Origin of the sequence: Pseudomonas sp. MCal1 (assembly GCF_026341415.1) — a bacterium.
GTDB lineage: Bacteria > Pseudomonadota > Gammaproteobacteria > Pseudomonadales > Pseudomonadaceae > Aquipseudomonas.
The window spans coordinates 394808-622513 of record NZ_JAKUMP010000001.1; the positions used below are offsets into that span (position 1 = coordinate 394808).

The following is a 227706-nucleotide window of genomic DNA, read 5'->3' on the forward strand; positions in this document are numbered from 1 at the left end:
TTCCTTTGTTGCAACTGATCGACAGGGATCATGCCCGCCGAATTCTTGCCATGGGCGCCTCGCCAGACTACGGCGTGCACTTTCGCAAACTGTCGGCGAAGGGCCGTCCGGTTTCGTATCGCTATCCGTTCAACCTGCAGACCCTGATGCACTGACGCAGATCAGACGCCCGCCAGATGCACCACCAGTTGCACGATGCCGAACAGCGTCAGGGCGAACACCGCCGTGAACGCGATGCCCAGGAAGATGAAGTGGCTGGGCTTTCCATGGGTGAAGTCCCTTGCCCGGTTCTTGCCGCTCTGCACCCCGAACGCCGCTGCCATGACGCTGTGCAGCATCTGCCAGAAGGTCGGTGGCTTGTTGTCGACTGGATCGTCCATACATCCCTCGTCTTAAAGTGTGCCTATTGAGCATAGTCAATCGGCTGGCTGCGCGAGAAACCATTGGAAACCCCTCGCTGACGCCGACATAACTATCTACCACGGCTGGCCGCCTTCGAAATGGTGTGCTGATGCTTCACTTTCACAGGAGAAGCGTTATGTCATCGATCCCGGCTACCGGAATGAAGCCAGCCGCCTCACAGAGCATCCACGGTGCCTTTCTCGAACAGGCCATTCCCGATTGGTTGACGGACGCCACCGCGCAGCGCCGCGCAGAACTCAAAAGCGCCCGTGCGACGCTGCCGCCTGGCTATCGGCAAGCCACCCGGGCGCAGCGTCGAGCCCTGAATGACGGGTTTACCGCCAGCTTTGTCGCCCAGTCCCGGCTGGACAGACAACTGTCATCCCTGCAGGACATCGACACGTTTGCCGAGCCTCTGCTGATTGAAGCGTTACGAGACGAGTTCGGCATCGAAATGGATGTCAAAACGATCTATCTGCGCCTGAACAAAGCTGTCGAGGCCGGTATTTTCTCGATTGAAGTGGGGGTTTATGAAGTCTCCACACTTTCGTTACTGCAGGCGGCCCTGCATAACTTCGAAGACTCGGAATGCGAACCGGGGGCCTTTCACCGTTCTTCCGGTTTTCTGGTCGAACGGAGGAAACCCGGAGAGTTGCTGCCCCTGACAACGCCGATGACCGTGACTCGATTCATGGCTTTATGCCGTTCGCTGGATATCGGTGCGAAGTATCAGGCCTATCTCAAGAATTTTTTTGATTCCAAAGATGCGCAGGCCGCAACGGCACTGCGTGAGACATTCATCGGCGCTGCCAAAGCCGATCTGCACGCTGCTGCGCAGTACGCGTTGTCCTGTGGGGACATCGAACCCGAGGATTACACGATGATCCTGTCGGTCATCGATGGAGACCTTCATCCGCGTCTGGGCCGCAAGAACGTCTGGTTTCACGATCTGAGCCTGATGAAGCATCGAATGACAGGCTGCGTCTGTTTTTCGATCAGTGAAGACGAGCGTTATACCGATGATCTACTGCTCTACATTCCCCATGACCCTTACCACCCGTTGAAGCGTTATACCCGCAGACAAATGGAGGCGATGTTCAAACGAAGATTCACCGAACGCGACGGCTTGTCGTCTGAGGATACGGTGCCGACGGCCTATCAGCGGTTTTTCAGTCGTTTCGTGGCGTATGCCGATCGTGGGGACTATTTCAGCCGTTTCTTGCACGACTCATCGTCCACGGCTCATTTTTCCGCTGATGCCATCGCACTCCTCAATCCTTTCGGGGGCCTCTGGCGCATTAATAACAGGCCTCCCACCGTGGAGACAAAGTCCCCCGAGGATGACCCTTTTCTGGCCCCCACCGTGATTCCACGGGAGGGCGATAATCCCACCTCTGAAAATGTCGATCTGTGGAACTATCTCTTTGAACGGCACAGTGAGCGGACCATTACCGATGCCCGCAGTCACGCTGTGCCCACGGCAGATGTCGACGAAAAGGTACGCAGCAGGAAACTCGCGACATTACTGAACATCGGCATGCTGGTGTTGACCACCGCAGCGGGTTTTGTACCGGTGCTGGGTGAGATCATGACGGCGGTGATGGTTGGCCAGTTGCTGGAGGAATCCATTGAAGGCGTCATCGAGTGGAGCGAAGGCGATCGCAGGGCCGCCAAGGCGCACCTGATCGATGTTGCGGAGAACCTGGCTCTGTTCGGTTTGCTCGCTGGCGCCGGTAAAGTCCTGTCCCGCCTCAAGCCGGCCACGGCTGCGCCGGTCATAGAAAAACTGCGGCCAGTCACATTGGCTGACGGTCAAACACGGTTGTGGAACCCGGATCTGACGGTCTATGAAAGCCCTGTTGAACAGCTTCCCCAGGGCGGGCCTAATGCTCAGGGCCAATTCATTGCACAGGAACGAGCCTGGATCCGGTTGCAGGGCCGGGTCTACGAAAAGAACTGGGACAGGGCATCCCTGCGCTGGCGTATCAGGCATCCCCGTGATCCTGATGCCTATCAGCCGATACTGAGCCACAACGGTGCCGGCGCCTGGCGATCCACGCTGGAGCGCCCGTTGTCCTGGGATCGCTTGACACTTTTGCGCCGGATCGGTCACAGCACCGAAATGCTGACCGACGAACAATTGCTGGCCATCGCCGACATAGGCGCAGTCAGTGACGACAGCTTGCGCAGAATGCACGTGGACAACCTGCCGCCACCGCCTGAACTGGCCGATGCGTTGCAACTGTTCGACGCGCAACGTCAAACCGCCACACCGGATGCACGGCTCCTCAAACTGCAACGGGTATGTCCGGGTCTCGGTGAAAACGCTGGCCGGGAAGTTCTTGCCCATGCAGATGCAGAATCACTGGCGGCTTTGCAAACGTCGACTTCAGTGCCGCGCCGCCTGCTGGAGGAGGCACGCTGGTACGCCGGACAGGGAAGGGCGGCCCGAACCTATGCCGGCCTGCATCAAGAGCATCCCTCCATCGACAGCTGCCGGCTGGCCTTGCGATTACTCGAAAAGTTGCCGGGCTGGCCGGACGATGTGCGGCTTGAACTTCGTGATTCACACATTCACGGGCCGTTGCTGGAGGCGATTGGCGGCCAGTCGGTCACGAACCGGGTGTGCGTGGTCAAGCAAGGGCCGCTGTTTCAGGCATTCAGTGACCATGGATGGACGCAGAACGGCCAGCTCGATACCTTTTTTCCCTCGCTCATGCGCGCCTTGCCACAGGAAGCCAGTCAAGCTCTGGGGCTGTCTGGAAGTGAAAGCAGCGCTCGCTTGCAGCGGGCAATCATCGACTATGCAACGGCGCATCCTGAGCAGGTTCGTACGGCCGTGGCCCTCTCAAGTCCGAGCAACCGTACGTACCAACCTCCGATACGCCTCAAGAATCGTCGATTTGGGTATCTCGCCAGTGGCGAGGGCGCGCTGGGGCGCCCGGGGATCAACACTTCACTCGCGGTGCAAGTGCTGGAACTCTATCCAAATCTGGATTTCAGACAGGCCAACGGAGTTGTGCTGCGAGCGATGCGAGAGGGGCAAAGTGATGTTCAGATCATGCAGTGGCTCAACGAGCGTGCTCAGGAATGGGAACGCCTTGAATCGACCCTCGATCACTGGGCGGCCCCCGGCCCCGGCCTTGAAGAACGTTTGAGAGCCGCGCATGACTTGAAACGCTGCTGGCGTGAAGCCCCCTTGGCTGCGAGCAATCGCGGCTACGACCAATTTGTCTGGGTCTGCGATGATCCGCTGCCGTCGCTGTCGGCGAGCTTTCCCCACGTCAAGTCCCTGCTTGTGCAATCGCGTCGGTCGGAAACAGGTCAGATCCGCAATTTCCTCCGCGCTTTTCCCGAGGTTCGATATCTCGACCTCAGTGACTGTGCGCTGACAACCAACCCGATCCCGACGGATATCCGCGCCAGACTGGTCGAACTCGACCTGTCCGGCAATCCGATTTACAGGTTGGATATGTCGAGCATGCCGAACTTGAAGGCGCTGAGCCTTGAAGGCACGCAGTTGCAGCAGTGGCCATGGGGCGCCGAGGACCTTCAGGCGTTGCGCTGGCTGGATTTGCGAAACACCCGCGTTACCTCGCTGCCTCCGCAGGCTCTGGCCCGTGATGACCTGCTGATCAACATGCTTCTGACGGGTGCTCCCCTTGGGCCAGACACACAAATTCAGCTGCAGGCGGCCCGGTCCCGGGTCGAGTCGACGCTGGGGCTGCCGGAGGGAGCGCTGGCGAGATTTGCCGCTGAACCCCTGCCCGACAGGAGCGCGCAACCCATGGAGACCGGATCCCGTGTGGCATCGCGGTTGTTGCAGTTGCCACCGGCGCCGCCTGCCGAAGAAAGTCTTTCTTCCTTCATCAGCCGCTTGCAGCGGGTGATTCCCGGTCTGTCGGAGGAGGACGCGATTGACGTGGTCGAGTACCTACGCTTCGGGGCTACCGACGCGCAAGTCAATGCTCGTATCAATGACTGGAACCAACGGTTCGAAGCGCTGACGCGCGAGCTCAATGGCTGGATCTTCGTGCGACGCAGTGTCGAGATGCGTTTCAGGCAGCCGCGGATTTCCTCGAAAGGCCGGGCGCAGGCGGCGCACAGAATCATGGAGTGCTGGCAAATGGGCCTGTTTGGCGAGGCCGGCGTAACCGACTATGTGCTGGATCTGGAGGGTATTCCCGGAGTGGGGGCGTTGCCCGACCTGCCGGAAGCCTTTCCTCATGTAAAGGGTCTGAACCTCAGGGGGCTGGAGCTGAGCGAGCAGGGGCTGCAAGGGTTTCTCACGTCATTCAATCAAGTGGAAACCCTGGATCTGGCCGCCAACGCGCTGCGAGACCTGCCGCAAGCCATTGGCGATATGGAGCGACTGGAGCAACTGGATTTGTCCGCCAATCGGTTGCATGACGCTCATGCAGCCGAGCAATTATTAGGTTCGCTGAACCATCTCAAGCGCTTGCGCCTGAACCTCAACCATTTCAGAGCCTTCAGTGCAGCGTCTCTTGAGGGGTTGGAACTGCTGGAGTTGAACCACAACCGGATCCGCTACTTCAACGAAGCGATCCCGCCCTGGCTCGAAGCGCTGCATTTGAGCGGTAACGACCTGAGGGAATGGCCGGCACAAGTTTTACAGGCCGAACACTTGCGCACACTGAGATTGTTGGGCAATTCGATCAGGGATATTCCGGAGCAGCTCTTAGACGGCAATCATGACGAGCTGCTGCTCGACACCCGTTTATCCGGAAACTATCGCTCACTGTCGACTGCCAGTCTGCAACGGATCCGTGACTATTTTGATCGTACGGGCTACCAGTCGGCACTGGGCATTACCCGGGAGACGCTTGAACAGTGGATGGCAGACACGGACTGGGAGGAACCCGGTGGTTCCTCCTCTTCCGGAGGGGCTGATCAGCACTGATTGTTCAGTTGTCGTAACCCAGGTTCGGCGCCAGCCAGCGCTCGGTCAGGCTCAGTTCCTGGCCCTTGCGCGAGGTGTAGCTCTGGACCTGATCCTTGTCGATCTTGCCCACGGCGAAGTACTGCGCCTGCGGATGGGCAAAGTACCAGCCGCTGACCGCTGCCGCCGGGAACATCGCGTAGTGCTCGGTGAGGAACACGCCGCTGCGGCCAGCGCGCATTTCCTGCGCCTCGGGGTCGAGCAGGGCGAACAGCGTGGCTTTTTCGGTGTGATCCGGGCACGCCGGGTAGCCCGGTGCAGGACGAATGCCTGAGTACTGTTCTTTGATCAGCGCCTCGTTGTCGAGGGCTTCATCCTTGGCGTAACCCCAATGCTCCTTACGCACCTGCTGGTGCAGCCATTCGGCGCAGGCCTCGGCCAGACGGTCTGCAAGTGCCTTGACCATGATCGAGTTGTAATCGTCGCCAGCGTCCTGATATGCCTTGGCCACTTCTTCGGCGCCGATCCCGGCGGTGGTGATGAAACCACCGACATAGTCGGTCACCTCGCTGTCCTTCGGCGCGACGAAGTCGGCCAGCGAGAAGTTCGGCTTGCCGTCGGTCTTGATGATCTGCTGACGCAGGTGATGCAGGCGGGCCATGGGCTTGCCGTCATCGCCGTACAGCTCGATATCGTCGTCATGCACCTGATTGGCCGGCCAGAAGCCGAATACCGCACGGGCGCTGATCAGCTTTTCGTCGATCAGCTTGGTGAGCATCTCGCGGGCGTCCTTGTACAGCGAGGTCGCCGCTTCGCCGACCACTTCGTCTTCAAGGATGCGCGGGAATTTGCCGGCCAGGTCCCACGAGATGAAGAACGGCGTCCAGTCGATGTATTCGGCCAGTACGTTGAGGTCGATGTTGTCCAGCACGCGGGTGCCGGTGAAGGTCGGTTTGACCGGAGTGTACGTGGCCCAGTCGAACTGCGGCTTCTTGGCGATCGCGGCCGCGTAGCTCAGGCGCTCGGTGCGGGCACTGCGGTTGGCGGTGCGCTCGCGGACGTCGATGTACTCTTCGCGGGTCTTCTCGACGAAACCGGCTTTCAGTTCCTTGGACAGCAACTGCGTCGCCACGCCCACGGCGCGGGAGGCGTCGGTCACGTAGACCACCGCGTCATTGCTGTACTTGGGCTCGATCTTCACCGCCGTGTGCGCCTTGGAAGTGGTCGCGCCGCCGATCATCAACGGCAGGTGGAAGTCCTGACGCTGCATCTCGCGGGCCACGTGGACCATTTCGTCCAGCGACGGGGTGATCAGGCCGGACAGGCCGATGATGTCGCATTTTTCTTCGCGGGCTACCTGCAGGATCTTCTCGGCCGGCACCATCACGCCGAGGTCGACAATGTCATAGCCGTTGCAACCCAGCACCACGCCGACGATGTTCTTGCCGATGTCGTGCACGTCGCCTTTTACCGTGGCCATCAGGATCTTGCCCTTGGCTTCCGGCTTGTCGCCTTTTTCCAGCTCGATGAACGGGATCAAGTGGGCCACGGCCTGTTTCATCACGCGGGCGGACTTCACCACCTGCGGCAGGAACATTTTGCCGGCGCCGAACAGGTCGCCGACGATGTTCATCCCCGCCATCAACGGGCCCTCGATCACTTCGATCGGGCGGGCGAAGGACTGGCGGGACTCTTCGGTGTCTTCAACGATGTGGGTGGTGATGCCTTTGACCAGCGCATGCTCCAGACGCTTGTTGACGTCCCAGCCGCGCCATTCTTCGGTTTCGGCTTCCTTGACGCTGCCGTCGCCCTTGTACTTGTCGGCGATGGCGAGGAGGGCATCGGTGCCTTCAGGCGTGCGGTTGAGGATCACGTCTTCGACGGCGTCGCGCAGTTCCTGCGGGATCTGGTCGTAGATCTCCAGCTGACCGGCGTTGACGATGCCCATGGTCAGGCCGGCGCGGATCGCGTACAGCAGGAACACCGAGTGAATCGCCTCGCGCACCGGGTTGTTGCCGCGGAACGAGAACGACACGTTGGACACGCCGCCGGAGCTCAGGGCATACGGCAGTTCGTCACGGATGTAGGCACAGGCGTTGATGAAATCCACAGCGTAGTTGTTGTGTTCTTCGATGCCGGTGGCCACGGCGAAGATGTTCGGGTCGAAGATGATGTCTTCCGGCGGGAAGCCGACTTCGTTGACCAGAATGTCGTAGGAACGTTTGCAGATTTCTTTCTTGCGCGCTTCGGTGTCGGCCTGGCCGGCTTCGTCGAACGCCATCACTACAACTGCCGCGCCGTAGCGTTTGCACAGCTTGGCGTGGTGGATGAACTGCTCGACGCCTTCTTTCATGCTGATCGAGTTGACGATGCCCTTGCCTTGAATGCATTTGAGGCCGGCTTCGATCACGTCCCATTTCGAGGAGTCGATCATGATCGGTACGCGGGAGATGTCCGGTTCGCCGGCAATCAGATTGAGGAAGGTCACCATGGCCTTCTTCGAATCGAGCATCCCTTCGTCCATGTTGATGTCGATCACCTGGGCGCCGGCCTCGACCTGCTGCAGGGCGACTTCCAGGGCTTCGGTGTAGTTGTCCTCGCGGATCAGGCGGGCGAATTTCGCGGAACCGGTGATGTTGGTCCGCTCGCCGACGTTGACGAACAGCGAGCTGCGATCGATCGTGAACGGTTCCAGACCCGACAGGCGGCAAGCCTTGGGAATGTCGGGAATCTGCCGTGGCGCGTAGCCGGCGACGGCTTTGGCGATGGCTTCGATGTGGCCCGGTGTGGTGCCGCAGCAACCGCCGACGATGTTGAGGAAACCGCTTTGGGCGAATTCTTCGATGACCTTGGCAGTGTCCGCCGGCAGCTCGTCGTACTCGCCGAATTCGTTCGGCAGGCCGGCGTTCGGGTGGGCGGATACGTGGGTGCTGGCCTTGTCCGACAGCTCTTCCAGGTACGGACGCAGCTCGCGGGCGCCGAGGGCGCAGTTCAGGCCCACCGAAATCGGTTTGGCGTGGGCCACGGAGTTCCAGAACGCTTCGGTGGTCTGGCCCGACAGGGTACGGCCGGAGGCATCGGTGATGGTACCGGAAATCATGATCGGCAACTCGAAGCCCAGTTCTTCGAACACGCCTTGCACGGCGAAGATCGCAGCCTTGGCGTTCAGGGTGTCGAAGATGGTTTCGATCAGGATCAGGTCGGCGCCGCCCTCGATCAGACCCTTGGTGGCTTCGGTGTAGTTCTCCACCAACTCATCGAAGGTGACGTTGCGATAGCCCGGGTTGTTGACGTCCGGTGACAGTGAGCAGGTGCGACTGGTAGGACCGAGCACGCCGGCGACGAAACGCGGCTTGTCTGGCGTCTCGAGGGTTTTCGCATCGGCGACCTTGCGCGCCAGCCGGGCGCCTTCTACGTTGAGTTCGTAGACCAGTTCTTCCATGCCGTAGTCGGCCATGGAAATCCGGGTGGCGTTGAAGGTGTTGGTTTCGAGGATGTCGGCGCCGGCATCCAGGTAGGCTTTTTCGATGCCACCTATCACGTCCGGGCGGGTCAGTACCAACAGGTCGTTGTTGCCCTTGACGTCGCTCGGCCAGTCGGCGAAGCGTTTGCCGCGATAATCCTGTTCTTCGAGCTTGTAACTCTGGATCATCGTGCCCATGCCGCCGTCGAGAATCAGGATGCGCTCTTTGAGAGCTTGCTTGAGAGCTTGAAGGCGAACGCTGCGATCGGACATTGGGACTACTCGGAAAAAGACCATGACGAAGGGCCGGGATCATAACAAACCTGTGCGGTTTTAGAGCATGTGGCGCTTTTGCATGAATATCGCTCATGTTGGTACGGTCGTCATAACGGTAGAATCGCGGCGTTTTTCTTCTGGATCAGGATCAGGGACATGTCGTACCGCGTCATCAGCATTGCATTGCTGTTTTTAAGCTTTGGCGCGGCGGCGCAAAATCCTGCGGTTTCTCCCGCTATTTCTTACACTCGCGATATCCAGCCGATCTTCACCGAGAAGTGCGTGGCCTGCCATGCGTGCTACGACTCCGCCTGCCAGCTCAATCTGGGCAGCGGCGAGGGCGCTGCCCGTGGTGCGAGCAAGATGCCGGTCTATGATGGCGAACGCACCCAGGCGGCACCGACCACGCGGCTGTTCTATGACGCCTTTGGCAAACGTGCCTGGCAGCAGAAAGATTTCTATTCCGTACTCGATGCTCAAGGCAGTCAGGCCGCGCTGATGGCGCGCATGCTGGAGCTGGGGCACAAAACGCCGCTGACGCCCAACGCCAAACTGCCGGAAGACATCGTGCTGGGGCTCAATCGCGAAAACCTGTGCGCGATGCCCGCCGAGTTCGACGGTTATGCCAGCGCCCATCCGAAAGAGGGCATGCCGCTGGCGGTGACCGGCCTGACCGATCAGCAATATCAAACGTTGCAACGTTGGTTGGCGTCCGGTGCGCCGATCGATGAGCAAGGCCTGGCGCCGAGCGCCAAAGAGGCGTTGCAGATCGTTCAGTGGGAAAACCTGCTTAACCAGCCCGGCGCGCGGGAAAGCCTGGTCGGGCGCTGGCTGTTCGAGCACTGGTTCCTGGCGCATATCTATTTCAAGGACGGCGAGCCGGGGCATTACTTCCAGTGGGTGCGTTCGCGCACACCGACGGGGAAGCCGATCGATCTGATCGCCACGCGTCGCCCGAACGACGATCCGGGGACCCAGGTTTACTACCGCCTGTGGCCGGTGCAGGGCGTGATCGTGCACAAGACCCACATCACTTATCCGCTGAGCGCGGCGAAGATGGCGCGGGTCAAAAGCCTGTTCTACAACGGCCACTGGCAGGTCAATGCCTTGCCGGGCTACGGACCGCAGAGCCGGGCCAACCCGTTCGCGACCTTTGAGGCGATTCCGGCGCAGGCGCGCTATCAGTTCATGCTCGATAACGCCGAATACTTCGTGCGTACATTCATTCGCGGCCCGGTATGCCGCGGGCAGATCGCAACCGACGTGATCCGCGACAACTTCTGGGCGCTGTTCCAGGCGCCGGAACACGACCTGTACATCACCGACCCGAACTATCGCGGCCAGGCCACGCCGTTGCTGGCCATGCCGGGGCAGAACGACGATGTCGGCAGCGTGCTGAGCCTGTGGCACAACTACCGCAACAAGCGAAACAAATACGAAGCCCTGCGCCGTGACAGCTACGCCGACCTGCCGGCGCCGAGCTGGTCGACCCTGTGGGCCGGCAACGACAACGCCTTGCTCAGCATCTTCCGTCACTTCGACAGCGCCTCGGTGACCAAGGGCCTGATCGGCGAAGTGCCGCAGACGATGTGGCTGTTCGACTATCCGCTGCTGGAGCGCACCTATTACCAGTTGGCGGTGAATTTCGATGTGTTCGGCAACGTCTCCCATCAGGCGCAAACCCGCTTGTATTTCGACCTGATCCGCAACGGCGCCGAGCAGAACTTCCTGCGTCTGATGCCTGCCGATTCTCGCGAGGGCTACCTCGACGATTGGTACCAGAGCAGCGGCCAGTTCAAGATGTGGCTCGATTACGAAGCCATCGATGACGACAACCCGACCGCGCTGAAGCTCGACGAGAAAGACCCGAAACACGATTTCGCCATGCAATTGCTGGCGCGCTATGGCGACCTCAACGCGCATCCGGATCCGATCAACCGCTGCGCAGACGCCTATTGCTCGCGTCCGAACATCGACCCGGCCCTGCAAAACGCCGAACAGGCGCTGAGCCGCCTGACTTCACGCCCGGCGGCTGGCTTGAAAGTGATCGATCAATTGCCGGAAGCGACCATGCTTCGGGTTGAAACCCGCAGCGGCAAACGCGAGGTCTACAGCCTGCTGCGCAATCGTGCCCACAGCAACGTGGCGTTCCTGCTCGGTGAATCGCTGCGCTATCAACCGGGGCTGGATACGCTGACGATCTATCCGGGTGTACTTAGCAGCTACCCGAACTTCATGTTCAACATCCCGGCGGATCAGGTGCCGGCGTTTGTCGATGCCATGGAAAACGCGAAGGATGCGCCGCAATTCGAGAAAATCGTCGAACGCTGGGGCATCCGCCGCAGCCATCCGCAGTTCTGGTTCTATTTCCATGATTTGAGCCAGTACATCCACGAAACCGATCCGGTGGAAGAGGGCGTGCTGGATATGAACCGGTACGAGAATCTTTGATCGTTTGAACGATGGCGGTTGTCCCAATCCTGTGATGTACGGAATCGGGAGCGCCATCGATGTTGATTTCAGTGCAGGCCCTGCGAGCGCTCGCCGCGTGGGCAGTGGTCTGCCATCACTTCATGCAGATTTTCTTCGACTTCAAGGCGCGCGGGCCGATAGGGCAGCTGTTCATCGACAAGGGCGCGGTGGGCGTCGATATCTTTTTCGTGATCAGCGGGCTGGTGATTTTCCTGTCCACCGAAGGCAAGGCGTTGCCGCCGACGCGGTTTCTGCTGTATCGACTGTTTCGGATTGTGCCGGCGTATTGGCTCTACACCGTCCTGATGGCGTTGCTGGTGGTGTTCGCCCGGCCATTGCTGCCGGATCAGACAGTGGACTGGAGCCATTTGCTGTTGTCGCTGCTGTTTATCCCGACCGAAAACCCCGGTGGCTACGGGATCTACCCGACCCTGAACGTCGGCTGGACCCTGAATTACGAAATGCTGTTCTACGTGTTGTTCGCCTGGGCGCTGTTGTTCCGGCTGCAAGTGCGCTTGCTGGTGGTCGCGGCGCTGCTGTTTGCGGTGTGCCAGGCCTGGACCGGGTTTGGCTGGGTCAGCGAGTTTTATCGCTCGGACATCGTTTATGAGTTCCTGCTGGGGATCGGCCTCGGCATGCTTTACCGCCGCGGCTGGATCGGGCCGGCGCTCTGGCTGCCGTTACTGGGGATCGGCGCGGCGTTGCTGGCGATCTATCACCTGCCACCGGAACCCCGATTGCTCAACTGGGGCGTGCCCAGTGCCGTGCTGGTCATGGCCAGCATTGCGCTGGAGCGACATGTCGAGCGCAACAGGTTGCTCAAATTGCTGGGCGACTGTTCGTACTCGGTGTACCTGATGCACGTGCTGGTGCTGTCGGCCGGCGGGTATCTGGCCCGGCGCTATGGGATCAACCCGTATTTGATGTTTGGCGCCTGCGCACTGGCCATTGCTATCGGTTCGTGGCTGAGCTACGAATGGGTGGAAAAGCGCAGTTATCAGTGGCTTAAAGCTCGGATCGACGGCGAACGTGGCGCTTAGCCGATTTGCGAACTATTCCTACGTAAATACTAGGACTTTGTGCCGCGCGCCGATTGGCGTAAACTCCGCCTCAAGCCTGCGAGGAGTCTCCATGACCGCTATTACCATTACCGACGCCGCCCATGATTACCTGGCCGATCTGCTCTCCAAGCAGAACACTCCGGGCATCGGCATCCGCGTTTTCATCACCCAGCCTGGCACCCAATACGCCGAAACGTGTATTGCCTACTGCAAGCCGGGCGAAGAAAAACCTGAAGACACGGCGCTGGGGCTGAAAAGCTTCACCGCTTACATTGACTCGTTCAGCGAAGCGTTTCTCGATGATGCCGTCGTCGACTACGCCACCGACCGCATGGGCGGCCAACTGACCATCAAGGCGCCAAACGCCAAAGTCCCGATGGTCAACGCCGACAGCCCGATCAACGAGCGCATCAACTATTACCTGCAAACCGAAATCAACCCGGGGCTGGCGAGCCACGGCGGTCAGGTCAGCCTGATCGATGTGGTTGAAGACGGCATTGCCGTATTGCAGTTCGGCGGCGGTTGCCAAGGCTGCGGCCAGGCGGACGTGACCCTGAAGGAAGGCATCGAGCGCACCTTGCTCGAGCGCATTCCGGAGCTCAAGGGCGTTCGCGACGTGACCGACCACACGCAGAAAGAAAACGCCTACTACTAAGGCGTTCGCTGCGGCATGAAAAACGGCGCCCCGTGAGCGCCGTTTTTTTTGCGTGAAATTTGATCGTTCCCACGCTCTGCGTTGGAATGCAGCCCGGGACGCTCCGCATCCCATTCATGGTCGATAAAGGTGCGCATGCCCCGCGCGATAAAGCGATGACTCACCAAAGTGATCGCTACCCAACACCCGCCCAACCAGAATCAACGCCGTACGCCGAAACCCCTTCGCCGCCACCTTCGCGGCAATGTCCTCCAGCGTCCCGACCGCCCAATCCTGATCCGGCCACGTCGCCCGGTGAATCACCGCGATCGGGCAGTCCGCGCCGTAATGCGGGAGCAACTCAGCCAGAATCTTCTCCAGATGATTGACCCCCAGATGAATCGCCATGGTCGCCCGGTGCTGCGCCAGATTGCCGAGTTCTTCACCGGCGGGCATCGCGGTCTTGTCCGCGTAACGGGTCAGAATCACGCTTTGTGAGATGTCCGGCAGGGTCAGTTCAGCGCCCAGCAGCGCGGCGCACGCAGCCGTGGCGGTCACGCCGGGAATGATCTCGAACGGAATATCCAGCTCGCGCAAATAACGGATCTGCTCGCCAATGGCGCCATACAGACTCGGATCGCCCGAATGTACCCGCGCGACGTCCTGGCCCTTGGCGTGGGCGGTCTTGATCAGGTCGATGATCTGTTCCAGGTGCAGCTCGGCGCTGTTGACCACGGTTTCAGCGCAATGCCCGTCCAGCACCGCCGTCGGCACCAGCGAACCTGCGTAGATGATCACCGGGCAACTGCGGATCAGCCGCTGGCCTTTGACGGTGATCAATTCCGGGTCGCCGGGGCCGGCGCCGATGAAGTAAACGGTCATCGCTGGATCCTGTAGAAAAGGGCAGTGCAGTGCTTCACAAGCCCTTCAGATGAAGAATGCTCATGATCGAAAGCAGGAATTATCGGGAATTTACGCAGCGCCGGCCAATGCCAGAGTTGCCTGCGCGTACTTTTGCCTGGAAATCAGCAGTTTTGCCGGGCCACTGATCAACTGTTCGGCGAGTGCCAGGGCGGCACTTTCCGCCACGCCGTAGCAACCGGTGCGTTCGAAGGCGATTTGTGAATGATGACTCAAGCGTTGCTGATAACAGGCCAGCTCTTCGCTGCTGAAATACAGCAACGGCAGCGCCAGTTGTGCGGCGAGTTCCTGCAGGCCGGGTTCATCGCGCTTGAGGTCGATGCTGGCCAGCGCCCTGACCTTCTCAAGATCAATTCGATGCGCCTGTAGCGCCTGATCAAGCAATGCGCGCAGCGTGCTGGCCGGGCAGCCGCGCTGGCAGCCCAGGCCGACCACGAAGGTCGGCGCTGCGCTGTCATCGGTCATGCGTGGTACTGGCCTTCGCTTTTGCGGCGGAACAACCAGGCGCTGATCAGGCCCAGGGCCAGCCAGAACGCGACGTTGGTCAACTGCGAAGCGATTTTGAACTGCGCTTCCAGAGCTTCCGGTGCGAGCATCGAATGCACTTGCGGTTGCGGCGCGCCGATTACATGCGGCACGGCAAGGATCGCTACGCCGAGGATCTTCATCAGCCAGTTGCGGCTGAACGCGATCAAGGCCAGACCGACAGCGGTGGAGGCGGCAGTGCCGATCCACCACATCTGACGCGAGGCCAGGTCGGCAGCGGCGGTGCCCGGCAGCTCGGGCGGCAGACCCATGGTCGGGGCGAGCACGAAGGTCGCGTAACCGGCCAGGCCCCAGAGCAAACCTTGGGAAGTTTTGGTCGGCGCCCGCAGGGTGTACAAGCCCGCCAGCATCAGGGCAAAGCCCACGGCAACCACCAGATTGCCGCCGGTTGTGGACAGCACGCGCTGCCAGCCGTCTTCCGGCTCCCAGGCTTCGGCATCGTGAGTGTGGGCGGCGGTGCCGGCGGCGTGTTCGTGAACCTCGACCACCGGTTCGGCTTTCTCGAAGGTTTCGGCCTGCAGAATCAGTGGCGAAACCCAGAAGCTTTGCAGCAACGTCAGGAGCAGGGCGGCCAGAAGGCCGGTGAAACCTGCGGTCTGCGCAATACGCTTGATCATGTCGTCAGGTCTCAGTGGCACGGGAACGCGGCGCTGTGACGGGTATCGTGGGCGGCGTTGTGTACCGCTTCGATGTGCGAGAAACCGGCGAAATACACGAGGCACGCACCCAGGATCGACGCGCAGACGGCGGCGGTCAGGCGTTGGCTCAGGGTAGTGGTGCTGGAGATCTTGTCCGAATTGCTGCCGGTGCTGCTGATGATCGACATGGCGCTTCCCTCTGGAGTGTCAGCGGGTGAACAGAGCGCATGAAAATCCCTGCGAGTCAGGCACGCAGAGGTTCGAACAGCGCCCGCCCACCGCGGGTTTGTTATGTTCAGTAACGCAGGATGCGCACTGTGTGTTGCGGGCCGGTCTCCGGGCTCACGAGGGGCTGGCGTCAGGCCGACCTGCAAGCGTCACCTTCCCATGCCATTGGCACAGTGGATCTGACGCTTCGCTCGCTTACCGTTGCGGGGGCAGCACCGGACTGACATGGCTTTAGAGTAAAGCACATGATTCACCGGTTTCCCGTTTCACCCTGTGAAGGGCACCCGTAACAAGTTGTGTAGGAGACCATGGGCGGGGGATTCGCGTCAATCGACGGCGCTAAAGCGTCGCGAGTGCCACGTACACCGCCAAGGCGATCAGAAACGCGTAATAGGACTTGATTGGCGTCAGGCTCAGCAGCCAGGCCAGCGTTACCGGCACAATCCACTGCATTGCAGCGGCGTGCTGCTTGGTCAGCGGAAGGAGTGACCCCGCCAGCAGGCTGACCAGCATCGCCACCGACGTGTACTTGCCGAGGCGACCGATGAAGCTGCGGGCACCGCCGGACAGCCGCTCGACATCGACCGCCAACGGCAGCAGCCGGCAAATCGCGGACACCAGCGCGCAGATCAGCACATACAACCAGAAAGTACTAGGTTCGGTCATAGACATAACTCGTCAGGACTGTGACTGCCAGGACCAGCAGCAGGCTCACTTCGCCCAGCCAAAGCAAGCTGGCGGCGGTGGCCAGGCCGGCGATCCATTGCGCGTGGAAGCTGTGACGCTCGCGGGCCATCTTGCCAAGCGAGGCGCTGATGAAGACGGCGATCACCACGCTGACGTGATCCATCACGGCGTTGTCGGCCAGGCTCGCAAAGCAATAGCCGGCGATGGTGCCCAGCAGGGCGGCGGCATACAGCAAAAAGCACACGGTGTTGGCGTACGCTCGACTGATCGGCTGCTGTTCCTTGCGGATCGACATAAGCGTGAATGCAGCATTGGCCATCACCGCCAGCGCCGGAACGAACGCCTTGATCGGCCCTTCAAGGCTGGATTTCAGGCTCAGCGTGAAAACCAGAAAGCGCAGGTTGATGCTCAGCGCAGAGACCAGCACACCAAAGGCGTTCAGCAGATGCGCGGGCGTTTCCAGCAGCGTCAGTTGCAATGGCGAGGCCATCACCGTGCCGCTGAACACCACCATGGCCGGCAAGTCCAGGCCATGGCGGCGCCCGAGCATGCCGATCAGGGTGAAAGTCAGCAACAGCGAGAACACGAACGGCAGCGCATCGCGAATGCCGGTCGCAATCTCGTTGTGCGACGCCGGTTTTGCCAGCGCGGAATCAACCGGCATGGGTGCTTTGCCGCGTGCCGGCGAGCAGTTCCTCGACCCCTTTCTTGTAGGCCAGGGCCTTCTCCAGGTAGTACTCGGTGGAGAAGCGCGGAATGAACTCTTCCACCACCGCGACCCCGCGATAGCCGTTGACCGCGAAACGATTGAGCACATCGCTCAGGCGCAGGTTGCCTTCGCCGATCGGCAGATGCTGGTGGTGGGTATCGTTGAGATCGGCAATGTGCAGGTGCCGAGTGATCGGCGCCAGACCGGCGATGGCTTCGAACAGGCTTTCGCCATACGGCAGCAGCGAACACAGGTGCGTCACGTCGATGGTCACGAAGCATCCGGTTTCCTGGTGGAAGCGCAGGTGTTCCTCGACCGTGAATACCGGAAACTTCGGTCGCTGTCCGCCCATGTTTTCCAGGCACAGGGCAATGCCATCGGTGTTGCAGCGTGTGCTGACCTGATTGATCGCGTCGATCAGGTTGTCCAGCAACACGCCATTTTCCAGCTGATCCTTATAGCCGGGGTGGAAGGTGACGCTGGTGGCACCCGCCTCACGGGAAAAATCCACGGCGGCGCTCAGGCAGTCGACCGCCTGGGCGCGTTCGGCCAGATCCGGGGAGCACAGGTTGTACTGGCGTCCCCACCAGCCGGCATGCACGGTCAGGGTGATGCCATTGTGCTCAGTGAAACGGCGGATCTGCCGGGCCAGATTGACACGTTCCTCGGCGCTGAGTGACCAGAAGACCTGTTCGGCGTCTTCGCCGATTTCGAACTCCACGGCCTTGAAATGTCGGGCCAGATCGGTGATTGAGCCGAAGATATCCGCCGGGTTGTCGTAGACATTGGTGGAGAAGGAGATCAGCGGAAAATCCTGGCTGATCGGGCCATCGATACGGTACAGCGTTTCATTCGTGGTCATTGCGCCTGTCCTTGGGTAGTGAACCGTGGGTGGGAAATCGCAGCGTTGAAGGCTGCCTGGTCGTCCGCGTCGCTACACCCCAGCAGCACGTAGCCGTGACGGTCTGCAGAACGGCGGATGGGCCGGCCGAACTTGTCATGGTTGAGGATCGCGCGCAGCGCAAACGGCTGTTGCAGCAGACGCCCCTGCAGCGGTTTCGGGTCGGTGGTGTGGTCCGCTTCAATGTAGCGAATCGCCATTTTCACGTAGGGTTTCTCGATTTCCGGCAGTGCAGAGCCCGTCATTGCGGCGATGGTGCTGGCTGCCAGATGCACGCCGGTGGTTTTCCAGACCATTTCCCATATCTGGTCGCCGCCGAAGCGAGTCTGGGTCTCGATGAAGTGCAGGCGTGAACCGTCGAGCTTGATCTCGGTGTGAGCCGGGCCCCAGCGGTTGCCCATGCGTTCGAGCAGCCACAGCACGGCTTCTTCGATTTGCACGCGGCTGTCATCATCGAGCCCGGCGGGAAAATCGTGGCCGGTTTCGACATACCCCGGCGCACCGCTGGTGTGTTTGCGGGTGATGCCGAGAATCTGGTGCCGGCCATCCAGGCTCAAGGATTCGACACTGTATTCCTCGCCGGTGGCGAAGGCCTCGATCAGATTGCGGCCCTCAAGCGGCAGTTGCGCGACATCCTCTGGCCGGTCGATGGCGTAGACGCCTTGGCTACCGGAGCCGTTGACGGGTTTGACAATGGCCGGGCCATGACGGAGCACGAAGGCACGAACCTCCTCGCGACTGTTGACGGCGGCGGCCGGCAATTCGTAGCGGCTGCCTTGCAACAATTGACGAAACAGCAGCTTGTCGCGGCTGACTTCGACACTGCCCAGGCTGTTGTGGGCGATGCCCAGTTGTTCGCCCAGCCGGGATGCCGGCAACAGGCCCAGTTCCGAAAATGACACCACGGCATCGAACGGGTGCTGACGGTGCAGTCGCTCGATGGTTTCGCTGTAAGTGTCCAGTTCTGCGATGTCCGGCGTCAGTACCGGTGTTGCGTGCTTGCGCTGATAGTCAGACAGGTCACCAGGCTGTTGGACGAGGGTAAAGCGAAACTGCCTTTGTGTATCCCAGTCCATTCCCGAATCGCGGCCGCCGATGAGCAGAATGTGACGGATGCTCGTCGCGACGGGGACTTCGCCGTAGACATCGATGTCGGCGACGGCCAGCAAGGATTCGCGCAGGCTGGCGGTATCGGGTTGCTTGAACTCGATGTACAGGTAGTTCTGGAAACCGTTGCTGACCGGTCCGATGGCATCGCCCGGGTTGACGTAGGCATACCGGCGCTGGAATCCCGCAAGGCGTTCGATGCGCTCGGCGTGGTGTAGTCCGTCATAGAACCGGTCGGTGCGGGCGAACGGTGTGGCAATGCCGAACGCAACGGGGGGACGGCCGCAAAGAGGCTGCATTTCAGCGGACAGTGTCCGGTGGTAGCAGACGTCCAGGTGCAAGCCCCAGGCTTGGCGAATCACGTGAATCCGGCTGCCGCCGGGGCGCGCGCCGACTTCGAGAATCTTCGGTCCGCTGGCGGTGAGAATGAACTCGACATGGGCAAACGTGCCTCTGAGTCCCAGTGCCTTGACGGCGTCATGGGCCAGTCGGTGGCAGCGTTCTTTCAGGCCGGCATCGGGTTCCAGCAGCGATGGCGTGTAGCGGGCGAAATGGTGGAAGTCACCACGCCCGATATCGACACCGGCAATCACGTCGACAATCGGAAAACTGTGGATCGAGCCATCCGCAGCAATTGCGCAGTCGATGGAGTGGTTGGAGCCCTGGAGGAACTCCTCCAACAGCAACTGCTCGGTTTCGCGGCTTTTACCGGCCACATAACGCTGCAGCGCCGGCCATTCGTGGCGAGCATAGTCGAGCAGATCGTGGTGAGTGTGGATGCAGCGAACGAACAGGCTGCTGTAGAGGTTCGCGGGTTTCAGAATAAACGGGTAGGGCAGTTCATCGGAGTGTGCCAGCAGGTCGTCGATTCGTACTTCACGGGACAACACGTGCAGGTCAGGGTTGTCCGACTGCTGGAAGTGTTGGCGCTGCAACGCCTTGTCCAGTGTGTTTTCCACGTTGCGATGCAAGTGAGCCAGTGCTGGCAGCGCCGCGCACAGGCGGGCTGTGACAGCAACATAGCCTTCGCGGAAATTCAGCACGCTGGTGAACCCGTGTTCATCGAGCAGACGTTGCGTCAACCCGATCAGATCCGCCGAAAGCCCTCTGGAAAAATCGTACTGTGCCACCGGCGAAATTCTTGTCGCGTCAGCGATCTTGCTGGTTTTACGGCTGTCGGCGATCAACAGCGGAGTAATGCCCTCGGCAATCAGGCCTTCGTACTCACCTTCGCGAATGTTGCCTATGATCAGGCAGGCGCTTGCTTTCATCGGCAAACCTCCGGGTCGAAGCTGTAATGGATTCGGTTCAGGCGCTGGCAAATGTGCGACAGACGGATCCGATCCACGCCGTTCGCACCGCCGCTCAAGACATTGCGGATTATGTGGGCCAAGGCATCCAGGTCCTCGCTGCTGATCCCCAGGCGAGTGATTTCCTGAAGGCCGAAGCGCAGGCAATCGCGTCCATGGACTTGTTTGTTGTTGACCCGGATGCCCAGTTCATTGAGTTCCTGCGCCGCTTGCCGCGCCAGGGGGCCTTCAAGCAAGAGCAAGTGCGTGTCGGTGGGGTGTAGCGTCCAGCCCGGCAAGCCTTTCAGGGCATCATGTAGTTGGCGGGTGTTGGCGCACATGCGCTGGGCATAGGCCTGTCCGTAGTGCCGGGTTTCCACCAGGGTGACGAACAATTGCAGCAGGCCGGGCAGGTTGGGCGAAGAGACCAGACCGCTGCTGAGCGTCTGTTCGATTCGCCAGGCCAGGTCGGCGCTTCGGCAGACGATCAGTGCCCGGTGCGGACCTGCCAGGGATTTGTGGGTATTGCCTTGAAGAATATCCGCGCCTTCGTCAAGCGGGTTGGGAAAGGCCTGTCCGGCGATCAGGCCCAGGGTGTGCGAGGCATCGTAAATAATCAGTGTCCGCTCCAACCCACGGCGGTTCAGCAACGTACGCAATGGCTCGATTGCGATTGTCCGAGTGGTCAGGCCGTGATCGAACAGCACGGCTGCCGGCGCTGTACCGAGTGCCTGAAGTGTCTGATCGACAGCTTCGAGATCGATCTGTCCGTCCGCCGTCAGCGTGAAAAATGCGCTGCGCCTGCCGATTTTCTGCACCAGTGGCCCGGTCGCAAAATGCCCGCCGCTTTCCGGCGCAAGCGACAGAATGGCATCGCCCGGCTCGGTCAGCGCGCTCAGCACGCTCAACGTACAGTGCACGCCGGACAGCACCCGGTACTCGACGAATGGAGCGTTGAACATTGCCTGCACAGCCTGGGTCGCCAGCGTCTTCAAGGCTTCGACTTCCGGGAAGTGCTCAACGTGCATGCCATTGAATTGGGCGGCATAGCGTTGACCGTCGATGGCTTGCGCGTTGAATAAATAACGCTCGTAAAAACGGTTCTGTCCGAGCGTGCGCGCCGTCTCGGACAATATGTTTTCGTTGGCGGTCAACGACAATGTTGAAACTCGTCGAGCACAGGCTTGTTGGAATTGCTCAATAATAAAGTCATGTGCGCCGGGTGGGCTGGCTGAAAGTGCATGCGTCAAAGAGTTCATTAGTAGTCCGCCAGGTCGAAATCGATTATCAACATGTCGCGGCTGCCGCGATTCGAATTAATGCTTGATGTTTGCAGTGGGGAAACTTCGTGCAGAAGTATTCGGTCATTCAATACGGCTGTTTCCATGTAATCCGTCAAAGTTGCTTTGAATACACAGTCGCCACTTTCATTGAATATCCGACTTTCACCGCCAATGACGCCCTGGCGTTGAATCAGATGTTGAAAGACAAAATCGTGTCCATCGCGATGGCGGCCCTCGGGTGTGGCGAGGCCGGCATTACGCCGGTCGCAGAGGATGCGGAACTGGTGACAGGTCACCAGCCAGTCGCGCGGGCCGACTGCCAGATCCATCAGCGCCAGGTCGGCAGCGAGCACGGTTTGCAGGACCGGAGACTCGATAAACGTTGACTCGCTGCGGCTGTAGGTGCGCTGGACGCCGCCCAGCAGCGGGTTGTGAGCCTGGGCTTGAAAGAAATGGCAGTCTTGCAGCGTTGTCCATTGGCGCTCACGTTGGCGATATTCGAACTTGCAGATGCGCCGTTGGCGTATGCCGTTCTCCACGCTCAGGTAGGTATCGGGGTGCAAATGCTCCCAGGTCGCGTTGAACGCCTGAGACACATCGTGCCCCAACAACCCGACCTGGACCGCCGGATATTGGTAACTGTGCGCGTAGTGGCAATTACGCAGTAGTTGGGACAGTTCCTGCAATACGGTGCCATCAGATTGCCGCAATGCATTGTCGGCGCTCATATTGCAGGCGCGTAAGCAGGATGGGCAGGAATAAAAAGCGTTGAATACTGATAGTAATCAGGCATGCAAGAATTCCTTTCTTGTAGAGTGCAGCGTCCTTTTGAATCTTCATGTTTCATATCTTGTTTTAATTTATCAATTCGGTTTTTGTAAAGATATGTAATTTGAGAGTTCGAGCGCTCTATTTCAAGGTCGAGCGTCGTGATGGGATAGTTGGTGGCTAGATGATATGTAAGAGATAACCTACAACTAATTTTTTAACTGAGAACTGTTTTCGATCAATATATTAAAGAACGATGTCCATATAACGAAATTGCCGCAGACGTTGACCCGCCTTGCGCGCATGCGTAGCCTTGCGCTTTCGAGGTTCTTCGGCCCACGCCGAAGCTAAGAAGGGAACGCGGTCCAAGCCGCGGCTGCCCCCGCAACTGTGAACGGTGCTGTTCGCTGCCACGCCACTGCCAACTCAATCCAGAGCCAGCGGGAAGGCGCAGCGAATACCGGGCCAAGGCTCGATCACCGTCAGCCAGGAGACCTGCCTCGTCACAGATTCTCACTTTCAACCGGGCGGGGTGATCCGGTGGCGAACTCTCCAGGCACGCACCCGCGCTGCCGGTCTCGTCCCGTATGCCCGCCACCTTGCCAAAGGGCATCCGATGAAAACACTGGCCAAACTCCCCGTCACCATCGTCACTGGCTTCCTCGGCTCGGGCAAAACCACCTTGCTGCGGCACATGCTCGACAACGCCCAGGGCCGCCGCATCGCGGTGATCGTCAACGAGTTTGGCGAGTTGGGCATCGACGGTGAAATCCTCAAGCAATGCACTATCGGCTGCACCGAAGAAGAAGCCACCGGCCGCGTCTACGAACTGGCCAACGGTTGCCTGTGCTGCACGGTTCAGGAAGAGTTCTTCCCGGTGATGCGTGAACTGGTGGCCCGTCGCGGCGACCTCGACCATATCCTGATCGAAACCTCGGGTCTGGCCCTGCCAAAGCCGCTGGTACAAGCCTTCCAGTGGCCGGAAATCCGCAGCGCCTGCACCGTGGACGCGGTGATCACCGTGGTCGACAGCCCGGCCGTGGCCGCCGGCACCTTCGCCGCATTTCCGGATCAGGTCGACGCCCAGCGCAAACTCGATCCGAACCTGGATCACGAATCCCCGCTGCACGAACTGTTCGCCGATCAACTGGCCAGCGCCGACCTCGTCATCCTCAACAAGGCCGACCAGACCAGCCCTGAAGATCTCGCGCGCGTACGTCTGGAAGTCGCCGAAGAACTGCCGCCGGCAGTAAAAATCATCGAAGCCAGCAACGGCCGTCTGCCGCTGGACGTGCTGATCGGCCTGGGCGCCGGTTCCGAAGAACACATCGACAGCCGCCACAGCCACCACGATCACCACCACGGTGAAGGCGATGACGATCACGATGACCACGATCACGACGCCTTCGACTCGATCTCCATCGAACTGCCGCAAGCCGACGAAAGTCTGCTGCTCGATGCGCTGACGCAACTGGTGGTCCAGCATGGCATCCTGCGGGTCAAAGGTTTCGCGGCCATCCCGAACAAGCCGATGCGCTTGCTGATCCAGGGCGTGGGCACACGTTTCGACAAGCACTTCGACCGCCAGTGGAGCGCCGATGAAGCGCGTATCACCCGTCTGGTATTGATCGGTCAGGAACTGGACGCTGCCCAGCTCGAAGCGCAACTGCGCGCCGCGCTCAGCGTTTAAGCCATGCACCTGCTCAGGACTCAGCCCGGCGGTTTCGTGTCGGATGACAACATTGCCGACCTTGGACAAACCCCCGCCGAGCTGGTGATCCTGTGCAGCGGCGATTCCAGCCTCGCGCTGCTCGCCGAAGCGGCGCAGCAACTGCCCGAGGATTACCCGAGCGTACGCCTGGCCAACCCGATGCAGGTGCAGAACCATGCGTCGGTCGACCTGTACGTCGATGAGGTGCTGCGCCACGCCAAGGTGATTCTGATCTCGCTGCACGGCGGCATCGCTTATTGGCGTTATGGCGTCGAGCGGCTGGTGGAATTGTCCGAGCGTGGCGTGCAGTTGATTCTGGTGCCGGGCGATGACCGGCCCGACCCGGAGCTCAGTGACCTGAGCACCGTCGGTGCCGAAGATCGTGACCGACTCTGGCAATTCTTGCGTCAGGGCGGCATGGGCAATGCGCTGGAGTTCTTCCGCTGTCTGGCCAACCGCTGGCTGGCGCGGGATTACGTGTGGGGCGAGCCGCAGACGCTGCCGCGCACGGCGATTTACCACCCGAACAAAAACACCGCCGCACTGAGTGACTGGCAAGCCGATTGGCGGCCCGGTCATCCGGTAGCGGCGGTGCTGTTTTATCGCTCGCATTTGCAAGCGGCGAACACGGCATTTATCGACGTTTTCTGCCAACGGCTCCAGGCGGCCGGACTCAATCCGCTGCCGATCGCCGTGGCCAGTCTGAAAGAACCCGGCTGCCTCTCGGTGGTCGAGGACTGGCTGGATGAGGTTGACGCTTCGGTGATCCTGAACACCACCGGTTTCGCTCAGTCCAGTCCCGAAGCGCCGCATCTGCGGCCATTCCGTCGAAACATTCCGGTGATCCAGGCGATCTGCGCCCAGGACAATGAACCCGGTTGGCGCGAGAGCGAGCAGGGCCTTGGACCGCGGGACCTGGCGATGCACATTGCCTTGCCGGAGCTGGACGGCCGGATCATCAGTCGGCCGATCAGCTTCAAGGACCTGGCGTGGCGCAGCGAACGCAGTCAGTCCGATGTGGTGTGTTATCGGGCACAGCCCGAGCGCATGGATTTTGTGGCCGAACTGGCGCGCCGCTGGGTTGATCTGGCGCGGGTGCCGAACGCTGAAAAACGCATCGCCCTGATCCTCGCCAACTACCCGACCCGGGACGGGCGCATCGGCAACGGCGTCGGCCTCGACACGCCGGCCGCCGCGCTGAATATCCTGCGCGCGTTGCAGGTCGAGGGTTATCCGCTGCCGGCTGAACTGCCGGAAAGCGGCACTGAACTGATCCGGCAATTGCTCGGCGGCGTCAGTAATGACCTTGACACCCTCGATCAGCGTCCATGCCAGCAAAGCCTGGCGATGAACGATTATCTGGCGATGTTCAACGCGCTGCCTGAAGCCAATCGCGCGGCGGTGCTGGAGCGTTGGGGTTCGCCGCAGAACGATCCGATGTGCCGCGACGGGCGGATGATGATCGCCGGCCTGCGGTTTGGTCTGACCTTCGTCGGCATTCAGCCGGCACGGGGTTATCAGGTCGATCCGAGCGCGGTGTATCACGACCCGGATCTGGTGCCGCCGCACGCGTACCTCGCATTCTATTTCTGGCTGCGCCAGACCTACGGCGCCCACGGCGTGATTCACGTCGGCAAGCACGGCAATCTCGAATGGCTGCCCGGCAAAGGCGTCGGCCTGTCGGAGAACTGCTGGCCGGACGCGCTGCTCGGGCCGCTGCCGAACATCTATCCGTTTATCGTCAACGATCCGGGCGAAGGCGCCCAGGCCAAACGTCGCACCCAGGCGGTGATCATCGACCATTTGATGCCGCCGCTGACCCGCGCTGAAACCTACGGTCCGTTGCGCAATCTGGAGCTGTTGGCCGACGAGTATTACGAAGCTCAACTGCTCGACCCGCGCCGCGCCCGTGAGTTGCAGCGCGACATTCTGCAACTGGTGCGCGACACGCAGATTGACCGCGAACTGCAACTCGACGAAGCCCTCGACAGCGATGCCGATGCGGCGATCTGGCTGCCGCGTCTGGATACGTATCTGTGTGACTTGAAGGAATCGCAGATCCGCGATGGGCTGCACATTTTTGGCGAGTCGCCGACCGGACGTTTGCGTATCGATACTTTGCTCGCGTTGCTGCGGATTCCGCGTGGCGATGGCAAAGGGGCGCAATCGAGTCTGTTGCGGGCATTGGCCAAGGCGTTTCAGTTGGGGCTCGATCCGCTGGATTGCGCGTTGGCCGAACCCTGGACTGGCCCGCGTCCGATGGAGCTGCAATCGCTGAGCGATGAAGTCTGGCGCACGGCGGGGGATACCCGCGAACGCCTTGAGCTGTTCGCAACGCAGTTGATCACGCACGCTGTGAGCGATTCCTGTGGGAGCGAGCTTGCTCGCGAAGGCGTCTTGTCTGCCAACACTTCTGGGACTGACACACCGCAATCGCGAGCAAGCTCGCTCCCACAGGGTCCTCACTGGTCTGAAGTCGGCGTAATCATCGACCATCTTCGTGAAGTCGTTGCCCCACGCCTCGATGCCTGCGGCCCGGCCGAAATGCATGGCTTGCTTGATGCCCTGAGCGGCCGTTTCGTCCCGGCCGGCCCGAGTGGTGCGCCGAGTCGCGGTCGTCTTGATGTGCTGCCGACCGGGCGCAATTTCTATTCGGTGGACGTGCGCAACCTGCCGACCACCACTGCGTGGCGAATCGGTTTCCAGTCGGCAACCCTGATTCTCGAACGACACCTGCAGGACCACGGCGACCACCTGCGCCAACTCGGCCTGTCGGTCTGGGGTACCGCCACCATGCGCACCGGCGGCGATGACATCGCCCAGGCCATGGCGCTGATGGGCGTGCGACCGGTTTGGGCCACGGGCAGTCAGCGGGTCGATGATTTCGAGATTCTGCCGCTGAGCCTGCTCGACCGGCCTCGGGTCGATGTCACGCTGCGGGTCTCCGGATTTTTCCGAGACGCGTTCGCCAACCTGATCCGCCTGTTCGACGCCGCCGTTCAAGCCGTGGCGGAACTGGACGAACCGGACGATCTCAACCCGTTGGCCGCCAAAGTGCGTGCCGAGCGCGAGGCGTTGCGGCAATCGGGTCTGGAAGAGGACGCTGCGCGTCGTCAGGCTGGCTGGCGGATTTTCGGTGCCAAACCCGGTGCTTATGGCGCGGGTGTGCAGGGCGCCATCGATGGTCGCCTCTGGCAAACCCGCGAGGATCTGGCCGAGGTCTACCTGAGCTGGGGCGCCTACGCTTACGGCGGTTCTGACGAAGGCACCGCCGCCCGCGAACAGTTCGTCCAGCGTCTGAGCCAGGTACAGGCCGTGCTGCAGAACCAGGACAACCGCGAGCATGACCTGCTCGATTCCAACGACTATTACCAGTTTCAGGGCGGCATGCTCGCTGCCGTGGAAAGCCTGCGCGGTGAAGCGGCGGCCAGTTATCACGGCGATCACAGTCAGCCGGATCTGCCGAAGATTCGCACCCTGAAAGAAGAGCTGAACCGGGTGATCCGTTCCCGGGCGGCGAATCCGAAATGGATCGACGGGGTCAAGCGCCACGGCTATAAAGGCGCGTTCGAACTGGCGGCGACGGTCGATAATCTTTTTGCCTTCGACGCCACCACGCAGTTGATCGATGATCACCAGTACGCCTTGCTGGCCGATGCGTATTTGCTGGACCCTGCGACCCGCGAGTTCGTGCGCGAGCATAATCCCCACGCCTTGCGCGACATGACCGAACGCATGCTCGAAGCACAACAGCGCGGGATGTGGCAGGAGCCGGGCGCCTACAAAGAGGCCCTGGAAAACCTGCTGCTGGATATAGAAGAAGAGAGCTGAGACTGAACATGACCGACACCCCGCATTTCCCGCTCTGCGCCGTGGTCGGCGCCGATGACCTGAAACTGGCGCTGTACCTGACGGCCATCGATCCAAAGATCGGCGGCGTGCTGATTGAAGGCCCGCGCGGCATGGCAAAGTCCACGCTCGCCCGGGGTCTGGCGGATCTGTTGGCCAGTGGTCAATTCGTGACCCTGCCGTTGGGGGCCACGGAAGAGCGACTGGTCGGCACGCTGGATCTGGACGCGGCATTGAGCGATGGTCGTGCGCAGTTTTCTCCCGGCGTGTTGGCCAAGGCCGATGGCGGTGTGTTGTATGTCGATGAAGTGAATCTGCTGCCGGACCATCTGGTGGATCTGCTGCTTGATGTCGCCGCCAGCGGCACCAACCTGATCGAGCGTGATGGCATTTCCCATCGGCATTCGGCGAAGTTTGTGTTGATCGGCACGATGAACCCGGAAGAGGGTGAGTTGCGTCCGCAATTGCTGGACCGCTTCGGTCTGAACGTTGCGCTGAGTGGCCACACTGCGCCGAACGAGCGGGCTCAGATCATTCGTCGTCGACTGGATTTCGATAGCGATCCGCAAGCGTTTTGTTCGCAGTGGGAGGCTGAGCAGCAGGTTCTGCGTCAGCGCTGCGAGAACGCCCGCAACGTTTTACCGGCTATTGCGCTGGATGACGCGGCGCTGGCGCAGATCACCGAGCGCTGCTTCGCCGCAGGCGTCGACGGTTTGCGCGCCGATCTGGTCTGGTTGCGTGCCGCGAGGGCGCATGCGGCGTGGCGCGGTGCGGACGCCATCGCCGAGCAGGACATTGACGCGGTGGCCGAGTTCGCCCTGCGCCATCGTCGCCGCGAACAGTCTTCGACCAGCTCGCAGCCACCGGCGCAATCGCCGTCCGGCACTAACGCCGAACCGAGCGAAGGGCAGGGCCAGTGGGGAGAAATGCCGGCGCCGGCACTGGCTACCGGCGCACGCCGCGAAGTACCTATCTGGCCAAAAAAGCGCTAGGCATTCGCCCCCGATCTGACGCGGGGGCGAATGCCAGACCCCGGGCCGGACGGCTCGATAACGGCCGACAAGGCAAGCGGCATGCGGCTCGCAGCGGCTCGGTGAACTGGCCCGGAACCTTGCTCAATGGCCTCCCGAAAGTCCGCGCGGACCTGCTGTTTCAACTGCGTACCCGCACGCCCCATGAACTGTGGCTGGTGGTCGTCGATGCCTCCGCTTCGACCCGTCGCCATCAGGCATTGAGCGATGCCAAGGGCTTGCTCGCGCAACTGTTCGACGACGCTTATCGGCAGCGCGCGCGTCTTGCGTTGCTGACCGCAAGCGGCGCGGCGCCGAAATGGCAGGTGCAAGGACTGAAGGCCTCCAGCGGGTTGCGCGCATGGCTCGATGGGTTGGGCGCGGGAGGCGGCACGCCGCTGTTGGCGGCGCTGACGGAAGCCGGGCATTGGCTTGCGGTGCGGCGCAAGCGTTTTCCCGTCGAACAACAACGGTTGCTGGTGATCACCGATGGCCGGTTGAAAGACTGTCCGCAAATGCCAGCGCTGGTGTGTCCCGGCCTGTTGATCGATATCGAGCGCGGGCCGATCCGGCTGGGCCGTGCAAGGCAATTGGCGACAGCGCTGGACGCCGATTACCGGCATATCGACGAGTTGTTGTCGGTCTGAGAGCTATGCTGCAGTGGGGCCCAATCACAAGGAGTGAATCATGCGCGTACTGGTCGCCAATCCGCAGGACGATTTTCGCGTCAAGGCCTACGCCGGAACCAATGGCGTGCTGCTCGCCATGGACCTCGCCGAATCCCGCCGCAAAGGCCTGCTGGGATTTGCCATCGAAAAGCAGCAGGGCGCCAAACCGTGGCTGTTTCTGTTCAATAGCCTGACCTTTCCCGACAAGGCCCATACCTTCCCGCAGTTTCACGCCACGCCCAGCGACAAGGCACCGCTACAGAAATTTCGCTGGGCCGATTACGCAGTCAATCCGGGCATGACGATCCACTATCGCGTACACCTGGCGTATGGCTCGCCGGATGCACCGCAACTGGGCGAAGCGCTGGAACTGACGATTCGTTCCGACGACGGTCACCCCGCGAATCAGAGCGTGATCTTCAACCGCGCCGTGGCTGCGAGCCAGGCGTTTCAGCGCAAATTCCCCGAACTCGACGCCTTGATCAGCGCCAACAAAAAACTGCCCATCGAAGCCTGGCCCGATGCGGCGCGTCAGTGGCTGGAGAACGGTCTGCTCGGACGCCTGCAAGGGTTTATCGAACGTGCAACGGACGGTCAATGGGCGCTGGATATCGCGATCTACGAGTATCAGTTGCAAGCCATCATCGACACGGTGAACGCGGCGTTCGATCGGGGTGTTCAGGTGCGGGTGCTGTATCACGCCCGGCCCGATGATGAAGACACGACGATCAACGAAGCGAGCCTTGCGAAACTGCCGGCGACCAGCAAACGCGGGCGGGTCACTCACAACATTTTCCACAACAAGTTCATCGTCCTCAGCCGCCTCGAAGGAGGCAGCGAGCGCCACCCGCAAGCGGTGCTGTGCGGCAGCACCAACTTCACCGCCAACGGCGTATACCGCCAGGCCAACGTGGTGCATGTGCTGGACGATTCGACGGTCAGCGCGAGTTACCTGAAAACCTTCGAGCAGATCTGGGCCGAGCCGGCGGACGTCGGCGTCACCCGCGACTGGATCACTCAACACAACCCGATGAATCCGGCACAGCCCTTGTTTGCCGGGTTCTCCCCGCGCACCGGCGGTGCGGATTTGCGGGAGTTCGTCGACATCATCGAGGGGGCGAAGAAAGACCTGCTGTTCGTTACCGCCTTCGCCTTGCCCGACGCGATTCTCAACGCATTGCTTGGCCACCCCCACGACGACATCCTGCGGTACGGCCTGCAAAACACGGTCAGCCGCATCACCGGGTTTCACGCCGACCGAACCGCCGAATTCGCCGCCACCGCATTGCTCAACACCGGGCTGGAAGGCTGGTTGCGGGAAAACATGAAAGGCCAGAAAGGCAACCTGCTGGTGCACACCAAAGCGGTGGTCATCGACTTCACCAGCGACAGCCCGACCATCATCAGCGGCAGCCACAATCTCAGTACCTCGGCCAGCAACGGCAATGACGAGAACTACCTGATCATTCGCGGCGACACCGATCTGGCGGATCGCTATGGCCTGGAACTGCTGCGGTTCTACGAGCATTACCGTTTTCGCTACTTCGCGAAAAAACTGGCGTTGAAACAGGTGCAGCCGTTGGCGGCGGATGACCGCTGGACCAACGACTACTACGTCGAGGATGACCTGCGTCAGTTGTCGCGCCTGCGGTTTGCCGGGCGTTAGGCGTTCATCGCCTGTCGGTACTGGCGGGTCCGGCGGCTGAGGTACAACCGGTCGCGGATCAGCGCCCAGAGTGCCGACACCTCGGGCTTGGGCTGGCGGCCACGGCTCAGACGGGACATCTGGAAGCGAACCACGGCCATGTTCGCCAGTGCGGCCAGCGGTTTGCGTTTCCAGCGGATCGGTGGCAGTTGCGGCTCGCTGTTACGGCCTTCGCGCCAGTGTTTGACCAGGTTTGGCTCGATGGCCAGCGCAGTGGCGATGCCGGCCATGTCGATGCCGCTGTCGAGCACTTGTTCGACCACGGGCAGGCGGCGGATACCGCCGGTGACCATCACCGGCATGCGCGCGACGCTGGCCAGTTCGGTGGCCATTTCCAGAAAGAATGCCTCGCGGGCGAGGGTGCGTCCGTCACGCGCTTCACCTTGCATTGCCGGGGCTTCGTAGCTGCCGCCGGACAGTTCCAGCAGGTCAATCGGCTGCTCGTTGAGCCATTCGATCACCTGACGTGCGTCGTCGGTGTCGAAGCCGCCGCGCTGGAAGTCCGCCGAATTGAGTTTCACGGCCACGCAGAATTGCGGCGAAACTGCCTGGCGGATGGCCTCGATCACCGACAGCAGCAGGCGCGCGCGGTTTTCCAGCGAACCACCCCAGCGATCGGTGCGGCGGTTGGTCAGCGGCGAGAGAAACTGACTGAGCAGATAGCCGTGCGCAGCGTGGATCTGCACCCCGGTGAAACCGGCTTTTTCGGCAAGGGCGGCACTTTTTGCGAAACGTTGAATGACTTCTTCGATATCGTCCTCGGTCATTGGCCTGGGCTCGGCGAACAGTTTCGAGAATGAGCCCATTTCCAGTGCCACCGCCGATGGCGCCAGCGCTTGCTGGCCCATATTGGCAAAGGTCTGACGACCGGGATGATTGAGTTGGACCCAGACCTGCGCGCCGCCGCTGCGGGCGATTTCGGCCCATTGGCGGAAGCGCTCCAGATGCCGCTCGTCTTCAAGCACGACGCCACCGGGCCCGGTCATGGCGCGGCGGTCGATCATCACATTGCCGGTCAACAGCAAACCGGCGCCGCCGTCGGCCCAGGCTTGATACAAACGGAACAATTCGCGGGACGGTGCCTGGTTTCGGTCCGCGAGGTTTTCTTCCATCGCGGCTTTGGCAATACGGTTGCCGACGGTCTGGCCGTTGGGCAGATTCAAAATCTGGAAGGGTGACATTGCTTGACTCCTCAACAGTGATGGAGCGAGGCTAAGATTAAAGTTAACTTTAATGTCAAGCAGGCAAATCGAGGCTGAAATGAAAATCGGTGAATTGGCGCAGCAGAGTGGCTTGAGCGCTTCAAGTATTCGTTTTTATGAGGCTCAGGGCCTGATTCCCAAAGTGGAGCGCCAGGGCAATGGTTATCGGCGCTACCCGCCACAAGTACTGCAAACCCTGAATATCATCCGCAGCGCCCAGCAGGCCGGGTTTTCCCTGGAAGAGCTCAAGCAGCTGTTGCCGGCCGCCGGTACCGGTGAGTTCAAACACGATGAGCTGGTGGCGGGTCTGACGCGCAAGGTCGAGCAGATCGAAGTCATGCAGCAGCATCTGGCTCAGAGCAAGGCGCGGCTGCTGGAGGTGATCGAGAACATTCAATCCAAGCCTGAAGGCATGAGCTGCGGTGCCAATGCGGACCGGGTGTTGTCGACGCTTTACCCGTAAAAGCCCGGAGACAGGTGCGGCGTACAGATTTTGAAATGATTTCCAGCTGTAGGAAAAGTTATCTGAGCCTGTACGCTTCAAGGCCTTTTTTCATTCAGGATTTGCATGAACACCCTCTCGGAGCCTCCCAGTTCTATTCCAGAAACCCCGTTCCCCTCGCGCTGTCGCGCGGTCTTGACGCACTCGCAACATCCGGTCTTCCGACTACCGACTATCGTTGTTGGCGCAGCCTTCGAGCTTTCGCGCCGCACTTTGCCGTGCCCGGCAGCCTGAAATCACTGAAGAGAGATAGAGACAGAATATGGAATGGTTAGCGGATCCCACGGCATGGCTGGGCTTGTTGACACTGATCGTGCTGGAACTGGTACTGGGTATCGACAACCTGGTGTTCATCGCAATCCTGGCGGACAAACTGCCGCCCCATCAGCGCGATCGTGCGCGGATCATTGGCTTGAGTCTGGCGTTGATCATGCGTCTGGGTCTGCTGGCGAGTATTTCCTGGCTGGTCACCCTCACACAGCCGTTGTTCGAGGTGTTCGACAAGAGCTTTTCCGGTCGTGACCTGATCATGCTGTTCGGTGGTGTGTTCCTGTTGTTCAAGGCAACCATGGAGTTGCACGAACGACTGGAAGGCCACGTCGGCGAGCGTTCGACTAATACCGCTTATGCGCTGTTCTGGCCGATCGTGGCGCAGATTGTCGTGCTGGACGCGGTGTTCTCTTTGGACGCGGTGATCACGGCGGTGGGCATGGTCGATGAACTGGCGGTGATGATGATCGCGGTGGTCGTGTCCATCGGTGTGATGATCGTTGCCAGCAAGCCGCTGACCCGCTTCGTCAACGCCCATCCGACGGTGATCATGCTGTGTCTGGGCTTCCTGATGATGATCGGTTTCGCGCTGACCGCCGAAGGCCTGGGCTTCCACATTCCGAAAGGTTATCTGTACGCCGCGATTGGTTTCTCGATCCTGATCGAAATCTTCAACCAGATCGCCCGCGCCCGTCGCAAGCGCTCGATGCAGGGTTTGCGCCCGATGCGTGAGCGCACGGCCCATGCGGTGATGCGTCTGTTGGGCGGTCGCAAACTGGCAGTGGAAGAGGTCGGCGAGGAAATTTCCGACTTGCTGGACAACGGTGAAGCGCCGAGCGCGGAGCTGTTCGACCGTCGCGAACGGGTGATGATCAGCGGTGTGCTGCAACTGGCTGAACGGCCGATTCGCGCTCTGATGACGGTGCGCGCCGATGTCGATCACATTGATCTGGCCGACGATGCCGAGGCTATTCGCACGCGACTGATGCATTCGTCCTACTCGCGCTTGCCGCTGATTCGTAACGGCGCGGTGGATGAGCCGCTGGGCTTCGTGCACAAGAAGGAACTGCTCAAGGAATACCTGGCCGGCAATGAGCCCAACCTTGAACACCTGGCGCGCAAGACCGTCAATCTGCTGGACAGTTATTCGATCCTCAACTCACTGGAGCAAATGCGTGCGGCCTCGACCCACATTGCCTTTGTGGTGAATGAGTTCGGTGACTTTGTGGGTGTGTTGACCATGACCGACATTCTTGAGTCGATCGCCGGCGAGCTGCCGGACGCCAGCGAAATCGCCGGCCCGGACGTGGTCGAAGAGCAGGGCGGGTTCATCGTCAATGGTGCGCTGAACCTGACCCGCATCCGTGAACACACCGGTTTTCGCGCCGAGCCGACCGAGGATTACCAGACCCTGGCCGGGCTGGTGATGAGCCTGCTGGATCGCTTGCCGATGAAGGGCGATCGACTGGAGCATGATGGCTGGGGCATGACCGTAATGGCGGTCGAAGAGCGTCGCGTGACACGGGTGTTGCTGGTGCGTGAGGCCTGACGGCCTCACTGATGAAAGGTGTAGCGGTCCTTGCCGGTATGCTTTGACTCGTACAACGCTTCGTCGGCCTTGATCAGCGCCTGGTTGAGGGTGTCCCCGTCCGCAACCCGGGCCACCCCGATGCTGATGGTCACCGGGTGCCGGGTGGTTTGCTCACGCACCACCCGGCATAACTCACCGGCCAATGCCTCGACGTCCTCGCGGCGAACGCCCGCCAGATAAATCGCAAATTCCTCGCCACCCAGTCGCGCGTACTCGAACGGTGCCATTACCGCTTTGATGTCTGCCGCGATCCGCTTGAGCACTTCATCGCCGATGTCGTGGCCGTACACATCATTCACTTTCTTGAAGTTGTCGATGTCGATCATCGCCAGGTAATGGTCATGCTCGCGCGGTACGGCTTGCAGGGTTTTTCCGACGCTGGTCATGAATGAGCGGCGGTTGGGGATTTCGGTGAGCGTGTCGTTGTAGGCCTGATCCAGCAACAGCTTGGACATGATGTAGTTGTAGAGCTTGGCCTCGCGCAGCTTCAGAAATGTATAGATCGTCAACGCACAGAGAAAAACGCTGTAGGCGATGGTCATCACACCTTTGAGCTCGAGCAGGTCGATGCCGGTGTTCATGAAAGGATTGAGCATCAGCCAGGTGACGACCTGTGCAGCGAAGAAAGACCATCGGCTGAGTGGGAGCACGGAGGCACTGTAAAGCGTGGTGGCGGCAGCGAGTACCAGCCAGATGCCGTGAAACGTCGGCGGCAAGCCGTCGATCACCATTCGGATCCCGAGCGTGATGATCACCACGAATGTCAGGTTCAGCCAGTCGAAATGTCGGGCCTTGCGGGTGAACATCAACACCACCGCAAGAATCGCAAAGGCTGCGATGAACACCATCGAACGCCAGGTGAATCCCTGATTGCCGATGAAGCTGACGATCAGGTCGAAGGCCAGCCAGATGCCAATGCTCGCCAGGTAGATCAACAGGCAGAACGAATGCAGCCGCTCGAATTCATGCTGGATGAACTCCTCCCACACTTCGGCGGGTGCGGTCTTCTTCAGGACTTCGTCTTCAATGGTTTTGTACATTGCTGCCCGGATGCTTGCGTTGGTTATCGAGGATGACCGAACCCCACGGTCGATAGCGCAGGGAAAACACCGCGTTCTGATGGCAACCGGTCGAGGTCGCATCCGGGGTGGCCGGTTCGGCACGGAAGGGCTCGCCCTCGCGGCTGACCTGCCGGAAGGCTTCGCGCACGATACCCACGGAGCAGGGCAGTGCGCTGACGTAACCTTTACGCACCAGCGGTGACAAACGGCCGGTACCCGCGCCGTCCTGCCACCAGACGTGCGCCCCGGCTGCCGTCAATTCGCCCAGCCATTGACCGTTGACCGCCGGGGCCAGCTTGCCGGCACTGAAAGCGCTGACATGCAGCGGCGCGTCCAGTTTCGCGGCGAAGTCCTTCAATTGGCGCTGAAGCGTGGCCCGCCGATCTGCCGCCAGGAAGTGCAGGTCGTCCAGCTCCAGCGGCAGATACCAGCCGCTGACCGGCAGCTTCCAATCCTGGCGCAGCTTCTGCTGCCGGGCCAGTGACTGACCCAGTTGTGCCTGCCAGTAGGCGCCGAGACCGGCGCTGTCCAGTTCATCAATGCGCGTGTAGAAGGCCGGGTCCATCGCCAGGCCGAGCACCAGTTGCAGACCTTGCCGCTGAGCGAGTTTCAGGCTGTTGGCAAGCCAGCCATTGGCGCCGCCGAAGTCCGAGTCGCCATAGGCCGTCCACTGCACGATCACGGTTCGCGTGCCTTGTTTCGCGGTGTCTTGCCAGACTTTCTGCCACTGCGCCTGCGTCAGACCGGCATCGACATTCAGCGGCTGATAGAACACTCGCTCATCGGCCGTGGCGACGGTGGCACTCATCAGCAGCCACAAACACAACATCCATCGAGCCATCAGAAATTCCACTCCACGCCCAGCAGCACACCGTTGCCACCTTCATACAGATTGCCGCCCAGCGACTGTTGATATTCGGTGCGAACCGTCAGTTTCGAACGGTAGGCGTTGTAGCGATCCTCGTCGTACCACCATTGCCAGCGCAGGCCGACACCGGTTCGCAGGTCCTGGCGCCAGTCGTTGCTCGGGTCCTGGCTGGCAAACTCGAGAAAGCCATAAGGCATGATCGTCTGGGCTCCGCTGAACGGCAGTTTCCAGGCGTGACCTTGCTGGAAGCGCGACAGCCATTGGTGATCGCCAGCCTTGGTCCACCAGGCTGCATCCAGGTAGAGAAAGCGCTCGTCCCAGTCGTTTTCGTCGACCCGCCAGTCGTTGCGGTACTTGCCCTGATCGAGGAAGGAGGCGGTGGCGCGCAGCAGGTAGTCGGTGGTGGTGTGACCGTCCTTGCGATGATCGTTGACCTGATCGAACAGTTTTTCCGGCACCAGCATCTGGCCGAGGCTCAGGTTGTGACTGTCGTCATCGTTGAACTGGCTCTGCTTGTAGATCTCGCCGTAGAAGTTGATGTTCTGTGTGCCCCACGGTTTGTAGCGCAGGCCGACACCGGCGGCGAGGGACTCGGCGTATCTGGAGCGACCTTGTCCGCCCAGCAGCACGCGACCGTACACCGACAGCGTGCTGCCGGCGCGGCTTGGTTCTTCGCCCAGGGCGTGGTCCCACATCGCCAGTTGCACATTCTGCGAATCCGAGCGACGTCGTGAGCCTTTGCTGTCGTCCGGGCGCACGAAGTCGTTGGTCGAGATTCCGGCCGGCGACCAGGTGCTGGCAATCGTACGGCTGTCACGCCGCGACAGGGTTTCATGGGCGCGGCGCTGGCGGTAACGCCGGGCCTCCATGCTGCCGTCTTCATCATCGGCCGCCACCGGGTTCTGCTCCAGATCGATCACCCGGCGCAGTTCCTCGCGCGCGGAGGCGCTGTCTTCCACTTCGTCGTAGCGCCAGGCCAGGGTTTCCCCGAGGCGGTAATCCTCGGGGAAGTCACGGGTGGCCTGTTGCAGATACGGAATCGCCGTGGCGCGTTCTTCGCGGGTTTCGGCACCGGCCAGACGCATGCCGTAGTCGGCGCGATAACGCGGGTTGTTCGGCTCGCGGCGTACCGCTTCGGCCAGCCATGCAGTGCTTTGCGGCAAGTCTCCGGCTTTTTGCGCGGTGACCGACGCGGCGTAGAAATGCCCGGCATCCGGGGACTGCTGCAGGGCCTGACGCTGACGTTGCAGTGCCTGGGCGTGATCGCCCCGCGCGTCGGCGATGGCTGCGCCGAGTGCCCATTCATTGGCGCCGCGAGTGGTGCTCTGTTGCCAGTAGGCTTCTGCGGTCTGGCTGTCGCCGACGTTCAGCGCGCTGCGACTGGCCGTCAGACGCGCGTTGTCGCTGAGTTCGACGGTCGGAAAGCTGCGCCAGATGGCCAGTGCGCCAGCAGAATCACCGGCCGCTTCCAGGGCATAGGCCAGCGGCAGGCGACTGCCGCGATCACCGAGCTTTTCAGCCTGCTGGTAATAGACGACGGCTTCACCCGGGCGATCAGGCATGGCGCAGCGACCGAGCGCGCGGTAATCGCCAGCTGCCTGTGGGTGGCTGCCGATGGCTTGCTGCACGATGTCGCATTGGCCGGTCTCCGCGAGTTGCGCGAGCATTTGGCCGCGCGTCGCGCCGTCCACTCGGTTGAGCAGGAGCGCCATACGCCGCTGTTGCTCCGCTGTCGTGGAGGGCGCTGCGGCATACAAGCCGGCCAGACGCTCCAACGCCGTTGCCGGCAGACGCCCGCCATGACGATCGAACGCGGATTCCAGCAATTGCTGGGCATGCGCGCGATCACCCGCTTTCACCGCCAGATAGGTGGCTTGATTCAGCGAGGAAAGATTGCCGGTTTGCCGGTAATGCAGTTCCCACAGAGTTTGCGCTTCGATCATTCGCCCCATGCGTTGCGTCAATTCTGCACGGCGCTTGACGATTTCGGGTGTCTGCTTCTGTCCGGCCAGCCAGGCGTTGACCTCAGTGCTGCGACCTTGCTCCTGCCAGATGTCGAGCACCTGCGTTTGCCGACGGCTGTCCCAAGGCTCCGGCAGACGGGTGCTTTGCAACAGGTCGGTGGCTTGCAGGCGCTGGGCGAGTATCAGCCAGGTCTGTGGATCGTCTGTCGGTGTACAACTGCGCAGTTGCTTGAGTGCCGCTTCCGGATCCTGACGCGACAGCCATTCGGCGGTTTCCAGGCAGGGCCGCTGCAGATCGTTGCTCAGGCGCTGCACGGTAGGCACGTCTTCGGTCTTGCGCGCCAGCTCCCACAGGCGCTGGCGCTGCGCCGGATCGGCGAGGTCGCTGGCGGGCAGGGACTGCATCCAGCGTTGGGCCTGTTGCTCGTGGCCCATGGCGATGGCGCGGTCGACCATCGCCAGTCGAACGTTACGCGCGGCCTCGGGACTCGGCGCCTGTTGCAGCAGTTGTTGCAGCGGCTTTTCATCGAGGCGTTGCACGTAAGCGTTAGCCAGCCGTTGCCAGCCTTCGCCGTCCAGTTGTTTGCGTGCGGCCAGCGGCGCCAGTTGGTCGATGGTGCCGCTCCAGTCGCGCAACTGCTCCGACCAGTTGGCGCGGGCCAGGCGCAAGATGTTGTCGTCACCCTTGGGCGCCAGTTGTGCCAGCCAGTCGTGGGCCTTGGCTGCGCCGCCGAACTTGGCCAGGCTCAGGCTGTAGGCCTGCCAGAGACGTACACGGTCATTCAGGTTGCTGGTGGCCATCCAGCTTTCTACTTGCGTGCTGGTGGGCGGATCCTGTTCGATCCAGGTCAGGCGCAGGTCGAGCAGGGCGTTGCTGTCGTCCGGCAATGCTTGCAGCGCCTCCTTGTACCGGCGTTGCCTGGCCAGGGACTCCACCAGCAGTGCCCGGGCCTCGTCGTTCTTGGGGACCTTTTCCAGCAAGTGGCGCATCAGTCGTTCGACTTCTTTCCAGTTGCCCTTTTTCGCCTCGCGATAGCTGCGGTCCATGTAGGGATAACTGCGGAACTGTTCGAAGTCGCTCAGCGGCGCTGCCTGCAGCGGACAGGCGGTGCTCAGGCCCAGCAACAGGCTGCCCATCAGCAAGGTTTGACGATGCACAGGCTTCATGCGACCTCCCGGACAATGCGGTAGGCGGCTTGCTGTTCACTGGCCTGATCGGCCAGGGCCTGTTCCAGCACTTCCTGGGTGATCATGCCCCGGGAAATCAAATGCTCGCCGAGGGACGTCTTCTCGGCGTCGAAGTCGATCAGCGCCTGATTGAACAAAGTGGGCGGCACCATGCCGCGCACCTGCAACAGATTGCCCAACAGCACCTGATGGCGGCTGACTCTTTCCAGCAGGGTTTCATCGTCCTGATGGCGCTCAAGCACTTCGAGCATATGACGCACTTCCTCATTCTGGCGGGGGCTGGCGTACCAGTAACGAATCCCCAATGTGACGCGGCCCTGAGGTGCGAGACGGCTGCGCACCGGGCGTTTCAATTGCCGGCTGATAGCGCCGAGCGAGACCTGACTGACCGGGCCTTCGGAGGCCAGAATCAGCGTGTCGCCTTCTTCTGCCACCGGCAGAACTCCGTAGTGGGAGGCGACCCGGCGCGGCACCGTATCGATCAAGCGTTTATCGAGCTTGAACGGATTGAGTGGTGCCCATTCCAGATCCAGCTGCTCGGCCAGTGTCTCGACCAGTTGAGTGCTGTCGATGTACTCACGCAGCAACAGTTCGCGGCCCAGTCGACGGCGCACGGGGCTGGTGATCGCTGCATCCAGTTGTTCCTCGGTAAGCAGGCCTTTTTCCACCAGCCGATGGCCCAGCGGAGTGCGCTGCGCCTGGGTGAGCGCCGGGAATTCGTGGGTGGTCTTGTCCCAGGCCACGCGCCGTGAATCGCCCATTTCCATGACCTGACGCAGGGCACGCAGGTTGGCGAAAAAGTTGACGAAGTTGCTCCACATCATGCGCGGCGCCGACAGCAGACCTTCAACCAGTCCGTAGTAACGAGTGACAAACCAGCCACGCTGGAACAGGCGATTGAGCAGCATCAGGCCGTTGAGCCACAGCAGCACCGAGAGCAGCGAGCTGTCGGCAAGGATCGAGGGGTAGCGCCACGAGTCCGGGGAAATGATCGTCACCGCCCACATCGCCAGCAGCACCAGGAACAGCAGGTTCACCAGAAAGCTCAGCAGGTACGCGATCAGCCCGCGACGATCGCGCCACAGAAAGTAATTGAGCAGACCCTTGCGGCTCCAGCCGAGGTTCTTGGTGCCCTGGAATACGATGCCGACAATCCACCGGGACTTCTGCCGGATTGCGTGTTGCAAGTCGCGGGGAAAGTGTTCCCGGACGCAGATCACCTGAGAGAACTCGCGGTTCATGCCGAACACCCAGGGTTGCTCCAGCGCCAGTTTCGGATCGCTGACCGAATAGCGGGCGAAGATGCATTTCATGCCTTTCTGCTTGAGGCGGAAGCCGATGTCGTAGTCCTCGGTGAGACTCTGCACATCGAAGGCAATGCCGTCGCCGTCTTCCAGCAGGGCGCTGATGGCTTTACGGCTGAAGCAGGTGCCGACACCGGCGCTGGGCACCTGACCGGTGAGGGCTTCGCGGACGATGACGTCCTTGCCGTGGTTTTCCGCGAACTCATCGACGTAATGCCCGGCGGTGAAGCCTTTCCATTCCGGCGCGTAGGGATAGACCGGAATCTGGATCAGGTCCTTGTTGGGCAACAGGTAGTTGAAGAGGCGCAATTCCATCGGCGAAATCACGTCTTCGGCGTCGTGCAGGATGAACCCGGCGAACTGGATTTTCGCCTCGCTCTCGAAACGCAGGATCGCGTCGATGATGTTGTTCAGGCAGTCGGCCTTGCTGGTCGGGCCGGGGCGGGCGCAGACCACTTTATGCACGTTGGGGTAGTGCTGGCAGACCGCATCGACGTCTGCCTGGGTTTCGGCGTCGTTGGGGTAGGTGCCGACGAAAATCTGATAATTCTCGTAGTCGATGGTCGAGGCGGCCAGACGCGCCATTTCGCCGACCACGCCGACTTCGTTCCACGCTGGCACCATGATTGCCAGCGGTTTCTCGGGAATCGAATACAGGCGTTCCTCGTCGGCGCGCTTGAATTTCTCGTAGATCCGCCAGCGCCGGATGAACTTGCGGCCCCAGTACACAAGGTCGATGAACAGGTCATCGAGGCCGAGGATGAACATCAGCAGGGCGAGGGCAATCGCCACATATTTGAGACCGAACAGCACATACGCGAAGAAATCGACCCAACCCAGACTCATACCCCGTTACCCGCCGCCGAGCGTGCGCTCAGCCAAGCGTGGAGGCGGGTGGCGATCAGTTCGCTGGCGTGACCGTCGCCATAGGGGAAGTGCACGCGGCTCATGCGCGCATAGGTGTCCGGATCGTCCAGCAATTGTCGGGCTTGCTTGACGATGCGTGCCGCGTCGGTACCCACCAGCAGCATGGTGCCGCTCTCGAGCACGGAAGGTCGTTCGGTGACGTCGCGCAGCACCAGCAGCGGTTTACCGATGGCCGGAGCTTCTTCCTGCACGCCGCCGGAGTCGGTCAGGATGAAATGTGCGCGGCCCATGAGCCAGACGAAGTTCGGATAGTCCTGCGGTGGTACCAGGTAGATGTTCGGTTTGTCGTCCAGCATGCCGTACACCACTTCCTGCACCAGCGGGTTGAGGTGTACCGGATAGACAAATTGCACGTCCGGGTATTGCTCGGCCAGCTCAGCCAACGCCTGGCAGATATTGCGGAAACCGTCGCCGAGATTTTCCCGTCGATGGCTGGTGACCAGAATCATCCGGCGCTGATCGTCCAGCGCCGCCATTGGCGAACCGGCAGGCGGATGCCAATCGATTTCCTGCTGGTGCTTGCGCATCCATAGCAAGGCATCGATCACGGTGTTGCCGGTGATTTCAATGTTGTCTTCGGGTACGCCTTCGCGCAGCAGATTGGCGGCGGACTTGGAGGTCGGCGGGAAGTGCAGGTCGGTAATCACGCCGGTCAGGCGTCGATTCGCTTCCTCGGGCCAGGGCGCGCGCAGGTTGCCGGTACGCAGGCCTGCCTCGACGTGACCGATTGGCAATTGACGATTGAAGGCGGCGAGGGCGGCGATGAAGCTGGTGGTGGTGTCGCCGTGCACCAGCACGATGTCCGGTTTGACCCGCTCGTAAGCCTGATCGAGTTGGGCGAGCAGATGTTGCGACAGACCGTTCAGGGTCTGGCCCTGGGTCATGACTTGCAGGTCTTCGTCGACCGTCAGTTCGAACGCATCCAGTACCTGAGTGAGCATCTCGCGATGCTGGCCGGTGGAGCAGATGTTGAGTGTGATGTCGGGCCACTGACGCAGAACCCGGGCCAGCGGGGCCATTTTGATGGCCTCCGGGCGAGTACCGAAAACCATCATGACTTTAAAGGACATTGACCCCTCCTTGGACGAAGCAAGGCTGCGACCAAAGGGCCAGCAGCACTCTTCACTTTCTGAGAAATAAAGAAAAGCAGCCGGATTGGAGCTTGTCCAATCCGGCCTCGGGACTCGTTGTTACAGATCAATTGGAACGAGAGTGCCATTGCCTGATGGCTTTTGGGTGGCACTTTCAGGAAAAGTTCCATCGTCTTGCGCGGGGGATGGTGCAGAGGGTGCTGAGGGTGTGGCGCAGCCACTTCAGGTCATGGGCCGGTTTGCGCGCAGTGGCGCAGGTTCTGGATTTGCCCAGGTGTTGGGTGAAGTCTTGCAGCAGGGATTCTTCCGTACCGATGCCTTTCAGTTTTTTGACCAGAACGCCTTCCTTATAGAACAACACTGTCGGGGTCCCCGTGACATCCGGATGCCGGCACGACTGTGCGGTATCGAGCATGAAGATATCCATCCACGGTCGGAAAGGTTTGGCGATCTCGAGGAACACTGGACCTGCGAAAACGCAGGCGCCGCAGTGCTCGTTGAAGAAATACAGGACGACAAGGCGCCTGGCTTTCAAAACCTTCCGGTACGTCGGCGGCAACGCTGAATATCGAGTCGGCGTCGTCATTGGAGCCTCCTTTATTCAATGTGTTGGACAGCGCGATGTTAGGGGCGCTGCGGCCGTTGCTGCAACTGTCAGAGTTGACAGGTGCAGCCCGCTCCCAATCGTGCATCGCGCACCAGGATGTGGCCCGGATACCCGCCATGTGTGACGCAAAGTAGCGAAATGTGGAGTCGCGTTTGGTTACTCCGTTTCCCGGGTAATCGCCATCTCGTTGATTCAAAACAAATTTCAATCCATTGCAGATTCCCCGCGAATCCTGTGGCACACTTTCTGCTGTCTATTCCGTAGTAACAAACCAAATTCCGGTATAGCGGAATAAACAACTTCCTGGAGTGCTTGCCATGCATCGCCGACCTTCCTTGTTCAAAGCGTGTGTTTTTGTTCTTGCGGCTTCGTCCGCTGTCATGGGTATGGCCCAGGCGGCCGACAGCAAGCTCGACAGCGTCCTGGCCCGTGGAAAACTGATTGTGGGTACCGGCAGCACCAATGCGCCGTGGCACTTCCAGGGCGCGGACGGCAAATTGCAGGGCTTTGATATCGACATCGCCCGGATGGTGGCCAAAGGTCTGTTCAATGACCCGAGCAAGGTCGAGTTCGTGGTGCAGTCGTCCGACGCGCGGATTCCCAACCTGCTGACCGACAAGGTCGACATGAGCTGCCAGTTCATCACCGTTACCGCCAGCCGTGCGCAGCAAGTGGCGTTCACCTTGCCGTACTACCGCGAAGGCGTCGGCCTGCTGCTGCCGAACAACAGCAAGTACAAGGAAATCGAAGACCTGCAGGCCGCGGGCGACAGCGTGACGGTGGCGGTGCTGCAAAACGTGTACGCCGAAGAGCTGGTGCACCAGGCACTGCCCAAGGCCAAGGTCGATCAGTACGACAGCGTTGATCTGATGTATCAGGCGGTGAATTCCGGTCGCGCCGATGCGGCGGCCACCGACCAGTCTTCGGTCAAATACCTGATGGTGCAGAACCCTGGCCGCTACCGCAGCCCGACTTACGCCTGGAGCCCGCAGACTTATGCCTGCGCCGTCAAGCGTGGCGATCAGGATTGGCTGAACTTCGTCAACACCACCCTGCATGAAGCCATGACCGGCGTTGAGTTCCCGACCTACGCCGCGTCGTTCAAGCAATGGTTCGGCGTGGATCTGCCATCGCCCGCCATCGGTTTCCCTGTCGAATTCAAATGATCCCGTGAGAGTGGGGCGCCCTGACGCGCCCCGCTCAAGGTACTGCCGACCATGAACTATCAGTTGAACTTTGCCGCCGTGTGGCGCGATTTCGACACCTTGCTGGCGGGGCTCGGTCTGGGCCTCGAACTGGCGCTGGTGTCGATCGCCATCGGCTGCGTGATCGGCCTGCTGATGGCGTTTGCCTTGCTGTCCAGGCATCGCGCCTTGCGGGTGCTCGCATCGGTGTATGTGACGGTGATCCGTAACACGCCGATTCTGGTGTTGATTCTGTTGATCTACTTTGCGTTGCCGAGTCTGGGGATCCGGCTGGACAAGATCCCTTCGTTCATCATCACCCTGTCGCTGTATGCCGGGGCGTACTTGACCGAAGTGTTCCGCGGCGGCTTGTTGAGCATTCCCAAGGGCCAGCGTGAAGCGGGGCTGGCGATTGGTCTGGGCGAGTGGCAGGTGAAGGCCTACGTCACCGTGCCGGTGATGTTGCGCAATGTGCTGCCGGCGCTGTCGAACAACTTCATTTCGCTGTTCAAGGACACCTCGCTGGCCGCCGCGATCGCGGTGCCGGAGCTGACCTATTACGCGCGCAAGATCAACGTCGAAAGCTACCGGGTGATTGAAACCTGGCTGGTGACCACGGCGTTGTATGTCGCGGCCTGTTACCTCATTGCCATGCTGCTGCGTTACCTCGAGCAGCGTCTGGCAATCCGCCGATAGGAGGCTGCGATGTACGAATCCCCCAGTTGGTTGCATGAGTTGTGGATTGCCCGCGAAGCCTTGTGGCACGGCTTTCTGACCAGCGTGCAGGTATCGGCGCTGGCGATTCTGTTCGGCACGGTCATCGGCGTGTTGGCCGGGCTGGTGCTGACTTACGGCAAGTTCTGGATGCGCGCGCCATTTCGCTTGTATGTCGACCTGATTCGCGGCACGCCGGTGTTCGTGCTGGTGCTGGCGTGCTTCTACATGGCACCGGCGCTCGGCTGGCAGATCAGCGCGTTTCAAGCCGGCGCACTCGGATTGACGCTGTTCTGCGGCTCGCACGTCGCCGAGATCGTGCGCGGTGCGTTGCAAGCGTTGCCGCGCGGGCAGATGGAAGCCGGCAAGGCCATCGGCCTGACGTTCTATCAGTCCCTCGGTTATGTGCTGTTGCCGCAGGCGCTGCGGCAGATCCTGCCGACCTGGGTCAACTCGTCCACGGAGATCGTCAAGGCCTCGACCTTGCTGTCGGTGATCGGCGTGGCCGAACTGCTGCTCAGCACCCAGCAGATCATCGCCCGGACGTTCATGACCCTGGAGTTTTACCTGTTCGCCGGTTTTCTGTTCTTCGTCATCAACTACGGCATCGAATTACTCGGCCGGCACATTGAAAAGCGGGTGGCCCTGCCATGACTCAAGCTCAAGTTTCCAACGTCCAGAACGGTCAGCCCCTGCTGGACATCCGTGGTCTGCACAAACAATACGGCGCAGTCGAAGTGCTCAAAGGTGTCGACCTGAGCATGCAGCGCGGCAACGTCGTGACCCTGATCGGCTCCAGTGGCTCGGGCAAGACCACGCTGCTGCGCTGCGTGAACATGCTCGAGGAATTCCAGGGCGGGCAGATCCTGCTCGACGGCGAATCCATCGGTTATGACGAACTCAACGGCAAACGCGTGCGTCACCCGGAAAAAGTCATCGCTCGCCATCGCGCGATGACCGGCATGGCATTCCAGCAATTCAACCTGTTCCCGCACCTCACCGCGTTGCAGAACGTCACGCTCGGCCTGCTGAAAGTCAAAAAGATGCACAAGGACGAAGCCGTGGCCCTGGCCGAAAAATGGCTGGAGCGGGTCGGCCTGCTGGAGCGGCGCAATCACTTTCCCGGCCAGTTGTCCGGCGGTCAGCAGCAGCGCGTGGCGATTGCCCGGGCGATTGCGATGAACCCGAGCCTGATGCTGTTCGACGAAGTCACCTCGGCCCTCGACCCGGAACTGGTCGGCGAAGTGCTGAACGTGATCAAGGGTCTGGCCGAGGACGGCATGACCATGTTGCTGGTGACCCACGAAATGCGTTTTGCATTCGAGGTCTCGGACAAGATCGTTTTCATGAATCAGGGGCGCATCGAAGAGCAAGGGCCTCCCAAGGAACTGTTCGAGCGCCCTCAATCGCCGCGGCTGGCGGAATTTCTCAAAAGCACGCGGTTCTGACTTTTCACGTTTTCAATCAGGAGAAACATCCATGAGCATTACTCGTTACGGCACCGGCAGCACCGCCGCTGGCGGCCAGCCTCGTCCATTCGCCCGCGCCGTTGAAGCCGATGGCTGGCTGCACGTTTCCGGGCAGGTGCCGGCGGTGGATGGCGAGATCATTGTCGGTGGCATCGTCGAGCAGACGCACCAGACCATGAAGAACCTGATCGCGATTCTCGAAGAGGCCGGTTATGGCCTGGAAGATGTGGTACGCGCCGGCGTGTGGCTGGACGATCCGCGGGATTTCACCAGTTTCAACAAGGTCTTCGGCGAGTACTTCAAGCCTGAACACGCTCCGGCCCGGGCCTGTGTGCAGGCGAGCATGATGGTCGACTGCAAGGTCGAGATCGACTGCATCGCGTACAAGAAAAAGGCCTGAGCGTCGACCGCTCCCGCGCAGAGCGTGGGAGCGGTCTTTCGCGATAAACTCCCGGCACTTTGAATGGGAACCACTGAAATGACCGAAGACACCATCAAGCGCCGGGCACGCGGTCTGGACCGGGCGTTCGATATCCTCGATTTCCTCAAGGAGATCGGCCAGCCACTGCGCCCGAACGACATCGCCAACGGCATCGGCAGCCCGAAATCCACGGTCTACGAACTGGTGGCCTCGTTGCTCGAGCGGCGGATTCTGGAGCCGGTGGGCAAGGACGGTCACGTCTATCTCGGTCGTCAGCTGTATTTCCTCGGCCAGGCGCACTTGCGGCATTTCGACCTCAGTCGCGAGGCCGATCACGCCTTGCAGGAGATCGTCAGCCAGACCCGGGAAACCGCGCAGATGTGCCTGCTCAACGGGCGCAAATACACGGTGGCGCTGATGAAGGAGGGCGAGCGGCATTTCCGCATTTCTTCCGATATCGGCGAGAACGCGCCGATCCCGTGGACCGCGTCCGGGCGTCTGCTGCTGGCGCACTTGAGCGACCAGCAGATCAGCGACCTGATCGACCCCGACGACTTCATTTTGCCCGATGGCGAACGCCTGCCGATGGAGACGTTTCTGGCGGAAATCCGTCAGGCCGGCATCGACGGTTTCTTCTCCTTCGACAGTGTCGCCGACACCTTTACCCATTGCTTCGCCGCCCCGGTCAAAGACCCTCAAGGCGTTGCCATCTGCACCCTGTGCATCGTCGCCCCGCGTGCCGATGCCAAGACCCATTACAACGACTATCGCCGGGTCTTGATCGAGAGCGCCAACAGCCTCGCCCGGCGAATCAACGAATAACCGCGCCTGCCTGCGGGCGCGACTGTGAGGAGTTCGACCATGACGACTGCCAACAACACTGCTGCCGTGGAAAAGGGCGATGCCGCCCTCGGCGCGCAACTGGTGCGTGACATCAGCTTGCCGGCGCTGGTGCTGCACCGCGAAGCGTTGGAGCACAACATCCGCTGGATGCAGAAATTCGTCAGCGACAGCGGCGCCGAACTCGCGCCCCACGGCAAGACCAGCATGACCCCGGCGCTGTTTCGTCGTCAGCTCGACGCCGGCGCCTGGGGTATCACCCTGGCCAGCGCCACCCAGACCCGCGCCGCTTACGCCCACGGCGTGCGCCGGGTGCTGATGGCCAACCAACTGGTCGGCACGCCGAACATGGCGTTGATTGCCGACCTGCTGGCGGCCGATTCGGGCTTCGATTTCTATTGCATGGTCGATCATCCGGACAACGTTGCCGATCTGGGCGCCTATTTCGCGTCACGCGGCGTACGCCTGAACGTGATGATCGAGTACGGCGTGGTCGGCGGCCGCTGCGGTTGCCGAAGCGAGCAGGAAGTCATCGAACTGGCCAAGGCCATCGGCGCGCAGCCGGCGCTGGCCCTGACCGGCATTGAAGGTTACGAGGGCGTGATCCATGGCGATCACGCTGTCAGCGGCATCCGTGAATTCGCCGCCTCGCTGGTGCGTCTGGCGGTGCAGTTGCAGGACAGCGGGGCGTTTGCCATCGCCAAGCCGATCATCACTGCATCGGGTTCGGCCTGGTACGACCTGATCGCCGAATCGTTCGAAGCGCAGAACGCTGGCGGGCGTTTCCTCAGCGTGTTGCGTCCCGGCAGTTACGTGGCTCACGACCACGGTATCTATAAGGAAGCCCAGTGCTGCGTGCTCGACCGTCGCAGCGACCTGCACGAAGGCCTGCGCCCGGCGCTGGAGGTCTGGGCCCACGTGCAGTCGCTGCCGGAGCCGGGTTTTGCGGTGATTGCTCTGGGCAAGCGTGACGTGGCATTCGACGCCGGCATGCCGGTGCCGCTGTTGCGTTACAAGGCCGGTGTGCTGCCGGCGGAGGGCGACGATGTCGGCGCCTGCAAGGTGACGGCGGTAATGGATCAGCACGCGTTCATGACCGTGGCGCCGGGCGTCGAGTTGCGCGTCGGCGACATCATTTCCTTCGGCACTTCGCACCCGTGCCTGACCTTCGACAAATGGCGCGTGGGGCTGCTGGTGGACGAGCAGCTGGCGGTGATCGAAACCATGGAAACCTGCTTCTGATGAATACGCTCAGTCCATTGGGGCCGAACACCCCGCGCATCGCCCTGATCGGCGAATGCATGATCGAACTCCAGCAACGTGCCGATGGCAGCCTGCAACAGAGCTTTGGCGGTGACACGCTGAATACCGCGGTCTATCTGTCCCGCGCCATGGGCGACAAGGCGCAGGTCGACTACGTCACGGCGCTGGGTGATGACAGCTTCAGTGACGCGATGTGCCGCAGTTGGGCCGACGAAGGCATTGGTCTGGATCTCGTCCAGCGTCTACCCGGTCGCCTGCCCGGTTTGTATTGCATCCAGACCGATGCTGCCGGGGAGCGGCGCTTTCTGTATTGGCGAAACGAGGCCGCCGTTCGCGACTGCTTTACCACGCCGGCGGCCACGCCGATTCTGGCGGCGCTGCCGGATTACGACGTGCTGTATTTCAGCGGCATCACGCTGGCGGTACTCGGTGCGCGGGGGCGGGAGAAACTGATCGAGACCTTGATCGAAGCCCGCCAGCGTGACGCGCGAATCGTCTTCGACAACAACTACCGTCCACGCCTGTGGGCCTCGGTGGAGGAGGCGCGGGCGGCCTATCGCAGCGTGTTGCCTCATGTCGATCTGGCGTTGCTGACGGTGGACGACGAGCAGGCGCTGTTCCATTTCGAAGACTGTGACGCGGTGTTTGAAGCGTACGCGCAGATCGGCACGCCGGAAGTGGTGCTCAAGCGCGGCGCCGAAGCCTGTCTGATCCGTTGTGACGGGGAAGCGTTTGAAGTCCCGGCGCAGAAGGTCGAGAAGGTGGTGGACACCACGGCGGCAGGGGATTCGTTCAGTGCGGCGTATCTGGCCAGTCGCTTGCTTGGAGGGAGCCCGACGGAAGCGGCGCAGGCCGGCCATCTGCTAGCGAGCCGGGTTATTCAAGTACCCGGAGCTCTGATTCCGAAGTAATCGGTGAATGGCCGATTGCTGCGCAATCGGATCGCGAGCAAGCTCGCTCCCACAGTGTTTGGTGTCGTTCACAGATACTTTGTGGGAGCGAGCTTGCTCCCGAAGTCAATCACTCAGTCGCGGAAAAACACCTGCACCAGGTGATACCCGAACTTGCTCTTGATCGGCCCGTGCACGGTGCGCAGCGGTTTCTTGAAGATCACCGCATCGATCGCACCGACCATCTGACCCGGCCGCACTTCACCCAGATCGCCGCCACGCTTGCCGGACGGACAGGTCGAAAATTTCTTCGCCAGCACATCGAATGCTTCACCGTTGGCGATGCGTTGTTTGAGTTTTTCAGCCTCTTCGGCGGTCTTCACCAGAATGTGGCGGGCTTGGGCTTTCATCGTGCAATACCTGTAGCGGGGTGACGGCGGGGCGCGGATTATGCCTCAAGTCACGGGGTTTGGCTGAACATCGCGCGGATCTTGCCGGCCAGCTGTTCGATGGAAAACGGCTTGGCGACCATGTCCATGCCGTCCTCGAGAAAACCCTGACGCTCGGCGGCTTTCTGCGCGTAACCGGTCATGAACAACACTTTGAGCCCCGGTCGATGCTGGCGAGCGATCTCCGCCATTTGCCGGCCGTTCATGCCCGGCAGGCCGACGTCGGTCACCAGCAGGTCCACCCGCAGGTCCGATTCGAGTAGCGGCAAGGCACCCTTGGCGTCTTCGGCTTCATGGGCGTGATAACCCAGCTCCTTGAGCAGGTCCATGACCAGCATGCGCACCGCCGGATCGTCCTCGACCACCACCACGGTTTCGCCGGTGGCGACAGTAGGGGTCTCGGTGACTGTTTCGATCTCCGGCCGCTCCGGTTCCAGTGCATGCAAACGCGGCAGGTACAGGCGCACGCAGGTGCCCTGGCCCGGCAGGCTGTCGAGGCTGACGTGCCCGCCGGATTGCTGGGCGAAGCCATAAATCATCGACAACCCGAGCCCGGTGCCCTGGCCGATCGGCTTGGTGGTGAAGAACGGATCGAAGGCTTTCGAGCGCACCGATGGCGTCATGCCGGTGCCGTTGTCGCTCACCGCGAGCATCAGGTAGTCGCCGGCCTTGACCGGTTCGAGTGTGGTGATGTCGTTGCCGTCGAGGTAAACGTTGGCCGTTTCGATCAGCAGCTCGCCGCCGTCGGGCATGGCATCACGGGCGTTGATCACCAGGTTGAGCAGGGCGTTTTCCAGTTGACTGACGTCAGTGCTGACGGACCAGACATGGTCGGCCAGGCGCAACTTGAGCTCGATCGGATCGCCCTTGGTGCGGCGGATCAGGTCTTCAAGTGAATGGACCAGCTCGTTGACGTCGATAGTCTTGCGATCCAGCGACTGACGCCGGGAGAACGCCAGCAGACGGTGGGTCAGCGCCGCCGCGCGGTTGGCCGAGGACACCGCCGCATCGGTGAAACGGCTGATTTCATCGGTGCGACCGCTGGCGATATAGCGTTGCATCAGGTCTAGGCTGCCGATGATTCCGGTCAGCATGTTGTTGAAGTCATGGGCGATGCCGCCGGTGAGCTGGCCCACCGCTTCCATTTTCTGCGCGTGGCGCAGGGCGTCTTCGGCACGCTCGCGTTCGAACATTTCATTCTGCAAACGCTGGTTGGCCTGGGCCAGTTGTTCGGTGCGCGCACTCACGCGTTCCTCAAGGGTTTCGTTGAGGTTGCGCAGGGCTTCTTCGGTTTTTTTACGTTCGGTCTCGTCGATCACGAAGATGTAGAAGCCGTTCACCGCGCCGTCCGCGCCGTGGCGTGGCAGGTAATTCATCAAGGCATGCCGCTGACTGCCGTCACGGTGTGGCGTGTACAGACTGAACGAGCAGGGTTGGCCGGCGAGCGCTTCGGCAATGTACGGCGCCCGCAGGAAATAGGCCTCTTCGCCGATCACTTCGCGGATCGTGCGGCCGTACAGCTCTTGCGGCGTGAGCCCGTACCAGTCCAGGTACGCGGCGTTATTCAGGCGAAAGCGTTGTTCGTGGTCGACGTAGCTGATCAGAATCGGCATGGCGTTAATGATCAGTTGCAGCTCGGTCTGGCTTTGACGCAGTGCCTGTTCAGTGTGTTTGCGTTCGGTCAAATCCAGCGCGGCGCCCAGAAAACGCATCGGCCGGCCATGATGATCCTTGTAGCAGCGCCCGCGGGCGAACACCCAGCGCAGCTCGCCATTGGCTTGCAGCAGTCGATACTCCTCGGCGTATTCGGTGCCGTGGGTGATGCAATGCTTGATGCTGCGGGCGATCAACGCGCGGTCTTCGGGGTGCACGCCGTGCAGGTATTCACTGATCGGCAATTGTCCGGCCAGCGCTGGGTCGACCCCGTGCAACTGGGCGAAATGCGCGTCGGCAATGAAGCGGTCTTCGCCGATATCCCAATCCCAGGTGCCGACCGCATCGGTGGCCGCCAGCGCCAGTTGCAGGCGCTCTTCGCTTTCGCGCTGGGCCTTGAGGCTGTCTTCGGAGCGCTGCTGCAGTTCCAGGGCGATGCGCCGGCGTTCGTTGGTTTCAATGGCGGTGACCAGGATCCCGGCCACTTGCGCGCTTTCGTCGCGGATCGGGCTGTAGGTCAGATCCAGCCAGAAGTCGGAATCCTTGCCGTCCCGTTGCAGGGTAAAGCGTCGTTCGCTGTAGGTTCGCACCTGGCCTTGTAGGACGGCGCTGTAAATCGGGTCGGTAAAGTCCCGAAGTTCCGGCCATATCTGGTGCGCCGGCTGTCCGAAAGCGTGCGGATGTTTGCTCCCGGCGAGCAGCGCAAAGCCGTTGTTGTAGATCTGGGTCAGTTGCGGGCCCCACAACAGCAGCATCGGCATCGGCGAGTGAATCACGATGTCCACCGCGGTGCGCAGGCTTTGTGGCCAGGTGTCGGCGCTGCCCAGCGGGCTGCGACTCCAGTCGGTGCGGGCAATCAATGCCTGGGCGTCGTTGGTGTTTGGTACAGCGTTCATCACATCAATCCTGAACATCGGTCGGTGAGGCGGCGTCTACTATCCTAGTGCGGTAGACGCTGTAAGACCCGTCGCGTCACGACGCACGGTCTTGTGTTCATTGAAAGCTTCGCAGGTGCTTTAGGCCATGGAAATCGATGCATTGCTCAAACAACTGGCGAGCCGCCACGGTTCGGATCTGTTCCTGTCCACGGGCGCACCGCCCAGTGCGCGGTTCGACGGGGTGTTGACGCCGTTGAGCGAGCAGCCCTTCAAACCCGGTGAGGTGGCCACTGTCGCCGCTTCCCTGATGGACGCTGAACAACGTCGGGAGTTCGACCGGGATCTGGAAATGAACCTGGCGATTTCCCGCACCGGCATCGGTCGCTTTCGGGTGAATATCTTCAAGCAACGCAACGACGTGTCAATCGTGATCCGTAACGTCAAACTCGATATTCCGCGATTCGAAGACTTGAAACTGCCGTCGGTATTGCTCGAATCGGTGATGCTCAAGCAAGGGCTGATCCTGTTCGTCGGCGCCACCGACTCGGGTAAATCCACGTCGCTGGCGGCGCTGATCGATCATCGCAATCGCCACAGCAGCGGTCACATCATCACCATTGAAGACCCGGTGGAATACATCCATCGCCATAAGAAGTCGATCATCAACCAGCGCGAAGTCGGAGTCGACACGCGCAGCTTTCACGCTGCGCTGAAAAACACCCTGCGCCAGGCCCCCGACGTGGTGCTGATCGGCGAAATCCGTGACCGCGAGACCATGGAGCATGCGCTGGCTTTCGCCGAAACCGGGCACCTTGTGTTGTCGACATTGCATGCCAACAACGCCAATCAGGCGCTGGACCGGATCATCAATTTCTTCCCCGAAGAACGCCGGCCACAATTGCTGCATGCCTTGGGCAATCACCTCAAGGCGTTCGTCTCCCAGCGTCTGGTCCGAACCCGGGACGGTCAGCGCCGGGCCGCTGCCGAGGTGATGCTCGGCACGCCGACGATTGCTGACCTGATCCGGCGCAATGACTTTGGCGAGCTGAAAACCATCATGGAGAAATCGGCCGAACTGGGCATGCAGACCTTTGACGGTGCACTGTTTGCGCTGGTGGCAGAAGGGGTGATCGATGAAGACGAGGCCCTGAAAAACGCAGATTCGGTCAACAACCTGCGCCTGCGTCTGAAGCTCCACGCCGACACCATGTCGTCCCCACCGCCATCGACTGGCGAGTGGGGGCTGATGGACTGACAGGCGTCAGTCGCGAAGTTCGACCCGATTGCGAAACTGCTCAAGTGCTTGCGGGTTGGCCAGCGCGTCGGTGTTTTTCACCGGTTCACCGTGCACCACATTACGCACGGCCAGCTCCACCACCTTGCCGCTGATGGTGCGCGGAATGTCGCTGACCGCGACGATCTTCGCCGGTACATGGCGCGGTGTGGTGTTGGCGCGGATCACCTGGCGGATCTGCTGTTGCAGCGCCTCATCCAGCGTTACGCCTTCCTTGAGGCGCACGAACAGCACTACTCGCACGTCATCCTGCCATTGTTGGCCAATGGCGACACTGTCCAATACCTCCGGAACTTTCTCCACCTGACGGTAGATTTCAGCGGTACCGATGCGCACGCCGCCGGGGTTGAGCACGGCGTCGGAGCGGCCGTGAATCAGCATCCCGCCGTGGGGCAATTGTTCGGCGTAGTCACCCTGGGCCCAGACGCCGGGGAACTGGCTGAAATAGGATTTGCGCAACTTTTCGCCGTCGGGATCGTTCCAGAGTCCGACGGGCATCGCCGGGAATGGTCGAGTGCACACCAACTCACCTTTTTCGCCAATCACCGGCTGCCCGGCGTCATTCCACACTTCGACGGCCATGGCCAGACTCTTGCCCATGATCTCGCCCCGGCGCACTGCCGACATCGGGTTGCCGTTGACGAAGCAGGACACGATGTCCGTGCCGCCGGACATCGAGGACAGGCAGACGTCGGGTTTGAAATCGCGATAGACGAAGTCGTAACTCTGCGGCGACAGCGCGGAACCGGTACAGAGCAGGGTTTTCAGGTGGCTCAAGTCGTAGGTTTCACGGGGCTTGATGCCGCTGTTTTCCAGGGTCGCGAGAAATTTCGGGCTGGTGCCGAACACGCTGACCTGCTCGTCGTCCAGCAGCTCCAGCATTCGCTCGTTGTCCGGATAAAACGGTGAGCCGTCATACAGCACCACCGCGCTGCCGACCGCCAGCGCCGACACCAGCCAGTTCCACATCATCCAGCCGCAAGTGGTGTAGTAGAACAAGCGGTCGCCGGGGCCCAGATCGACATGCAGCCCGTGTTCCTTGGCGTGTTGCAGCAACACGCCGCCGGTGCTGTGAACGATGCATTTAGGTACGCCGGTGGTGCCGCTCGAATAGAGCACGTACAGCGGATGGTCGAACGGCACCGGGACGAAGTGCGGTTCATCGCCCGGTTCGTAGAAGTCGTCCCACAGCGTGACGTTAGCGGGTGTCCGGTAATCCGTGGCCTGCGCCTGAGGTCGTGCGTAAGGCACGATGATCAGCTGTTGCAAGGACGGCAACTGCTCGAGGATTTCGTTGACCTTGACGGTCTGGTCGATCGCTTTGCCGGCGTAGCGGTAACCGGCACAGGTGATCAACACTTTCGGTTCGATCTGGCCGAAGCGATCAATCACCCCGTGGGTGCCGAAGTCCGGTGAGGAACAGGACCAGATTGCGCCGAGACTGGTGGTCGCGAGCATTGCCACCAGGGTTTGCTAGGTGTTGGGCATGCAGGCCGCGACCCGGTCGCCGACCACGACGCCGGCCGCTTGCAGGCTGGCCTGGAACCCGGCGACGTGTTGGGCCAGGTCGGCCCAGGTCAGCAATTCTCGCTGACCGTTTTCCCCGATGGCGATCACGGCGATTGCATCGTCGCGTCGGCTCAGCAGGTGTTCGGCGAAGTTCAGGGTGGCGCCGGGAAACCATTGGGCACCCGGCATTTTCAGGCCGTCACGCAGAACGGCGTCGGGCTGGGTATGAAAACGGATATCGAAGAAATCGACGATCGCCTGCCAGAACGCTTCGCGCTGGTCGATGGACCATTGGTGCAGGGCCGGGTAGTCGTCGAGGTGCACGTGGTGACGCTGGATGATGAAGCGCCGAAAGCCGTCCATGCGGGACCGGGCAATACGTTTGGCATCGGGCTGCCAGAGAATGTCGGACATGGTTTGCCTCTTATTGTTTGTCAGAAAGCTCCCACCGCAACGTGGGAGCGATCAGTTGCAAGCTTACTGCGCGAGCCACCCGCCATCGATATTCCACGCCGCGCCACGCACCTGGCTACCGGCTTCGCTGCACAGGAACAGCACCAGTTCACCCAGATGTGCAGGGGTGACGAACTCCAGCGACGGCTGCTTCTCGGCCAGCAAGTCGTGTTGCGCCTGCTGTGGGTCGACACCCTTGGCTGCGCGATCATCGATCTGCTTCTGCACCAGTGGCGTCAGCACCCAGCCCGGGCAGATGGCGTTACAGGTGACGTTGCTGGCGGCGGTTTCCAGGCCGACCACCTTGGTCAGGCCGATCACGCCATGTTTGGCTGCCACGTACGCGGCTTTGCCAGTGGAACCGACCAGACCGTGCACCGAGGCGATGTTGATGATCCGGCCCCAACCCTTGGCGCGCATGCCCGGCAAACTCAGGCGGGTGCTGTGAAACACTGACGACAGGTTGATCGCGATGATTGAATCCCAGCGCTCCACAGGAAACTCTTCAACCGCCGCAACGTGCTGGATGCCGGCGTTGTTGACCAGAATATCCACGCCGCCGAATTCGCGTTCGGCGTAGGCGATCATGTCGGCGATCTGCGCCGGGTCGCTGACGTCCGCCGGGTGATGGCCGACTTTGCCGCCGAACTGTTCGACTTCGGCAATCACCTTTGAAGCATCGCCAAAGCCGTTGAGGATCAGGTTGGCGCCAGCCTTGGCCAGCGTCAGGGCGATGCCCAGCCCGATGCCGCTGGTGGAGCCGGTAACCAGTGCGGTCTTGCCAGAAAGAGTCGTCATCAATACCTCACACAATGCCAGTGGCGTAGAAAGTGCCGATCACCACGAAAACCGCCAGGGTCTTGATCAGCGTAATACAGAAAATGTCCTTGTAGGCCTCACGGTGAGTCAGGCCGGTGACGGCGAGCAGGGTGATCACCGCGCCGTTGTGCGGCAGGGTGTCCATGCCGCCGCTGGCCATTGCGGCCACCCGGTGCAGCACCTCCAGCGGAATATTGGCGGCGTGGGCGGCGCTGATGAATTGTTCGGACATCGCGGCCAGCGCGATGCTCATGCCGCCCGAAGCGGAGCCGGTGATACCCGCCAGCAAGGTCACGGTGATCGCTTCGTTGACCAGTGGATTGGGAATGCTCTTGAGCCAGTCGGCCAGCACCAGAAACCCCGGCAACGAAGCGATCACAGCGCCGAAACCGTATTCCGACGCGGTATTCATCGCCGCCAGCAGCGCTCCGCTGACAGCGCTTTTGCTGCCCTCGGCGAGCTTGCTTTTGATGGCTTTAAAACCGAACGCCAGCACCATCAGGATGCCCACCAGCAAAGCCGCTTGCACCGCCCAGATCGCCGTCAGTTTGGCGATTTCGGTGGTGACCGGCGCGGCCATGCCCGGCAGCGCGAGGCTGTGGGTTTTGCCGTACCACTGTGGAATCCACTGGGTGAACAGCAGGTTCATGATGCCCACCGCCAGCAGCGGCGAAAGCGCAATCCAGGGGTTCGGCAGCTTCAGGTCTTCGGCGGTTTCCGGTTCGTTGCGCAGTTCGGTGCCGTAGCCTTCACCCGCACGGTGAGCCTTGTTGCGTTGGCGCTGCAAGAACAGCATGCCGGCGCAGAACACGAAAATCGTGCCGATCACACCCAGCCACGGCGCCGCCCATGCGGTGGTGTTGAAGAAGGTGCTGGGGATGATGTTCTGGATCTGCGGCGTGCCGGGCAGGGCGTCCATGGTGAACGAGAACGCGCCGAGGGCGATGGTCGCCGGGATCAGGCGTTTGGGGATATTGCTCTGGCGAAACATTTCCGCCGCGAACGGGTAAACCGCGAACACCACCACGAACAGCGAAACGCCGCCGTAGGTGAGCAGGGCACAGACCAGCACGATCACCAGCATCGCCTGGCGGGTGCCGAGCAAGCGTATCGCTGCTGCGACAATCGAGCGGGAGAAACCCGACAGCTCGATCAGCTTGCCGAATACGGCGCCGAGCAGGAACACGGGAAAGTAGAGTTTGATGAAGCCGACCATTTTCTCCATGAACACCCCGGTGAAAGCTGGGGCGACGGCGGAAGGGTCGGTGAGCAGGACGGCGCCGAGGGCGGCGATCGGGGCAAAGAGGATAACGCTGTAGCCACGGTAGGCCGCAAGCATCAGCAGCGCCAGGGCTGCCAAGGCGATGATCACACTCATGGTGTGCTCCTTCGATTGTTATTTTTGTGGGTGAAACGGGTGTGGGAAGGGCTATAGCGAGATCTGTGCCAGATGGTTAAGTTGTTGAAATAAAAGGAATTAAGTTGATGTTTGGTGGTGGTTTTCGAGGTCTTGTCTCTGTTTTGAGACTTCTATGGCTGTGAGGACGCTTTCGCGGGCAAGCCCGCTCCCACATGGTTACCCATATCTCCTGTGGGAGCGAGCTTGCTCGCGAAGCTTTTGATCTTGTCCCGTTACGGAGATTTATGTCTCTCTATTGAGACTCTGCAATGCCCAGCGCAATCATCTTCTTGTAAAGCGTCGAGCGTCCAAGCCCGAGCCTCTCAGCCGCCTCGATCACCTTGCCCCCGCATTGCGCGAGGGTGGACTGAATCAACTGCCGGTCAAACCGCTCACGGGCCTGACTGAAGGTCTCGCTGGTTAGCGGCTCTGACAGAGGCGCCAGCGTCCGTTCAACCGGTGTAAACGTGCCAATCGCCGCACGAATGTCATCCGCCGTCAGCATCAAGTCATCACTGAGCAACGCCGCTCGTTCCAGCACATTGCGCAGCTCGCGGATATTCCCCGGCCAGGCATGCTGACCCAGCAGCTCCAGCGCTTCGCGATTCAGCTCGTGTTGACTGCGCAGCTCTTCAAGAATCGCTTCACTGAGCGCCGGCAGATCGTCCAGCCGTTCGCGCAGTGGGGGCACCTGAATCGGCAGCACGTTGAGCCGGTAGTACAAGTCCGCTCGGAACTCGCCGCGCTTGATCGCCGCTTCCAGGTCTGTCGACGTTGCCGCAATCACTCGCACATCGCTTTGGATCACGTCGTTGGAGCCGACAGGTTCGAACTCCTTTTCCTGCAGCACCCGCAGCAATTTGCTTTGCAGCGGCAGAGGCATGTCGCCGATCTCGTCGAGAAACAGCGTCCCGCCCTGAGCAATCTGCAACTTGCCGGTGCGGCCCTTGCGGTCGGCACCGGTGAAGGCGCCGGGAGCCGTTCCGAAGAACTCGGCCTCGAGCAGCGCCTCGGGAATCGCTGCGCTGTTGATGCTGACGAAGGCTTTGTGCGCACGAGGCGAGGCGCCGTGGATCGCTTGAGCCAGCAACTCCTTGCCGCTGCCGGTCTCGCCCAGCAACAGAACCGGCGACTCGGCACTGGCGCTGCGACGGGCACGGCGCTTGACCTCGAGGCTGGCAGCGCTGGTGCCGATGAAATGGGCAAAGTTGTATTTGGTCTGCCGGGCACGCAGCAGCGAGCGGGTCGAGGCCAGTTCTTCCTGCATGCTCAGGTAGCGCTTGAGCATCGGCGAGAGGGTGCGCAATTCGTCGAACAGGGCAAAACCGATGGCGCCGATCACCGCGCCGGCGTCGTCGTGGATCGGCAGGCGCATCACCACCAGCGGTTCTTTCGGGGTGTCCTGCATGTCCAGCAGGATTGGCCGCCCGGTGCGCACCACTTCGCGCAGCAGGCTGCCGGGGATTACGCTTTCGCAGGGTTTGCCGATGGCGCCGGCCGCAGAGTCGAGACCAAAACGTCGGGCGTAGCGCTCGTTCATCCAGACGATGTTCGCGTCGCGGTCGACAATCACCGTGCCTTCACTGGACTGCTCGATGATCTCGAACAACGAACGGATGGCCAGCGTGCGAACCCGTTGGTAATCCTTGAGGCTTTCGGTGGTGTTCATGGCGGCGTCCATTGGCGGAAGTCAGGTGGCGCGATTATGCCTATCCCGGATGCGCTGCGGCCAACAGCTCTTTGGTGTACGGGTGCTGCGGTGAGTCGAATACGTCATGGCTGGCGCCACTTTCGACTACCTTGCCGTCCTTGATCACGATCATGTCGTGGGCGAGGGCGCGTACCACTGCAAGATCGTGGCTGATGAACAGGTACGTCAGACCGTGTTTTTCCTGAAGCTGGCGGAGCAGGGCGACCACCTGTTTCTGCACGGTGCGATCCAGCGCCGAAGTCGGCTCGTCGAGCAGGATCAATGCAGGCTTCAATACCAGCGCCCGGGCAATGGCAATGCGCTGACGCTGGCCGCCGGAAAACTCATGGGGGTAGCGATGACGGCTTTCGGGATCGAGCCCGACCTCCTTGAGCACGCGGATCACCTGGTCGTCGCACTCGTCGGCGGTGGACTGGCAATGCACTTCCAGCCCTTCGCTGATGATCTGCGCTACCGACATGCGCGGGCTGAGGCTGCCGAACGGATCCTGAAACACCACCTGCATCTGCCGGCGCCATGGCCGCATCTGCTTCTGGTCGAGACCGTCAAGTGCCGTGCCCTGGAAGCGAATCCTGCCCCTGGAGTCGAGCAGGCGCAGGATCGCCTGGCCGAGAGTCGATTTGCCCGAGCCGGATTCGCCGACGATGCCCAAAGTCTTGCCGCGCTGGATGTTCAGGCTGATGCCGTCCACCGCGCGCAGGTATTGCTTGCGCCGGAACAGTCCGCCGCCCACCGTAAAGTCGACTCGCAGATCATCGACTTCCAGCACGTTTTCACGTTCGTCCCGGGGCAGCGCCTCGCCCTCCGGTTCGGCGTTGAGCAACACGCAGCTGTAAGGGTGTTGCGGTGCGGTGAACAGGGTTTCGCACGGCGCCTGCTCGACGATTTCGCCGGCCTTCATCACGCATACCCGCTGGGCAATGCTGCGCACCAGATTGAGGTCATGGCTGATCAGCAGCAGCGACATGCCCAGGCGCCGTTGCAGGGATTTGAGCAGCAACAGGATCTTGCGCTGTACGGTCACATCGAGGGCGGTGGTCGGCTCGTCGGCGATCAGCAATTCGGGTTCGCAGGCCAGGGCCATCGCAATCATGACTCGCTGGCGCTGGCCGCCGGACAACTGATGCGGATAAGCCTTCAGTCGCTCTTTCGGCTTCTGGATGCCCACCAGTTCGAGCAGTTCGAGGATCCGCGCCTGAGCTTCCTTGCCGCCGAGGCCACGGTGCAGCAACAGGGTTTCGCCGATCTGCTTTTCAATCGTGTGCAACAGATTGAGCGAGGTCATCGGCTCCTGGAAAATCATGGCGATGCGGTTGCCGCGCAGATCGCGCAGGGTCTTGGGGTCGGCGCCGACCAGTTCCTGGCCACGATAGCGGATGCTGCCGGTAGTCCGGGCATCGCATTCCGGGAGCAGTTGCAGAATCGAATGGGCGGTCACCGACTTGCCCGAGCCCGACTCGCCGACCAGTGCCAGGCACTCGCCGGGGCGAATGTCCAGGCACAGGTTGCGCACCACGGTCTGGCCATGGAAGGCGACGCTGAGGTCACGGATTTCGATCAGGTTGTCAGTCATATCAAAGGTCCGTTCATGAGCGCGGGTCAAAGGCATCGCGCAGCGCTTCGCCGATGAATACCAACAGAGAAAGAATCAGCGCCAGGGTGAAGAACGCGGTCAATCCGAGCCACGGCGCTTGCAGGTTCTGCTTGCCCTGACCGATCAACTCGCCCAGTGACGCGCTGCCGGCGGGCATGCCGAAACCGAGGAAATCCAGCGCGGTCAGGGTGGAAATCGCCCCGGTCAGAATGAAAGGCAGGTAGCTCAGGGTTGCGTTCATCGCGTTGGGCAGGATGTGCCGGACAATCACTTTGCGATCACTCAAACCCAGGGCCCGCGCAGCCTTGACGTACTCGAGGTTGCGCCCGCGCAGAAACTCGGCGCGTACCACGTCCACCAGCGCCAGCCAGGAAAACAGCGCCATGATCCCCAGCAGCCACCAGAAGTTGGGCTCGACGAATCCCGAGAGAATGATCAGCAGGTAAAGCACCGGCAATCCCGACCAGACTTCCAGCAAACGCTGGCCGAGCAGATCGACCCAGCCCCCGTAATAACCCTGCAGGGCACCGGCCGCGATGCCGATCAGGGCGCTGACGAAAGTCAGCATCAGGGCGAACAGGATCGACACCCGCGCGCCGAAGATCACCCGAGCCAGTACGTCGCGCGCCTGATCGTCGGTGCCCAGCCAGTTGACCGAAGTCGGCGGGCTCGGTGCCGGTTTGTTGAGGTCGTAGTTCGGGGTGTCGTCACTGAACGGAATCGGCGGAAACAGCAGCCAGCCACCGTCCTTGCGGATCAGCTTCTGCACGTAATCGCTGCGGTAGTCGGCCTGGAACGGCAGTTGTCCGCCGAACTCCTGTTCGGTATGGCGCTTGAACACCGGGAAGTACCATTGGCCCTGATAACTGACGATCAGCGGCTTGTCGTTGGCGATCAATTCACCACCGAGACTGATCACGAACAGACCAATGAACAACCACAGCGACCACCAGCCCCGGCGGTTTTTCTTGAAGCGTTCGAAGCGGCGACGGCCCAGAGGCGAGAGCTTGAACATCAGGCATTCCTCGCGGCGAAGTCGATGCGCGGGTCGACCAGCGTGTAGCACAGGTCGCCGATCAGTTTTATCAGGAGGCCGAACAGGGTGAAGATGAACAGCGAACCGAACACCACCGGGTAGTCACGGGACACGGCGGCTTCGTAACTCATGCGCCCGAGGCCGTCGAGGGAGAAGATCACTTCGATCAGCAACGAACCGGCAAAGAACACGCTGATGAACGCCTGGGGAATGCCCGACACCACCAGCAGCATCGCGTTGCGGAACACATGTCCATAGAGCACCCGGTTTTCGCTCAGGCCTTTGGCGCGCGCGGTGACCACGTATTGGCGGGTGATCTCATTGAGAAACGAGTTCTTGGTGAGGATGGTCAGGGTGGCAAAGCCGCCGATCACCAGCGCCGTGACTGGCAATACAAGGTGCCAGAAGTAGTCGGCGATCTTGCCCAGCGTCGACAGTGATTCGAAGTTGTCGGACACCAGACCGCGCACCGGGAACCAGTTCAGCGAAGTGCCGCCGGCAAACACCACGATCAGGAACATCGCGAACAGGAATGCCGGCATGGCGTAGCCGATGATGATTGCCGTGCTGCTCCAGATATCGAAATGACTGCCGTGGTGCACGGCTTTTCGAATGCCCAACGGGATCGACACCAGATAGGTGATCAGGGTGGCCCATAGTCCGAGGGAGATGGTCACCGGCATTTTCTGCAGGATCAGGTCGGTGACCGTTGCGCCACGGAAGAAACTTTTGCCGAAATCCAGCTGCGCGTAGTTCTTGAGCATCAGCCACAGGCGCTCGTGGGCCGGTTTGTCGAAGCCGTACTGCTTTTCGATGTCCTTGATCAGTTGCGGATCAAGGCCGCGACTGGCGCGGGACGTGCCGCTCATGGTTTCGCTCGCACCGCCGCCGACGCTGGCGCCGCCGATGCCTTGCAAGTGGGCGATGGCCTGTTCCACCGGGCCACCCGGCGCAGCCTGGATGATTACGAAGTTGACCAGCAGAATGATCACCAGCGTCGGAATGATCAGCAGCAGGCGCCGCAGTATGTAAGCCCACATCAGTGCGGCCCTCCGGGTCTGCCACGGCTGATTTTCTCGGCCGTCATCTGCTGGTTGGTCAGCGGTGTACTGCTGATTTCCCACCAGCTCTCGATCGCTTCGTCATTGCTCGCCTGCACGGTGGGAATGCCGAAACGGTTCCACCACACGGTCGACGTGCCCGGCGGGTAATAGTTGGGAATCCAGTAGTAGTTCCATTGCAGCACCCGGTCCAGCGCATGGGCATAACGCAACATGTCGGCCTGGGTCGAGGCGCGTATCAGGCCGTTGATCAAGGTGTCGACCGCCGGGTTCTTCAGCACCATGTAATTGTTGGCGCCCGGGTCGTTGGCCGACGCCGAACCGAAGTAGTTCAACAGTTCGCCGCCGGGGGAGGTGGTGACCGGGTAACCGGTGACGATCATGTCGTAGTCGCGGCTCATCAGGCGGTTGACGTATTGCGAGGAATCGATGCGACGGATGTCGAGGTTGATGCCGATCTGCTTCAGCGTGCGCTTGTATGGCAGCAGCAGGCGATCCATGCCGTTCTGGCTGACCAGGAAGGTGAAGCTCAAGGGTTCGCCACGGTCGTTGACCAACTGGTCGCCATCAGGTTTCCAGCCGGCCTGCTCCAGCAGCTCCAGCGCTTGCAGCTGTTTGTCGCGGATAAGGCCGCTGCCATCGGTCTTCGGTGCTTCGAAGACCTGGGTGAACACTTCGTCGGGAATCTGTCCGCGCAAGGGTTCGAGAATCTTCAGCTCGGCGGCATCCGGCAGCTTGCGGGCGGCCAGTTCGGTGTTGGAGAAGTAACTCTGCTGGCGGATGTACATGTTGCGCATCATCTGCCGGTTGCTCCACTCGAAATCCCAGAGCATGGCCAGTGCCTGGCGAACGCGGCGATCCTGAAACATCGGCTTTTGCAGATTGAACACAAATCCCTGGGCCGACTGCGGCGCCTCGGTGGCCAGATGCGCCTTTTGCAAGCGACCGTCGCTCAGGGCCGGGCTGTCATAGCCGATGGAATAGCCAGTGGCGGAGAATTCACGGTTGTAGTCGTAGGCGCCACCACGCAAGACCTGGCGGGCGACGTCGGTGTCGCCGAAGTACTCGATGCTGAAGTGATCGAAGTTGTAGAGGCCACGGCTGACCGGCAGGTCCTTGCCCCACCAGTCGGGATTGCGTTCAAAGGTGATGCTGCGCCCGGAGTCGACCTTGCCGACTCGATACGGGCCGCTGCCCAGCGGCGGTTCATAGCCGCCACCGCCGGCAAAATCACGGGTTTTCCACCAATGTTCGGGAAATACCGGCAGGGTCGCGATGTCCAGCGGCAGGGTGCGGTTCTCGTTGCTCTTGAAATCGAAGCGCACGGTGAGTGGCGCTTCGACTTCGACGCCTTTGACGTCGGCGAACTGGGTGCGATAACGCAGGCTGCCCTGGGTCATCAGCAAGTCATAGGTGTAGCGAACGTCTTCGGCGGTGATCGGCTTGCCATCGGCAAAGCGGGCCTTGGGATTGATGAAGAAGCGCAGGGACAGGCCGTCATCCGAGCGTTCCATTTTTTGCGCCACCAGACCGTATACGGTGTAAGGCTCGTCGAGCGAGCGCTGGGCCAGCGGGGAGTACAGCAGGCCGTCGATCTGGCTGACGCCGATGCCTTTGTCGATATACGGCAGGACATGGTCGAAGTGGCCGATCTCGATGGCCGAGCGGCGCATCGTTCCGCCCTTGGGTGCCCGGGCGTTGGTGTAATCGAAGTGACTGAAGCCGGGCGGGTACTTTGCCGGTTCGCCATAAACGGTCATCGCATGCTGCGGTGCGGCGTCCACACCGGTGATCCCCAGCAGCAGGGTCACGGCAGTGAACATCAATGTCGGGAAAGCCAGTCGCATTGTCAGCCTTAAAGCCGGGTAATCGATAAGCGCAATTTGTACGCGAGCGGCGCGTCGTTCGCCAGCGGTGTGGTGTAATCGAAACAAAACGGCCCGCCATCAGGCGGGCCGTTGCGCAGCAGGTCGGGCTGAAATCAGTCCTGACGGCTGGTCACTTCCAGCAGGTGGTAGCCGAACTGGGTCTTCACCGGGCCTTGCACGACGTTGATCGGCGCGCTGAATACCACGGTGTCGAATTCCTTGACCATCTGGCCAGGACCGAACGAACCCAGGTCGCCGCCCTGACGGCTGGATGGGCAGGTGGAGTTGGCCTTGGCCACTTCGGCGAAGTCGGCGCCACCTTCGATCTGGGCCTTAAGTTCGTTGCACTTGGCTTCGCTGGAAACCAGGATGTGGCGGGCAGTGGCTTTAGCCATGGGGAAACACTCCAATCAAATCAGTAAAGGGGGGAGCCTACCGGATTCAGTGGCCGATTTCTCGGCAAAGTTCCATTCGCTCGTCTGATACCGGCTGCTATAGATTAGCCGCTTGCAGGCGCAAGGCGTGTTCGACATAGAGTTGGATCGGGTCACTCTCCGTGTTGCCCTGGCCGATGCCCCGACGCAGGCTGCGCAGATGGTCGAGCGGATAATCGGAACCGATCACGGTGCCGAGGTGGGAGCTGAAACGCCCGACAAATCCGTCGTTCTGCGCGGGCTCTGTAATGAAATATTCCGACAGGGCCAGGCAGATGCCCTGCACCGGGTCGAGGGGCTGCACAGTCAGCTTCGGCGCAACGCCACTCCACGAATAATAGTGAACGCCATCGACTCGCTCGGCGCCCTGGCCTCCCCAGGTTTTGGGAAGGCCCTGCGGGTATTTGTCATTGAATTGGCCGACTCCTACTGTCGTCAGTGCATTGAGTGCTGCCAGTGCATGGTGAGGCAGTTTTTTGTGTCCGCTGAGCAAAGAAAGAAAGTCGGAAAACAACGTCGCAACATTCTGCGCCACGGTCTCCGGCAGACATCCGGGGATCAGTGCCTGGCGCAGCAAGTCGGCCAGCTCCGAACCGTGGTTGGGCCCGCTGACCGAGGTCACGGAAGCGACCTTGTGTGGCGCAAGCGCTGCAGCGTATCGAGCAGACAACGCGCCCTGGCTGTGACCGATCAGGTTGACTTTTGTCGCGCCGGTACCTCGGAGCACAGCGTCGATCTGCGAGAGCAATTGCTCGCCTCGCACTTCGTTGTCATGAACGGCCGATAAGTGCGGCACAAATACCTGAACGCCAGCGGCCTTGAGTGCCTGTTTGACGTCATGGAACAGTTCGAAAGAGCCAATGCGCTCGAATCCGAACAGACCATGCACCAACAGTACGGGATAGAGAGTTGTGGCGTTTCGTTGCATTTTTCGTCCTTGATCGCAGAGATTCATCGATGTTGTCTGCGTGCCACTCTAAAACAGTCGTTGCGCAGGCGATGCCTGAATACTCTTTCTAGTGCGGTGGAAACTGGATCAGAGTTCGTATGAATTTTCACTTTTGAATGAGATCCGGTTCTGAATATTTGGAGGGTTCCCGGCTTGTCGAGCGCGCTTTTCCAATTTTTGCCTACTTGCTTCAGTGCAGTTCACCCTGTCTCGCCGGGTGTCGGGCTGACATCGGGTGATCAATCAAGCGCGTTAAATGCAGGCTCGCGAGCAGGTCTTGATTTCCAGAGAAGGGAGCAGCGAGTGAACAGGACGAATCCCGCGAATCCAGGGAGGGCACGTCGATGTTGAACATGGGCTCGCCCTCCGGGGGAATCACACACCGGAGGGCGGCTTGATTGTCAGGCTTGTTGTCGAATGCGTTGTGCGGCCCCGAGCAACAGACGTTCTGTTGCATCGAATCCAAGACAGCCGTCGGTCACCGAAACGCCATAGCGAAGCGATTCACTGAGTGCCTGACATCCCTCGAACAGATGCGACTCGACCATCATGCCGATCAATGAGCGGTTACCTTGCAGCCGCTGTTCCAGCACATCGTTGAACACGCCCGGCTGGCGGAGCGGGTCCTTGCCGCTGTTGGCATGGCTGCAATCGACCATGATCCGGCTCGGAATTTTCAGGCGGTTCAACTCGGCGTTGATGATGGCAACGCTTTCGCGGTCGTAATTCGGCCCTTTGTGACCACCACGCAGCACCAGGTGGGTGTCCGGATTGCCCGAGGTCTGGATGATCGCCGGGTGACCCTGGCTGTCTACACCAAAATGGCGATGGGCATGGGCTGCCGAACGCATCGCGTCAACGGCGACGGCCACGCCACCGTCAGTCCCGTTTTTGAAACCGACAGGCATGCTCAGCCCGCTGGCCATTTCCCGGTGGATCTGCGATTCAGTCGTGCGAGCGCCAATGGCAACCCAGCTCAGCAAGTCATCGAAGTACCCGGCCGCCATGGGCTGCAGCAACTCGGTGGCAATCGGGAGTCCGAGGCGGATCATTTCCAGCATCAGTTCGCGCGACAGCGTGAGGCCTGTAGCCATGTCGTCGCTGCCATTGAGATGAGGGTCGTAGGCCAGGCCTTTCCAGCCAACGGTGGTGCGAGGTTTTTCGACGTAGGCACGCATCACGAGCAGCATGTCATCACGGACTTCTTCGGCCAGGCGCGAAAGTTTGCTGGCGTATTCAAGCGCGGACTCGGGGTCGTGGATCGAGCAGGGGCCGACGATTACCAGCAGGCGTGGATCATGGCCATCGAGAATCGCGCGGACCGCCTGGCGGTGGGCGACGACTTGCTGGTTCAGCGCATTGCTCAGGGGCAATTGCTGTTTGAGTTGCAGCGAACTCGGCAGACGCAGGGTCAATGCTTCGTTGGCAGGGTTCAGGGTGGACAGTGGCAGAGCAGAAACGGACGAGTTCATATTCAGTCTTCCTGGGCGGACGGCGGGTATTTCCCGCTCACTCGGCCCTACTGGGGTGTTCGACAATTGGCCGGATTGGCTACGTGTGTTGGCTTGCCACCTGTGGGTGACCGATCGGAGGCGGCAGGCTGTCCCGAGCGGAGGCTGGTAAATCGCCAGGCGGTAAAACTGTCGTAACGGTAATAAGTGGCGTAGTTCATTGGTTGAATCCTCAAAGTGTCTGATGTGTTGCTGAGAAAGTTCGGGCCTGAAAAAACAAAACCCCCGGTCGGGAGGCCGACCGGGGGTTGAGAAATCTCTGGTAGGCGACCCGTTCAAATGGGCGCCGTGTGGGTATCAGGCGCGCCAGTGGCTAAACCAATACCCAAAATAAAAGCTTGCAGGAGCGCAGGCGCCGTTCACCCGGGCAGCCGCAACCGAGCGCGAGGCGCTGGCGGTACGAAGCTGTGAGAGGGTGTTGAGCATGAACTGTCTCCAAAGAATGCGCCGAGCTTACTAGAGGCTGCTGCGCGTCAGCAATCAGAAATTGCTATCGCAGGCACCCGAGAGACTCTATGGGTTGAGCGCCCGCCAGTGTATGACACACTCTGCTTCTGAACGTGTGCTCAAGTAAGGGTCATGAACTTGAAGAAGATCGAGGTCGGAATGAGTGTCGAGTTACGCCAGGCTACACCCGCCGACCTGTCGTTTGCGCGAGAACTGACTTGCCGAAACATGCTCCGCTACTACATTCACTATGACTTGCTGTGGCAGGACGAGGCGTTCGATGTCGCTTGGGCCGGGCGCGAAAACTGGTTGATCCTGCGTGACGGTGAACGGGTGGGATATTTCAGCCTGAGTCGTGATGCTCGGGCTGTGTATATCCGCGAATTGCAGATCGTCGAAAGCGCTCAAGGCCAGGGCGCGGGTTCCTGGGCGATCGATCAGGTTGTTGCGATGGCTCGACTGGAGCGGCGCCCGGCGTTGCGCCTGACGGTGTTCAAAAACAACCCGGCGCAAAATCTGTATCTAAGAAAAGGAATGTTTGTGCAGGGCGAGGACGAGTGTTTCCTGCGGATGCAGCTCGATTTCAGTACACCTGTGCTCTGAAACCCACGGCTGGCAAGCCCTCGATGAAGACTTGAAACTTTTTATATGTCGCTTGCCGCTAGGTCTGCCCGGCACTTTTTGCTAAGGTGTCCGGCATCCCAATAAGACCATATCGCGAGGTGTCTGCTTGATTAGGGTGCTAGTGGTCGACGACCATGATCTCGTTCGTACAGGCATTACACGAATGCTGGCCGATATCGATGGCTTGCAGGTGGTAGGCCAGGCCGAGTCCGGGGAAGAATCCCTCATCAAGGCCCGTGAGTTGAAGCCTGACGTGGTGCTGATGGACGTCAAGATGCCGGGCATCGGCGGTCTCGAAGCCACACGCAAACTGTTGCGAAGTCATCCCGACATCAAAGTGGTCGCGGTCACCGTGTGTGAGGAAGATCCGTTTCCTACGCGGTTGTTGCAGGCCGGTGCGGCGGGGTATCTGACCAAGGGCGCCGGATTGCCGGAAATGGTTCAGGCCATTCGCCTGGTGTTTGCCGGGCAGCGCTATATCAGCCCTCAGATTGCCCAGCAATTGGCGATCAAATCCTTTCAGCCGACCAATGATTCACCGTTCGACGCGTTGTCGGAACGGGAAATCCAGATTGCGCTGATGATTGTCGGTTGTCAGAAGGTTCAGATCATTTCCGACAAATTGTGTTTGTCGCCGAAAACCGTGAACACTTACCGCTACCGCATTTTCGAGAAGCTCTCGATCAGCAGCGATGTCGAACTGACGCTGTTGGCGGTTCGACACGGCATGGTTGATGCCAGCCTTTGACCATGACTGAAGCATTCGATTCGGGCGCCTTTCTAGCAACCGTCAGCGGGCGCCCCGGCGTGTATCGCATGTTCGACAGCGATGCGCGTCTGTTGTACGTCGGTAAGGCGAAGAACCTCAAAAAGCGTCTGGCCAGCTACTTTCGCAAGACAGGCCTGGCGCCGAAAACCGCGGCCCTGGTCGGGCGTATCGCCCAGGTTGAAACCACCATCACGTCCAACGAGACAGAGGCATTGCTGCTCGAGCAAACCCTGATCAAGGAGTGGCGGCCGCCGTACAACATTCTGTTGCGCGACGATAAATCCTACCCCTATGTCTTTCTGTCTGACGGGCAATTCCCGCGCCTGAGCATTCATCGCGGGGCCAAGAAGGCCAAGGGCAAATATTTCGGCCCTTATCCGAGCGCCGGGGCGATTCGCGAGAGCCTCAGCCTGTTGCAGAAGACGTTCTTCGTGCGTCAGTGCGAGGACAGTTATTACAAGAACCGGACCCGGCCATGCCTGCAATACCAGATCAAGCGTTGCAAGGCGCCCTGTGTCGGCTTGGTCGAGCCTGAGGTTTACGCCGAGGATGTGCGTCACTCGGTGATGTTTCTCGAAGGACGCAGCCATGCGTTGACCAATGAGCTGTCGACGGCGATGGAAGAGGCTGCAATCAACCTCGAGTTCGAACGCGCCGCCGAACTGCGCGACCAGATCGCCTTGCTGCGTCGGGTGCAAGATCAGCAGAGCATGGAGGGCGGCACGGGCGATATCGATGTGATCGCCGCGTTCGTCAACCCGGGCGGTGCCTGCGTCCACCTGATCAGCGTGCGGGGAGGGCGGGTACTTGGCAGCAAGAATTTCTTCCCCCAGGTCGGGATCGAAGAGGATGTGGCAGAGGTCATGGCCGCGTTCCTCGGGCAATACTTCATCAGCAGCCCGGAACGCGACTTGCCGAGCGAGTTGATCGTCAACGTCGTGCACGAAGATTTTCCTGCGCTGATCGAGGCCATTCAGGCGTTGCGCGGGCGTGAGTTGAGCATCAGTCATCGGGTTCGCGGCACGCGGGCGCGCTGGCAGCAACTGGCCGTGACCAATGCCGAACAGGCACTCGGCGCCAGGCTGGCAAACCGTCAACACGTTGCCGCACGTTTCGAAGCGCTGGCAGAAGTGTTGAATCTCGATGAGCCGCCGCAACGGCTTGAGTGCTACGACATCAGCCACTCCAGCGGTGAAGCGACGGTGGCCTCCTGCGTGGTATTTGGCCCGGAAGGGGCGATCAAGTCCGATTACCGCCGCTACAACATCGAAGGCGTGACCGCAGGCGACGATTACGCCGCCATGCATCAGGCTCTGACACGACGCTTCAGCAAGCTGAAGGAAGGCGAGGGCAAGTTGCCGGACATTTTGCTGGTGGACGGCGGCAAGGGACAGCTGTCGATGGCGCGTGATGTGCTCAACGAACTGGCTGTTCCGGATTTGATCTTGCTGGGGGTCGCAAAGGGTGCAACACGCAAGGCGGGATTCGAGACTTTGTATCTGAATGATGCTGCAAACGAGTTCACGTTGCGGGGTGATTCGCCGGCACTGCATCTGATTCAGCAGATCCGTGACGAAGCCCACCGCTTTGCAATCACTGGCCACCGTGCACGGCGCGGCAAGACCCGCCGCACCTCAACGCTGGAAGGTGTTGCGGGCGTCGGGCCGACCCGGCGTCGGGACTTGTTGAAACATTTTGGTGGATTGCAGGAGCTGTCTCGTGCAAGCATCGAAGAGATCGCCAAAGCACCGGGGATCAGCAAAAAGCTAGCAGAGTCGATTTATGCAAACCTGCATAGTGAGTAGAATGCCCATTCACCTCGTAGCCAGTTGTGCCGATGAATATCCCTAATCTGATTACCGTTCTCCGCGTCCTGCTCATCCCGATCTTCATTCTGTTGTTCTACCTGCCTTACCAATGGAGCTATCTGGCCTCAAGTTCGGTATTCGCTTTCGCGGCGGCAACGGATTGGCTCGACGGCTATCTCGCGCGACGCCTGGAGCAAAGCACGCCGTTTGGTGCGTTTCTGGATCCTGTCGCTGACAAACTGATGGTTGCTGTTGCCTTGGTGTTGCTGGTGCAAGAACATGGCAACCTATGGCTCACTCTACCGGCCGCTGTCATCATCGGTCGCGAGATCGTTGTCTCGGCGCTGCGTGAGTGGATGGCCGAACTCGGTGCCCGGGCCCATGTAGCCGTATCGAATCTGGGCAAGTGGAAAACTGCTGCGCAGATGCTCGCACTGGTGATCCTCCTGGCAAACCCCAAGGATTTCAGTTTCTGGGTTTTCATCGGTTATGCGTTGCTGATGGTCTCGGCAGGTCTGACCTTGTGGTCGATGGTTCAATACCTTCGGGCTGCCTGGCCACATCTGAAGACCGATGTTGAAAAGAAATAAAACTTTTTTGAATCAAAGGGTTGACGGGGCATCTGGAATCTATAGAATGCGCCACACCAAGCGGGAATAGCTCAGTTGGTAGAGCACGACCTTGCCAAGGTCGGGGTCGCGAGTTCGAGTCTCGTTTCCCGCTCCAAGTTTGTACAGCGTTTGTTGTTGCGCTACTGACAGCAAATGTTTTGAGGCCGAGTAGCAAAATGGTTATGCAGCGGATTGCAAATCCGCCTACGCCGGTTCGATTCCGACCTCGGCCTCCACTATAAACAAGCTCCGTAGATCCATGATTTACGGAGCTTTTTTATTTGCGTTGCACTGAAAGATTTAGTCTTTGAAACGACAACTGCAAACTTGCTTCACCGGGAAGTGATGTATATATTTCCCCCTCTGTCACCGATGCACAGTTCCTGTCAGGACTGTGAATCGTCATCAGAATAAAGCAACACCGCGCTACCGCCCGAATGGCGAAACTGGTAGACGCATGGGACTTAAAATCCCCCGCTCGTAAGGGCGTGCCGGTTCGATTCCGGCTTCGGGCACCATGAATATCAAGGGCTTGCATGACATATCTCATGCAAGCCCTTAGTTCTTTTTTCCGCAATCAAAAAATCTTTTCCGCAATTCGTGACCGTGAGTCACTTCGTAGGGGTAACTTTCATCCCCTTCCGCATACGGATGTACTGTTCTGTCATCCCGACGGTGGTGTGTCCGAGTTGGTCCCGAGCTTCTCTAATGCTCCCTGTTGACTCCTCCTTATCCGTGGCCGCTTTTGCTCGTAGGTCGCGCATCTGAAATTCTGCTTTTGGAATACCGGCTGCTTCCCTGGCGTCATCGAACCTTTTTCTGAGCATGCTGGTCGTCATCGGCTGCCCTGAGTCGATTACTACTAGGCGTGTTGATCTGATTTTGTGTCCTGCCTTTCGCGCCATGATTCGATCGATTACGACTTTGAGCTCACCAATGATTTCAATCCTTCGTTTAGCCCCAGTTTTGCCCTGCTGGACGGAGAGTTTTCCGTCCTTTATGTCGCGCTCATCCATCTTCAATGTGTCAGCGACCCTCTGACCTGTTAGATAGAACAGGTCCAAAGCATCTCTTAATGGTTGATCGGCATGCTGGTAGGCTCTGGCAAGGACGTCGTCTTCAACATATATGTCGCGACCGGTTTCTTTATTACCCTTCACGCCTGAGCAAGGATTTGCCAAGGATGTGTAGCCATTCTCGCGAGCAAAGTTCCAAATGGAGCTGAGTAACGCTTTTTCCCGATTTGCACGAACAGGAGCTGTCTTACCGCGATGACGAAGGTACTGGCTGACATGCTTCGGTTCGATTGCTTCTAGAGGGGCCGGAGGGTCGTTGAAGAACAGGAGAAGATTTTTCAGTTCGCGCGCGTTGTCCTTCTGGGTGGCATGGGCTTTCGTGGGAACCACCTCATTCATATAAAGCTCGGCCACGTACGCGAAGGTAAGGACGGTTTGTGTCAGAGCTTGAGACACGCGGCTTTTTTCGAGCTTTGCGTACTCTAAAATGGCTAGGCCGTAATCTGTACCCAGCGGGATTTCCTTGCGTGGTTTCCCGCCAATATCGTATAGGTAATAGGTAGTGTTGCCGCGTTTTCTCTCGCGCAGCCGAGGAATGCTCCCCGGCTTTGTTGGTCTTCGTCCCATTTATCCCACCAGGCGCGGCTGCCACGTTGGAGTTTCTGGCGCAGTGGTAGTTGCTCCTGTCAGCGCCGATGCAATCACGCAAGGCCAGCCATTGCGCTTGATGGTGTGACGAATGCCATTGCGCTTCAGTACCGTAATCTGACCGACTTTAGTTTTAGCTCCGGTCAGCTCGCAGACCTGCTCATGACTAAGAAATTGAATGCTCATGCTGCCTCCTTGCTAACTAATACTGAGCGCTTCGAATGCGCTTGCTGCCACGACTGGAACCTGTCCGTTGCCAATGGCCTTAAGTCGGTCCACCCGATGGGCCACCCCATCAGCCACTCGGCCCATTCCGGGTTCAGATGACCACCATCTAATGCCATCACGGCGTGATCCAGGCGATCGTTCGAGCGGTCGGCCCCGGATCGGCGAGTCAGTGCGGCGGGGGAGGATCCCTTTGCCATGCTCGCTACCGGTGTTGGCCAGCGTCTGGCGTGTGTCTTCTGCGATGAGCCAGATCCGGTCCCGCTGATGAGGCGCGCCGAGGTCAGCTGCTCCGATAACACCCCATCGCGCGTCATACCCCATTTCGGCAAGGTCACCGAGCACGACGGCAAGTCCTCTTCCCACAAGCAATGGTGAGTTCTCCAGGTCGACGTAGCGCGGTCGTACCTCATCGGTAATTCGTGCCATCTGCCGCCACAGTCCTGAGCGTTCTCCGGCGATACCGAGGCCGTTGCCTGCGACCGAGATGTCCTGACAAGGAAATCCTCCCGAAACCACGTCAACAAGGCCTCGCCATGGTCGTCCGTCAAAACTGCACACGTCAGACCAAATCGGGAAAGGCGGGAGCAGTCCATCGGTTTGTCGTTGCGCCAGTATTTGTGCGGCGTAGGCATCACGCTCAACGGCGCAGACCGTGCGCCAGCCGAGGAGGTGGCCGCCGAGTATTCCGCCACCAGCGCCTGCGAAAAGAGCCAGCTCATTCACGCAGCCTCCACGATGACTTTCTCGGCGCTTGAGTGTGGTTGTCCGGCCAGGCTGCCCTCGATTTCTGGTTGTAATTTCGCAGCCATCGCAAGCACCTGTTCGCGTAGGGACCGGGCATCGCGCTCGAGTTTCTTGCCGGTACGAAAGGCGCTGAAGGTTTCGGCGGCGATCCGTAGCAGCGCGCCGATGGCGATCAACGTCTGGTGCTCGGCCGGGCCGAACAGCGGACCTGCTTCAAGTCGTTTACAGGTGTGTGCCAGACGCGTGTGATCGGCCCGGATGAACTGCAGGGAGGTTTGAAGCTCACGGATGGTTTTGGCACTCGCGGCGCGCTGGATGTCTTCACCCTCGCGCCGACCTGTCTCCAGACCATCACTGCGGCCCATGATGTAACCGCCCCAAAGCAACAGGGCGGCCAGAACTATCAGGATGACGAGTGCACCGATTTGTATTGGGGTCATCATGTGGTGTGCTCCTGGGGTTGTCGTTAGCTGGTGGTGACAGCCGTCAGTGGTGTGGGGGCAACACGGCATTTGCCGTCCTGCTGCCGCTGCATGTCTTCATCAGCCTTGTAGGCGCGGATGTCGATCAGCGAGGCGACGTGGCGGATGTGCGCGTATTTCAGGGCCTTGCGGCTGGTGTCCAGCGTGGTGATCGGAAGCTGGATCCGGCCGCTGTTGATCTCCGTCACGAACGACTGTTCGTTGAGATTGCGAAAGTACTGCTCGCGGACTTTTTCCAGCGGGATCAGGACGTCCCCGAAGATGCGGTAAAGTAGTTCGACGGTTGCTGCTTCAGGCGCAGGGATGAGGCGCAACTCGCTCTGATTGGCGGTCATGCTCTGGTCTCTTTTCGAGATTCATATTCACAGCGAAATGCCAGCCGAGAACGAGCCCATTGCTGTACTTCTGCAAGTACCCATGCTACGGGCGCGCCCTTTGCGGTTGCTGCTGATAGCTTTACAGGGCGAGGAAAGTCATGGTCTGGGTCGCTTAAGAACTTATAGAGAGTTGAGCGTGCTAATCCGACGATCTTCGATACTTCTTCAATCCGAATTAACGTCGCAGCTGGATTCGGAGTGACTGTGACTTCGCCTGGAGCTAGCGGGGTGCCGCCTGCGGCTTCAGCAGCCAGATTGAGTACGTTTCTTACGTTTTGAGGTGTCCGATCTGCATGAGGCAATATCAGTAAAGACTTCAAGAGGTAATCAAGAAGGTCGTTGTTCATCATTCTTTTTCCTTTTCGGATGATTCCAGGCGTTCAGGCAGTGGCGTCTCGTGAGCTCGCGCAGATGTTCAGGTACTTCGAGGAGCGCGGTGTTGCGCTCCTCGCGTGTGCGCATGGCAACGATCTGGCGGGCGTATTCCCTAGGCCACGTCACGGCGGTCTGCCGGGATGGCGGGTAGATCGATGTCCAGCTGGTTGGCTAACCAGTGGATGCCGGCTTGCATGACGCGGGTCGACTGGCTGTACTGCATTCCGTATTTCTCGTCATACCAAGGGCTGTCCTTGACTCGCAGGTACGCTTTGTCGCGCTTCGGGTCCGCCGGCAGGTTTCCCTTGAGCAAACCTTTTTCCCGCATGAGAGCGATCAGTTTGGGACGAGTGAGGCCGAGTCGTGCGGCTGCTTGGGCGAGGGTGCGTTCCATATTGCCCTCCTATGCTGCGTGCGCAGCTGGAGTGGCTGCTGCAGCAAGATGGTTAATGGACTCAATGACCTTTGCGTAGATCTCGGCATCGGAGTCGTACAAAGTGAAGCAGCGCGTATGCGGGCTCTTGTTGCCGATGCTCAAGATGGCGGTGATGCCGGGGCGCGAATGGGTGCGATGCAGCGCCACATGCAGGGGAAGTTCAAAACCCATGTCGAGGCTCAGCACGCCACCAGTGCGCACCATTTCGAATACGCGCTGCTTATCCTGGACCTCAAAACGGCCATATTGACGATCGGTATGCGGGAGATGCACCAGGTCGCTGGAGTTGCTAGCGTCGAACGGACCGTTGGTAATCTCTTCAATAAAGTCGGCCAGTTTGAGGTGCATCTTCTTGTCGTTTGGCAGGGTCAGCGTGTGGCGTTCGCTGCCTAGTTCGACGACAAAAGTGCTTTCCACTGTGCCGCGCTCAGCCTTAAGACGGAATGCCAGGCATTCACGCTTCGGTGCTGTGCGCAGGACGTGGTTGAAGGTCTCGGTCAGGTTGACCTGGGCGTTGAGCAACTGCAGGGTGCGGTTATCGATCTTGTACTTGCTCATGCCGCGTGCCCTCCACCGTTCGGATCGATAGGAGAGGGTTGGCAGGTCTTGGCGACAAGCTTGGGTTTACTGTTATGAATAATGACCAGACAGCCCGTGGTGTGCTGCAGCTGTTCGATCAGTTTGCGATTGCTGACACATGCCGGATGGACATGCAAGGTTGCGGTGGTGCGCATAGGTATTGCCTCGCTCTGTGGTAAAGAGTGAGGCAAATATCAACCAGTGGTTAAATTAAGTCAACAACCATCAGGTGAAAATGTGGGGTTGAGTATTCACTCAGGAGTGAATGAGCCAACGATTTTTCCGCAAATTTGCATATCATCCGTCATTTCAATGATGGGGTATTGCGGGTTGATAGGTTTCAAGTAGTGCTTTCCGGCATCCTTAACGAGCACCTTGAACGTGGCTTCGTTGCTACTCGGCAAAGAAGCGATCACTCGATCACCGTTGTTCACGGCGAGATCGGGGTCGACAAATATAATGCATCCCTCAGGATAGCTGCGACCTGGGCCAGTATTTGTCATTGAGTCTCCAACAACGCGAAGCGCATACCCTGATCTGCTGATATTCACAGGGCAGGGCACCCACTGTTCGGCATGGAGCAGTTCGACGGTGGGAGCAATTTCGCACCAAGCTCCAGCTTGAACCCATGAAATCAGCGGCACTTTGTTCATGCTTGAAGTCAAGGCAATAACGTTCTCGTCCTGCGCTACTTGCTGATTGCCTGCTTCATGAGGAAAAACTGGCATGACCCCATGCTCAAGCCACTCTCTGCGCACGCCCAGCCAAGCGGATAGTGCCGTCAAACTATCGATTTCAGGAATAGCCGCCCCGTTGAGCCATTTGCTAACGGCTTGCGCGGTCTTAACCACGCCCTTGGAGCTGAGCTGTTTGATGATGTCTGCCCCTCGGCCACGCTGGCGAACACCATTGGCGTCCAGTGCAGTATTAAGCCGCTCGGCAAACATAAGTCTTTCGGATTCTTTATCAATCATAGGTTGATAGTCACATAATGATTGCTAATCTGTCAGTTGAACATTATTATCAACCGACAGTTGAAAGGAGGCATTCATGCTTAAACCACAGAATTTCCCCAATGCCATTGCCTTCGCCTTTGAGGCTGTAGGCGGTATTGGAGCAGCAGCACGTGTGTGTGGACGCAGTTATCAAGCACTCAACAAGTGGAGGCTAGCAGCTTCGTTACCACGCACCGATTACACAGGTGAAACGGAATACGCGAAATTGCTTGCTGCTGCTGCTCGAGAAAAAGGAAACCCATTCGACGCCGATTGGCTGCTTGGGAAATCTGCGCCGCAGAAAGCTGCATAGAAAAAAGGCGACCCAAGGGTCGCCCAGTTCCTCCCGATAGCATCACCACAATGCTATCGGGTCGCGATGTCAGAAGGCGAGCACACCACATGCCGCCGACCTCATCGCGTTTCCAAGGCTCGGAAGCCTTGGTGTTGCTGCCGTTCTTACCACAGAGCTGGCAGCTGTTGCGCCAGGGGGGAACAACGGATTGTTCGCCCCGGCACGGTGCCGGTGTTGGTCTTACGAACCTAGCCGGCTTTGGGCCTCTCCAGACCACGCGGCAAATGTATCACCAACTTCTGTCGCGCGGCACTGGCAACTTTTAGGATTAATGCCATGAGCCGTATCGCTCTCAGTTCTCTGGAACGGGCGCAGCGGGAAATCCTGCCGCTCGATTTAGCGCTGTATCACGCCGCTCGCGATTACCCGGGCGGCGCCGCTGCTATCGCTGCTACAACCGGTCGCAACCCGACCACGTTGCAGCACAAGCTGTCGCCGACCCACCCGAGTCACTCCATCAACATTCAGGAGTTTGGCGAGATCCTCGAACTGACCAAGGATCGCCGCATTCTGGATGCGGTGCATGCGCTGGTCGGCGATACGATCTGGCAGGAGCTGGCCGACACCTACACTAACGACATGCCCGAGACCCTTACCACGGGTATCGCCGAATACTTCCGCCAAGTCGCGGATCTGGCCGAGACCTGGGCCAAGAGCATCGGCGACGGTGTGGTGACTGATCAGGAACTGGCAGCGATTCGCCTGCAGGTGTTCCGAGGCATTCAAGGGCTGCTCGGGTTGTTCAACCGCGCCACCTACGTCAACCAGACGACGCGAGGTGCTGACCGTGGCTGACATCGCCGATTTCGCCAACGATCTGGTGCAGGAACGCATCGATCAGGCCATGGCGGCGCGCAGCGCTGCCAAAGCCGAAAGCGCTGCCCATTCCTTGCTGTTCTGTGAAGCGTGTGACGATCCGATTCCGGAAGCCCGGCGCTTGGCCTCACCGGGTTGCTCGCAGTGCATCAGTTGCCAGTCCCTTTCTGAGCGGGGGATTCAGCATGCTCGATGAGGTTTTGGGGCAATTCGCCGATTACGGTCTGGAGCCAGCGCAACCGCTGGTGTTCGGCAAGCTGACCCGCTGCAAGACATCGCAGGACAAGGGCAAGGAAAAGAACGGCTGGTACGTGATCCACGAACAGCTTACGGAGAAGGGCGACACGCTGATCTTCGGCGCTTTCGGTGACTGGCGTTCGGGCGAGACGCAGAAGATCAAGGTCAAGGCCGGTCGCATGTCCCCCGAAGAGCGCGAAGTGATGCGCGCTCGCCAGGAAGAAGCCAAACGCCGTGCCTCCGAAATCGCGAATAACGCTGCGCGGCGGGCCGCGAAAAGGGCGCAGGGTTTGTTCGAGCGCATGCCGACCACCGGGCGCAGCGATTACCTGGACCGCAAACAGATCGTTGGCATCAACGTGCGTTACGCGCCGCGCACCGGTGCCGTGCTGGTCCCAATGAAGAACGCCCGTGATCAGATCATGGGCCTTCAGGTGATCTTCCCGAATAAGCAGGAAGACGCCGGCCGCGACAAATCCTACTGGCCCTACGGCATGGCGAAGGAGGGCACCTTCCACCTGCTCGGTCCGCATCCGGTACCGGGCGAACCGGTGCTGGTCTGTGAGGGTTACGCTACCGGCGCCAGCCTGCACATGGCGACGTCGCTCGCCGTGGCTGTGGCCTTCGATGCGGGCAACCTGTTGGCCGTGTGCAAGGTCATGCGTGAGCGTTTTGCCGGTTGCCCGCTGATCATCTGCCGCGATGACGACTGGAAGACCACCAAGCCCAACGGCGATGCCTGGAACCCGGGCGAGGAGAAAGCGAGCAACGCCGCGCTGATCGTCGGTGCCCAGGTCGTGGCGCCGATCTTCTCGGTCGAGCGTCACGACAAGTGGACCGACTTCAACGACCTGCACGTCGCCGAAGGCCTCGACGCGGTACGCCGCCAAGTCCTCGCTGTAGTGCGTCCACCGGCGGCTGGTGGCTGGAAAGATCAACTGGCCCGCAGCGAAAGCGGGGCACTGATTGCGCACATGCAGAACGTCGAACTGATCCTCGCTCACGACGAGCGCTGGGCCGGGGTGATCAGCTACTGCGCCTTCAGCTCGAAGATCGTCAAGTTGCGTGCGGCGCCCTATGGCGGCGGTACCGGCGAGTGGGCCGACATCGATGATGTGCGCGTCATGAAGTGGCTCGCGCAGCAGTACAACCTGCGCGTGAAGTCCTCGCACGTGATCGAGGCCGTCAGCGTCGTGGCCCACGACCACGCCTTTCACCCGGTGCGCGAGTACCTGAAAAAACTGGAATGGGATCGTGTGCCGCGCCTGGAGCGTTGGTTGACGGATGTCATGGGGGTGAAGGCAACCGACTACACCTCCAAGGTCGGCAAGCGCTGGATGATCTCGGCCGTGGCGCGGGTGATGAAGCCCGGCTGTAAAGCTGACTCGGTGATGATCCTCGAAGGCGTACAAGGCGCCGGTAAGTCGACCGCGATGAGCGTGCTCGGCGGTGAGTGGTTCATGGACACGCCGTTTGCCCTCGGTGACAAGGACGGCTTCCAGGCGATTCGCGGTAAGTGGATCGTCGAGCTGGGCGAACTGGACAGCTTCAACAAGGCCGAGAGCACCAAGGCCAAGCAGTTCTTCTCCGCGTCGACCGACACCTACCGCGAAAGCTATGGCCGCAGAACCCTGGACGTGCCACGCCAGTGTGTGTTCGTCGGTACCACCAACCAGGACGAGTATCTCAAGGACGCCACCGGCAACCGCCGCTATTGGCCGGTGGCCTGTACCAAGGTCGACGTGGCGTTGCTGCGCGAGATCCGCGACCAACTGTGGGCCGAAGCGATGTTCTGTTTTGAGGCCGGCGATCTCTGGTGGGTAACGCGAGAGGAGGCGCCGATGTTCAGCGAGGAACAGGACGAACGCTTTGTGGTGGACGAATGGGAAACGCCCATCCTGACCTGGCTCGAAGAGTCGCAGATCGGCGAAACCACCACCGGCAGTGAAGTGATGAGTCAGGCGCTCAAGCTCGATCCGGGGCATTGGGGCAAACCCGAGCAGATGCGCGTGGGGGCGATTCTGCATCGACTGGGGTGGCGACGGTTCCGTTTGGGCGCCTTGAGCAAGAGCGGCCAGCGGCCTTGGGCTTACAAGAAACCGGAGGGTTGGGGCAGGGCGCCTGCGCTGGAGCAACCTGAGTTTGAGGAGCCGTGCTTCGATGATTAAAGCGATCGACATGGCCCTCAAGCAATGGGCGCAGGAGCTGCACAGCGATGAGGTCGCCGCCGGTTATTCGGGCGGCAACATGGTCGCGATGATGATGGAGAGCGGTGGTCAGCTCGTTCGCGGCAGGCGTGGGAGCAGGGTGCCCTTGGAAGCCTCACTGGACATCGAGCGCATCGTCAAGAAACGCCTCGATCCGGAGTTGATGACGGTGGTGCGGGTGCATTACTTCCAGCCCGATGCGCCTCTGGCTGCACGCCTTGCGAACAGCGGCTGCACACGCAATCTCTACTACCAGCGCCTGCATGACGCCCACATCGTGGTCGAGCACTTCCTCCTGGGGGAAGCGGCTTGATCGTGGGCATTCCTCTGGCTCACGCCGTCCCACCGGCCTGCCTCCGGCCCACTGCTTTTTGCAGTGGTGGGACGGGCGCAGGCCGCGTCGTTGTTGGGCTGTCCCACCGTCCCACCTTTTTCATGCCTCCCGCACGTGTGTGCGTAGCGGGTACAGGTACGCGCGTTTACGCGCACGCGTGCTTTTTAATTTTCTCTCTATACACGAGAAAAGAGAGATAAAAGTAGGACGGTGGGGAAAAGCCCCAATCTGCGGGTCTTTCAGACGTCCCACCTTGTTTTGGAGAGGTGGGACGCATGGGACGCCACCGAAACAACAGAAGCAAAAGCCAGCCGGGTTGAGATATTCACCGACATTCGCCAGCCGTTCACCGGACGTAAGCCACACATTCACCGGATGGCATTAAACCGGTCTTGCTGCCACCAGAATCGACCTGTAAAAAGGGGCCATCTTCGATGGGTGCGACCGCAAAGCGCGGCAGGCCACCCACCACCTGACCCGGCCATTGAGCCGGGTCTTTTTGTTTAAGGGGCAGGGCAATGACGAACGAGCAACAGGCACTGGCAGAGATGCCGATCTGGTTGGTGATTGCCCTGTCGTTGGTTGGCGGCGTGTCCGGCGAGATGTGGCGCGCTGACAAGGATGGGGCACGAGGCTGGGCGTTACTGCGCCGGCTAGCACTTCGGTCCGGTGCCTGCATCGTTTGCGGCGTGTCGGCGATGATGTTGCTGTTCGGCGCGGGGCTGTCGATCTGGACAGCCGGCGCCCTGGGTTGCCTGACCGCGATGGCCGGCGCGGATGTCGCCATCGGCTTGTACGAGCGCTGGGTGGCCAAGCGGCTGGACCTGAGCGAGGCCGAGCCGAAGGCATGACCTGGGCAGGCCGGGTAGGGGGGGGCAGATTTCACGGGTCCTCCCTGAGGGCCGCCCCCTACACGGGTTAGCGAACTCGCGGCATCTCTCTAGCTGAAACTTTTGCAGGGATGTCCGTCTTTGCAAACACGGGTGTTTGTAGGAAAGGAAATAACCATCGGCAGATGTATAGGTTTTTTAAATATGGGGACTCAATCACTGTTTGGGTGGTCAAGATTGATATAGGGTAAGGACAGGCGTTGTACCAATAATCGGTTCGGGGCCTGTTCAAAAGCCCGATCTAGAGCCCTCAACGATGCCCATTATCAAATCAGTCGCACTGGCTAAAGCGCGATCCAATTTTGACCTTTTTGCTGAAGCCGTAGACGAGCGTGATCTGGAGACGCTGTTCAGAGGCGCTATTGGCTACTGCCGAGCTCTGCAAAGGAATGGAGTCATCAGCGAAGATGAACTCGCGCAGCTTCTGGATGAAGCTGACCAGGTACGTGATCGTTGGTTCGGTCCGCGCAGATCTACCGCGAAGCAAAGATAAATCACCAACTCCCGCCAGAAACCAAAGCCGGCGGATCTCCGTGCACCGCTCTTGGCGCAACGCCCTCGTCGCGATCGGAATCAGCCAGAACTCGCCGGGGACCCTGAGGACTTTCAAAGGACACGGGGTCGGAAACCCGCGGGAACTTGTTAGTGGGTGGGTTGGAAAGTTAGTTGACCCCAGTTGACGGGTTGACCAGTTGACCGGGCTTGGAAATAGGAGACTTCATGGCATTTTTAACACGTAAGGAATACGGTGAGCTCAAGGGGTGGTCCAAGCAGTACATCAGTAAGTTGATACTCAATAATCGGCTGGTGCTGGATGAGGCGGGACGGATTGACGTCGAGGCTAGCGAACAGAATCTGGAGACGACGCGGGATCCGAGCAAGGCCGGCGTCAGCGCTCGACACCAGCAGGAACGGCTCCAGCGTGACGTCTACAGCCACGTCACTTCAAAATCCGAACCGACTAACACGGCTGCGCCGACGCCCGCTGATTCGGCCCAGGGTCACTCACCGGACTTTCAGAAAGCACGAGCGCATCGCGAGCACTACTTGGCGCGCATGGCGGAGATGGAGTTTCGCAAAGCGCAGGGAGAGCTGGTGGAAGTCAGCTTTGTGCAGAAGGCTGCGTATGAAACGGCGCGATCGCTCAATCAATCGCTGATGAGCCTGTCGCCACAGTTGGCGCCTCAGCTGGCTGCGCTGTCAGACCCATGGGAAGTGGAGCGACAGCTGACCGCTGCGCTGCGCCAACGGCTTAACGAAGCCGCTCAAGTGTCCAGTGACGACTTCGGATTTGCATTGAGTGAATGCTAGAAGTATCTGTGGACCTATCCCGTGACAACGACGTCAAGAAGCTGGCCATCTGGCCGTCTGCTTTCGGTCATGAGCTGCCATTGGTGCCCCGCAGAATTGCCATTAGTAGCAAGTCTAAAAACTGCTTTAGGCCGTAGAAGGCGGTCAGATCTGTGACCTACGGATAGGGTGTTGGCTATCCTCGGAGCGGCTATCTATAGCGGCACGCAAATCATTCCAAGGCTTAAGTTCATTATCTGCGCTAGGGCATTTAGGCATATGTGCAAAATTGGTAGCGCCATCTGCTTCTGCTTGCCCAGCTCCGCAGGCCCTGCAAACAACCATTCCTTTGTTTAGAGCCCATTTTTTACTCCATGAAACGAGCAGTTCGGAGGTAGACATCAAAGACACCGGAGTAATTGTACAAAAATAAAATTCTGTACAATTATTCTGATTCCTCCTCCTGAAATGTCAACCCGTTGTCTACATTTTCCAGTTGGCCGATTGCAGGCCGCGGTAATAGGTGGCAACAAGCCAATGGTGAACGCTCACAAAACGACCACTACCGGCCAGAAGCTGCCGTTAACTATTCATGAGTTTGCTGAACCGGCTTCGCTCTCTGGACGCGCGTCAGTGAACTACTTTAATCACGAAAAGATTCAACGACCTGTCGCCACGCAGTTACAGCACCGAAAGCACGCCCTTATACAGAACCGGACCTGTTGGCTGTCCTGTTGGCGATCCACCCTCGGGTTCAAGACTGATGGCCAACGTGATGGACTCACGAATAAGTGCTTTCTGCGCACTGCCCAACTTGATCTTCCCATCCCCGCCTGAGGGTATCACTCCAAGCGAAACGGGCTTGCCATCTGAAGGAATAACCCACATTTCCAAACTACGGTTCTTTTCAATCGTTGCGAAAGCCAGCGGCCTGATTTTTAGATAATTCTCGTGCGCTTCAATGCTCATCCACGACTGTGCATCGGCACTACGCAACGTGGCGCCGTAGCGCGCTTCGTCACGGTTGTAGATAACGCCCAGTGTTACTGCTGCTACCAACGAACATGCTGCAATCGTCACCCGCAGCCAGCTCCAGAATGGCTGCCTCAAAGTGACCTGCGGTGTTTGCGGATCTATTCGTGCCGTGACTCCGCGCCATACTCGATCCGGTACAGGTTGTTCAGCCAGAAGCTCAGTAAGGCTCATGAGGCTGTCCTGCCATTGCGCGAGCTCCGCGCGAAGTTGCGAGTCTTCGAGTAACAGCTGCTCAAAGCGCCGGCACGCGGTTGGCGGCATCAAACCGATCGCATAGTCGGCAGCAAGCGCACGACGCAGACTTGGAGTTTGGTAGTTCATGACTCAAGGCACCTGCGCAAACGCTCCATGCCTCGGCGGATCCAAGACTTTACCGACCCAAGCGGCGCCGACAGTTGCTCGGCCAGCTCTGAACAGGAAAGTCCCTCAAAATAAGCAATGGTGATCGATTGGCGTTGCATCCCTTCGAGTCTATCCAGGCACCGATTCAATGAAGTGGTTTCACGGGAGCTGTTCAACTGATCATGTACCGAGGGGCTGTCGTCGACCAGCATCTGCGCGTCGAGATCACTCAGCGGACGTTCGCGATGCTTTCGCAATTGGTCGATGGCCTGGTTTCGCGTGATGTTGATCATCCATGTCATCGGTGCCGACAGGTTCGATTGGTAGCGTGAAGCATTGTTCCAAATACGCACAAAACTTTCCTGCAGCACCTCTTCAGCCAGATCCGCGCGTCCCATGAATCGCAGAGCCACGCCATGCAGACGCGGACTCACGCTACGATATAGCGCTTCAAAAGCACCTCGATCGCCGAGGGAACACTGGGCTAGAAGGTGTTTGAGTTGGTCAGTGTCGGCGATGGGAATAGCCTTTCTCCAAACGATTCGGTCGTGAGGTCCTACAATTCGATTGCAGCCAGAGGTTAGCCCACGGCGCGCGGTTGTTCCATTCACGGGTGGGCTCCTCAGAGGTCTCGCCGGTCCTGCTGAAATCGACCGGCGACTCCGGTCAACTTTTCGGCATGAGGACTTTGTCTATGACCTGTATCACACCGTTCGACTGGTACACGTCATAGGTGCTGATGTCAGCGACGTCGCCCTTCTCGTCCTTGATGGTGATGTTGTGTGGTCCATTCATCATTGCCCACAGCTTGCCGCCCGAAACGGTGGTCAATTCGGTTTTACCACCGCCGGCCTTGATCTTTTCAGAAAGAGTGGCCATGTCCAGCTTGCCGCTCACAACGTGGTAAGTAAGGATCTTGCTGAGGGTTGCCTTGTTTTCCGGCTTGAGCAACGTATCGACGGTTCCGGCGGGCAGGGCTGTAAAGGCTGAGTTGACCGGTGCGAATACGGTGAAAGGCCCCTTTCCCTTGAGGGTGTCGACCAGGCCAGCAGCTTTGACAGCGGCGACCAGGGTAGTGTGATCCGCGGAATTTACTGCGTTATCGATGATGTCCTTGCTGGGCAACATGCTTTGACCGCCCACCATTACGCTGTCGTGGCTCATCGATGCAGCCTGTGCACCATTGAGCATTAAGCTGGTACCGGCCGCCAAGGTCAGAAGGCCCGCAATCAATGGAGTTTTGATCGAAATGCGTTTCATCGTGATGATCCTTTTTGAGGAAAATCGGGCAGGAAATTCTGTCCGTGCTTGATATACGTGGCTGCGTTCGCAATGGATGCAGCAGCGCGTATTTTTTTCGCAGGATTTGAGATTGGCCGGTTCAGCGACCGCTGCTACTTGAGCAAGGTGGCCGTATACCAGTTACCGGGCGGTTTTTTTTGAGCGCTACGTTTGGCGATGGCTACTCGTTACGAATGGCGGCAATCGGCCAAAAGCGGACGTCCTGGAGCGACCGCTGTCGGCCAAAAACGGACATTCGTGCCAGCAATTCAAAGGCGCGAATTTTAGCTAACTCACTCTGGCTCCAATGTTCCTCCCAGGGCAGGAATTCATTAGCAACCGTCCCATGGGCGCCTGCCCACTACAAGGTTCATTTTCTGATTGTGCGCTTGCTAGCCACGGCTTCCGCTCCCTTTCGTCCTAATGGGTCAGTCAAGAGATTTCGTGCACGTATCACACGCTGCGGTTAGGTTCAGGGGAGATCTAGGACGTGATAAGAATTTAAGAGCCTAGATAAAATAACGAAACTCAGCTAATAAAGGGGGCAGGTGGCCAGTACGAGTTCGAACGGCACGTTATCTTAGGGAGCTAATGATTGAGTCTTATTCACATTGGATGGTTGAAGAATTCCGGTCAATTCAGCTCTGCCTGCGGTAGATCCGTTCCGATCTTCGAACTTCGACACGACATTACCGACCAAGCGGCAATGTCGGCCTGGGCTACACACTTCAGGCGGCATTACTGTAGTGATGACGACCTTGAGTGCTTCAAGCCATCCCACGTCACCAGCTACGACTATCTAGTAGAAATAAAATTTCCCTCAAAAACGAAAAAGCCGGGGCCTAGTATTAGGTCTGGGGATTTTGCCGAAATATTAGTAGCGGATTATATGCAATATCTTCGTGGCTACGATGTTCCTAGAACACGATGGGACAGGAAAATTATATCGAACGAGTCGGCAAAAGGATCAGACGTAGTTGGGTTTAAATGGAATAAATCCACCCCCAGCGCAAGTGATCAATTGCTAATTTATGAAATCAAGGCGCTTGCATCTGAAAAAAGTAGAGCTAAGGTACTCCAAAAAGCAGTGGATGATTCAGCTAAGGATGATATCCGATTAGCTGAAACATTGAATGCTATGCGGCAACGGCTAGGGGATAAAAGGGATAAACAAGGAGTACAAACTGTTGCTAGATTTCAAAATTACTCTGATCATCCATATGATAAAGGCTACGGGGCCGCTGCGGTCGTTAGCACATCTTCTTTTAACTTGGCGAAACTGGCTTTGACAACCGCAGACGCACACCCTTATAAAAATAAAGTTGAAATGCTCGTCATACGTGGTGACAGTTTAATACCTCTGATTGACGTGCTTTACGAGCGAGGCGCGAATGAAGCTTGAGGCTCGATCTAAAAGATTATTAGGTCTATCTAAATCGACGGCAAAAATTAGAGAGTTGAGAGTATCCGCGGATATTCATCCGCCACTGGCTGACGACCCTTTCGCGCTTATAATTTTGACGATTGGTATATTAGGGCAATTAGCTGCGCTAACTTTACAGGATGAAAGTGCCGAAGAGTTGGCTAGCCTTAAAGAGCAATTAGTGGACGTCGCGCAGTATTTTGACTCACTAGATGGTTCAGGACTTCTGGATGAATCCAGCGTGTATTTAAGAATGCTAGGATCTGCAGCTTACTACCTAGCTGACATGCCTGGAAGTTCGTCCGTGTTAGCTAAAGAAATTCCATATGAATACGAATTGAGCTTTCATCGCTTGGAGGGGATATTGATATGGATTTTGAAATCAGATCATCGACATAGTTGGTACCGTCAGCCAGGGGGGTATTTTTCGGAACGCGCTACGAGGCTGGTAAACAATTTACATGGATTTTATGAGGGCAGGGTGTCGGACGTAGATGTCAATACTAGTGCCCTCGAACTGCGTGAAATGGTTTACAGCGCGGGCTCAGACAGAGACTTGCTTTTTATAGACGTTATTTGTGCCATAGTACGGGTAAAAATGAGAAACTCCTCTCGTATCTGTTTGCCCCTATATAGCGAACTTGACTTGGACGCGTGGAGAGCTATTTTAGCTAGATCTAGCTTTATGAAGGAGCTATGGCCAGCTCAGCGGTTAATGGGAGAGGAGGGAATATTAAAAGGGGTGTCTGCTGTTGTGCAGATGCCTACAAGTGCTGGAAAAAGCAGAGCGATGGAATTAATAGTCCGGAGTGCATTACTATCAGGTCGAGCAAAGCTAATAGTTTTGGTTGCCCCATTCAGAGCTCTGTGTGCCGAGATATCTGAATCGTTCAAAAGTGCATTTGCTTCAGATGATATTCTCATTAATGATCTTCCAGACCTAAATCAAATTACCGAATCAGATTCAGATTTTTTAAAATTTCTACTTGGCGATTCGTATAAAGATCGCTCCAAGGGAAGTGTGCTTGTGACAACACCTGAGAAATTAGCCTATCTCTTGCGGCATGAAGATGAGCTGGCAGCCAGCATTGACCTCTTGCTGTTTGATGAAGGGCACCAGTTTGACACTGGTAAGCGCGGGGTAACATACGAGTTACTCATATCATATCTTCGGGATGCAGTTAGTCCGAAGGCGCAAAAAGTTATGATATCAGCAGTAATGGCAAATGCTAAGTCAATAGGTGACTGGCTTAACTTTGAAGCAGGAATAGAAATCCAAGGAGCGAAGGTTCTCCCGACAGTCAGAGCGATTGGCTTCGCTACTTGGTCAGAAGCTACAGGTGGCGGTGGTATTCAGTTTTTCGATCAAGGTATGTTAGATAGTAATCAATATTTTGTTCCAGGCCTGTTACAGCCGATTGAGATAACAGGGAGCAAGGGGAAGGTTAGGAGCTTTCCTGATCGGCTGAATAGTCGCGAGGTCGCATCTTTCTTAGCGGTGAAGCTTTGCGAGTTGGGTGGCGCTGCTATTTTTTGCGGAACTAAGGTTATCGTAAGATCTGTCTGTAAAGACTTAGTTAATATTTTTGAGAAGGGGGTGGACTTGCCTTTGCCTGTGTCTGCTGGCGACCCTGAGGAAATAGCGAAATTATATTATTTGGCATCCTTACATATGGGCGATTGTGAATACGCACAGGCAATAAAGATAGGGGTGATGCCGCATAGCTCAAATATACCAGCAGGACTTCGTTCGTCTGTTGAGTGGGCGCTATCGAATGGAAAAGCTTCGCTAGTCGTTTGTACGTCTACACTAGCTCAAGGCGTAAATTTGCCGATTCGCTATCTTTTAATTACAAGCACTTTCCAAGCTGGCAATGCGATAACTACGCGAGACTTCCAAAATCTGATGGGCCGTGCCGGTCGATCTGGGTATTACACAGAGGGGAATGTAATATTCACTGATCCACAGATCTTCGATAATCGCTGGTCGAACACAGGTTTCAAAAAGTGGAAGCAGGTCAAAGAGCTTTTGAGCTTTGATAGCGCTGAAGATTGCTTGAGTAGTTTAAAAGGGTTAGTAGAGAAATTTTCCAACCCTGGCTCTACCATTGATGTCATGGATTTCTTTTCCAGCTACCAAAATTGGCTACAGCGTGCTATTGAGCTTCGAGCAGAAGAAAAAGACAAATACAGAAAAAGAGATTTTGACTCGCTGATATTCGAAATGAACTCACGGATAGATCGGCTGCGTGCATTGGAGAGCTACATTATTGCATATGTCGGCGATTATCCAGATGCCACTTTAGTTGATATTGAGGCACTGGCCAAGGAGACCTTGGCATATAGCCTTTCAACAGAAGACGAGCAAAATAGCCTAATAACCTTATTTGTCTATATTTTCAATAAAATGAAAGCGCTGGATGCGAGATTTTATAAGGGGTACGGGCGCTCGTTGCTTGGTATTGATCAGTTAATGCTTGTTGAAAAGTGGTTAGATGATAGTCAATTTGATCTTGGCATTTCGGAAACAAGCGAGGATGCGTTGCGGGTAGTTTGGTCTCTCGTTATGCAACTGTCGCAAGGTTCAATAGGGCATAAAATAATGCCTGAAGGTCTTTCAATAGGTATTGCGATTAGGTGGATCACAGGGCAAAGCTATAAAGAGTTGCTTGAGTACGTGAAGTATTCGAAGGGTAGCTATAAGGCAGGAAAACAAAAACGCACGGTAACAATTGATAATATTATTGAGTTTTGTGATAAGTTTTTGGGTTACGAGGCTATGCTTTACGTTGGTGGTGTTGCAGATATACTTGAGGCAAAAGGCATGTTTGAAGAATGTGTTATCAATTTTCGTGAGTTGCAGAGTCGTCTTAAATATGGTTTAAGCTCTGATTTTGAAATCGGATTATATTCTGGTGATTATCCTGATCGGGAAGTGGTTAAGATAATTGCGGCTGAGCTTAATAAAGTCAGTTCTGCAAAGTTGAACCAAGAAACGATCAATGACAATCAACCTTTGATAGCATCGGTGCTGACCCGTTTTCCTTCTTATTTTTCGCGCTAAGTTAAGCTTCTTCGTCGACATATATTTAATATAAATATCCTCGACGGGAATACGCGAATTCCAATTCGAGGTTGAATTCGCGGCCAGTGGATGTCTGCTTTTGGCCGGAAGGTGCCGATTTCAACCGTCCGCTTCTGACCGGAAGGTGTCGATCTCAACAGTCCTTTTCTGGCCGAAAGCGGTCGGCCATGAACATTGGTTATCGCCCATAAGCTGTCATTCATTGAACGTTATCCGCAGAGAATGGATATGATATGCGATAAACAAACCGCCCGAGGGGACGCGGGTATGAAGAGGTCATGAGGGTCAAACTTGAGTGTAGACGGTGACGAGCTTCCAGCTAGATAACGTGAGATGGATCACTGGAAGATTGGGAGCTGAACACTAAAGATAGTGCCCTGCTCAGGTGTCGAAACCACCCCGATTTTTCCTCCATGGGCTGTCACGATCTCAGACGCAATGAACAGTCCCAGCCCCAAGCCGGCGGTCGATCCTTTTTCAGTTGCTGCATAGCTTGAGTAACGCGCCTGGGGATTGAAAAGATGGGGTATTACGCTTGCAGGTATGAGTTCGCCCCGATTTTGCACGCTGAAGACTGAGCAATGGTCATCTTGAGACAAAGTCACAAGGATGGGTTGCAGTGAGTCACCATGTCTGACCGCATTACCGATCAGGTTGGTGAAAACTTGTTGTATGCGGGCGCGGATCATAACTCCCCGCTACTCGTTCACTCACATTCGAAACGATCTGTGCCTGAGGGAACGCGGTGCGTAACTCTTCAACAACAGCGGAGCACACAATCGATAGATCAGTCTCTTCTGGATTGACTGGTATACCCGAGCCGAGATTTGAGCGGGCCAGGTCGAGCAAATCGCCGACCATGTGATTGGCTCTACTTACACTCGCATTGATTTGCTCTGCCAGCCTCCGATCCCTGTCAGTCATATTGACGTTTTTACGCAGCATGTCACTAGCCATCAATACAGCCCCAAGCGGTGATCGCAGGTCATGACCGAGTACGCCCAAAACAGTTTTGCGCGTGCTCTCCACGGCTTTACCGTATCTCGCAATCGACTCCACGAGCGCTTGGTCTATTGCTCCATTGAAGCGGATGATGTCTTGCACATCGTGCACGTCATCCACGCGCTGTTGGGCCAGCCACAACCTGAGCACACTCGAGCGCAGCGCGCGATATTCCGACACCATCTGATCCATGGAAAACCCCGCGACAAACCGCGTCATTGCATGGTTCTGGGCCGGTGAATCGCCTTCCGCATCGGGACCATGGCCCAGTGATTTGGCGATCTGCTGCCGCTCCTCTGGGGTCTTTGCATATCTTCGTCGACGGTTCTCTGGATGTGCTCCGAATGCTCGCGCGAACCCTTGGAATCCATAGGCGGCAGAGCGGTTTCCACGGAGCGGGCAAAGCGCTCCCAGGCAGAAAGAATCTATTCGATATGCGTCAGGATGAACTCGTGCAGTCTCATCATTGTCCTTGAATCAGGCGGAGGCGTCTGGCGTCGGACGAAGCCGGGTCTAAGACTAGACCCTAACGAAGGGTTCGAAAAGACAGCGCTCTGACTAATGCCAGTCAGTGAAGGATGAACGCTGTACCTGTGGCGAGGGAGCTTGCTCCCGCTGGCCGCGAAGCGGTCCCTCTTTGTCTCAGGAGCAGGGACTGCTGCGTAGTCCAGCGGGAGCAAGCTCCCTCGCCAGAGGTTATCTTTTAGCATTTCTGCTTCTTAGCTGGTCGGCATTAAGCGCTCCGGTGCTTGATAAATGGTCGACATCTTCGACCGGAACGCTCTGGCAGGTGCTTCGGCGGGTATTGCGCAGCAAGGCTGACCAGCGAGGTGCAAGTGCTATGGAAAACGCCGATACCGCACTCATGGCCGCGCGCATGCAGTTTGCGATCACTATCAGTTTCCACATTGTGCTGGCGGCGTTCACCATTGGCCTAGCGAATTTCCTGATGGTGCTCGAAGGCTTGTGGCTCAGGAGCGGGCGCGAGGTCTATCTGGATATTTTCCGCTACTGGCTCAAGGTCTTTGCCTTGACCGTCGCAATCGGCACGGCCTCCGGACTGATTCTCGAGTACCAGTTCGGGCTGAACTGGTCGCGGCTTTCGGTGCAGGCCGGGGACATTATCGGGCCGTTGATGTTTTACGAAATTCTTGCGGCGTTTTTTCTCGAGGCCGGTTTTCTCGGCATCATGCTGTTCGGCATGAAGAAGGTTGGCCCGCGTCTGCATTTCTTCGCCACCTGCGCGGTGGCGGTCGGCTCGCTGATCAGCGCGTTCTGGATTCTGTCGGCCAATTCGTGGATGCAAACGCCTGCCGGCTACGCCCTCGACGCGAACGGGCGCTTTCACGCAGCGGACTGGTGGGCGATCATTTTCAACCCTTCGTTTCCCTATCGCCTGGCGCATATGGTGCTGGCGGCGCTTCTCGGCACCGCGACATTCGTCGCTGGCGTCAGCGCCTGGCAGTTGCTCAAGGCTGCGCATAACCCGCGGGCCCGGGTGCAATTGTCCATGGCGTTGTGGGTGATCACGCTGTTGACGCCGGTGCAGATCGTGGTCGGTGATCTGCACGGCCGCCATAGCTTGCAGCTGCAGCCGCAAAAGGTCGCCGCCATCGAAGGCTCGTGGAAGCGCCCGGTGCAAGGCGCTGGCGAGCCGCTGCGGATTTTCGCCTGGCCGGACATGGACGAACACCGCAATCACTGGGAGCTGGCGATCCCGCATATCGGGTCGTTGTACCTGCGCCACGACCTGAGCAGCACCATCGCCGCGCTCGACGAATTTGCGCCGCAGGACATTCCGCCGGTGCCGCCGGTGTTCTTCGCCTTTAGACTGATGGTGGCGCTGGGATGTCTGATGCTCGCGCAAGGGGTGGTCAGTCTGGTGCTGCGCTGGCGCCAGCGATTGTATGTTTCGCGGCGCTGGTTATGGGCGAGCGCGTTCCTGACCCCGGCGGGGTTTCTGGCGATGCTCAGTGGCTGGGTGGTAACCGAAGTCGGCCGGCAGCCCTTTACCGTTTACGGGCTGCTGCGCACCGAGGACAGCCTGTCCTCGGTATCGCGAGCGCAGGTGCTCGGCTCAACCTGGCTGATCCTCGGTTTCTATCTGGTGATTTTCACGGTGGGGCTGTGGGTGTTGCTACGGCTATTGCGCGAGCCACCGCACCATGGCGAACCCGGTCCGCAGCCAACCCTGCCCGATGAAATCGGACGCTCCTGAGGAACAGTCTCATGGACACTGACGCGATCACGCTGCTGTGCGCCGGCGCCCTGGCGTTCTCAGTGATCAATTACGTGCTGCTCGACGGCACTGACCTCGGGGTTGGCGTGCTGTTGGGATTGACTCGCCGCAGCGATTACAGACGCGCCATGGCCGTGAGCATCCTGCCTATCTGGGACGCCAACGAAACCTGGCTGGTGCTCGGGGGAGGCGGGTTGCTGGCATTGTTTCCGCAGGCCTACGCGATTCTGCTGCCGGCGCTGTATCTGCCATTCATTCTGATGTTTCTGGCGTTGATCTTGCGCGCGATGGCCCTGGAGTTTCGTGATCACGCCGCGAGCGCACGGATGAAACGTCTGGTGGATGCCGGCCTGCTCTGCGCTTCGCTGCTGACCGGCATGGCGCAGGGGGTGGTGCTCGGTACGCTGGTGCAGGGCGTTCCGCACGCTGGCGGGCAATACAGTGGCACTGGTTGGGAATGGCTCGGTCCGTTCCCGTTGTTTTGCGGTCTGCTGTTGGTGTGCGGTTATACGTGGCTGGGTGCCTGCTGGCTGTATTGGCGCACCGTCGATGAACTGCAGCAGCGCTCGGCACGTCAGGCGCGGGTGCTGGCGTGGGGCACGGTCGGGCTGCTGATTGTGCTGGTGCTGTGGACATCGACGCTGCATGCGCAATATGCCGAGCGCCTGATCTCGCCCTTGATCGGATCGCTGGCAGTCTTCGCCGCTGCCGCGTTGCTGACAGGTTTTTTCCTAGGGTTCCGCAGCCGCTTTGACTGTCTGCCATTGTTTACCGCGCTTGGCGTTTTTGTTCTGGCGTTCGGCTTGATGCTGGTCGCGCTGTTCCCGTTGATCATTCCGCCCGACTTGACTTTGCAAGCGGCGACCTCGAGTCGCAACAGTCAGATATTCGTACTGATGGGGTTCGCGCTGCTGGTGCCGGTCACCCTGATTTACAACACCTATGGCTTCCGGGTGTTCAGTGGCAAAGTCCGGGTGTCGCCGTCCCACTGATCCAGAAATATGCAAAACAGAGTGAACTCGCGCTGACTGAGTCCTTCGGAACTTGAAGAAGCTGTTCGTCAATTCTTCCATTGTCAGAGGATTCCACCATGCGAGCTATGACCTATCAAGGCGCCCACGACGTCAGAGTCGAAACCGTGCCGGATCCGATCCTTGAAGCACCCGATGACATCATCCTGCGAGTAACCGCCACGGCCATCTGCGGCTCGGACCTGCACCTGTATCGGGGCAAGGTCCCGACGGTCGAGCACGGCGACATCTTCGGCCATGAGTTCATGGGCATTGTCGAGGAAACCGGTTCGGCCGTGACGGCGGTGCAACGCGGCGATCGGGTGGTGATCCCGTTTGTGATTGCCTGCGGCGACTGTTTCTTCTGTCAGCATGCGCTGTACGCAGCGTGTGAAACCACCAATGCCGGGCCGGGCGCGGCGATGAATAAAAAGCGTATTCCACCGCCGGCGGCGCTGTTCGGTTTCAGTCGGATGTACGGCGGGGTACCGGGCGGTCAGGCCGAGCTGGTGCGAGTGCCGAAGGCCAACACTGGGCCGTTCAAGGTGCCGGGAACGCTGGCAGACGAGAAGGTCTTGTTCCTGTCCGACATTCTGCCGACGGCGTGGCAAGCGGTGATCAATTCCGGCGTCGGCGAAGGTTCGAGTCTGGCGATCTACGGCGCCGGGCCGGTCGGCCTGCTCAGCGCGGCGTGTGCGCGCATGCTTGGCGTCGAGCGCATCTTCATGGTCGATCACCATGCCTACCGACTGGCCTATGCGCATCGCACCTACGGTGTGATCCCAATCAACTTCGATGAGGACGACGACCCGGCGGATACCATCATCAGCCAGACGCCCGGCAACCGTGGGGTGGATGGCGTGATCGATGCGGTGGGCTTCGAGGCCAAGGGCAGCACTACCGAAACCGTGCTGGCCACGCTCAAGCTCGAAGGCAGCAGCGGCAAGGCGTTGCGTCAGTGCATCGCAGCGGTGCGCCGTGGTGGCACGGTCAGTGTGCCGGGGGTGTATACCGGGTTTATCCACGGCTTCCTGTTTGGTGATGCTTTCGACAAGGGACTGATTTTCAAGATGGGCCAGACCCATGTGCAGCGCTATCTGCCCGAACTGCTGGGGTATATCGAAACCGGGCGCCTGCAACCGGACGCGATCATCAGCCATCGGCTGTCACTCGAGCAGGCGGCCGAGGGCTACAAGATCTTTGATAAAAAACAGGAAGACTGCCGCAAGGTCATCCTGACCCCGGGCCGCAGCGATGTGCCGCTGGCCCAGGCGGAGGGCACGGCGCCGCTGGTGCCGGCCGTGTAAGCAAGCAGACCTGTGGCGAGACCCCCTCGCCACAGGATCATCGAGCGGGAGAAGATCATGAAAACCATCTGTGTCTGTCTGGGGCTTTGTTCAGTGCTGCTGTTGCAGGGCTGTTTCGAAGGTTCCAATGATGCGCCGAACAAGGACGGCGACAAAAGCAAGGCGTCGCTGCAGATCCAGAAAGACAAGGCGGCCGAGTCGGACAAGTGATCACGCTTGCGGATAAGCGAGCGAAACTCAAATACGCTCGCCACGGTCAACCGGACAGTTCTGTTTTTGGAAGTCTGCCATGTCCATTGCTGAAGCGACTGTTGATTATCTGCGCGAACATTCACTGCTCCTGACCACCGCCGAGTCCTGTACGGCGGGGATGATTGTGACGTTATTGTCCGAGGTGCCAGGCAGTGGTGAATTCATTGAGTGTGGGTACGTGGTGTACTCGCCGCAGGCCAAACAGCGCCTGTTGCGCGTCAACCCGCAGACGATCGAGCGCTTCAACCTGACCAGCGTCGAGGTCGCCCGCGAGATGGTGGTGGGAGCGTTGCATGACAGCACGACGAATGTGGCGGTGGCGACCACCGGCATTCTCGGCCCGGAGGACGTCGACGGTATCCCTGCCGGAACGGTGTGCTTCGCCTGGGCCTTTCAATGCGCAGCCGGGCAGTTTGTCTACTCTCGGCAAATGCGTTTTTCCGGCAGTCGCTGTGAGGTGCAAAACCAGGCCACGGAGTACGCGCTGCAGGGTATACAGCAATTTCACCGTGCGGCACTGCAGGAGGCGAGGAGTCCGGTTGATGACTGACGATGCCGACCACCCTGATCTGCGCAGCCGGGACGTGCCGTTTCGCGAAGACATGCCCTATCAACTCAAGGTCTGGCGCTTCGAGCGCTGCGGCTGGTATGCCTTGGTGTTGCTGATGGTGCTGGCCATGGCGGGACTGTTTTCCAGAGGCCTGATCAGCAGCCGCGACGTACGCTCCGAGGATGGCCACGTCCGGGTGCAGTATGAAATGTTCCACCGTAACGGTTCGACCAACTCAATGCGCATCAGCCTCACAGCGGCGCCGGAAGCGACGGTGGAGCTTGAGCTGGCCGGTGATCTGCTGCAGGGCTTCAGCATCGACGCTCTGCAACCGGAACCGCTGCGCAGTCGCAGTGCGGCCGATGGCGTGCGCTTCTGGCTGCAGGCCGACAAGCAAGGCCAGGTGAGTCTTTACCTGAGCTTGCGCGGCGACGGCCTGGGCTTGTATCGCAGCCACATCAGTACGCCAGGCTCCGCCGGCGTCACGCTTTCTCAATTCATTTTTCCGTAGGTGACTCATGGACTCGGTACTGCGTGCGGCGGTGATGTACGGGGCTTTGATGGTGCTGTTCAAGATCGCCGGCCGGCGTTCGCTGGCGGACCTGACCACCTTCGATTTCGTCCTGCTGATGATCATCGGCGAGGCCACGCAGCAGGCTTTGCTGGGCGATGATTTCTCCCTGACCAACGCGATGCTGGTGATCGTGACGCTGATCGCCATCGACGTCGGTTTCTCTCTACTCAAACAGCGGTCGGGCTGGGTGTCGCGGCTGATCGACGGCGAACCGACGATCATCGTCGAGAACGGCAAACTGCTGCACCGGCGTTTGCGGCATGCGCGGATGATCGAGGCGGATGTCATGGAAGCCGCGCGTTCCAGTCAGGGTATCGAACGAATTGAGCAGATCAAATTTGCGATCATTGAGCGCAATGGGAAGATTTCGGTGATTCCCAACGAGACTTGACTAATCACTTGGCAGGCTTAATTGCGGGTGACTTGTTTATAGCCTTCATAAGTCGGAAGGCACTTTTATCCGAGTGCAATTTAAACGTCTCGGTTTCGACTTGTCTTTGCGTGCTTATCAATTGTCTCTGCTATACGCCAGCACACGATCAGTGAAGTGCTGTGCCTTGTCGTGAGGCAGCGCATTAATCCTTTCCAGCTTCAGCAATAGTTCTACAAAATGGTCGGGCGCGTCAGATTTTTTTGCAGCGAGTCGGGTGCTGACTTCGATGATTGTCGCAACCAGTTCGTCCGGGTTGGCAATCGCCTCAGGCTCAATGGAATCGAGCATATTCAGATTGATTTGGCCCACGGGCGGCGCCATGAGAATGAGGCGCTGGAGAAGATCGTTGAAGCGCGGATCGAAAGAAAGCGGCATGTCTGCATCCTGGTTTTTTCGAAATATTAAACTTCGGAATCAAGGCAAAGGGCCATAGTTATTGACTTTTTCTTGTACAGTAGATTTGCTTTTGTACAACTCGAGGTGAATATTGTCGATAGAAATAATTTTGGAACGTTAAAAGCAGTACTCACTTGTTCATTGATTCAGCAAGTTAGAAATAAATAGAACTTTTCCAGTTTTCCACTCGTCGCCCTTGATCAAAAAAATGAAATTTTAGTTCGCGGTATCGATTCAGAACTGTGTGACGCAATTTATAACGAATCTCATCTCACACAACCTGAGGTAATTGTCATGTTCTTACATAACAAGCGACTTCAATACACCGTGCGTGTTGCCGAACCCAATCCGGGACTGGCGAACTTGCTACTCGAACAATTCGGCGGCGCCCAGGGCGAACTGGCGGCAGCCTCGCGCTACTTCACTCAAGCGCTGGCCGAGGATGATCCGGGTCGCAAGGATCTGTTGATGGACATCGCCACCGAGGAGCTGAGTCACCTCGAAATCGTCGGCTCCATCATCGTCATGCTCAACAAGGGCGCCAAAGGCCGATTGGCCGAAGGCGTGGAAGAAGAGGGCGAGTTGTACCGGGCCATCAACGGGGCCGGCAACGATTCGCACATCACCAGTCTGCTGTACGGTGCCGGCGCGCCGCTGACCAACTCGGCCGGTGTGCCATGGACGGCTGCGTATGTCGATACGATCGGTGAACCCACAGCGGATTTCCGCTCGAACATCGCCGCCGAAGCCCGGGCAAAAATCGTCTACGAACGGCTGATGAACGTCACTGACGATCCCGGCGTCAAGGAAGCGCTGGGCTTCCTGATGACCCGCGAAATTGCGCACCAGTTGTCCTTCGAAAAAGCCCTTCATGCGATCCAGCCAAACTTCCCGCAGGGCAAACAACCCGGCATGCCGGAGTTCACCAACGTGTACTTCAACATGTCCCAAGGAGAGGGCAGCACGCGCGGTCCTTGGAACCAGGGCGATGACTGGGAGTTCGTGGAAAGTCCAGAGCCTGCGGTGGATGGCGGCGACGGCAGCGCGAGCGTTCAGCTCAGTGCCGAGGAAGAGGCTCTGCTGCTGGATATGAAAGCGCGAACCATGTCCGACCCGGACAGCAACCCGATCACTGGCGCCGATCTGGGCGCGGGTGTTCAGGGGCAACCCGACGCGTGATGACCGGGACCGCATGCCGCAACGGCGTGCGGTTTTTCAATCGATAAGATCCGAGGTACCGCACATGAATCAGAACTCCGGGGTTTCCAGCAGCGACCTGGCGCAGTCGCTGTCCAGTCGGTTTAACGCAAGCGTCACGTCGTTTGATCGAACCGCGCAGCAGATCACCGAAACGTTGCGCCAATTCGTGCTCGACTCCAGCGGCAAACGCTCTACCGGACGCTAGGAGGCGACATGTCACTCAGCTCATCGTCGACGCCAACGCCGCAGCGCAACGGGTGGAGCATGGCGTCCAGCGGCGGTTGGCCGGGCGTGTTGTTCTGGGCAACGCTGCTGCTGGTCAGCGGCCTGCTGTTGTTTAGCGGTTACTCCGCGCTGGTCGGCGCAGACAAGGGAAACCTGCGCCTGGCCACCTTGGGTGGCCTGTCAGGATTCGGTGCGACCGCGTTGGGTGCGGTAGTGGCGATTATCCTGCGCGATATCAGCTCACGCACTCAGGACATCATGCTCGGCTTCGCCGCCGGCATGATGCTGGCCGCCAGTTCCTTCTCGCTGATCCTGCCGGGTATCGAGGCCGCGCAAGCGCTGTGTGGCAATCCGTTGCTGGCAGCCTGCGTGGTCGTATGCGGCCTGGCCCTGGGCGTTGGCTTGATGGTCGGTCTTGATCGCTTCGTGCCTCACGAACATCAGCAGATCGGCAGACGCGGGCCCGATGCACAACGCATCAATCGCGTCTGGCTGTTTGTCCTGGCGATCACCCTGCACAACTTGCCGGAGGGCATGGCCATCGGCGTCAGTTTTGCCAATGGCGACATGAAAGTCGGCCTGCCACTGACCACCGCGATTGCCATACAGGACATCCCCGAAGGTCTCGCGGTTGCGCTTGCCTTACGCGTCACCGGGATCTCGGCCTGGCGCGCTGCACTGATCGCGATCGGCTCCGGCTTGATGGAGCCGCTGGGGGCGGTGGTCGGGCTGGGCGTGTCGAGTGGCTTTGCCTTGGGCTATCCGATTGCGCTGGGGCTTGCGGCGGGGGCGATGATTTTTGTGGTGTCGCACGAAGTCATCCCCGAGACCCACCGCAATGGTCACGAGACGCCGGCGACGCTCGGTTTGATGCTGGGCTTCGGCGTGATGATGTTCCTCGATACCGCTTTGGGCTGAACCAATAACACTTCATCCATGAATCGAAAAATGCTTTGAACACCTGCTCGGCAGGGTGGGTCACCTGTAATGAAAGCCACATTGGCGGACACGCTGAACGTCTCGCCCAGAACACTATCCACCCATCAGAAGGAAGTTAGAAATGGCTAGAAAAACTGTTGAAGACCTGTTCATCCATGAGCTGTCCGACGTTTACAGCGCTGAGAAGCAAATCACCAAAGCCTTGCCGCGCCTGGCGCGCGCCGCGACCAATCCGCTGCTTGCCGAAGCCTTCACCTCGCACCTTGAGGAAACCCAGGGCCAGATCGAACGCATCGACCAACTGGTGGAACTGGCCGGGCTGAAACTCAAACGCATGAAGTGTGTAGCCATGGAAGGACTGGTCGAAGAGTCCAAGGAGCTGCTCGACGAAATCGAAAAAGGCGCGGTGCTGGACGCGGCGCTTATCGGTGCGGCGCAGAAAGTCGAGCACTACGAAATCGCCAGCTACGGCACGCTGATCGCGATGGCCAAACACCTGAAACTCGACGATGCCGTCACCTTGCTGCAAGCCACGCTAGCAGAAGAAAAGGGCGCCGATGAAAAGCTGACGAAGATTGCCGAACAGGGCGGTAATCAGGCAGCGACCCTCGAAAAAAAATGAGGGGTTGAAGCGCTCCATATAAAACGCCACGGCGATTAAGCATGCCGTGGCGTTTCAGAGCAACATGGAGGAAAACATCATGCAAACCGAATATCTGTGGATCGCCGCTGCGGTCCTGCTCCTGCTGTTGGACCTTTGGGCACTCAACAGCGTGATGCGCAGCGACAAGCCGTCCGCGACCAAGGCCGGTTGGGCCGCGCTGATCTTCCTCGTGCCGTTGCTGGGCGTGGTCATCTGGGGCGTGTCGGGGCCGCGCGGCATTGTCAAAGGGCCTTCGTCGCCGGAGCACAGCAAGGGCTGATCGAGCCCATACGATCTGCAAAGGTTGAACAGAATTGATGCCTGTGGGAAGCGAAAAGTCCTGAATGATCAGGGCTTTTGCTTACCTACGCTGACAGAGCCGTTGGGCCTGCGCATTCCCCGCCCGCCGCATACCGACAAGCTGGCAAATTGCCGATACAGTTCGTCGATTGCGGTTTCGGTGATGAAACTTGCCGCGTATCGGATGTATAAAAGAATCATGCATGAACAGGTTTTTGCGTGAAACTCCGGCAAGAATCCATCTTCCCACCGGCTCCAGGACAGCCCCCGTCATAGAGCACAGCCATCATTCCGTCAGACGACTTCAGATTCCGCGCCCGCGTCCTTCTGGTCGAATTCGATGCTGCGACCACGCAATTAATGATGTTGGTCGTTGCGGGTGAGATTTCCGGCACGCAGTGGGATGAAGCGTTCTCGCGTCAAAGTGCTGCTTATCTTATAAGGAATGGATTAGCGCTGTAGCGGGCATTTCAATTGATCCCATGCCTGCGCTGGATGGTCGTGCACCGGGGGATCCGTGCGGATCCTGAACCAGCAGAAAAGCGGCGCGATGGGAAAAGGCGCCGGCGCTGGAATCTTCGTCCAGAACGCCGACAGCGAGCATGGTCACTCGACGATGCAGATCCAGCGATGGTTTTAGCGGTACGGCGCCCGCGTGAAGTGAACATCTGAAACCAGTGTCATTCCACGCTCCTGCAGCGCTTCGGTCAATTGTACGAGTGTCTCTGCCCGGATAGTCATTGCTGTTACCTCGTCAGATTTACTGCGCTCATCTTTCTTGACCGGGTGATCAGGCTGCTAATTCAATTTTTCTACTAGGTTGTTGAGGTTGAGAAGGTCTCAGGCCGACAGCACGGAAAGACGAGCGTTCCTATCAGGACCTTTTGAATAAAGCCGCTCGGATCAGCCATTCGTCCAATGACCGGCACTTGTCGCGACCTGACTCCTCACACGTTTAAGCACGGATTCCCGTGCACCGATCGGAGAGGCATCATGGAAATCGACGAGAATGGACCAGGCAATCAATCGCAACAGGCAGTGACCCGCTCGACTGACAATGAAACAGGTCATGATCCTCGGCCTGAAGATTCGGCGGTACCGCTACCGCCGGATGACGAAGCACCCGTTGATGAAGATATGACGGACGTAGCCGCGACAAACTCTGTATCTGCAGAACACCCGGAAGCCGGGAGTGGCGCAAGTGCCCCGGTGTCTGTGACGACTGGCACAACAGATGTCCAGGACGGCGATGTGAAGGAGCCTCGCGGCATACCCGCCAGCGACCCTGAATCTGGGGCCTGAACGAGTGGATTCCCTTTTGCCCGCCCAGCGCGGGCTTTATTACTGACGCCTGTTAAGTCTCTTTCGCGCCTCGTCCCAAGCTTTTTTGCCTTCCAGCGTTTTGGCATCCGCGGCATCTCTGGCGTCTTTGTAGCGTTGCATTGCCTCGGGGGAGTCGGCCGCATGGGTTAGCAGTTCGTAGGCGATGGCATTGAGTCGATCAGCCTCTTGAAACAGTTCATTACTGCGCCCGGTCGCTGCGTACCAATCGGATGTGGTTAGGGGGCTGGATCTGGATTTCATGTGTCCTCCCATTCGTTTGAGCTGCGCTCTATCGACATGTTGAGCGCTTCCGGCGATGCACTATTTCTCCATTTGCGTCGCTCCGATGTCCTCCCAGGTGACGGCAGTAGTGGCCCGCCACTTTACGTCGGCGATTCCAAATCGTTCTGCCATGGGTTTTGTGAACCGCTTGAGAGGAGGGCGTCCGGGTTTGGGTATCGGAGCAATACCCGCGTCGCAGCTCGCCCACTGCCAAGCCTCTGCGTTGTTCATCAGTTTGGTGCGAATGACAAAAGACTTCGGTCTTCCATGGAGCTTGTACTCAATCACAAAAATATCTACCGAACTCACGAGTTACCGCTCCTTTTTGGTTCATGAGGTAGTGATTTTTGTTGTTAGAGAAAATTCAAAGAATCGTCTGACAATTCCTAATTTGATGATTGTGCTCACATTTAAGGTGATTTTATCTATACGTGAACTATTCGTTTGTAGAGGTTTTAGTTTCCATCATGCACACGGAGTCGAGCGCAAGTAGCTATTGCCGCGCCTGCTCGACAAGTTCGACAGGCTGGAATTACTGATCGCAGGACTGATCGGTGCCGTCGTTGCAAGCTGGTGGGGGATCCGATGGTCGATGGAGCGACTAGCAAGGGCGCCTGGCGGCAGACCAAGGGGCCAATGCCTCTGCTCTGCCATTGCTGCTCAAGCGCAGCGGGTTTGCCGCAGGCAGCAGCGCGCCCATCTGTTCCAACTGTCCGGACGCCATGCTGCCAGGGACGATTTGTGCCGGCCCTGAGGCATTCATGCCGCACGGCCAGAGCATCAGCAGGATCTCGAGCCGCTGTGCTTGCGCTGGATAATCGCGTGATGGGCCTCAGCCGCCTCCTCCAGCCGATAACGTGGGAGCGTCAGCGGCCCCAATGCACCTTCCCGGTAGCGCTCGAACAACTCGGATGCCGCGACATCCTGGTTCTTTGGGTTGACGTACTGCGGGGTAGCCGGTTGCTGATAGCGGAAGCTGCGCGCGGCCAACCGCTGGGTATCGGCTGTCATCGCTCCGAATCAAATAACGATGTCATGTTCAGGCTCTCCAAAAAGGTGGGCAGGATCAAACCAGGCGTGCGCCGCCGTCGATGTTGAGTACGGCGCCGTTCATGAAGGTGTTGCTCATCAGGAACACCGCTGCCGCGCCTGCCTCTTCTGCTGTGCCGAGGCGATGTAGGGGCAGAACCTGCTCAGGTGAGGCGATAAATGCCTCACGCCCCTCACCCAGTGCTTTGCCGAGAATCGGGTTGTTGATCGGGCCCGGCGACCGCGTGTTGACTCGCACCGGTGCCAGCTCTAGAGCCAGACCGCGCACGCAATGGGCAGCAATCGGCCAAAAGGGGTCGTTCGAATGCGTGGGTCAGAAGCGTTTATGAGCGCGATAGCACTTGCCAAAAATGTCATTTAACTGTGCAAGCATCCAGCATGGATAGAATCCCAGTAGCAGAAGAGGTTTTAGACATAGTAGCGTTGTGCCTGTACAACCCGGATCGGGTGAGCGTGCAACGGAGCAGTGAAATGGATTTTGTAGAACGCTTGAACGCAATGTCAGCGAAGGTTAATCAGTTAGCACCGACTATACAAACGGAGGAGGCAACAAAAACTGCTTTCGTTATGCCGTTCATTCATACCGTGCTGGGCTATGATGTATTCGACCCTTCCGAAGTCGTTCCCGAATATGTCTGCGATGTGGGCATTAAAAAAGGGGAAAAGATTGATTACGCGATTCTGAAAGATAGCCAAATCCAGATATTGATTGAAACAAAAAAAATCGGCGAACCGCTCAATATCAACCATGCGAGCCAACTCTTCCGATACTTTCATGTCACCACTGCACGAATTTCCATTCTTACAAATGGCAGGTTTTATCGATTCTACACCGATCTTGACGCACCAAACAAAATGGATGAAAAGCCGTTTTTAGAGATCGACTTACTTAACATTGATGAGCACATCATCCCTGAGCTTCAAAAGCTTACGAAGTCCGCTTTCGACGTTGATTCGATCATCAATGCCGCGGGCGAACTGAAGTACGTGGGAAACATAAAAAAGGAAATGGCTAAGCAGTTCACCCAACCTGATGATGATTTCGTTCGCTTCTTCGCGTCGCGAGTCTACGAAGGGGTCATAACCCAAAAAGTTCGAGATCAGTTTACTCTGCTCACAAGGAAAGCCGCAGCCCAGTTTCTCAGTGACCAAATCAACGACAGGTTGAAGTCAGCGATGAGCAAAGCCACATTTTCCACGCCCGCTGAATCGGTCGTCGCTGAAAATCAGGCTGAAGTCCGAGAAGAGCCTGAAGATCGTATTCTGACTACGATGGAGGAGCTGGAAGGTTTTCATATAATCAAAGCGATTGTCCGGACCGTCATAGATGCGAAGCGCATAGCCAGCAGAGATACCCAGAGTTACTTTGGTATACTTCTAGACGACAACAACCGAAAGCCTATCGCGAGACTCCACTTCAATCGCAGCCAAAAATATCTTGGCGTTTTTGACAAAGATAAAGTCGAAACGCGCCACCCTATAAACTCACTCGACGAGATCTATGAGTTTTCAGCCTCGCTAAAAGAGACCGTATCTTTTTACCAATAAGTCTGAGCCAAGACTTCCCAGTCCTTTCCCTACAGGCCCAAGGAATGGGATTAAGCTAATCTGCGACCAATAGCTCCTATTGGTGACTGCCAGCTTTCGGCCAGAAGAAGACAATCTAACTGGACTAGAATCTACTACACGAGCATGCATTATGATGCTGGCAAAAGTCAGCTTTCCAAGCAGTGCTAAATGGTCGCACCTCCAGCGTCTAGAGTCGCTCAAAGAAGGAGATCTCATCCATTGGACAATTTGACGTTTTTAAGGAGCCCCATCGTAAGCCTGCGGCCGACTCAAACTGGCGATTGCATGAAGCACTGCAAGTGCTATTTCTAAAAAAACACAAACAAATAGCCACACCTTTTCAAACAGGAAGTTTTATATGGCCACCCAGCGCCCAGTAGTCAAAGTTAAAAAAACCACACCAATAATAAAACGACCCTTGTCGCTTGATGCAAAATCTTTTGCAATTGCATTGGCAAAAGGAGCCGGACATGCTCTGCTCGGAAAGTTTGAAGACTTGGGAGACGATGGAATTGATGCGATGGCTGCGATCGGCCTTGCTGAGACAGGACCCGAAACATCAGCATATAAATTATTGCAAAACTCTTTAATGGACGCATTGAAGGCTTTGCTCGAAGACACTAAAGACCTGATTGGAGAAGTTAAAAGCATTGACGAACTTGAGCAGATTTTAGAGCAACACATTGGCGATTTCGAGATCACACAAGACTTTTTTATAGCTCCATACAAATTATCTATAGTTAAGTCGATCGAAGCTGCAATTAGTGACTGGCTAGTACGCCAGGGTCATTCAGAAAGTGTAGCGATCACAATATCTGCGAGGTTCCCGGGCTATATACCTTACTCACTCCATAAAGAATGGCAACGCAATACAAGTGAGTACGATACAATCAAAGATGCTTTACACTCCCCCTTTGCCACTGCCGTAGAGCATATAAACAGCTGGAATTCATACAGCGCTCAACTTCAATTACGACTAGAGGAGCCTGTATTTGGTGAGCCTTTCGGCCTGCGTCAAATATACATCCCTTTAAATGCGTACTACGAAAATAAAATAGGAAAAAACGAAGTACTGGAAGAGTCCAAAAACAAGCAGCGAGTTGTAGTAAAGCTAAAAGAGGAACTTGATGATTGGCTAGCCTCATCCAGAAAGGATGATGCGGTTCGCGCGATCAGTGGCGGACCTGGAAGCGGCAAGTCTTCATTCTCAAAAATTTACGCTTCATATGTAGCAAATCAAAACAAAATCAAAGTTCTTCTGGTTCCACTCCACTTCATCGACCCCTCACGAGATTTTGTTGATGAGATTGGCCGATTCGTGAGAGACGAAGGAATACTTAAAAATAATCCACTACAGAAAGAGCATAGCTTTCCTGAATTATTAATTATATTGGATGGCTTGGATGAGCTGGCAAGCCAAGGACGTGCGGCGGCAACAACCGCTAGAAATTTTGTTAGAAGCGTGCAGCAAACAGTAGATCGATTGAATATGCACACTCTTACGTTAAGAGTTTTATTCAGCGGTCGAGAAGTTGTAGTTCAAGAAAGTGAATCAGAGTTTCGACGCCCCCGCCAAGTTCTTACAATTATGCCTTATTTTCACAATCCTCAGGCAGCAAGTTACCTAGACTATAGCGATTATTCCGACCCAGACAAGCTTCTTGAAAAAGATCTCAGATCAGACTGGTGGAAAAACTATGGAGCTCTGACCGGCAGGGAATATGACGGCATCCCAATTGAGTTAAACCGCGACGATCTGAACGAAATCACTGCTCAACCCCTATTGAACTACTTGCTCGCACTGAGTTACTGTCGCGGGATATTAGACTTTACTGATCACGTTAATTTAAATGAAATTTATAACGATCTAGTTCAGGCTATTTATGAGCGAGGTTATGAAAACGGTCGAAAACACGAATCAATCAGAAGCATTGACGTGGATGATTTTTACTTGATATTAGAAGAAATAGGGCTGGCCGCTTGGCATGGAGACGGACGTACCACCACAATAAGCGAAATTGAACAATATTGTCGGTCCGGGGGATTTGGAGAACAACTTGATGCATTTCAAGACGGCGCAAAAGTTGGAATCACATCTCTACTTGCCGCATTTTTCTTTCGTCAGCATGGCTCACGCCCTAAAGGCGATCCCACTTTCGTTTTCACACATAAAAGCTTTGGTGAATATCTTGCAGCAAGACGAATTGTACGCGCAATGCAAGACATCATTGAAGAGAAAGCCAGGCGCGAAACCATTGGTAAATCACGCGGAAGAGGTTGGAGTGATGTTGACGCACTAAGACACTGGGCGGAGGTGTGTGGCCCAACGGCGATATCAGAAAATATACATCGCTTCCTAGAAGCTGAAGTTTTGCTGATGGACGCCGAAGCGACTTTACTGGCCCAAGATTGTTTAACCTCGCTTTTCAACTATGTATTACGTCATGGCATGCCGATGGAAAAGGTTGCCTCCGCAATTACATTTCAAGACTGCGCTCACCAAGCTCGAAATGCTGAAGAGACTTTACTAGCAACGTTGAACGCTTGTGCTATTGCGGTTGAAAGAGTAACTGAAATTGAACACCCTGACCCCACCGCGTTTGGAACATGGCTAAGACGAATCCAGAAACAACGAAGTGGTCCTGATTCAAGTATCGCACTTGCCTGCCTTTCCTGGCTCAACCTTTCTGACATAAGTTTGGATTTCGCGGACCTTTACGGTGCTGACCTTGCGCACTCCCTTCTCGATAATATACAAGGCTTTAGAATGGTTTTAGGTCGTGTCAGAGCCTACAAAACAACATTTAGAGATAGCCATCTTGAGGAGAGCTATTTTAATTCGGCGTTCATGAAGCATGCAGATTTATCTGGAGCAAACTTGGAATCATCTAATTTTTCACACGCCAAGCTTGATTTTGCCAGACTTGACGACGCCAAGCTCTCCGGAAGCAATTTTTTATCCTCATCTCTTGAATTTGCATCTTTTGAGAATGCCAACTTAAGCCGCTGCAACTTCAGGGACACCATCAAAGCAAAAACCAGATCTAAAACTAAGAACGCCTGACATCAATTAATCAATCCCGCTATTAGTTTATAAAAACTGTAGCGGGTTTGAACCCCATCATGTATCGCATCCATTTCTGCAAGCATCTAAAACGGCTGTTTTGAGCGATGTTCAACGGTCGCGATAAATTGGCTGGAGCCTTTGGCGAACCTGCAGTCATTAGTATAAGCAGCCACCCCGAACGTCTACTCAAGGCCTAAGCTGACCTGTCATGAGCGTCCACTTATAGCCGGTAGCGGTCGCCAACCAACGTCTGCTAATGGCCGAAAGCAGTCGCTCCTGAACGTCCGCTTTTGGCCGAAAGCAGCCGCTCGTGAGCAGGTCACTGGGATCATTAACTCAGGCGCGTTCTTACCCGTTTAGGTGACCTTCCCCACAGAGTTACTGAGGTGAAGATGACTACCAGTGCAAATGAGTAGGGTCCATATCTTCCATCAAATTCGAGCCCCCACATGATCAACAGACCCAGTACGCAGAAGATGCACAGTATTTGGGTGCTGTAGACGATAGAAGCAGTCGAAATATTTTTCATAATTCAACCTCGAAGACGCCTGGCTCTACTCTTCGAAGAATAGCTGAGCAAGGCCAGTGTCCTTCACCAAAAATCGGAGCCGCTCTATTTTTTCCGCCAGCTCGCATCACCTACTTCGGCATCAAAACTGTATCGACGACGTGTATGACGCCATTAGACTGCATGACATCGGCGATGGTAATGGCTGCTTTACCGCCTTTAGCGTCCTCCACCCACAATTTGCCATCGTGAAGCCAGACAGTCAGAGGTTCCCCCTGAACGGTGGTCAGCATGACTTTGCCACCATGCATTTTGGCGTCCCCCATCAGTTGCTTGGCGGTATGAGTACCAGGCACCACATGGTAGGTGAGGATCTTGGTCAGATCTGCTTTGTGCTCGGGCTTGACCAGCGTGTCGACTATTCCGGCCGGCAACTTGGCAAAGGCCTCATTGGTAGGAGCGAAGACGGTGAACGGACCTTTGCTGTTGAGCGTATCGACCAGTCCGGCGGCTTTGACAGCCGCAACAAGCGTCGTGTGGTCTTTAGAGTTGACGGCATTCTCTACGATAGTTTTGTTTGGATACATGGCTGCCCCGCCAACCATCACGGTATCCGCAGCAAAGCAAAGGCCGGCGTTGAAGCATAGAAGGGTAAAGCAGGCAATCGCAAAGCGTTTGATGAGCATGTGCATGATGCATCTCCTGGATCATTCGACCCTTCTTATGAGGGGTGACAGATTTACGTAGGAGACTCCAAACTGGATGCACATCTTTAAAAATAAACTTTCAACCCGGTTTTGATAGGCGCCATTGAGCGGCAGCTTCTGGCCGATAGCGGCCTTTGAAGAGTGATAGGTGGAATTCCTGCCTATGTTCAATTGGCCTCTACACCTAGTCCAGGCGTGGGCACCCTTTCTTGCCAGTTCGGAAACCGGGCAATCTGTAGCCTAACTACCACTTCCGGTCCGTCATCCTTGATCCACGCTCCGTTCTGCTGACTGATCATCTTTCCATGAGTATGGCTCAACAGATCGGCGATCCAGTCAAACGGCGCACGGTGACGGCCAGGCCTCTCTACAGCCCGATTTCTTTCCGCAATTTATTTTGAGGTGCTGATTTTGCTGTCTTGGAACGGATAAGAAATGTGCGCGATGCGGAAAAATCATGTTTCTAAGTGCATGATTTAAATGAAAAAAATTATGGACTTAAAATCCCCCGCTCGTAAGGGCGTGCCGGTTCGATTCCGGCTTCGGGCACCATCTTAAATCAAGGGTTTGCGGGCGAATGCTGATGCAAACCCTTGTTTGTTTCCGGTCCGCAATTTCGACAGTGGTCCGCAATTCACTTCGTGGGCATGACTCTTTTGCCCTTGCGATTTCGAATGTACTGCTCGGTCATCACGACAGTGGTATGCCCAGGTTGATCCTTGGCCTGCATGATATCGCCACTCGATTCCGCCTTGTCGGTGCCAGCCTTGGCGCGCAGATCGCGCATTTGGAACTCGGCCTTTTCAACTCCAGCGGCCTCCCGGGCCACATCAAACCGCCTCCGCAACATTGCCTCCGTCATCGGAGTGCCATCCTCTGTCACGATCAGCCGCGTCGAGTGGACCTTGTGCCCAGCTTGACGGGCCATGATTCGATCAATCAAAACCTTCAGCTCGCCAATGACCTCGATTCGCCGTTTGGCCTTCGTTTTTCCAATCAGCTCGTCGCGAATGGACGATTCGCCGCTACTAACAAATGGTATTGAGCTGTCGATGATACCTGCGAAAATCTGGACTGGACTAAAGCTCCGACACAGTCCGCTCATCATGGCGATAATGGCACCTGCATCGCGTCCTTCGCGTTAATGATTGCAGACGAATTCGTTCAAACTTCGCAGGGAAATCCATTACTTCAAAAGCTATACCATTGAAGGGAGTCAAGCACTGTAGGAGAGCTGCTGGGAGCTTTGTGTCGCCCAGCCGACGGCGACTCAGGCGCTGTCGGCTAGGAGCCGGTTCACTCCTTGATACCACGTAAACGCAAGGCGCGGCGGCGCATGATTTCAATCGCCACCAACAACATCACTGACCCCAGAATCAGTAACGTAGCGGCGGCCAAGATGGTCGGGCTGATCTGCTCTCGCATCCCTGACCACATTTGCCGAGGGATTGTGCGTTGCTCGATGCCTCCGAGAAATTGCACCACCACTGCTTCGTCGAACGAGGTAACCATGGCGAAGAGGCCTCCGGAAATGATTCCGGGGCGAATTAGCGGGAAAGTGATTCGCAGGAAGGTATAGGAGGACGATGCACCCAGGCTCGAAGCGGCCCGTGTCAACGAGTGATCGAAGCTCACCAGGGTCGCAGTCACCGTGATGATCACAAACGGTGTGCCAAGTACCGCGTGGGCGAGAATGATCCCAAGATGGTTATGCGCCAGGCCCAAGGTGCTGTAGAAGAAGTACATACCTGCCGAGGAAATGATCACCGGGACAATCATCGGTGAAATCAGAGTGCCCATCAGCAGTGCTTTGCACGGCAGGTTTGAGCGACTGAGCCCCAGTGCCGCCAAGGTGCCAAGCAGCGTAGCGATCACCGTCGAACTCGCGGCGATGATCAGGCTGTTTTTGAATGACAGTAGCCACATTGGATCTTCCAGCAACTCGTGGTACCAGCGACTGGAAAACGCTGCCGGATCGAGCTTGAGCATACCGCTGGTGAAGCTGAAATAAGGCTCGACGTTGAAAGACAGTGGAATAACTACCAGCACCGGCAAGATCAAAAACAGCAGCACCAACAGACCGAAGCCGCGAACGCCGTAGAACCAGGTGCGCCCCAGCGGGCCGGTATAACTTGGAAGGCTCATTTTCGGTTACCCCAGTTTCATGTTGCTGATGCCGACCACACGGTCGTACAGCCAATAGAGAAATAGCACGATCAACAGCAAGATGCTGCCGATGGCCGCGGCCAGGCCCCAGTTGAGTGAGGTTTGCATGTGGTACGCGATGAAGTTGCTGATGACCTGGCCGGTACGCCCGCCCACCAACGCTGGCGTGATGTAGTAACCAATGGCGAGGATGAACACCAGAATCCCGCCAGCGCTCAGGCCCGGCAGAGAAAGCGGAAAATAGATGCGTACAAAGGTTCGCAACGAGCTGGCACCCATAGAGTGCGCAGCACGGATGTAGGTCTGATCGATGCTCTTCATCACGCTGTACATCGGCAGCACCATGAACGGCAGCAGGATGTGCGTCATGGCGATGACCGTGCCCCACATGTTGAACATCAGATCCAGCGGCTGGGCAATCAGGCCGAGCTTGAGCAGGGTGCTGTTGAGCACGCCGCTCGATTGCAGGATCACCATCCAGGCTGTAGTGCGTACCAGCAACGACGTCCAGAAGGGCAGCAGTACCAGAATCATCAGGACATTACTGACTTTGGCCGGCAGCGTGGCCAGCATGTATGCCAGCGGGTAGCCCAGCAACATGCATAGCAACGTGATGCCGACGGTCATGGTCAGGGTCTTCAACAGAATGCTGACGTATATCCGCCGGCTCTCGGGTTGACGTACCACGTTGCCCTGATCGTCGTATTGCAAGTCCAGGGCGGCCAGATAGTGGATGCCCGAATACGCAGGCGCCATGGATTTGAGTTGTGCCCAAGTGCCGAGTTGCCCCCATCGACTGTCTATGCTCACCATTCCCGCTGCATAGTTTCCGCTGGCAGGTCTGGACTTGCCCAGCTCTCGCGCGGTTTTGCTGAACAGGCTTTGGAAGCCACTTTTGACCCGGTTGAGATCAGAGCCCACTCGGTCTAGCTGCTGACTATGATCCAGGCTGACTATTTCTTCAGCCAGTGTCGCGTAAACCTGTTCATTCGGCACGGCCTTACCGTCCCAGTCACCCAGCGCCTGGCTGGTTAGCGGCATGTAAGTCGATAGCGTTCCATTTTCTACACTGCGCATCAGCATGGTTCCGATGGGCAGCAGAAAGAACACCGTGATGAAGGCCAGCAAAGGGAGAACCAGCAGCAGGGAACGAACCTTATTGACCCGTTCTGCTCTTTGTAAACGGACGCGCAGGCTCGGTTGCGCATGGTCATCAAGGACTTGCCCGCTCAGCGGCCGGGCGGCATATGAACTGCTCATGGTGGACTCCAGTGAAGAGTGATTGGCAGGCGTCATGGCTCAAGCATCCAGCGCGCGACAGTCGTCGACAGCCCAGCCCAACATGATTTGCTCACCGACACTGGGACAACTTCGTCCAGCGGCATTGACAACCTTGACGATGAATTCCGAGTGCCCGGCCAATTCCAGGCGGGCGCGTAAGTGGTCGCCGTGGTAGATGACCTCGAGAACGCGAGCGGGCACACGGTTCTCACACTCCCACTGAGCCGGGTTCATCAACACGCGCTCGGGGCGAATCGAGAGGGTAGTAGGTGAGCCCACTCCCGAGACTTTTACCGCACGGGCCTTGAGCAAGTGCTCGCCAACACGCACGGTGCAGTATCCATTCTCGATCGCCGTGACCTGGCCGTGCAGGCGGTTGTTCTCACCAATAAAGCTCGAGACAAATGCGGTTTCCGGTTTTTCGTAGAGATCTGACGGATTGGCCAATTGCTGCACGATGCCGTCGTTGAAGACCGCGATGCGATCAGACATGGTCAGGGCTTCACTCTGATCGTGGGTGACGTACACCACGGTGATACCCAGTTGCTTGGACAGGCGCTTGATCTCGTACTGCATCTGTTCGCGAAGCTGTTTATCCAGCGCGCCCAGTGGCTCATCCATCAGCACCAGTCTGGGCTCGAAAATCAGCGCACGGGCCAGTGCCACGCGTTGCTTTTGCCCCCCGGAAAGCTGCGCCGGCATGCGGTTGCTCAACTTGCCCAGGGCAACCATGTCCAGGGCTTGGGTCACACGCTGTTGAATCTCGCTGCGACTGAAGTTACGCACCTTGAGCGGAAAGGCCAGGTTCTCGGCAATGGTCAGGTGCGGAAACAAGGCATAGTTCTGGAACACCATACCGATGCCGCGTTTCTGCGGCGCAATGTCGTTGACAGGCTTGGCGTCGATGCAGATTTCCCCGTGGGTAACGGTTTCAAACCCGGCAAGCATCATCAGGCATGTGGTCTTGCCCGAGCCGGAAGGTCCCAGCATTGTGACGAACTCGCCTTGCTGAATATCCAGGTTGAAGTTCTTCACTACGAGCGACTCGCCGTCGTAACTTTTTTGAACATTGCGGAAACTGACAAACGATTGTGAATCCATGGGGCACCTATTGTTCTTGTTCGAATTGCGCTGGAATAACGCCGCGCTTCGCTCCGCGCTGAAGTAACGGCGTCACGTGTCCCTGAGTTTTGATGGCAGCGGCCTCCCGTAGCCGCTGAAAAGACTTATCTGGCCAGCCAGGCGTTGAAGCGTTCGTTCAACTCATCGGCGTGGTCACCCCACCATTCGGAGTTCACTTGCAAGGCGTTCGCGAAGTTTGCGGGGCTGGTAGGCAAGTCAGCCTGGACTTCCGGGCTGAGCATCTTTTGCGAGGAATAGCGCGTAGGGCCGTAGGGGATGTAATTGGCTTGATCGGCGAGTACCGAGCTTTGTGTCGCAAACTTGAGGAAGTCGAAAGCGAGGGTTTTATTGGTATTTCCTGCCGGTAAAACCCAGGCCTCCATGTCATAGACCTGACCGTCCCAGACGATCTTGAATGGCTGGTGTTCTTTCTTGCTGGCAATCACGATGCGCCCGCTGTAGGCGGAGGTCATGCTGACCTGGCCATCGGCTAACAGCTGTGGCGGTTGCGCTCCAGCCTCCCACCAGACGACCTGATCCTTGATGGTGTCGAGTTTGGCGAAGGCGCGATCAAGGCCTTGCTCTGTTTCAAGTGTTGCATAGACTTGGTCACGGGGAACGCCGTCGGCCATCAAGGCCCATTCCAGATTGACTTGCGGGGCCTTGCGCAATGATCGCTTGCCAGGAAAACGCTTGATGTCGAAGAAGTCTTTCAGTGTCTTGGGTTGCTCGCCCGTAAAGGCGTTGCTGTTGTAGGCCATCACGGTGGACCAGACGTAGCTGGCAACGCCGCAATCGCTTAACGCGCCGGGAATGAAATCTTTTTCGGCTGGCGTGCCGTCGGGGGCGGGAGCGAGGGACTTTGGGTCGATTTTTTCCAGCAAACCGGTATTGCAGGCGCGTAATACGTTGAGCAACTCGGCATCTACCACGTCCCAGGAGACTTTCTTGCTGTCGACCTGGGTCTTGATCTGCGCGATGCCACCGGAGTAATCCTCGGAAATGACCTGGGTACCGGTCGCGGCCGTAAATGGTTTATGGGCGGCTTGAATCTGCGCATTGGTCAGGTTGCCGCCATATGACACCACTGTAAGGCTTGTGTTGGCCAAAGCACTGGCGCAGATCAGGGGACAAAGCAAAAGCAAAGGGAAGCTGTTCATACGTGATACCCGTTTTTTATTGTTGTGGGTAACCGTTGCGGGGCGATACGCACGCTGTCGGCGCAAAGCCTCAGTAACGATCAGGGCTTCACTGTCTGAAAAAACACGGAAGGGGAAAAGCAATAAAAAAAAGGCCAATGGGGCGAATTTATTTATGCGTGAGCGGTGGAAGGTTATCCCTGGGACCGCTCGAGGGCTCCAGTTGATTGCACCGTGTTCCGGTCGGCCACAGTCAACTGGAAACGCCGCAGGGTTATCAGATCCGGCGTTCGGCCTGGGCCTCTTCGGTCAGCCATTCGGCAAACGCAGCCGCTTGAGGATTGACAATCTTGTGTGGTGAGTAGACCAGGTAAAACGCCTCTGAAGTTTCAAACCGCGCAGCCAATGGTGCGATCAATTGACCCGACGCCAAGTGCTGTTCGACCAACGTTGAGCGGGCCAGTGCTACCCCTTGGCCCAGCTCGGCCATTTTCAGGGCCGAGATCAGCGTGTCGAACTGCATGCCTTGTGAATAATCCACATGATCGGCCTTGGCCTTTTTCAGCCAGTAACCCCAACCTTCTTCATAGCCCAGAACGTGCAGCAGTTGGTGATGGCCCAGGTCGGCAGGGGAGTTCAGCGGTTTTTCAGGGCACGGCAACTCGGGCGCGCACACGGGGAACAGTTTGTCCCACGTCAGGCGCTCGCTCTTGAGCCCCGGCCATTTGCCGCTGCCGTAACGAATCTCCAGATCTGCTTCGAGATCGGTTTCGCCCATCCAGATATTGCTCGTGATTCGCAGGTTGATCTGGGGGTGTAACTGGCGAAAGCGAGCGAGCCTGGGTGCCAGCCAGTGGGTGAAATAAACCAGGCTGAAGCGGATGGTCAGCACTTTACGATGGCCTTGGCCGAATATCTCATCGGTCGCCGCTGCCAGTCTTTCCACCGAGTCATGTACCGCCGGCAAAAACGCCAGTCCCGGTTCGGTCAGCTCCAATCCCCGGGGCAAACGCTTGAACAGCGCAGCACCGAGTTGCGATTCGAGAGCCTTGATCTGTTGGCTGATAGCAGCCTGGGTCAGGTTCAGCTCCAATGCGGCATCGGTAAAGCTGAGGTGACGCGCCGCAGCCTCGAAGGCGCGCAACCAGTTAAGTGGAGGCAATCGTTTTTTCATGGTGCCGAACTCGATGGCGTGCACGCCTGTTGTTGTAATCCCTGCCTTTTGGCAAGGCCGGATGCTATGGATTCGGGATCATCGGAGCATAAACCCATAAATCCTGCTTGCAATACATAAAAAAAATGACCCCTCAGGGCTTTTTTTTATTGCTTTCGCCGACACCGACTTTTCACGAAAGTATTCGTCAAGTCGTTCTTCGGCAGTCGGCCACAGCAAGGGCTGCGCCACGTTGCTGACGACCTCAAACATCAAGAAATGGCCTGCCCGCAACTGCTGGCAGGTCAATAAAAATAAAGGGTGAATCATGGCACAGCGCAGTCAACTGCCTCTTTGTGGCGTTAACGTCATCGACTTCGGTCAATACATTGCCGGCCCGGCCGTTGCGATGATCCTCGCGGATCTCGGAGCGACGGTCATTCACATCGACCCACCCGGTGGGCCGCTTTGGGATAGCCCGGCCAATGCCGTGCTCAATCGCAACAAGCTCTGCGTCAGTCTTGACCTGAAGTCGCCTGAAGGCCTTCAGCGGGCACGGCAGATGATCGCCAAGGCTGACATCCTGATCGAGAACTTCCGTCCAGGCGTCATGACTCGCCTGGGCCTCGATTTTTCCGAGCTACGTACCGAGCGCCCAAGCCTGATCACGCTTTCCATTCCAGGCTTTGCCAGCAACGATGAGCTACGTCGGCAGTGGCGCGCCACTGAAGCAATCATCGCTTCGGCCTCCGGTGTTTTCACTGACATGGGGCAGAACCGTGTATTGATGGGATTCAATCCGAGCTTCTCGCCGCTGCCACTGGCCTCGGCGTACGGCACTATGCTGGCCGCGTCCTCGGTGATGCTGGCATTGCAGGCTCGCCAACGCACCGGTCTGGGGGACGAAATAGAAGTACCGCTGGCGGCAGCGGTGATGGAAGGACTGTCGTATAACTCGATCAAGATCGACGATTATCCGCTGCGCTACAAAACCCTGCGCGAAAAGGAAATCGAGCGCCGACGTGCGCAAGGTTTACCGATGAACCTTAGCTACGACGAGTTGCAGGAGTACCTCGACCCGTTCTACCGCACGTACGAATGCGCCGATGGCCGAAAGTTCTATGCGGTCTGCCCGTCGCACCGGTCTCACGCCAAACGCTGCCTGCAAGCCATGGGGTTGCTGGATGAGATGATCGCTGCCGGCTTGCCCAAGGTGGATGACCCGTACCTGCCGTTCTCGCAGTGGGAAGGCGATGCCTCGCTTGGGGTTTATCCGCTCCCGGCCAATTGGGCCAAGCGCATCTCCGAGCGCATGAAAGAAGTGTTTCTGACAAAGACCTCGGCGCAGTGGGAAGTGATTTTCGGGGAAGGGCAGTTCCCCGGCACGCCACACCGTTCGACCCGGGAGTGGCTGCACGACGAGCACGCCAATACCGCAGGGCTCGTGGTCGATGTGATCGACCACAAATACGGAGTAATGAAGCAGCCGGGACCAATGGCCTGGCTTGAAGACAGTGCGGCTCTGATGCTCGCCCCCGTATCGCGCCGCGATGTCAGCATTGACGAGGCTTTGGCAACGCTGGACGAAACGCCGCGTGATGTCCTGCCGGCAGTGTCGGATTCCGCGCCGAAGGGCTGGCTGGACGGTGTACGGATTCTTGATCTGACCAACGTCATCGCCGGTCCACATTCCACTTCCTATCTGGGACGCTTCGGCGCTGAGGTGATCAAACTTGATCCGACCACGCCAAACTATGATCCGTGGAATACGGTGGTCTTCGGCCTGTCGTCGGCGCGCGGCAAACAAAGCATTCTGGTCGACCTCAACCAGCAGGAAGGACGCGAGGTATTCGACAAGCTGGTACAGACCGTCGACGTGATCGTAATGAATGCGCCTGATCGTCAACTTGCGCCGCTGGGGCTGGATGAGGCCAGCCTCAAGGCAATCAACCCAGGAGTGATCTTCTGTCAGCTCGATTGCTTCGGTGGCCCACGCCGCGGGCCGCGTACCGACTACCTGGGCTACGACGATCTGATTCAGGCCACAACCGGCATCATGTTGCGCTTCGGCGGCGGGATGGAAACGCCAGAAGAGCATGCGCACGTCGGCACGATCGATGTCATGTGCGGATTCGCTGCGGCGTTGGGTGTGGCGGCGGCGCTTTACCAGAAAACTCGTACCGGTCAGGTCAGTCGCGCACGTACATCGCTGGCGGCGCTTGGCAACCTGGTACAGGTTCCGTTCTGTTATGACTACGTGGGACGTGCGCCATTCGATGAGCCATCGGGACGTGACGTGATGGGATACCACGAATTGTCGCGCTTCTATCACACCGCTGACGGCTGGTTGTACCTCGATACTGACTTGACCGAACTTGAGCGACTGGACTCGGTTGACGGGCTGAGGGGTATTGCTCAAGCGCAGGATCGTGCGGCATTCCTGACCCTGGCGCTGGCCCAGGCACCCGGTGAAACCTGGCAGCAACGCCTGCAAGCGGTGAATCTGGCTGCCGCCGTTCCGGACAATATTGATCAGCTACGCCAGCGATACAGTCGTGCTGCGGATGGTCTGCCGGGCACCGGGAACGGCAGTTACTCATTCAGTGTGTATGCGGATCATCCAAGCGGTCATCGCATTACGCAGCTGGATCCGTTTGCAATTCGCCCACGGCACGCACCGATTCGTGCATTGCCACCGGCTGAAAAGTTTGGTGCCTCGACCCGCGCCGTCATGCGCGAGATGGGCTTTAGCGAGCCACAGATCGAGGCACTGATGGATAAAAAGGTGATCAACGACAGCTGGAGCCAGGAATACCTGCCGAGCTGACCTGCACCCACCCACCGAACCTTCTTACAAGAACCGATAACAGGGACGGCCGTTGCCGGGCCGCCCCCTGCCTGTATCAAACTTCTGGAGGCATCATGTCCAACCAAATCGTCCTGCCACGTATCCTGCAAGTCGGCGCCAAGGCCAGTCAGGCCATTCCGGATGTATTGGCCAGTCTGGGTTGCAGTCGCCCGCTGATCATCACCGACAAGATGATGGTGCAGTTGGGTTACGCACAAAATATTCAGGATGTACTCGCGGCCAAAGACATCACCGCCGATGTGTTTGCCGACACAGTTCCGGAACCGACCATCGCCTCGATTCAAGCAGGTCTTGAGCATACCCGGAGCGGCAGCTATGACAGCATCATTGCCCTGGGTGGCGGCAGTCCGATCGATAGCGCCAAGGCCATCAGCATTCTTGCCAAATTTGGCGGCCAGATGCGCGATTACAAATTCCCGCGTCAGGTGAATGAGCAGGGACTGCCCATCATTGCAGTGCCTACCACGGCAGGCACCGGCTCTGAAGTCACACGATTCACAATAATCACCGATGAAACGACCGACGAGAAAATGCTTTGCGTAGGCATTGGCTTCATGCCGGCCGCAGCACTCGTCGACTACACCCTCACTATGAGTCTTCCCGCCCGCGTAACCGCTGACACCGGACTGGATGCACTGACCCACGCCATCGAGGCTTACGTCAGTCTCAAGGCCAATCTCTATAGCGACAGCCAGGCACTGGCAGCCATGAGCCTGATCGGTCCCAACCTGCGTCGGGTTTATCGCGATGGCCAGGATGCCGAGGCTCGGGAAGCGCTGATGCTCGGCTCGACACTGGCTGGTGTCGCATTCTCAGCCGCGTCGGTGGCACTGGTGCATGGCATGAGCCGGCCGATTGGCGCGTTCTTCCATGTTCCCCATGGTCTGTCCAACGCCATGTTGCTGCCGACTATTACCGAGTACTCGATCCCCGGTGCCCCACGTCGTTATGCCGACTGCGCTCGGGCCATGGGCGTCGCCACTGCGCGAGACTCCGATGAAGAGGCCAACGCCAAGTTGCTGGCGAATTTGCGCTCGCTCAATGACGAGCTGCAAGTGCCGACGCTGGAAGGCTTCGGTGTCAGCCGCGGCAAGTTTTTCGAAATGATGCCGCTGATGGTCAAGCAGGCACTGGCGTCCGGCTCTCCTGGTAATAACCCACGGGTTCCTACTGCTGACGAAATGGTCGAGCTGTATCGCAACCTTTGGTAAGCCGGCGCACATATCCGCGGCTAGACCGCACACTTCAATAATAAGGAACGCATATATGAACACCGTAGGCCATTTGATCAACGGCGAAGTTATCCTCGATAACGGCCGTAACCAAGCCGTTTTCAACCCGGCAACAGGCGAAGCGACCAAGCAGGTTCTGCTCGCTTCGAAATCGACTGTTGAAGAAGCGATCACCGCTGCTGAGGCGGCATTCCCCGAGTGGCGTAACACGCCCCCGATCAAGCGGGCCCGGGTGATGTTTCGTTTCAAGGAATTGCTGGAGCAAAACGCTGATCGCATCTGCCAGATGATTGGTGAAGAGCACGGTAAAATTCTTCACGACGCCATGGGCGAGCTGCAGCGCGGCATCGAAAACGTTGAATACGCCTGCGGTGTGCCCGAGTTGCTTAAAGGCGAACACAGCAAGAATGTCGGTCCCAATATCGATTCGTGGAGTGAGTTCCAGCCGTTGGGTGTGGTCGCTGGTATCACGCCATTCAACTTCCCGGCGATGGTTCCATTGTGGATGTTTCCGATGGCTGTTGCCTGCGGCAACTGCTTCATCCTCAAACCGTCCGAGCGTGATCCAAGCTCGACACTGTACATCGCCCAATTACTGCAGGAAGCCGGTCTGCCAAAGGGCGTGATGAGTGTGGTCAACGGTGACAAGGAAGCCGTTGACACCCTGCTGCATGACCCGCGCGTGCAAGCGGTGAGCTTCGTCGGTTCGACGCCGATCGCCGAGTACATCTATCGCACCGCCGCCGCCAACGGCAAACGCTGCCAGGCATTGGGCGGGGCGAAAAACCACGCCATCGTCATGCCGGATGCCGACCTCGACAACGCCGTCAACCAGCTGGTGGGCGCGGCCTTCGGTTCGTCCGGCGAGCGTTGCATGGCGCTGTCGGTAGCGGTCACTGTCGGTGATGCAACGGCTGATGCGCTGATTGAGAAAATGCGCGCAGCTATGGCCAAACTCAAGGTCGGCCAGTATCAGGACAAGACCAACGATTTTGGCCCGTTGATCACCCGTGAGCATCAGCAGAAGGTTGTTGGCTATATCAACAGTGCCCAGGAGGAAGGGGCAGAGGTGGTGGTTGATGGTCGCGACATCCAGGTTCCGGCCTGTGAAGGCGGGTTCTTTGTTGGCGGCACGTTGATTGATCACGTCAAACCGGGCATGCGCTGCTATGAGGATGAAATCTTTGGCCCGGTGTTGCTGGTCGTCCGTGCCCAGAGCATGCAGGAAGCCATGAAGCTGATCGACGATCACGAGTACGGCAACGGCACCTGCATTTTCACCCGGGATGGCGAGGCTGCGCGTTATTTCTCCGACAACATAAAAGTCGGCATGGTCGGGGTTAATGTGCCGCTACCGGTGCCAGTCGCCTACCACAGCTTTGGCGGCTGGAAGCGATCGCTGTTCGGCGATTTGCATGCCTACGGGCCTGATGCCGTGCGTTTTTACAGCAAGCGCAAAACGGTGACTCAGCGCTGGCCGTCGTCGGGCATTCGTGAAGGCGCCGAATTCTCGATGCCTACCATGAAGTAACACCGGTGATGCGTACCGGGCGCGGTCTCGCGCCGGCAGCCCGGTACCTGGGTGTCAAACCTCCAAATATCATAATAAAAGGCTACCTGGATGTTGATGTCGTCACCTCCTCGGCGCGTGCTCTCGGCACACGCCACAGAAAAAGACCTGCCCCTTATCGTTATCAGCCTCGTGGTTATTACGGCGGCTGTCGGCGCGCTGACCGCATCGCCCGAGCATTCCAAAATGCTGGCCGAGCAATGGTTCGATACGACCACGCGCTGGTTCGGCTCTTGGGTGCAAATGCTCGGTTTCGCTTCGGTCGTCATTGCCTTTGCGTTGGCGTTCAGCAAATACGGGCATATTCGCCTCGGCACAGGCGCGCCGCAGTACACCAACACAGGCTGGGTATTCATGTTCATTTGCGCGGGCCTGGGTTCTGCCACGATGTACTGGGCATTCATGGAGTGGGGCTACTACTACCTAACCCCGGGGCTGAATATCGCCCCCGCTAGCAAGCAAGCACTCGAATTCAGCATTGCCTACTCATTTTTTCATTGGGGCATCACACCTTGGGCCATGTATGCCATTGCCTCGCTGGCAATGGCATACCATTTTCATGTCCGACGAAATGAAGGTCTCAGCCTGTCGAGCGTGATGCAGGCGATCACAGGCCTCAAGGCGAAGGGGCCGGCGGGGCGGGTGATCGATCTGATCTTCCTGCTGGCAACTTTCGGTGGCCTGGTGCTGACCATTACACTGACAACCTCCACGGTATCCCGTGGGCTGGCTGACCTTCTGGGCTTGACCGATGGCTTTATGCTCAAGGCCGGTCTGGTCATATTAGTGACGCTTGTTTTCTCCCTGACTTCTTTCGTGGGAATCGCCAGCGGCATGCAGCGTCTGGCAAAAGTTGCCTGTGCGCTCACGCTGCTGTTCGGATTAATCGTTTTGATACTGGGGCCCACTCAGTTCGCCGTGAGTAACATCACCAATGGAATCGGCTTGATGCTGCAACACTTTGTGCAGATGAGCCTTGCTACCGATCCCACTGGCAATGGTGATTTTCCGCGCGGCTGGACCGCGTTCTATTGGCTCTATTGGACGACCTACACACCGGGCGTAGCGATCTTCGTTACCCGCGTATCACGCGGGCGAACTGTACGGGAAGTGATACTGGCGATGATTCTGGGCGGATGCGCTGGTTGCTGGTTTTTCTTCGGCAGTCTGGAAAGTTTCGCCATTCATCAGTTCATCACCGGACTGATCGACTCGCCGGCCATTCTCAGCAGCGGTGGGGGGGAGGCGGGGGTTTCGATGCTGCTCATCAGCTTGCCTTGGGGCAAGTTGATGGCGGCGCTGTACTTCCTGCTGATGCTGGTATTTTTGGCCTCACACCTGGATGCCGTCTCCTTCACCGTGGCTGCCACCAGTACGCGTAACTTGCGCGAGGGCGATGATCCTGCACCCGGGCTTCGAGTATTCTGGTGCGTCATGTTGGCGGCACTGCCCACCGCCATGCTGTACATCAATGCACCGCTGACCACGCTCAAGACCGCCGTGACCCTTGCTGCCATTCCTTTCATTCTGGTGTTGGTGGTGATGATGCTCGGGCTGTTCCGGTGGTTGCGTCAGGATTACGGCAACCTGACGTCGGCACAAATCGAGTCGCAGTCCCGAGAGTGGCTTTCGAGTCAGCCTGCAGCGGACAGTGTACGTATATCTAACGCCATGAGCGGGTATCGGGTGACTGAAACAGGCACGGCCTGATCGGTCATGCCAACTGGCGGTCGGCCGCTCCACACAGATTATTCATAAGGGCAGTGGGGATGACCCGGCTGATGACAGAAGGAAGCACCATCGTGGTCAATACAATGCGCTCCAGCGCCAGGGTGATTATTGGCAGTGCGCTGATTCTGGCGCTGTCGTTGGGTATTCGACATGGATTTGGCCTGTTTCTGGCGCCGATGAGCCTGCAGTTCGGTTGGGGGCGTGAGATATTTGCCTTCGCGATTGCCTTCCAGAATCTGTTGTGGGGGCTGGCCCAACCATTCGCAGGAGGGCTGGCCGATCGTTACGGTGCGGGCAAAGTCGTGTTCACCGGCGGCGTGCTCTACGCTGTGGGTTTGTTGTGCATGAGCTTTGCAGATTCACCGTCGAGCCTGATGCTCAGTGCGGGCGTACTGGTGGGCATTGGTTTGTCTGGCACGACGTTTTCGGTGATTCTGGGCGTAGTCGGCCGGGCGTTACCGCCGGAAAAACGCAGTATGGGCATGGGCCTGGCCAGCGCTGCCGGCTCGTTCGGTCAGTTCATCATGTTGCCTGGCTCATTGGGAATGATCGAGGGGCTGGGCTGGTCCAAGGCATTGCTGATGCTGGGTGTACTGGTCGCCTTGATCTTGCCTTTGGTCAGTATGCTCAAGGACAAACCGCTCCCTGTCGTCGGCGTCCAGCAAACTCTGCGTGAAGCCTTGCATGAAGCTTGTACCCACTCGGGATTCTGGCTGCTGGCATTCGGTTTTTTCGTCTGTGGTTTTCAAGTGGTGTTCATCGGCGTGCACCTTCCGGCGTTTCTACTGGATCAACATTTACCAGCCACGACCAGCACAACGGTGCTGGCGCTTATCGGCCTGTTCAATATTGCCGGCACCTATGTCGCCGGCTGGATAGGAGGGCGATACTCCAAGCCGCGCCTGCTGACTGTGCTGTACTTGTTGCGTGCGCTGGTGATTGGCGTTTTTCTTGTAGTGCCGGTCACGGCTTTCACGGCTTATCTGTTTGGCATTGCCATGGGGGTGCTGTGGCTCTCGACGGTTCCATTGACCAACGGCACGGTTGCGACGATTTTTGGCGTGCGAAATTTGTCGATGCTCGGCGGTATTGTTTATCTCTGCCACCAACTCGGTGCCTTTCTGGGTGGTTGGTTGGGGGGCGTAGTCTATGACCGCACTGGCAATTACGATCTGGTGTGGGAAATTGCCATTGGGTTGAGCCTGATCGCCGCAATCGTCAATTGGCCAATCCGCGAGCGACCACTATCTCGCCTCGATATCACAATGGCTAAGGCATGAGAAAAGGAGTGCTGGCAACCCTGCTATGCGCAGGGGGCTTGTCGCTGGCAGGCGGTTGGATCGGCTGGATGCGCGTCGGTTTGCAAGCATTACAGATCGGGCCGGGCGCTTGCGGGTAGCGGTGCCCTATTGCGGATCGACAATAAAATTTGTCAAGAGATGGGCTCAAGACCGCATGACCGGACGCTGCGCAGCTGTTGCCATGTGTGGCGTGTTCCCCACCGCGCAGTGCCCTATGCATCGTTGCAAGAATGGCGACTGGTTGTTACTCAGCCGTTGACATTTACTATGAGGCGGCCGCGTATTTTTCCGTCAAGTAAATCCTCCGAAGCCACCAACGCCTGTTCCAGACCAATTTCCCGGGTGATCAGGGCAAGGTTGTTCAAATCCAATTCTTTCGCAAGTCGCTCCCACGCCTCGATACGTCTAGATTTGGGTTGGGTCACGCTGTTGATGCCCAACAGATTGACGCCTCTCAAGATGAATGGTGCAACTGAAGAGGGAAAGTCCATCCCCTGCGCCAATCCGCATGCCGCAACGCTCCCCTCGGCTTTGGTTGCGGCGCAGACATTGGCCAGTGTATGACTGCCTACCGAGTCGATTGCGGCTGCCCAGCGCTCTTTGACCAGAGGGCGTCCCGGAACCGAAAGTTCGCCTCGGTCGATGATCGTATCAGCCCCCAATGCTCGCAAATAATCGGCTTCTTGGGGCCGTCCGGTCGACGCTATGACGGTATATCCCCGCCGTGCAAGAAGGGTGATTGCAAAGCTTCCGACCCCACCATTTGCCCCAGTGACCAGAATCGGCCCTTGATTCGCAGTGAGACCATTTCGCTCAAGCGCCATGATGCAAAGCATGGCGGTATATCCTGCGGTTCCGACTGCCATTGTTTGGCGTTCATTGAGCCCTTCAGGCAGCGGTATGAGCCAGTCACCGTTGACTTTGGCCATCTGGGAAAGTCCGCCAAAATGACTTTCGCCTACGCCCCAGCCATTGAGCAGGACACGATCGCCTGGTTTATAGGCCGAATGAGAGCTGGCTTTTACAGTGCCCGCAAAATCGATACCGGGCACCATCGGGAATTGTCGAACGACCGGGCTTTTACCGGTTATCGCGAGCGCGTCCTTGAAATTCAACGTGCTATAAGCGACCTGTACCAAGACATCCCCATCCGGTAACTGGGCTTCGTCGAGATCGGCCAATCGGGATTGATAATGTTCACCGCGTTTTTCGGCAACAATCGCTCTAAACATTTTGAATCTCCTTACTTTAGACTGATCGTCTTTAAAAGGGCGGAAGCTTCACCGAGTGATGCCGGCGAGAAATCCTGAGAAGAAAATATCCAGCGGGGAAACATTCCCGACGAGTTTGGCGCGCAGCACTGCGCCCTCCCAGCCAATCCAAAAAAAGGCAGCAATGGATCTGCAGTCGGCTTGCTGCGATAGCTCGCCAGCGGCGACTGCCTTTTCCAGACAGGCTGCTACAAGAGCCTGCCAATCGTTCAACACAGCGTCGACCCGCACTCGAAAACCATCGGGCAGAGCAAATACTTCCTGGCCGAGGTTGCCTACCAGACAGCCTCGGCGAAACTCATGTCTGGACATCCCAGACTTGGCATCCTCAACAAAGTTTGCCAAGCGTTGCAGGGGAGGGAAGTCGGGGTTTAGCAGATGGCGCTCTAGTTTGCGTGCAAAGAAATTTGCATAAACCTCAAGTACCTCCATGCCAAAGGCTTCCTTGCTGTCAAAGTAGTGATAGAACGAGCCTTTAGGCACCTGAGCAGATTTTAGAATGCTGTCGATACCGGTACTGGCAAGGCCTCGTTCAGTAAGCATTTCCACCCCGCGGCGAAGCAAGATTTCGCGGGTATCATCATGCTCTCGGGCAACTTTTGGAGGACGTCCTCTGCGGACTGGAGATTTGGTGTCGGTCATGCAGGTACTTTAGACCGATCGTCTTTAATGTCAACTCTCAATCTCAGAATAGAGTGCATAATCACAAGCTGAGGTCAGCATGCCGTTAACTACGCTCCTGCGCTGTGACGATCTTGTCGCCACTGGCAATTACTACCGCGAAACTCTCGGTTTCACCGTGAGTGACTCCGCTGCGTCAACAATCACTGTGCGATTGGATGACTGCAGTCTCATCTTTACTGAACAGGATATTTGGGGAGTACCAGTCGGGTACTCGGGTACGCTCTACTTGGCGATATCGAATGTAGATAGTTATTACGAGTCAGTGATCAACAACGCCAATATCGCTTGGGCACTTCAAGATACTGACTATGGTTCAAGGGAGTTTGGACTGCGCGACTGCAATGGCTACTACCTCGCGTTCACACAAAAATCGGTAGTCTGAATCGCGGTCAGCCTAGCAGGTTATTAAAGTTCCAGACCTGGCCGACACCAGACATTCACGGACGTCTGCTGTTGGCCGAAAGCGGTAGCCTGGTACGGCAGGTTTCGGCTAGAAGCGCACTCGACAGTTAGCCGCTGATGTCTCTACGCTGATCGATCTGGTGAAAGCACACCACTAAAAGGAGCAGTCATGTTGGTAGTTGCCATTGATCGAGATAGCGTTCATGCGGGAGATGATCTGGAAAGTCATGCAATATCGATCACACTCGATCAATCAGCAACACTGCGCACCTTGATCGAAGTGATACAAGATTTGGACTACCTACCTCTTATCAGTGGAGGCAAGGCCACTTGGGTTGTTTATTCATCTGGCAAACCATTAGGTGTTTTAGCCCAGCAATGGCCAGAACCTAAATGGGTCGTGCGCCCCGAGAGCATCGTGGATCAATATTTCGGCAATATCGAGCCTCGCCTACTTTTCAGATATTGGTGTCAGGCAGATCCAGATGAGGTCTTTTCGGATGCCCAGGCCGGAAACGAACTGCCATCACGATTTTAGGATAGGCAGGAGGCATTGCTTCAGATCAATGCGGTTCAGATTACTGCTGTGGGTCGATAGCTGCCTCCTTGAACGACTGCTTCTGGCCGAAAACGGTCCTTTCTGATTTGGCCGAAGGGGGGACGATAAAAAGGCGGCGGAACATTATCAAACCACCGTGGGCCGCAACTCCTGCGCCAGTTCAATCAGTGCGCGCAATCGCGCCGGCACGAAGCGATGGCCCGAGTAGTAGAGCCTCAACCCGCCAAACGACGGGCACCATGGCATCAACACCGGCACGAGGGCGCCGCTCGCCAGTTCTTCTTGGATGAACCACTCGGAAATGAAGCCAATGCCAAGGCCCAACACCACGGCCTGTTTGATGGCCAGCAACTCGTTGGAGGCGAAGCGCACCGGCAGATCCATCTGCAGCTTTTGGCCATCGCGCTCCAATTCCCACTGGTAGAGGCCACCATGGGCCATGCGCATGCAGATGCTCTGGTGGGTGAGCAGATCTCGCGGATGCTCGGGCACGCCGTGGCGTTCGAGGTACTCGGGCGTTGCTACCACGAGCATCCGGATGTCACCTGACAGTGGCACGGCAATCATGTCTTGCGGCACAGATTCCGCCAGGCGGATCCCGGCGTCGAAGCCACCGGCGATGATGTCGACCATGCTTGATTCGCTGACGATGTCGATGCGCACTTCGGGATAGCGCTGAGCGTACTGCTTCAATAGCGGATCCAATAGCAGGTAGGCCGCGCCATGCGGTGCATTGATGCGCAATGTGCCGCTGGGTTCATCGGGGCCGAGGCTGGCTTCTTCGCCGGCACTTTTGATCTGCGCCAACGCAGGTGCGATGCGTGCCACATAGCGTTGCCCGATGTCGGTGAGGGCCACGCTGCGCGTGGAGCGATTGAACAGGCGAACTTTCAGTCGTGCTTCCAGGCCGGCCACCGCACTGCTCACGGCGGTAGTGGACATGCCCAATTCCTGTGCTGCGCCGCGAAAACTGCTGCGGCGCGCCACGGCCAGAACCACTTCCAGCTCGGTCATTCCTGTTCTGTGCATGGATTGTCCTGAATATGCGGATGCTTCATAAGCCAAAGGGTGGCTTATCGGAATAATGAACCCTTCTTAGACTTCATCACAGAGGCTCGATTCAGGCGAGTCGTTTTTGAGCGAGGAGTCGCCATGCAACTCATTGAACATATCTACATCGACGGCGAGTTCGTCATTCCGCACGGTCAGGAATGGTTCGACCTTCATAACCCGAGCACCGAGGAAGTCATCGGTCAGGTTCGGCTGGGCGATGCATTGGACGCACAGCGTGCGATCGCAGCCGCCAAGGTTGCGTTTCCGGCGTGGTCTCGTACCAGTCGGGAGGAGCGCATTGCGGCACTGCAACGCATGCACCGGGCCATGGCGGCAAGGGAGGAGGAACTGCTGGAAGCCATCCTCGTGGAATACGGCGCGCCTGCGGTTCGCGGGCGCTGGATGGCGACTTATCCGGCCGATGTGATTGCGCAAGCAATCGATGCACTGGAGGCGTTCGATTTCGAGGAACAGGTCGGCGTGGCCAGGGTCATTCTGACGCCCGTGGGCGTGACCGGCCTGATTACGCCCTGGAACAGCAATGCGGGCTTCATCTGCAACAAGCTGGCCACCGCGCTGGCGACAGGCTGCACCGCTGTCATCAAGCCCAGCGAAATGAGCGCGTTGCAGACGCAGGTCGTGGTCAGGGCGTTGCACGAAGCGGGGCTGCCACCGGGTGTATTCAATGTCGTCAACGGACGGGGCGATGTGGTTGGCGAGGAGATCGCCCGTCATCCCGACGTTGCCAAGATCTCGTTCACGGGTTCGTCCGCTGTCGGTCAGCATCTGGTAAGAACCGGTGCCGACACCATGAAGCGCGTGACGCTCGAATTGGGCGGCAAGTCCCCCACCGTGGTGCTTGACGATGCTGATTTCCAGGCGGTCATGCCGTTGGTGCTGCAAGCCGGATTTCTCAACAGCGGCCAGGCTTGCATCGCGGGCACTCGCATCCTCGTGCCGCGCAGCCGGCTGGCAGAGTTCGAGCGAATTGCGAAGGAGGGTGTCTCACAGATTCAATCGGGCGATCCACGCAACGCCGACACCGACATCGGTCCGATGGTGAGCCAGAAACAATGGGAGCGGGTGCAGCGCTACATCCGTACCGGCCACGAAGAAGGCGCGAGGTTGCTGGCGGGTGGCGAAGGTCGCCCGGAAGGCTTGCATGCCGGATGGTTCGTGAAGCCCACGATCTTCACTGATGCCACCAACCGGATGCGCATCGCGCGTGAGGAAATTTTCGGCCCCGTGCTGACGATCATCCCCTACGAGGATGATGCCGATGCGATCAGCATTGCCAACGATACGGACTATGGGCTGAGCGCCCTGGTGCTGGGAAAAAGCTCCGAACGTTGTATGAACGTCGCCCGTCAGATCGATTCGGGACGCGTGCTCATCAACACCCTGGCCCACGAACCGCGTGCCCCTTTCGGTGGATTCAAGCATTCAGGCCTTGGGCGCGAAATGGGCAGGTGGGGGATGAGCGCGTATTTGGAGCCAAAGACGTTGATCGGCTATGACCCATTGAAATGACTGGGTCAGGTCCCTGTCTTGCAGTCCTGGAATGGCGAGCCGCGCGCCGGGGCTGCATTGCGCTGTTCTTTGCGGGCATCCTTGTATGCGTCGGTATTGCGGCAGCTGCGGCACTTCACTCGATTGAGTTCGCTGCTCGAGGAGAGGTTGTTGCCCTTGTGCCCACAGGCCAGATGCCCGTTTACTTTGAAATGAATGACCATGAGACGTCTCCTTGGTGACGTGTAAAGGGTTTGACCTTACACACCTCCAAGACGTTCTTTCATGCAGCAGGTGAACCGATGTCCTACCTGAAGCGTGGCAACGGCCGGTCGATCGGTTTGAGCGATGACAGGGTGCTGCGAATCAGCGGGGTATCCTTTTCGATATCGTTCAACCGGTCGCGGATGCGCAGGGCGGTAGGGTGTCCGCCTTGATGGTCGACCCAGTCGGCGATCTCTTTGCAGGCTGCCGCGAGACGCGCCTCCCTGGCCTCGAGCAAGGTAAGGAGAGTGGTGATGGACTCTTTTTCGGACATGGAACACCTCCGTTCATTAATCCGCTCGGTGGCAGCAAAAAGCTCGCGAGGGCGAGCTTTCTGCCGTTGGGGCGCTGCTCCTTCAGCTGATTTTGAGTATAGACCCGTAAATGACCGCTATCGGCCCGAAGACTCGGGTGCGGTCACTCGCGAGCTGGCGGCGTTGAGCCGATGACATTCCTTGCGGGCGTCCTCTTCCCGATCGTAGCCATCGCCGATGAAACCGCCGGTTCGCGTGTCGCAGATGCGATACCAGCCTTGGGCTTCGGCGGGCTCATGGAGGGTTTCTCCTGCGCGCCGACCGTGGATGACGATCTTGTTGCAGCGCTTCACGACGAATATGTCTTCCATGGCGTCACCGCAGCTGATTCGTACCAGATCAACTATAGAAGCCCTGACCGATCGTGCAAAAAATAGGCAAGTCAGTTCGTCGGTTGCAGTTGCCAGCCTGATCGGTGCCAGCGCAGACAGTGGGTCGGATTCAACGCCTCAAGGAAGTGCTGATCGTGGGAAACGGCGACAATGGCGCCCGGAAATGTCTGCAACGCTCGTTCGAATGCTTCCACCGATTGCAGATCCAGATGGTTGGTCGGTTCATCCAGCAGCAACAGCTGCGCAGGATCCGCTCGCCACAAGGCCAGCGCCAATGCCGCTTTCAGACGCTCGCCACCGCTCAATGCTGCACAGAGACCCGTGGCGCGGCTCGCATCCAGTTGCAAGTGCGCGAGATAGCTGCGCAGAGTGCCCTCAGTGAGCGCGGCTCCCTGCATCATCAGTTGCTCGGTGATAGAGCGCTGATCGTCCAGTTGCGCCAATTGCTGATCCAGGAACGCGAAGGGCACGTGGGTTGTGGCAGTACCATCGACAGGTGTCAGTTCCCCGGCGAGCACTTTCAACAGCGTTGATTTGCCACAGCCGTTTGGCCCGCTGACAGCGATGCGCATCGGGCCATGGATCGCAAGATTCAGCGCATCGTTCGGCAACCATGGCAGCCGAGCGTCAATCAGCGTGCAGATCTGTCGGTTGTTCGGCACGGCGCTGCCGGGCAGATTGATCAGCACACTGTCCTCAGGCTGCACCTTTGCGTAAGCCTCGCGCACCTGGGCGTCGAGTTCTGACTTGCGGGCCTTATGACCCTGACGGACATGCCCCATGATTTCCCGTGCCGCGCCCTTGATCGCCACGTATTCGAAACTGGCAATGTTGGCGGTTTCGGCGTTGCGACGGGAGTTGGCGGCGTGGCGCTGTACCGTGTCGTGTTCGCGCCGTAATCGAACCCGCTCGCGCTGGCGTTCGCTTCTGGCGTGGTCGAGACGTGCCTGCGCAGCCGCCTGATGAATTCGCTGATGTTCGCGGAACGCCGAATAATTACCACCGAATTCAACGGCGCCCGACGCGCTCAGCTCGACGATCCGCTGCATCCGGTCGAGCAGTTGCCGATCATGGCTGACGACGATCAAACCGGTGTGCCAGCGCTCAAGCGAGTTCATCAGCCATTGGCGTCCGGATGTATCCAGGTGGTTGGTCGGCTCATCCAGAACCAGCAGCGGAGCCTGACTCAAAAAAGCGCCAATCAGGGCAATCCGCGCTTGCTGGCCGCCGCTGAGGTTGCCGGTCTTGTCGGTGAAGGCGACTTCGCTCAGTCCTGAGTCATCGAGCAAGCGGCGCAACCGCTCTGCCAGATCCCATTGTTCGCCAATAAGTTCGAAATCCTCGACTGATCCGCAGCCCTGGTTCATTCGCTCCAGAGCCCGAAGAATCGCGGCGCAGCCGGTGGACTCGGCGACTGTCTGGCCGTGTGTCGCGACAACGTTTTGCGCCACATAGGTTGTCGCCACGGCGCGCGTCACGCTGCCGCTGGTGGGTTGCCAATGTCCTGCGATCAGGCGCGCGAGTACGCTTTTGCCAACGCCGTTGCGCCCAACGATGGCGGTCGGGGTGTGATCGAATTTCAGATTGAGTGCAGTGAAAATCGTCTCGCCATTGGCGAACTGAAAACCCAGTTGATTCAGGGAGACGAGAGCAGGCGTACGCGAGACGTGAGTCATCGGCACCTCCAAAAAATGTTGTGAACACTGACAAGCGCCATGACCGGCGTGTCGCGATTACATTTTTGAAGGCTTAGTTGTTCACTTCTGCGATCGTCCTGGGGAGGTAGGAGGGCGTAGCCTAGTCCAGATGGGCGCAGGCTTCAAGGCGCGCCTGCTTGCTCGGCCATGCGCTCAAGGAACAGCGCCAACGCAACTTCTTCCTTGCGCAGGCCTTTGCGGATGCGCGGTTTCGGCAACTCGGCCAGGGCCCCGAGCATGAAATGTTCGACCACTGCCGGGTGGATATAGCACTTGCGACAGACTGCCGGCGTGTTGCCCAATTGGCGGGCGACTCCCTTCACCATCTCGACCACATGCCGCTTGGCCTCGGTCTCGGACTCCCATTGCAGTTCCCGCAGGACCGCCAGAGCGAGGGCGCTGCCGGCCCAGGTCCGATAATCCTTGGCGGTAAAATCTGCACCGGTCAGGGTTTGCAGGTAGGTGTTGACGTCAGAGGAACTGACAGTGTGCCGCTCGCCGTTTTCATCCAGATACTGGAACAGGTTCTGTCCCGGAATTTCCAGGCAGCGCTTGATGATGCGAGCCAGTCGCCGGTCCTTCACCGTGATCTGGTGTTCAATACCGCTCTTGCCGCGAAACTGAAACAGGATCGCACTGCCGTTGACCTCGACATGCCGGCTGCGCAGGGTTGTCAGGCCGTAGGAGCGATTGTCCCGGGCGTATTGCGTGTTGCCGACGCGGATCAGCGTGGCGTCGAGCAGCGTGATGACCGTGGCCATGACTTTGTCGCGGCTGAAACCCGGCGCTGCCAGCAGCTTCTCCAGCTGTTTACGCAGTTTGGGCAGCGCCAGACCGAACTCGCGCAGGCGTGAATACTTGTCCGCGTCGCGCACTTCGCGCCAGCGCGGGTGATAGCGATATTGCTTGCGTCCACGGGCGTCGCGGCCGGTGGCTTGCAAATGGCCGCGCGGGTCGGCGCAAATCCACACGTCGGTGTAGGCCGGTGGAACGGCCAGCGCGTTGATGCGTTTGATTTCGTCAGGATCGGTGATGCGCTGGCCTTTGGGATCGAAGTAGGCGAATTTTCCGCGCAACTTTTTGCGGGTGATACCGGGCTGCGTGTCATCAACGTAATGCAGATCAGAAGGCAACACTTCGGTGAGCACAGTATCGGGCATGGCGGACTTCCTTCGCGGCAAATCAGGCTGTTAAAGCCATTGACCACGCGCCATGACGGTCGTGCCCGCGGATTTAAGCCAGTACCGCGACAGCCTTGATCTGTGCCCACAATGACTGGCCCGGATGCACGCCAAGCTGGTCCCGAGAATACCGAGTGATGCGCGCCAGCAACGGTGTTCCCCCGGCATCGAGGCGGATGAGCACGTGCGCAGCGTTATCGGCTGGTTGCTCGCTGACGACTGTGACCGGCAGGCGATTGAGGATGCTGCTGAATTCGCTGTTTTGCAGGGTCAGGCTGATGTCCCGCGCGTGAACCTTGCATCGCAGTCTCTGGCCCTTCGCCAACGGCGGCGCGTGGGTCACGCGAATGTTCAGGGGCGAGTCCGGTAGTTGCAGGGTGAGCAATTGATAGTCGGCATCGTACCCGCTGACCTGGCCTTCGATGATCACGCCGGCGTCGTTGTCCATGGCCAGGGGCAGGTCGAGCCGTGCCAGGGTTTCGCCAATCGGGCCGCTGGCCAGCGCTTTGCCGTCGCTGAGCAGCACCAGATGGTCGGCGAGCCTGGCCACTTCGTCCTGCGCGTGGCTGACATACAGCACGGGGATTTCCAGTTCGTCGTGCAGGCGTTGCAGGTAAGGCAGGATCTCTCTTTTGCGCTGACTGTCGAGGGCTGCCAAAGGCTCATCCATCAGCAGCAGCCGGGGGCTGGTCAACAATGCGCGAGCGATGCCGACACGCTGACGCTCACCGCCGGACAAGTGTTGCGGGTGGCGATCGAGCAAGTGGCCGATCCCCAGCAGTTCGGTGGCTTGGGTCAAGTCGACCCGGCGCTGTGCCCTGGCAATGCGCTTGAGGCCGAACTGCAGATTGGCCAGTACCGACAGATGCGGAAACAGGCTCGCTTCCTGAAACACATAACCGAGCGTGCGTTTGTGCGGCGGCACGAAAATGCCTTTTTCGCTGTCCTGCCAGACTTCGTCATTGATGCGGATAAAGGCGTGCGGCGCACGCTCAAGCCCGGCGATGCAGCGCAGACAAGTGGTCTTGCCCGAACCGGACTGACCGAACAGCGCTGTCACACCGCGACCGGGCATCTGCAGGTCAACATCGAGGCTGAAGCCTGACCAGGCCAGTTTCAGACGTGCATCAATCATCGATCAGCTCCAGCCCGCGCGGGTCTTGCGGCTGGAATACAGCGCCAGCAACACCAGAAACGAAAACACCAGCATCGCCCCGGCCAGCCAGTGCGCCTGGGCGTACTCCATGGCTTCGACGTGGTCGTAGATTTGTACGGAAACCACCCGGGTCTTGTCGGGAATATTCCCGCCGATCATCAGCACCACGCCGAATTCACCAACGGTGTGGGCGAAGCCAAGGATCGCTGCAGTGATGAAGCCGGGACGCGCCAGCGGCAGGATCACGCTGAAGAAGGTGTCCCAGGGATTGGCGCGTAATGTCGCGGCCACTTCCAGTGGGCGAGTGCCGATCGCGGAGAAGGCGTTTTGCAATGGCTGCACCACGAACGGCATGGAATAGAGCACCGAACCGATCACCAATCCAGTGAAGCTGAAGGTCAAGGTGCCGAGCCCCAGCCATTGGGTGAAATGGCCAATGAAGCCATTGGGGCCGAGGGCCAGCAGCAGATAGAAACCGATGACCGTCGGTGGCAGTACCAATGGAAGGGCGACAATCGCGCCGACTGGGCCGCGCAGCCAGGAACGGCTGCGCGACAACCACAAGGCAATCGGAGTGCCGACGACCAGCAGGATTGCGGTGGTCAGAGACGCCAGCTTCAGGGTCAGCCATATCGCCGCGAAATCGGCACTCGTCAGCGACATTTACAGCTGATAACCGTAGGACTTGATGACCGCAGCGGCTTTCGGGCCCTTGAGGTAATCAACTAGCGCCTTGGCAGCGGCGTTGTCTTTGCCTTTGTTCAGGATCACCGCGTCTTGCTTGATCGGGTCGTGCATGTTCGCTGGAACGATCCACGCCGAGCCGCTGCTGACCTTGCCGTCCTTGTAGATCTGCGACAGGGCAACGAAGCCCAGTTCGGCGTTGCCGGTGGACACGAACTGGTAAGCCTGGGTGATGTTCTGGCCTTCAACGATCTTGGCTTTGGTGGCCTCAGTCAGATTCAGTTTTTCCAGCACCTGAGTGGCGGCCAGACCATAAGGGGCGGCTTTCGGGTTGGCGATGGACAGGTGCTGATATTCGTTTTTCTTCAGGACGTCGCCTTTGGCATCGACGTAACCTTCCTTGGCCGACCACAGTGCCAGGGTGCCGATGGCGTAGGTGAAGCGCGAACCCTTGACGGTGTCGCCTTCTTTCTCGAGTTTTTCAGGGGTGGTGTCATCGGCCGAGAGGAACACGTCGAACGGCGCGCCATTTTTGATCTGGGTGTAGAACTGGCCCGTGGCGCCATAGGCAGCGACCAGCTTGTGTCCGGTGTCTTTTTCGAAATCGGTGGCAATCGCCTGGATCGGTGCGGTGAAGTTGGCCGCGACGGCGACTTGCACTTCGTCGGCCTGGGCGGCGCCGATGGCGAATACCGCGAACAGGACAGGGGCAAAGCGGGTGGCACGATTGATCATGTAACGGCTCCGTGAATGGCAAGTGCAGTGGGCAGTTGTTATTGGAGGGATAGACTGCGCCGTACGATGGGGTGAAACGCTATATAGAGAAATATATAGCGAAATGCCGCCAAACGGGAAGCACTGCTTTTAAACCGAGTGAGGGCGTCACGCTCCTCACTCGCTCGGGTAGATCACCGCGTCAATTTTGCCAGCGCGCCTTCAGCCAGTTGCCGGGTCAGTTCAGCGGTGCCAAGGTCTTTGCCGAGCGTGAACGCCTGACCGGCCCACAGGTTACTGAATTCGGCTTCGCCTTTTGCGCGCAGCGGCATCAAGGCACCGCCAGCCAGCGGAAAGGCAGGGGCCTTGTCCGACATCGGGCCCAGTTCGCGCATCACTCGATTGAGAATCCCCCTTGCCGGACGCCCGGTAAACAGATTGGTTACCGCCGTCTCGCTTTCCTTGGCGGTGCGCAAGGCCTTGTGGTGCGAAGCACTGACTTTCGCTTCCGGGGTAAACAGATACGCCGTGCCGACCTGAACCGCCGAAGCGCCGAGCATGAACGCTGCTGCCACGCCGCGTGCATCGGCAATTGCACCGGCAGCAATCACCGGCACACTCACCGCATCGACCACTTGCGGCACCAGCGCAAACGTACCGACCTGACTGCTCAGGTCAGCGCTGAGGAACATCCCGCGATGACCTCCGGCCTCGTAACCCATGGCGATGATCGCGTCGCAACCGTTCTGCTCCAGCCAGATTGCTTCGTCGACCGTGGTTGCCGACGAGAGGATTTTCGCGCCGGTGGCCTTGACCCGATCCAGCAAGGCTTTTTCCGGCAGGCCGAAATGGAAGCTCACCACTTCAGGGCGAAATTCTTCCAGCACCTCGCAGGCGGCCGCATCGAAGGGCGCACGGTTGGACACCGGCGTCGGCGCATCGAAATCGACACCCAGTTCGCGATAGTAGGGCTCCAGCAGATTTTTCCACTCTCGCGCCTTTTGCTCATCGGCGGCCGGCGGTTGATGGCAGAAGAAGTTGACGTTGAACGGCTTGTTCGTGCCTTGGCGAATGGTCTTCAGCTCTTCGCGCAGTTGCTCGATGGTCAGCATCGCAGCCGGCATCGAACCGAGGCCACCGGCGTTGCACGCTGCGATGACCATCGAAGAATTGGTGGCACCGGCCATGGGGCCCTGGATGATCGGCAGTTCGATGCCGAAAAGGTCAAGAATGCGGGTATCAGGCCATTGGCTCATGGGATAGCTTCTCCGACGACAAAACAGGGCAGGGACGGTAGCAGCCGGTTTTTTAACGCAAAGCCACTCCCAAGACCAGCACAGATTTGTAGCTTGAACAGCCGGCGCTGGCTGTGCGTTCGGGTCCGATTGGCTAAAGGTCGAGTGGGGCAAAATGTTGCAGTGTGCTATTCCAATCCCTCGACATCCTGATTTCCACCCGTGAGAGGCAGTCATGTTCACAGGCATTTTGATCGACAAAGACGACAGCGGTTATCGCGCCAACCTGCAAGAGATTGATGACGAGCAGTTGCCTGCGGGCGATGTGACGGTTCGTGTCGCGTACAGCACGCTGAATTTCAAGGACGGCCTGGCGATCACCGGTAGCAGCCCGGTGGTGCGCAAGTTCCCGATGGTTCCGGGGATTGATCTGGCGGGCGTCATCGATTCAGTCGGCAGCCACACGCTTGCCAATGCCTGCGCCAGTACCCGGGCCGAAGGCACCGTGGCCGCATGCGGTCTGGCTCAGGGCATGGATTTCCCGGCGTCTGTGGCGCCGTTCATTTTGCGTGGCGTGACGCTGGCCGGGATCAACAGCGTGACCCAGCCCAAGGCTCGCCGCATCGAGGCCTGGAATCGTCTGGCGAAGGATCTGGATTTTGCGCTGTTGCCACTGATCAGCCATGAAATCGGTCTCGGCGAAGCTCTTGAGGCGGCTCCGAAGTTGCTCGCGGGTCAGTTGCGCGGACGGGTTGTGGTCGACGTCAATCGCTGAGACCTCAGCGCCATCGCGGCCCGCCCGGAGCATTCGATGTCACCGCCGGGATTGCGGTGACCGGGCCGTCAGCAGACGTCGAGACGAACCGGATCGAAAGCGGAAAATTTGCCACCGACTTCGAGGCCTGTCGGGCCCCGAATCGGTGGCGATTTACATCGCTGCGTTAAACCTGCGTTTCGCGCAGCAACAGCTCTCGCTTGCGTTCCACGCCCCAGCGGTAGCCGCTGAGGTTGCCGTCGCTGCGCACCACGCGGTGGCACGGAATGGCCACCGCGAGGCTGTTGGCGCCGCAAGCCTGGGCCACTGCGCGCACGGCTTTTGGCGAGCCGATACGCAAGGCGATGTCCGCGTAGCTGGCGGTGCTGCCGACCGGAATTTCGCGCAGCGCCTGCCACACACGTTCCTGAAACACCGTGCCGCGCACATCCAGCGGCAAATCCAGGCCGATGGCAGGCGCCTCTATAAAGCCGACGACGCGAGCGATCAGTTGTTCGAACTCGGCATCGGCACCGATCAGGTTGGCCCGGCGAAACTGGTCCTGCAGGTCGCACACCAGTTGGTGCGGATCGTCCCCCAGCAGAATCGCGCAGATTCCGCGCGCGCTCTGCGCCACCAGAATGGCGCCGAGCGAGCACTGGCCGACGGCGAAGCGGATGTCGTTGTTCTGCCCGGCTGCGCGGAAGTCGCCGGGTTTCATGCCCAGTACCTGATCGGCGGCCTCGTAGAAACGGCTGTTGGAATTGAAACCGGCGTCATACAACGCCTCGGTCACCGAGCCGCCGTCCGCCAGACGCTGACGGACCCGGCGCGAGCGATGTGCGGCGGCGTAGCCTTTTGGGGTCAGACCCGTTGCGGCCTTGAAGACGCGATGAAAGTGGAAGGCGCTCAGGCCAGCGGTTTCGGCGAGATCGTTGAGTGCCGGCAGGCTGTCCGACGCTTCGATCTGGCGACAGGCTGCCGCGACGGTGGCGGCATGCTGAGCAGCGACTTCGGTCTGATCCTTGCTCGCCCGTTTGCTGGGACGATAGCCCGCGGCCTCGGCTTCTCCGGCGGTGTCGAAGAACTCGACGTTCTGCGGTTTCGGCAAGCGCGCCAGGCTGCTGGGGCGGCAATAGATGCCGGTGGTTTTCACGGCATAGACAAACTGGCCGTCTGCCCGAGGGTCGCGTGCCACGACAGCGGCCCACCTTGGATCGTCTTCAGTGTTCAGCGAGGTGGAAAGCGTTTTCATGATGGAGAGTCCGTTGACCTGTTGAATGTCAGGTTAACCAGTGCCACCGGCCGGAACACTCCGACCCTTGCGGTCAAACTTTGCAGGATTATCCAGCGGTACGAAACGTCAGGTTGAAACGCTGCTCGCCCAGGCGCGGATGCCGACCGGGCTTGATCGGCAGGATCCCGTGGTAGCGCAGCCGGTCTACACCACCCCAGATCACCATGTCGCCGTGCAGCAGCGAGATTTTCTGGCTCCTGTCGCCGCGTGCGAAACCGCCGAACAGGAACGTTGCGGGTAGGCCCAAAGACAGCGAAACGATCGGCGCTTCGTAGGTTTTTTCGTCTTTGTCCTGATGCAGCGACATCTTTGCGCCTGGGACATAACGATTGATCAGGCAGGAGTCCGGAACGAAGTCGGCAAATCCGGCGCTTTTCGCTGCCGTCAGGGCCAGCTCGCGAAACACTTCGGGCATGGCCGGCCAGGGCTGATGGCTCACGGGATCTTCGGATGAATAGCGGTAGCCGCTGCGATCGGTGATCCAGCCCACTGCTCCGCAACTGCTGGTGGCCACCGACATGCTGAAGCCCCCGGGCGTCATCATGTGGCGCAGCGGGGCGCGAGCGATGATCGATTCCAGGGCCGGCAACAACTGCTCGATTTGTGGAAGGGCAAAGCCGCGCAGCACCCAGGATTGTTCACCGATCTGTTCGGTGCGCCGGGGCTGTTCGGATTCTGTGTCGGCGAACAGGTCGAAGGTGGTTTGCATGATCGTCAGGTCGCGTCGTGGAAAATGATGCCCAGAGTATGCCGTGTTCCGCTGTGCAATCGGCTGACGCCGTGGCGCATGCTTACTCGATAGTCGCCGCGCGTGCCTTTGACCGGGCGCTGGTTGACGGCAAAGATCAGCGCGTCGCCTTTTCTCAGGTCCATCACCAGCGGGCGCGACTGCATTCTCGGGCGCTGTTCAGTCAAAACGAACTCGCCGCCTGTGAAATCTTTGCCAGGTTCTGACAGAAGAATCGCCACTTGCAGCGGAAAGACATGTTCACCGTACAGATCCTGATGCAGACAGTTGTAGTCCTGCGGGCCGTATTGCAGCAAGAGCGGGGTAGGCCGCAATTGACCGGCGGCGTGGCAGCGATGGAGAAATTCGCTGTGCTGTTCTGGAAAGCGTTCAGGCAGCCCCATTCGCTCATGCCAGCGGTTGGCCAAAGGTACAAGTCGCGGGTAGAGCGCGCTGCGCAGGCGTTCGACCACGGGCGGAAGCGGATAGCGCAGGTATTTGTATTCCCCGCGCCCGAAACCGTGGCGGGCCATGATGACTTGGGATCGAAACGGTTCACTTTGTGGGTAAAGCGCACTCAATCGATCACAGGTGTCCGGGCGCAGCAGCGTACGGACGACCGCGCAACCGTCCTGGTCCAGTTGCTGCTCCAGGGCGATCCAGTCGAGCGCATCGAGCGGAGAGACGGATGAGCGTGACATGCTGATTCCTTGGCTTGCATTCAGGTCTCAGTGTGGGCCGTCCACCCGCTCGGAACACTCCGCCGCTTGCGGTCGAATTGTCATCCGGGTTTTACAGGGCCTTGCTGACGCTGATGTCGCTGATCACATCGTCACTCTGGCCGTGCAAGGCATCCAGTGCTGCCTTGGCTTCTTCCGGCGTGCCCTTTTCCAGTTGGGCGAACTCGAAACGGCGTTCACCGTTGAGTTTGTACTTGATCACGTATTTGGTCGTTTGGGCCACGTTGATGCTTACCTGTCTGCGTTGGCGGAGTCGCTCAGCTGAGTTTGGAGCTCGAGCGGCGAATGATCTTGATCGAGTGCGTCAGGGTCGGCTTGCGGGTCACGCTGATCGCACGGCGGTTGACGGTGTCGATGGTGATGTTCCAGAAGCCGGTGCTCGGCGCGGTAATACGGGCCGGGAACGTGTCGAAAGCACCACCGTGATAGGTGTGACGGCCGCCATTCTTGAAGCTGCGAAAGTTGGCGTCGTTCATCAAGCGGATATTGCAGGTTTGCGAGCATTGAATGACGACGATGTCGTCTTCGTTGAGGTGCTCGCGCTGGTGAATGAATTTCATGGGCGCCTCCAGAAGGGCTTTTTCTACAAAATCAAAACGATAGCATTGTCGATTGGCGCAGTTTATCAGCCCGGACAGGTTATTATCCGGCCGTCGGGCGCCGCTTTGACAATTAAAAACAGATATTCACGATTCGATGTGGATTAAATGCAATGGGCCTTGGAGAAAAACGGCATTCGTGCTGTCGGAGGGTCTTTATCGGAGGTTTTGTATGAAGTGGGGTGTGGTGATTCTGCCGTTGGCATTGGCAATGGGTGGTTGCGCAAGTGTTTCGGAAATCAATGAAACACTGCCGACCATGAACGTCATTTCCGGTAAGAAGCCCCATGAGTATGCTGAATGCCTGGCCGAGAAGCTGTCCGGCAGCCGGGGCGCCCTGCAGGTCGAGCGGCACAAGGACGAAGTCCGGGTCATCGTTCCGGGCAAGCTGGGATCAGGTCCCGCCGCAGTGTTTGATATCGAGGATCGCTCCGGTGGCAGCAGCATCAAGCTGCATGAACGGATGTCCAATGTGCCGCTGCGTCCATGGGATGTGCGCAAAGCCGCCACTGCCTGTATTTCCGGCTGATAGACTGTCAGCCGTCAGCATTGATGCCGTCACAGCGTTGCTGTGGCGGCATTGTCATTTCTGGAGAGGTGAATGAAGAGAGAGCAGGTGCGGGAGCGACACAAGGAAGGGCTCATTGCGGCTACCCATGTGATCCAGAACCCGGCAAATCCGGGAGAGTGGATCGTGTTCTTCAAGAAAAGCGCCGGTCGCAGTTATTTTCTGGTGGACGATAACGACGAAGTCGAATCCTTCAACCGACTCGATGACCTGATCGAGGTCGTGCGCGGACTGGGGATCAAATTCGCCGAAATTCACATGTAAGGCTACTTACATACCACTACTACGCTACGGGTTTTGTAGTTGCCGACATCGACGCCCAGCGTCTTGTCGTCTTCCTTGGGCGCCGGTGTGCCTTCAGTCCCGACAATGCGATAGCCGGTTCCGGCGCATGATGCATCAGCCTTTTCGTAACAGCTGGCCCAGGAATTGGCTTCGCCGGAGCAGTCGATGCTCAAACCCTGTTCGCCGTTGTTCAGGTAGGTGGTCTGCGATGTGGCGCAGCCGGCCAGGGCCGCGAGCGCAATCAGGGGTAGAAAACTGATGAAGGGGCGGTTGATCATGGCAATGTCGTCTTCGAGGAGGAGGGGGCTAGACGCTATGACAGCGCCGGCATGAAAAGGTTATAGCGATTGGCCAGTTCTTTGCGCACAGCCCAAAAAAAGCCCTGCGCGAAGGCAGGGCCGAGATTCGTGGTTGCCGATCAGTCTTGGTCCTTGCCGCGACGCTTCGGTGCAGGAGGCGTGTAATCAAGCACCGCGGCCACTTCTATCGCCATCGCTTCAGTGGGCAACGGACCGGACACATCTTCGCCGTTGGCGGCGGTGATATGCCACTGGTCATCTTTCGCCTTGGCGACGCTGTACCCATTGATGATTTTTGCTGCGGACATCTCACTGCCTCGTTGGCTGTTTCAAAGGCGTCATGATAACGGTAAATCGGCGACTGGCGCAGGTCGATGAGGTATTCCTGGATCTTTGGACTACGCTGATTTCGCAGCCTTTGTGTGCGGATTGAACTATCCGCGAGAATATTTCTCTATGTTGACATCGGTTAGCCAGTGCGGGGCATTGTAAGGTGCACGCCGCCTGATTAGACTGCGCCGAAACTCGTACACACAGCCCTTTCAAGGACTTATATGATCAAGAAATGCTTGTTCCCAGCAGCCGGTTACGGTACTCGCTTCCTCCCAGCGACGAAGGCCATGCCCAAAGAAATGCTGCCGGTGGTAAACAAGCCACTGATCCAGTACGGCGTCGAAGAAGCTCTGGATGCTGGCCTGAACGAAATCTCCATCGTGACCGGTCGTGGCAAGCGCGCCCTGGAAGACCACTTCGACATCAGCTATGAACTGGAAAACCAGATCAAAGGCACCGACAAGGAAAAATACCTGGTCGGTATCCGCAAGCTGCTGAACGAGTGCTCGTTCTCCTACACTCGTCAGACCGAAATGAAAGGCCTGGGCCACGCGATCCTGACCGGTCGTCCGCTGATCGGTGACGAACCGTTCGCTGTGGTGCTGGCAGACGACCTGTGTGTCAACCTCGAAGGCGACGGCGTACTGACCCAGATGGTCAAGCTGTACAAACAGTTCCGCTGCTCGATCATTGCCATCCAGGAAGTCGATCCGCAGGAAACCAGCAAGTACGGTGTGATCGCTGGCGAAATGATCCGCGACGACATCTACCGCGTACACAGCATGGTCGAGAAGCCAAAGCCGGAAGACGCACCGTCGAACCTGGCGATCATCGGCCGCTATATCCTGACCCCGGACATTTTCGACCTGATCGAACAGACCGAGCCAGGCAAGGGCGGGGAAATCCAGATCACCGACGCCCTGATGAAACAAGCCCAGAACGGCTGCGTGATGGCCTACAAGTTCAAGGGCAAGCGTTTCGACTGCGGTGGTGCTGAAGGCTACATCGAAGCAACCAACTTCTGCTTCGAGAATTTCTACAAGACTGGCAAGGCGTACTGATAGCGCCTGACTGTCTGAAGGTACGTCACACGGTCTGAATCGTGTGATGCTAAAAACAAACGCCCCGACATGTTCGGGGCGTTTGCGTTTGTGGGGAGAAATAGCGCATCTCGATTCAATTCAGGATGCAATGTGAAACAAATGTTCGATTGTCAGCCTGCATGTTCGCTGCTGAACTGACTCGTCTTCGCCAGGGAGGTGCGGAGGACCGCGTTTCATGATCGTCGAAGGACAGTTGTGAAATTTATTCTCCAGCAATAAGGAGTGTTGCTTGTGGCGTTAAAGAATATGGCTGCAACACGAAGATCAAGTGGCAGACGCTGGTCAGGGCTGGCGGTGCTCATGTTGCCAGTGCTGCTGGTGACCGTTGATAACACCGTATTGGGTTTCGCGTTACCCAAAATCGCCGAAGCCTTGCGTCCGACGGCCAGCCAGCAGCTGTGGATGATTGATGCCTATTCGTTGGTTCTCGCAGGACTGCTGGTTTCGATGGGTAGCCTGGGTGATCGGGTGGGGCACCGTAAGTTGCTGCTTATCGGCTCGTTCGGGTTTGTGGTGGTCTCGGTGCTGACCGCATATTCCGCAACATCGATGCAGCTGATTATCGGGCGGGCTTGTATGGGGATTTTCGGTGCGATGTTGATGCCCTCCACGCTGGCATTGATACGTTCGGTGTTTGAGGATCGAGAAGAGCGCAGAGTGGCAGTAGCGATCTGGGCAACGACGCTGACTGTCGGCTCGGCACTAGGGCCTTTGGTGGGAGGGGTGTTGCTGCAGTTCTTTGATTGGGGCGCGATTTTTCTGTTGGCGGTACCCGTCCTGATTCCATTGTTAGTACTGGGGCCGCTGTTGCTCCCTGAATCAGAGCGTGATGTGTCGGGTCCGCTGGACCCGATCAGCATCCTTCAGTCGATGGTCGCACTGGGTTGTATCGTTTACAGCATCAAGCATGGCGCCAGTGAGGGCATTGACGGTGTTGTGTTTGGCACCTTTCTGGTAGGTGCACTGGCAGGCTGGATATTCGTACGTCGCCAGTTGCGTCTTCCTGTACCCCTGATGGACATGACCCTGTTCAGCAATGGCGCCTTCAGCGGATCAGTCCTTATCAATTTGATGAGTCTTGCGTTTCTTGTCGGCTTCGTTTTCTTCACGACTCAGTTTTTGCAGATTGTTCTGCAAATGGCGCCCTTGAGTGCGAGCCTTGCATTGGTGCCGGGGCAAATCATGGCGATTATGGTTGGAGTGGCAGTCGTCCCAGTCGCGCAGCGCATGCCGGTGCATGTACTGATACCGATTCTGGTGGCTTTCACCGGTGCGGCCTTTTTGCTGGTGGCCAGCATGGGCAGCAGTCTTGCGGTATTGGTAGTGGCGTTCGCGTTGCTCAACATCGGAGTGGGGGGCGATCGCTACGGTTTCCAATGATGTGATTTTGTCGGCAGCGCCCCCGGCGAAGGCAGGGGCGGCATCCGCCATCAGTGAAACAGCCTATGAAGTTGGCGTGGTGCTGGGTACTACTCTGATTGGCGGCCTGGTGACGGCTCACTACCGAGCAGACCTGCAGCTTCCAGCGTTTTTGAGCGATGTTCAGACGATGCTGGCAAGTGAAACGCTGGCTGGCGCTCATCATGTGGCGGCGGGGTTGGCGGGGGATCAAGCGCAACAGTTGATGCAGCAGGCGGGAAGTGCATTTGCGGGCGGAATTGCATTGGCATCGTGGCTCGCTTTCGGCCTGGCGCTCGTAGCGATTCTGATCGCCTGGCATACGTTGCGGCTGCCAAAAATTCAACCGGCAGAAAGCCATTAATCAAATGCTAACGGTAGAACCTCCCGGTATTGCCCGTCCCCTTGCAGTAGAGACTTGCTCAATAAGCATCTGCGGGTATGCTGATCGCCTGCCGAGGAGATAGAAATGGCCTACGATTTTGACCTTTATGTGATTGGCGCCGGTTCCGGCGGTGTGCGCGCTGCGCGTTTTGCGGCAGGTTTCGGCGCAAAAGTAGCGGTGGCCGAGAGCCGTTATCTGGGCGGTACCTGCGTCAATGTTGGTTGCGTACCGAAAAAACTGTTGGTGTACGGCGCCCACTTTGCCGAAGACTTCGAACAGTCCTCTGGTTTCGGCTGGCAACTGGGCGAGGCGGATTTTGACTGGGCCACGCTGATTGCCAACAAGGATCGCGAAATCAATCGCCTGAACGGCATTTATCGCAATCTGCTGGTCAACAGCGGCGTGACCCTGCATGAGGCTCACGCGAAAATCGTTGGCCCGCACGAAGTCGAGGTCAACGGCGAGCGCTACACCGCGAAGAATATTCTGATCGCCACCGGTGGCTGGCCGCAGATCCCCGAGATTCCGGGGCATGAGCATGCGATCAGCTCGAACCAGGCGTTCTTCCTCAAAGAGCTGCCCAAGCGTGTACTGGTCGTCGGTGGCGGTTACATCGCCGTCGAATTCGCCGGAATCTTCCATGGTCTGGGCGCCAATACGACGTTGCTGTATCGCGGAGATCTGTTCCTGCGCGGTTTCGACGGTTCGGTTCGTAAGCACTTGAAGGAAGAACTCACCAAGCGTGGCCTGGATCTGCAATTCAATGCCGACATTGCCCGTATCGACAAGCAATCAGATGGCAGCCTGAAAGCAACCCTCAAGGATGGTCGCGTGCTGGAAGCCGATTGTGTGTTCTATGCCACCGGCCGACGTCCGATGCTGGACAACCTGGGGCTGGAAAATACCGATGTGCAGCTCGACGACAAAGGCTTCATTAAGGTCGATGAGCAGTTTCAAACCACCGAGCCTTCAATCCTGGCGCTGGGCGATGTCATCGGTCGTGTTCAGTTGACGCCGGTGGCGCTGGCTGAGGGCATGGCAGTGGCGCGGCGTCTGTTCAAGCCTGAGCAATACCGTCCGGTGGATTACAAGATGATCCCGACGGCAGTGTTCAGTCTGCCGAACATCGGCACCGTCGGTCTGACTGAAGAGGAGGCGCGGGAGGCGGGTCACGACGTGGTGATCTACGAAAGCCGCTTCCGGCCGATGAAGCTGACCCTGACGGACTGCCAGGAGCGCACGCTGATGAAGCTGGTGGTCGATGGCAAGTCTGACAAGGTGTTGGGCTGTCACATGGTCGGCCCGGATGCTGGCGAGATCGTGCAGGGGCTGGCAATCGCTTTGAAGGCTGGCGCAACCAAGCGTGACTTCGACGACACCATCGGAGTGCATCCGACGGCGGCCGAAGAGTTTGTCACAATGCGTACGCCGGTCGGCGCTTAAATCTTTTTCGGTTGGGCTGCGTCTGGCGCTGCCTCAGCGGTAGTAGCCAGGCGCAGGCTGTCTTGCGCCTTGGTTAATTCTTTTTCCAATGACTGATTGAGCTGCGACTGCTCGTCGACGTTCTGCTTGAGCGTCTGACTTTCCAGCAGGGCCACGCGCAGACGTTCCTGGAGGAGGGTGCGTTCACTGTCGACGCGGGACGCTTGCTCCAGCAATTGATCCTGACGCTGATTACTGTGCTTGAGCTGATCCTGCAACAGGCTCAGTTCGCGCACGGTGCCGCGATTTTCGGTCAGCAGGCGTTCGTTGTCGCGGTGCAGCTGGGTGATTTCGTCCTGACGTACGAGGGCGCTTTGCTGCGCCTGGCGCAACTCCATCTGCAACTGCTGCACCTGCGTCTCGTGACGGCTTTGCTCCTGCTCACGCTGCTCCTTGATGGCGTTGCGGTAGTGTTCAAGCGCATCGCGGGCGTGCAGGTGCTTCTCTTCCAGCGAGCGGATCTGCTCGTCCTTGTCCTGCAAGCGCAATTCAAAATCGGCCAGCGCCTGATTCAGTCCGGCGTTGCGGGTCTGCTCGGTCTGCAGCATCGAGCGGGTATCGCTCAGGGCTTCGGATTCCTTTGCCAGCGCGGCAGTCTGAATGTCGTGCTTCTTCTCCAGCTGCGCATGATCCTGACGAAGCTGATTCAGCTCGTTTTCCAGTGCCTGACGCTGATGCTCGTACTGCTCGCGTGCCTGATCAATCGGCTCCTGCGCCTGTTCTTTCAGGCGCTGGGCGAGGCGTGTGACGAGGGCGAGGAGTTCGTCATCGACAGGTTCTGCCGACGGATCGGCCGGTTCGCTGCCGTCATCCAGTTCCTTCAGGTAGCGATGAATTGTGGTTTTGGAACCCGTATTGCCCAGCTCGATGCGTACTGCGTCGATGCTGGGGTGTTCGCCACGGGCGAGAATCGCTGCGCGCGCGATCTGGACTACTGCTTTATTGACGCCGCCACGGGCCATATCTGCTCCTACCATTTCGTACTGTGGTACATGCCACTAAAGCACACAGTGTACCACGTTGAAATTAAAGTGAAATAAGCACCGATAAACGGACGGGATATACTGGTATTACCCCATGTGAAACCCATAAAATCGATTTCCGATCAAACCTTCAGTACGCAACGAGAAAATCAGCCCATGAGCGATATCGATCGCTACCTGCAAGCCGCCACCCGTGACAACACCCGCCGCAGTTATCGCGCGGCCATCGAGCATTTCGAGTCCGTGTGGGGCGGGTTTCTGCCAGCGACAGCGGACAGCATCGCCCGGTATCTGGTGGCACATGCTGGCGTGCTGTCGGTCAATACGCTCAAGTTGCGTCTGTCGGCGCTGGCGCAGTGGCACAACAGTCAGGGCTTCGCTGATCCGACCAAGTCCCCGGTGGTGCGCAAAGTATTCAAGGGCATTCGTGCCCTGCATCCCGCCCAGGAGAAGCAGGCCGAGCCGTTGCAATTGCGAGATCTGGAACAGACTGTCGCCTGGCTTGAGCAGGAAATGAGGGAGGCGCGGGAAAAACAGGATCGACCAGTGCTGTTACGGGCCTGCCGCGATCGGGCATTGATCCTGCTGGGCTTCTGGCGCGGCTTTCGCAGCGATGAGCTGTGTCGGATGCAGATCGAGCATGTGCAGGCGCACGCTGGCAGCGGCATCACTTTGTACCTGCCGCGCAGCAAGGGTGATCGGGAAAACATCGGGCAAACCTATCAGGCCCCGGCGCTGTTGAAGTTGTGCCCTGTGCAGGCATATATCGAATGGATAAGCGAGGCTGCGCTCGTACGCGGCCCGGTGTTTCGCGCCGTGGACCGGTGGGGCAATCTGAGTGAGGAGGGCTTGCACGCCAACAGTGTGATTCCGTTGCTGCGTCAGGCTCTGGAGCGCGCCGGAATTTCCGCTGAGCGCTACACGAGTCACTCTCTGCGACGAGGTTTTGCAACGTGGGCCCATCAAAGCGGCTGGGATCTCAAGTCACTGATGAGTTACGTCGGCTGGAAGGATATGAAGTCCGCCATGCGCTATGTTGAAGCGAGCCCTTTTCACGGGATGGCCCGGATTACGGATAAGCCGCTGTCGCCGTAGATATCGTTTTCTTCTATTAATATCCTCAGCTAATAGCGAAAACAAATCAGCAGCATCAGGTTTGCCAATGAGCCATCCGTCGAGTGACTGGGTAGGATTCACCCATCGAATTCACAACCCTGACGGAGAGTCATCAATGCCTATCATCAACAGCCAAGTAAAACCGTTCAAAGCTACCGCGTTCAAAAACGGCGACTTCGTACAAGTCTCGGACGCTGACCTGAAAGGCAAATGGTCCGTAGTGTTCTTCTACCCGGCCGACTTCACTTTCGTTTGCCCAACCGAACTCGAAGACCTGGCTGACAACTACGCCGCCTTCCAGAAACTGGGCGTAGAGATCTACAGCGTTTCGACCGACACCCACTTTGCCCACGCTGCCTGGCACAACACTTCGCCAGCTATCGGCAAAATCGAATACACCATGATCGGCGACCCGACCCATGTCATTTCCCGCAACTTCGACGTGCTGATCGAAGAAGCTGGTCTGGCGGATCGTGGCACCTTCGTGATCAACCCTGAAGGCCAAATCAAAATCGTTGAACTGAACGATGGCGGCGTTGGCCGCGACGCTTCCGAGCTGCTGCGCAAAATCAAGGCTGCTCAGTACGTTGCTGCTCACCCAGGCGAAGTTTGCCCGGCCAAGTGGAAAGAAGGCGAGGCCACTCTGGCTCCGTCCCTGGACCTGGTCGGCAAGATCTAAGTCTGTGACACACGCAATACAGGGCGGAACTCCGCACCTACTCAAGTAAGCTGCACCGCCCAATAGAAAAGCCCGGGCGAGATTCGCTCGGGCTTTTTTTCGCCTCAAATAAAGTCAGGAGATCGCCCGTATGTTGGACGCCAATCTTAAAGCCCAGTTGAAATCGTACCTGGAACGGGTCACCCAGCCGATCGAGATCGTTGCCTCACTCGACGACGGTGCGAAATCCCGTGAAATGCTTGACCTGCTGAAAGACGTTGCCAGTCTTTCGCATCAGATTACCTTGATCGACAGCGGTGACGATGCACGCAAACCGTCCTTCTCGATCAATCGCCCCGGTGCCGACATCAGCCTGCGTTTCGCCGGCATACCGATGGGCCATGAATTCACTTCGCTGGTGCTGGCCCTGCTGCAAGTCGGCGGACACCCTTCGAAGGCCAGTGTCGAAGTGATCGAACAGATCCGCTCGCTCAAGGGTGAGTTCAACTTCGAGACTTACTTCTCGCTGTCCTGCCAGAACTGCCCGGATGTCGTTCAGGCGCTGAACCTGATGGCCGTGCTGAACCCGAACATCCGCCACGTCGCCATCGACGGCGCGCTGTTCCAGGACGAAGTCAACGATCGCAAGATCATGGCTGTACCAAGCATTTACCTGAACGGCGAAAACTTCGGCCAGGGCCGTATGGGCCTGGAAGAAATCCTCGCCAAACTCGACACCGGCGCCATCGAGCGTCAGGCCGAGAAAATCAGCGCCAAGCAAGCCTTTGATGTGCTGGTGGTCGGCGGTGGGCCGGCCGGCGCTTCGGCGGCGATTTATGCCGCACGTAAAGGTATTCGCACCGGTGTTGCAGCCGAGCGCTTCGGCGGTCAGGTACTGGACACCATGGCCATCGAAAACTTCATTTCCGTTCAGGAAACCGAAGGCCCGAAACTGGCGACCGCGCTGGAAGAACACGTCAAGCAGTACGACGTCGACATCATGAACCTGCAACGCGCCGACAAGTTGATCCCGGGCAAGAATGGCGAGCTGCATGAAGTCCGCTTCGCCAGTGGCGCGACCCTTAAGGCCAAGAGCGTGATTCTGGCGACCGGCGCGCGGTGGCGCGAAATGAACGTGCCGGGCGAGCAGGAATACCGCAACAAGGGTGTAGCGTATTGCCCGCATTGCGACGGCCCGCTGTTCAAAGGCAAGCGTGTGGCGGTGATTGGCGGCGGTAACTCCGGTGTTGAGGCAGCGATCGATCTGGCCGGTATCGTGTCACACGTAACTTTGCTGGAGTTCGACGTTCAGTTGCGCGCCGACGCCGTATTGCAACGCAAGCTGCACAGCCTGCCTAACGTCACCGTGATCACCAGTGCGCTGACCACCGAGGTCACCGGCGATGGCCAGAAGGTCAACGGCCTGCGCTACAAGGATCGCAATACCGAAGAGCTGCACACCGTCGAACTGGAAGGGATTTTCGTGCAGATTGGTCTGCTGCCCAACACTGATTGGCTCAAGGGCACCATCGAGTTGTCGCCGCGCGGCGAGATCATCGTCGACAACCGCGGTGAAACCTCGATCCCCGGCATCTTTGCCGCCGGTGACGTAACCACCGTGCCGTACAAGCAGATCGTGATTGCGGTGGGCGAGGGCGCCAAGGCTTCGCTTAGCGCTTTCGATCACCTGATCCGCACTTCGGCTCCGGCATAAATCCCGGGCCTGAAAAAGAAAAACCCCATCAGTGATGATGGGGTTTTTCTTTGCGGGGTGCTCTCTACCCAGAATCAGCTTTACAGCGGCGCTGGCTGGATGATTTCGACCCAATAACCATCCGGATCCTTGATGAACGCCAGGCTCTTCATGCGGCCATCGGTCAGGCGCTTCTGGAAATCGCAGCCCAGCTCTTCAAAGCGTACGCAAGCGGCAACGATATCCGGTACCGAAATGCAGATGTGGCCGAAACCGCGCGGGTCGGTGTTGCCATTGTGGTAGGCGAAGTCGGCGTCGTTCTCGGTGCCGTGGTTGTGGGTCAGCTCAAGAATGCCGGGAATCGACTTCATCCACTCAGTGCGCGCAGCGGCGTCGGCCGGGATCTGCGATTTGTCGACCAGCGCGAGGAAGTACAGGCTGAATTCCGCTTCCGGGAAGTCACGCTTTTCTACCAGCGAGAAACCCAGTACGCGGGTGTAGAAATCCAGCGATTTGGTGATGTCTTTGACGCGCAGCATGGTGTGGTTGAACACGAAGTTGCGGGTTGCGCTGTCTGGGGTGGCGGTGACGCCAGGGAAGGTGTTCAGTTCTTGCAGGCTCATGGGCCCTCCGTAACAAATTGGGGCGAGTGAATGGGCGCAATGATACGCATGCCTGGCAGCATCGCCAAACCGAAAGCGTGGGCTTGCCCTGCGAGCGGGCGTGGCTCAGACTTTACGGCTCAATCCGCGAGTGCCTCTGGTAATGATCCGACCGTTCAAATCGCTGTTCGTTTTCCTGGGTTTTTCCCTGCTGGCGCTACCGGCCTTTGCCGAGGCGCCGAGCATCACCTGGCCCGCCGGCTGGGAAGTCGAGGCGTTGCCTGAAACATCCCCGGACGTCTCCCGTCAGCGCGGGGTGAAGACTGACGCCGATGGCAATCAGGTGATGGTGATGGAGTTGACGATGACCCGTGTGGAAAGTGGTCATCAGGTCAACTTGCAGGGCGTGTTGCTGGAGATGCGCAAGTCGGTGCAGAAAGACTTTTTCCAGAGCGGTTATCAGAGTGTCTGCAACAAGGTTCACGCGACTACGCTGGGCTCGCTTGCGGCACTTGAGACCACTTGTACCGTGACTGAAAACGGCCGTCACGTGCTGTCGCAAACATTGGTTGCAGCGGTGGAGGCGAATAAAGCTTACGTACTTTCGTATGCCGGGCAGGCAGAGGTTTATAAGGCCAGCGGCGATGACATAGTGGCGGCACGAAACAGCTTGAAATTCTAATCGCCTGTTCGTGGTCAGCGTGATGTTAGATACCCGAACTGATTAAACATAAAGTTATTGCCGGGAAATGAGGCAACATTCGGAAGCATAGTTTCAGTGCGGAACGGGTTTGAGACTTAACTTTTCTGCCAGAAAAGTCGTTGTATTTGTTAAATATTGTCCAAAAAAAAGCCCTGCATATGCAGGGCTTTCATGTTTGCGAGGGATTAACTGCGCAACCAGGAATCAACGGTGGCTGCACCGTATTGCTCCTTCCAGGCCTTCAGGCCGCGGTGGTTGCCGCCCTTGGTCTCGATCAGCTCGCCGGTGTGCGGGTTCTGATAGACCTTGACCACGCGAGCGCGGCGGGTTTTAGGTGCGGCGGTCGATTGCAGACCGGATTTCGCCGGGTTCGGATCGAGAATGGCGATGATGTCTTTCAGGCCTTTGCCGTAGGTTTTCATCAGCCCCTGGAGCTTTTCTTCGAATTCGATTTCTTTCTTGAGCCCGGCATCGTTCTTCAGCGATTCCAGCTGCTTGAGCTGTTCCTGAAGGGCTTTTTCAGCTGCACGAAATTCAGCGAGTCTGGACAATATCTTTACTCCAATAGTGTGTTTAGCTGAAACCAACCGCAAACAAAGCTATAAGCCAAGAGCCTTGAAGCGACTCGGTGATAATGGCTCACCTGCCAATCTTGCAACAGGTAAGAAAAATTGTAGTAGTTAATGCGGCAAGAGTAAATCCTGACTTTTTCTTCATGTAACAACAACGCTGTTTTGTATCAATTTGGTGCGAGCTGTCGGCGAGTCAGGATTTATGCTGCCAAGTTAATGATGAGTTAATGCATCGATGAAGTCTGCAGCTGGCATCGGTTTGCCGAACAGGTAGCCCTGCAGAAAGTTGACATGGTGGGCGGCCAGATAATCACACTGGGCTTGTGTCTCTACACCTTCGGCCACGATGCCCAGATCCAGTTTGGTGGAAAGCTCGATGATGCTGTCCAGAATGTGCCGGGAGAGGGCATCTTTATCGATCATCGCGACAAATGTCTGGTCGATCTTGAGGAAGTCGACATTGAACGTTCTCAAGTAGCCAAGGCTTGAATGACCGGTGCCAAAGTCATCAATCGCGATCTTTACACCCATCGCACGCAGTTGCTCGAACAGCTGGTGGGTGATCTCGGACGGCTCAATCAGCTCGCGTTCCGTCAGCTCCAGGACCAGGCTGATGCTGCCCGGCTGGAAAGCTGACAAAAATTCACGGCAATCCTCAACCAGCTCCAGATCCTGGCAGTGGCTGGCGGTGATGTTTATGCCAATGTGGAACGGCGCGGTAAAGGTCGATGAAAGCGGCCCCAACAGGACAGCGGTCTGCTGCATCAAGGCGCGGGTCATTGGCACGATAAGCCCGGAGTGTTCGGCAAACGGGATGAACAGGTCCGGACGTACCAGCCCCTCCTTGGGATGGTTCCAGCGCATCAGCACTTCCGTGCCCGACCACTGTTTACTGTCGCCATGCACCACCGGCTGAAAGTAGGGAATAAACTCTCCCGCCTCCAGAGCTCGCAGCATTTCATGGCTGGGCGATGTGGAGCGCTTCTGCAAGATGTAGCCGATCGCTGCCGATACCGCACCGAAGAACATCAGCAGGCTGAACAGCGGCGGGTATTCATCTTTCATGTAGCGCCAGGTTTCGCCTTCCGGAAACGCGGCGGTGACCGAGAATGCATAGTGCGGCGAGTGCAAGGTACTTTGCGCCACCGGCAACGCGGGCAGTGCGCCTTGATGCACTTTGCCGTCGGCCGAGAGCCAGTTGTTGCCGACTTGCAGTAACAACAATGTGTGCCGGCCGATCAGACGCAGGATGTTGCTCAGGTGATAGCCGTCCAGCGTGGTCAGTGCGCCTGCGCGCCCTTCGCTCAGACGATATACCAGCAACGCAGTATCGGGCGTGACCGGGTTGCCGTTCATGAGCCACAACTTGCCCTGGGTGTAGTCGCCCGGATTGACGACTTCCTTGAAGTCGCCAAACAGCGAACTGCAATAGAGATTGTCGTCCCATACCAGATTGGTCGAGCGCACAAACGGGCGTCGGGTGACTTGTTCGCGCAAGGCCAGTTTTACAGTCTCGCAGGTCTGGCCGGCCAGCGGCAGCAACTCCCGGGCGGCGAGGGCGGTATTGTCGAGCATCAGTTCGAACTGCCGCAGGGCTTCATCGGCGGTGTGTTGCGAACTCTGCTGAAGGGCGCGCCCGGCCTGCATATAAAGAATCACGCTGCCGAGTACGATCGGCAGCAGGCCACACAGCAACGTCACGATAATCCGGGTGCTGCGCTTGCGGCGGGGCCTGACGGTCAGTGGCATGGGCGCATCCTGTCGCAATGGAGTGGGGCACTTGATGGCAGGCGAAGCGTGCGCGCAACTCCCGTGATCTGAGCCCATGATAGATGGTCAATGACACCTGCGCTGCTCAACGGTAATCCAGCCGTGTTGCCAATTGAATGAATGCCAGTGTGGCGGGTGACGCCTGGCGCTGATCCAGCACCGCCAGGCCCACCTGCCGGTTGACTGCGGGGGACAGCGGTCGCTTGACATAGCGTGGGGCGGAATCGAAAGGCAACGAACCTTCGGCCACCACGGTCATGGCATCGCCTCGTCCGACCGTGTCGAGAGTGCTGAGCAGTTGCGAGCAGCGATAGCGGATGTTCGGGCTCAACCGCGCGGTGTTGAACAGGCGCGAAACCAGCTCCGATGAACCGGCCTCGGTCAGCACGAACGGGTCGTTGCAAAGGTCTTTGAGGCTTACTGATTCACGCGCCGCCAACGGGTGACCGGGCGGGAGCAGGGCGACCATCCGATCTTCAATCAGGGCAAACGTGTCGAAGCGCTCTTCTGGCAGCACTACAAAACCGATGTCGATCCGCCGCTCCTCCAGCCACTGGATGACTTGCCGATCCGGGCCTTCATCAATGTGCACTTCGATCCCCGGATGCGCCTCGCGATAGCGCTGAAGAATCTTCGGTAGCAACTTGATCGAGGACGTCGGCCCGAAAGAACCAATGCGCAAGGTGCCGCGTTTCATGCCGCGCGCATCCGCGGCCTCCTGACGCAACGTATTGGCCAGCCCGAGCATCGCCCGCGCGCGCAGCAGTAATTGCTCGCCGATGTCGCTCAGTTCAACTTGCGACTGATGCCGGCGCAGCAGTTCGACGCCCAGTTCCTGTTCCAGCGATTTCAAGGCGTGGGACACCGCCGACTGGGAAATTCCCAAACGATGGGCTGCGAGAGTGAAGCCGCGCAGTTCGGCCACCATCGAGAAGATTTCGAGTTGGGTCAGGGTCATGAGTAAAGACTCATTTTACGATGATGAGGAATCGATCGAATGATACGTCATCCGCCAGTCTCATCATTGGGAACGTTATGAGTTGTCATGAACCTGTTCGTCCGGCCGCTTCGGACATGCCCGTCTATTTGAACCTGGCCCTGGTCACCATGATCTGGGGCGGAACGTGGGTGGCCGGGCGTTTTCTGGCCGGTAGCCTGAGTCCGGTGTTTGCTGCCAGCTTGCGGTTTTTGCTGGCCAGCGTGGCATTGCTCGGGTTTCTGCGACTGGCGCGGATTGCGCTGGCGCGGCCCACGCCCAGGCAATGGCTGCAACTGGCGCTGCTGGGTTTTTTCGGGATTTTCTTCTACAACCTGTGCTTCTTTTACGGGCTGCAATACATCAACGCTTCTCGTGCCTCGTTGATCGTGGCGCTGAACCCGGCGGTCATTGGTCTCGCGTCCTGGTTGCTGTTCAGGGAGCGGCTGAGCCGGTTGAAAGTGACCGGAATTGCGATCTGCATCAGCGGGGCGGCTGTGGTGATCGTCAGTCGCAACCCGCAGCTGTTGAGCGAAACGCCGGACGCGTGGATTGGCGATCTGCTGATCCTCGGCTGCGTTTTGAGCTGGGGCGTCTATTCGCTGTTCTCACGCAGCCTCAATCACAGCATCGGCCCGGTGCAGACCGTGACCTTTTCGATTTTACTGGGCACCCTGATGTTGTGGGCGCTGGCCCTGAGCCGGGGCGAAGTGGACGTTGCGGCCCTGGCCGCGCTTGGCCCGCGTCAATGGCTGAGCCTGGTCTATCTGGGCGTACTCGGTTCTGCGCTGGCCTACATCGGTTACTACGATGGCATCCGTAAAATCGGCGCCACACGCTCCGGCGTGTTCATTGCTCTCAATCCGCTGACCGCCGTGCTGGCCGGTGCAATCGTGCTGGGTGAACAGCTGACGCTGGCCATGTGCCTGGGCGGTGTGCTGATTCTGGCGGGTATCTGGCTGTGCAACAAATCCCTTGCACCGACCCGAAAAAAGCGGATTTTATAGAGAGGGCAGACAACCCTATTTACGCTGTGTAGAATCGGGTTACGCATACAATAATAATCGTCTTCTGGCAGCAGAAGCATCGCCCGCAAGAGCCTTGGGTCGACAATGAAGATATTCGGGTTTCAACTGATCTACGGTGACTTCCTCGCCCGCAGTGTGCGTGGCATCTCCTGTGCGCCACCCACCGGCCTCAGCATTACTGACAAATAACTCTGGTTAATTGATAAGAATGATGAGGCGCCAACCATGGCAGATTTATACGAAAACCCAATGGGCCTGATGGGCTTCGAGTTCATCGAGTTCGCAGCGCCGACGCCTGGCACTCTGGAGCCGATCTTCGAGATCATGGGCTTCACCAAGGTCGCGACCCACCGTTCCAAGAACGTGCACCTGTATCGCCAGGGCGCGATCAATCTGATCCTCAACAACGAACCGCACAGCGTCGCCTCGTACTTCGCGGCCGAGCACGGCCCGTCGGTGTGCGGCATGGCGTTCCGGGTCAAGGATTCGCAGAAAGCCTACAAACGCGCACTGGAACTCGGCGCTCAGCCGATCCACATCGAAACCGGCCCGATGGAACTGAACCTGCCGGCGATCAAAGGCATCGGCGGCGCGCCGCTGTACCTGATCGACCGTTTCGGCGAAGGCAGCTCAATCTATGACATCGACTTCGTGTTCCTCGAAGGCGTTGACCGCAACCCGGTCGGTGCCGGCCTGAAGATCATCGATCACCTGACCCACAACGTGTATCGCGGTCGCATGGCCTACTGGGCGAACTTCTACGAGAAGCTGTTCAACTTCCGCGAGATCCGTTACTTCGACATCAAGGGCGAATACACCGGCCTGACTTCGAAAGCGATGACCGCGCCGGACGGCATGATCCGCATCCCGCTCAACGAAGAATCGTCGAAGGGCGCCGGGCAGATCGAAGAGTTCCTGATGCAGTTCAACGGCGAAGGCATCCAGCACGTGGCGTTCCTCACCGACGACCTGGTCAAGACCTGGGATCAGTTGAAGAAAATCGGCATGCGCTTCATGACCGCGCCGCCGGACACCTACTACGAAATGCTCGAAGGCCGCCTGCCGAACCACGGCGAACCGGTGGATCAGTTGCAATCGCGCGGCATCCTGCTCGATGGCGCATCAGACAAGGACGACAAGCGTCTGCTGCTGCAGATCTTCTCGGAAACCCTGATGGGCCCGGTGTTCTTCGAATTCATCCAGCGCAAGGGCGATGATGGTTTCGGCGAAGGTAACTTCAAGGCACTGTTCGAATCGATCGAGCGTGACCAGGTGCGTCGCGGTGTACTCGCTACCGAGTAACCCGTATCAGATGTAAAAAAGCCCGGCCTGCAATTGCAGGCCGGGCTTTTTATTGCTCGTCTTACGGGCGCCGCTGGCGCATCAGATGCTTGAACCCTTCAAATACCAGCACCACCACAGCCAGCCAGATCGGAATGTAAGTCAACCATTCGCCGGGTTTGATGCTCTCGCCCAGCAGCAGCGCCACACCCAGCAGCAACACCGGTTCAACGTAACTCAACAAGCCGAACAGGCTGAACGGCAAAAGGCGACTGGCAATGATGTACACCACCAGCGCCGATGCACTGATCAGGCCGAGCAGCGGAATCAGCCACGTCAGCGCCGGGTACTGATCGAACACGCCGAAACCCTGTTCGCCGCCGCGCACAAACCAGTACGCCACCGGCAGCATCAAAGTCATGTCGACCCACAGGCCGCCGAGGTTGTCGGTCTTGAGGTATTTGCGCAGCACGAAGTACAACGGGTAACCGACGACCACCACCAGCGTCGCCCAGGAAAATCCGCCCACCTGATACAGCTCGTTCAACACGCCGAGGCTGGCAAAGAACACCGCGACTTTTTGCAGGTACGACAGGCTCTCGCCATAAGCGATGCGCCCGGTCAGCACCATGGCCAGCGGCAGGAGGAAGTAGCCCAGTGACACATCGAGGCTGTAACCATTGAGCGGCGCCCACATGAACAGCCACAACTGCACGCCCAGCAACGCAGACGACAGGATCAACCCGCCGGTCAGCTTCGGCAGCGCAGGGATCCGGCGCAGCAGGTCCAGCACCCGCCGCCATTCGCCGGACAACAACATGAACAGGGTCATGCAGGGCACGGTCAGCAGCATCCGCCAACCGAAGATTTCCACGCCGCTCAACGGGGTGAGCAGCGAGGTGTAGTAATACATGACGGCAAACAGCGTCGAGGCTGTTACCGAGAGAGCGATACCTTTAGACAAACTGTCCTCGCGGGGTAATGGTCAAACGGGGTGCGCAGGATACGTGGTTTTTGTGCTGAATATTGGGCAGATGCTCAATATTTGCCACACATGAAACAGCCCATAGACATTCGCCTGCTCGCGAAGCTTTCAACCTTGCCGCGGAGCCCGTCCGGAGGCAGAAATCATCACTGCCCAACTTGCAAGGGATTACCAAAGTTCATGAGATACATCTCGCCAAACTTGTAAGAGGCGTAATCGGTGATGTGCCCAATGTCACGATAGACCGGAAAACCGTCGACCGTGCTCATGCACGCATCACCTGTGCATTGCACGGTTTTCGGGTCAATGACGATTAACCCGGGGTATTCAGCCTTCAGTTCATTAAAAAGTGTTTCCAGCGCTGGTTCTTTGCTACCGGACCATGGCATAGCAGCGCAGAGGCTGCCTTGCTCGACGCTGCCCATCAGCCCACGCAACTTGACCTGGCGCAGCAGGCACGCGTTGATACCAGGTGGCATGGGCAGCGTGTTCTCCAGAAACACCGGGATAGCGCCTGATGCGACGATAATATCCAGGGCTTCCCGGATTGCTACGCCAAAGCGTTGTCGGGACAGTTCCAGGCTGTGAGGATCATCGCGTTTGGTGACGATGTCACCGTTCAAATAAGCCTCCCAGAACTGGCCCACAATCACATACTTGAAATGCTTGTTCGCAATCATCTCGTAATAGCGTTGAGCGGCGTCGTGGCATTTTTCAAACAACGCGTTCTTGTATTTTTTCTCGTCGTACTGGTAGATCCCGGGCAATGCCAGGCACGCCGGGTAAGCCTGTGCGAGTACAGCAAGATTGGCATCCCTGGCCAGCGTTTCAACAAAACCCCAGTAGTGATTCGAAAACGAATCGCCCATCAGAAATACTTGTGGCGCCGTGTGATCGGCGCCGAATATGCAGCCTGGATCGGCACCATCGCTGACACCAAGACATCCTTCCCGAGCAACTGGCACAGAGGCTTTCAAATCGTTGAGCATGTTGCTGTAGCCCTGATTGAAGCGGCCCGGCCAGCCCTCGTGCCTGACACTGGCAGAGTGCAGCAGCGACAGGCCGATAGCGGGCAAAATCATCAGTACCACGAGCGTTTTGCCAAAGCCAAATCGTGCCTTGCGGAACTTGTTTTCAATCAGCACATAAGAGAGCCAGGCCGTGATGAAAGTGCAAACGAAGTAAATGATCGTCATCGACGGGGTTAGCGCGATTCCCATGTAATTCATCACCGCCAGGATCGGCCAGTGCCATAGATACAAGGAGTACGAGAGTGTGCCGATAAACACTATGGGTCTGGCCGCGAGCAGCTTGGCGAAAATGCTTGCATCACCAATCCCCTGGTACAGCAAAGCTGCAGTAGCGAGACATACGGCAATGGCATGGTATTGCGGGAATCCCGGCAAGATATCGTCCCGGGTAGCGCAATAGATGATCGTGACCAGCGAAAGTGCACAGACCACAGAGGCGCTCAGGCGATTGAGCCGGAACTTGTCCGTACTGAAGATGACCGCACAAGAGCCGATCATCAATTCGAAAATCCGCGCAGCGAAGAAATAGTAGTTTTTCTCAGGAGTGGCGTAAGACAGGTACAGCGCGAGCACCATTGCCGCCACGGTCAGGCCGAGCACCGCCGCTTTGAAAATAACTTTCGGCAGATAGCGGTTGAGCAGCCAGATGCCCGGGGGGAGTATCAGATACCACTGCCATTCGATGGCCAGAGACCAGGTGTGCAACAGCGGCAGGCTTGCTGCATCCGGTGTGGCGTAACCCGTGGTCACTTTGGAAAAGTACTGGTTGGAGATGATTAACGAGGTGTACTTTTCGCTTTTTAAAAAATCGACGTAATCATCGGGCAAATACAGTAGCGTCGTGAGCGTCAATGTGACGATCAATAACGCAATAACGGCCGGTTGTAGTCGCCAGATCCGGCGCGTGTAGAACCCCGAGAAAGTGAACGTGCCGTTGTGCAGCGACTTCATGATGATAGCGGTGGTCAAATAACCCGAAATCACGAAGAAGATATCGACGCCGATGAAACCGGACGGGAAAAGCGCCAGTTCGCCGTGGAAGATCAACACCAGTAGAACAGCGATGGCGCGGAGTCCATCAATGTCGGCCCGGTACGCAAGTGAGGGGCGGCGATCGCCGAAAGTTGCGGGCTCCATAGCGCAAGTGAGGGCGCGCAGATCTTTATCGCCCGTTAATTTGAACAGCAGCCCGCGCAGTGGCTTTCTGAGGAGCTCGGCGGAGCGATTGGACATGTGCTGATCCCTTGCAAATTCCGAACGATCAATCAGATTCCGTTTGATCGCGCTTGATTCAATAAAAAACAGCCGATTGTATCGGCTGTTCAAGGTTTAGGGAAAATCCTAAGCCTTATGGGGTTTACGCCCAGACACAAAATGGCTCACATCGTTGAACCCCGGCGTAGAAGCATGCCCCGGCGTCACCAGCGAATCGATAAATGCCTCATCCTCCGCCGTAATCTTCACCGCCTGCGCCTTGGTGTACGCATCCCACTGTTCTTCAGTGCGCGGCCCGACAATCGCCGACGTTACCGCGCCGTTGTTCAGCACCCAGGCAATCGCAAACTCGACAATCCCGACCCCACGCTCTTTTGTGTATTGCTGAATCTGCTGGGCAATGCGCAACGATTCCACGCGCCATTCGGTTTCCAGAATGCGCTTGTCCTGGCGGCCGGCGCGGCTGTTGGCGTCCGGGGTCACGTCTGGTGCGTACTTGCCGCTGAGCACGCCACGGGCCAGCGGGCTGTAAGGCACCACGCCGAGACCATAGGTTTGGGCTGCGGTGATCTGCTCGGTTTCGGCCTGGCGGTTGACGATGTTGTACAGCGGTTGGCTGATCACCGGGCGATCAACACCGAGTTTGTCCGCCACGCGAATCACCTCGGCAATCCGCCAGCCGCGATAATTCGACAGGCCCCAATAACGTATCTTGCCCTGGCGAATCAGATCGCCAATCGCCGAGATCGTCACTTCCAGCGGGGTGTTGTGGTCTTCGCGGTGCAGGTAATAGATGTCGAGGTAGTCGGTGCCGAGCCGGGTCAGGCTGGCCTCCAGACCATTGAAGATGTGCTTGCGGCTCAAGCCGCTGCGGTTCGGCACGCCATCCACGGGGCCGAAACCGACCTTGGTCGCCAGCACCCATTCATGACGATGACGGGCGATGGCTTCGCCGACGATTTCTTCCGAGCGACCGTTGGTGTAGACGTCGGCGGTGTCGATGAAGTTGATGCCCTGATCCCAGGCCTTGTCGATGATACGCAGCGAGTCCTCCGCGCTGGTCTGCTCGCCGAACATCATCGTGCCGAGGGTGAGGGTGGACACCTGCAACCCCGAGTGACCCAGTGTGCGATAGCTCATGCCGAAATCCTTTTGTCGGTGGGAAAGCTCCCATCAAATACCAGAAGCATCCGACGCGGCAAAGTGAATTTGTCCAGCAGCGGCCCCGAAGTTTCTGGCGCACTGCCGACCGTTCATCGCCACTGTCAGATCTGACAGTAGGCAATTTTCCTGTGAATAGCGCCTGATCTGCTCTGACGGTGCGAGCAAAAAATGCCGACACATTTTGTGAAATCAGGAGCGTTCTCATGGCCACTGAACCGATTGATCAAGGGTTGACTGCGGGTGACGAAATCAATCTCTACGCGCCTCGGTTGCCCGACGGCAAGGAAAATGTGGCGGGTGCGGATTATGGTCTTGCCATTCGTTTTTATGAGGAGAAACCTCTGGGGGCAACGGTGATTGTTCCAGCCTTGCTGGGCCAGGAGCCCAACATGACGGTGTTCCTGAATCTGAACGGTGTGGACAAAATCACCAGTGAACAGACCGAGTCCGCTACGTCTGCGACCACGCTGTACATTGCCCACAATCTGCTGCTTCCCGATCTGCCGAATACCCTGAACTACACGGCCCGGCGCCTTGACAGTAGCGAGGAGACTTATGAACCGCCCATTACCATCAAATACAACGAGATTCGTCCAGGCATCGAAGACAAGATCAAAGGGGATGAAGGGCATTCCGAGCTTCGACTCACCCTGCCGCAAGACGTGATTGACGACGGCATCGATGCCGACCGCGCGGCGCAGGGGGTGCAGGCGTATTGCATGTACCCTTATTGCCGCGCATTCGACAAAATCTCGCTGCGCTGCAACGGCCATGTTCTTACTCATGTGGTCCATCCGGATGAGGCCCCCTCCACACCGACCACTGAGCCGACCATCATCGGGGTGTGGCTCGATAAAGCTTTTTTCGAAGCCGCTGGCGACAATCCGCAAGCCGCGTTTGACTTTACGGTCGAGGACGAACTCACCAACGGAGCGGACCCGACCTCGCCCTGGTCGAAGCCGATCCGCCTGGTGATTGACCTGAAGGGCGCCAGAATGGCCGCCCCCGACATTGCCGAGGACCCGGACGACCCCGACGATGAGCCGGACACTATTGATTGGAACAAGCTCGGCACTCGGGATCTGACCATTCAGGTTCATGTTTTTGCACCACGCTGGGAAAGCGGAGATACCTTGAGGGTGAAGTACTTCGCGACACCCAGTAGCGGAAGCGTGGTTGAACACGTGGTAGACGCTGAGGTGACAAGGCTTCCGTTTACCCATCGGTTGATGATCGACAATGCCAAGGTGATTGCCGACAGTACGGTCAAGGTTCTTTACGAACGTATTCGTGGAAATGAAGTTAATGCAATTTCAAAAATTGCACGGGCACGGGTCATTCAGAAGCCCGTGATTATTTCGATGAAGAACTCGTTCAACGTGGAACTGGAACATCGCGGGACTGTTTCTGACAATAAGGTCATGTTGTCAGGGGCTGCGCTGACGGGTGTTGTGTTGCAAGTTCTTGATGGCGGTACGGTGAGGGAAGAAGTCAAAGTCGGAACGAATTACAAGTGGGAAAGCAAGTTCATATCAATAGCGGAAGGGTCACACCGTTTTACTGTGAAGGAAAAAAACGGGAATCAGTTTGAGTCCGAACCCTGGGAGATTGAGCGGTTGGGTTTCAACATTGATCGGACACAGATGAAACTGAGCGGGTTTTCGGTGAAGGTCGATGGGTGGCCGAAAACAGGGGAGGATTCGATTGGCAATACCGGCGTTCGGGTTCCAACCGGTGGTGTTCCGCCGTATGACTATGCATCGTCTGATCCACTGACGGCTCCCGTGACGGCACAGGGCAAAGTGGTGGGGTTGAAAAGTGGCGTGGCAACTATCTATGTCACCGATCAGGAAGGCAGTACTTTGTCTTATCTTGTTGCGGTAACTAATAAATTCAAGCTGCAAATAAGCACTGAGAAGTTACGCGCAGATGACGCGATTGTCTGGATGAACTTGTTAGGAGGATTTACGACTTATAACTATACTTTTGTTGCCGATGTTCGTCGTGTTTATATTCCGCTCATTCCAGAGATTGTCAATGCATGCAGCCAAAATGGGCGTTTCTATAATTACTTGAGAACGGATTTATCTATTTTCGGAAGCACGGGGCTTAGTACTCTTACATCGTGGTGCTTGATACCTATCTAATTTGATCCACTGCTCCTGATCGGGCGCTTGGTTTCGGATGTCATCGGCTGAGCGCTCGGCAACGCACCCGCAAAAACGCCTGCAACACCTTCACCCGTTCCGACACCTGCACCCGATGCGGGCACAGCAGATTGAACGGCACGTTCTCGCCGTGCCAGTCATCGAACAGCGTCACCAGCCGCCCGGCGCGGACATCTTCGGCCACGTCGAGCCAGGCTTTGTAGGCGATACCGTGCCCGGCGAGCGCCCAGCGGCGGGCGACTTCGCCGTCGTCGCTGAGGTAGTCGCCGCGTACTTCGACCTCGACCGTTTCGTCGTCGCGATGGAAGCGCCAGGTGTTATAAGGCCGGCCGTTGCGCAGGTAGAGCAGGGCGCAGTGCTCACTCAATTCGGCAGGATTTTGCGGTGTGCCGTGGCGCTCCAGATACGCGGGGCTGGCGCAGGCCACGCGCCGATGCTCAGGCAGGATTGGCAACGCCACCAGCGTCGAATCACTTGGCACGCCAAAGCGCAGCGCCACGTCCACCGTCTCGCGAAACAGATCCGCATGTCGGTCGTTGAGCAACAATTGCAGTTGAATGTGCGGGTGCTCGCGCTTGAAGTCGTCCAGCCACGGCAGCAACACATTGCGCCCGAAGTCCGACGGCGCCGCCAGTTGCAGCACACCGCTCAGGCCTTCGGTCTGCTGCTTCAGCGCCTGCTCGCCCTCGGCCAGGGTGGTCAGCGCCAGACGCACGCTTTCCAGATAGCGCCGGCCTTCTTCGGTCAGGCGCATGCTGCGGGTGGAGCGGGCGAACAGGCGGATGCCGAGGCGGGTTTCCAGGCGTTTTAATGCGATGCTGGCGGCGGCGGGAGTCAGCTCCAGCGCCCGGGCGGCGGCGGAAATGCTGCCGGAGTCGGCGGTGCGAACGAAGATTTCCAGGTCGAGGATCGAGCTCATTAGTAAAAATCCGTTGAAGATCCTTGGCGTTTTGCGGGATTTTTTCGGGATTGGCAAGCGCAGATACTGGAATTCTGAACAACCGCAGGAGACAGACATGACGTGGACATTTGATCATCTGGCCTTCAACACCGCTGACGGGCAGGCGCTGCAGGACGCTTTTGGCGGGTTATTGGGATTGGTGCCGGGGCGCCGGCCGCCCTTTCCGTTTCCCGGGCGGTGGTTGTATCAGGACGGGGAGGCGTTGGTGCATGTGATCGAGCAGCCGGCGCAGGATGAGGCGACGTTGAGTCATATTGCGTTTCGTACGGATGAAGACGCGGCGGTGGTTTTGAAACGGGTGCAGGGCAGTGGGTTACCGTATCAGGTGGCGCAGGTGCCGGAGGACGGGATGTGGCAGATTTTTGTGCAGATGCCCGGGGGCTTGGTGCTGGAACTGGATGCAAATACCAGTGTGTGACACTCGTTCCCACGCGGAGCGTGGGAACGATCTGGAGTGAGTGTTTAATCGTGGCGTTTAAAGGACACGTTCAGACACGCACCTCAGGCTACACAACCTTGCGCCGTTGCCTACAACTGCGCCAGAATCCGCCGGCTTGTGCGCTTATAGGCCGGGTTTTATCGTTATCCCGTCGCTGAAAAGAACAGCGATCGGGTTTGGTAGCCCGGGTCTTTAAATGCAGAGTGCTCCATTTTGTAGAGTCTTTTGTCTCTGTTTTATGGTGGTCATTCGCAGGGCACCTTCGGGTGCGCCGTTTCTCCTAAGGCCCGGTCTACCAACCTGCGTCTGGCCACCACCATCGTTTGGTAGCGAGAGTGGTGGCTCCAATAAGCGCCTTAGGAGTTTTGCCATGATCAAACCAACACCCAACCCACCCGAAGTCGATTCAACGTCCCCCTACGAAACCCTCGATTCCAAGACATTCCACGAAGCCGCCGAACGCGCCCTCGATCACTACCTCAATCCGCTGCTCCCCAGAAAACCGCTGCTCAAACCCAACACTCGCTACCTCATCGCCCCCGGTATCCCGAGCGAAGAACTGTTGGCCGATGCCTGCGAAACCCTGACCTCGGCCAAAATCATGGCAACCGACTTCGCCGGCCTGGTGGACGGCTCGCATCGGCATGTGCTGCTGGGGTTCGCGCAACTGATCATGCTGGGGGAACTGGCGGTGAATCGGGCGCTGGATAATCTGGAACTGAAGGCTGAAGCGCCGCTGTAGCCAGATCCTTAGCCTGATCGTTCCCACGTCGAGGCGTCGAACCGTCCGCGTGGGAATGCAGCCCGGGACGCTCCGCGTCCCTTCCAGAGCTGGAACGCGGAGCGTTCCTTGAGGCATTCCCACGCAGAGCGTGGGAACGATCTAAATGAAAACGGCCCGTAATGGGCCGTTTCTGTATTTCGACTAAGGCTTAAGCCCGCAACGTCCGCGTCATCCGCAACGCCAGCAGACTCCCGCCAACAATCACACCCGCCAGCAGATACAACGCCGCATCGGTCGAGCCGGTGCTGTCCTTGACCCAACCCACCAGATAAGGACTGAGGAATCCAGCCATCTGCCCCATGGAGTTGATCAACGCCAGACCACCCGCTGCAGCCCCCGCGCTCAACATCGCTGTCGGCACCGGCCAGAACATCGGCAGACCGGTCAGCGCGCCCATGGTCGCAATGGTCAGACCAAGGATCGCAATCGGCGGGTTGGCCGCGAAGTTCACCGCGATCAGCAGGCCGATCGCACCCATCAGCATCGGCACCACCAAGTGCCAGCGACGTTCTTTGCGCAAGTCCGCCGAGCGACCGACCACCAGCATGAACACCGCCGCCAGCAGATACGGAATCGCGCTCAACCAGCCGATCACCAGGTTGTCGCTGAAACCGAGGTTCTTGATGATCGACGGCAGCCAGAAGTTGATCGCGTACACGCCGCTCTGAATGCAGAAGTAGATCAGGCCGAAGGCCCAGATCGCCGGGTTCTTGAACACGGCGATCAGCGAATCGGAAGTGGTTTTCGGTTTGTTTGCCAGGTCTTCCGCCTGATCGGCTTCCAGCACCGAACGCTCGTGCGGGGTCAGCCATTTGGCAGCGGCGAAGTTGTCGCTCAACAGGAAGTAGGCGAGTGCGCCGAGGATTACAGTCGGAATGCCTTGCAGCAGGAACATCCACTGCCAGCCGGCGAGGCCACCTTGGCCCGCAGCGAAGTGATTGAGGATCCAGCCGGAAAACGGGCTGCCGAGCAGGCCGGACACCGGAATCGCCGACATGAACAGCGCCATGATCCGGCCCCGGCGGAAGGTCGGGAACCACTGCGAGAGATACAGCACAACGCCCGGAAAGAACCCGGCTTCGGCTGCGCCGGTGAACAGGCGCAGGGTGTAGAACTGGGTCGGCGTGGTGACGAACAGCAGGCAGGTCGACAGCGTGCCCCAAGTGATCATCATCAGCGCGATCCAGCGCCGTGGGCCGAACTTGGTCAGCGCCAGGTTGCTCGGTACGCCGCACAGCACGTAGCCGATGAAGAAGATACCGGCACCGAGGCCGTACACGGTTTCGCTGAATTTCAGCGCGTCGAGCATCTGCAGTTTGGCGAATCCAACGTTGACCCGGTCGAGGTAGTTGAACAGGTAGCAGATGAAGATGAAGGGGATCAAACGCAGGGTGATGCGTTTGTAGACGGCATTTTTATCGTCAGCGATGGTCTGGGCGGCAGCGGCGCTCTGCGACATGGCGGCTCTCTCTTTATTATGATTTTTTGCGATGCAAAGGGTAACGTTGATCGCCCTGAGAGTCTCGGCCACCTTTGGCCGGATTGTCTTTGTGCCTGAGCACAGGGTTTGCCGGCAGACCCTGTGCGGGTGAACAACCGTCCGCGCCTGTTTTCAAGGATTTTCCCCTTATGTTCGAACTCGACCACGACCTCGCCCAGGACATCGTCGACCGGGCCATGGCCATTTTGCCGTACAACGTCAACGTCATGGACAGTCAGGGCCTGATCCTCGGCAGCGGCGAGCCGGAGCGGATCAACACCCGCCACGAAGGCGCGCAACTGGTGCTGGCCAACGGGCGGGTGGTGGAGATCGACGCGCAGACCGCCGTGCATCTGAAAGGCGTGCAGCCGGGGATCAATCTGCCGTTGCTGCTCGATCAGCGGTTGATCGGTGTACTCGGCATTACCGGCGAGCCAGAGCAACTGCGCACTTACGCCGAGCTCGTGCGCATGACCGCCGAAATGCTGGTCGGCCAGCGCAACCAGCAATCCGAACAGCAATGGCGACGGCAACGTTGCGATGACTTGCTTGCGTTGTTGCTGAGCGAGGCGGGGGATTCGCCAAGGCTGGTCGACGAGGCCCAGCAACTCGGGCTCAAACCGCAACTGACGCGGGTGCCGTATCTGTTTGAGCTGGGACTTGAACACGGGTCTGGACAAACCGTCGAGGCACTGAGTGCCTGGCTGATGTCGCGCTATCCCGACAGTTGGTGCGTAAGTTCGGCCAAGTCGTCGCTGCTGTGGTGCCGGCCGGCGAGTCAGAACGTCGAGCATGATCGCCTGCTGGAAAAACTCGATGGCCTGGGCTGGAACATCCTGCGCATCGCCGTCGGCGGGCAGGCCGATGGGTTGGCCGGGTTGCGCCGTTGCTATCGGCGGGTCGGCGATTTGCTCGCCTATGGCCGAGAAGTATTGCCGCACTCAAGACTGCTGACCCTCAATCGCTACCGCTTGCCGGTGATGCTCTGGCGCCATCGCAACGATGACGCGCTGGATGAATTGCTCAAACCGTTACGCAAAGTCATCGCCAAGGACAGCAACGGCCAGTTGCTCGCGACCCTGCGCAGCTGGTGCGATCACGACGGCCAGAGTCAGGCCTGCGCCGATGCGCTGGGGATTCACCGCAACAGCCTGCGTTACCGGATGGAGCGGATTGCCGAGTTGAGCGGGGTCGATCCATTGAAGCTCGATGGCATGTTGGCGCTGTATCTCGGGGTGCAATTGCTGCCGCAGACCGACGATTTGTCGAAATGAACAATAAACGCCCGCGCCACTTGTGCAGCGGACAGGCGTCAACGTTCCAAGCGACTGGCAGCATGAGGGGCATTGGAACTGGAGAATTCGCATGAAAATCGTCATCGCCCCCGATTCGTTCAAGGACAGCCTGAGTGCCCAAGGCGTTGCAGAAGCCATCGCGCTGGGCCTGGCGCAGGTCTGGCCGCAGGCGACGCTGGTCAAATGCCCGATGGCCGACGGTGGCGAAGGGACGGTGGAGTCGATTCTCGACGCCTGCGAGGGCGAGTTGCGCCGCACCCGTGTACGCGGCCCATTGGGCGCGGCGGTCGAAGCCGCATGGGGCTGGCTGCCGCACAACCACACCGCAATCATCGAAATGGCCGAAGCCAGCGGCCTGCAACTGGTGCCGCCGGGTCAACGCGATGCGTGCATCAGCAGCACGTTCGGCACCGGAGAATTGATCCGTGCGGCGCTCGATGCCGGCGCACAACGGGTGATTCTGGCCATCGGCGGCAGTGCCACCAACGACGGCGGCGCCGGTGCGATGCAGGCGCTGGGCGTGAAACTGCTGGATGCTCAAGGGCAATCGCTGGTGCCGGGTGGTCTGGCGCTGGCGCAACTCGCACGACTGGATCTCAGCGAACTCGACCCGCGTCTGGCACAGGTGCGCTTCGACATCGCCGCCGACGTCAACAATCCGCTGTGTGGCCCCCATGGCGCCTCGGCGATTTTCGGTCCGCAGAAAGGCGCGTCACCGGCGCAAGTGCAGCAACTCGATCAGGCCCTCGGTCATTTCGCCGAACTCTGCGCGCAAGCGCTGGGCAAGGATGTTCGGGACGAGCCGGGTAGCGGTGCGGCGGGTGGGCTGGGTTTTGCCGCCAAGGCTTTCCTCGGCGCACGGTTCCAGGCCGGGGTTGAAGTGGTCGCGGAACTGGTCGGGCTGGCGGATGCAGTAAAAGGTGCGGATCTGGTGATTACCGGCGAAGGGCGCTTCGATGCCCAGACCCTGCGCGGCAAAACACCGTTCGGCGTGGCGCGGATCGCCAAACAACACGGCGTACCGGTGATCGTCATTGCCGGGACTTTGGGCGAGGGCTATCAGGCTCTTTACGATCACGGTATCGATGCAGCATTCGCTGTCACCAGCGGCCCGATGACCCTCGACCAAGCCTGCGCCGAAGCACCACGCCTGTTGCGCGAACGCGCCACTGATATTGCCCGCGTCTGGCGCATGGCGACTCCGGCCTGACCTGTCACTCATCATCTAAAACGACGGGTGTTTCACCGCTGAAACACCTGCAACACTTTGAAAAATATTTCATCTTTACCCGCAAACTTCCTCAAGCCTGGCCGATAAAGAAATCAGGCGCACAACACTTCCAAAAACAGTGACGCCGGACTGAAGCCCGCCCCCATGGGCCAGTGATCACGGCATGGACGCTCGTAGTTTCAATCATCCGAGAGTCCTCCTATGTCCTTGCGTAATCTGAATATCGCGCCCCGTGCCTTCCTCGGTTTTGCCTTTATTGCTCTGCTTGTGATCGTGCTCGGCGTGTTCGCCGTCAATCGCATGTCGATCATCCGTCAGGCGTCCCTGGAGATGGAGTCGACACAGTTGCCCAGCGTCACTCAACTCGCCGTAGTGACGGAAAACGTCCTGCGACTGCGCATTCTCTCGTTCCGCATTCTGGTCAACCGCGACCCTGCCGGCTTGCAGGAAGCCCAGACCCGCATCGGCGTGCTGGTGGACAAGGTACGTACCGCCCAGGCGAGTTACGCGGCACTGCCGGCCGGTTCGGAAGAACGCGCGCTGTATCAGACATTCGCGACGACCCTCGACAATTACCTGCAAGCCCAAAACCAGATGATCGACTTGTCGCGCCAGGACAAGGTCGATGAGATGCGTACCCTGATCAACACGAAGATCAAGGACGGCACCGACAAAATGGGCGAACAGCTCAACCAACTGATTGCAATCAACTCGGCCGACGCGAAAACCGCGTCGTCCCAGGCCGGTGACCAGTACAGCGGCGCGATCACCGGGATCATTGTGGTGGCCGTGATTGCCGCGTTGCTGACCGTAGTGCTGGCCTTGTTGCTGACCCGCAGCATCGTCACCCCGCTGAACCGCGCCGTCGCTGCCGCCCAAACCATCGCCGACGGCAACCTGACCAAACCCATCGAAGTCGACGGCAAGGACGAACCGGCGCGCCTGCTTGAAGCCCTGGCCGCGATGCAGACCAACTTGCGCAAGACCATCGAACAGATTGCCGGCTCCGCCACGCAACTCGGCGCCGCTGCCGAAGAACTCAGCGCCGTGACCGAAGAAGCGTCCCGTGGCCTGCAACAGCAGAACAACGAAATCGAACAGGCTGCCACCGCCGTCAACGAAATGACCGCTGCGGTGGAAGAGGTGGCCCGCAACGCGGTGTCGACCTCCGAAGCGTCGAACCAGTCGACTCACGCCGCCCGCGAAGGTCGTGATCAGGTGGTGAAGACCGTCGACGCGATCCAGACCATGACCCACGACGTGCAGAACACCGCACAGATGATCGAAGGCCTGGCAGCTCAGGGCCGCGACATCGGCAAGGTGCTGGACGTGATCCGCGCTATCGCTGAACAGACCAACCTGCTGGCACTCAACGCCGCCATTGAAGCGGCCCGTGCCGGTGAAGCCGGGCGCGGTTTCGCCGTGGTCGCGGACGAGGTTCGTGCCCTGGCTCATCGCACCGCGCAATCGACTCAGGAAATCGAAAAAATGGTCGCCGGCATCCAGAACGGCACGGGCGAAGCGGTCGAGTCGATGCAGCAAAGCAACCAGCGCACCCAGACGACGCTGGAAATGGCCCGTGCCGCCGGCGTTGCGCTGGAACAGATCACGCAATCGATTCACCAGATCAACGAGCGCAATCTGGTGATCGCCAGCGCTTCGGAAGAGCAGGCACAGGTGTCCCGCGAGGTTGACCGCAACCTGGTGAATATCCGCGATCTGGCTACGCAATCAGCCGCCGGCGCTAACCAGACCAGCGCCGCGACCCACGAACTGTCACGTCTGGCGGTGGATTTGAATGCGATGGTGGCGCGGTTTGTGATTTGACCTAGGGTGAAGGCTGGAGACCGCGCAATCAGGAGACGTACATGCGCTATTCAGCCTTGACCCAACGAATCGCCGGGGAGGGAGCAGCGGCCTGGCGGATTCACGACCGAGCGCTGGAGCTGCGCGCCGAAGGGGTCGATGTGTTGCTGCTGTCGGTGGGTGATCCGGATTTCGACACACCCTTGCCGATCATCCACGGCGCCATTGACAGCCTGCTGGCGGGCGATACCCATTATTCCGAAGTGCGCGGCCGGCTGGCGCTGCGCAAACGGATTGCCGAACGCCATCGGCGAAAAAGTGGCCAGGATGTGGACGCTGATCATGTGATTGTGCTGCCCGGCGCGCAATGCGCCGTGTATTCGGTGGCGCAATGTCTGCTGGATCCGGGCGATGAAATCATCGTCGCCGAGCCGATGTACGTGACTTATGAAGGGGTATTCGGTGCTTGCGGCGCAATCGTGGTGCCGGTGCCGGTTCGTCCGGAAAACGGTTTTCGTGTCGACCCGGCAGATGTCGCAGCGCGGATCACCCCGAAGACTCGGGCCATGTTGCTCAACAGCCCCAACAATCCTTCCGGCGCCAGTCTGTCGTTGCTGATCTGGCAGGAGCTGGCAGCGCTGTGCATCCGTCATGACCTGTGGCTGATCAGCGATGAGGTCTACAGCGAATTGTTATACGAAGGCCAGCACGTCAGCCCGGCGAGCCTGCCGGGCATGGCCGAGCGCACCGCCACCATAAACAGCCTGTCGAAATCCCATGCCATGACCGGTTGGCGGATCGGCTGGATGATCGGGCCAAAGCCGTTGGCCGAGCATCTGGTGAACCTGTCGTTGAGCATGCTGTTCGGTCTGCCGGATTTTGTGCAGAAAGCAGCGCAGATCGCGCTGGAGAAGGATCTGCCGGAAGTGACGCAGATGCGCGAGGAATACCGGTTGCGCCGGGATCTGGTGTGCGAACGCTTGCACGACTGTCCGGGGTTGTACCCGATCAAACCGGATGGCGGGATGTTCGTGATGGTCGACGTGCGCCAGACCGGGCTCGGTGCGCAGGGTTTTGCCGAGCGGCTGCTGGAAGGGTATGGCGTTTCGGTGCTGGCGGGGGAGGCGTTCGGGCCGAGTGCGGCGGGGCATATTCGCATCGGGTTGGTGGTGGATCGGGTGAAGCTGGCGGATGCGTGTTCGCGGATCGCCTTGTGCGCTGCGCAGCTTTTGCAACTGCGAAGTGCCTGACCTCGATCGTTCCCACGCGCAAGCAACTACACCGATCGTTCCCATGCTCCGCGTGGGAATGCCTCAAGGGACGCTCCGCGTTCCAGCTCTGGAAGGGACGCGGAGCGTCCCGGGCTGCATTCCCACGCAGAGCGTGGGAACGATCAACGTGGGGGATTGACCAGGTTGGCGGGCCTGTCACCCGCCAACGCCGCCAACAGGTTCTCCACCGCACACCGCGCCATTGCCTCGCGCGTCTCATGGGTTGCCGAGCCCATGTGCGGCGTCGCTACCACGTTGTTCAACTGCAACAACGGCGAGTCATGATTCAACGGCTCGCGTTCGAACACATCGAGCCCCGCCGCGCGAATCCGGTTATGTCGCAAGGTGTCGATCATCGCGCCTTCGTCCACCACCTTGCCCCGCGAGATGTTGATGAAGATGCTTTCGGGGCGCATCAGCGCAAACTGTTCGGCGCCGATCAAACCTTCAGTCTGCGCGGTCAACGGCAACGTCAGACAAATGAAATCCGCTTGTCGCAGCAACTCCTCCAGACTGCGGTACTGCGCATCGAAACGTTCTTCGACCGCCGGTTTGCGCGACTGACTGTGATAGATCACCGGCATCCCGAACCCGAAATGCCCACGCTGCGCCAGCGCTTCGCCGATCCGCCCCATGCCGATAATGCCCAACGTCTTGCCATGCACGTCGGTGCCGAAATGCGCCGGGCCGATGCTGCGATGCCAGTGCCCGCCGCGCACCATGTTCGCCAGTTCAACCACGCGCCGGGCCGTGGCCAATATCAGGGCGAATCCGGTGTCGGCGGTGGTTTCGGTGAGCACGTCCGGGGTGTTGGTCAGCAGGATTTTGCGCCGGGTCAGGTAGTCGATGTCGTAGTTGTCGATGCCCACCGAGACGCTGGAAATCGCTTCAAGCTGCGGCGCCAGATCGAGCAGCGCCGCGTCCAGTTTCAGGCTGGCGCCGAGCAAGCCGTGGGCGCCCGGCAGGGCGTCGCGCAGTTTCATCAGGCCAGTGGCGTCGAGGCTGTCAATCAGCGTTACATCAACCTGCTCTTGCAGACGCGCCATCAGCGCCGGCGACAGTTTCTTGTACAACACAACCTGCTTTTTCATCGCAGTCATCTCTCTATCAATTCAGGAATGGGCCGGCAGCGGACGCGGTGCGCCGCGCTTGGCCGTCACCCGGTCGCTGGCGCCGGGCTTGAGAAAAATCGTCAGCACTACCGAGAGCATCAGCGCGCCGCTCATCAGCAGATACGAAGCGCCGGGCGAACCGGTGGAGCTGTTCAGGTAACCGACCAGATACGAGCCGCCGAACGAACCGAGGGCGCCCATGCTGTTGATCAGCGCCATGGCGCCACCGGCCACGTTGGCCGGAAGGATCTCCGGGACGATGGCGAAGAACGGCCCGTAAGGCGCGTACATGCAGGCGCCGGCAATCACCAGCAGCGTGTACGACCACCAGAAATGCTCGGCGCCCAAAGCGTAGGAGCCGTAGAACGCCACCGAGGCAATCAGTAATGGCGGCCAGACGAAGCGTTTACGCTTTTGCAGTTTGTCCGAGCCCCACGACACCAGCAGCATGCCGATCACTGCCGCCAGATAAGGCAACGCCGACAGCCAGCCGGCCTCGATCATGTCCATCTGCGCGCCGGCCTTGAGGATCGATGGCAGCCACAGCACGAAGCCGTAGACGCCGATGCTCCAGCAGAAAAACTGCAGCGCCAGAATGATCACCTTCGGCGAACGGAAGGCTTCGGCGTAGTTCTTCACCGCTTTGATTCCGACTTGTTCGGCGGCGAGAGCGCTTTCCAGATCGTGCTTTTCCTGGTCGTTGAGCCACTTGGCGTGGGCCGGGCGATCGTCGGCGAGTTTCCACCAGATGAACGCCCAGAGCACCGCCGGCAAGCCTTCGATGATGAACATCCAGCGCCAGCTGAAGTGCTGCACCAGATAGCCCGAAACCACCGACATCCAGAGCATCGTCACCGGGTTGCCGAGGATCAGGAAGGTGTTGGCCCGCGAACGTTCGGCACGGGTGAACCAGTGGCAGAGATAGACCAGCATCGCCGGCATCACTGCCGCTTCGACCACGCCGAGCATGAAGCGGATGACGATCAGCCAATACGCGTTGGAGACCACACCGGTCAGCGTGGCGAGCCCGCCCCAGAGAATCAGGCTGACGAAAATCAGCTTCTTCACGCTGTGCTTTTGCGCGTAGATCGCGCCGGGCACCTGGAAGAAAAAGTACCCGAGGAAGAACAGCGCGCCGAGCAGCGAGGACAGGCCCGGCGTGATCATGAGGTCTTCAGCCATTCCGGAGGCGGCGGCGAAGCCGTAATTGGCCCGATCCAGGTACGCCAGGCTGTAGGTGATGAACACGATCGGCATGATGTACCACCAGCGGCGGGTGGCGAGGGTTGCGGTTTTCATGGTCTTGCTCCTGAGCTTGTTGTTTTTGTCGCAGCAGGTTCAATGGTTTATTGCATGCTCGTTCCCACGCTCTGCGTGGGAATGCCTACGGGGACGCTCCGCGTCCCATGTGACGCAGAGCGTCACGGGCTGCATTCCCACGCGGGAGCGTGGGAACGATCAGCAGGGAGTTCGGATCGGGTCGGCAAACCCTCCATGTCGCCACGGCTCTGCACCGCGCGACTGCCAATCCAGTTGGCACGTCTGACCGCTTCGGGAAAGCTCTGATGCTCCAGCAGGGCGCTGATCATTCCGACCGCAAATCCGTCTCCGGCGCCGACCGTGTCGACCACAGTTTCGACCGGCACACCGGCGACAAACCCCTGATCCAGATGCGTGCGGTAATACGCACCCTGCGGCCCGAGCTTGATCGCCACGGCTTCGGCACCCTGATCGAGGTAAAACGCAGCAATATCCGCCGGGTCTTCAAACCCGGTCAGCAAGCGACCTTCACTCAACCCCGGCAACACCCAGTGGGCGAGAGCGGCGAGGCGGTTGATCTCGGTGATCATCTCCCGCTCGCTGGCCCACAGGCTCGGGCGCAGGTTCGGATCGAACGACACACTGCGCCCGGCGTTGCGCATGCGGGTCATCAATTCACGGGACATTTCCCGGGCCGATGCCGAAAGCGCCGGCGGAATGCCGGTAGCGTGCAGATGCCGGGCGGCGAGCAGCGTCGGAGTGATCGACAGCGGCGACAGATGACTGGCCGCCGAGCCCCGACGGAAGTACTCGACCGTCGGATCGCTGCCGTCATCGTTGCGCGACTTGAGCTGGAAACCGGTCGGGTGCGCGTTGTCGACTTCCACATGGCTGCAATCCAGTCCTTCGCGAACCAGGGTCTCGACGACAAATCGTCCCAGCGAATCGGCACCGACCCGGCTCAGCCAGGCAACGTTGAAACCCAGCCGGGACAACCCGATGGCCACGTTGCTGTCGGCCCCGGCAATCCGCCTGTGGAACTGATCGACGAATGCCAGATCACCGCTCTGTTCGGCGACAAACATAGCCATGGTTTCACCGAACGACAGAATATCGATCTCAGACATGAGCAGGCTCCAGGCGGGATTGGCCGAGGCGGGCAAGGGCAGCGACGTGTTCGGTGGTGAGTTGCACCAGGTCCTCGCCCTGCAACGGGTATTCGGCGGCGCGCATGACCCCTTGGGCCATGTGCCGCAGCAGTTGTTCCCACAGATGCAGGTCGGTGGCGGCCGGCGGAACCGCAACCAGTTTGCCGTCGGCACGGCGGGCCACGGCTTTGCAATGCACATAACCGACGTGGCGGCCCAGCAGTCGTGCAGCGCTGTTGGCGGACTGGTCTTGCCACTGCCAGTTGCCGATATCGAAAGTCATTTTGATGGGCAGGCTGTGTTGTTCGACGGCGGCGAAGAAACGCTGGAACGGCTCGATGCGACCACCGTGCAGGGTCTGATCGTTCTCCACCAGCAGTTGCACCGGGCTTTGCGCAAGGATTTGCGTCAGTGTCTGCAGATCATTGTTGTCGGTGAAGAATCCCAGGGAAACCTTCAGCCACTTCGAACCGAACGCTTCGGCGTTGTGCAACGCGGTGATGAGTTCGGGATTGGGCCGCGACTGACCGGCGAGCCACAGTTCGGTGGGCGAGGAGTAGATGCTTTGCAGACCTTGAGCTTGCGTGGCGGCGGCGAGTTGTCCAGGGACTTCATTGGTCAGCAGTTCTTCGCGCCATTCGATGCGATTGGCGCCGGCGCTGGCCAGCACTTCGATGAATGAAGCCTGACCACGCTGGCGAACAAGGTCGGCGCCGTAGCTGGACAAACTGATGGAAACGGCAGGTTTATTCATTGTTATCTACCTCTGAAACCGGTTTCATTTTTGTTCAAAAAAAACATCAAGTTGTGCAGTGCTCTTTCGGGCCCCTTCGTCGGATCAGTCACCACAAAAGCCACGGGTCGAACCGCGCTCGATCAACACAGGTGCAAAATCCAGCGTCCGCGCCGCTTCATCATTCCCACGTAAACGCTTGAGCAAGCATTCAAATGCCTGCGCCCCAATCTCGGCGGTTGGCTGGGCGAGTGCGGTAATCCCGCTGCCCACCAACGGATACCAATCCAGGTCATCCAGCGCAATCAACCCGACATCCTTGAACAACCGGCAGCCAATCTCACGTAAAGCCAGGGTGCAGGCCAGCGCCGCCACGCCATTGGCGCAGAAAAGGGCTTTCGGACCCGAATCAGGTGTGTTCAAAAAGGTTTGAAGATCGCTCGCAAGGCTTGGGCCGGTTTCCACCACCGCGCCACGCATGTCTTCGCGCTGGCCAATCTGCTGCTGAAAACTGCTGACCCGCTCGATCCGTGAACTGGTGCCGTCATAGGGCTCAGTCACCAGCAGCACGTCGCGGTAGCCGCGCTGCTGAAGATGTTCCAGCGCCATTTCGATGGCTTGCGGATTGTTCAACCCGACCATGTCGCTGTCGAGCCCGTCGACCTTGCGATCCACCAGCACCAGCGGCATTTCCCGCTTCAACTCGTCCAGTTCATCCCGGTGATGGCCCAGAGTGTTCACGATCAGCCCTTCGATGTTGTACGAGCGCAGCAGTGCCAGGTGCTGGCGTTCCTGCTCGTCATCGCGATCGGTGTTGCACACCACCAGGCTGTAACCGTGTCGGCGGCAGGCGGTTTCCACCCCGTGCATCACGGCAATCGAATAAGGGTTGCGAATATCGGCCACCAGCATGCCGATCAGGCGCGTGCGGCCGCGTTTCAGGCCTCGGGCCATTTGATTGGGGCGGTAGCCGAGTTCGGCAATCGACTGCTCGATGCGCTGGGCAATGGCATCGGAGAGCAGGGCGCGGTCATCGCCGATAAAGCGCGAAACGCTGGCCTTGGACACGCCAGCGTGTTCGGCGACGTCAAGCATGGTCACGCGGCTGCGCTGGGCGGCGGAGAAGTCGTTCACGGTCTGAAACCTTGTTATTGGATTTGTCAGGTCGGATCACTGTATCTGGATCTGAAACCGGTTTCAGGAAACACCAGAAGAGAATCGATCGTCAAGTGAATGATCGGGAGAAATTCGTAAGTCGCCGACAAATGGCGTTTCGCAGGGAGCCGCTGACGTCAGCCAAACAAGCCGGCGGCGATGTTGATCGAGAACCCCAGAATCGCCGTATTGAACACAAACCCGATCAATGACTGCGCCAGCACGATCTTGCGGATCTCCCGCGTAGCCACACCGACATCCGCCGTCTGCACCGCCACGCCGATGGTGAACGAGAAGTACAAAAAGTCCCAGTAATTGGGTGTGGTCAGGCCCTCGGCAAATCGCAGCGCCGGCTCCTTGCCGTCCCAGGTGTAAAACAGCCGGGCATAGTGAACGCAGAAAATCACCCCGATCAGCAGCCATGAGCCGATGACCGTCAATGCGGTAAAACCGTAATGCAGAAGTTTGCGGGTGGTTTCCAGATCCTTGCTGCCAGCAAGCTCGACGGTAATGGCCGCCAGGCTGGTCAAAGCGGCAATGCAGACGACGAACAGCACCAACCCGGCATTTTCATCCTCGACTTCGGCGATGCGTCTGACGTCCGGCGCTTTGGCGCGGATGGTCAGCCAAAGCATCAGGATCAGGTACGTCCAGACTCCGGCGTTCCAGCCGATGAGGATTTTGCTGATAACGGAGTCGGCCGGGGCCAGCAGGCCTGCGGCAAGGCCGAGCAAGGCGGCAGCGGAGAGGCGAGGGTGGGTGCGGGCGAGGAAGCGCATGGGGACTCGATGGGCCAGGGTGGTTCAGACACCTTAGCCCAGCGCGGCGACCTGTGGCCACCGCGCCGGGAGCGCTCGATTACTCAGGCTTGGTGAACCGGCGCACAAGCTTGATCACGACAACGAAGAACACCGGTACAAAGATCACCGCCAATGTTGCGGTAATCATCCCGCCAATCACCCCGGTACCAATCGCCTGCTGACTCGCCGAACTCGCGCCCGTGGCAATCGCCAACGGCACCACGCCGAGAATGAACGCCAGCGAGGTCATGACAATCGGCCGCAGCCGCAGACGTGCCGCTTGCAGCGTGGCGTCAATCAGATCGTAACCTTCGTCATACAGGCTTTTGGCGAACTCGATGATCAGGATCGCGTTCTTCGCCGACAGACCGATGATGGTGATCAGCCCGACTTTGAAGAACACATCGTTGGGCATCCCGCGCAAAGTCACCGCCAGCACTGCGCCGAGCACACCGAGCGGCACCACCAGCAGCACGGAAGTCGGAATCGACCAGCTCTCGTACAACGCCGCCAGGCACAGGAACACGATCAGCAGCGACAACCCGAGCAGAATCGGCGCCTGACTGCCGGACAAACGTTCCTGCAGCGACAGACCGGTCCATTCCTGACCCATACCTTTCGGCCCTTGCGCTACCAGTCGTTCGATCTCCGCCATGGCCTCGCCGGTACTGTGGCCGGGTTTCGGCTCACCGGAAATCGAGATTGCCGGGTAGCCGTTGTAGCGGGTCAGCTGCGCCGGGCCTTGGGTCCATGTTGCTCGGACAAATGCCGACAGCGGCACCATTTTCCCTGCGTCGTTGCGCACGTGCATTTTCAGCAGATCATCGACCTGACTGCGGCGATCGCCTTCAGCCTGTACGACAACGCGTTGCATCCGCCCCTGATTGGGGAAGTCATTGACGTACGAAGAACCGATGGCAGTGGACAGCACGTTGCCGACGTCGGCGAAGGAAATGCCCAAGGCGTTGGCCTGCTTGCGATCCACTTCCAACTGCACTTGCGGCGCTTCGGCCAGAGCACTTTCACGCACGTTCATCAGGATCGGGCTTTTCTCGGCGGCTTCCAGCAGTTGGGTGCGTGCCTCCATCAAGGTTGCGTGGCCGAGGCCGCCGCGATCCTGCAGGCGAAATTCGAAGCCGCTGGAAGTGCCGAGGCCGTCCACCGGCGGCGGCAGCACCGAAAACGCCATCGCATCCTTGATCTGACTCAGGGCGATGTTGGCGCGGTCGGCAATCGAACTGGCCGAATCATCGCTGCCACGCTGTGACCAGTCCTTGAGCGTGGTGAACGCCAGTGCGGCGTTCTGCCCGCTGCCGGAGAAGCTGAAACCCAGAATCACTACGCTGTCACTGATGCCCGGTTCGCCATTGTTGTGCGCTTCAAGCTGTTCGGCGACCTGCACGGTCCGGTTCTTGGTCGCGCCCGGCGGCAACTGGATGTCGGTGATGGTGTAACCCTGATCCTCGACCGGCAGGAACGAAGAGGGCAGGCGCGCGAAGCACAGGCCCAGACCCACCAGCAACACAACATAGATCAGCAGATAACGACCGGTGCGTTTCAGCGCGTAACCGACCCAGCCCTGATAGCGATCGGTCAGTTGCTCGAAGCGGCAATTGAACCAGCCGAAGAACCCGGTCTTCTCGTGATGTTCGCCCTTGGCGATCGGCTTGAGCAGCGTTGCGCACAGTGCCGGGGTCAAGGTCAGGGCAAGGAACGCCGAGAACAGAATCGAAGTGGCCATCGACAGCGAGAACTGTCGGTAAATCACGCCCACCGAACCCTGCATGAACGCCATCGGAATGAACACCGCCACCAGCACCAGCGTGATACCGATGATCGCGCCGGTAATCTGCCGCATCGCCTTGCGCGTCGCCTCTTTGGGCGACAGGCCTTCGGTGGCCATGATCCGTTCGACGTTCTCCACCACGACGATGGCGTCGTCCACCAGAATGCCGATGGCCAGCACCATGCCGAACATGGTCAGCACGTTGATCGAGAAGCCCAGCGCGAGCATGGTCGCGAAGGTGCCCATCAGCGCCACCGGCACCACCAGCGTCGGGATCAGGGTGTAGCGGATGTTCTGCAGGAACAGGAACATCACCGCAAACACCAGCAACATCGCCTCGCCGAGGGTGTAAACCACTTTGGTGATCGAGACCTTCACGAATGGCGAGGTGTCGTAGGGAATCTTGTATTCCACGCCCGCGGGGAAGTAGCGCGACAGTTCATCCATCTTCGCCCGGATCAAGGTCGCAGTGCTGAGGGCGTTGGCGCCCGGCGACAGTTGCACGCCGACGGCGGTGGACGGCTTGCCGTTCAGGCGGGTGCCGAACTGGTATTCCTGGCTGCCGATCTCGACCCGCGCCACATCCTTGATGCGTACGGTGGAACCATCCGGATTGGCCTTGAGCACGATGTCGGCGAACTCTTCCGGCGTCGACAGTTGGCCCTTGACCAGAATCGTCGCGGTGATCTCCTGAGTGCTCGGGTTCGGCAGATCGCCGATGCTGCCCGCCGAGACCTGGGCGTTTTGCGCGACGATGGCGGCGTTGACGTCAGCCGGCGTCAGGTTGAAACCGATCAGCTTCTGCGGATCGACCCAGATCCGCATCGCCCGCTCGGCGCCATACAGCTGGGCCTTGCCGACGCCGTCGATGCGCTTGATCTCGTTCATCACGTTGCGCGCCAGATAATCGCTGAGCGCTACGTCATCGAGCTTGCCGTCGCTGGAAGTCAGGGTGATCAGCAGCAGAAAACCGGCGGAGACTTTCTCCACCTGCAAACCTTGCTGATTGACCGCTTGCGGCAGGCGCGACTCGACCACCTTGAGGCGGTTCTGCACATCGACCTGCGCCAGTTCCGGGTTGGTGCCCGGCTGGAACGTGGCCTTGATGGTGGCGCTGCCGAGACTGCTCTGCGATTCGAAATACAGCAGGTGATCGGCGCCGTTGAGCTCTTCCTCGATCAGGCTGACCACACTTTCGTCGACGGTCTGCGCCGAGGCGCCCGGGTACACGGCATAGATTTCGATCTGCGGCGGCGCGACGTCGGGGTATTGCGCCACCGGCAATTGCGGGATGGCCAGCGCACCGGCCAACAGGATGAACAACGCGACGACCCAGGCGAACACCGGGCGGTCGATAAAGAACTGCGGCATAGAAGAGCGTCCTGCTTACTGACCAGAGGTCTGGGCAAGTGGAAGAGGGGTGTCGTCGATCTGCACCACTTCGCCCGGGCGGGCGTGTTGCAGGCCTTCGATGACAATGCGGTCGCCGGCCTTCAGGCCACCGGTGACGATCCAGCGGTCGTTCTGTACGGCGCCCAGTTGCACCGGTTGCAGGGCGACGCGCTTCTGATCGTCGACGGTCAGTACCTGCGCCACACCGGCGCTGTCACGCTGCACCGCGCGTTGCGGCACGGTCAATCCGTGCTCAATCACGCCTTGTTCCAGACGCACGCGAACATAGCTGCCGGGCAACAGGTCCAGGTCGGGGTTTGGAAACTCGCTGCGCAGAATAATCTGCCCGGTGCCCGGATCGACGGTGATGTCGCTGAACAGCAACTTGCCCGGCAGCGGATAGAGGCTGCCGTCGTCCTGAATCAACGTGGCCTTGACCTGATCCTGGCCGACCTGCTGCAACTGGCCGGAACGGAAGGCCCGGCGCAGCTCATTCAGTTCGCGGGTCGACTGGGTGAGGTCGGCGTGGATCGGGTTCAGTTGCTGGATCAGCGCCATGGGCGTGGTTTCGTTCTGGCCGACCAGCGCGCCTTCGGTCACCAAGGCACGACCGACGCGCCCGGAAATCGGCGCGGTAACGGTGGCGTAGCCCAGATTCAGCTTCGCGCGCTCGACGGCTGCCTTGTTGGCCGCAACGTCGGCAGCGGTCTGCCGGGCATTGGCGCGGGCGTTGTCGTAGTCCTGAGCGCTGATGGCCTTGTCGTCGATCAACTGGGCGTAGCGCTGTTCCTGCAGTTTTGCCTGGAACGCGTTGGCCTCGGCCTTGCGCAGGGCCGCTTCGGCGCTATCGAGGTCAGCCTTGAACGGTGCCGGATCAATGCGGAACAACACGTCACCCTTTTTAACGTCGCTGCCTTCGCGGAAGGTGCGTTGCAGCACGACGCCAGCCACCCGGGCACGGACTTCGGCGATGCGTGGTGCGGCAATCCGCCCGCTGAGTTCGCTGCTGATCGACAGGGGGCGCGCCTCAAGGGTTTCGATCCGCACGGTGGCCGGCGGTGCCTGTTCCTCGGCGTTCGAGGATTTATCACAGGCACTCAGCGTCAGCGCCAGTGCGATCAGGCCGAGCCCGGCCAGCAGATTCTTCGACATGTACAACCCCCAATATTGATCTGCGCATCCTACGGACAGTCGCCGAGGGTAGCGGTGAAGCTTTGTAGGTGCTGTGTGAAATTGTGTAAGGGTTTTGCTCGGGGACGAGTGAGGGCGTATATCCTTTACGCCTTGAATTATTTCGTGACTGTTAAGCCGCTTTCGCGAGCAAGCTCGCTCCCACAGGTTTTGTGAACGACACAAATTCAATGTGGGAGCGAGCTTGCTCGCGAAGAGGTCCTGACAAACACCACTGCAATATCTGGATCATCAATGCCCAACATCCTCCTGGTCGAAGACGACACCGCCCTCGCCGAACTGATCTCCAGCTATCTCGAGCGCAACGGCTATTCCGTCAGCGTGATCGGCCGGGGCGACCATGTGCGCGAACGGGCAAGGCTCAATCCGCCGGACCTGGTGATCCTTGACCTGATGCTGCCGGGCCTTGACGGGTTGCAGGTGTGTCGCCTGTTGCGCGCCGATTCGGCAACGCTGCCGATCCTGATGCTCACCGCTCGTGACGACAGCCACGATCAGGTGCTGGGCCTGGAAATGGGCGCCGACGATTACGTGACCAAGCCCTGCGAGCCGCGCGTCCTGCTGGCGCGGGTCCGTACTTTGTTGCGTCGAAGCAGCCTCGGCGAACCGATGACCGCCAACGACCGGATTCTGATGGGCAATCTGTGCATTGACCTGTCGGAGCGCACCGTGACCTGGCGCGAGCAACCGGTCGAGCTGTCCAGCGGCGAGTACAACCTGTTGGTGGTGCTGGCCCGTCATGCCGGCGAAGTGCTGAGTCGTGACCAGATCCTGCAACGCCTGCGCGGCATCGAGTTCAACGGCACCGATCGTTCGGTGGACGTGGCGATTTCCAAGCTGCGACGCAAGTTCGACGACCATGCCGGCGAGGCGCGCAAGATCAAGACCGTGTGGGGCAAGGGTTATCTGTTCAGCCGTTCCGAGTGGGAATGCTGATTCGATGTTCAGAATCCTGTTTCGCCTCTACCTGGTAACGATCGTTTCCTACAGCGCGGCGATCTATCTGGTGCCGGATCTGGTAGTGATGGCGTTCAGGGACCGCTTCGTGACTTACAACCTCGACTATTCCCGGGGCCTGCAGTCGCTGATCACCAAGCAGTTTCGCGCTGCGCCGCAGGATCAGTGGCCCGCGGTTGCGGCGTCGATGGACAAGGATTTCCAGCCGCTGCACATCGTCCTCGCCCGTGTCGATAACGCCGACTTCACCCCGATTGAACAAGAGCGCCTGCGTCGCGGCGAAAACGTGGTGCGTATCGGTGACTGGGGCTGGCGGACGTTGGCGGTCACGCCGCTGAACGACGAAATGGCGGTGCAGATGGTGGTGCCGCCGGATCCGATGGACGTGAACCTGTTGTACTGGAGCATCAACGTACTGATCGGCGCGAGTCTGCTGGCGTGCCTGTTGCTCTGGTTTCGCCCGCACTGGCGCGATCTGGAACGCCTCAAGGGCACGGCCGAACGCTTCGGCAAGGGCCATTTGAGCGAACGTACGCAGATTGGCCCGAATTCGAACATCGGCAGTCTGGCCCACGTGTTCGACACCATGGCCGGCGACATCGAAAACCTGCTCAACCAGCAGCGGGATCTGCTCAACGCCGTGTCCCACGAACTGCGCACGCCGCTGACCCGCCTGGACTTCGGCTTGGCGCTGGCGCTGTCCGATGACTTGCCGCAAGCCAGCCGCGAACGCCTGCAAGGGTTGGTCGCGCACATTCGTGAACTGGATGAATTGGTGCTGGAGCTGCTGTCCTACAGCCGCCTGCAGAATCCGGCGAAGCTGCCGGAGCAGGTCGAAGTGTCGCTGGACGAATTCATCGACAGCATTCTGGGCAGCGTCGACGAAGAACTGGAATCCCCGGAAATCGTCATCGATGTGCTGCTGCACAATCAGCTGGAACGCTTCTCTCTCGACCCGCGCCTGACGGCCCGGGCGATTCAGAACCTGCTGCGCAACGCCATGCGCTACTGCGAAAAACGCATTCAGATTGGCGTGCAGGTATGCCCGAAGGGGTGCGAGATCTGGGTGGATGACGACGGGATCGGCATTCCGGAAGACGAGCGGGAGCGGATTTTCGAGCCGTTCTATCGCCTGGATCGCAGCCGCGATCGGGCGACCGGCGGCTTTGGCCTGGGGCTGGCGATCAGCCGTCGGGCGCTCGAGGCGCAGGGCGGTACGCTGACGGTGGAAGGCTCGCCGTTGGGCGGGGCGCGGTTCAGGCTCTGGCTGCCAACCCCGACCTGATGATCGCTGAGTTCCCACCCAGAGCGCTGATCGTTCCCGCGCTCTGCGAGGGAATGCCGCCTAGGACGCTCCGCGTCCTTTGTGACGCAGAGCGTCACCGTATGCATTCCCACGCGGAGCGTGGGAACGATCAGCAAGTCGGTCAAAGCAGTTCAGTCGACTGGATCAATCCGACCCCGGCTACCTGCATCCGCTCGATCGCCGTCGCCCGCGAGCCATTCAAATCAATGGCCCGGCACGCATCCAGCACTACAAAGGTGTTAAACCCCGCCGCCCGTGCATCCAGCGCAGAGAACATCACGCAGAAATCCAGCGCCAGGCCGACCATGTACACCGTGTCGATGCCGCGCTCCTTCAGATAACCGGCCAGACCCGTGGTCGTTACGCGATCCGCTTCCAGAAACGCCGAATAGCTGTCGATGTCCGGGTTGCAACCCTTGCGGATGATCAACTGCGCGTGGGGCAGGTCGAGTCCCGAATGAAACTCGGCACCGCGTGAGCCCTGAATGCAGTGATCCGGCCACAGCGTCTGCTCGCCATACGGCAGTTGAATCAGGTCGTAGGGCTGGCGGCCGGGATGACTGGAGGCAAACGAAGCATGTCCGGCCGGGTGCCAGTCCTGGGAAATGACCACTTGCTTGAACTGCCCGGCGAGCCGGTTGATCAGCGGCACGATCAAATCACCTTCGGGCACGGCCAACTGGCCACCGGGAATGAAGTCGTTCTGCACGTCGATGACCAGCAGGGCTGTGCGTGGCGAAATCGGCATAAATCCATCCTTCTTGGAAACTCACCCGGGCAGCATAGTGAAAAAATTCTTTAACCGTTGAGCCGGGTCTTAAACATTTTCGCCATGTCTTCCAGTTCGGAAGCCGGGTGATGGCCGATCAGCATCCAGGCGTGTTCGCGTTCGGTCCAGTACACCACGTTCATTGCGTGCCGACGTTCATGGGCCAGCGGCTGGCTGCCGCTGTTGGTGCGCGTGACGCACAGCGCCAGCGGGCCGTGGGTGGCGTCGAGCCAGGTCATCTGGGCGATGGGCACGCCGTCGTATTCAAGGAGCTGCGCGCGTTTGAACTGCGCGCCGGGCAGTTTCAGTTTCGCCGGCGACAGGCTTACGCCCAGCCGCGCATCGACGGTTCGCAACTGTGCCAGTTGCGAGGCTTCATCAGTGGGCAGATGTTCGAGGGTCTGCGGCACATACAGCGCCATGTAATCACCCACCAGCTCGCGCCAGTTGTGCGATTGCTGTGTCTGCCAGGCCAGAAACAAGCGGTCCGCCGCGACACCTGCGAGCGCCACGCCCGCTGCCGCTGCGCCGATGAACCAGCGCCGGCTGAAACCGGGCTTCTGCGGTGACGGCGCGGCGTCGAGTCGGGCCTGCAAGCGATCAAGCGGCGCCTGTTGCGCCAGTTCGTCGTAGGCAGCCTTGAATGGCAGGCTGCTGCGGCTCAGCCATTGCACCCGCAAACTCAGCAACGGATCGTCGGCAATGAGGCTGTCGAGGTGGCTGCGCTGTTCTCGGTCCAGTTCATCGTCCAGATACGCCACCAGTTGCTCGTCGGAAGGCGTATTCATTGCCGGTCTCCTGCGGGGCTGTTCGGTACCGCTTGCAACGGCGGGTATTCGGCCAGTTTCAGGCGCGCGGTGGCCAGGCGACTCATGACCGTGCCGATCGGCACTTGCAGGATCTCGGCGACTTCGCGGTAGGACAGGCCTTCAACGTAGGCCAGATATACCGTTTCGCGCTGGGTTTCCGGCAGCGCATCGACCCGGCGGATTATCTGCGCTGCCATGACGTGGGTCTGCGCGGCGTATTCGCCGTCGAATGCCAGCTGGCTGTCGGCGTCCACTACGCCCTGACCCTGGCGCACCCGGCGGGCGCGCACTTCGTTAAGCCAGATCGAATGCAGAATGCTCAGCAGCCAGCGGTCCATGCGCGTGCCGGCCACGTACTGGCCCGAACGCTCGAGCGCCCGCACGCAGGTGGCTTGCACCAGATCCTCGGCCACGTGCCGGTTGCGCGACAGCAGCAAGCCGTAACGCCACAGGCGTGCCAAGTGTTGCCCGAGTTCGGCTCTGAAGGCCTGATCGCTGAAAATGTTCGCCTCCGCGTGTCGTGTCAGGTTTTCGATGAGTCGTTGATGGCTTCGGCCAGGTCCCGGTATTCCTCGCAGGTCGTGCCGCAAATCTTCCGGATGTGCTGCAACTGCTCCTGCGCCAGATCGACGCGGCCCTTGATCACATAGGCTTCGCCCAGGTACTCGCGGACTTGCGCGTACTGAGGATCAAGCTTGACCGATTGCAGGTAATAACCGATGCCTTCGTCGGTGCGCCCCAGTTTTCGCGTGGCATAACCGCGATAGTTGAGGGCCTTGGCGGTATTCGGTTGTTCCAGCGTGTCGAGCAGGGCCAGGGCTTCTTCATAACGTCCGGCCTTGGCCAGACGGTAGGCGTAATCGGTCCGGTCGGCGTCGGGCACCAGACGGCTAGTCTGCATCACGCACTTCTGGGTTTTGGTATCGAACACCTGGCCTTTGGGGCAGTTGGGTTTCTGCACCGGCGCCTCTTCATCGCCATTGGCGAAGGCGAGGGGGCTCGCGAAAACGGCGGCCACCAGCAACGGGGCGGCGAACATAACGGAACGGATAGTCATGGGCAAGGCTCCACAGAGAGGCATGTTTTACTTTGAACACCGCAAGGTGAAAATTTATTCATTGCTTTGTCAGGCTTTGTTAAAGGAAAGCCCTTTTTCCGGCGTTATGCTCGTCAGCATTCGTTGTCGATCTGCAGTTCTACCATGGGAGTTTGGCCATGAAAGATCAGGTTCACCACTCGGCCGCCAGCGGCTACAAAACCGCCGCCGACACCTACGTCAAAGGCCGGCCCGACTATCCGCCGGCCGTCAGTGAATGGCTGATGGGCACACTGGGCCTTGATGGCCACAAGACCGTTATCGACCTCGGCGCCGGCACCGGCAAATTCACCGGACGGCTGGTGGCGACCGGTGCCCAGGTAATCGCCGTCGAACCGGTGGCGCAGATGCTGGAAAAACTGTCACTGGCGTGGCCGCAGGTGCTGGCTGTCAGCGGTACGGCAACGGATTTGCCGCTGCCCGATGCCTCGGTGGATGCGGTGGTCTGCGCGCAGGCCTTTCACTGGTTTGCCAGTACCGAGGCGCTGGATGAAATCGCCCGGGTCCTCAAACCGGGCGGCAAACTGGGTTTGATCTGGAACCTGCGCGACATCCGGGTCGACTGGGTGCCCAAGCTGGACGCCATCGTCAATGCGCTGGAGGGCGACACGCCGCGCTTTTACACCGGCGAATGGCGCAAGGCCTTTCCCCATACGGCGTTCGGGCCCTTGCAAGCCCAGCACTTTCAGCATGGCCATACCGGCTCGCCGGAAGATGTGATTTTCAACCGGGTGCGTTCCACCAGTTTCATTGCTGCACTGAGCGACCAGCAGCGCGAGAGGATTGACGAGCAGATAGCAGAGCTGATTGCCGGCGAGCCGCTGCTGCGGGGCAGGGACGTGGTAACAGTGCCCTATGAGACGGCGGCCTTCGTCGCAGTGAAGAACGGCTAGAGTCCCGCATTTGGCCGAACCGCCGTGCTGATGCCTTGTTATAGTTCGGGCCTCATTTCCAGCCCGGTAAAGGATTTCTGCCATGACTCAATACACCGCCTTCAGCGTCGAACTGGCCGACAACATCGCCCATGTGCAGATCAATCGTCCGGAAAAGATCAACTCGATGAACGCCGCGTTCTGGAGCGAAATTGTCGAAGTGTTCCAGTGGATCGACGACACCGACGAAGTGCGGGTGGTGGTGCTCAGCGGCGCCGGCAAACACTTTTCCTCGGGCATCGACCTGATGATGCTGGCCGGCGTGGCCAATGAGCTGGGCAAGGATGTCGGGCGCAATGCACGCCTGTTGCGCAAGAAGATCCTGACCCTGCAGGCATCCTTCAATGCGGTCGACAATTGCCGCAAACCGGTGCTCGCGGCGATCCAGGGTTACTGCCTGGGCGGCGCCATCGACCTGATCGCCGCCTGCGACATGCGCTACGCTGCCGAGGACGCGCAATTCTCGATCAAGGAAATCGACATCGGCATGGCGGCGGACGTTGGCACCCTGCAACGGTTGCCACGGATCATTGGTGACGGCATGCTGCGTGAGCTGGCTTACACCGGTCGCACGTTTGGCGCCGAAGAAGCGCGCAGCATCGGTCTGGTCAATCGCGTCTACAGCGACAAGGACGGTCTGATCGAAGGCGTGATGGACATTGCCCGGGACATCGCCGGCAAGTCGCCGATCGCGGTCACCGGCACCAAGGAAATGATCAGCTACATGCGCGACCATCGCATCGACGACGGTCTCGAGTACGTTGCCACCTGGAACGCTGCCATGCTGCAATCCAACGATTTGCGCGTGGCCATGGCCGCCCATATGAGCAAACAGAAACCCGAATTTCTGGATTGAGAAACCATGACACCTCGCTGGACCACTGCAGTACTGGACACCGATCAACCCGGCGGCTGGGCCGTGGCGCGCAGCCCCGAGGGTTTCCTGTTCGATGACAACGGCGCGCTGTTCCCTCGGGAATGGCTCAAGCGTCAGGAATTGTCGATCCTTGCCGAGCACGGTATCGGTCATCTCGATGGCGAACCGGTGTATCTGCTGGAACTGCGCAGCACCAGCGAGGTGCCGGGTTGCAACTGGAAAGGCCTGCGGGCGTTCATGCTCGACGGCGATCATACGATCTACAAGGTGCTGGGCTACGCCGCGCAAATCGGGACATGGGCGCGTGAACACCGTTTCTGCGGCAATTGCGGTCAGGCCATGATCCAGGTGCCACGGGAGCGGGCGATGTACTGCCAGCCCTGCGACCTGCGCAGTTATCCGCGGATATCACCAAGCATGATCGTGCTGGTGACCCGTGGCGATGAAGTGCTGCTGGCGCGTTCACCGCGTTTCGTCACCGGGGTCTACAGCACGCTGGCGGGGTTTGCCGAGCCTGGGGAATCGGCTGAGGATTGCCTGATCCGCGAGGTGCGCGAAGAAGTCAGCATCGAAGTGAAGAACATCCAGTACATGGGCAGCCAGTGCTGGCCGTTTCCGCATTCGATGATGCTCGGCTTCCATGCCGAATACGCCGGTGGCGAGATTGTCTGCCAGGAAGACGAGATCGAGGACGCCCAGTGGTTCAACGTGCACGATCTGCCGCCGTTGCCGGCGTCCAAATCGATTGCACGTTACCTGATCGACGTCTATGTGGCGCGGCGCTTAGGCCACGCTGAACCAGTGCTGCCAGGCTAGACGCACGGTCAACCCCAGCACCACGGTGATGAACACCGGACGAATGAACTTGGCGCCGCCGCTGATCGCGGTGCGCGCCCCGAAGAATGCGCCGACCATCACCGACAGGCCCATGCTCAGGCCGATGATCCAGTCCACCTGCCCGGAAAACATGAACACCGACAGCGCCGCAATGTTGCTGACGAAGTTCATGCTGCGCGCCACGCCGCTGGCCTTGACCAGATCGATCGGGTACAGCAGCAGACTGCTGACGGTCCAGAACGCGCCCGTGCCGGGGCCGGCCACGCCGTCGTAGAAACCGAGGCTGAAGCCTTGGGTCGATTGCCATTTCTTCTTGATCGGTGCGTCGCTGTCCAGCGGCGCTTTCGGCGTACCGCCAAACAACAGGTACAGGCCGCAGGCGAAGACGATCACCGGCAGCATCTTGTTCAACCATTCGGCGGGCAGGTAATGGGCGACGATGGCGCCGGTCAGCGCACCGACCAGCGTGCCGACAATCGCGTGCATCCATTGTTTGGGGTGGAACAGCTTGCGGCGGTAGAAGGTGAAACTGGCGGTGGCCGAACCGAAGGTCGAACTCAGCTTGTTGGTACCCAGCACCAGATGCGGCGGCAAACCGGCGGTAAGCAACGCGGGCGTGGTCAACAGACCGCCGCCGCCCGCAATGGCATCGATGAATCCGGCAATGAAAGCGACAAGGGCCAGAATGGCCAGAGTGGTGAGGTCAACGCTGAGTTCGAAAGGCATGGAATCGGCTTATTCGGCAGGGCAGGGACGGGCGGTCATCATAGCTGTAACACTGGTTCATCGCGAATGGGATCCTCAATCATCCAGCGGCGCCTGAAGGGAGTTGTTACACCACCGAGAGCCAGACATTGCCGATGAAGAACGGCCCTTTGTTGCCAAAGGGATTGCTGGGAATGGCGAAGACAATGTCCAACCATTCGAAGCCTGGTCGAATCATGCCATTGAGCGTAATCGTTCTTGTTTTTGGATCGACATATTCCGACCCTGACCAGATTTCTGCTTCACCAGTGCTGCGGTTGGTCGCCCAAAGCGTGTAGACGATAAATGCGTGAACCAGTGGATTGGAAGCTTTGCCGCTATCGGTGATGTGAAACCGTCGATCCTTGGTGTTTTGCAGCGGGACAGCCTCGGGCGCCTGAACATTGAATGTCAAAGCGAATGCACCGGGCTGAATGGGGAAGGGATCGGTTGCCAGATTCTGCCCCTGGTTTCTACCGCCGACCAAACGTGCGACATAGTTACCGTTGTGGTGTACGACAGACATAGGCGTGTCGTAATTTCGTGGAATCCAGTGACTAAAGTCACCGGTGCCGAAATCACCGTTTGGGATCAGATTATTTTGCGTCATATCAGTTGCTCATTTTCATGGGTAGAAGAGAGGGCGGTCGTCCAACCGGCCACGTTCGTTGCATGACAATGATTTGATGAATTTGCAGTTGTCACTACTGTCATTACTGACAGTCCACAAGTACCTTTTGCGATAAAAACAACGGGCTTTTGTTGTTTTGGGGAAAGCACGAAATGGAAGCATCCTTGCTTCCATCTTGAGTGGCGGGCTCCGTGATTACAGACCCAGTTCAGACAACCCCGGATGATCATCCGGACGCCGGCCCAGTGGCCAGTGGAACTTGCGTTCGCTTTCCTTGATCGGCATGTCGTTGATGCAGGCGTAACGCTGGAACATCAGGCCGTGCTCGTCGAATTCCCAGTTTTCGTTGCCATAGGAGCGGAACCAGTTGCCCGAGTCGTCGCGCCACTCGTAGGCGTAGCGCACGGCGATGCGGGTGTCGGAGTAAGCCCAGAGTTCCTTGATCAGGCGGTAATCCAGTTCCTTGGCCCATTTGCGGGTCAGAAATGCCTTGGCTTCTTCGCGGTTGTTGGCGAATTCGGCGCGGTTGCGCCATTTGGTGTCCAGGGTATAGGCCAGCGACACGCGATGCGGGTCGCGGGAGTTCCAGCCATCCTCGGCCAGACGAACTTTTTCAATGGCCGATTCACGATTGAAGGGTGGCAATGGCGGACGAACTTCGGCTGCAGTAGACATGTTTGTCTCCGGATCTATTAAAAGTTAAACAACGTGTCAGGCTTATTAAGGCGTTACAGCTCCAATAACTTTCGCGCCATGCATTGCGCATTATCGGCGGCACTGTGATCACCCATCACAAGCGCTACGGTAATGGCGCCATCAATCAGGATCAGCAACTGCTTGGCCAACAGTTGCGGTTCCTCGGCACCATGTTCGGTACACAGCTCGCACAGGTAGTCGAGCAGCTTTTGTTTGTGGTCCTTGGCGACCAGGCGGACCGGATCCTCGGGATCGCCCGTCTCTCCGCTGGTGTTGATGAAGGCACAGCCTCGAAAGCCTTCCGAGGCGAACCAGGCCTTGAGCACGGTAAACAGGTTGAGCAGGCGATCGGCCGGGGTTTCAGCCTGATCGACGGCGCTTCTGTACCAGTGCATCCAGCGCACATCGCGGCGCTGCAGGGCGGCGACGGTCAACTCCTCCTTGTTGGCGAAGTAGCGGTAGATACTCTTTCTGGAAACACCGGCGGTTTTCACCAGTAGATCCATGCCGGTGGCGGCGATGCCACTTTTGTAGATCAACTTTTCGGTGACATCCAGAATGATGTCTCGGGTCGTGTTATTGCTTGTGATTTCGTTCATGCGGTGGACAGTAGAACGATTGTTCTCCTTGGTCAAGCAGTTATTTCTATTGTTCTTGCTTTGATCGTTCCCACGCTCCGCGTGGGAATGCAGCCCGGGACGCTCCGCGTCCCTTCCAGAGCTGGAACGCGGAGCGTCCCTTGAGGCATTCCCACGCAGAGCGTGGGAACGATCAACGATCAGTCAAGTCATTACAGACACTCACAAGACCCGAAGGAGTTGATGGTGTAAGCTCTCGGGTTCTTCGGATTCGACCCATTGCGAGCCCTATGCCGTTGCTTTTCAAACGCTCTCTGCTGCCCAAACTGCGCAGCTTTCCGCTGACCGCCGAGGCCGTGACGATCCTGCCCGGCGCCGCCGATTTCCGCCGTTGCCTGCTGGAGAAAATCGCCCAGGCGACCCAGCGCATCTACCTCGTCGCGCTCTATCTGCAAAACGACGAAGCCGGCCAGGAAATCCTTGATGCCTTGCACGCCGCCAAACTCAAGCGCCCAGAGCTCGAGATCGCGGTGGTCGTCGACTGGCTGCGGGCCCAACGCGGCTTGATCGGCGCCGGCAAACAGCCGGGCAACTCGGCGTGGTATCAGGAAATGACCCGCACCCACCAGAGCGAGGTGCCGATCTATGGCGTGCCGGTGCAGACCCGCGAGCTGTTCGGCGTGCTGCACCTCAAAGGCTTCGTGATCGACGATTGCGTGGTTTACAGCGGTGCGAGTCTGAACAACGTTTACCTGCACAAATTCGACAAGTACCGGTTCGACCGTTATCACGTGCTGCAAAGCCGCGAACTGGCGGACTCGATGCACCATCTGGTCAAGCACGGCCTGATCGAATCGAAAGCGGTGCACCGCCTCGACCTGCCGAACCTGCCGACCACTCGCAGCCTGCGCAACGACATCGGCGATCTGCGCAGCCGTCTCAAATATGCGGCGTACGACACCAGTGCCGGCAGCACGGCGCATACCGGCCTGTCGGTCAGCCCGTTGCTGGGTGTGGGCAAGAACAACCCGCTGAACCGGGTGATTCTGGAGCTGATCGCCAGCGCGCAGAAGCAACTGACCATCTGCACGCCGTACTTCAACCTGCCGCTGGGGGTGATCCGCGAGATCAACCGGGCGCTGGCGCGCGGCGTGAAGATCGACATCGTGGTCGGCGACAAGACCGCCAACGACTTCTACATCCCGCCGAGCGAGCCGTTCAAGGTGATTGCCGCGCTGCCGTATTTGTACGAGATCAGTCTGCGCCGTTTCGCCAAGCGGCATCAGCGCAACATCGACAGCGGCCAGTTGAACCTGCACCTGTGGCGTGAAGGCGACAACAGCTATCACCTCAAGGGCATGTGGATCGACCAGCGCTACACACTGCTGACCGGCAACAACCTCAACCCGCGGGCGTTCCGTCTCGATCTGGAAAACGCCTTGCTGATCGATGACCCGAAAGGCGAGTGGCTGGAACCGCGCCGGCTGGAGTTGGAAAACATCTTCGAACACACCACGCGGATCGCACGTTTTCAGGACCTGGAAGCCTTGCCGGATTACCCGGCCGGGGTCGCCAAGTTCCTCAAGCGCGTGAGCCGGGTGCGGGTGGAGCGGTTGCTCTATCGCATTCTGTAAGGCACAGAATTTTCAGCGCCGCTAGAAATGCCTTCGCGAGCAAGCTCGCTCCCACATTGGATCTTCGCTGAGCACAATTTCTGTGTTCAACAAAGACCTGGTGTGGGAGCGAGCTTGCTCGCGAAAGGGGTGGAACAGGCGCTACAAGTCTCAGTTCAGACCGAGCTTGCCACGCAAGGTCGACAGGTCTTCGGCCAGGGTATTGACCGGGCCCACCAGCGCCTTGCGGTCGTTGTCCTTCACTTTGTCATAGGTCTCGAAACCACCGTCCTTGGTCCTGTACTTGGCCAGGATCTTGTCCACGGTGGCGAAGTTCTTGTCGACTTTGGCGACGAAGGCCTTGTCCTGCTTCTCGATCTGCGGACGGAACAGGTCGACGATTTTCTTCGCGCCGTCGATGTTGCCCTGGAAGTCGTACAAGTCGGTGTGGCTGTAACGGTCTTCTTCACCGGAAATCTTGGTTGCAGCGACTTCTTCGAGCAGCGCAGCGGCGCCACCGACGACTTTTTCCGGCGGGAAGGTCAGACCGGCGACGCGGGTTTGCAGGTCCTTCACGTCCTTGTTCAGGCTATCGGCCAGGGCGTCCAGATCCTTGGTGCTCTTTTCCGAGAACAGCGAGTATTCGATTCGGTGGAAACCGGTGAAGTCTTCGGCTTTCACGCCTTGTTCGTGGTCGTCGACGCGGGAGTCGATGGAGGCGTCGAGGTCACTGAACAACTCGGCAATCGGCTCGATCGACTCGTAGTAGACGCGGGTTGGCGCGTAGAGCTTTTGCGCGGTGGTCAGGTCGCCTTTCTTCACGGCGTCGGTGAACTGCTGGGTGTGGCTGGCCAGTTCATCCAGTTGTTCGGTGACATAGATTTTGTAGTCCGACACCGGCCCCACCAGGTCCAGTGGCGCGGTCGCGGCGAACGCCGACAGCGGGATGTTGAGCAAACCAAGGGTCAGCAATAACGCGAGTGGCGTCTTTTTCATGGGGGCGGCTCCTGTTGAATGCTATGCAGTTGTTTTTGGTTGAGTAGCGTCGAGCAGCGAGCGACCGATGAAGTCCTTGTCGCCCGTGACACCCGGCAGGGTGAAGAAGTAACCGCCGCCGACTGGCTTGAGGTATTCCTCCAGCGGCTCGCCGTTGAGGCGGGTCTGCACGGTGATGAAGCCTTTTTCCAGGTCGGCCTGATAACAGATGAACAGCAGGCCCATGTCGAGCTGGCCGTTCTTGTTCACGCCGTTGGAGTAGTTGAACGGCCGGCGCAGGATCAGGTTGGCCTGGCTCGCGGCGGTGCGCGGGTTGGCCAGGCGGATGTGCGCGTCTAGCTTGGTCAGCTTGCCTTGCGGGTCCTTGCTGTAATCCGGCACTTCGGTTTCATGGCTGGCGCCCATCGGCGCGCCGGTGGTTTTCACTCGGCCGATGATGCTTTCCTGTTCCTGCAACGGCGTGCGGTCCCAGCGTTCGACGAAGTTGCGTATGATCCGCACCGCCTGATAACTGCCGTGGGCCGCCCAGGCCGGTTCGTCGCTGCCCGGTTGCACCCAGACGATGCGGTCCATGGCTTTGCCGTCGTTGGAATCCGGGTTGGCCGAACCGTCGCGGAAACCGAGGAAGTTACGCGCCGATTGCGCCGGCACACCGGGCTTGGCCGGGGCTTGTGGCGGCACGCTGCCTTCCTGTTTCCAGCGCACCAGCAGCAGATCCGGCAGGTTCTTCACGATGTCGCGCAGGGCGTGGATGTTGGTGTCGGCGGTGTTGGAGCAGAACTGCAGGCTCAGGTCGCCGTGGCAGCAATCGGCTTCCAGCGCGTCGTTGGGGAAACCGACCATGCGCACCAGGCGCTTGGGTTTGGCGGCGGCCAGGCCGAAGCGCTCGTCGAACAGCGATTCGCCCACCGATACGGTGATGGTCAGGTTGTCCGGCGTCACCACCGGGCCGAGGATGCCGGAATCCGGCGGTGGCAACTTCGGATCGATCTGCGCCACCGGGCCGCCCTTCATCAGGAACGCGATGCGCTCGTTGAGGGTACGGAACAGCCGCTCCAGGTCTTCACGGTCGCTGGCCAGCACATCGAACGACACCAGCATGCCAGACGCCGGGCGCGGGGTGACGATGCCGCTCTGGTGTACGCCATGAAAGTCGTGGTGATCCTGGGTCTTGTCGCTGCTCGGCGCCTCGGTGACTTGCGCAGGCGCGGCGGCCATTGCCGGGCAGCTCAACGCCGTGCCGGCCAGTGCGACACCGGCGGCGCCCATCCCCATCAATACGCGGCGACGTTGCAGGTTGAAATGTTCGGAGTCGTTCATCGGTATTCGTCTTCTGCTTACAGGCCGGAGAGGCCGAGGGCGGGATCAATGGCGTCGAGGGCGTCGGCCAGGGCCTTGGCCTTGTCGGCGATCTGCTTGCGTTGCTCACCGTTGACGGTGTCGTAACTGGCGTAGCTGTCCTTGACCTTGAAACCGTTCAGCGTGGTATCGAAATCAGCCATCGCGCTGTCGATTTTCGGCAGCAGGTCAGCGGCGGATTTGCTCAGCAGCGGGCGCAACAGTTCGACGACTTTGTGCGCGGTTTCCTGATTGGCCGTGAAGCCGTTGAGATCGCTGTGGCTGTAGCGTTCCTCTTCGCCGCTGGCGGCGCGCACGTCGGCGATGGTGTTGAGGTTGCGCACGACGATTTCCACCAGTTGCTCCGGCGGCAGCGACTGGGCCAGCAGCTGTTGTTTCAACGTGGTGACGTTGTCGAGCAGGCCTTGGGCTATGGGCGTCAGGCCGTCGAGTTTGCGTTGCTGGAACAGCGCGTATTCAAGGCGATGGAAACCGACGAAGGCTGGATCCTGCTCGCGTTTCTCGAAGTAATCGGCGCGGGCGTTGATGCTGTTGTCCAGTTCGGCCAGGCGTTGAGCGGCGGGGGCCAGACGCTGATAGGCGGCGCGGGCCGGCAAATACAGCGCCTGAGCCTGGGCCAGATCGCCGCTGTCGATGGCTTGATTCAGCGCCGTCACCGCTTTGATCAACGCGCTGCCCTGGCTGGCCAGGTACACGCGGAACTCCGACAACGGCCCGACGAAGGCAACCATCGGCGGCTTGGCCTTGGCGGCGGCATCCGACGCGGCGGTCGGTGTCACGTGCAGGGTGCCGCGCGGGTTGCTCAACAGACCGCAAGTGATGGCGTAGTCGCCGGGTTGCAGGTTGGCGTTGATCACCTGGCTCAGGCCCGGCGCAATGTTCTCGCGCTCTTCGATCACCAGCACGCCGTCGAGGATTTCCCATTCCACCGCCCGGTCGGAGCGGTTGACGATGCGGAAACTGGCGCGGCCGGCCGGCACCGTCAGGGCGTTCGGTTCGCAACTGTGGGGATGAATATTGACCACCACTTCGTCACGGTTGTGCTGACGTTTGGCGGCGGCCATTTTTGAGGCGTAGTAGAACAGGCCACCGGCGGCGATCATCACGACCACCGAACCGGCCACCGCCCAGCGCAAGGCGCGGGGAGGCGAGTTCTGAGGAATATCAGGCTTTGACATGAAGGCCCTTATTGGCTGGAAACGGAAGACGATTGGGCGGCAGGCTTGGGCGCCGGCATGAAAAACATCACCAGCGCCACCACCAGGTAAATCAGGTATGCGCCGAGGGTGCTGACGGTCGGCGCATCCTGATAACCGAACATGCCGGCCAGCACCGAGCCCAGCGGGCCGTCCATCGGCAGCGTCGCGCTGAAGTCGAAAAGCACGGTTTGCAGGTGATTCCAGACCCCGGCTTCATGCAGCGCCTGCACCGAGTTGGCGAGAATCCCGGCGGCGACCACGAGGATGAACAGCCCGGTCCAGCGGAAGAATGCCGAGAGGTTCAGGCGCATGCTGCCGCTGTAGATCAGGAAGCCGACAATGATTGCGAGGATCAGGCCGAGCAGGGCGCCGATCGGCGCGGCCGGGCCTTCGCTTTGCTGAAACACGGCCAGCAGGAAAAACACGGTTTCCAGACCTTCCCGGGCCACGGCAAAGAACACCATGGCGATCAGGGCGATGACCTGATGTTTCGAAGCAGTCAGTGCGTGATCGAGAGAGGCTTGCAGCGAATGCTTGATCGAACGCGCCACCTTGCGCATCCAGAACACCATCGAACTGAGAATGCCCACGGCCACCAGCCCGACCACGCCTTCGAACAGTTCCTGCTGTTTTTGCGGGAATTCGGCACTGACCAATTCCAGGCCGCCACCGACCAGCAACGCCAGTGCAGCAGCGAGAAACACCCCGATCCACACCGCCGGCATCCACTGGCCACGCCCGGTCTGTTGCAGGTAGCTGGCGATGATGCCAACGATCAGCGCGGCTTCGATGCCTTCGCGCAACATGATCAAAAAGGGAACGAGCATTCGACGATCACTGTGTAACGAAATGAGGTTACAAGTTGTAACATAATGAAAGTCATTCTCACATGGCACTCATTGACATTTACCTGAACCTCAGCTGAACGAGTCTGAACATCCACGACGTCCGGCCAGCTGCGTTAAGATGCCCGCCACTCAAACTACAACCAGGATTGCGCGCGTTCCATGTCGGAAAAAGACACCATCGCCATTCAACTGGTGCGCGAAGCACTGCTGCAAAGTTGTGCCCCGGGCGTGGCCACGGAAGAAGTCTTGAACAAGGTCGGGATCGATCCGGCGCTGCTGCCCACCGACGCGCGTGTGCCGGCCAGCCAGTACGCGCGGTTATGGCGCCTGTTGGCGCGGCGCGGCGATGATGAGTTTTTTGGCATGGACCCGCGCAAGCTGAAATCCGGCAGCCTGGAATTTCTTTGCCGCAGCGCCATGGCCCAGCCGAATCTGGCCGCAGGGCTTGGCGCGGGTTTGAATTTCCTGTCGCTGATGCTCGAACGCATGCCGGCGCAACTGGTGCGCCAGCAGAGCCTGGCGGAAATCGTGCTGCTGGAAGACGACCCACAACCGCGCCGCGCCTTCACCTATTTCACTTACTGGATGATCGTCCACGGCGTGGCGTGCTGGCTGGCGGGGCGGCGGATTCCGATCCTGGCTATCGAACTGCGCTGCCCGGCGCCGGATTTCTGCGATGACTATCGGGTGATGTTCTCGGAAAACCTGCGCTTCGACCGGCCACGCACGCGGATGATCTTCGCCGCCGAGGTGCTGGATCTGCCGATCAAGCGCAGTCCTGAGGAGTTGAAGCGCTTCCTGGCCCACGCCCCGGCCAACATTCTGGTCAAGTACCGCGACCCGGAAAGCCTTGCGAGCCGGATCAAGCAGGATCTGCGGCAGCTGGCCGCCGAACACTGGCCGGAAACCGATGCGCTCGCCCAGCAACTGTGCATGTCGGCCTCGACCCTGCGCCGGCGATTGGCGGAAGAAGGGCAGACCTATCAGGGCCTCAAGGACAGCGTGCGCAAGGAGCTGGCGATCACCTGGCTGGCGGAGCCTTCGATCAGTTTTGCCGAGATCGCCACGCGGTTGGGGTTTGCCGATGCCAGTTCGTTCTACAAGGCGTTTCGCAAGTGGTCGGGGACCAATCCTGGGCACTATCGCAGCTTGATTCTCAACGAGGCGGTCTGACCCACACCTCCCACCGTTGATTCTCGTTCCCACGCTCTGCGTGGGAATGCCTCAAGGGACGCTCCGCGTTCCAGCTCTGGAGGGGACGCGGAGCGTCCTGGGCTGCATTCCCACGCAGAGCGTGGGAACGATCAGTTGCAACCGGATTCTTGGCCAAACCAGTCATCCACTTTGAGGGCTTTGACCATTGCCGCAGCCGGCGTGCGGCGCGAGTATTCCTCTGTTGTTTACGGTTCCCCAACCTAATAAGAACAGAGGGATTCTGGCAATGCGCGATTACTTGTCTGCCACCGCACAGTTTGATTATCAGCACACCGTGGACGCCGCGCTCAGCGGCACGCTCGAGGCGCTCAACGCCTGCGTCGAATGTTGTGACCGGCACGCACTGCCGGGGCGCATCGCGCTGTTCTGGGAAGGCCGCGATGGCGCCAGTGCAACGTACACGTTCAGCGATCTGCAGGACAAAGCCGCGCGGTTCGCCAATTTCCTTCTGGCTCAGGGCGTGCAGAAGGGTGACAAGGTCGCCGGCCTGCTGCCGCGCAATATCGAATTGCTGATCACCGTGTTCGCCACCTGGCGCATCGGCGCGGTGTATCAACCGCTGTTCACTGCGTTCGGCCCTAAAGCCCTTGAGCATCGCCTGAACAGTTCCGGTGCCAAAGTCGTGGTCACCGATGCGGTCAACCGGCCGAAACTCGCCGAAGTCGCCGACTGCCCGACGCTGGTCACCGTCGGCGGTCCGAAAGGCCAGGGCATCGTCCGTGGCGATTTCAGTTTCTGGGCCGAGCTGGCCAACCATTCCAATATCTGCGAACCGGTCATGCTGACCGGCGAAGACCCGTTCCTGCTGATGTTCACCTCGGGCACCACTGGCCCGTCGAAAGCGCTGTCGGTGCCGCTCAAGGCGATCGTCGCGTTCCAGAGCTACACCCGCGATGCCGTGGATCTGCGCCCGGAAGATGCGTTCTGGAACGTCGCCGATCCGGGTTGGGCCTACGGCATCTATTTCGGCGTCACCGGCCCGTTGTCGATGGGCCATCCGATCACGTTCTACGATGGCCCGTTCACCCTCGAAAGCACTTGCCGGGTGATCAACAAGTACGGCATCACCAACCTCACCGGTTCGCCCACCGCGTATCGTCTGCTGATTGCCGGCGGCGACGAGTTCGCCAAATCGATCAAGGGCAAGCTGCGCATCGTCAGCAGCGCCGGCGAGCCGCTGAACCCGGAAGTGATTCGCTGGTTCGCCGACAATCTCGGCGTGGTCATTCACGATCACTACGGCCAGACCGAGCTGGGCATGGTGCTGTGCAACCACCACGGCCTCGAACACCCGATCCACCTTGGCGCCGCCGGTTTCGCCTCGCCGGGCCATCGCATCGTGGTGCTCGACGAACAGAACAACGAACTCGGCGTCGGCCAGCCCGGCATTCTCGCCATCGACCGCACACAGTCGCCGATGTGCTGGTTCGCCGGTTACGAAGGCGTACCGACCAAGGCCTTCGTCGGCGATTACTACCTGAGCGGCGACACCGTCGAGTGGAACCCGGACGGCAGCATCAGCTTCGTCGGTCGCAGCGATGATGTGATTACCACGTCCGGCTACCGGGTCGGCCCGTTCGACGTGGAAAGCGCACTGATCGAACACCCGGCCGTGGTGGAAGCCGCAGTGGTCGGCAAACCCGATCCGGAGCGCACTGAGCTGGTCAAAGCCTTTGTCGTGCTCAACCCGCAATATCGGGCCGAACCGGCGTTGGCCGAAGAACTGCGCCAACACGTGCGCAAACGTCTGGCCGCGCATTCGTACCCCCGTGAAATCGAATTTGTCAGCGAGTTGCCGAAAACCCCGAGCGGCAAATTGCAGCGCTTTATCTTGCGCAATCAGGAAATCGCCAAGGCTCAAGAGGCTGCGGCGCACAACGTTTCAGCTTGAATCCAAGGAAACTGTCATGCAGATCGAGAACAAGGTTTTTATCGTCACCGGCGGCGCATCCGGCCTGGGTGCCGCCACCGCTGAATTGCTGGTCAACGCCGGCGCCAAAGTGATGCTGGTGGACATGAACGCCGACGCCGTTGCCGCCCAGGCCCAGCGCCTCGGCGCGCAAAGCGTGGTGGCAGACATCAGCAACGAAGCTGCCGCCGAAGCCGCCGTGCAGGCGACCGTTAAAGCCTTCGGCAGCCTGCACGGTCTGGTGAACTGCGCCGGCATCGTTCGTGGCGAAAAGATCCTCGGCAAGAACGGCCCGCATGCCTTGTCCAGCTTCGCTCAGGTGATCAACGTCAACCTGATCGGCAGCTTCAATATGCTGCGCCTGGCGGCGGCAGCGATTGCCGAAAGCGAAGCCAACGCCGATGGTGAGCGCGGTGTGATCATCAACACCGCCTCCGTTGCGGCGTTCGATGGCCAGATCGGTCAGGCCGCGTATTCCGCGTCCAAAGGCGCCATCGCCAGCCTGACCCTGCCTGCCGCCCGCGAGCTGGCGCGCTTCGGTATCCGCGTGATGACCATCGCTCCGGGCATTTTCGAGACCCCGATGATGGCCGGCATGACCCCGGAAGTGCGCGACTCGCTGGCCGCCGGCGTGCCGTTCCCGCCGCGCTTGGGCAAACCTGCCGAGTACGCTGCGCTGGTGCGGCATATCATTGAAAACAGCATGCTCAACGGCGAGGTGATCCGTCTCGACGGTGCCTTGCGCATGGCCGCCAAGTAAGGAGGATTTTCCATGACCATTTCCAACGATCCGATTGTCATCGTCAGCGCTGTCCGCACCCCGATGGGCGGTTTCCAGGGCGAACTGAAAAGCCTGACCGCGCCGCAACTGGGCGCCGCTGCAATCAAGGCTGCGGTTGAGCGCGCGGGTATTGCCGCCGACGCGGTCGATGAAGTGCTGTTCGGCTGCGTACTGCCGGCCGGTCTCGGTCAGGCGCCTGCGCGTCAGGCTGCACTGGGCGCCGGGCTGGATAAATCCACCCGTTGCACCACCGTCAACAAAATGTGCGGCTCGGGCATGGAAACCGCCATTCTGGCCCACGACATGCTGCTGGCCGGCAGCGCCGATGTGGTGATCGCCGGCGGCATGGAAAGCATGTCCAACGCGCCATACCTGCTGGACCGGGCCCGTGCCGGTTACCGCATGGGTCACGGCCGGGTGCTCGATTCGATGTTCCTCGACGGCCTCGAAGACGCCTACGACAAGGGCCGCCTGATGGGCACCTTCGCCGAGGACTGCGCCGAAACCAACGACTTCAGCCGTGAGGCTCAGGACGCCTTCGCCATCGCCTCGACCACCCGCGCCCAGCAAGCGATCAAGGACGGCAGCTTCAAGGCCGAGATCGTCCCGCTGACTGTCACCGTCGGCAAGGAACAAGTGGTGATCAGCAATGACGAGCAGCCACCGAAAGCCAAACTGGACAAGATTGCCTCGCTGAAACCGGCGTTCCGTGAGGGCGGCACCGTGACCGCGGCCAACTCCAGCTCGATCTCTGACGGCGCCGCCGCACTGGTGCTGATGCGTCAGTCGCAAGCGCAGAAACAGGGGCTGAAACCGCTGGCGGTGATTCACGGCCACGCAGCTTTCGCTGACACCCCGGGCCTGTTCCCGGTGGCACCGATTGGCGCGATCAAGAAGCTGATGAAGAAAACCGGCTGGTCGCTGGATCAGGTCGATCTGTTCGAAGTCAACGAAGCCTTCGCCGTGGTCGGCATGGCGGCGATGACCCATCTGGAAATCCCCCACGACAAACTCAACATCCACGGCGGCGCCTGCGCCCTGGGCCATCCGATCGGTGCCTCCGGCGCGCGGATTCTGGTGACCTTGCTCTCGGCCCTGCGCCAGAAAGGCCTGAAACGCGGCGTCGCGGCGATCTGCATCGGCGGCGGCGAAGCCACGGCGATGGCCGTCGAGTGCGTCTGAACCCGAGTTAAGGATTTGCCATGATTCCCAACGATGACCAACAACAAATCCGCGACATGGCCCGGCAGTTTGCCGAGGAACGGCTGAAACCGTTTGCTGCCGAGTGGGACCGCGAGCATCGCTTCCCGAAAGAAGCCATCGGCGAAATGGCCGAACTGGGCTTCTTCGGCATGCTGGTGCCGGAGCAGTGGGGCGGTTGCGACACCGGTTACCTGGCCTACGCCATGGCCCTGGAAGAAATCGCCGCCGGCGACGGTGCCTGCTCGACCATCATGAGCGTGCACAACTCGGTGGGTTGCGTGCCGATCCTAAAGTTCGGCAACGACGACCAGCGCGAGCGCTTCCTCAAACCGCTGGCCAGCGGCGAGATGCTCGGTGCTTTCGCGTTGACCGAACCCCAGGCCGGTTCCGATGCCAGCAGCCTGAAAACCCGGGCACGCCTTGAAGGCGATCACTACGTGCTCAACGGTTGCAAACAGTTCATTACCTCCGGGCAGAACGCCGGGGTCGTGATCGTGTTTGCGGTCACCGACCCGAGTGCCGGCAAGCGCGGGATCAGCGCCTTCATCGTTCCGACCGACTCGCCGGGCTACAAAGTCGCCCGGGTTGAAGACAAGCTCGGCCAGCATGCCTCGGACACCTGCCAGATCCTGTTCGAAGACGTGAAAGTGCCGGTGGCCAACCGTTTGGGCGAGGAGGGCGAGGGCTACAAGATCGCCCTGGCCAACCTCGAAGGCGGCCGCGTCGGCATCGCTTCGCAAGCGGTGGGCATGGCCCGCGCCGCGTTCGAAGCTGCCCGTGATTACGCCCGCGAGCGCGATAGCTTCGGCAAGCCGATCATCGAGCATCAGGCTGTGGCGTTCCGCCTGGCGGACATGGCGACCCAGGTCGCCGTGGCGCGGCAGATGGTGCACTACGCCGCCGCCCTGCGTGACAGCGGTCAGCCGGCGCTGGTCGAAGCATCGATGGCCAAACTGTTCGCCTCGGAAATGGCCGAGAAGGTCTGCTCCATGGCCTTGCAAACCCTCGGCGGTTACGGTTACCTCAACGACTTCCCGCTGGAGCGCATCTACCGCGACGTGCGGGTCTGCCAGATCTACGAAGGCACCAGCGACATTCAGCGCATGGTCATTTCGCGCAATCTTTGAGAAGGAATCTGCACATGAGTTACGAAACGATCTTGCTGGAAACCCATGGCCGCGTCGGCCTGATCACCCTCAATCGCCCGCAGGCGCTGAATGCCCTCAACGCGCAACTGGTCAGCGAAGTGAACCGCGCGCTCGATGGTTTCGAAGCTGACGCAAACATTGGTTGCATCGTCATCACCGGCTCGACCAAAGCCTTTGCCGCCGGCGCCGACATCAAGGAAATGGCTGATCTGACCTACCCACAGATCTACATGGACGACCTGTTCAGCGACAGCGACCGCGTGGCTAATCGCCGCAAACCAATCATCGCTGCGGTCAACGGTTTTGCTCTCGGCGGCGGCTGTGAACTGGCGCTGATGTGCGACTTCATCCTGGCTGGCGACAACGCCAGGTTTGGCCAGCCGGAAATCAACCTCGGCGTGCTGCCGGGCATGGGCGGCACCCAGCGCCTGACCCGCGCTGTAGGCAAGGCCAAAGCGATGGAGATGTGCCTGAGCGGACGTTTGATCGACGCGGTGGAAGCCGAGCGTTGCGGCATCGTCGCGCGCATCGTGCCGAGTGCCGAGTTGCTGGATGAAGCGCTGAAAGTCGCAGCGGTGATCGCCAGCAAATCGTTGCCGATTGCGATGATGGTCAAGGAAAGCGTCAACCGCGCGTTCGAAGTGAACCTGACTGAAGGCGTGCGTTTCGAGCGTCGGGTGTTCCATGCGGCATTTGCGACGCAGGATCAGAAGGAAGGCATGGCGGCGTTTGTGGCCAAGCGGTCGCCGGAGTTCCAGGGCAAGTAACGCGGCGTATTCACTGACGCCATCGCTGGCAAGCCAGCTCCCACATTGGATCTGAGGTTTACACCAATCCCTGTGGGAGCAGAGCTTGCTCGCGAAGCTTTTAGAGCTGGTAGTTCTTCAACTCTCGCGCAATCACCATCCGCTGTATTTCGCTGGACCCTTCATAAATCTGGGTAATCCGCGCATCCCGGTAATACTTCTCCACCGGGTAATCCTCCAGATACCCGTACCCGCCATGAATCTGAATCGCTGACGAGCACACCTTCTCAGCCATTTCCGAAGCAAACAGCTTGGCCTGCGAAGCCTCCGACAGACACGGCTTACCCGCTGTTCTCAGTCGCGCGGCGTGCAGAATCATCAAGCGTGCCGCGTTGATCTGCATCTGCATGTCCGCCAGCAGATTGGCGATGCTCTGATGTTCGACAATGGCCTTGCCGAACTGCACCCGATCACGGGCGTAACCCAGCGCCGCTTCGAATGCCGCACGGGCGATGCCCAATGCTTGCGCGGCAATGCCGATGCGTCCGCCTTCCAGGTTGGAGAGGGCAATCGCCAAACCTTTACCGCGTTCACCCAACAGATTTGCTTCAGGAATGCTGCAATTGTTCAGCGTCACCGCGCAGGTGTCGGAGGCGCGGATACCCATCTTGTGTTCGGTGCGGTCGACGATGAAACCCGGCGTATCGGTCGGCACCAGAAACGCCGAGATGCCGCGCTTGCCGAGATCCGGATCGGTCACCGCAAACACGATTGCCAGTTTCGCCCGCTTGCCGTTGCTGACAAATTGCTTGGCGCCGTTGATCACCCATTGCCCGTCGCGCAGTTCGGCGCGGGTGCGCAAGTTGTGCGCTTCGGAGCCGGCCTGGGGTTCGGTCAGGCAGAAGCAGCCGATCACCGCGCCGCTGGCCAAATCGGCCAGCCAGGTCTGTTTCTGTTCTTCGCTGCCGTAATTGAGCACCGGCCCACAACCCACCGAGTTGTGAATGCTCATGAACGCGCCGGTCGCGCCGTCACCGGCGGAAATTTCTTCCACCGCCAGCGCATAAGCCACGTAGTCGACGTAAGTGCCGCCCCATTCTTCCGGCACTACCATGCCCAGCAGGCCGAGTTCACCCATCTTCGCCACCAGACCGTCATCGATCCAGCCGGCCTTTTCCCAGGCTTGCGCGTGTGGCGCGATTTCGCCACGGGCAAAGTCCCGGGCCATGTCGCGGATCATTACCTGGTCTTCAGTCAATTCGAGATCGTGCATGGCTCAGCTCCCGCTCTCTTCAAAACCGTGGAAGAAACTCGCGATGTGCTCGGCGTGCAGCGCAGCAAGCTTCGGCGGGTTCCAGCGCGGTGACTTGTCTTTGTCGATCAGCAAGGCACGCACGCCTTCGATCAGGTCGCCGCGCTCGAACCACTGGCGATCCAGATGCAGTTCGAGGGCGAAGCAGTGTTCCAGGCTCAGGTGCCGGCCGCGACGGAGCATTTCCAGGGTCACGCCCATCGCCAGCGGCGAACGGGTTTCCAGCAGGTCGGCGGTGGTGGTCGCCCATTCGTGGCTGTCGGCGACGGTCACGGCGCGCAGTTGCTCGACGATGCTCGGCACGTCAGGCAAGGCAAAGAAGTGGTCGATGGCCGGGCGCAAGGCTTCAAGCGGCGCATCCGGCAAGGTTTGCACCGCGTGGCGGGCCAGCAGGTTTTGCAGGTCTTTCAGCGGCGTGTCGTGCCACTGCAACTGGTCGAGCTGTTCGTCGAGGGTGCCGAGTTTGCTGCTGTCCAGATACCAGTCGGCGAGGCCGCAATACAGCGCATCCGCCGCCCGGATCTGCACGCCGCTGACACCCAGGTAAATCCCCAGCTCGCCGGGAATGCGCGGCAGGAAATAGCTGCCACCGACATCCGGGAAATACCCGATCGCCACTTCCGGCATCGCCAGACGGCTTTTCTCGGTGACTACCCGCAGATCAGCGCCTTGCACCAGACCCATGCCGCCGCCGAGAACGAAACCGTCCATCAGCGCCAGCACCGGTTTGCGGTAGTGGTGGATCGTCAGGTCGAGGGCGTATTCCTCGACGAAGAAATCTTCGTGCAGCGTGTCGCCGCTTTTATGGCTGTCGTACAGGGAGCGAATGTCGCCCCCGGCACAGAAGGCTTTCTCGCCGGCACCGCGCAGCGTGACCGCGTGGATATCGGCATCAGCGGCCCAGGCGTCCAGGTGTTGCTGGAGCTGGCGCACCATGTCGAGGGTCAGGGCATTGAGACCGGCGGGGCGGTTGAGGGTCAGATGACCGATGTGATTGCGAACCTCGGCCAACACTTCGTGTGGCGTGGCATCCATGGACGAAGTCCGCGGGGATGAAGCCTGAGCAGTCATCACTAACTCCCTGCTTTTATTGTCTTTATTCGAGAAGCTCGCGCGCGAGCGTTACCGGATCGTAACAGTGCAAATTTGCCGTGTACAACGGGGATATGTGCATGGGCTGTCTGCATTTTTGCCTTAGCCAAAATGCACGGGATCGCCGCTTCTTTTTAATCGACAACGCTGACAGGCGCGGGCTCCTGGTTCAGCTGAACACCTGGCCAATGCTCCGCCGCCTGGCATGCAACTCACTGGCATGAATCAGCTGCTCCAGATCCTCCGGTGTGACATCGATGAACGCTTCCATATCCGCCAGCGCCCGTTTCAGATCCTCGGCCGTGATGGACTGAATATCCACCGGCGCTACGGCCGGCGCCGGTTCGGCGGGGCGTTTCGGGTAGCGGATGCGGGTGAGGTTGTTGTAGGCCAGTGCGGCCAGCAGCAGGCATGCGGCGCTGAGCATCACCGGTTCCAGAGCTTTCCAGTCCATGGCGATGGTCATCGGGTCGGCCAGCACCATGGTCAACGCGACGGCGCCGGCCGGTGGATGCAGGCAGCGCAGCCAGCACATCAGGATCAGCGCCACGCCCGCCGCGAGGCAGGCGCTGCCCAGGGTTCGGCCGAGGACGTGGGCCACCAGCAACGCGACGACACCCGCGCACAGGTAGCCACCGATGATCGACCAAGGCTGGGCGAGTGCGCCGGACGACACCGCGAACAGCAGCACCGCCGAAGCGCCCAGCGGGCCGATCAGGTGGTAGGCCACTTCAATGCCGAACACCTGACTGCATGCCCACACGCTGAACAACGTGCCCAGCGCCATACCGATGGCGGCGCGGCTCCATTCGGTGGGGCGGGTGTTGATGGCGGCGGGCAACCAGCGAGCGAGCATGCAGATTCGATCCTTTGTGAAATTCAGGGCAAAAAAAAGGACTGTCCGTAAACGCGGAAAGTCCTTCGAAGAGTTCCAACTATTGGGGGAGGAACGCGCACAGTGTGCCAAGCAATCACGATGCTGACAAATTCATATAAATGCAGTTTCAGTGCATTATTTATGCAGTAAAGCCACGCGCCGCCCGCTCATGAAACACAGAAAACCACCCAGCGCGGTCAGTGCGCTGAGGGCGTAGAACATCGTCGGCGCCGGCGTATGCATCAGCAGGAAACCGCAAATCAACGGGCTCAATGCGCCGCCCAGCGCCGCCAGATTCTGCGCGCCGTAATAGCTGCCGCGCAGTTCCTCCGGGGCCAGGGTGTCGACGAACAGGAATTCCGACGGGTAAATGATCATCTCGCCAAGGGTGAAGATGAACATGGCGATGCACCAGGTCACCAGGCTGTCGGCCAGGCTGAAGCCGATCAGGCCGAGGATGAACAGGCTGGTGCCGGCGGCGATCCAGTAGCGCAGTTTTTCCCGGTTGAGAAAGCGGCCGATCTGGTACTGCAACAGGATCACCGCGATGGCGTTGCAGGCGAGCAGGGCGGCCATGGTTTGCAGGGCTCGCTGCGAGTCTTCGACCACCAGCAGGTATTGCGACAGGTACAGCGTGAAACGCCCGTGAACCACGGTGCTGAGCAGGCAACCGCAAGTGAACATGATGAGCGTGCGGTCGTTTTTCAGGGTAATCAGGGTTTTCAGGAAGCTCTGCGGCTGGCCGATGGCGGCGACCGGACTGGCGTCTTTCGGGATGCCGATCATCAGGAAGATGCTGCCGAAAGCGATGCCGGCAGCAATCAGGAACGGCGCAATCGGATACACCCCGGCGATCACCACACCGAGCATCGGGCCGGTGGCGTAGCCGATGTTGGTCAGGGTGTAGCGCAGCGAGAACGCCTTGGCCCGCTGGCCCATGGGCAGGTTTTCACTGAGGATCGCCTTGGAGCCGATCAGGAACAGCGCCGAGGCGGTTTCAGTAATGACCAGCGTCAGGGTGGTCAGGTACAGATCTTTGGCGAAGGTCAGCAGCACGAAGCCGATGGCACTGGAGAGCATCGCCAGAATCAGCAACCGACGCTTCTCGAGCCGGTCGATGATGTAACCGCCGTACAGCGCAAGCAGGGTGGCGATAAACACCGCGATGCCCAGCAACAATCCGACGTCCTGTTGGTTGAGGCCGAGCTTGTTGCTCAAGAACAGTGTGAGCAACGGACTGGTGATGGCGCGGCTGACGACGATGGTCAGCGAGACGATCATCAGGCGGCGGATAACGAGCGAGTAGGTGGCCACGGAAAAATCAAATGTCCTTATTCGGTTAACAGGTGCTCGAGATCGCGCACGGAATCCAGCGTTTGCAGCTGTCGTAGCTGCGCAAATAGCGGCTCGGCCTTGAGCGGTGAAATCACCCGCAACGCCAGACTGAAAAACTTTTCCTCCAGCGCCGCCTCACTCAGCGGATTACCCGGCGCGCCCAGCGGCACCTCGACACACAGGCTTGCTTCGCGCCCGTCGCGGGTTCGAACGACGACTACCGGCTCGCCATCCTCCGACAGTCGCTCATCCACTTCAAGGCGAATGCGCGTCAGCCAGTGGGCAATGCGCGGATCGTTGCGTGGCTGTTCGTCATAAGCCTCCAACCGGCAATGACCGTGTACCAGTCGCGCGGCGAGGGCGTAGGGCAGGCTCATCTGCGCAGCGGCCAGACTTCGGGTGTCGCGACCGCCGCACATGTCGAGCAGAAATCTGCACAAACTCACCTGGACGTCTTCCACCTGATCCGCGCCGACCTGTAATTGCTCCAGCAACAAACCGAGCGCATCGATGGCCGAATGAGTGCCACGACACGCGGCATAGGGTTTGATCGAACAGCGCGCGAGTTTCCAGACCCGTTGCAAATCAGCATTCAGCGCATCCGGCTGCGCACTGCCCGGCGCGAGGGTTTTAAGAAAACCACCCCAGACATCCTCGAACAACATCGACGGCCCACTGACACCTTCGCGAGCAAAACGCGCCGCGAGCAAACCGCCCTCGGCCGCACGACCGCTGTGCAGTTTCTTGCTTTGCGAACCGTCATGGATGAACGCCCACAACCCACCGCTGAAACTGCCGGCGATACCGAGCGCCGACACGGTTTGCCCGAGATCCAGCGCAAAGATCCGCGCACAGGCCGCCGCCGCGCCGAACACGCCGCAGGTGGCGGTGGAATGCCAGCCGGCGCCGTTGTGCGCCGAATAACTGCCGCAGGCTTCCAGCACCCGCCGGCCGATTTCGTAGCCGATCACCGCAGCGGTGATGAACTCGCGACCGTCTACAGGCCGATCCACCAGCGATAGCGCCGCCATCACTGCCGGCAACACCACCGCGCCGGAGTGGTCGCAACCGCCGGTGTCGTCCAGTTCCAGCGCGTGGGCAGCGATGCCATTGAGCAACGCCGCATGCCCCGCGCCGACGCGCAGTGACGAACCCCAGACCCGCGCGGTGCCCGGCTCTGCAGCGAACACCTGCCGTGCCTGAAGCGCTACCGCACTGTCGGCCCCGGCCAGTGCTGCGCCGAAGGTGTCGAGAATGTGCCGCTTGGCCTGTTCCACCAACGCCGGCGGCAGGTCTTCAAACCGGGTCTCGACGCAAAACTGCGCCAGCCGCTGCATGCGTTCCGTCATACGAGGTAGTCCCGATAATGGCGTTCATACACCGACGCCGGATGATCCTGCGCGACCGGCGCCGCCGTTTGCGCCCACCACTGCGCGACTTCGGCGCCGGTGGCGATCCACACGTCGTCATGCTGCTGAATGCCTTGCAGCAATTCGCGCAGCACGCCGATGCGCCCCGGCGTGGCAATGATTTCCGGATGCAGGCGCAGCACGTAGCACAGGCCGAAGCGGTGAAATCCGGCGAAGTCCATTTGCAGGTTGCCCAGGGTGTGGCTGTAGGAGGCGATCCGCGATTGCGCCGGCGGCACGGCCGGGCTCAGGTTGAAGGCGAAATAGGGTTCGTCTTCCAGTTCGTAATGCAACGGCAACTCGACGACTTCAGGCGCGGTTGGATGAAGGAACGGCAGGTCATCGCCGCGCCATGATGACGACCAGTGAATGCCGTGATCTTTCAAGGCTTCGATGAAGCCCGGCGCGCCGTTGCCCGCAGGGATCCGGAAACCGCTGGGATGCACGCCGGTCAAGGCTTCCAGCGCAGCACAACCCTTGGCGACCTCTGCGCTTTGTGTCGCCAGATCCAGCGTGTCGTAATCCTGATGGCGGTAGCCGGCGCAGGCGATTTCATGGCCGTCAGCCTGGATCGCGGCGATATGCTGCGGGTTTTCCTCGGCGACTATGCCGGGCACGAACCAGCTGCTGCGCACCCCGAGTTCCCTGAACAGGCCGAGCAAACGCTCGACGCCGCGTTGGGTGCCGTAGCGCCACACCGACAGCGTCTTGTCGCGCCCGGCGACTTCCGGGGCCTGGGTGAGAATGCCGTGGATGTCGTTGTAATCGACGGTCAGCACCACCGCGCAGCGTTTACCGGCAGGCCAGAGATTATTCGCGTCAGCCATGGTGATGCTCCTTCAGCCACCAGCGTGCGACGTCGCGGCAGGTGGCGAACCACACGTCATCGCGTTGGCGCATGTGTTCGAAGAGTTTCTCCAGCAACAGGATGCGCCCCGGTTTGCCAGTGATTTTCGGGTGGAACAGGGTGGTCAGGCACAGGCCTTCGTCCATCGCGCCGTCGTACTCGCGCTGCCAGTTGTCGAGGGTCAGCTCGTAGCTGGCGGTGCGGTCGAGCCCGGACGGAAAGTTCGGTGCGCGGGTGTAGGCGAGGGAGGCGTAGTCGTCCATTTCCCAGCGGCCGGGGATTTCCACCAGCGGCGTGTCGTGGCCGGGGACGTTGACCAGATACGGGCGATCGTCGCCGCGCATGCTGCTGGAATAGATCACGCCGTTGTCTGCCAGCATCGCCGGGGTTTCGGCGCGCCAGTCACCGGACGGCGTGCGAAAGCCCTCGGCGCGGATGTGCAGGTATTGCCAGAAGACGTCGCGGGATTTGTTCATCACGGCCTGCTGCTGATCCAGCGTCAGGACGTAGAAGGATTCGTGCTTGTAGCCGTGGTAGGCGACTTCATGGCCGCGTTCGACGATGGCCTGGCATTGTTTCGGCCAGTTTTCCACGACCCACGCGGGGACGAAGAAGGTGGTCGGGATCTTGAAGGTGTCGAGCAGATCCAGCAGGCGCGGCAGGGCGCGGTAAGGGCCGTAGCCGCCGAAGCCGAAATACTCGGGTTTGTGCCAGATCGAGTTGTTGAGCATGGCATCGCCGGTCGGGCCGTCGAGGTCGAAGGCCAGGGCCAGGCAGGCTTTGTGCTGGGCGGGCCAGGCGGGTTGGGGTGAACTTAGCATTGGGCGCTCCACACATGTAGGGACGTACGCTGTACCTGTGGGAGCGAGCTTGCTCGCGATGAGGCCATGTCAGTCGACATCTCTGGTGAATGACACACTGACTTCGTCGGAATGCCGCCCAGAGCAAGCTCGCTCCCACAATGGAAAGGTGGCGCTGACCGGATTACTTGCCCGCGTTAATGGTCACTTCCTTGATCGCACCCAATTCCAGATCCCACTTCTTCAGAATCGCGCCATAGCTGCCGTCATCCACCATGCTCTGCAGCGCCACTTTCACGGCTTCACTCAGCTCAGGCTTCTTCTTGCTCACACCCAGCCCGGTGAACTGCACGGAGATCGGTTGGCCGACCGTTTTGTACATGTCCTTTTCCTGGGTCTTGAGGTACGACAGGGTTTCGCTGCCCTGCATCGCCGCATCAATGCGGCTCTGGCGCAGTTGGGCGCGGGCGTCGGCCGAGCCTTCGGTGCCGACCACGTTGATCGCAGGCTTGCCGGCCGCTTCACAGTTGGCCTTGCTCCACTCGGCAATTTCCGACGGGAAGGTGGTGCGGCGGCTGGTGCCGACTTTCTTGCCGCACAGGTCGATGATCTCGTTGGTCGCGGTGTTTTTCTGCAAGGTGTAGAACTGCGGGCCGCTGGTGAAGTAGTCGACGAAGGTCACGCTGGCCTGACGCTCGGCGGTGTCGGTCATGCCCGACAGGACCATGTCCACGCGTTCGGTGGTCAGGGCGTTGATCATTTGCTCGAAGCCGGTCTCCTGCCACTTGATCTTGACCCCGAGGCGTTCGGCCAGGGCGTTGCCCAGGTCGTAGTCAAGGCCGGTGAGCTTGTTGGTGGCCGGGTCCTTGAAATCCATCGGCGGATAGTTGGGCATGATCGCGACGACGATCTCGCCTTTCTCCTTGATGCTGGCCGGCAAGTCGGCGGCCACGGCGAAACCGCAAGACATGAGGGAGGTGAGTACTGCTGGAATGACGAAGTTCTTCATGGACGTTCTCTTATGAGTGTTGTGAAGGCCAAAGGGGCCTCAGGTTCGAACGGCAGAAATGAAGCTTTGGGTGCGCGGGTTTTGCGGACTTATTAGTATTTCTTCGGGGCTTCCAGCCTCCACGATCTGCCCGCCGTCCATGAACACCATGCGGTTGGAAACCTCCCGGGCGAAGCCCAGTTCATGGGTGACGACGATCATGGTCATGCCGGTCTGCGCCAGATCGCGCATCACCGACAGCACCTCACCGACCAGTTCCGGGTCGAGTGCCGAAGTGGGTTCATCGAACAGCATCAGCTTGGGTCGCATGGCCAGGGCGCGGGCAATCGCCACCCGTTGCTGCTGACCGCCCGACAGTTCAATCGGGTAGCTGTTGCGTTTGTCGGCCAGGCCGACCCGGGCCAGCAGTTCCAGGGCTTCTTCGTGCGCCTCCTTGGGCGAACGCTTGAGCACCTGACACGGGCCTTCGATGATGTTTTGCAGCACAGTCATGTGCGGAAACAGATTGAAGCGCTGGAACACCATGCCGGTGGCCAGGCGCTGGCGAGCGATCTGCGACTCGTTGAGTTCGTGCAGCTTGTGCCCGACGATGCGGTAGCCGACCAGTTCGCCGTCGACCCAGAGGCCGCCCTTGTCGATCTTTTCCAGCTGATTGACGCAGCGCAGCAGGGTGCTCTTGCCCGAGCCGGACGGACCGATGATGCACAGGACTTCGCCTTGCTCGACCTCGATATTGATGTCCTTGAGCGCGTGGTACTGGTCGTAATATTTGTTCAGGCTCACGGCCTTGACGATGCTTCTCATGACGGATTCCTCAAGAACGCTTGCCGGCGCCGCGAGCGAAACGACGCTCCAGACGGCTTTGACCAAAGGACAGGACGGTGACGGTGGCCAGGTACCAGATACCGGCGACGATCAGCAGCTCCATGACCCGGGCGTTGGCGTAGTAGATGTTCTGGGCGTTGTAGAGCAGTTCCGAGTACTGGATCACGCTGGCCAGCGAGGTCATTTTCACCATGCCGATAAATTCGTTGCCGACCGGCGGAATGATGATTCGCATGGCCTGGGGCAAGATGATCCGGCGCAGCGCTTGCAGGCGTGGCATGCCGATCGACTTGGCCGCTTCGTACTGGCCGGTGTCCACCGACAGCAGGCCGGCGCGCACCACTTCAGCGGTGTAGGCGCCCTGGTTGATGCTCAAGCCGAGCAGGGCGGCCACGAACGGCGTCATCAGGCTCACGGTGTCGAGCTGGAACAGGCCGGGAATGCCGATGGTGGGGAAGATCAGCGCCAGGTTGAACCACAACAGCAGTTGCAGAATCAGCGGCGTACCGCGAAACAGCCAGGTGTAGGTCACTGCCACGTAGCGCAGGATCGGGTTGGCCGACATGCGCATGATGGCGGTGATGACCCCGAACACGATGCCCAGCGCCATGGCCAGCACGGCCATGATGATCGTGTTGAACAGGCCCCACATGATCGCTTCGGAGGTGAGGAACTGGCCGATGTACGACCATTCGATCTTGCCTTCGGCGAAGGCCCGCACCAGGCCGATGATGGCGATGACGATCACGGTGGCGAAGAAAATCCGCCCGTAATAACGCCGTGGCACGTGTTGGTACTGGGTAATGTCGAACTGGTTTTCCGCCAGTTTGCGCTCCGCCTGGAGTCGTTCTGCCTGAGTCTGGCTCATGGTGTTTCTCCGTACACTGTACTTTTCGATCAACCCCCTCCCGGTGGGAGGGGGACCCGGCTCAGAGGCGGAAGCCCTGGTAGTTTTCGGTCCACTGTTGCTGCGCGGCGAGGGCGGTTTTCAAGCGGCTGATCTGCTCGCGCACCTGTTGCGGCGCGGTGCCGCCCCAACCGCTGCGGGCAGCGATGGCGGCTTCCAGGGTCAGGCTGTCACGCACGTCTGCCGTGAGACGCGGGTCGATCTCGGCCAGCAATGCCGGCGAGGCTTCCCACAATTCGAGGTCGTGTTTTTCGCAGGCTTGCACCAGCGCTCCGGTGATTTCGTGGGCTTCCTTGAACGGCACACCGCGCACCGCCAGCCAGTCGGCGACTTCGGTGGCGAGGGTGAAACCCAGCGGCGCCTGACGCCGCAATTCCTCGACGTTGACGGTCATGGTCGCAACCATTCCGGCCATGGCCGGCAGCACCAGCAGCAGGGTGTCGACACTGTCGAGCACGCCGTTCTTGTCTTCGCTCAGGTCGCGGTTGTACGACAGCGGCAGGGATTTGAGCGTCGAGAGCAGGCCGGTCAGGTTGCCGATCAGGCGGCCAGCCTTCCCCCGGGCCAGTTCGGCGATGTCGGGGTTTTTCTTCTGCGGCATGATCGAGCTGCCGGTGGCGTAGGCGTCATCCAGATCGACCCAGCGGAACTGGCGCGACGACCACAGGCAGAACTCTTCGGCCAGACGCGAGATATTGATTCCGAGCATGCTGGCGATGAACAGGAATTCGGCGACGTGATCGCGGCTGGCCACGGCGTCGATGGAGTTTTCGCAAACCCCGGCGTAGCCCATTTCCTTGGCCGATTGCTGCGGCTGGCGAGCGATGGCGGAACCGGCCATGGCCGCAGCACCGAGGGGCGATAGCGAAGTGCGCGCGTCCCAGTCCACCAGGCGCTGCACGTCACGCAACATCGATTGGGCGTGGGCCAGCAGGTGATGGGCGAACACGATCGGTTGCGCCTGCTGCAAGTGGGTGAAACCGGGGCAGATGCTTTCGACGTGCTGCTCGGCCTGATCCACCAGCGCCGTTTGCAGGGCCAGCACTTCCACGGCCAGGGTGCGCACGTGATCGCGCAGGAACAGGCGCAGATCGTTGGCGGTCTGGTCGTTGCGCGAGCGGCCGGCGCGCAGCTTGCCGCCCAGCGCGCCGAGGCGCTCGGTCAGCAGGCGTTCGATGAAGGTGTGAACGTCTTCGTCGTCCAGCGTCGGGGCGATGCACCCGGCAGCGAAATCGGCACCGATGCCGTCCAGGGCTTCAATCATCGTGCGGGTTTCCTGCTCGTCCAGCAGGCCGGCACGTTGCAGTTCCCCGGCGTGGGCCTTGGAGCCGGCCAGATCGTACGGCGTCAGGCGGAAATAGCGCTCGGGGCAACGGGACAGGGCCGCCAGGGCTGCGGACGGGCCGCTTTTGAAACGGGCGCCCCAGAGACGGTCGGTGGTTTGAGACATTTGTTGTTTTCCTCGTCGGTAAAGCGAACTGAAATCGGTGTGCATGGCCCTGAAAGTCGCGCTGGCTATTTAGCGAACAGCCGCGGACGGAATCAGGCCAAAGCAGTTTTCAAGAGGGCAGTTGCAAAGAGACAAGAGCTGATCGAAGTGTCAGCTTTTTATGTTTGTCGATCAGTGAGTTGGCACTGATGTTCGGGATTTTTTGGCGGTTGCCAAGGCTTGTTTTCTGTGGTCATTATTATTAGCCGGCGATGTTTTTGTTGTTGGACACAGATTGTTGAACATTGCGCCAGAGGTAAATCAGCATTATGGAAACCCCACTTTCCAATTCCGGAAACCCACCGGTCAAAACCGCTCACCGGGCACCTTTGGCCCTCAGCGGACTGGATTTCAAACTGCTCAAGGTGTTCAAGGCGGTGGTCGAGGCCGGCGGCTTCAGCGCGGCGCAAAACGAGCTGAACGTGGGCTTGGCGGCGATCAGCAAGCAGATCTCCGACCTGGAAATCCGCATCGGCATGCGCCTGTGTACCCGGGGTCGCGAAGGGTTTCACCTGACCGAAGAGGGGCGTCTGGTGTATCAGGCGTCGATTGACTTGTTTGCCTCGGTCGACAACTTTCGTGACCGTCTTAGTTCGGCGCAGAATGAACTTATCGGTGATCTGGGGGTGGGGGTGATCGACAATACGATCAGCGACGATAATTCGCCGTTAGTTGCCGCGCTTAGAAAAATAAATGAGCACTCGCCGAAAGTAAGGTTTCAACTTCAGGCGACCCAGTTGGATGAAGTTGAAAGAGGCGTAGTGGAAGGTCGCTTAGTGGCCGGAATCGTTCCGGTTTATCAAAAGCGCGAAGAATTCGATTATTACCCGCTCTATGAAGAACGCTCGCAGGCTTACTGCGCCGTCGGCCACCCGTTGTTCGACCTGCCGGCAGACGAGATAGGCGGCAACGTGCTGCAGGATTACGAGTGCATCAACCACCGCTATGCGATCCATCGCGACAAGCTCAACTTTGCCCGCTACGACAGTTTTTCCGCCTCGGCGACCCAGGTCGAAGCGGTGGCGTTGTTGATCAAGACCGGGCGTTTCGTGGGCTTTCTGCCCCAGCATTACGCCGCCACGCTGGTGGCCGCCGGGCAGTTTCGCGCGGTGTGCCCGGAGCTGATCCACTTCGACACGCCGTTCAATCTGATCCTGCGACACAACACCGTGCGCAGCCCGTTGGTCAAGGCGTTTGCCCAGGCGCTGGGGGTTGATCTCAAGGCGACGGCGTGAGCACCAGGCGCATGGCGCAACGTCGCTCGCCGGGCAATCCGTGAGCGATTTCATTGCGCAATACTTGGTTCAGGCGCGCGTCGCAGTCTTCGGCGTTCAATAGCGCAAAACCCATGCGCTGATAGAACGGCGCATTCCATGCAAGGTCGCGAAACGTCGTCAGCGTCACCGCCCGAAGTTGCCACAGACGCGCTTGTTCAATCGCCGACAACAGCAACTTGCGACCGACGCCCCGACCTTGAAAGTGTTGGCTGACGGACAGTTCCTCAATGTGCAACTGTTGATCGACAGTCACCGCCCTTAAAAAACCTGCAAGTTGCCCGTCGTTGTTTTCCGCCACCCACAGTTCGTCCCGTTCAATGGCCGCTAAATGCTCCGAGGCCTGCGGCACAGCGGCATTTGCCAGCCACGCCAGTGACGGGTCGAGGCGAAACAGCGCGGCGGCCGAACGCTCGATGGCGGGGAGGGCGATGGCATCGGCTGCCAGGGCCAGTCGCACGGTAAAGGTCATCAGTCAGCGGTCCCTGTCGAAATCAAGGCGCGCAGGTTAAGGCGTCAGCCATAGCAACACATAATCGTTTTTGTCGAATCGCCCGCTCAGCACCGGCTGCAACGCCCCGATCGGCGTGCCTTGCAGGGCCAGGTAGTCACTGCGATCCATCATCAGCCACGCCGGCCCCTTGAGTGCTTCGAGTGCCTGCGTGGTTTCGGTGAACAGCGGTTGCAGGTCCTGCTCGACGTTGACCATGAACTTGATCGCCTTGGCGTCCTTGCCCATGCCGTGCAGCACCAGCGGCGCGGGTTGCTCGTGGATCCGCTTTATTACCGCCTGACTGAAGGTTCGCGTGTCATAGAGCTGGCGCTCGACCGGTTCGAACACCAGCGCATAGGCCGACCAGACCGCCAGCACGGCACTGAACGCGAGGACTTCGGTTCGCCAGCGCGGCAGTCGCAACCGCGACATTGCGGCCAGCTGCAGCAATCCCAGCACGATCATTACCGGTGTCAGGTCGGTCAACGACTCGGGAAACCGTCGCTTCGCCACCCACAACAGGACGATCAACAATCCAGGAATCAATAACCACAATCCCTGCAGGCCGACACGCAGCCAGGCAAACACCCGGCCATGCAACACCTGAAACGGATACGCCGCAATGATCGCCGCCATGGGTAGCATCGGCAGCAGGTAGCGGGCTTTTTTCGCCTGCGGAATTGACAGCCCGACCATCACGATCAACCCCGCCGCCGCGCAATACTGCACCAGTCGCAAGGCCGGGCCGCGCTGCCGAGGTTGGCTCAGCCACGCGGCCGCCAGCGCCAGCAAGGCCAGCGGATACGCCAGCGCGTAGTTGCCCAGCGAGCTGGTGAAGTAATACAGCGAACCGCTGACGCCTTCGCTGCCGTCCATGCGCCCCATGAACTGCATGCGGATCACGTCCTGACGAAACGCCGACCCGCCGCTGAGATCCGCCAGCCACAACAACAGCCCGACGCACGCTGCCAGCAGCAGCGACGCCAGCACACCGAAGGTCAACAGACGCGACCATTGGCGACCCAGCAGGTAGTAACTGCACAGCATGCCGGTCGGCACCACCAGCCCGATCGGCCCGCGAATACCGAACCCCAGCAGCAATAGAAGGAACACCAGCGGCCAGCGTCGAGCGGCAGCGAAATGATCGTGGGCATAGCCGAGGTAGAACACCGAAAACGCCACGGCGGCGAGCATCAGATCCTGCGATACCGCGCGGGTCTCGGTGATGAAGGTGCCGGTGAGCATCAGCAGCGCGATGCTGACCACCGCCCAGCGCACGGATGAAGGCGCGAGCAAGCGATACATCAACGTCACGATCACCGCACCGGCAACCGCGCTCGGCAGCCACGCCGTCAGGCTGTTGACCGTGCCGAACGGTAACGACAACAGCCAGATGAACAGCGTCGACAGCGCCGAATAATCCGCGTACGGCTCACCATAAGTGGTGGGAAACACGCTGGGTCCGTGTCGCAGCATTTCCTGGGCAAACAGCACGAAGCGTGAGTCGAAACCGATCGGCGCTTGCCCGTACACGCCGGCAATGAACAACACGAACGCCAGCAGCCCTGCGATCAGGGACTGCCGGCGCAGGGTGGGGGATAACCCCATCAGGCCACGTCCGAAGCGTGCGGCCACTGCTGCAAGGGAATCGGCAGGGCGCGCGATTCGCCACGGCCCATCGGGAAGTAATGGAAGCCGTTGCGGGCCAGGCGTTCGGCGTCGTACAGGTTGCGGCCGTCGAAGATCACCGGGGCCTTGAGGCGTTGTTGTATCAGGTCGAAATCCGGCGCCTTGAACTGCTGCCATTCGGTGCAGATGATCAGCGCGTCGGAACCGGCGAGCACGGATTCCGGAGTGCCCATCAGCATCAGTTTCGATTCGTCCGGGTACAGATGCTGGGTTTCCTGCATCGCTTCCGGGTCGAACGCCCGCACATTGGCGCCAGCGGCCCACAATGACTCCAGCAGCACCCGGCTCGGCGCGTCGCGCATGTCGTCGGTGTTCGGCTTGAAGGCCAGGCCCCACAGGGCGAAAGTCTTGCCGCGCAGTTCGCCCTTGTAGAACGCGTTGATGCGTTCGAACAACTTGTGTTTCTGCCGCTGGTTGATCGCTTCCACCGCTTGCAGCAAATCACTGGAGCAGTGTGCCTCTTCGGCGCTGTGGATCAGTGCGCGCATGTCTTTTGGGAAGCACGAGCC

At 59.1% G+C, this 227706-nt stretch carries 209 protein-coding genes, 3 tRNA genes, 5 pseudogenes and 2 riboswitches (2 of these 219 only partly in view); of the genes and pseudogenes, 94 read left to right on the top strand and 123 right to left on the bottom strand.

The features are described from left to right. Positions 1 to 155, top strand: partial view of an ABC transporter substrate-binding protein gene (locus tag MKZ87_RS01785; protein ID WP_266200147.1) — the end only. It extends 919 nt beyond the left edge of the window; only the last 155 of its 1074 coding nucleotides appear in the window; the start codon falls outside the window, past its left edge; it ends in the stop codon at positions 153 to 155. A gap of 6 nt (positions 156 to 161) precedes the next feature. Here the strand turns inward: MKZ87_RS01785 and MKZ87_RS01790 are convergent, their stop codons facing one another. Next, the gene (locus tag MKZ87_RS01790; RefSeq protein ID WP_007959515.1) at positions 162 to 380 is read right to left on the bottom strand and encodes a DUF2970 domain-containing protein; all 219 of its coding nucleotides are present in this window, start codon (positions 378 to 380) and stop codon (positions 162 to 164) included. A gap of 158 nt (positions 381 to 538) precedes the next feature. Between MKZ87_RS01790 and MKZ87_RS01795 the strand changes: the two genes are divergently transcribed. After that, complete coding sequence (locus MKZ87_RS01795; protein WP_266200148.1) at positions 539 to 5323, top strand: dermonecrotic toxin domain-containing protein; 4785 nt, start codon at positions 539 to 541, stop codon at positions 5321 to 5323. Positions 5324 to 5327: 4 nt separating this feature from the next. Here MKZ87_RS01795 and metH read toward each other — a convergent pair whose 3' ends face one another. Next, the gene (metH, locus tag MKZ87_RS01800; protein ID WP_266200149.1) at positions 5328 to 9038 is read right to left on the bottom strand and encodes a methionine synthase; all 3711 of its coding nucleotides are present in this window, start codon (positions 9036 to 9038) and stop codon (positions 5328 to 5330) included. 159 nt (positions 9039 to 9197) lie between these two features. Here metH and MKZ87_RS01805 point away from each other — a divergent pair, with 159 nt between their 5' ends. From MKZ87_RS01805 to nfuA, 3 genes are all read left to right on the top strand, one after another. Continuing rightward, positions 9198 to 11492, top strand: a complete 2295-nt coding sequence (locus tag MKZ87_RS01805) for a fatty acid cis/trans isomerase (protein WP_266200150.1) — start codon at positions 9198 to 9200, stop codon at positions 11490 to 11492. Between the two features lie 59 nt (positions 11493 to 11551). Continuing rightward, positions 11552 to 12553 (top strand): acyltransferase family protein, encoded by a 1002-nt coding sequence (locus MKZ87_RS01810; protein WP_266200151.1) that lies wholly within the window; start codon positions 11552 to 11554, stop codon positions 12551 to 12553. Positions 12554 to 12644: 91 nt separating this feature from the next. After that, positions 12645 to 13229, top strand: a complete 585-nt coding sequence (gene nfuA, locus MKZ87_RS01815; protein ID WP_007959519.1) for a Fe-S biogenesis protein NfuA — start codon at positions 12645 to 12647, stop codon at positions 13227 to 13229. 114 nt (positions 13230 to 13343) lie between these two features. Here the strand turns inward: nfuA and cobM are convergent, their stop codons facing one another. The 10 genes from cobM to MKZ87_RS01865 form a co-directional block, all read right to left on the bottom strand. Next, positions 13344 to 14090: a precorrin-4 C(11)-methyltransferase gene (gene cobM, locus MKZ87_RS01820; RefSeq protein ID WP_266200152.1), complete on the bottom strand. Its 747-nt coding sequence runs from the start codon at positions 14088 to 14090 to the stop codon at positions 13344 to 13346. 90 nt (positions 14091 to 14180) lie between these two features. Continuing rightward, positions 14181 to 14594 (bottom strand): cobalamin biosynthesis protein, encoded by a 414-nt coding sequence (locus MKZ87_RS01825; protein ID WP_085701894.1) that lies wholly within the window; start codon positions 14592 to 14594, stop codon positions 14181 to 14183. Next, entirely contained in the window at positions 14591 to 15292 is a 702-nt protein-coding gene (locus tag MKZ87_RS01830) for a CbtA family protein (protein ID WP_085701895.1), read from the bottom strand. The genes MKZ87_RS01825 and MKZ87_RS01830 overlap by 4 nt, the downstream gene beginning before the upstream one ends. An 11-nt stretch (positions 15293 to 15303) precedes the next feature. Then, the gene (locus MKZ87_RS01835; protein ID WP_007959524.1) at positions 15304 to 15501 is read right to left on the bottom strand and encodes a CbtB domain-containing protein; all 198 of its coding nucleotides are present in this window, start codon (positions 15499 to 15501) and stop codon (positions 15304 to 15306) included. A gap of 121 nt (positions 15502 to 15622) precedes the next feature. Then, a riboswitch (cobalamin riboswitch) is annotated at positions 15623 to 15844 on the bottom strand. 36 nt (positions 15845 to 15880) lie between these two features. Then, on the bottom strand, positions 15881 to 16207 hold the full coding sequence (locus MKZ87_RS01840) for a hypothetical protein (protein ID WP_085695931.1): 327 nt from the start codon (positions 16205 to 16207) through the stop codon (positions 15881 to 15883). After that, complete coding sequence (locus MKZ87_RS01845) at positions 16194 to 16892, bottom strand: AzlC family ABC transporter permease (protein ID WP_170929675.1); 699 nt, start codon at positions 16890 to 16892, stop codon at positions 16194 to 16196. Before MKZ87_RS01845 ends, MKZ87_RS01840 begins: the two co-directional genes overlap by 14 nt. Then, positions 16882 to 17799 carry a sugar phosphate isomerase/epimerase family protein gene (locus MKZ87_RS01850; RefSeq protein ID WP_085695933.1) on the bottom strand — a complete coding sequence of 306 codons (918 nt, stop codon included), beginning with the start codon at positions 17797 to 17799 and terminating at the stop codon, positions 16882 to 16884. Before MKZ87_RS01850 ends, MKZ87_RS01845 begins: the two co-directional genes overlap by 11 nt. Beyond that, positions 17796 to 20216, bottom strand: coding sequence for an ATP-grasp domain-containing protein (locus MKZ87_RS01855; protein ID WP_266200153.1), 2421 nt, complete (start codon positions 20214 to 20216; stop codon positions 17796 to 17798). The genes MKZ87_RS01850 and MKZ87_RS01855 overlap by 4 nt, the downstream gene beginning before the upstream one ends. After that, on the bottom strand, positions 20213 to 21493 hold the full coding sequence (locus tag MKZ87_RS01860) for a hypothetical protein (protein WP_266200154.1): 1281 nt from the start codon (positions 21491 to 21493) through the stop codon (positions 20213 to 20215). The genes MKZ87_RS01855 and MKZ87_RS01860 overlap by 4 nt, the downstream gene beginning before the upstream one ends. Further along, entirely contained in the window at positions 21493 to 22245 is a 753-nt protein-coding gene (locus MKZ87_RS01865; protein ID WP_085695936.1) for a 2OG-Fe dioxygenase family protein, read from the bottom strand. The genes MKZ87_RS01860 and MKZ87_RS01865 overlap by 1 nt, the downstream gene beginning before the upstream one ends. Before the next feature lie 347 nt (positions 22246 to 22592). Continuing rightward, positions 22593 to 22803, top strand: a riboswitch (cobalamin riboswitch). A 98-nt stretch (positions 22804 to 22901) separates the two neighbouring features. On the opposite strand from MKZ87_RS01865, the gene cobW reads away from it, so the two are divergent. From cobW to MKZ87_RS01890, 5 genes are read left to right on the top strand one after another with little or no spacing between them, the layout of a single operon-like run. Then, positions 22902 to 23975 carry a cobalamin biosynthesis protein CobW gene (gene cobW, locus MKZ87_RS01870; RefSeq protein ID WP_085701900.1) on the top strand — a complete coding sequence of 358 codons (1074 nt, stop codon included), beginning with the start codon at positions 22902 to 22904 and terminating at the stop codon, positions 23973 to 23975. 3 nt (positions 23976 to 23978) lie between these two features. After that, the gene (cobN, locus tag MKZ87_RS01875; RefSeq protein ID WP_266200155.1) at positions 23979 to 27827 is read left to right on the top strand and encodes a cobaltochelatase subunit CobN; all 3849 of its coding nucleotides are present in this window, start codon (positions 23979 to 23981) and stop codon (positions 27825 to 27827) included. Positions 27828 to 27835: 8 nt separating this feature from the next. After that, positions 27836 to 28837 (top strand): ATP-binding protein, encoded by a 1002-nt coding sequence (locus MKZ87_RS01880; protein ID WP_085701902.1) that lies wholly within the window; start codon positions 27836 to 27838, stop codon positions 28835 to 28837. Then, positions 28762 to 29502 carry a vWA domain-containing protein gene (locus MKZ87_RS01885; protein ID WP_416383534.1) on the top strand — a complete coding sequence of 247 codons (741 nt, stop codon included), beginning with the start codon at positions 28762 to 28764 and terminating at the stop codon, positions 29500 to 29502. The genes MKZ87_RS01880 and MKZ87_RS01885 overlap by 76 nt, the downstream gene beginning before the upstream one ends. Before the next feature lie 40 nt (positions 29503 to 29542). Further along, positions 29543 to 31189 (top strand): phospholipase D-like domain-containing protein, encoded by a 1647-nt coding sequence (locus MKZ87_RS01890; protein WP_266200156.1) that lies wholly within the window; start codon positions 29543 to 29545, stop codon positions 31187 to 31189. On the opposite strand, the gene MKZ87_RS01895 is transcribed toward MKZ87_RS01890, so the two are convergent. Continuing rightward, the gene (locus tag MKZ87_RS01895; protein ID WP_266200157.1) at positions 31186 to 32409 is read right to left on the bottom strand and encodes an NADH:flavin oxidoreductase/NADH oxidase family protein; all 1224 of its coding nucleotides are present in this window, start codon (positions 32407 to 32409) and stop codon (positions 31186 to 31188) included. The two genes, MKZ87_RS01890 and MKZ87_RS01895, sit on opposite strands and share 4 nt — an antisense overlap. 79 nt (positions 32410 to 32488) lie before the next feature. On the opposite strand from MKZ87_RS01895, the gene MKZ87_RS01900 reads away from it, so the two are divergent. Together MKZ87_RS01900 and MKZ87_RS01905 are read left to right on the top strand one after the other, a co-directional pair. After that, complete coding sequence (locus MKZ87_RS01900; RefSeq protein WP_085695943.1) at positions 32489 to 32893, top strand: MerR family transcriptional regulator; 405 nt, start codon at positions 32489 to 32491, stop codon at positions 32891 to 32893. A 301-nt stretch (positions 32894 to 33194) separates the two neighbouring features. Next, complete coding sequence (locus MKZ87_RS01905) at positions 33195 to 34751, top strand: TerC family protein (protein WP_266200158.1); 1557 nt, start codon at positions 33195 to 33197, stop codon at positions 34749 to 34751. Positions 34752 to 34756: 5 nt separating this feature from the next. Here MKZ87_RS01905 and MKZ87_RS01910 read toward each other — a convergent pair whose 3' ends face one another. The 6 genes from MKZ87_RS01910 to MKZ87_RS01935 form a co-directional block, all read right to left on the bottom strand. Further along, on the bottom strand, positions 34757 to 35833 hold the full coding sequence (locus tag MKZ87_RS01910; protein WP_085701906.1) for a sensor domain-containing diguanylate cyclase: 1077 nt from the start codon (positions 35831 to 35833) through the stop codon (positions 34757 to 34759). Then, positions 35817 to 36695 (bottom strand): DUF4434 family protein, encoded by an 879-nt coding sequence (locus MKZ87_RS01915; protein WP_085701907.1) that lies wholly within the window; start codon positions 36693 to 36695, stop codon positions 35817 to 35819. The genes MKZ87_RS01910 and MKZ87_RS01915 overlap by 17 nt, the downstream gene beginning before the upstream one ends. Further along, positions 36695 to 39853 (bottom strand): NfrA family protein, encoded by a 3159-nt coding sequence (locus tag MKZ87_RS01920; RefSeq protein WP_085701908.1) that lies wholly within the window; start codon positions 39851 to 39853, stop codon positions 36695 to 36697. The genes MKZ87_RS01915 and MKZ87_RS01920 overlap by 1 nt, the downstream gene beginning before the upstream one ends. After that, entirely contained in the window at positions 39850 to 42024 is a 2175-nt protein-coding gene (gene nrfB, locus MKZ87_RS01925) for a cyclic di-3',5'-guanylate-activated glycosyltransferase NrfB (RefSeq protein WP_085701909.1), read from the bottom strand. The genes MKZ87_RS01920 and nrfB overlap by 4 nt, the downstream gene beginning before the upstream one ends. Next, on the bottom strand, positions 42021 to 43175 hold the full coding sequence (wecB, locus tag MKZ87_RS01930) for a non-hydrolyzing UDP-N-acetylglucosamine 2-epimerase (RefSeq protein ID WP_266200159.1): 1155 nt from the start codon (positions 43173 to 43175) through the stop codon (positions 42021 to 42023). Before wecB ends, nrfB begins: the two co-directional genes overlap by 4 nt. Before the next feature lie 175 nt (positions 43176 to 43350). Beyond that, on the bottom strand, positions 43351 to 43782 hold the full coding sequence (locus MKZ87_RS01935) for a thioredoxin family protein (protein ID WP_085695950.1): 432 nt from the start codon (positions 43780 to 43782) through the stop codon (positions 43351 to 43353). Between the two features lie 338 nt (positions 43783 to 44120). Here MKZ87_RS01935 and MKZ87_RS01940 point away from each other — a divergent pair, with 338 nt between their 5' ends. From MKZ87_RS01940 to MKZ87_RS01975, 8 genes are all read left to right on the top strand, one after another. Further along, positions 44121 to 44969, top strand: a complete 849-nt coding sequence (locus MKZ87_RS01940; RefSeq protein ID WP_085695951.1) for a transporter substrate-binding domain-containing protein — start codon at positions 44121 to 44123, stop codon at positions 44967 to 44969. 51 nt (positions 44970 to 45020) lie between these two features. Continuing rightward, on the top strand, positions 45021 to 45683 hold the full coding sequence (locus MKZ87_RS01945) for an amino acid ABC transporter permease (RefSeq protein WP_007960243.1): 663 nt from the start codon (positions 45021 to 45023) through the stop codon (positions 45681 to 45683). Between the two features lie 9 nt (positions 45684 to 45692). Further along, a complete protein-coding gene (locus tag MKZ87_RS01950; protein WP_266200160.1) occupies positions 45693 to 46355 on the top strand; it encodes an amino acid ABC transporter permease in 663 nt (220 codons plus the stop codon). Next, the gene (locus MKZ87_RS01955; protein ID WP_011334480.1) at positions 46352 to 47149 is read left to right on the top strand and encodes an amino acid ABC transporter ATP-binding protein; all 798 of its coding nucleotides are present in this window, start codon (positions 46352 to 46354) and stop codon (positions 47147 to 47149) included. The genes MKZ87_RS01950 and MKZ87_RS01955 overlap by 4 nt, the downstream gene beginning before the upstream one ends. Before the next feature lie 31 nt (positions 47150 to 47180). Beyond that, positions 47181 to 47570, top strand: coding sequence for a RidA family protein (locus MKZ87_RS01960; RefSeq protein ID WP_039768794.1), 390 nt, complete (start codon positions 47181 to 47183; stop codon positions 47568 to 47570). A gap of 78 nt (positions 47571 to 47648) precedes the next feature. Beyond that, complete coding sequence (locus MKZ87_RS01965) at positions 47649 to 48413, top strand: IclR family transcriptional regulator (RefSeq protein ID WP_085695953.1); 765 nt, start codon at positions 47649 to 47651, stop codon at positions 48411 to 48413. A gap of 39 nt (positions 48414 to 48452) precedes the next feature. Next, positions 48453 to 49673, top strand: a complete 1221-nt coding sequence (locus tag MKZ87_RS01970) for an amino acid deaminase (protein ID WP_227232726.1) — start codon at positions 48453 to 48455, stop codon at positions 49671 to 49673. Continuing rightward, a complete protein-coding gene (locus MKZ87_RS01975) occupies positions 49673 to 50605 on the top strand; it encodes a sugar kinase (RefSeq protein ID WP_085701914.1) in 933 nt (310 codons plus the stop codon). The genes MKZ87_RS01970 and MKZ87_RS01975 overlap by 1 nt, the downstream gene beginning before the upstream one ends. A gap of 113 nt (positions 50606 to 50718) precedes the next feature. Here the strand turns inward: MKZ87_RS01975 and MKZ87_RS01980 are convergent, their stop codons facing one another. Together MKZ87_RS01980 and MKZ87_RS01985 are read right to left on the bottom strand one after the other, a co-directional pair. Further along, positions 50719 to 50994 (bottom strand): peptidylprolyl isomerase, encoded by a 276-nt coding sequence (locus tag MKZ87_RS01980; RefSeq protein ID WP_085695956.1) that lies wholly within the window; start codon positions 50992 to 50994, stop codon positions 50719 to 50721. Positions 50995 to 51044: 50 nt separating this feature from the next. Then, on the bottom strand, positions 51045 to 53582 hold the full coding sequence (locus tag MKZ87_RS01985) for a PAS domain-containing protein (RefSeq protein ID WP_266200161.1): 2538 nt from the start codon (positions 53580 to 53582) through the stop codon (positions 51045 to 51047). Between the two features lie 127 nt (positions 53583 to 53709). Here MKZ87_RS01985 and MKZ87_RS01990 point away from each other — a divergent pair, with 127 nt between their 5' ends. Further along, positions 53710 to 54819, top strand: a complete 1110-nt coding sequence (locus MKZ87_RS01990) for a PilT/PilU family type 4a pilus ATPase (protein ID WP_085701916.1) — start codon at positions 53710 to 53712, stop codon at positions 54817 to 54819. 6 nt (positions 54820 to 54825) lie between these two features. On the opposite strand, the pseudogene MKZ87_RS01995 reads toward MKZ87_RS01990, so the two are convergent. The 12 genes and pseudogenes from MKZ87_RS01995 to MKZ87_RS02050 all read right to left on the bottom strand — a co-directional run bounded on the left by MKZ87_RS01995 (position 54826) and on the right by MKZ87_RS02050 (position 69163). Further along, a pseudogene (locus MKZ87_RS01995) lies at positions 54826 to 56781 on the bottom strand (acetoacetate--CoA ligase). Between the two features lie 63 nt (positions 56782 to 56844). Continuing rightward, positions 56845 to 57618, bottom strand: a complete 774-nt coding sequence (hbdH, locus tag MKZ87_RS02000; RefSeq protein WP_266200162.1) for a 3-hydroxybutyrate dehydrogenase — start codon at positions 57616 to 57618, stop codon at positions 56845 to 56847. 7 nt (positions 57619 to 57625) lie between these two features. Next, a complete protein-coding gene (locus tag MKZ87_RS02005) occupies positions 57626 to 59017 on the bottom strand; it encodes a GntP family permease (RefSeq protein ID WP_085701918.1) in 1392 nt (463 codons plus the stop codon). 274 nt (positions 59018 to 59291) lie between these two features. Then, positions 59292 to 60707: a sigma-54 interaction domain-containing protein gene (locus MKZ87_RS02010; protein ID WP_085701919.1), complete on the bottom strand. Its 1416-nt coding sequence runs from the start codon at positions 60705 to 60707 to the stop codon at positions 59292 to 59294. A 40-nt stretch (positions 60708 to 60747) separates the two neighbouring features. Continuing rightward, complete coding sequence (locus MKZ87_RS02015; RefSeq protein ID WP_266200163.1) at positions 60748 to 62322, bottom strand: ABC transporter ATP-binding protein; 1575 nt, start codon at positions 62320 to 62322, stop codon at positions 60748 to 60750. 13 nt (positions 62323 to 62335) lie between these two features. Further along, the gene (locus MKZ87_RS02020; protein WP_085683860.1) at positions 62336 to 63358 is read right to left on the bottom strand and encodes an ABC transporter permease; all 1023 of its coding nucleotides are present in this window, start codon (positions 63356 to 63358) and stop codon (positions 62336 to 62338) included. Continuing rightward, entirely contained in the window at positions 63358 to 64419 is a 1062-nt protein-coding gene (locus MKZ87_RS02025; protein WP_085683859.1) for a microcin C ABC transporter permease YejB, read from the bottom strand. The genes MKZ87_RS02020 and MKZ87_RS02025 overlap by 1 nt, the downstream gene beginning before the upstream one ends. Then, a complete protein-coding gene (locus MKZ87_RS02030) occupies positions 64419 to 66287 on the bottom strand; it encodes an extracellular solute-binding protein (RefSeq protein ID WP_266200164.1) in 1869 nt (622 codons plus the stop codon). Before MKZ87_RS02030 ends, MKZ87_RS02025 begins: the two co-directional genes overlap by 1 nt. Positions 66288 to 66421: 134 nt before the next feature. After that, positions 66422 to 66703, bottom strand: a complete 282-nt coding sequence (locus MKZ87_RS02035; protein WP_007952068.1) for a peptidylprolyl isomerase — start codon at positions 66701 to 66703, stop codon at positions 66422 to 66424. 97 nt (positions 66704 to 66800) lie between these two features. Next, positions 66801 to 67670: an esterase/lipase family protein gene (locus tag MKZ87_RS02040; protein ID WP_266200165.1), complete on the bottom strand. Its 870-nt coding sequence runs from the start codon at positions 67668 to 67670 to the stop codon at positions 66801 to 66803. A gap of 211 nt (positions 67671 to 67881) precedes the next feature. Beyond that, on the bottom strand, positions 67882 to 68046 hold the full coding sequence (locus MKZ87_RS02045) for a hypothetical protein (protein WP_176247703.1): 165 nt from the start codon (positions 68044 to 68046) through the stop codon (positions 67882 to 67884). Between the two features lie 46 nt (positions 68047 to 68092). Then, on the bottom strand, positions 68093 to 69163 hold the full coding sequence (locus MKZ87_RS02050; protein ID WP_266200166.1) for a 3-deoxy-7-phosphoheptulonate synthase: 1071 nt from the start codon (positions 69161 to 69163) through the stop codon (positions 68093 to 68095). 645 nt (positions 69164 to 69808) lie between these two features. On the opposite strand from MKZ87_RS02050, the gene MKZ87_RS02055 reads away from it, so the two are divergent. From MKZ87_RS02055 to MKZ87_RS02085, 7 genes are all read left to right on the top strand, one after another. Then, positions 69809 to 70252, top strand: a complete 444-nt coding sequence (locus MKZ87_RS02055) for a GNAT family N-acetyltransferase (protein ID WP_085696436.1) — start codon at positions 69809 to 69811, stop codon at positions 70250 to 70252. Positions 70253 to 70379: 127 nt separating this feature from the next. Beyond that, the gene (gene uvrY, locus MKZ87_RS02060) at positions 70380 to 71021 is read left to right on the top strand and encodes a UvrY/SirA/GacA family response regulator transcription factor (RefSeq protein WP_032829778.1); all 642 of its coding nucleotides are present in this window, start codon (positions 70380 to 70382) and stop codon (positions 71019 to 71021) included. Between the two features lie 2 nt (positions 71022 to 71023). Next, entirely contained in the window at positions 71024 to 72847 is a 1824-nt protein-coding gene (gene uvrC, locus MKZ87_RS02065) for an excinuclease ABC subunit UvrC (RefSeq protein ID WP_085701924.1), read from the top strand. Positions 72848 to 72879: 32 nt separating this feature from the next. After that, positions 72880 to 73440: a CDP-diacylglycerol--glycerol-3-phosphate 3-phosphatidyltransferase gene (pgsA, locus tag MKZ87_RS02070; protein WP_085695967.1), complete on the top strand. Its 561-nt coding sequence runs from the start codon at positions 72880 to 72882 to the stop codon at positions 73438 to 73440. Positions 73441 to 73500: 60 nt separating this feature from the next. Then, positions 73501 to 73576 (top strand) — tRNA-Gly (locus MKZ87_RS02075). 47 nt (positions 73577 to 73623) lie between these two features. Then, positions 73624 to 73697: transfer RNA gene (locus MKZ87_RS02080), tRNA-Cys, on the top strand. A 195-nt stretch (positions 73698 to 73892) separates the two neighbouring features. Beyond that, positions 73893 to 73979, top strand: a tRNA-Leu gene (locus tag MKZ87_RS02085). Positions 73980 to 74072: 93 nt separating this feature from the next. On the opposite strand, the gene MKZ87_RS02090 is transcribed toward MKZ87_RS02085, so the two are convergent. From MKZ87_RS02090 to MKZ87_RS02135, 10 genes are all read right to left on the bottom strand, one after another. Then, the gene (locus tag MKZ87_RS02090; RefSeq protein ID WP_266200167.1) at positions 74073 to 75104 is read right to left on the bottom strand and encodes a site-specific integrase; all 1032 of its coding nucleotides are present in this window, start codon (positions 75102 to 75104) and stop codon (positions 74073 to 74075) included. Continuing rightward, entirely contained in the window at positions 75105 to 75311 is a 207-nt protein-coding gene (locus MKZ87_RS02095; protein ID WP_266200168.1) for a DUF4224 domain-containing protein, read from the bottom strand. 12 nt (positions 75312 to 75323) lie between these two features. Beyond that, positions 75324 to 76076, bottom strand: a complete 753-nt coding sequence (locus MKZ87_RS02100) for a DNA cytosine methyltransferase (protein WP_266200169.1) — start codon at positions 76074 to 76076, stop codon at positions 75324 to 75326. Beyond that, entirely contained in the window at positions 76073 to 76540 is a 468-nt protein-coding gene (locus MKZ87_RS02105) for a hypothetical protein (protein ID WP_266200170.1), read from the bottom strand. The genes MKZ87_RS02100 and MKZ87_RS02105 overlap by 4 nt, the downstream gene beginning before the upstream one ends. Before the next feature lie 23 nt (positions 76541 to 76563). Next, positions 76564 to 76914, bottom strand: coding sequence for a pyocin activator PrtN family protein (locus tag MKZ87_RS02110; protein ID WP_266200171.1), 351 nt, complete (start codon positions 76912 to 76914; stop codon positions 76564 to 76566). After that, a complete protein-coding gene (locus tag MKZ87_RS02115; RefSeq protein WP_266200287.1) occupies positions 76911 to 77132 on the bottom strand; it encodes a helix-turn-helix transcriptional regulator in 222 nt (73 codons plus the stop codon). Before MKZ87_RS02115 ends, MKZ87_RS02110 begins: the two co-directional genes overlap by 4 nt. 311 nt (positions 77133 to 77443) lie before the next feature. Continuing rightward, the gene (locus MKZ87_RS02120; RefSeq protein ID WP_266200172.1) at positions 77444 to 77725 is read right to left on the bottom strand and encodes a phage antirepressor KilAC domain-containing protein; all 282 of its coding nucleotides are present in this window, start codon (positions 77723 to 77725) and stop codon (positions 77444 to 77446) included. Between the two features lie 9 nt (positions 77726 to 77734). Next, complete coding sequence (locus MKZ87_RS02125; protein ID WP_266200173.1) at positions 77735 to 78325, bottom strand: hypothetical protein; 591 nt, start codon at positions 78323 to 78325, stop codon at positions 77735 to 77737. Further along, complete coding sequence (locus MKZ87_RS02130) at positions 78322 to 78501, bottom strand: hypothetical protein (protein WP_266200174.1); 180 nt, start codon at positions 78499 to 78501, stop codon at positions 78322 to 78324. The genes MKZ87_RS02125 and MKZ87_RS02130 overlap by 4 nt, the downstream gene beginning before the upstream one ends. Positions 78502 to 78597: 96 nt before the next feature. Then, complete coding sequence (locus MKZ87_RS02135) at positions 78598 to 79320, bottom strand: LexA family protein (protein ID WP_266200175.1); 723 nt, start codon at positions 79318 to 79320, stop codon at positions 78598 to 78600. A 76-nt stretch (positions 79321 to 79396) separates the two neighbouring features. Between MKZ87_RS02135 and MKZ87_RS02140 the strand changes: the two genes are divergently transcribed. The 8 genes from MKZ87_RS02140 (at position 79397) to MKZ87_RS02175 (ending at position 85491) form a co-directional block, all read left to right on the top strand. Then, the gene (locus MKZ87_RS02140; RefSeq protein ID WP_266200176.1) at positions 79397 to 79654 is read left to right on the top strand and encodes a hypothetical protein; all 258 of its coding nucleotides are present in this window, start codon (positions 79397 to 79399) and stop codon (positions 79652 to 79654) included. A 318-nt stretch (positions 79655 to 79972) separates the two neighbouring features. After that, positions 79973 to 80491 carry a phage regulatory CII family protein gene (locus MKZ87_RS02145; protein ID WP_009049401.1) on the top strand — a complete coding sequence of 173 codons (519 nt, stop codon included), beginning with the start codon at positions 79973 to 79975 and terminating at the stop codon, positions 80489 to 80491. Further along, positions 80484 to 80708, top strand: coding sequence for a TraR/DksA family transcriptional regulator (locus tag MKZ87_RS02150; protein ID WP_116254822.1), 225 nt, complete (start codon positions 80484 to 80486; stop codon positions 80706 to 80708). Before MKZ87_RS02145 ends, MKZ87_RS02150 begins: the two co-directional genes overlap by 8 nt. Continuing rightward, positions 80698 to 82917, top strand: coding sequence for a VapE domain-containing protein (locus MKZ87_RS02155; RefSeq protein WP_266200177.1), 2220 nt, complete (start codon positions 80698 to 80700; stop codon positions 82915 to 82917). The genes MKZ87_RS02150 and MKZ87_RS02155 overlap by 11 nt, the downstream gene beginning before the upstream one ends. Further along, positions 82910 to 83269, top strand: coding sequence for a hypothetical protein (locus tag MKZ87_RS02160; RefSeq protein WP_266200178.1), 360 nt, complete (start codon positions 82910 to 82912; stop codon positions 83267 to 83269). The genes MKZ87_RS02155 and MKZ87_RS02160 overlap by 8 nt, the downstream gene beginning before the upstream one ends. Before the next feature lie 539 nt (positions 83270 to 83808). Then, positions 83809 to 84141 carry a phage holin family protein gene (locus tag MKZ87_RS02165; RefSeq protein WP_008080174.1) on the top strand — a complete coding sequence of 111 codons (333 nt, stop codon included), beginning with the start codon at positions 83809 to 83811 and terminating at the stop codon, positions 84139 to 84141. A 295-nt stretch (positions 84142 to 84436) separates the two neighbouring features. Continuing rightward, the gene (locus MKZ87_RS02170; RefSeq protein ID WP_146038469.1) at positions 84437 to 84673 is read left to right on the top strand and encodes a hypothetical protein; all 237 of its coding nucleotides are present in this window, start codon (positions 84437 to 84439) and stop codon (positions 84671 to 84673) included. A gap of 227 nt (positions 84674 to 84900) precedes the next feature. Beyond that, positions 84901 to 85491 carry a terminase small subunit gene (locus MKZ87_RS02175; protein ID WP_266200179.1) on the top strand — a complete coding sequence of 197 codons (591 nt, stop codon included), beginning with the start codon at positions 84901 to 84903 and terminating at the stop codon, positions 85489 to 85491. A 660-nt stretch (positions 85492 to 86151) separates the two neighbouring features. On the opposite strand, the gene MKZ87_RS02180 is transcribed toward MKZ87_RS02175, so the two are convergent. The 3 genes from MKZ87_RS02180 to MKZ87_RS02190 are packed head-to-tail and all read right to left on the bottom strand — an operon-like array spanning position 86152 to position 88107. Next, positions 86152 to 86826: an anti-sigma factor gene (locus tag MKZ87_RS02180; protein ID WP_266200180.1), complete on the bottom strand. Its 675-nt coding sequence runs from the start codon at positions 86824 to 86826 to the stop codon at positions 86152 to 86154. Then, on the bottom strand, positions 86823 to 87458 hold the full coding sequence (locus MKZ87_RS02185) for a sigma-70 family RNA polymerase sigma factor (RefSeq protein ID WP_416383535.1): 636 nt from the start codon (positions 87456 to 87458) through the stop codon (positions 86823 to 86825). Before MKZ87_RS02185 ends, MKZ87_RS02180 begins: the two co-directional genes overlap by 4 nt. A gap of 55 nt (positions 87459 to 87513) precedes the next feature. After that, positions 87514 to 88107, bottom strand: a complete 594-nt coding sequence (locus tag MKZ87_RS02190; protein WP_266200181.1) for a fasciclin domain-containing protein — start codon at positions 88105 to 88107, stop codon at positions 87514 to 87516. Positions 88108 to 88723: 616 nt separating this feature from the next. Here MKZ87_RS02190 and MKZ87_RS02195 point away from each other — a divergent pair. Both MKZ87_RS02195 and MKZ87_RS02200 read left to right on the top strand, forming a co-directional pair. Continuing rightward, a complete protein-coding gene (locus MKZ87_RS02195) occupies positions 88724 to 89530 on the top strand; it encodes a Hachiman antiphage defense system protein HamA (RefSeq protein WP_266200182.1) in 807 nt (268 codons plus the stop codon). Next, entirely contained in the window at positions 89520 to 92615 is a 3096-nt protein-coding gene (locus tag MKZ87_RS02200; RefSeq protein ID WP_266200183.1) for a DEAD/DEAH box helicase, read from the top strand. The genes MKZ87_RS02195 and MKZ87_RS02200 overlap by 11 nt, the downstream gene beginning before the upstream one ends. Positions 92616 to 92974: 359 nt before the next feature. Here the strand turns inward: MKZ87_RS02200 and MKZ87_RS28920 are convergent, their stop codons facing one another. Both MKZ87_RS28920 and MKZ87_RS28925 read right to left on the bottom strand, forming a co-directional pair. Further along, entirely contained in the window at positions 92975 to 93325 is a 351-nt protein-coding gene (locus MKZ87_RS28920) for a sensor histidine kinase (RefSeq protein WP_323873463.1), read from the bottom strand. Further along, on the bottom strand, positions 93279 to 93830 hold the full coding sequence (locus tag MKZ87_RS28925; protein WP_323873464.1) for a HAMP domain-containing sensor histidine kinase: 552 nt from the start codon (positions 93828 to 93830) through the stop codon (positions 93279 to 93281). Before MKZ87_RS28925 ends, MKZ87_RS28920 begins: the two co-directional genes overlap by 47 nt. 649 nt (positions 93831 to 94479) lie before the next feature. On the opposite strand from MKZ87_RS28925, the gene MKZ87_RS02210 reads away from it, so the two are divergent. From MKZ87_RS02210 to MKZ87_RS02240, 7 genes are all read left to right on the top strand, one after another. Beyond that, on the top strand, positions 94480 to 95856 hold the full coding sequence (locus MKZ87_RS02210; RefSeq protein WP_266200184.1) for a cytochrome ubiquinol oxidase subunit I: 1377 nt from the start codon (positions 94480 to 94482) through the stop codon (positions 95854 to 95856). Between the two features lie 11 nt (positions 95857 to 95867). After that, positions 95868 to 96869, top strand: a complete 1002-nt coding sequence (cydB, locus tag MKZ87_RS02215) for a cytochrome d ubiquinol oxidase subunit II (RefSeq protein WP_266200185.1) — start codon at positions 95868 to 95870, stop codon at positions 96867 to 96869. A gap of 98 nt (positions 96870 to 96967) precedes the next feature. Further along, entirely contained in the window at positions 96968 to 98194 is a 1227-nt protein-coding gene (locus MKZ87_RS02220) for a zinc-dependent alcohol dehydrogenase (protein ID WP_266200186.1), read from the top strand. Between the two features lie 57 nt (positions 98195 to 98251). Further along, positions 98252 to 98404, top strand: coding sequence for a hypothetical protein (locus tag MKZ87_RS02225; RefSeq protein ID WP_183082847.1), 153 nt, complete (start codon positions 98252 to 98254; stop codon positions 98402 to 98404). Positions 98405 to 98483: 79 nt separating this feature from the next. Continuing rightward, positions 98484 to 98996: a CinA family protein gene (locus MKZ87_RS02230; RefSeq protein WP_266200187.1), complete on the top strand. Its 513-nt coding sequence runs from the start codon at positions 98484 to 98486 to the stop codon at positions 98994 to 98996. After that, positions 98989 to 99507, top strand: a complete 519-nt coding sequence (locus tag MKZ87_RS02235) for a hypothetical protein (protein ID WP_266200188.1) — start codon at positions 98989 to 98991, stop codon at positions 99505 to 99507. The genes MKZ87_RS02230 and MKZ87_RS02235 overlap by 8 nt, the downstream gene beginning before the upstream one ends. A gap of 7 nt (positions 99508 to 99514) precedes the next feature. Then, positions 99515 to 99961: a DUF421 domain-containing protein gene (locus MKZ87_RS02240; protein WP_085654114.1), complete on the top strand. Its 447-nt coding sequence runs from the start codon at positions 99515 to 99517 to the stop codon at positions 99959 to 99961. A 117-nt stretch (positions 99962 to 100078) separates the two neighbouring features. Here the strand turns inward: MKZ87_RS02240 and MKZ87_RS02245 are convergent, their stop codons facing one another. After that, entirely contained in the window at positions 100079 to 100378 is a 300-nt protein-coding gene (locus MKZ87_RS02245) for a hypothetical protein (protein ID WP_266200190.1), read from the bottom strand. Between the two features lie 315 nt (positions 100379 to 100693). Here MKZ87_RS02245 and MKZ87_RS02250 point away from each other — a divergent pair, with 315 nt between their 5' ends. From MKZ87_RS02250 to MKZ87_RS28930, 6 genes and pseudogenes are all read left to right on the top strand, one after another. Beyond that, positions 100694 to 101578 carry a manganese catalase family protein gene (locus MKZ87_RS02250; RefSeq protein WP_266200191.1) on the top strand — a complete coding sequence of 295 codons (885 nt, stop codon included), beginning with the start codon at positions 100694 to 100696 and terminating at the stop codon, positions 101576 to 101578. Positions 101579 to 101642: 64 nt separating this feature from the next. Next, positions 101643 to 101804, top strand: coding sequence for a hypothetical protein (locus tag MKZ87_RS02255; RefSeq protein WP_266200192.1), 162 nt, complete (start codon positions 101643 to 101645; stop codon positions 101802 to 101804). Between the two features lie 8 nt (positions 101805 to 101812). After that, positions 101813 to 102742 (top strand): ZIP family metal transporter, encoded by a 930-nt coding sequence (locus MKZ87_RS02260; protein ID WP_416383536.1) that lies wholly within the window; start codon positions 101813 to 101815, stop codon positions 102740 to 102742. Positions 102743 to 102884: 142 nt separating this feature from the next. After that, a complete protein-coding gene (locus MKZ87_RS02265; RefSeq protein ID WP_121185669.1) occupies positions 102885 to 103385 on the top strand; it encodes a ferritin-like domain-containing protein in 501 nt (166 codons plus the stop codon). Positions 103386 to 103464: 79 nt separating this feature from the next. Then, the gene (locus tag MKZ87_RS02270) at positions 103465 to 103686 is read left to right on the top strand and encodes a PLDc N-terminal domain-containing protein (RefSeq protein ID WP_145598232.1); all 222 of its coding nucleotides are present in this window, start codon (positions 103465 to 103467) and stop codon (positions 103684 to 103686) included. 1013 nt (positions 103687 to 104699) lie between these two features. Beyond that, positions 104700 to 104891 (top strand): annotated as a pseudogene (locus MKZ87_RS28930) (hypothetical protein); the annotation flags it as partial. A 156-nt stretch (positions 104892 to 105047) separates the two neighbouring features. Here MKZ87_RS28930 and MKZ87_RS02275 read toward each other — a convergent pair. From MKZ87_RS02275 to MKZ87_RS02290, 4 genes are all read right to left on the bottom strand, one after another. Next, positions 105048 to 105290, bottom strand: a complete 243-nt coding sequence (locus MKZ87_RS02275; RefSeq protein ID WP_266200193.1) for a hypothetical protein — start codon at positions 105288 to 105290, stop codon at positions 105048 to 105050. Positions 105291 to 105350: 60 nt separating this feature from the next. Further along, positions 105351 to 105620 (bottom strand): DUF6555 family protein, encoded by a 270-nt coding sequence (locus tag MKZ87_RS02280; RefSeq protein WP_085654122.1) that lies wholly within the window; start codon positions 105618 to 105620, stop codon positions 105351 to 105353. Positions 105621 to 106091: 471 nt separating this feature from the next. Beyond that, a complete protein-coding gene (locus MKZ87_RS02285; RefSeq protein ID WP_266200194.1) occupies positions 106092 to 106322 on the bottom strand; it encodes a hypothetical protein in 231 nt (76 codons plus the stop codon). A gap of 55 nt (positions 106323 to 106377) precedes the next feature. After that, positions 106378 to 106629 carry an SDR family oxidoreductase gene (locus tag MKZ87_RS02290; RefSeq protein WP_416383537.1) on the bottom strand — a complete coding sequence of 84 codons (252 nt, stop codon included), beginning with the start codon at positions 106627 to 106629 and terminating at the stop codon, positions 106378 to 106380. 203 nt (positions 106630 to 106832) lie between these two features. Between MKZ87_RS02290 and MKZ87_RS02295 the strand changes: the two genes are divergently transcribed. After that, entirely contained in the window at positions 106833 to 107909 is a 1077-nt protein-coding gene (locus tag MKZ87_RS02295; protein ID WP_266200196.1) for a type I restriction endonuclease, read from the top strand. A gap of 379 nt (positions 107910 to 108288) precedes the next feature. Further along, complete coding sequence (locus MKZ87_RS02300) at positions 108289 to 110994, top strand: pentapeptide repeat-containing protein (RefSeq protein ID WP_266200197.1); 2706 nt, start codon at positions 108289 to 108291, stop codon at positions 110992 to 110994. Between the two features lie 642 nt (positions 110995 to 111636). On the opposite strand, the gene MKZ87_RS02305 is transcribed toward MKZ87_RS02300, so the two are convergent. The 7 genes and pseudogenes from MKZ87_RS02305 to gcvA all read right to left on the bottom strand — a co-directional run bounded on the left by MKZ87_RS02305 (position 111637) and on the right by gcvA (position 119094). After that, positions 111637 to 112197, bottom strand: coding sequence for a fasciclin domain-containing protein (locus MKZ87_RS02305; protein ID WP_085731177.1), 561 nt, complete (start codon positions 112195 to 112197; stop codon positions 111637 to 111639). Positions 112198 to 112846: 649 nt separating this feature from the next. Then, positions 112847 to 113233 (bottom strand): annotated as a pseudogene (locus MKZ87_RS02310) (tyrosine-type recombinase/integrase); the annotation flags it as partial. 275 nt (positions 113234 to 113508) lie between these two features. Continuing rightward, complete coding sequence (locus MKZ87_RS02315; RefSeq protein ID WP_085701970.1) at positions 113509 to 114357, bottom strand: ABC transporter permease; 849 nt, start codon at positions 114355 to 114357, stop codon at positions 113509 to 113511. Positions 114358 to 114363: 6 nt separating this feature from the next. Beyond that, positions 114364 to 115638 carry an ABC transporter permease gene (locus MKZ87_RS02320; RefSeq protein ID WP_085695989.1) on the bottom strand — a complete coding sequence of 425 codons (1275 nt, stop codon included), beginning with the start codon at positions 115636 to 115638 and terminating at the stop codon, positions 114364 to 114366. A 39-nt stretch (positions 115639 to 115677) separates the two neighbouring features. After that, positions 115678 to 116760 carry an ABC transporter ATP-binding protein gene (locus MKZ87_RS02325; RefSeq protein WP_227232677.1) on the bottom strand — a complete coding sequence of 361 codons (1083 nt, stop codon included), beginning with the start codon at positions 116758 to 116760 and terminating at the stop codon, positions 115678 to 115680. 125 nt (positions 116761 to 116885) lie between these two features. Continuing rightward, a complete protein-coding gene (locus MKZ87_RS02330; RefSeq protein WP_256574605.1) occupies positions 116886 to 118079 on the bottom strand; it encodes an ABC transporter substrate-binding protein in 1194 nt (397 codons plus the stop codon). A gap of 118 nt (positions 118080 to 118197) precedes the next feature. After that, on the bottom strand, positions 118198 to 119094 hold the full coding sequence (gene gcvA, locus MKZ87_RS02335) for a transcriptional regulator GcvA (RefSeq protein WP_085695992.1): 897 nt from the start codon (positions 119092 to 119094) through the stop codon (positions 118198 to 118200). Between the two features lie 307 nt (positions 119095 to 119401). Here gcvA and MKZ87_RS02340 point away from each other — a divergent pair, with 307 nt between their 5' ends. The 5 genes from MKZ87_RS02340 (at position 119402) to MKZ87_RS02360 (ending at position 127755) form a co-directional block, all read left to right on the top strand. Continuing rightward, the gene (locus MKZ87_RS02340; protein ID WP_234205414.1) at positions 119402 to 121900 is read left to right on the top strand and encodes a CoA transferase; all 2499 of its coding nucleotides are present in this window, start codon (positions 119402 to 119404) and stop codon (positions 121898 to 121900) included. Positions 121901 to 121995: 95 nt separating this feature from the next. Then, positions 121996 to 123153 carry an iron-containing alcohol dehydrogenase gene (locus tag MKZ87_RS02345; RefSeq protein WP_085701975.1) on the top strand — a complete coding sequence of 386 codons (1158 nt, stop codon included), beginning with the start codon at positions 121996 to 121998 and terminating at the stop codon, positions 123151 to 123153. Between the two features lie 55 nt (positions 123154 to 123208). After that, on the top strand, positions 123209 to 124705 hold the full coding sequence (locus MKZ87_RS02350; RefSeq protein WP_085701976.1) for a CoA-acylating methylmalonate-semialdehyde dehydrogenase: 1497 nt from the start codon (positions 123209 to 123211) through the stop codon (positions 124703 to 124705). Between the two features lie 90 nt (positions 124706 to 124795). Beyond that, positions 124796 to 126454, top strand: a complete 1659-nt coding sequence (locus MKZ87_RS02355; RefSeq protein WP_266200199.1) for a BCCT family transporter — start codon at positions 124796 to 124798, stop codon at positions 126452 to 126454. A 104-nt stretch (positions 126455 to 126558) separates the two neighbouring features. Continuing rightward, positions 126559 to 127755, top strand: a complete 1197-nt coding sequence (locus MKZ87_RS02360; RefSeq protein WP_416383540.1) for an MFS transporter — start codon at positions 126559 to 126561, stop codon at positions 127753 to 127755. Between the two features lie 269 nt (positions 127756 to 128024). Here MKZ87_RS02360 and MKZ87_RS02365 read toward each other — a convergent pair whose 3' ends face one another. After that, a complete protein-coding gene (locus tag MKZ87_RS02365) occupies positions 128025 to 129008 on the bottom strand; it encodes an MDR family oxidoreductase (RefSeq protein WP_085701977.1) in 984 nt (327 codons plus the stop codon). A gap of 48 nt (positions 129009 to 129056) precedes the next feature. After that, entirely contained in the window at positions 129057 to 129689 is a 633-nt protein-coding gene (locus tag MKZ87_RS02370) for a TetR/AcrR family transcriptional regulator (protein ID WP_085695998.1), read from the bottom strand. A gap of 613 nt (positions 129690 to 130302) precedes the next feature. Here MKZ87_RS02370 and MKZ87_RS02375 point away from each other — a divergent pair. Next, entirely contained in the window at positions 130303 to 130671 is a 369-nt protein-coding gene (locus MKZ87_RS02375) for a hypothetical protein (protein WP_085701979.1), read from the top strand. Positions 130672 to 130818: 147 nt separating this feature from the next. Here MKZ87_RS02375 and MKZ87_RS02380 read toward each other — a convergent pair whose 3' ends face one another. After that, entirely contained in the window at positions 130819 to 131721 is a 903-nt protein-coding gene (locus MKZ87_RS02380; protein WP_166673454.1) for a LysR family transcriptional regulator, read from the bottom strand. A 123-nt stretch (positions 131722 to 131844) separates the two neighbouring features. On the opposite strand from MKZ87_RS02380, the gene MKZ87_RS02385 reads away from it, so the two are divergent. Further along, positions 131845 to 133275 carry an aldehyde dehydrogenase family protein gene (locus MKZ87_RS02385; RefSeq protein ID WP_085701981.1) on the top strand — a complete coding sequence of 477 codons (1431 nt, stop codon included), beginning with the start codon at positions 131845 to 131847 and terminating at the stop codon, positions 133273 to 133275. Between the two features lie 22 nt (positions 133276 to 133297). Here the strand turns inward: MKZ87_RS02385 and MKZ87_RS02390 are convergent. From MKZ87_RS02390 to MKZ87_RS02430, 9 genes and pseudogenes are all read right to left on the bottom strand, one after another. Continuing rightward, positions 133298 to 133478 (bottom strand): annotated as a pseudogene (locus tag MKZ87_RS02390) (hypothetical protein); the annotation flags it as partial. An 83-nt stretch (positions 133479 to 133561) separates the two neighbouring features. Next, entirely contained in the window at positions 133562 to 133792 is a 231-nt protein-coding gene (locus tag MKZ87_RS02395; RefSeq protein WP_085696003.1) for a hypothetical protein, read from the bottom strand. A gap of 117 nt (positions 133793 to 133909) precedes the next feature. Next, a complete protein-coding gene (locus MKZ87_RS02400; RefSeq protein WP_085701982.1) occupies positions 133910 to 134143 on the bottom strand; it encodes a hypothetical protein in 234 nt (77 codons plus the stop codon). A gap of 71 nt (positions 134144 to 134214) precedes the next feature. Continuing rightward, entirely contained in the window at positions 134215 to 135840 is a 1626-nt protein-coding gene (locus MKZ87_RS02405) for an ABC-F family ATP-binding cassette domain-containing protein (RefSeq protein WP_085701983.1), read from the bottom strand. Positions 135841 to 135983: 143 nt separating this feature from the next. Further along, positions 135984 to 137021, bottom strand: coding sequence for a DNA topoisomerase IB (locus MKZ87_RS02410; protein ID WP_266200201.1), 1038 nt, complete (start codon positions 137019 to 137021; stop codon positions 135984 to 135986). A 73-nt stretch (positions 137022 to 137094) separates the two neighbouring features. Continuing rightward, entirely contained in the window at positions 137095 to 138177 is a 1083-nt protein-coding gene (modC, locus tag MKZ87_RS02415) for a molybdenum ABC transporter ATP-binding protein (protein WP_266200202.1), read from the bottom strand. Between the two features lie 3 nt (positions 138178 to 138180). Continuing rightward, complete coding sequence (modB, locus tag MKZ87_RS02420; RefSeq protein ID WP_085701986.1) at positions 138181 to 138861, bottom strand: molybdate ABC transporter permease subunit; 681 nt, start codon at positions 138859 to 138861, stop codon at positions 138181 to 138183. Beyond that, positions 138862 to 139617, bottom strand: coding sequence for a molybdate ABC transporter substrate-binding protein (gene modA / locus MKZ87_RS02425; RefSeq protein ID WP_085701987.1), 756 nt, complete (start codon positions 139615 to 139617; stop codon positions 138862 to 138864). Between the two features lie 173 nt (positions 139618 to 139790). After that, a complete protein-coding gene (locus MKZ87_RS02430; protein ID WP_085696009.1) occupies positions 139791 to 140852 on the bottom strand; it encodes an NAD(P)H-dependent flavin oxidoreductase in 1062 nt (353 codons plus the stop codon). A gap of 214 nt (positions 140853 to 141066) precedes the next feature. Between MKZ87_RS02430 and MKZ87_RS02435 the strand changes: the two genes are divergently transcribed. Beyond that, a complete protein-coding gene (locus MKZ87_RS02435) occupies positions 141067 to 141606 on the top strand; it encodes an alcohol dehydrogenase catalytic domain-containing protein (protein WP_085701988.1) in 540 nt (179 codons plus the stop codon). A gap of 166 nt (positions 141607 to 141772) precedes the next feature. Here MKZ87_RS02435 and ada read toward each other — a convergent pair whose 3' ends face one another. From ada to MKZ87_RS02460, 5 genes are all read right to left on the bottom strand, one after another. Then, a complete protein-coding gene (gene ada, locus MKZ87_RS02440) occupies positions 141773 to 142840 on the bottom strand; it encodes a bifunctional DNA-binding transcriptional regulator/O6-methylguanine-DNA methyltransferase Ada (protein WP_085701989.1) in 1068 nt (355 codons plus the stop codon). Between the two features lie 88 nt (positions 142841 to 142928). After that, entirely contained in the window at positions 142929 to 143591 is a 663-nt protein-coding gene (gene alkB / locus MKZ87_RS02445; RefSeq protein WP_085701990.1) for a DNA oxidative demethylase AlkB, read from the bottom strand. A 5-nt stretch (positions 143592 to 143596) separates the two neighbouring features. Next, a complete protein-coding gene (locus MKZ87_RS02450; protein WP_085696013.1) occupies positions 143597 to 144310 on the bottom strand; it encodes a 2OG-Fe(II) oxygenase in 714 nt (237 codons plus the stop codon). A 91-nt stretch (positions 144311 to 144401) separates the two neighbouring features. Further along, on the bottom strand, positions 144402 to 144572 hold the full coding sequence (locus MKZ87_RS02455) for a hypothetical protein (RefSeq protein ID WP_170929678.1): 171 nt from the start codon (positions 144570 to 144572) through the stop codon (positions 144402 to 144404). Positions 144573 to 144606: 34 nt separating this feature from the next. Then, on the bottom strand, positions 144607 to 144909 hold the full coding sequence (locus MKZ87_RS02460; RefSeq protein ID WP_007958929.1) for a DUF1883 domain-containing protein: 303 nt from the start codon (positions 144907 to 144909) through the stop codon (positions 144607 to 144609). 211 nt (positions 144910 to 145120) lie between these two features. Here MKZ87_RS02460 and MKZ87_RS02465 point away from each other — a divergent pair, with 211 nt between their 5' ends. Further along, the gene (locus tag MKZ87_RS02465; protein WP_085701991.1) at positions 145121 to 145477 is read left to right on the top strand and encodes a hypothetical protein; all 357 of its coding nucleotides are present in this window, start codon (positions 145121 to 145123) and stop codon (positions 145475 to 145477) included. Positions 145478 to 145549: 72 nt separating this feature from the next. Then, positions 145550 to 145780 carry a hypothetical protein gene (locus MKZ87_RS02470; RefSeq protein ID WP_011334337.1) on the top strand — a complete coding sequence of 77 codons (231 nt, stop codon included), beginning with the start codon at positions 145550 to 145552 and terminating at the stop codon, positions 145778 to 145780. A gap of 2 nt (positions 145781 to 145782) precedes the next feature. Here the strand turns inward: MKZ87_RS02470 and MKZ87_RS02475 are convergent, their stop codons facing one another. Together MKZ87_RS02475 and MKZ87_RS02480 are read right to left on the bottom strand one after the other, a co-directional pair. Further along, positions 145783 to 146079, bottom strand: coding sequence for a hypothetical protein (locus MKZ87_RS02475; RefSeq protein WP_085696015.1), 297 nt, complete (start codon positions 146077 to 146079; stop codon positions 145783 to 145785). Between the two features lie 140 nt (positions 146080 to 146219). Next, positions 146220 to 146408: a hypothetical protein gene (locus tag MKZ87_RS02480; RefSeq protein ID WP_266200203.1), complete on the bottom strand. Its 189-nt coding sequence runs from the start codon at positions 146406 to 146408 to the stop codon at positions 146220 to 146222. A gap of 246 nt (positions 146409 to 146654) precedes the next feature. Between MKZ87_RS02480 and galU the strand changes: the two genes are divergently transcribed. The 4 genes from galU (at position 146655) to gorA (ending at position 150762) form a co-directional block, all read left to right on the top strand. Then, on the top strand, positions 146655 to 147494 hold the full coding sequence (gene galU / locus MKZ87_RS02485; protein WP_085701992.1) for a UTP--glucose-1-phosphate uridylyltransferase GalU: 840 nt from the start codon (positions 146655 to 146657) through the stop codon (positions 147492 to 147494). Between the two features lie 273 nt (positions 147495 to 147767). Continuing rightward, the gene (locus MKZ87_RS02490; protein ID WP_256574608.1) at positions 147768 to 148916 is read left to right on the top strand and encodes an MFS transporter; all 1149 of its coding nucleotides are present in this window, start codon (positions 147768 to 147770) and stop codon (positions 148914 to 148916) included. A 7-nt stretch (positions 148917 to 148923) separates the two neighbouring features. Continuing rightward, positions 148924 to 149298 (top strand): hypothetical protein, encoded by a 375-nt coding sequence (locus tag MKZ87_RS02495; protein WP_256574609.1) that lies wholly within the window; start codon positions 148924 to 148926, stop codon positions 149296 to 149298. A 105-nt stretch (positions 149299 to 149403) separates the two neighbouring features. After that, on the top strand, positions 149404 to 150762 hold the full coding sequence (gene gorA / locus MKZ87_RS02500) for a glutathione-disulfide reductase (protein ID WP_085696017.1): 1359 nt from the start codon (positions 149404 to 149406) through the stop codon (positions 150760 to 150762). Here the strand turns inward: gorA and MKZ87_RS02505 are convergent. Beyond that, a complete protein-coding gene (locus MKZ87_RS02505; RefSeq protein ID WP_085701993.1) occupies positions 150759 to 151763 on the bottom strand; it encodes a DNA-binding protein in 1005 nt (334 codons plus the stop codon). The two genes, gorA and MKZ87_RS02505, sit on opposite strands and share 4 nt — an antisense overlap. A 177-nt stretch (positions 151764 to 151940) precedes the next feature. Here MKZ87_RS02505 and MKZ87_RS02510 point away from each other — a divergent pair, with 177 nt between their 5' ends. From MKZ87_RS02510 to ahpF, 3 genes are all read left to right on the top strand, one after another. Beyond that, positions 151941 to 152879 carry a site-specific integrase gene (locus MKZ87_RS02510; RefSeq protein ID WP_085701994.1) on the top strand — a complete coding sequence of 313 codons (939 nt, stop codon included), beginning with the start codon at positions 151941 to 151943 and terminating at the stop codon, positions 152877 to 152879. Between the two features lie 136 nt (positions 152880 to 153015). Beyond that, positions 153016 to 153579: an alkyl hydroperoxide reductase subunit C gene (ahpC, locus tag MKZ87_RS02515; protein ID WP_003224621.1), complete on the top strand. Its 564-nt coding sequence runs from the start codon at positions 153016 to 153018 to the stop codon at positions 153577 to 153579. A 130-nt stretch (positions 153580 to 153709) separates the two neighbouring features. Then, positions 153710 to 155272: an alkyl hydroperoxide reductase subunit F gene (ahpF, locus tag MKZ87_RS02520; RefSeq protein WP_085696020.1), complete on the top strand. Its 1563-nt coding sequence runs from the start codon at positions 153710 to 153712 to the stop codon at positions 155270 to 155272. A gap of 80 nt (positions 155273 to 155352) precedes the next feature. Here ahpF and gloA read toward each other — a convergent pair whose 3' ends face one another. Further along, positions 155353 to 155874: a lactoylglutathione lyase gene (gloA, locus tag MKZ87_RS02525; RefSeq protein ID WP_085696021.1), complete on the bottom strand. Its 522-nt coding sequence runs from the start codon at positions 155872 to 155874 to the stop codon at positions 155353 to 155355. A gap of 142 nt (positions 155875 to 156016) precedes the next feature. On the opposite strand from gloA, the gene MKZ87_RS02530 reads away from it, so the two are divergent. Then, a complete protein-coding gene (locus MKZ87_RS02530; RefSeq protein ID WP_085696022.1) occupies positions 156017 to 156535 on the top strand; it encodes a DUF4946 domain-containing protein in 519 nt (172 codons plus the stop codon). A gap of 206 nt (positions 156536 to 156741) precedes the next feature. Here the strand turns inward: MKZ87_RS02530 and MKZ87_RS02535 are convergent, their stop codons facing one another. The 3 genes from MKZ87_RS02535 to MKZ87_RS02545 all read right to left on the bottom strand — a co-directional run bounded on the left by MKZ87_RS02535 (position 156742) and on the right by MKZ87_RS02545 (position 159856). Continuing rightward, complete coding sequence (locus MKZ87_RS02535; protein ID WP_085696023.1) at positions 156742 to 157107, bottom strand: histone-like nucleoid-structuring protein, MvaT/MvaU family; 366 nt, start codon at positions 157105 to 157107, stop codon at positions 156742 to 156744. 234 nt (positions 157108 to 157341) lie between these two features. After that, positions 157342 to 158877, bottom strand: coding sequence for an EAL domain-containing protein (locus MKZ87_RS02540; protein WP_085701995.1), 1536 nt, complete (start codon positions 158875 to 158877; stop codon positions 157342 to 157344). Between the two features lie 106 nt (positions 158878 to 158983). Beyond that, positions 158984 to 159856, bottom strand: a complete 873-nt coding sequence (locus MKZ87_RS02545; protein ID WP_085701996.1) for a LysR family transcriptional regulator — start codon at positions 159854 to 159856, stop codon at positions 158984 to 158986. A gap of 77 nt (positions 159857 to 159933) precedes the next feature. On the opposite strand from MKZ87_RS02545, the gene MKZ87_RS02550 reads away from it, so the two are divergent. Together MKZ87_RS02550 and hppD are read left to right on the top strand one after the other, a co-directional pair. Next, positions 159934 to 160881, top strand: a complete 948-nt coding sequence (locus MKZ87_RS02550; RefSeq protein WP_085701997.1) for a DMT family transporter — start codon at positions 159934 to 159936, stop codon at positions 160879 to 160881. 246 nt (positions 160882 to 161127) lie between these two features. Next, on the top strand, positions 161128 to 162204 hold the full coding sequence (hppD, locus tag MKZ87_RS02555) for a 4-hydroxyphenylpyruvate dioxygenase (RefSeq protein WP_085686995.1): 1077 nt from the start codon (positions 161128 to 161130) through the stop codon (positions 162202 to 162204). A gap of 61 nt (positions 162205 to 162265) precedes the next feature. Here the strand turns inward: hppD and rarD are convergent, their stop codons facing one another. The 3 genes from rarD to MKZ87_RS02570 form a co-directional block, all read right to left on the bottom strand. Then, positions 162266 to 163147 carry an EamA family transporter RarD gene (gene rarD / locus MKZ87_RS02560; protein WP_085696028.1) on the bottom strand — a complete coding sequence of 294 codons (882 nt, stop codon included), beginning with the start codon at positions 163145 to 163147 and terminating at the stop codon, positions 162266 to 162268. A 167-nt stretch (positions 163148 to 163314) separates the two neighbouring features. Further along, a complete protein-coding gene (locus MKZ87_RS02565; RefSeq protein ID WP_085701998.1) occupies positions 163315 to 165432 on the bottom strand; it encodes an acyltransferase family protein in 2118 nt (705 codons plus the stop codon). Positions 165433 to 165540: 108 nt separating this feature from the next. Further along, positions 165541 to 166554 (bottom strand): aldo/keto reductase, encoded by a 1014-nt coding sequence (locus tag MKZ87_RS02570; RefSeq protein ID WP_085696030.1) that lies wholly within the window; start codon positions 166552 to 166554, stop codon positions 165541 to 165543. 227 nt (positions 166555 to 166781) lie between these two features. Between MKZ87_RS02570 and MKZ87_RS02575 the strand changes: the two genes are divergently transcribed. Continuing rightward, entirely contained in the window at positions 166782 to 168725 is a 1944-nt protein-coding gene (locus MKZ87_RS02575) for a hypothetical protein (protein WP_085701999.1), read from the top strand. A 40-nt stretch (positions 168726 to 168765) separates the two neighbouring features. On the opposite strand, the gene MKZ87_RS02580 is transcribed toward MKZ87_RS02575, so the two are convergent. Then, positions 168766 to 169665 carry a LysR family transcriptional regulator gene (locus MKZ87_RS02580; RefSeq protein ID WP_266200207.1) on the bottom strand — a complete coding sequence of 300 codons (900 nt, stop codon included), beginning with the start codon at positions 169663 to 169665 and terminating at the stop codon, positions 168766 to 168768. A gap of 97 nt (positions 169666 to 169762) precedes the next feature. On the opposite strand from MKZ87_RS02580, the gene MKZ87_RS02585 reads away from it, so the two are divergent. Next, a complete protein-coding gene (locus MKZ87_RS02585; protein ID WP_266200208.1) occupies positions 169763 to 170125 on the top strand; it encodes a hypothetical protein in 363 nt (120 codons plus the stop codon). A 391-nt stretch (positions 170126 to 170516) separates the two neighbouring features. Further along, positions 170517 to 170888, top strand: a complete 372-nt coding sequence (locus tag MKZ87_RS02590) for a DUF6124 family protein (RefSeq protein ID WP_266200209.1) — start codon at positions 170517 to 170519, stop codon at positions 170886 to 170888. A 190-nt stretch (positions 170889 to 171078) separates the two neighbouring features. On the opposite strand, the gene MKZ87_RS02595 is transcribed toward MKZ87_RS02590, so the two are convergent. Continuing rightward, positions 171079 to 172389: an MFS transporter gene (locus MKZ87_RS02595; RefSeq protein WP_085702003.1), complete on the bottom strand. Its 1311-nt coding sequence runs from the start codon at positions 172387 to 172389 to the stop codon at positions 171079 to 171081. A 170-nt stretch (positions 172390 to 172559) separates the two neighbouring features. Here MKZ87_RS02595 and MKZ87_RS02600 point away from each other — a divergent pair, with 170 nt between their 5' ends. The 5 genes and pseudogenes from MKZ87_RS02600 to MKZ87_RS02615 all read left to right on the top strand — a co-directional run bounded on the left by MKZ87_RS02600 (position 172560) and on the right by MKZ87_RS02615 (position 177992). Continuing rightward, the gene (locus MKZ87_RS02600; RefSeq protein WP_085702004.1) at positions 172560 to 173684 is read left to right on the top strand and encodes a sugar diacid recognition domain-containing protein; all 1125 of its coding nucleotides are present in this window, start codon (positions 172560 to 172562) and stop codon (positions 173682 to 173684) included. Between the two features lie 91 nt (positions 173685 to 173775). After that, positions 173776 to 174915, top strand: a complete 1140-nt coding sequence (locus tag MKZ87_RS02605; protein WP_266200210.1) for a glycerate kinase — start codon at positions 173776 to 173778, stop codon at positions 174913 to 174915. Positions 174916 to 175137: 222 nt separating this feature from the next. Next, positions 175138 to 175905 (top strand): annotated as a pseudogene (locus MKZ87_RS28965) (MCP four helix bundle domain-containing protein); the annotation flags it as partial. Beyond that, complete coding sequence (locus tag MKZ87_RS28970; protein ID WP_416383541.1) at positions 175900 to 176763, top strand: methyl-accepting chemotaxis protein; 864 nt, start codon at positions 175900 to 175902, stop codon at positions 176761 to 176763. The pseudogene MKZ87_RS28965 and the gene MKZ87_RS28970, both read left to right, overlap by 6 nt. A gap of 41 nt (positions 176764 to 176804) precedes the next feature. After that, a complete protein-coding gene (locus MKZ87_RS02615) occupies positions 176805 to 177992 on the top strand; it encodes a pyridoxal phosphate-dependent aminotransferase (protein WP_085702007.1) in 1188 nt (395 codons plus the stop codon). Between the two features lie 143 nt (positions 177993 to 178135). Here the strand turns inward: MKZ87_RS02615 and MKZ87_RS02620 are convergent, their stop codons facing one another. The 8 genes from MKZ87_RS02620 to MKZ87_RS02655 form a co-directional block, all read right to left on the bottom strand. Then, entirely contained in the window at positions 178136 to 179104 is a 969-nt protein-coding gene (locus MKZ87_RS02620) for a 2-hydroxyacid dehydrogenase (RefSeq protein WP_266200212.1), read from the bottom strand. A gap of 21 nt (positions 179105 to 179125) precedes the next feature. Beyond that, the gene (locus tag MKZ87_RS02625) at positions 179126 to 180424 is read right to left on the bottom strand and encodes an MFS transporter (protein WP_266200213.1); all 1299 of its coding nucleotides are present in this window, start codon (positions 180422 to 180424) and stop codon (positions 179126 to 179128) included. 122 nt (positions 180425 to 180546) lie between these two features. Beyond that, positions 180547 to 181512 carry a sugar kinase gene (locus tag MKZ87_RS02630; protein WP_266200214.1) on the bottom strand — a complete coding sequence of 322 codons (966 nt, stop codon included), beginning with the start codon at positions 181510 to 181512 and terminating at the stop codon, positions 180547 to 180549. After that, complete coding sequence (locus MKZ87_RS02635; RefSeq protein ID WP_266200215.1) at positions 181505 to 182287, bottom strand: sugar phosphate isomerase/epimerase family protein; 783 nt, start codon at positions 182285 to 182287, stop codon at positions 181505 to 181507. Before MKZ87_RS02635 ends, MKZ87_RS02630 begins: the two co-directional genes overlap by 8 nt. An 84-nt stretch (positions 182288 to 182371) precedes the next feature. After that, positions 182372 to 183400: a LacI family DNA-binding transcriptional regulator gene (locus MKZ87_RS02640; RefSeq protein ID WP_323873465.1), complete on the bottom strand. Its 1029-nt coding sequence runs from the start codon at positions 183398 to 183400 to the stop codon at positions 182372 to 182374. Positions 183401 to 183558: 158 nt separating this feature from the next. Further along, positions 183559 to 184200 carry a DUF1345 domain-containing protein gene (locus MKZ87_RS02645; RefSeq protein WP_085696045.1) on the bottom strand — a complete coding sequence of 214 codons (642 nt, stop codon included), beginning with the start codon at positions 184198 to 184200 and terminating at the stop codon, positions 183559 to 183561. Between the two features lie 79 nt (positions 184201 to 184279). Further along, positions 184280 to 187378: a multidrug efflux RND transporter permease subunit gene (locus MKZ87_RS02650; protein ID WP_266200216.1), complete on the bottom strand. Its 3099-nt coding sequence runs from the start codon at positions 187376 to 187378 to the stop codon at positions 184280 to 184282. Between the two features lie 15 nt (positions 187379 to 187393). Continuing rightward, positions 187394 to 188551 carry an efflux RND transporter periplasmic adaptor subunit gene (locus MKZ87_RS02655; protein ID WP_266200217.1) on the bottom strand — a complete coding sequence of 386 codons (1158 nt, stop codon included), beginning with the start codon at positions 188549 to 188551 and terminating at the stop codon, positions 187394 to 187396. A gap of 273 nt (positions 188552 to 188824) precedes the next feature. Between MKZ87_RS02655 and MKZ87_RS02660 the strand changes: the two genes are divergently transcribed. Next, positions 188825 to 189526 (top strand): response regulator transcription factor, encoded by a 702-nt coding sequence (locus MKZ87_RS02660; protein WP_007960391.1) that lies wholly within the window; start codon positions 188825 to 188827, stop codon positions 189524 to 189526. 4 nt (positions 189527 to 189530) lie between these two features. After that, the gene (locus MKZ87_RS02665) at positions 189531 to 190832 is read left to right on the top strand and encodes an ATP-binding protein (RefSeq protein WP_266200218.1); all 1302 of its coding nucleotides are present in this window, start codon (positions 189531 to 189533) and stop codon (positions 190830 to 190832) included. A gap of 142 nt (positions 190833 to 190974) precedes the next feature. Here MKZ87_RS02665 and pncA read toward each other — a convergent pair whose 3' ends face one another. From pncA to MKZ87_RS02685, 4 genes are all read right to left on the bottom strand, one after another. Next, positions 190975 to 191601 (bottom strand): bifunctional nicotinamidase/pyrazinamidase, encoded by a 627-nt coding sequence (gene pncA / locus MKZ87_RS02670; protein ID WP_085702014.1) that lies wholly within the window; start codon positions 191599 to 191601, stop codon positions 190975 to 190977. 50 nt (positions 191602 to 191651) lie between these two features. Next, positions 191652 to 192410, bottom strand: coding sequence for an anti-sigma factor family protein (locus MKZ87_RS02675; protein WP_266200219.1), 759 nt, complete (start codon positions 192408 to 192410; stop codon positions 191652 to 191654). Then, a complete protein-coding gene (locus tag MKZ87_RS02680) occupies positions 192407 to 192892 on the bottom strand; it encodes an RNA polymerase sigma factor (protein WP_139834807.1) in 486 nt (161 codons plus the stop codon). Before MKZ87_RS02680 ends, MKZ87_RS02675 begins: the two co-directional genes overlap by 4 nt. Before the next feature lie 62 nt (positions 192893 to 192954). Next, complete coding sequence (locus MKZ87_RS02685; RefSeq protein WP_085696053.1) at positions 192955 to 193488, bottom strand: tetratricopeptide repeat protein; 534 nt, start codon at positions 193486 to 193488, stop codon at positions 192955 to 192957. 158 nt (positions 193489 to 193646) lie between these two features. Between MKZ87_RS02685 and MKZ87_RS02690 the strand changes: the two genes are divergently transcribed. The 3 genes from MKZ87_RS02690 to nudC all read left to right on the top strand — a co-directional run bounded on the left by MKZ87_RS02690 (position 193647) and on the right by nudC (position 196152). Beyond that, entirely contained in the window at positions 193647 to 194420 is a 774-nt protein-coding gene (locus MKZ87_RS02690; protein WP_266200220.1) for a class I SAM-dependent methyltransferase, read from the top strand. Positions 194421 to 194502: 82 nt separating this feature from the next. Continuing rightward, entirely contained in the window at positions 194503 to 195315 is an 813-nt protein-coding gene (locus tag MKZ87_RS02695; protein ID WP_011334292.1) for a crotonase/enoyl-CoA hydratase family protein, read from the top strand. 6 nt (positions 195316 to 195321) lie between these two features. Further along, a complete protein-coding gene (nudC, locus tag MKZ87_RS02700) occupies positions 195322 to 196152 on the top strand; it encodes an NAD(+) diphosphatase (protein WP_266200221.1) in 831 nt (276 codons plus the stop codon). Here the strand turns inward: nudC and MKZ87_RS02705 are convergent. From MKZ87_RS02705 to MKZ87_RS02720, 4 genes are all read right to left on the bottom strand, one after another. Continuing rightward, positions 196120 to 196899 (bottom strand): TSUP family transporter, encoded by a 780-nt coding sequence (locus tag MKZ87_RS02705; protein WP_085696057.1) that lies wholly within the window; start codon positions 196897 to 196899, stop codon positions 196120 to 196122. The two genes, nudC and MKZ87_RS02705, sit on opposite strands and share 33 nt — an antisense overlap. 106 nt (positions 196900 to 197005) lie before the next feature. After that, positions 197006 to 197527 carry a hypothetical protein gene (locus tag MKZ87_RS02710; RefSeq protein ID WP_266200222.1) on the bottom strand — a complete coding sequence of 174 codons (522 nt, stop codon included), beginning with the start codon at positions 197525 to 197527 and terminating at the stop codon, positions 197006 to 197008. Positions 197528 to 197743: 216 nt separating this feature from the next. Continuing rightward, positions 197744 to 198223, bottom strand: coding sequence for a DUF1348 family protein (locus MKZ87_RS02715; RefSeq protein WP_085696059.1), 480 nt, complete (start codon positions 198221 to 198223; stop codon positions 197744 to 197746). A gap of 53 nt (positions 198224 to 198276) precedes the next feature. After that, positions 198277 to 198843 (bottom strand): TetR/AcrR family transcriptional regulator, encoded by a 567-nt coding sequence (locus MKZ87_RS02720; protein WP_085696060.1) that lies wholly within the window; start codon positions 198841 to 198843, stop codon positions 198277 to 198279. A gap of 269 nt (positions 198844 to 199112) precedes the next feature. On the opposite strand from MKZ87_RS02720, the gene pssA reads away from it, so the two are divergent. Next, on the top strand, positions 199113 to 200456 hold the full coding sequence (gene pssA / locus MKZ87_RS02725) for a CDP-diacylglycerol--serine O-phosphatidyltransferase (RefSeq protein WP_085696061.1): 1344 nt from the start codon (positions 199113 to 199115) through the stop codon (positions 200454 to 200456). 150 nt (positions 200457 to 200606) lie between these two features. Here pssA and efeO (MKZ87_RS02730) read toward each other — a convergent pair whose 3' ends face one another. The 4 genes from efeO (MKZ87_RS02730) to efeU are packed head-to-tail and all read right to left on the bottom strand — an operon-like array spanning position 200607 to position 204816. After that, positions 200607 to 201431: an iron uptake system protein EfeO gene (gene efeO / locus MKZ87_RS02730; protein ID WP_266200223.1), complete on the bottom strand. Its 825-nt coding sequence runs from the start codon at positions 201429 to 201431 to the stop codon at positions 200607 to 200609. Between the two features lie 21 nt (positions 201432 to 201452). Beyond that, a complete protein-coding gene (efeB, locus tag MKZ87_RS02735; protein ID WP_266200224.1) occupies positions 201453 to 202751 on the bottom strand; it encodes an iron uptake transporter deferrochelatase/peroxidase subunit in 1299 nt (432 codons plus the stop codon). Between the two features lie 17 nt (positions 202752 to 202768). Then, a complete protein-coding gene (efeO, locus tag MKZ87_RS02740) occupies positions 202769 to 203968 on the bottom strand; it encodes an iron uptake system protein EfeO (protein ID WP_266200226.1) in 1200 nt (399 codons plus the stop codon). Positions 203969 to 203976: 8 nt separating this feature from the next. Beyond that, positions 203977 to 204816, bottom strand: a complete 840-nt coding sequence (efeU, locus tag MKZ87_RS02745) for an iron uptake transporter permease EfeU (RefSeq protein WP_085696065.1) — start codon at positions 204814 to 204816, stop codon at positions 203977 to 203979. Positions 204817 to 204996: 180 nt separating this feature from the next. Here efeU and MKZ87_RS02750 point away from each other — a divergent pair, with 180 nt between their 5' ends. The 6 genes from MKZ87_RS02750 to MKZ87_RS02775 all read left to right on the top strand — a co-directional run bounded on the left by MKZ87_RS02750 (position 204997) and on the right by MKZ87_RS02775 (position 211860). Next, positions 204997 to 206010 (top strand): AraC family transcriptional regulator, encoded by a 1014-nt coding sequence (locus MKZ87_RS02750; protein ID WP_085696066.1) that lies wholly within the window; start codon positions 204997 to 204999, stop codon positions 206008 to 206010. 268 nt (positions 206011 to 206278) lie between these two features. Then, the gene (locus MKZ87_RS02755; protein ID WP_085702019.1) at positions 206279 to 207943 is read left to right on the top strand and encodes an AMP-binding protein; all 1665 of its coding nucleotides are present in this window, start codon (positions 206279 to 206281) and stop codon (positions 207941 to 207943) included. 16 nt (positions 207944 to 207959) lie between these two features. Further along, on the top strand, positions 207960 to 208721 hold the full coding sequence (locus MKZ87_RS02760) for an SDR family NAD(P)-dependent oxidoreductase (RefSeq protein WP_085702020.1): 762 nt from the start codon (positions 207960 to 207962) through the stop codon (positions 208719 to 208721). A gap of 12 nt (positions 208722 to 208733) precedes the next feature. Further along, positions 208734 to 209924, top strand: coding sequence for an acetyl-CoA C-acyltransferase (locus tag MKZ87_RS02765; protein WP_085702021.1), 1191 nt, complete (start codon positions 208734 to 208736; stop codon positions 209922 to 209924). Positions 209925 to 209944: 20 nt separating this feature from the next. After that, positions 209945 to 211072: an acyl-CoA dehydrogenase gene (locus tag MKZ87_RS02770; protein WP_266200227.1), complete on the top strand. Its 1128-nt coding sequence runs from the start codon at positions 209945 to 209947 to the stop codon at positions 211070 to 211072. A gap of 14 nt (positions 211073 to 211086) precedes the next feature. Then, positions 211087 to 211860 carry an enoyl-CoA hydratase gene (locus tag MKZ87_RS02775; RefSeq protein WP_085696071.1) on the top strand — a complete coding sequence of 258 codons (774 nt, stop codon included), beginning with the start codon at positions 211087 to 211089 and terminating at the stop codon, positions 211858 to 211860. A 100-nt stretch (positions 211861 to 211960) separates the two neighbouring features. Here MKZ87_RS02775 and MKZ87_RS02780 read toward each other — a convergent pair whose 3' ends face one another. The 11 genes from MKZ87_RS02780 to argH form a co-directional block, all read right to left on the bottom strand. Beyond that, entirely contained in the window at positions 211961 to 213112 is a 1152-nt protein-coding gene (locus tag MKZ87_RS02780; protein ID WP_039768643.1) for an acyl-CoA dehydrogenase family protein, read from the bottom strand. A gap of 3 nt (positions 213113 to 213115) precedes the next feature. Further along, a complete protein-coding gene (locus MKZ87_RS02785) occupies positions 213116 to 214222 on the bottom strand; it encodes an enoyl-CoA hydratase/isomerase family protein (protein ID WP_266200228.1) in 1107 nt (368 codons plus the stop codon). A 190-nt stretch (positions 214223 to 214412) separates the two neighbouring features. Next, positions 214413 to 215099, bottom strand: coding sequence for an HPP family protein (locus tag MKZ87_RS02790; RefSeq protein ID WP_085702024.1), 687 nt, complete (start codon positions 215097 to 215099; stop codon positions 214413 to 214415). 156 nt (positions 215100 to 215255) lie between these two features. Next, on the bottom strand, positions 215256 to 216434 hold the full coding sequence (locus MKZ87_RS02795; RefSeq protein WP_266200229.1) for an MFS transporter: 1179 nt from the start codon (positions 216432 to 216434) through the stop codon (positions 215256 to 215258). Between the two features lie 17 nt (positions 216435 to 216451). Further along, positions 216452 to 217804 (bottom strand): MmgE/PrpD family protein, encoded by a 1353-nt coding sequence (locus MKZ87_RS02800; RefSeq protein ID WP_266200230.1) that lies wholly within the window; start codon positions 217802 to 217804, stop codon positions 216452 to 216454. Continuing rightward, positions 217801 to 218691 (bottom strand): polysaccharide deacetylase family protein, encoded by an 891-nt coding sequence (locus MKZ87_RS02805; protein WP_266200231.1) that lies wholly within the window; start codon positions 218689 to 218691, stop codon positions 217801 to 217803. The genes MKZ87_RS02800 and MKZ87_RS02805 overlap by 4 nt, the downstream gene beginning before the upstream one ends. Further along, positions 218684 to 219532 (bottom strand): polysaccharide deacetylase family protein, encoded by an 849-nt coding sequence (locus MKZ87_RS02810; protein ID WP_266200232.1) that lies wholly within the window; start codon positions 219530 to 219532, stop codon positions 218684 to 218686. The genes MKZ87_RS02805 and MKZ87_RS02810 overlap by 8 nt, the downstream gene beginning before the upstream one ends. Positions 219533 to 219695: 163 nt before the next feature. Then, positions 219696 to 220520: an ABC transporter substrate-binding protein gene (locus tag MKZ87_RS02815; protein ID WP_085696078.1), complete on the bottom strand. Its 825-nt coding sequence runs from the start codon at positions 220518 to 220520 to the stop codon at positions 219696 to 219698. A 39-nt stretch (positions 220521 to 220559) separates the two neighbouring features. Next, positions 220560 to 221324 carry an amino acid ABC transporter ATP-binding protein gene (locus MKZ87_RS02820; RefSeq protein WP_266200233.1) on the bottom strand — a complete coding sequence of 255 codons (765 nt, stop codon included), beginning with the start codon at positions 221322 to 221324 and terminating at the stop codon, positions 220560 to 220562. Positions 221325 to 221334: 10 nt separating this feature from the next. Then, positions 221335 to 222213, bottom strand: a complete 879-nt coding sequence (locus MKZ87_RS02825; RefSeq protein WP_085687163.1) for an amino acid ABC transporter permease — start codon at positions 222211 to 222213, stop codon at positions 221335 to 221337. 61 nt (positions 222214 to 222274) lie between these two features. After that, positions 222275 to 223702, bottom strand: coding sequence for an argininosuccinate lyase (gene argH, locus MKZ87_RS02830; protein ID WP_266200234.1), 1428 nt, complete (start codon positions 223700 to 223702; stop codon positions 222275 to 222277). Positions 223703 to 224010: 308 nt separating this feature from the next. Here argH and MKZ87_RS02835 point away from each other — a divergent pair, with 308 nt between their 5' ends. Beyond that, the gene (locus tag MKZ87_RS02835) at positions 224011 to 224976 is read left to right on the top strand and encodes a LysR family transcriptional regulator (RefSeq protein WP_266200235.1); all 966 of its coding nucleotides are present in this window, start codon (positions 224011 to 224013) and stop codon (positions 224974 to 224976) included. On the opposite strand, the gene MKZ87_RS02840 is transcribed toward MKZ87_RS02835, so the two are convergent. The 3 genes in view from MKZ87_RS02840 to MKZ87_RS02850 are tightly spaced (at most 36 nt apart) and all read right to left on the bottom strand, a layout consistent with a single transcriptional unit that may run on beyond the window. Continuing rightward, positions 224960 to 225487: a GNAT family N-acetyltransferase gene (locus MKZ87_RS02840; protein WP_266200236.1), complete on the bottom strand. Its 528-nt coding sequence runs from the start codon at positions 225485 to 225487 to the stop codon at positions 224960 to 224962. The genes MKZ87_RS02835 and MKZ87_RS02840 overlap by 17 nt on opposite strands. A gap of 36 nt (positions 225488 to 225523) precedes the next feature. Beyond that, positions 225524 to 227116, bottom strand: coding sequence for an ArnT family glycosyltransferase (locus MKZ87_RS02845; protein WP_176247705.1), 1593 nt, complete (start codon positions 227114 to 227116; stop codon positions 225524 to 225526). Further along, a protein-coding gene (locus MKZ87_RS02850) for a UDP-glucose dehydrogenase family protein (protein ID WP_085696082.1) crosses the window boundary here: on the bottom strand, positions 227116 to 227706 show its end. It continues 789 nt past the right edge of the window; the window shows 591 of its 1380 coding nt (coding positions 790–1380); the start codon falls outside the window, past its right edge; it ends in the stop codon at positions 227116 to 227118. The genes MKZ87_RS02845 and MKZ87_RS02850 overlap by 1 nt, the downstream gene beginning before the upstream one ends.

Excerpts from the sequence above, each read along its gene's own strand:
- MKZ87_RS01790 (WP_007959515.1), bottom strand. The coding sequence starts at position 380 with ATGGACGATCCAGTCGACAACAAGCCACCGACCTTCTGGCAGATGCTG.
- MKZ87_RS01795 (WP_266200148.1), top strand. The coding sequence starts at position 539 with ATGTCATCGATCCCGGCTACCGGAATGAAGCCAGCCGCCTCACAGAGC.
- metH (WP_266200149.1), bottom strand. The coding sequence starts at position 9,038 with ATGTCCGATCGCAGCGTTCGCCTTCAAGCTCTCAAGCAAGCTCTCAAA.
- MKZ87_RS01805 (WP_266200150.1), top strand. The coding sequence starts at position 9,198 with ATGTCGTACCGCGTCATCAGCATTGCATTGCTGTTTTTAAGCTTTGGC.
- MKZ87_RS01810 (WP_266200151.1), top strand. The coding sequence starts at position 11,552 with ATGTTGATTTCAGTGCAGGCCCTGCGAGCGCTCGCCGCGTGGGCAGTG.
- nfuA (WP_007959519.1), top strand. The coding sequence starts at position 12,645 with ATGACCGCTATTACCATTACCGACGCCGCCCATGATTACCTGGCCGAT.
- cobM (WP_266200152.1), bottom strand. The coding sequence starts at position 14,090 with ATGACCGTTTACTTCATCGGCGCCGGCCCCGGCGACCCGGAATTGATC.
- MKZ87_RS01825 (WP_085701894.1), bottom strand. The coding sequence starts at position 14,594 with ATGACCGATGACAGCGCAGCGCCGACCTTCGTGGTCGGCCTGGGCTGC.
- MKZ87_RS01830 (WP_085701895.1), bottom strand. The coding sequence starts at position 15,292 with ATGATCAAGCGTATTGCGCAGACCGCAGGTTTCACCGGCCTTCTGGCC.
- MKZ87_RS01835 (WP_007959524.1), bottom strand. The coding sequence starts at position 15,501 with ATGTCGATCATCAGCAGCACCGGCAGCAATTCGGACAAGATCTCCAGC.
- MKZ87_RS01840 (WP_085695931.1), bottom strand. The coding sequence starts at position 16,207 with ATGACCGAACCTAGTACTTTCTGGTTGTATGTGCTGATCTGCGCGCTG.
- MKZ87_RS01845 (WP_170929675.1), bottom strand. The coding sequence starts at position 16,892 with ATGCCGGTTGATTCCGCGCTGGCAAAACCGGCGTCGCACAACGAGATT.
- MKZ87_RS01850 (WP_085695933.1), bottom strand. The coding sequence starts at position 17,799 with ATGACCACGAATGAAACGCTGTACCGTATCGATGGCCCGATCAGCCAG.
- MKZ87_RS01855 (WP_266200153.1), bottom strand. The coding sequence starts at position 20,216 with ATGAAAGCAAGCGCCTGCCTGATCATAGGCAACATTCGCGAAGGTGAG.
- MKZ87_RS01860 (WP_266200154.1), bottom strand. The coding sequence starts at position 21,493 with ATGAACTCTTTGACGCATGCACTTTCAGCCAGCCCACCCGGCGCACAT.
- MKZ87_RS01865 (WP_085695936.1), bottom strand. The coding sequence starts at position 22,245 with ATGAGCGCCGACAATGCATTGCGGCAATCTGATGGCACCGTATTGCAG.
- cobW (WP_085701900.1), top strand. The coding sequence starts at position 22,902 with ATGAAAACACTGGCCAAACTCCCCGTCACCATCGTCACTGGCTTCCTC.
- cobN (WP_266200155.1), top strand. The coding sequence starts at position 23,979 with ATGCACCTGCTCAGGACTCAGCCCGGCGGTTTCGTGTCGGATGACAAC.
- MKZ87_RS01880 (WP_085701902.1), top strand. The coding sequence starts at position 27,836 with ATGACCGACACCCCGCATTTCCCGCTCTGCGCCGTGGTCGGCGCCGAT.
- MKZ87_RS01890 (WP_266200156.1), top strand. The coding sequence starts at position 29,543 with ATGCGCGTACTGGTCGCCAATCCGCAGGACGATTTTCGCGTCAAGGCC.
- MKZ87_RS01895 (WP_266200157.1), bottom strand. The coding sequence starts at position 32,409 with ATGTCACCCTTCCAGATTTTGAATCTGCCCAACGGCCAGACCGTCGGC.
- MKZ87_RS01900 (WP_085695943.1), top strand. The coding sequence starts at position 32,489 with ATGAAAATCGGTGAATTGGCGCAGCAGAGTGGCTTGAGCGCTTCAAGT.
- MKZ87_RS01905 (WP_266200158.1), top strand. The coding sequence starts at position 33,195 with ATGGAATGGTTAGCGGATCCCACGGCATGGCTGGGCTTGTTGACACTG.
- MKZ87_RS01910 (WP_085701906.1), bottom strand. The coding sequence starts at position 35,833 with ATGTACAAAACCATTGAAGACGAAGTCCTGAAGAAGACCGCACCCGCC.
- MKZ87_RS01915 (WP_085701907.1), bottom strand. The coding sequence starts at position 36,695 with ATGGCTCGATGGATGTTGTGTTTGTGGCTGCTGATGAGTGCCACCGTC.
- MKZ87_RS01920 (WP_085701908.1), bottom strand. The coding sequence starts at position 39,853 with ATGAAGCCTGTGCATCGTCAAACCTTGCTGATGGGCAGCCTGTTGCTG.
- nrfB (WP_085701909.1), bottom strand. The coding sequence starts at position 42,024 with ATGAGTCTGGGTTGGGTCGATTTCTTCGCGTATGTGCTGTTCGGTCTC.
- wecB (WP_266200159.1), bottom strand. The coding sequence starts at position 43,175 with ATGTCCTTTAAAGTCATGATGGTTTTCGGTACTCGCCCGGAGGCCATC.
- MKZ87_RS01935 (WP_085695950.1), bottom strand. The coding sequence starts at position 43,782 with ATGACGACGCCGACTCGATATTCAGCGTTGCCGCCGACGTACCGGAAG.
- MKZ87_RS01940 (WP_085695951.1), top strand. The coding sequence starts at position 44,121 with ATGCATCGCCGACCTTCCTTGTTCAAAGCGTGTGTTTTTGTTCTTGCG.
- MKZ87_RS01945 (WP_007960243.1), top strand. The coding sequence starts at position 45,021 with ATGAACTATCAGTTGAACTTTGCCGCCGTGTGGCGCGATTTCGACACC.
- MKZ87_RS01950 (WP_266200160.1), top strand. The coding sequence starts at position 45,693 with ATGTACGAATCCCCCAGTTGGTTGCATGAGTTGTGGATTGCCCGCGAA.
- MKZ87_RS01955 (WP_011334480.1), top strand. The coding sequence starts at position 46,352 with ATGACTCAAGCTCAAGTTTCCAACGTCCAGAACGGTCAGCCCCTGCTG.
- MKZ87_RS01960 (WP_039768794.1), top strand. The coding sequence starts at position 47,181 with ATGAGCATTACTCGTTACGGCACCGGCAGCACCGCCGCTGGCGGCCAG.
- MKZ87_RS01965 (WP_085695953.1), top strand. The coding sequence starts at position 47,649 with ATGACCGAAGACACCATCAAGCGCCGGGCACGCGGTCTGGACCGGGCG.
- MKZ87_RS01970 (WP_227232726.1), top strand. The coding sequence starts at position 48,453 with ATGACGACTGCCAACAACACTGCTGCCGTGGAAAAGGGCGATGCCGCC.
- MKZ87_RS01975 (WP_085701914.1), top strand. The coding sequence starts at position 49,673 with ATGAATACGCTCAGTCCATTGGGGCCGAACACCCCGCGCATCGCCCTG.
- MKZ87_RS01980 (WP_085695956.1), bottom strand. The coding sequence starts at position 50,994 with ATGAAAGCCCAAGCCCGCCACATTCTGGTGAAGACCGCCGAAGAGGCT.
- MKZ87_RS01985 (WP_266200161.1), bottom strand. The coding sequence starts at position 53,582 with ATGAACGCTGTACCAAACACCAACGACGCCCAGGCATTGATTGCCCGC.
- MKZ87_RS01990 (WP_085701916.1), top strand. The coding sequence starts at position 53,710 with ATGGAAATCGATGCATTGCTCAAACAACTGGCGAGCCGCCACGGTTCG.
- hbdH (WP_266200162.1), bottom strand. The coding sequence starts at position 57,618 with ATGACGACTCTTTCTGGCAAGACCGCACTGGTTACCGGCTCCACCAGC.
- MKZ87_RS02005 (WP_085701918.1), bottom strand. The coding sequence starts at position 59,017 with ATGAGTGTGATCATCGCCTTGGCAGCCCTGGCGCTGCTGATGCTTGCG.
- MKZ87_RS02010 (WP_085701919.1), bottom strand. The coding sequence starts at position 60,707 with ATGAACACCACCGAAAGCCTCAAGGATTACCAACGGGTTCGCACGCTG.
- MKZ87_RS02015 (WP_266200163.1), bottom strand. The coding sequence starts at position 62,322 with ATGACTGACAACCTGATCGAAATCCGTGACCTCAGCGTCGCCTTCCAT.
- MKZ87_RS02020 (WP_085683860.1), bottom strand. The coding sequence starts at position 63,358 with ATGTTCAAGCTCTCGCCTCTGGGCCGTCGCCGCTTCGAACGCTTCAAG.
- MKZ87_RS02025 (WP_085683859.1), bottom strand. The coding sequence starts at position 64,419 with ATGTGGGCTTACATACTGCGGCGCCTGCTGCTGATCATTCCGACGCTG.
- MKZ87_RS02030 (WP_266200164.1), bottom strand. The coding sequence starts at position 66,287 with ATGCGACTGGCTTTCCCGACATTGATGTTCACTGCCGTGACCCTGCTG.
- MKZ87_RS02035 (WP_007952068.1), bottom strand. The coding sequence starts at position 66,703 with ATGGCTAAAGCCACTGCCCGCCACATCCTGGTTTCCAGCGAAGCCAAG.
- MKZ87_RS02040 (WP_266200165.1), bottom strand. The coding sequence starts at position 67,670 with ATGCAACGAAACGCCACAACTCTCTATCCCGTACTGTTGGTGCATGGT.
- MKZ87_RS02045 (WP_176247703.1), bottom strand. The coding sequence starts at position 68,046 with ATGTTCAACATCGACGTGCCCTCCCTGGATTCGCGGGATTCGTCCTGT.
- MKZ87_RS02050 (WP_266200166.1), bottom strand. The coding sequence starts at position 69,163 with ATGAACTCGTCCGTTTCTGCTCTGCCACTGTCCACCCTGAACCCTGCC.
- MKZ87_RS02055 (WP_085696436.1), top strand. The coding sequence starts at position 69,809 with ATGAGTGTCGAGTTACGCCAGGCTACACCCGCCGACCTGTCGTTTGCG.
- uvrC (WP_085701924.1), top strand. The coding sequence starts at position 71,024 with ATGACTGAAGCATTCGATTCGGGCGCCTTTCTAGCAACCGTCAGCGGG.
- pgsA (WP_085695967.1), top strand. The coding sequence starts at position 72,880 with ATGAATATCCCTAATCTGATTACCGTTCTCCGCGTCCTGCTCATCCCG.
- MKZ87_RS02090 (WP_266200167.1), bottom strand. The coding sequence starts at position 75,104 with ATGGGACGAAGACCAACAAAGCCGGGGAGCATTCCTCGGCTGCGCGAG.
- MKZ87_RS02095 (WP_266200168.1), bottom strand. The coding sequence starts at position 75,311 with ATGAGCATTCAATTTCTTAGTCATGAGCAGGTCTGCGAGCTGACCGGA.
- MKZ87_RS02105 (WP_266200170.1), bottom strand. The coding sequence starts at position 76,540 with ATGATGACCCCAATACAAATCGGTGCACTCGTCATCCTGATAGTTCTG.
- MKZ87_RS02110 (WP_266200171.1), bottom strand. The coding sequence starts at position 76,914 with ATGACCGCCAATCAGAGCGAGTTGCGCCTCATCCCTGCGCCTGAAGCA.
- MKZ87_RS02120 (WP_266200172.1), bottom strand. The coding sequence starts at position 77,725 with ATGGAACGCACCCTCGCCCAAGCAGCCGCACGACTCGGCCTCACTCGT.
- MKZ87_RS02125 (WP_266200173.1), bottom strand. The coding sequence starts at position 78,325 with ATGAGCAAGTACAAGATCGATAACCGCACCCTGCAGTTGCTCAACGCC.
- MKZ87_RS02130 (WP_266200174.1), bottom strand. The coding sequence starts at position 78,501 with ATGCGCACCACCGCAACCTTGCATGTCCATCCGGCATGTGTCAGCAAT.
- MKZ87_RS02135 (WP_266200175.1), bottom strand. The coding sequence starts at position 79,320 with ATGATTGATAAAGAATCCGAAAGACTTATGTTTGCCGAGCGGCTTAAT.
- MKZ87_RS02140 (WP_266200176.1), top strand. The coding sequence starts at position 79,397 with ATGCTTAAACCACAGAATTTCCCCAATGCCATTGCCTTCGCCTTTGAG.
- MKZ87_RS02145 (WP_009049401.1), top strand. The coding sequence starts at position 79,973 with ATGAGCCGTATCGCTCTCAGTTCTCTGGAACGGGCGCAGCGGGAAATC.
- MKZ87_RS02155 (WP_266200177.1), top strand. The coding sequence starts at position 80,698 with ATGCTCGATGAGGTTTTGGGGCAATTCGCCGATTACGGTCTGGAGCCA.
- MKZ87_RS02160 (WP_266200178.1), top strand. The coding sequence starts at position 82,910 with ATGATTAAAGCGATCGACATGGCCCTCAAGCAATGGGCGCAGGAGCTG.
- MKZ87_RS02165 (WP_008080174.1), top strand. The coding sequence starts at position 83,809 with ATGACGAACGAGCAACAGGCACTGGCAGAGATGCCGATCTGGTTGGTG.
- MKZ87_RS02170 (WP_146038469.1), top strand. The coding sequence starts at position 84,437 with ATGCCCATTATCAAATCAGTCGCACTGGCTAAAGCGCGATCCAATTTT.
- MKZ87_RS02175 (WP_266200179.1), top strand. The coding sequence starts at position 84,901 with ATGGCATTTTTAACACGTAAGGAATACGGTGAGCTCAAGGGGTGGTCC.
- MKZ87_RS02180 (WP_266200180.1), bottom strand. The coding sequence starts at position 86,826 with ATGAACTACCAAACTCCAAGTCTGCGTCGTGCGCTTGCTGCCGACTAT.
- MKZ87_RS02190 (WP_266200181.1), bottom strand. The coding sequence starts at position 88,107 with ATGAAACGCATTTCGATCAAAACTCCATTGATTGCGGGCCTTCTGACC.
- MKZ87_RS02200 (WP_266200183.1), top strand. The coding sequence starts at position 89,520 with ATGAAGCTTGAGGCTCGATCTAAAAGATTATTAGGTCTATCTAAATCG.
- MKZ87_RS28920 (WP_323873463.1), bottom strand. The coding sequence starts at position 93,325 with ATGATCCGCGCCCGCATACAACAAGTTTTCACCAACCTGATCGGTAAT.
- MKZ87_RS28925 (WP_323873464.1), bottom strand. The coding sequence starts at position 93,830 with ATGGATCAGATGGTGTCGGAATATCGCGCGCTGCGCTCGAGTGTGCTC.
- MKZ87_RS02210 (WP_266200184.1), top strand. The coding sequence starts at position 94,480 with ATGGAAAACGCCGATACCGCACTCATGGCCGCGCGCATGCAGTTTGCG.
- cydB (WP_266200185.1), top strand. The coding sequence starts at position 95,868 with ATGGACACTGACGCGATCACGCTGCTGTGCGCCGGCGCCCTGGCGTTC.
- MKZ87_RS02220 (WP_266200186.1), top strand. The coding sequence starts at position 96,968 with ATGCGAGCTATGACCTATCAAGGCGCCCACGACGTCAGAGTCGAAACC.
- MKZ87_RS02225 (WP_183082847.1), top strand. The coding sequence starts at position 98,252 with ATGAAAACCATCTGTGTCTGTCTGGGGCTTTGTTCAGTGCTGCTGTTG.
- MKZ87_RS02230 (WP_266200187.1), top strand. The coding sequence starts at position 98,484 with ATGTCCATTGCTGAAGCGACTGTTGATTATCTGCGCGAACATTCACTG.
- MKZ87_RS02235 (WP_266200188.1), top strand. The coding sequence starts at position 98,989 with ATGACTGACGATGCCGACCACCCTGATCTGCGCAGCCGGGACGTGCCG.
- MKZ87_RS02240 (WP_085654114.1), top strand. The coding sequence starts at position 99,515 with ATGGACTCGGTACTGCGTGCGGCGGTGATGTACGGGGCTTTGATGGTG.
- MKZ87_RS02245 (WP_266200190.1), bottom strand. The coding sequence starts at position 100,378 with ATGCCGCTTTCTTTCGATCCGCGCTTCAACGATCTTCTCCAGCGCCTC.
- MKZ87_RS02250 (WP_266200191.1), top strand. The coding sequence starts at position 100,694 with ATGTTCTTACATAACAAGCGACTTCAATACACCGTGCGTGTTGCCGAA.
- MKZ87_RS02255 (WP_266200192.1), top strand. The coding sequence starts at position 101,643 with ATGAATCAGAACTCCGGGGTTTCCAGCAGCGACCTGGCGCAGTCGCTG.
- MKZ87_RS02260 (WP_416383536.1), top strand. The coding sequence starts at position 101,813 with ATGTCACTCAGCTCATCGTCGACGCCAACGCCGCAGCGCAACGGGTGG.
- MKZ87_RS02265 (WP_121185669.1), top strand. The coding sequence starts at position 102,885 with ATGGCTAGAAAAACTGTTGAAGACCTGTTCATCCATGAGCTGTCCGAC.
- MKZ87_RS02270 (WP_145598232.1), top strand. The coding sequence starts at position 103,465 with ATGCAAACCGAATATCTGTGGATCGCCGCTGCGGTCCTGCTCCTGCTG.
- MKZ87_RS02275 (WP_266200193.1), bottom strand. The coding sequence starts at position 105,290 with ATGAAATCCAGATCCAGCCCCCTAACCACATCCGATTGGTACGCAGCG.
- MKZ87_RS02285 (WP_266200194.1), bottom strand. The coding sequence starts at position 106,322 with ATGACAGCCGATACCCAGCGGTTGGCCGCGCGCAGCTTCCGCTATCAG.
- MKZ87_RS02295 (WP_266200196.1), top strand. The coding sequence starts at position 106,833 with ATGGATTTTGTAGAACGCTTGAACGCAATGTCAGCGAAGGTTAATCAG.
- MKZ87_RS02300 (WP_266200197.1), top strand. The coding sequence starts at position 108,289 with ATGGCCACCCAGCGCCCAGTAGTCAAAGTTAAAAAAACCACACCAATA.
- MKZ87_RS02305 (WP_085731177.1), bottom strand. The coding sequence starts at position 112,197 with ATGCACATGCTCATCAAACGCTTTGCGATTGCCTGCTTTACCCTTCTA.
- MKZ87_RS02315 (WP_085701970.1), bottom strand. The coding sequence starts at position 114,357 with ATGAGCCTTCCAAGTTATACCGGCCCGCTGGGGCGCACCTGGTTCTAC.
- MKZ87_RS02320 (WP_085695989.1), bottom strand. The coding sequence starts at position 115,638 with ATGAGCAGTTCATATGCCGCCCGGCCGCTGAGCGGGCAAGTCCTTGAT.
- MKZ87_RS02325 (WP_227232677.1), bottom strand. The coding sequence starts at position 116,760 with ATGGATTCACAATCGTTTGTCAGTTTCCGCAATGTTCAAAAAAGTTAC.
- gcvA (WP_085695992.1), bottom strand. The coding sequence starts at position 119,094 with ATGAAAAAACGATTGCCTCCACTTAACTGGTTGCGCGCCTTCGAGGCT.
- MKZ87_RS02340 (WP_234205414.1), top strand. The coding sequence starts at position 119,402 with ATGGCACAGCGCAGTCAACTGCCTCTTTGTGGCGTTAACGTCATCGAC.
- MKZ87_RS02345 (WP_085701975.1), top strand. The coding sequence starts at position 121,996 with ATGTCCAACCAAATCGTCCTGCCACGTATCCTGCAAGTCGGCGCCAAG.
- MKZ87_RS02350 (WP_085701976.1), top strand. The coding sequence starts at position 123,209 with ATGAACACCGTAGGCCATTTGATCAACGGCGAAGTTATCCTCGATAAC.
- MKZ87_RS02355 (WP_266200199.1), top strand. The coding sequence starts at position 124,796 with ATGTTGATGTCGTCACCTCCTCGGCGCGTGCTCTCGGCACACGCCACA.
- MKZ87_RS02360 (WP_416383540.1), top strand. The coding sequence starts at position 126,559 with ATGCGCTCCAGCGCCAGGGTGATTATTGGCAGTGCGCTGATTCTGGCG.
- MKZ87_RS02365 (WP_085701977.1), bottom strand. The coding sequence starts at position 129,008 with ATGTTTAGAGCGATTGTTGCCGAAAAACGCGGTGAACATTATCAATCC.
- MKZ87_RS02370 (WP_085695998.1), bottom strand. The coding sequence starts at position 129,689 with ATGACCGACACCAAATCTCCAGTCCGCAGAGGACGTCCTCCAAAAGTT.
- MKZ87_RS02375 (WP_085701979.1), top strand. The coding sequence starts at position 130,303 with ATGTTGGTAGTTGCCATTGATCGAGATAGCGTTCATGCGGGAGATGAT.
- MKZ87_RS02380 (WP_166673454.1), bottom strand. The coding sequence starts at position 131,721 with ATGCACAGAACAGGAATGACCGAGCTGGAAGTGGTTCTGGCCGTGGCG.
- MKZ87_RS02385 (WP_085701981.1), top strand. The coding sequence starts at position 131,845 with ATGCAACTCATTGAACATATCTACATCGACGGCGAGTTCGTCATTCCG.
- MKZ87_RS02395 (WP_085696003.1), bottom strand. The coding sequence starts at position 133,792 with ATGTCCGAAAAAGAGTCCATCACCACTCTCCTTACCTTGCTCGAGGCC.
- MKZ87_RS02400 (WP_085701982.1), bottom strand. The coding sequence starts at position 134,143 with ATGGAAGACATATTCGTCGTGAAGCGCTGCAACAAGATCGTCATCCAC.
- MKZ87_RS02405 (WP_085701983.1), bottom strand. The coding sequence starts at position 135,840 with ATGACTCACGTCTCGCGTACGCCTGCTCTCGTCTCCCTGAATCAACTG.
- MKZ87_RS02410 (WP_266200201.1), bottom strand. The coding sequence starts at position 137,021 with ATGCCCGATACTGTGCTCACCGAAGTGTTGCCTTCTGATCTGCATTAC.
- modC (WP_266200202.1), bottom strand. The coding sequence starts at position 138,177 with ATGATTGATGCACGTCTGAAACTGGCCTGGTCAGGCTTCAGCCTCGAT.
- modB (WP_085701986.1), bottom strand. The coding sequence starts at position 138,861 with ATGTCGCTGACGAGTGCCGATTTCGCGGCGATATGGCTGACCCTGAAG.
- modA (WP_085701987.1), bottom strand. The coding sequence starts at position 139,617 with ATGATCAATCGTGCCACCCGCTTTGCCCCTGTCCTGTTCGCGGTATTC.
- MKZ87_RS02430 (WP_085696009.1), bottom strand. The coding sequence starts at position 140,852 with ATGAGCCAATGGCCTGATACCCGCATTCTTGACCTTTTCGGCATCGAA.
- MKZ87_RS02435 (WP_085701988.1), top strand. The coding sequence starts at position 141,067 with ATGTTCACAGGCATTTTGATCGACAAAGACGACAGCGGTTATCGCGCC.
- ada (WP_085701989.1), bottom strand. The coding sequence starts at position 142,840 with ATGAAAACGCTTTCCACCTCGCTGAACACTGAAGACGATCCAAGGTGG.
- alkB (WP_085701990.1), bottom strand. The coding sequence starts at position 143,591 with ATGCAAACCACCTTCGACCTGTTCGCCGACACAGAATCCGAACAGCCC.
- MKZ87_RS02450 (WP_085696013.1), bottom strand. The coding sequence starts at position 144,310 with ATGTCACGCTCATCCGTCTCTCCGCTCGATGCGCTCGACTGGATCGCC.
- MKZ87_RS02460 (WP_007958929.1), bottom strand. The coding sequence starts at position 144,909 with ATGAAATTCATTCACCAGCGCGAGCACCTCAACGAAGACGACATCGTC.
- MKZ87_RS02465 (WP_085701991.1), top strand. The coding sequence starts at position 145,121 with ATGAAGTGGGGTGTGGTGATTCTGCCGTTGGCATTGGCAATGGGTGGT.
- MKZ87_RS02470 (WP_011334337.1), top strand. The coding sequence starts at position 145,550 with ATGAAGAGAGAGCAGGTGCGGGAGCGACACAAGGAAGGGCTCATTGCG.
- MKZ87_RS02475 (WP_085696015.1), bottom strand. The coding sequence starts at position 146,079 with ATGATCAACCGCCCCTTCATCAGTTTTCTACCCCTGATTGCGCTCGCG.
- MKZ87_RS02480 (WP_266200203.1), bottom strand. The coding sequence starts at position 146,408 with ATGTCCGCAGCAAAAATCATCAATGGGTACAGCGTCGCCAAGGCGAAA.
- galU (WP_085701992.1), top strand. The coding sequence starts at position 146,655 with ATGATCAAGAAATGCTTGTTCCCAGCAGCCGGTTACGGTACTCGCTTC.
- gorA (WP_085696017.1), top strand. The coding sequence starts at position 149,404 with ATGGCCTACGATTTTGACCTTTATGTGATTGGCGCCGGTTCCGGCGGT.
- MKZ87_RS02505 (WP_085701993.1), bottom strand. The coding sequence starts at position 151,763 with ATGGCCCGTGGCGGCGTCAATAAAGCAGTAGTCCAGATCGCGCGCGCA.
- MKZ87_RS02510 (WP_085701994.1), top strand. The coding sequence starts at position 151,941 with ATGAGCGATATCGATCGCTACCTGCAAGCCGCCACCCGTGACAACACC.
- ahpC (WP_003224621.1), top strand. The coding sequence starts at position 153,016 with ATGCCTATCATCAACAGCCAAGTAAAACCGTTCAAAGCTACCGCGTTC.
- ahpF (WP_085696020.1), top strand. The coding sequence starts at position 153,710 with ATGTTGGACGCCAATCTTAAAGCCCAGTTGAAATCGTACCTGGAACGG.
- gloA (WP_085696021.1), bottom strand. The coding sequence starts at position 155,874 with ATGAGCCTGCAAGAACTGAACACCTTCCCTGGCGTCACCGCCACCCCA.
- MKZ87_RS02530 (WP_085696022.1), top strand. The coding sequence starts at position 156,017 with ATGATCCGACCGTTCAAATCGCTGTTCGTTTTCCTGGGTTTTTCCCTG.
- MKZ87_RS02540 (WP_085701995.1), bottom strand. The coding sequence starts at position 158,877 with ATGCCACTGACCGTCAGGCCCCGCCGCAAGCGCAGCACCCGGATTATC.
- MKZ87_RS02545 (WP_085701996.1), bottom strand. The coding sequence starts at position 159,856 with ATGACCCTGACCCAACTCGAAATCTTCTCGATGGTGGCCGAACTGCGC.
- MKZ87_RS02550 (WP_085701997.1), top strand. The coding sequence starts at position 159,934 with ATGAGTTGTCATGAACCTGTTCGTCCGGCCGCTTCGGACATGCCCGTC.
- hppD (WP_085686995.1), top strand. The coding sequence starts at position 161,128 with ATGGCAGATTTATACGAAAACCCAATGGGCCTGATGGGCTTCGAGTTC.
- MKZ87_RS02565 (WP_085701998.1), bottom strand. The coding sequence starts at position 165,432 with ATGTCCAATCGCTCCGCCGAGCTCCTCAGAAAGCCACTGCGCGGGCTG.
- MKZ87_RS02570 (WP_085696030.1), bottom strand. The coding sequence starts at position 166,554 with ATGAGCTATCGCACACTGGGTCACTCGGGGTTGCAGGTGTCCACCCTC.
- MKZ87_RS02575 (WP_085701999.1), top strand. The coding sequence starts at position 166,782 with ATGGCCACTGAACCGATTGATCAAGGGTTGACTGCGGGTGACGAAATC.
- MKZ87_RS02580 (WP_266200207.1), bottom strand. The coding sequence starts at position 169,665 with ATGAGCTCGATCCTCGACCTGGAAATCTTCGTTCGCACCGCCGACTCC.
- MKZ87_RS02585 (WP_266200208.1), top strand. The coding sequence starts at position 169,763 with ATGACGTGGACATTTGATCATCTGGCCTTCAACACCGCTGACGGGCAG.
- MKZ87_RS02590 (WP_266200209.1), top strand. The coding sequence starts at position 170,517 with ATGATCAAACCAACACCCAACCCACCCGAAGTCGATTCAACGTCCCCC.
- MKZ87_RS02595 (WP_085702003.1), bottom strand. The coding sequence starts at position 172,389 with ATGTCGCAGAGCGCCGCTGCCGCCCAGACCATCGCTGACGATAAAAAT.
- MKZ87_RS02600 (WP_085702004.1), top strand. The coding sequence starts at position 172,560 with ATGTTCGAACTCGACCACGACCTCGCCCAGGACATCGTCGACCGGGCC.
- MKZ87_RS02605 (WP_266200210.1), top strand. The coding sequence starts at position 173,776 with ATGAAAATCGTCATCGCCCCCGATTCGTTCAAGGACAGCCTGAGTGCC.
- MKZ87_RS28970 (WP_416383541.1), top strand. The coding sequence starts at position 175,900 with ATGCAGACCAACTTGCGCAAGACCATCGAACAGATTGCCGGCTCCGCC.
- MKZ87_RS02615 (WP_085702007.1), top strand. The coding sequence starts at position 176,805 with ATGCGCTATTCAGCCTTGACCCAACGAATCGCCGGGGAGGGAGCAGCG.
- MKZ87_RS02620 (WP_266200212.1), bottom strand. The coding sequence starts at position 179,104 with ATGAAAAAGCAGGTTGTGTTGTACAAGAAACTGTCGCCGGCGCTGATG.
- MKZ87_RS02625 (WP_266200213.1), bottom strand. The coding sequence starts at position 180,424 with ATGAAAACCGCAACCCTCGCCACCCGCCGCTGGTGGTACATCATGCCG.
- MKZ87_RS02630 (WP_266200214.1), bottom strand. The coding sequence starts at position 181,512 with ATGTCTGAGATCGATATTCTGTCGTTCGGTGAAACCATGGCTATGTTT.
- MKZ87_RS02635 (WP_266200215.1), bottom strand. The coding sequence starts at position 182,287 with ATGAATAAACCTGCCGTTTCCATCAGTTTGTCCAGCTACGGCGCCGAC.
- MKZ87_RS02645 (WP_085696045.1), bottom strand. The coding sequence starts at position 184,200 with ATGCGCTTCCTCGCCCGCACCCACCCTCGCCTCTCCGCTGCCGCCTTG.
- MKZ87_RS02650 (WP_266200216.1), bottom strand. The coding sequence starts at position 187,378 with ATGCCGCAGTTCTTTATCGACCGCCCGGTGTTCGCCTGGGTCGTCGCG.
- MKZ87_RS02655 (WP_266200217.1), bottom strand. The coding sequence starts at position 188,551 with ATGTCGAAGAATCTGCTGGCCGGGCTCGGCCTGATCGCACTGGCGCTG.
- MKZ87_RS02660 (WP_007960391.1), top strand. The coding sequence starts at position 188,825 with ATGCCCAACATCCTCCTGGTCGAAGACGACACCGCCCTCGCCGAACTG.
- MKZ87_RS02665 (WP_266200218.1), top strand. The coding sequence starts at position 189,531 with ATGTTCAGAATCCTGTTTCGCCTCTACCTGGTAACGATCGTTTCCTAC.
- pncA (WP_085702014.1), bottom strand. The coding sequence starts at position 191,601 with ATGCCGATTTCGCCACGCACAGCCCTGCTGGTCATCGACGTGCAGAAC.
- MKZ87_RS02675 (WP_266200219.1), bottom strand. The coding sequence starts at position 192,410 with ATGAATACGCCTTCCGACGAGCAACTGGTGGCGTATCTGGACGATGAA.
- MKZ87_RS02685 (WP_085696053.1), bottom strand. The coding sequence starts at position 193,488 with ATGACTATCCGTTCCGTTATGTTCGCCGCCCCGTTGCTGGTGGCCGCC.
- MKZ87_RS02690 (WP_266200220.1), top strand. The coding sequence starts at position 193,647 with ATGAAAGATCAGGTTCACCACTCGGCCGCCAGCGGCTACAAAACCGCC.
- MKZ87_RS02695 (WP_011334292.1), top strand. The coding sequence starts at position 194,503 with ATGACTCAATACACCGCCTTCAGCGTCGAACTGGCCGACAACATCGCC.
- nudC (WP_266200221.1), top strand. The coding sequence starts at position 195,322 with ATGACACCTCGCTGGACCACTGCAGTACTGGACACCGATCAACCCGGC.
- MKZ87_RS02705 (WP_085696057.1), bottom strand. The coding sequence starts at position 196,899 with ATGCCTTTCGAACTCAGCGTTGACCTCACCACTCTGGCCATTCTGGCC.
- MKZ87_RS02710 (WP_266200222.1), bottom strand. The coding sequence starts at position 197,527 with ATGACGCAAAATAATCTGATCCCAAACGGTGATTTCGGCACCGGTGAC.
- MKZ87_RS02715 (WP_085696059.1), bottom strand. The coding sequence starts at position 198,223 with ATGTCTACTGCAGCCGAAGTTCGTCCGCCATTGCCACCCTTCAATCGT.
- MKZ87_RS02720 (WP_085696060.1), bottom strand. The coding sequence starts at position 198,843 with ATGAACGAAATCACAAGCAATAACACGACCCGAGACATCATTCTGGAT.
- pssA (WP_085696061.1), top strand. The coding sequence starts at position 199,113 with ATGCCGTTGCTTTTCAAACGCTCTCTGCTGCCCAAACTGCGCAGCTTT.
- efeO (WP_266200223.1), bottom strand. The coding sequence starts at position 201,431 with ATGAAAAAGACGCCACTCGCGTTATTGCTGACCCTTGGTTTGCTCAAC.
- efeB (WP_266200224.1), bottom strand. The coding sequence starts at position 202,751 with ATGAACGACTCCGAACATTTCAACCTGCAACGTCGCCGCGTATTGATG.
- efeO (WP_266200226.1), bottom strand. The coding sequence starts at position 203,968 with ATGTCAAAGCCTGATATTCCTCAGAACTCGCCTCCCCGCGCCTTGCGC.
- efeU (WP_085696065.1), bottom strand. The coding sequence starts at position 204,816 with ATGCTCGTTCCCTTTTTGATCATGTTGCGCGAAGGCATCGAAGCCGCG.
- MKZ87_RS02750 (WP_085696066.1), top strand. The coding sequence starts at position 204,997 with ATGTCGGAAAAAGACACCATCGCCATTCAACTGGTGCGCGAAGCACTG.
- MKZ87_RS02755 (WP_085702019.1), top strand. The coding sequence starts at position 206,279 with ATGCGCGATTACTTGTCTGCCACCGCACAGTTTGATTATCAGCACACC.
- MKZ87_RS02760 (WP_085702020.1), top strand. The coding sequence starts at position 207,960 with ATGCAGATCGAGAACAAGGTTTTTATCGTCACCGGCGGCGCATCCGGC.
- MKZ87_RS02765 (WP_085702021.1), top strand. The coding sequence starts at position 208,734 with ATGACCATTTCCAACGATCCGATTGTCATCGTCAGCGCTGTCCGCACC.
- MKZ87_RS02770 (WP_266200227.1), top strand. The coding sequence starts at position 209,945 with ATGATTCCCAACGATGACCAACAACAAATCCGCGACATGGCCCGGCAG.
- MKZ87_RS02775 (WP_085696071.1), top strand. The coding sequence starts at position 211,087 with ATGAGTTACGAAACGATCTTGCTGGAAACCCATGGCCGCGTCGGCCTG.
- MKZ87_RS02780 (WP_039768643.1), bottom strand. The coding sequence starts at position 213,112 with ATGCACGATCTCGAATTGACTGAAGACCAGGTAATGATCCGCGACATG.
- MKZ87_RS02785 (WP_266200228.1), bottom strand. The coding sequence starts at position 214,222 with ATGACTGCTCAGGCTTCATCCCCGCGGACTTCGTCCATGGATGCCACG.
- MKZ87_RS02790 (WP_085702024.1), bottom strand. The coding sequence starts at position 215,099 with ATGCTCGCTCGCTGGTTGCCCGCCGCCATCAACACCCGCCCCACCGAA.
- MKZ87_RS02800 (WP_266200230.1), bottom strand. The coding sequence starts at position 217,804 with ATGACGGAACGCATGCAGCGGCTGGCGCAGTTTTGCGTCGAGACCCGG.
- MKZ87_RS02805 (WP_266200231.1), bottom strand. The coding sequence starts at position 218,691 with ATGGCTGACGCGAATAATCTCTGGCCTGCCGGTAAACGCTGCGCGGTG.
- MKZ87_RS02810 (WP_266200232.1), bottom strand. The coding sequence starts at position 219,532 with ATGCTAAGTTCACCCCAACCCGCCTGGCCCGCCCAGCACAAAGCCTGC.
- MKZ87_RS02815 (WP_085696078.1), bottom strand. The coding sequence starts at position 220,520 with ATGAAGAACTTCGTCATTCCAGCAGTACTCACCTCCCTCATGTCTTGC.
- MKZ87_RS02820 (WP_266200233.1), bottom strand. The coding sequence starts at position 221,324 with ATGAGAAGCATCGTCAAGGCCGTGAGCCTGAACAAATATTACGACCAG.
- MKZ87_RS02825 (WP_085687163.1), bottom strand. The coding sequence starts at position 222,213 with ATGAGCCAGACTCAGGCAGAACGACTCCAGGCGGAGCGCAAACTGGCG.
- argH (WP_266200234.1), bottom strand. The coding sequence starts at position 223,702 with ATGTCTCAAACCACCGACCGTCTCTGGGGCGCCCGTTTCAAAAGCGGC.
- MKZ87_RS02835 (WP_266200235.1), top strand. The coding sequence starts at position 224,011 with ATGGAAACCCCACTTTCCAATTCCGGAAACCCACCGGTCAAAACCGCT.
- MKZ87_RS02840 (WP_266200236.1), bottom strand. The coding sequence starts at position 225,487 with ATGACCTTTACCGTGCGACTGGCCCTGGCAGCCGATGCCATCGCCCTC.
- MKZ87_RS02845 (WP_176247705.1), bottom strand. The coding sequence starts at position 227,116 with ATGGGGTTATCCCCCACCCTGCGCCGGCAGTCCCTGATCGCAGGGCTG.